The organism is Paenibacillus sp. FSL W8-0439, from assembly GCF_038008995.1.
Lineage (GTDB): Bacteria > Bacillota > Bacilli > Paenibacillales > Paenibacillaceae > Paenibacillus > Paenibacillus polymyxa.
On record NZ_JBBPAK010000001.1, the window covers coordinates 5,261,866 to 5,492,551 of the forward strand.

Annotated in this window: 213 protein-coding genes and 3 riboswitches (1 of these 216 cut by a window edge); of the genes, 41 read left to right on the top strand and 172 right to left on the bottom strand. The window is 45.3% G+C overall.

What is annotated here, in order from left to right; all coding sequences use genetic code 11:
• Positions 1 to 3,648 carry the 3' portion of a DUF7507 domain-containing protein gene (locus tag MKX36_RS22620; RefSeq protein WP_340865747.1) on the top strand. The gene continues 7,428 nt to the left of window position 1, outside the view, so only the last 3,648 of its 11,076 coding nucleotides appear in the window; the start codon falls outside the window, past its left edge; the stop codon is at positions 3,646 to 3,648.
• Positions 3,649 to 3,807: 159 nt separating this feature from the next.
• Here MKX36_RS22620 and MKX36_RS22625 read toward each other — a convergent pair whose 3' ends face one another.
• The 23 genes from MKX36_RS22625 to MKX36_RS22735 all read right to left on the bottom strand — a co-directional run bounded on the left by MKX36_RS22625 (position 3,808) and on the right by MKX36_RS22735 (position 27,736).
• On the bottom strand, positions 3,808 to 4,005 hold the full coding sequence (locus MKX36_RS22625) for a cold shock domain-containing protein (RefSeq protein WP_013373372.1): 198 nt from the start codon (positions 4,003 to 4,005) through the stop codon (positions 3,808 to 3,810).
• 392 nt (positions 4,006 to 4,397) lie between these two features.
• Positions 4,398 to 5,477, bottom strand: a complete 1,080-nt coding sequence (locus MKX36_RS22630; RefSeq protein WP_290409821.1) for a tetratricopeptide repeat-containing glycosyltransferase family 2 protein — start codon at positions 5,475 to 5,477, stop codon at positions 4,398 to 4,400.
• A 26-nt stretch (positions 5,478 to 5,503) separates the two neighbouring features.
• The gene (locus tag MKX36_RS22635) at positions 5,504 to 7,231 is read right to left on the bottom strand and encodes a glycosyltransferase (RefSeq protein ID WP_290409820.1); all 1,728 of its coding nucleotides are present in this window, start codon (positions 7,229 to 7,231) and stop codon (positions 5,504 to 5,506) included.
• A 21-nt stretch (positions 7,232 to 7,252) separates the two neighbouring features.
• Complete coding sequence (locus tag MKX36_RS22640; RefSeq protein WP_290409819.1) at positions 7,253 to 9,205, bottom strand: glycosyltransferase family 2 protein; 1,953 nt, start codon at positions 9,203 to 9,205, stop codon at positions 7,253 to 7,255.
• Between the two features lie 30 nt (positions 9,206 to 9,235).
• Positions 9,236 to 9,574, bottom strand: a complete 339-nt coding sequence (locus MKX36_RS22645; RefSeq protein ID WP_290409818.1) for a hypothetical protein — start codon at positions 9,572 to 9,574, stop codon at positions 9,236 to 9,238.
• The gene (gene fliS, locus MKX36_RS22650) at positions 9,571 to 9,960 is read right to left on the bottom strand and encodes a flagellar export chaperone FliS (RefSeq protein ID WP_290409817.1); all 390 of its coding nucleotides are present in this window, start codon (positions 9,958 to 9,960) and stop codon (positions 9,571 to 9,573) included. Before fliS ends, MKX36_RS22645 begins: the two co-directional genes overlap by 4 nt.
• A 30-nt stretch (positions 9,961 to 9,990) precedes the next feature.
• A complete protein-coding gene (gene fliD / locus MKX36_RS22655) occupies positions 9,991 to 11,469 on the bottom strand; it encodes a flagellar filament capping protein FliD (RefSeq protein WP_340865753.1) in 1,479 nt (492 codons plus the stop codon).
• An 18-nt stretch (positions 11,470 to 11,487) separates the two neighbouring features.
• On the bottom strand, positions 11,488 to 11,850 hold the full coding sequence (locus MKX36_RS22660; RefSeq protein ID WP_340865754.1) for a flagellar protein FlaG: 363 nt from the start codon (positions 11,848 to 11,850) through the stop codon (positions 11,488 to 11,490).
• Positions 11,851 to 11,997: 147 nt separating this feature from the next.
• On the bottom strand, positions 11,998 to 12,768 hold the full coding sequence (locus tag MKX36_RS22665; RefSeq protein WP_126666405.1) for a flagellin N-terminal helical domain-containing protein: 771 nt from the start codon (positions 12,766 to 12,768) through the stop codon (positions 11,998 to 12,000).
• Between the two features lie 186 nt (positions 12,769 to 12,954).
• Positions 12,955 to 13,191: a carbon storage regulator CsrA gene (csrA, locus tag MKX36_RS22670; protein WP_290409814.1), complete on the bottom strand. Its 237-nt coding sequence runs from the start codon at positions 13,189 to 13,191 to the stop codon at positions 12,955 to 12,957.
• Entirely contained in the window at positions 13,191 to 13,634 is a 444-nt protein-coding gene (locus MKX36_RS22675) for a flagellar assembly protein FliW (RefSeq protein WP_290409813.1), read from the bottom strand. Before MKX36_RS22675 ends, csrA begins: the two co-directional genes overlap by 1 nt.
• Before the next feature lie 83 nt (positions 13,635 to 13,717).
• Entirely contained in the window at positions 13,718 to 14,626 is a 909-nt protein-coding gene (gene flgL, locus MKX36_RS22680) for a flagellar hook-associated protein FlgL (RefSeq protein ID WP_107733837.1), read from the bottom strand.
• Positions 14,627 to 14,654: 28 nt separating this feature from the next.
• Positions 14,655 to 16,235, bottom strand: a complete 1,581-nt coding sequence (gene flgK / locus MKX36_RS22685; protein ID WP_107733836.1) for a flagellar hook-associated protein FlgK — start codon at positions 16,233 to 16,235, stop codon at positions 14,655 to 14,657.
• A 15-nt stretch (positions 16,236 to 16,250) separates the two neighbouring features.
• Positions 16,251 to 16,751, bottom strand: a complete 501-nt coding sequence (locus MKX36_RS22690; protein WP_107733835.1) for a flagellar protein FlgN — start codon at positions 16,749 to 16,751, stop codon at positions 16,251 to 16,253.
• A 9-nt stretch (positions 16,752 to 16,760) separates the two neighbouring features.
• A complete protein-coding gene (flgM, locus tag MKX36_RS22695; protein WP_016822917.1) occupies positions 16,761 to 17,036 on the bottom strand; it encodes a flagellar biosynthesis anti-sigma factor FlgM in 276 nt (91 codons plus the stop codon).
• 195 nt (positions 17,037 to 17,231) lie between these two features.
• Entirely contained in the window at positions 17,232 to 17,642 is a 411-nt protein-coding gene (locus MKX36_RS22700) for a TIGR03826 family flagellar region protein (RefSeq protein WP_019688798.1), read from the bottom strand.
• Positions 17,643 to 18,385: 743 nt separating this feature from the next.
• Complete coding sequence (locus tag MKX36_RS22705) at positions 18,386 to 18,856, bottom strand: LysM peptidoglycan-binding domain-containing protein (RefSeq protein ID WP_290409812.1); 471 nt, start codon at positions 18,854 to 18,856, stop codon at positions 18,386 to 18,388.
• A 383-nt stretch (positions 18,857 to 19,239) separates the two neighbouring features.
• Positions 19,240 to 19,803, bottom strand: a complete 564-nt coding sequence (locus MKX36_RS22710) for a ComF family protein (RefSeq protein ID WP_290402581.1) — start codon at positions 19,801 to 19,803, stop codon at positions 19,240 to 19,242.
• Positions 19,804 to 20,153: 350 nt separating this feature from the next.
• Positions 20,154 to 22,274 carry a DEAD/DEAH box helicase gene (locus MKX36_RS22715; protein ID WP_340865762.1) on the bottom strand — a complete coding sequence of 707 codons (2,121 nt, stop codon included), beginning with the start codon at positions 22,272 to 22,274 and terminating at the stop codon, positions 20,154 to 20,156.
• A 201-nt stretch (positions 22,275 to 22,475) separates the two neighbouring features.
• Positions 22,476 to 22,916: a hypothetical protein gene (locus MKX36_RS22720; protein ID WP_017427118.1), complete on the bottom strand. Its 441-nt coding sequence runs from the start codon at positions 22,914 to 22,916 to the stop codon at positions 22,476 to 22,478.
• Between the two features lie 167 nt (positions 22,917 to 23,083).
• Positions 23,084 to 23,806, bottom strand: a complete 723-nt coding sequence (locus MKX36_RS22725; protein WP_013373401.1) for a response regulator — start codon at positions 23,804 to 23,806, stop codon at positions 23,084 to 23,086.
• Positions 23,807 to 23,810: 4 nt separating this feature from the next.
• Positions 23,811 to 24,971: a sensor histidine kinase gene (locus MKX36_RS22730; protein WP_013373402.1), complete on the bottom strand. Its 1,161-nt coding sequence runs from the start codon at positions 24,969 to 24,971 to the stop codon at positions 23,811 to 23,813.
• A gap of 47 nt (positions 24,972 to 25,018) precedes the next feature.
• On the bottom strand, positions 25,019 to 27,736 hold the full coding sequence (locus MKX36_RS22735; RefSeq protein WP_290402578.1) for a stalk domain-containing protein: 2,718 nt from the start codon (positions 27,734 to 27,736) through the stop codon (positions 25,019 to 25,021).
• 264 nt (positions 27,737 to 28,000) lie between these two features.
• Here MKX36_RS22735 and MKX36_RS22740 point away from each other — a divergent pair, with 264 nt between their 5' ends.
• Genes MKX36_RS22740 through MKX36_RS22750 form a run of 3 tightly spaced genes read left to right on the top strand, consistent with a single transcriptional unit; the run spans position 28,001 to position 33,481 of the window.
• Complete coding sequence (locus MKX36_RS22740) at positions 28,001 to 29,410, top strand: efflux RND transporter periplasmic adaptor subunit (protein WP_017427120.1); 1,410 nt, start codon at positions 28,001 to 28,003, stop codon at positions 29,408 to 29,410.
• On the top strand, positions 29,407 to 32,523 hold the full coding sequence (locus MKX36_RS22745; RefSeq protein ID WP_340865764.1) for an efflux RND transporter permease subunit: 3,117 nt from the start codon (positions 29,407 to 29,409) through the stop codon (positions 32,521 to 32,523). The genes MKX36_RS22740 and MKX36_RS22745 overlap by 4 nt, the downstream gene beginning before the upstream one ends.
• Before the next feature lie 55 nt (positions 32,524 to 32,578).
• Positions 32,579 to 33,481 (top strand): TetR/AcrR family transcriptional regulator, encoded by a 903-nt coding sequence (locus MKX36_RS22750; protein ID WP_016822908.1) that lies wholly within the window; start codon positions 32,579 to 32,581, stop codon positions 33,479 to 33,481.
• A 127-nt stretch (positions 33,482 to 33,608) separates the two neighbouring features.
• On the opposite strand, the gene metK is transcribed toward MKX36_RS22750, so the two are convergent.
• The 14 genes from metK to fabZ all read right to left on the bottom strand — a co-directional run bounded on the left by metK (position 33,609) and on the right by fabZ (position 57,485).
• On the bottom strand, positions 33,609 to 34,811 hold the full coding sequence (gene metK / locus MKX36_RS22755; RefSeq protein ID WP_013373407.1) for a methionine adenosyltransferase: 1,203 nt from the start codon (positions 34,809 to 34,811) through the stop codon (positions 33,609 to 33,611).
• A gap of 328 nt (positions 34,812 to 35,139) precedes the next feature.
• A complete protein-coding gene (locus tag MKX36_RS22760) occupies positions 35,140 to 35,430 on the bottom strand; it encodes an alpha/beta-type small acid-soluble spore protein (protein ID WP_016822907.1) in 291 nt (96 codons plus the stop codon).
• 136 nt (positions 35,431 to 35,566) lie between these two features.
• On the bottom strand, positions 35,567 to 36,148 hold the full coding sequence (locus MKX36_RS22765; protein WP_290409806.1) for a hypothetical protein: 582 nt from the start codon (positions 36,146 to 36,148) through the stop codon (positions 35,567 to 35,569).
• Positions 36,149 to 36,192: 44 nt separating this feature from the next.
• Positions 36,193 to 37,725: a stalk domain-containing protein gene (locus tag MKX36_RS22770; protein ID WP_290409805.1), complete on the bottom strand. Its 1,533-nt coding sequence runs from the start codon at positions 37,723 to 37,725 to the stop codon at positions 36,193 to 36,195.
• Between the two features lie 99 nt (positions 37,726 to 37,824).
• The gene (locus MKX36_RS22775) at positions 37,825 to 40,191 is read right to left on the bottom strand and encodes a copper amine oxidase N-terminal domain-containing protein (protein ID WP_123797726.1); all 2,367 of its coding nucleotides are present in this window, start codon (positions 40,189 to 40,191) and stop codon (positions 37,825 to 37,827) included.
• Between the two features lie 540 nt (positions 40,192 to 40,731).
• The gene (locus tag MKX36_RS22780; RefSeq protein ID WP_340865766.1) at positions 40,732 to 42,078 is read right to left on the bottom strand and encodes an efflux RND transporter periplasmic adaptor subunit; all 1,347 of its coding nucleotides are present in this window, start codon (positions 42,076 to 42,078) and stop codon (positions 40,732 to 40,734) included.
• 19 nt (positions 42,079 to 42,097) lie between these two features.
• Complete coding sequence (locus MKX36_RS22785) at positions 42,098 to 45,235, bottom strand: efflux RND transporter permease subunit (protein ID WP_340865767.1); 3,138 nt, start codon at positions 45,233 to 45,235, stop codon at positions 42,098 to 42,100.
• Positions 45,236 to 45,589: 354 nt separating this feature from the next.
• The gene (locus MKX36_RS22790) at positions 45,590 to 49,606 is read right to left on the bottom strand and encodes an S-layer homology domain-containing protein (RefSeq protein ID WP_340865768.1); all 4,017 of its coding nucleotides are present in this window, start codon (positions 49,604 to 49,606) and stop codon (positions 45,590 to 45,592) included.
• 190 nt (positions 49,607 to 49,796) lie between these two features.
• Complete coding sequence (locus MKX36_RS22795; RefSeq protein ID WP_019688811.1) at positions 49,797 to 50,927, bottom strand: glycosyltransferase family 4 protein; 1,131 nt, start codon at positions 50,925 to 50,927, stop codon at positions 49,797 to 49,799.
• Between the two features lie 137 nt (positions 50,928 to 51,064).
• Complete coding sequence (locus MKX36_RS22800) at positions 51,065 to 51,826, bottom strand: WecB/TagA/CpsF family glycosyltransferase (protein WP_025366004.1); 762 nt, start codon at positions 51,824 to 51,826, stop codon at positions 51,065 to 51,067.
• A gap of 8 nt (positions 51,827 to 51,834) precedes the next feature.
• Entirely contained in the window at positions 51,835 to 52,971 is a 1,137-nt protein-coding gene (gene csaB, locus MKX36_RS22805) for a polysaccharide pyruvyl transferase CsaB (RefSeq protein WP_016822996.1), read from the bottom strand.
• The gene (locus MKX36_RS22810) at positions 52,947 to 54,962 is read right to left on the bottom strand and encodes a DUF5693 family protein (protein WP_340865772.1); all 2,016 of its coding nucleotides are present in this window, start codon (positions 54,960 to 54,962) and stop codon (positions 52,947 to 52,949) included. Before MKX36_RS22810 ends, csaB begins: the two co-directional genes overlap by 25 nt.
• A gap of 260 nt (positions 54,963 to 55,222) precedes the next feature.
• Positions 55,223 to 56,941, bottom strand: a complete 1,719-nt coding sequence (locus MKX36_RS22815) for a phospho-sugar mutase (protein WP_025366007.1) — start codon at positions 56,939 to 56,941, stop codon at positions 55,223 to 55,225.
• Positions 56,942 to 57,038: 97 nt separating this feature from the next.
• The gene (fabZ, locus tag MKX36_RS22820; RefSeq protein ID WP_013373420.1) at positions 57,039 to 57,485 is read right to left on the bottom strand and encodes a 3-hydroxyacyl-ACP dehydratase FabZ; all 447 of its coding nucleotides are present in this window, start codon (positions 57,483 to 57,485) and stop codon (positions 57,039 to 57,041) included.
• A 569-nt stretch (positions 57,486 to 58,054) separates the two neighbouring features.
• Here fabZ and MKX36_RS22825 point away from each other — a divergent pair.
• Entirely contained in the window at positions 58,055 to 58,192 is a 138-nt protein-coding gene (locus MKX36_RS22825; RefSeq protein WP_340865775.1) for a hypothetical protein, read from the top strand.
• A gap of 191 nt (positions 58,193 to 58,383) precedes the next feature.
• Here MKX36_RS22825 and MKX36_RS22830 read toward each other — a convergent pair whose 3' ends face one another.
• The 44 genes from MKX36_RS22830 to MKX36_RS23045 all read right to left on the bottom strand — a co-directional run bounded on the left by MKX36_RS22830 (position 58,384) and on the right by MKX36_RS23045 (position 99,750).
• Positions 58,384 to 58,596, bottom strand: coding sequence for a DNA-directed RNA polymerase subunit beta (locus MKX36_RS22830; protein ID WP_019688814.1), 213 nt, complete (start codon positions 58,594 to 58,596; stop codon positions 58,384 to 58,386).
• Between the two features lie 10 nt (positions 58,597 to 58,606).
• Positions 58,607 to 59,434 (bottom strand): flagellar hook-basal body protein, encoded by an 828-nt coding sequence (locus MKX36_RS22835; protein WP_025366008.1) that lies wholly within the window; start codon positions 59,432 to 59,434, stop codon positions 58,607 to 58,609.
• 13 nt (positions 59,435 to 59,447) lie between these two features.
• Positions 59,448 to 60,332: a flagellar hook-basal body protein gene (locus MKX36_RS22840; protein ID WP_016822894.1), complete on the bottom strand. Its 885-nt coding sequence runs from the start codon at positions 60,330 to 60,332 to the stop codon at positions 59,448 to 59,450.
• A gap of 123 nt (positions 60,333 to 60,455) precedes the next feature.
• Complete coding sequence (locus MKX36_RS22845; protein ID WP_016324820.1) at positions 60,456 to 61,454, bottom strand: rod shape-determining protein; 999 nt, start codon at positions 61,452 to 61,454, stop codon at positions 60,456 to 60,458.
• Between the two features lie 171 nt (positions 61,455 to 61,625).
• Entirely contained in the window at positions 61,626 to 61,913 is a 288-nt protein-coding gene (spoIIID, locus tag MKX36_RS22850; RefSeq protein ID WP_013373425.1) for a sporulation transcriptional regulator SpoIIID, read from the bottom strand.
• Positions 61,914 to 62,112: 199 nt separating this feature from the next.
• The gene (locus tag MKX36_RS22855; protein WP_016822893.1) at positions 62,113 to 62,853 is read right to left on the bottom strand and encodes a M23 family metallopeptidase; all 741 of its coding nucleotides are present in this window, start codon (positions 62,851 to 62,853) and stop codon (positions 62,113 to 62,115) included.
• Positions 62,854 to 62,923: 70 nt separating this feature from the next.
• Positions 62,924 to 64,363, bottom strand: a complete 1,440-nt coding sequence (gene spoIID / locus MKX36_RS22860) for a stage II sporulation protein D (RefSeq protein ID WP_340865778.1) — start codon at positions 64,361 to 64,363, stop codon at positions 62,924 to 62,926.
• A 215-nt stretch (positions 64,364 to 64,578) separates the two neighbouring features.
• Complete coding sequence (gene murA / locus MKX36_RS22865; RefSeq protein ID WP_017427134.1) at positions 64,579 to 65,934, bottom strand: UDP-N-acetylglucosamine 1-carboxyvinyltransferase; 1,356 nt, start codon at positions 65,932 to 65,934, stop codon at positions 64,579 to 64,581.
• A 325-nt stretch (positions 65,935 to 66,259) separates the two neighbouring features.
• Positions 66,260 to 66,511 carry a DUF1146 family protein gene (locus tag MKX36_RS22870; RefSeq protein ID WP_016822891.1) on the bottom strand — a complete coding sequence of 84 codons (252 nt, stop codon included), beginning with the start codon at positions 66,509 to 66,511 and terminating at the stop codon, positions 66,260 to 66,262.
• A 345-nt stretch (positions 66,512 to 66,856) separates the two neighbouring features.
• Entirely contained in the window at positions 66,857 to 67,270 is a 414-nt protein-coding gene (locus MKX36_RS22875) for a F0F1 ATP synthase subunit epsilon (protein WP_340865781.1), read from the bottom strand.
• Positions 67,271 to 67,340: 70 nt separating this feature from the next.
• Positions 67,341 to 68,741 (bottom strand): F0F1 ATP synthase subunit beta, encoded by a 1,401-nt coding sequence (gene atpD / locus MKX36_RS22880; protein WP_016822888.1) that lies wholly within the window; start codon positions 68,739 to 68,741, stop codon positions 67,341 to 67,343.
• Between the two features lie 121 nt (positions 68,742 to 68,862).
• Positions 68,863 to 69,729, bottom strand: a complete 867-nt coding sequence (gene atpG / locus MKX36_RS22885) for an ATP synthase F1 subunit gamma (protein ID WP_025366011.1) — start codon at positions 69,727 to 69,729, stop codon at positions 68,863 to 68,865.
• Between the two features lie 175 nt (positions 69,730 to 69,904).
• On the bottom strand, positions 69,905 to 71,419 hold the full coding sequence (gene atpA / locus MKX36_RS22890) for a F0F1 ATP synthase subunit alpha (protein ID WP_016822886.1): 1,515 nt from the start codon (positions 71,417 to 71,419) through the stop codon (positions 69,905 to 69,907).
• 19 nt (positions 71,420 to 71,438) lie between these two features.
• Positions 71,439 to 71,984 carry a F0F1 ATP synthase subunit delta gene (locus MKX36_RS22895; RefSeq protein ID WP_016822885.1) on the bottom strand — a complete coding sequence of 182 codons (546 nt, stop codon included), beginning with the start codon at positions 71,982 to 71,984 and terminating at the stop codon, positions 71,439 to 71,441.
• Positions 71,981 to 72,469: a F0F1 ATP synthase subunit B gene (gene atpF, locus MKX36_RS22900; RefSeq protein ID WP_013373436.1), complete on the bottom strand. Its 489-nt coding sequence runs from the start codon at positions 72,467 to 72,469 to the stop codon at positions 71,981 to 71,983. The genes MKX36_RS22895 and atpF overlap by 4 nt, the downstream gene beginning before the upstream one ends.
• A gap of 112 nt (positions 72,470 to 72,581) precedes the next feature.
• A complete protein-coding gene (gene atpE, locus MKX36_RS22905; RefSeq protein ID WP_013373437.1) occupies positions 72,582 to 72,806 on the bottom strand; it encodes a F0F1 ATP synthase subunit C in 225 nt (74 codons plus the stop codon).
• 104 nt (positions 72,807 to 72,910) lie between these two features.
• The gene (atpB, locus tag MKX36_RS22910; protein WP_090888745.1) at positions 72,911 to 73,735 is read right to left on the bottom strand and encodes a F0F1 ATP synthase subunit A; all 825 of its coding nucleotides are present in this window, start codon (positions 73,733 to 73,735) and stop codon (positions 72,911 to 72,913) included.
• A 29-nt stretch (positions 73,736 to 73,764) separates the two neighbouring features.
• Positions 73,765 to 74,145 (bottom strand): ATP synthase subunit I, encoded by a 381-nt coding sequence (locus tag MKX36_RS22915; RefSeq protein WP_013373439.1) that lies wholly within the window; start codon positions 74,143 to 74,145, stop codon positions 73,765 to 73,767.
• Positions 74,142 to 74,399 (bottom strand): AtpZ/AtpI family protein, encoded by a 258-nt coding sequence (locus MKX36_RS22920; protein ID WP_013373440.1) that lies wholly within the window; start codon positions 74,397 to 74,399, stop codon positions 74,142 to 74,144. Before MKX36_RS22920 ends, MKX36_RS22915 begins: the two co-directional genes overlap by 4 nt.
• A 167-nt stretch (positions 74,400 to 74,566) precedes the next feature.
• Positions 74,567 to 75,733, bottom strand: coding sequence for a non-hydrolyzing UDP-N-acetylglucosamine 2-epimerase (gene wecB / locus MKX36_RS22925; RefSeq protein ID WP_016822881.1), 1,167 nt, complete (start codon positions 75,731 to 75,733; stop codon positions 74,567 to 74,569).
• Between the two features lie 109 nt (positions 75,734 to 75,842).
• Positions 75,843 to 76,472, bottom strand: coding sequence for a uracil phosphoribosyltransferase (gene upp, locus MKX36_RS22930; protein ID WP_013312332.1), 630 nt, complete (start codon positions 76,470 to 76,472; stop codon positions 75,843 to 75,845).
• A gap of 165 nt (positions 76,473 to 76,637) precedes the next feature.
• Positions 76,638 to 76,838: a hypothetical protein gene (locus MKX36_RS22935; protein WP_177189493.1), complete on the bottom strand. Its 201-nt coding sequence runs from the start codon at positions 76,836 to 76,838 to the stop codon at positions 76,638 to 76,640.
• Positions 76,839 to 76,917: 79 nt separating this feature from the next.
• On the bottom strand, positions 76,918 to 77,214 hold the full coding sequence (locus tag MKX36_RS22940) for a CXXX repeat peptide modification system protein (protein ID WP_090888749.1): 297 nt from the start codon (positions 77,212 to 77,214) through the stop codon (positions 76,918 to 76,920).
• 29 nt (positions 77,215 to 77,243) lie between these two features.
• Positions 77,244 to 79,382, bottom strand: a complete 2,139-nt coding sequence (locus MKX36_RS22945; protein WP_090888753.1) for a radical SAM peptide maturase, CXXX-repeat target family — start codon at positions 79,380 to 79,382, stop codon at positions 77,244 to 77,246.
• The gene (locus tag MKX36_RS22950; RefSeq protein ID WP_177189494.1) at positions 79,379 to 80,095 is read right to left on the bottom strand and encodes a S8 family serine peptidase; all 717 of its coding nucleotides are present in this window, start codon (positions 80,093 to 80,095) and stop codon (positions 79,379 to 79,381) included. Before MKX36_RS22950 ends, MKX36_RS22945 begins: the two co-directional genes overlap by 4 nt.
• A 17-nt stretch (positions 80,096 to 80,112) precedes the next feature.
• Complete coding sequence (locus MKX36_RS22955; protein WP_290409800.1) at positions 80,113 to 81,858, bottom strand: ABC transporter ATP-binding protein; 1,746 nt, start codon at positions 81,856 to 81,858, stop codon at positions 80,113 to 80,115.
• Between the two features lie 181 nt (positions 81,859 to 82,039).
• Positions 82,040 to 83,305 carry an ABC transporter substrate-binding protein gene (locus MKX36_RS22960; protein WP_044786158.1) on the bottom strand — a complete coding sequence of 422 codons (1,266 nt, stop codon included), beginning with the start codon at positions 83,303 to 83,305 and terminating at the stop codon, positions 82,040 to 82,042.
• A gap of 15 nt (positions 83,306 to 83,320) precedes the next feature.
• Positions 83,321 to 84,157 carry a carbohydrate ABC transporter permease gene (locus tag MKX36_RS22965; RefSeq protein ID WP_123797734.1) on the bottom strand — a complete coding sequence of 279 codons (837 nt, stop codon included), beginning with the start codon at positions 84,155 to 84,157 and terminating at the stop codon, positions 83,321 to 83,323.
• Positions 84,157 to 85,038: a carbohydrate ABC transporter permease gene (locus tag MKX36_RS22970; protein ID WP_019688821.1), complete on the bottom strand. Its 882-nt coding sequence runs from the start codon at positions 85,036 to 85,038 to the stop codon at positions 84,157 to 84,159. The genes MKX36_RS22965 and MKX36_RS22970 overlap by 1 nt, the downstream gene beginning before the upstream one ends.
• 178 nt (positions 85,039 to 85,216) lie before the next feature.
• On the bottom strand, positions 85,217 to 86,467 hold the full coding sequence (gene glyA / locus MKX36_RS22975) for a serine hydroxymethyltransferase (RefSeq protein ID WP_090888764.1): 1,251 nt from the start codon (positions 86,465 to 86,467) through the stop codon (positions 85,217 to 85,219).
• A gap of 121 nt (positions 86,468 to 86,588) precedes the next feature.
• A complete protein-coding gene (locus MKX36_RS22980) occupies positions 86,589 to 87,176 on the bottom strand; it encodes a TIGR01440 family protein (protein ID WP_016822875.1) in 588 nt (195 codons plus the stop codon).
• Between the two features lie 207 nt (positions 87,177 to 87,383).
• Positions 87,384 to 87,465, bottom strand: a riboswitch (ZMP/ZTP riboswitch).
• A 78-nt stretch (positions 87,466 to 87,543) separates the two neighbouring features.
• Complete coding sequence (locus MKX36_RS22985) at positions 87,544 to 88,128, bottom strand: low molecular weight protein arginine phosphatase (protein WP_016822874.1); 585 nt, start codon at positions 88,126 to 88,128, stop codon at positions 87,544 to 87,546.
• An 85-nt stretch (positions 88,129 to 88,213) separates the two neighbouring features.
• A complete protein-coding gene (locus MKX36_RS22990) occupies positions 88,214 to 88,774 on the bottom strand; it encodes a manganese efflux pump MntP (protein WP_016822873.1) in 561 nt (186 codons plus the stop codon).
• A gap of 143 nt (positions 88,775 to 88,917) precedes the next feature.
• On the bottom strand, positions 88,918 to 90,201 hold the full coding sequence (locus MKX36_RS22995) for an L-threonylcarbamoyladenylate synthase (RefSeq protein WP_290409798.1): 1,284 nt from the start codon (positions 90,199 to 90,201) through the stop codon (positions 88,918 to 88,920).
• Positions 90,202 to 90,379: 178 nt separating this feature from the next.
• Positions 90,380 to 91,072: a stage II sporulation protein R gene (gene spoIIR / locus MKX36_RS23000; RefSeq protein WP_290409797.1), complete on the bottom strand. Its 693-nt coding sequence runs from the start codon at positions 91,070 to 91,072 to the stop codon at positions 90,380 to 90,382.
• 215 nt (positions 91,073 to 91,287) lie between these two features.
• Positions 91,288 to 92,481 (bottom strand): FtsW/RodA/SpoVE family cell cycle protein, encoded by a 1,194-nt coding sequence (locus MKX36_RS23005; protein ID WP_013373452.1) that lies wholly within the window; start codon positions 92,479 to 92,481, stop codon positions 91,288 to 91,290.
• Positions 92,482 to 92,556: 75 nt separating this feature from the next.
• Positions 92,557 to 93,456, bottom strand: coding sequence for a peptide chain release factor N(5)-glutamine methyltransferase (gene prmC / locus MKX36_RS23010; protein WP_290409796.1), 900 nt, complete (start codon positions 93,454 to 93,456; stop codon positions 92,557 to 92,559).
• Between the two features lie 3 nt (positions 93,457 to 93,459).
• Positions 93,460 to 94,527 (bottom strand): peptide chain release factor 1, encoded by a 1,068-nt coding sequence (gene prfA, locus MKX36_RS23015; RefSeq protein WP_013373454.1) that lies wholly within the window; start codon positions 94,525 to 94,527, stop codon positions 93,460 to 93,462.
• A 335-nt stretch (positions 94,528 to 94,862) separates the two neighbouring features.
• Complete coding sequence (ychF, locus tag MKX36_RS23020; protein ID WP_016822869.1) at positions 94,863 to 95,963, bottom strand: redox-regulated ATPase YchF; 1,101 nt, start codon at positions 95,961 to 95,963, stop codon at positions 94,863 to 94,865.
• A gap of 146 nt (positions 95,964 to 96,109) precedes the next feature.
• Entirely contained in the window at positions 96,110 to 96,601 is a 492-nt protein-coding gene (locus MKX36_RS23025; RefSeq protein WP_290409795.1) for a GNAT family N-acetyltransferase, read from the bottom strand.
• Positions 96,598 to 97,698 (bottom strand): type 2 isopentenyl-diphosphate Delta-isomerase, encoded by a 1,101-nt coding sequence (fni, locus tag MKX36_RS23030; RefSeq protein WP_290409794.1) that lies wholly within the window; start codon positions 97,696 to 97,698, stop codon positions 96,598 to 96,600. Before fni ends, MKX36_RS23025 begins: the two co-directional genes overlap by 4 nt.
• Positions 97,699 to 98,012: 314 nt before the next feature.
• The gene (locus tag MKX36_RS23035) at positions 98,013 to 98,504 is read right to left on the bottom strand and encodes a DMT family transporter (protein WP_016822866.1); all 492 of its coding nucleotides are present in this window, start codon (positions 98,502 to 98,504) and stop codon (positions 98,013 to 98,015) included.
• Between the two features lie 57 nt (positions 98,505 to 98,561).
• Positions 98,562 to 99,266 carry a Crp/Fnr family transcriptional regulator gene (locus tag MKX36_RS23040; protein ID WP_019688828.1) on the bottom strand — a complete coding sequence of 235 codons (705 nt, stop codon included), beginning with the start codon at positions 99,264 to 99,266 and terminating at the stop codon, positions 98,562 to 98,564.
• A 58-nt stretch (positions 99,267 to 99,324) separates the two neighbouring features.
• Entirely contained in the window at positions 99,325 to 99,750 is a 426-nt protein-coding gene (locus tag MKX36_RS23045; protein WP_016822864.1) for a DMT family transporter, read from the bottom strand.
• Between the two features lie 233 nt (positions 99,751 to 99,983).
• Here MKX36_RS23045 and MKX36_RS23050 point away from each other — a divergent pair, with 233 nt between their 5' ends.
• Complete coding sequence (locus tag MKX36_RS23050; RefSeq protein WP_340865793.1) at positions 99,984 to 101,480, top strand: phospholipase D family protein; 1,497 nt, start codon at positions 99,984 to 99,986, stop codon at positions 101,478 to 101,480.
• A 42-nt stretch (positions 101,481 to 101,522) separates the two neighbouring features.
• Here MKX36_RS23050 and cls read toward each other — a convergent pair whose 3' ends face one another.
• Entirely contained in the window at positions 101,523 to 103,034 is a 1,512-nt protein-coding gene (gene cls, locus MKX36_RS23055; protein WP_102997517.1) for a cardiolipin synthase, read from the bottom strand.
• Between the two features lie 196 nt (positions 103,035 to 103,230).
• On the opposite strand from cls, the gene MKX36_RS23060 reads away from it, so the two are divergent.
• The 4 genes from MKX36_RS23060 to MKX36_RS23075 are packed head-to-tail and all read left to right on the top strand — an operon-like array spanning position 103,231 to position 105,472.
• Positions 103,231 to 103,824: a TetR/AcrR family transcriptional regulator gene (locus MKX36_RS23060; protein WP_340865795.1), complete on the top strand. Its 594-nt coding sequence runs from the start codon at positions 103,231 to 103,233 to the stop codon at positions 103,822 to 103,824.
• Between the two features lie 45 nt (positions 103,825 to 103,869).
• On the top strand, positions 103,870 to 104,211 hold the full coding sequence (locus MKX36_RS23065; RefSeq protein WP_016822861.1) for a DMT family transporter: 342 nt from the start codon (positions 103,870 to 103,872) through the stop codon (positions 104,209 to 104,211).
• Positions 104,211 to 104,525 carry a DMT family transporter gene (locus tag MKX36_RS23070; protein ID WP_016822860.1) on the top strand — a complete coding sequence of 105 codons (315 nt, stop codon included), beginning with the start codon at positions 104,211 to 104,213 and terminating at the stop codon, positions 104,523 to 104,525. The genes MKX36_RS23065 and MKX36_RS23070 overlap by 1 nt, the downstream gene beginning before the upstream one ends.
• A gap of 14 nt (positions 104,526 to 104,539) precedes the next feature.
• Positions 104,540 to 105,472 carry a 1-phosphofructokinase family hexose kinase gene (locus MKX36_RS23075; RefSeq protein ID WP_340865796.1) on the top strand — a complete coding sequence of 311 codons (933 nt, stop codon included), beginning with the start codon at positions 104,540 to 104,542 and terminating at the stop codon, positions 105,470 to 105,472.
• 104 nt (positions 105,473 to 105,576) lie between these two features.
• On the opposite strand, the gene MKX36_RS23080 is transcribed toward MKX36_RS23075, so the two are convergent.
• On the bottom strand, positions 105,577 to 106,011 hold the full coding sequence (locus MKX36_RS23080; protein ID WP_044786169.1) for an Lrp/AsnC family transcriptional regulator: 435 nt from the start codon (positions 106,009 to 106,011) through the stop codon (positions 105,577 to 105,579).
• Between the two features lie 158 nt (positions 106,012 to 106,169).
• On the opposite strand from MKX36_RS23080, the gene MKX36_RS23085 reads away from it, so the two are divergent.
• Both MKX36_RS23085 and MKX36_RS23090 read left to right on the top strand, forming a co-directional pair.
• Positions 106,170 to 106,631 (top strand): VOC family protein, encoded by a 462-nt coding sequence (locus tag MKX36_RS23085; RefSeq protein WP_257126397.1) that lies wholly within the window; start codon positions 106,170 to 106,172, stop codon positions 106,629 to 106,631.
• Positions 106,632 to 106,801: 170 nt separating this feature from the next.
• Positions 106,802 to 107,266: a DUF3592 domain-containing protein gene (locus MKX36_RS23090; protein ID WP_016822856.1), complete on the top strand. Its 465-nt coding sequence runs from the start codon at positions 106,802 to 106,804 to the stop codon at positions 107,264 to 107,266.
• 11 nt (positions 107,267 to 107,277) lie between these two features.
• Here MKX36_RS23090 and MKX36_RS23095 read toward each other — a convergent pair whose 3' ends face one another.
• Together MKX36_RS23095 and mobA are read right to left on the bottom strand one after the other, a co-directional pair.
• Positions 107,278 to 107,892 (bottom strand): LysE/ArgO family amino acid transporter, encoded by a 615-nt coding sequence (locus MKX36_RS23095; protein ID WP_025366026.1) that lies wholly within the window; start codon positions 107,890 to 107,892, stop codon positions 107,278 to 107,280.
• Between the two features lie 46 nt (positions 107,893 to 107,938).
• Positions 107,939 to 108,568, bottom strand: coding sequence for a molybdenum cofactor guanylyltransferase (mobA, locus tag MKX36_RS23100; protein ID WP_016822854.1), 630 nt, complete (start codon positions 108,566 to 108,568; stop codon positions 107,939 to 107,941).
• A 195-nt stretch (positions 108,569 to 108,763) separates the two neighbouring features.
• Here mobA and MKX36_RS23105 point away from each other — a divergent pair, with 195 nt between their 5' ends.
• Positions 108,764 to 110,011 carry an MFS transporter gene (locus tag MKX36_RS23105; protein ID WP_016822853.1) on the top strand — a complete coding sequence of 416 codons (1,248 nt, stop codon included), beginning with the start codon at positions 108,764 to 108,766 and terminating at the stop codon, positions 110,009 to 110,011.
• A 127-nt stretch (positions 110,012 to 110,138) separates the two neighbouring features.
• On the opposite strand, the gene MKX36_RS23110 is transcribed toward MKX36_RS23105, so the two are convergent.
• Complete coding sequence (locus MKX36_RS23110) at positions 110,139 to 111,818, bottom strand: glutamine--tRNA ligase/YqeY domain fusion protein (RefSeq protein ID WP_025366028.1); 1,680 nt, start codon at positions 111,816 to 111,818, stop codon at positions 110,139 to 110,141.
• Between the two features lie 206 nt (positions 111,819 to 112,024).
• Here MKX36_RS23110 and MKX36_RS23115 point away from each other — a divergent pair, with 206 nt between their 5' ends.
• Positions 112,025 to 112,750: a copper amine oxidase gene (locus MKX36_RS23115; RefSeq protein ID WP_340865797.1), complete on the top strand. Its 726-nt coding sequence runs from the start codon at positions 112,025 to 112,027 to the stop codon at positions 112,748 to 112,750.
• Between the two features lie 84 nt (positions 112,751 to 112,834).
• A complete protein-coding gene (locus MKX36_RS23120; RefSeq protein ID WP_107733806.1) occupies positions 112,835 to 113,383 on the top strand; it encodes a GNAT family N-acetyltransferase in 549 nt (182 codons plus the stop codon).
• 109 nt (positions 113,384 to 113,492) lie between these two features.
• Here MKX36_RS23120 and MKX36_RS23125 read toward each other — a convergent pair whose 3' ends face one another.
• The 12 genes from MKX36_RS23125 to MKX36_RS23180 all read right to left on the bottom strand — a co-directional run bounded on the left by MKX36_RS23125 (position 113,493) and on the right by MKX36_RS23180 (position 128,902).
• Positions 113,493 to 113,987: a GNAT family N-acetyltransferase gene (locus tag MKX36_RS23125; protein ID WP_016822850.1), complete on the bottom strand. Its 495-nt coding sequence runs from the start codon at positions 113,985 to 113,987 to the stop codon at positions 113,493 to 113,495.
• Positions 113,988 to 114,090: 103 nt separating this feature from the next.
• A complete protein-coding gene (locus MKX36_RS23130) occupies positions 114,091 to 115,338 on the bottom strand; it encodes an MFS transporter (RefSeq protein WP_107733805.1) in 1,248 nt (415 codons plus the stop codon).
• Positions 115,339 to 115,384: 46 nt separating this feature from the next.
• The gene (locus MKX36_RS23135) at positions 115,385 to 117,517 is read right to left on the bottom strand and encodes a molybdopterin-containing oxidoreductase family protein (RefSeq protein WP_340865800.1); all 2,133 of its coding nucleotides are present in this window, start codon (positions 117,515 to 117,517) and stop codon (positions 115,385 to 115,387) included.
• A 356-nt stretch (positions 117,518 to 117,873) separates the two neighbouring features.
• On the bottom strand, positions 117,874 to 118,719 hold the full coding sequence (locus MKX36_RS23140) for a formate/nitrite transporter family protein (protein ID WP_016822847.1): 846 nt from the start codon (positions 118,717 to 118,719) through the stop codon (positions 117,874 to 117,876).
• A 393-nt stretch (positions 118,720 to 119,112) separates the two neighbouring features.
• A complete protein-coding gene (locus MKX36_RS23145; protein ID WP_025366031.1) occupies positions 119,113 to 120,474 on the bottom strand; it encodes an FAD-dependent oxidoreductase in 1,362 nt (453 codons plus the stop codon).
• Between the two features lie 390 nt (positions 120,475 to 120,864).
• The gene (locus MKX36_RS23150; RefSeq protein WP_016822844.1) at positions 120,865 to 121,341 is read right to left on the bottom strand and encodes a glutathione peroxidase; all 477 of its coding nucleotides are present in this window, start codon (positions 121,339 to 121,341) and stop codon (positions 120,865 to 120,867) included.
• A 115-nt stretch (positions 121,342 to 121,456) separates the two neighbouring features.
• Positions 121,457 to 122,350: an ABC transporter ATP-binding protein gene (locus MKX36_RS23155; RefSeq protein WP_016822843.1), complete on the bottom strand. Its 894-nt coding sequence runs from the start codon at positions 122,348 to 122,350 to the stop codon at positions 121,457 to 121,459.
• 177 nt (positions 122,351 to 122,527) lie between these two features.
• Positions 122,528 to 123,547 (bottom strand): LLM class flavin-dependent oxidoreductase, encoded by a 1,020-nt coding sequence (locus MKX36_RS23160; protein ID WP_340865801.1) that lies wholly within the window; start codon positions 123,545 to 123,547, stop codon positions 122,528 to 122,530.
• Positions 123,548 to 123,683: 136 nt separating this feature from the next.
• Positions 123,684 to 124,829, bottom strand: coding sequence for an AI-2E family transporter (locus MKX36_RS23165; protein ID WP_016822839.1), 1,146 nt, complete (start codon positions 124,827 to 124,829; stop codon positions 123,684 to 123,686).
• Between the two features lie 150 nt (positions 124,830 to 124,979).
• The gene (locus tag MKX36_RS23170) at positions 124,980 to 125,993 is read right to left on the bottom strand and encodes an LCP family protein (protein ID WP_016822838.1); all 1,014 of its coding nucleotides are present in this window, start codon (positions 125,991 to 125,993) and stop codon (positions 124,980 to 124,982) included.
• Positions 125,994 to 126,106: 113 nt separating this feature from the next.
• Positions 126,107 to 127,051, bottom strand: a complete 945-nt coding sequence (locus tag MKX36_RS23175) for a cation diffusion facilitator family transporter (RefSeq protein WP_025366036.1) — start codon at positions 127,049 to 127,051, stop codon at positions 126,107 to 126,109.
• A 204-nt stretch (positions 127,052 to 127,255) separates the two neighbouring features.
• Entirely contained in the window at positions 127,256 to 128,902 is a 1,647-nt protein-coding gene (locus MKX36_RS23180) for a DEAD/DEAH box helicase (protein WP_340865804.1), read from the bottom strand.
• 323 nt (positions 128,903 to 129,225) lie between these two features.
• Between MKX36_RS23180 and MKX36_RS23185 the strand changes: the two genes are divergently transcribed.
• Genes MKX36_RS23185 through MKX36_RS23215 form a run of 7 tightly spaced genes read left to right on the top strand, consistent with a single transcriptional unit; the run spans position 129,226 to position 133,166 of the window.
• Positions 129,226 to 129,843, top strand: a complete 618-nt coding sequence (locus MKX36_RS23185; RefSeq protein ID WP_017427161.1) for a hypothetical protein — start codon at positions 129,226 to 129,228, stop codon at positions 129,841 to 129,843.
• 39 nt (positions 129,844 to 129,882) lie between these two features.
• Positions 129,883 to 130,527, top strand: coding sequence for an immunity 50 family protein (locus MKX36_RS23190; RefSeq protein WP_340865806.1), 645 nt, complete (start codon positions 129,883 to 129,885; stop codon positions 130,525 to 130,527).
• Positions 130,520 to 130,930 carry a hypothetical protein gene (locus MKX36_RS23195; RefSeq protein ID WP_016822833.1) on the top strand — a complete coding sequence of 137 codons (411 nt, stop codon included), beginning with the start codon at positions 130,520 to 130,522 and terminating at the stop codon, positions 130,928 to 130,930. The genes MKX36_RS23190 and MKX36_RS23195 overlap by 8 nt, the downstream gene beginning before the upstream one ends.
• A gap of 44 nt (positions 130,931 to 130,974) precedes the next feature.
• Positions 130,975 to 131,481, top strand: a complete 507-nt coding sequence (locus MKX36_RS23200) for a HEAT repeat domain-containing protein (RefSeq protein WP_340865807.1) — start codon at positions 130,975 to 130,977, stop codon at positions 131,479 to 131,481.
• 29 nt (positions 131,482 to 131,510) lie between these two features.
• A complete protein-coding gene (locus tag MKX36_RS23205) occupies positions 131,511 to 132,140 on the top strand; it encodes a hypothetical protein (RefSeq protein ID WP_242210356.1) in 630 nt (209 codons plus the stop codon).
• 28 nt (positions 132,141 to 132,168) lie between these two features.
• Positions 132,169 to 132,729: a hypothetical protein gene (locus MKX36_RS23210; protein WP_340865808.1), complete on the top strand. Its 561-nt coding sequence runs from the start codon at positions 132,169 to 132,171 to the stop codon at positions 132,727 to 132,729.
• A gap of 2 nt (positions 132,730 to 132,731) precedes the next feature.
• Positions 132,732 to 133,166: an immunity 26/phosphotriesterase HocA family protein gene (locus MKX36_RS23215; protein ID WP_016822829.1), complete on the top strand. Its 435-nt coding sequence runs from the start codon at positions 132,732 to 132,734 to the stop codon at positions 133,164 to 133,166.
• Between the two features lie 67 nt (positions 133,167 to 133,233).
• Here the strand turns inward: MKX36_RS23215 and MKX36_RS23220 are convergent, their stop codons facing one another.
• Positions 133,234 to 133,773 (bottom strand): SMI1/KNR4 family protein, encoded by a 540-nt coding sequence (locus tag MKX36_RS23220; RefSeq protein WP_340865809.1) that lies wholly within the window; start codon positions 133,771 to 133,773, stop codon positions 133,234 to 133,236.
• 368 nt (positions 133,774 to 134,141) lie between these two features.
• Here MKX36_RS23220 and MKX36_RS23225 point away from each other — a divergent pair, with 368 nt between their 5' ends.
• Positions 134,142 to 134,786, top strand: coding sequence for a hypothetical protein (locus MKX36_RS23225; protein WP_242210354.1), 645 nt, complete (start codon positions 134,142 to 134,144; stop codon positions 134,784 to 134,786).
• A gap of 182 nt (positions 134,787 to 134,968) precedes the next feature.
• Here the strand turns inward: MKX36_RS23225 and MKX36_RS23230 are convergent, their stop codons facing one another.
• Positions 134,969 to 136,603 carry a DUF6138 family protein gene (locus tag MKX36_RS23230; protein ID WP_290409779.1) on the bottom strand — a complete coding sequence of 545 codons (1,635 nt, stop codon included), beginning with the start codon at positions 136,601 to 136,603 and terminating at the stop codon, positions 134,969 to 134,971.
• Between the two features lie 158 nt (positions 136,604 to 136,761).
• Between MKX36_RS23230 and MKX36_RS23235 the strand changes: the two genes are divergently transcribed.
• Positions 136,762 to 137,538, top strand: a complete 777-nt coding sequence (locus MKX36_RS23235) for an SMI1/KNR4 family protein (RefSeq protein WP_340865810.1) — start codon at positions 136,762 to 136,764, stop codon at positions 137,536 to 137,538.
• Positions 137,539 to 137,555: 17 nt separating this feature from the next.
• On the top strand, positions 137,556 to 138,971 hold the full coding sequence (locus MKX36_RS23240) for an SMI1/KNR4 family protein (RefSeq protein ID WP_340865812.1): 1,416 nt from the start codon (positions 137,556 to 137,558) through the stop codon (positions 138,969 to 138,971).
• 64 nt (positions 138,972 to 139,035) lie between these two features.
• Here the strand turns inward: MKX36_RS23240 and MKX36_RS23245 are convergent, their stop codons facing one another.
• Together MKX36_RS23245 and MKX36_RS23250 are read right to left on the bottom strand one after the other, a co-directional pair.
• Positions 139,036 to 139,650, bottom strand: a complete 615-nt coding sequence (locus tag MKX36_RS23245) for a TetR/AcrR family transcriptional regulator (RefSeq protein WP_016822822.1) — start codon at positions 139,648 to 139,650, stop codon at positions 139,036 to 139,038.
• Positions 139,622 to 141,160, bottom strand: a complete 1,539-nt coding sequence (locus MKX36_RS23250; protein WP_340865813.1) for a phytoene desaturase family protein — start codon at positions 141,158 to 141,160, stop codon at positions 139,622 to 139,624. The genes MKX36_RS23245 and MKX36_RS23250 overlap by 29 nt, the downstream gene beginning before the upstream one ends.
• A gap of 309 nt (positions 141,161 to 141,469) precedes the next feature.
• Between MKX36_RS23250 and MKX36_RS23255 the strand changes: the two genes are divergently transcribed.
• Positions 141,470 to 142,702, top strand: coding sequence for a PHB depolymerase family esterase (locus MKX36_RS23255; protein WP_340865814.1), 1,233 nt, complete (start codon positions 141,470 to 141,472; stop codon positions 142,700 to 142,702).
• Positions 142,703 to 142,816: 114 nt separating this feature from the next.
• Here MKX36_RS23255 and MKX36_RS23260 read toward each other — a convergent pair whose 3' ends face one another.
• From MKX36_RS23260 to MKX36_RS23315, 12 genes are all read right to left on the bottom strand, one after another.
• A complete protein-coding gene (locus MKX36_RS23260) occupies positions 142,817 to 142,924 on the bottom strand; it encodes a putative metal homeostasis protein (RefSeq protein ID WP_016822819.1) in 108 nt (35 codons plus the stop codon).
• Positions 142,925 to 143,162: 238 nt separating this feature from the next.
• Positions 143,163 to 144,038: a cysteine ABC transporter substrate-binding protein gene (locus MKX36_RS23265; RefSeq protein WP_025366052.1), complete on the bottom strand. Its 876-nt coding sequence runs from the start codon at positions 144,036 to 144,038 to the stop codon at positions 143,163 to 143,165.
• 138 nt (positions 144,039 to 144,176) lie between these two features.
• On the bottom strand, positions 144,177 to 144,932 hold the full coding sequence (locus MKX36_RS23270; protein WP_019688858.1) for an amino acid ABC transporter ATP-binding protein: 756 nt from the start codon (positions 144,930 to 144,932) through the stop codon (positions 144,177 to 144,179).
• 17 nt (positions 144,933 to 144,949) lie between these two features.
• The gene (locus MKX36_RS23275; protein WP_016822816.1) at positions 144,950 to 145,627 is read right to left on the bottom strand and encodes an amino acid ABC transporter permease; all 678 of its coding nucleotides are present in this window, start codon (positions 145,625 to 145,627) and stop codon (positions 144,950 to 144,952) included.
• A complete protein-coding gene (locus MKX36_RS23280) occupies positions 145,608 to 146,273 on the bottom strand; it encodes an amino acid ABC transporter permease (protein WP_016822815.1) in 666 nt (221 codons plus the stop codon). Before MKX36_RS23280 ends, MKX36_RS23275 begins: the two co-directional genes overlap by 20 nt.
• Positions 146,274 to 146,493: 220 nt before the next feature.
• Positions 146,494 to 147,942, bottom strand: coding sequence for a SulP family inorganic anion transporter (locus MKX36_RS23285; RefSeq protein ID WP_019688861.1), 1,449 nt, complete (start codon positions 147,940 to 147,942; stop codon positions 146,494 to 146,496).
• A 289-nt stretch (positions 147,943 to 148,231) separates the two neighbouring features.
• On the bottom strand, positions 148,232 to 148,636 hold the full coding sequence (locus MKX36_RS23290) for a PIN domain-containing protein (protein ID WP_019688862.1): 405 nt from the start codon (positions 148,634 to 148,636) through the stop codon (positions 148,232 to 148,234).
• A complete protein-coding gene (locus tag MKX36_RS23295; protein WP_016822811.1) occupies positions 148,637 to 148,876 on the bottom strand; it encodes a hypothetical protein in 240 nt (79 codons plus the stop codon).
• Positions 148,877 to 148,940: 64 nt separating this feature from the next.
• On the bottom strand, positions 148,941 to 149,513 hold the full coding sequence (locus tag MKX36_RS23300) for a hypothetical protein (RefSeq protein WP_090888836.1): 573 nt from the start codon (positions 149,511 to 149,513) through the stop codon (positions 148,941 to 148,943).
• Positions 149,514 to 149,536: 23 nt separating this feature from the next.
• Positions 149,537 to 151,207, bottom strand: a complete 1,671-nt coding sequence (locus MKX36_RS23305) for an ABC1 kinase family protein (RefSeq protein WP_250249057.1) — start codon at positions 151,205 to 151,207, stop codon at positions 149,537 to 149,539.
• A 1-nt stretch (position 151,208) separates the two neighbouring features.
• Positions 151,209 to 151,568 carry a phasin family protein gene (locus MKX36_RS23310; protein ID WP_016822808.1) on the bottom strand — a complete coding sequence of 120 codons (360 nt, stop codon included), beginning with the start codon at positions 151,566 to 151,568 and terminating at the stop codon, positions 151,209 to 151,211.
• A 103-nt stretch (positions 151,569 to 151,671) separates the two neighbouring features.
• Positions 151,672 to 152,310 (bottom strand): ThuA domain-containing protein, encoded by a 639-nt coding sequence (locus tag MKX36_RS23315; protein ID WP_016822807.1) that lies wholly within the window; start codon positions 152,308 to 152,310, stop codon positions 151,672 to 151,674.
• A gap of 430 nt (positions 152,311 to 152,740) precedes the next feature.
• Between MKX36_RS23315 and MKX36_RS23320 the strand changes: the two genes are divergently transcribed.
• Positions 152,741 to 153,190: an AbrB/MazE/SpoVT family DNA-binding domain-containing protein gene (locus tag MKX36_RS23320; protein WP_016822806.1), complete on the top strand. Its 450-nt coding sequence runs from the start codon at positions 152,741 to 152,743 to the stop codon at positions 153,188 to 153,190.
• Between the two features lie 107 nt (positions 153,191 to 153,297).
• Here the strand turns inward: MKX36_RS23320 and MKX36_RS23325 are convergent, their stop codons facing one another.
• From MKX36_RS23325 to MKX36_RS23415, 19 genes are all read right to left on the bottom strand, one after another.
• Positions 153,298 to 154,752, bottom strand: a complete 1,455-nt coding sequence (locus tag MKX36_RS23325) for a cobyrinate a,c-diamide synthase (RefSeq protein WP_340865820.1) — start codon at positions 154,750 to 154,752, stop codon at positions 153,298 to 153,300.
• Positions 154,745 to 155,833, bottom strand: coding sequence for a cobalt-precorrin 5A hydrolase (locus MKX36_RS23330; protein WP_016822804.1), 1,089 nt, complete (start codon positions 155,831 to 155,833; stop codon positions 154,745 to 154,747). The genes MKX36_RS23325 and MKX36_RS23330 overlap by 8 nt, the downstream gene beginning before the upstream one ends.
• Positions 155,826 to 156,620: a precorrin-4 C(11)-methyltransferase gene (gene cobM, locus MKX36_RS23335; protein WP_340865821.1), complete on the bottom strand. Its 795-nt coding sequence runs from the start codon at positions 156,618 to 156,620 to the stop codon at positions 155,826 to 155,828. Before cobM ends, MKX36_RS23330 begins: the two co-directional genes overlap by 8 nt.
• On the bottom strand, positions 156,617 to 157,333 hold the full coding sequence (cobI, locus tag MKX36_RS23340) for a precorrin-2 C(20)-methyltransferase (protein WP_019688869.1): 717 nt from the start codon (positions 157,331 to 157,333) through the stop codon (positions 156,617 to 156,619). The genes cobM and cobI overlap by 4 nt, the downstream gene beginning before the upstream one ends.
• A 29-nt stretch (positions 157,334 to 157,362) precedes the next feature.
• Positions 157,363 to 158,619 carry a precorrin-6y C5,15-methyltransferase (decarboxylating) subunit CbiE gene (gene cbiE, locus MKX36_RS23345; protein ID WP_153794153.1) on the bottom strand — a complete coding sequence of 419 codons (1,257 nt, stop codon included), beginning with the start codon at positions 158,617 to 158,619 and terminating at the stop codon, positions 157,363 to 157,365.
• Positions 158,612 to 159,757 (bottom strand): cobalt-precorrin-5B (C(1))-methyltransferase, encoded by a 1,146-nt coding sequence (locus MKX36_RS23350; protein ID WP_340865823.1) that lies wholly within the window; start codon positions 159,755 to 159,757, stop codon positions 158,612 to 158,614. Before MKX36_RS23350 ends, cbiE begins: the two co-directional genes overlap by 8 nt.
• A gap of 74 nt (positions 159,758 to 159,831) precedes the next feature.
• Positions 159,832 to 160,476 carry a precorrin-8X methylmutase gene (locus MKX36_RS23355; RefSeq protein ID WP_340865824.1) on the bottom strand — a complete coding sequence of 215 codons (645 nt, stop codon included), beginning with the start codon at positions 160,474 to 160,476 and terminating at the stop codon, positions 159,832 to 159,834.
• Between the two features lie 165 nt (positions 160,477 to 160,641).
• Positions 160,642 to 161,421, bottom strand: coding sequence for a precorrin-6A reductase (gene cobK, locus MKX36_RS23360; protein ID WP_016822798.1), 780 nt, complete (start codon positions 161,419 to 161,421; stop codon positions 160,642 to 160,644).
• Positions 161,418 to 162,479 carry a sirohydrochlorin chelatase gene (locus MKX36_RS23365; protein WP_340865827.1) on the bottom strand — a complete coding sequence of 354 codons (1,062 nt, stop codon included), beginning with the start codon at positions 162,477 to 162,479 and terminating at the stop codon, positions 161,418 to 161,420. The genes cobK and MKX36_RS23365 overlap by 4 nt, the downstream gene beginning before the upstream one ends.
• A gap of 92 nt (positions 162,480 to 162,571) precedes the next feature.
• The gene (gene cobJ / locus MKX36_RS23370; RefSeq protein ID WP_340865828.1) at positions 162,572 to 164,368 is read right to left on the bottom strand and encodes a precorrin-3B C(17)-methyltransferase; all 1,797 of its coding nucleotides are present in this window, start codon (positions 164,366 to 164,368) and stop codon (positions 162,572 to 162,574) included.
• A 309-nt stretch (positions 164,369 to 164,677) separates the two neighbouring features.
• Positions 164,678 to 164,863: riboswitch (cobalamin riboswitch) on the bottom strand.
• A gap of 57 nt (positions 164,864 to 164,920) precedes the next feature.
• Entirely contained in the window at positions 164,921 to 165,475 is a 555-nt protein-coding gene (locus tag MKX36_RS23375; protein ID WP_044786214.1) for an LOG family protein, read from the bottom strand.
• A gap of 200 nt (positions 165,476 to 165,675) precedes the next feature.
• Entirely contained in the window at positions 165,676 to 166,533 is an 858-nt protein-coding gene (locus tag MKX36_RS23380; RefSeq protein ID WP_340865830.1) for a uroporphyrinogen-III synthase, read from the bottom strand.
• A gap of 101 nt (positions 166,534 to 166,634) precedes the next feature.
• The gene (locus MKX36_RS23385) at positions 166,635 to 167,789 is read right to left on the bottom strand and encodes a GerAB/ArcD/ProY family transporter (protein WP_340865831.1); all 1,155 of its coding nucleotides are present in this window, start codon (positions 167,787 to 167,789) and stop codon (positions 166,635 to 166,637) included.
• Positions 167,790 to 167,832: 43 nt separating this feature from the next.
• Positions 167,833 to 168,057 carry a hypothetical protein gene (locus MKX36_RS23390; RefSeq protein ID WP_340865832.1) on the bottom strand — a complete coding sequence of 75 codons (225 nt, stop codon included), beginning with the start codon at positions 168,055 to 168,057 and terminating at the stop codon, positions 167,833 to 167,835.
• Entirely contained in the window at positions 168,050 to 169,267 is a 1,218-nt protein-coding gene (locus MKX36_RS23395) for a Ger(x)C family spore germination protein (RefSeq protein WP_340865833.1), read from the bottom strand. The genes MKX36_RS23390 and MKX36_RS23395 overlap by 8 nt, the downstream gene beginning before the upstream one ends.
• Positions 169,267 to 170,892, bottom strand: coding sequence for a spore germination protein (locus MKX36_RS23400; protein ID WP_016822789.1), 1,626 nt, complete (start codon positions 170,890 to 170,892; stop codon positions 169,267 to 169,269). The genes MKX36_RS23395 and MKX36_RS23400 overlap by 1 nt, the downstream gene beginning before the upstream one ends.
• A gap of 179 nt (positions 170,893 to 171,071) precedes the next feature.
• Positions 171,072 to 171,410, bottom strand: a complete 339-nt coding sequence (locus MKX36_RS23405) for a hypothetical protein (RefSeq protein WP_019688877.1) — start codon at positions 171,408 to 171,410, stop codon at positions 171,072 to 171,074.
• A gap of 15 nt (positions 171,411 to 171,425) precedes the next feature.
• Positions 171,426 to 172,139 carry a pirin family protein gene (locus tag MKX36_RS23410; protein ID WP_340865835.1) on the bottom strand — a complete coding sequence of 238 codons (714 nt, stop codon included), beginning with the start codon at positions 172,137 to 172,139 and terminating at the stop codon, positions 171,426 to 171,428.
• Positions 172,140 to 172,209: 70 nt separating this feature from the next.
• The gene (locus MKX36_RS23415; RefSeq protein ID WP_016822786.1) at positions 172,210 to 173,067 is read right to left on the bottom strand and encodes a LysR family transcriptional regulator; all 858 of its coding nucleotides are present in this window, start codon (positions 173,065 to 173,067) and stop codon (positions 172,210 to 172,212) included.
• Between the two features lie 180 nt (positions 173,068 to 173,247).
• On the opposite strand from MKX36_RS23415, the gene MKX36_RS23420 reads away from it, so the two are divergent.
• Positions 173,248 to 174,234, top strand: coding sequence for a DMT family transporter (locus tag MKX36_RS23420; RefSeq protein WP_025366067.1), 987 nt, complete (start codon positions 173,248 to 173,250; stop codon positions 174,232 to 174,234).
• Between the two features lie 87 nt (positions 174,235 to 174,321).
• Here MKX36_RS23420 and MKX36_RS23425 read toward each other — a convergent pair whose 3' ends face one another.
• The 10 genes from MKX36_RS23425 to MKX36_RS23470 all read right to left on the bottom strand — a co-directional run bounded on the left by MKX36_RS23425 (position 174,322) and on the right by MKX36_RS23470 (position 185,139).
• The gene (locus MKX36_RS23425) at positions 174,322 to 176,310 is read right to left on the bottom strand and encodes a methyl-accepting chemotaxis protein (RefSeq protein ID WP_340865836.1); all 1,989 of its coding nucleotides are present in this window, start codon (positions 176,308 to 176,310) and stop codon (positions 174,322 to 174,324) included.
• A 158-nt stretch (positions 176,311 to 176,468) separates the two neighbouring features.
• Positions 176,469 to 176,876 (bottom strand): DoxX family protein, encoded by a 408-nt coding sequence (locus MKX36_RS23430; protein WP_013373539.1) that lies wholly within the window; start codon positions 176,874 to 176,876, stop codon positions 176,469 to 176,471.
• Between the two features lie 119 nt (positions 176,877 to 176,995).
• Complete coding sequence (locus MKX36_RS23435; RefSeq protein WP_290409763.1) at positions 176,996 to 177,856, bottom strand: M56 family metallopeptidase; 861 nt, start codon at positions 177,854 to 177,856, stop codon at positions 176,996 to 176,998.
• Between the two features lie 3 nt (positions 177,857 to 177,859).
• Positions 177,860 to 178,273, bottom strand: coding sequence for a BlaI/MecI/CopY family transcriptional regulator (locus tag MKX36_RS23440; protein WP_340865839.1), 414 nt, complete (start codon positions 178,271 to 178,273; stop codon positions 177,860 to 177,862).
• 141 nt (positions 178,274 to 178,414) lie between these two features.
• Positions 178,415 to 179,254, bottom strand: a complete 840-nt coding sequence (locus MKX36_RS23445) for a response regulator transcription factor (protein WP_340865840.1) — start codon at positions 179,252 to 179,254, stop codon at positions 178,415 to 178,417.
• Complete coding sequence (locus MKX36_RS23450; RefSeq protein ID WP_013373543.1) at positions 179,230 to 179,625, bottom strand: Fur family transcriptional regulator; 396 nt, start codon at positions 179,623 to 179,625, stop codon at positions 179,230 to 179,232. Before MKX36_RS23450 ends, MKX36_RS23445 begins: the two co-directional genes overlap by 25 nt.
• A 405-nt stretch (positions 179,626 to 180,030) precedes the next feature.
• Positions 180,031 to 181,155: a GerAB/ArcD/ProY family transporter gene (locus tag MKX36_RS23455; protein WP_340865842.1), complete on the bottom strand. Its 1,125-nt coding sequence runs from the start codon at positions 181,153 to 181,155 to the stop codon at positions 180,031 to 180,033.
• Entirely contained in the window at positions 181,152 to 182,261 is a 1,110-nt protein-coding gene (locus tag MKX36_RS23460; protein ID WP_340865845.1) for a GerAB/ArcD/ProY family transporter, read from the bottom strand. The genes MKX36_RS23455 and MKX36_RS23460 overlap by 4 nt, the downstream gene beginning before the upstream one ends.
• Positions 182,262 to 182,285: 24 nt before the next feature.
• Positions 182,286 to 183,461: a Ger(x)C family spore germination protein gene (locus MKX36_RS23465; protein ID WP_340865846.1), complete on the bottom strand. Its 1,176-nt coding sequence runs from the start codon at positions 183,459 to 183,461 to the stop codon at positions 182,286 to 182,288.
• 43 nt (positions 183,462 to 183,504) lie between these two features.
• A complete protein-coding gene (locus tag MKX36_RS23470) occupies positions 183,505 to 185,139 on the bottom strand; it encodes a spore germination protein (RefSeq protein ID WP_340865847.1) in 1,635 nt (544 codons plus the stop codon).
• Positions 185,140 to 185,365: 226 nt separating this feature from the next.
• Between MKX36_RS23470 and MKX36_RS23475 the strand changes: the two genes are divergently transcribed.
• Positions 185,366 to 186,457, top strand: coding sequence for a diguanylate cyclase (locus tag MKX36_RS23475; protein WP_340865848.1), 1,092 nt, complete (start codon positions 185,366 to 185,368; stop codon positions 186,455 to 186,457).
• 87 nt (positions 186,458 to 186,544) lie between these two features.
• Here MKX36_RS23475 and MKX36_RS23480 read toward each other — a convergent pair whose 3' ends face one another.
• Positions 186,545 to 187,042 carry an Rrf2 family transcriptional regulator gene (locus MKX36_RS23480; RefSeq protein WP_318300760.1) on the bottom strand — a complete coding sequence of 166 codons (498 nt, stop codon included), beginning with the start codon at positions 187,040 to 187,042 and terminating at the stop codon, positions 186,545 to 186,547.
• Positions 187,043 to 187,108: 66 nt separating this feature from the next.
• Entirely contained in the window at positions 187,109 to 190,030 is a 2,922-nt protein-coding gene (locus MKX36_RS23485) for a glycoside hydrolase family 3 C-terminal domain-containing protein (RefSeq protein WP_340865849.1), read from the bottom strand.
• Between the two features lie 232 nt (positions 190,031 to 190,262).
• On the opposite strand from MKX36_RS23485, the gene MKX36_RS23490 reads away from it, so the two are divergent.
• From MKX36_RS23490 to metE, 4 genes are all read left to right on the top strand, one after another.
• Complete coding sequence (locus MKX36_RS23490) at positions 190,263 to 190,733, top strand: AbrB/MazE/SpoVT family DNA-binding domain-containing protein (protein WP_017428580.1); 471 nt, start codon at positions 190,263 to 190,265, stop codon at positions 190,731 to 190,733.
• A 292-nt stretch (positions 190,734 to 191,025) separates the two neighbouring features.
• Complete coding sequence (locus MKX36_RS23495) at positions 191,026 to 192,975, top strand: anaerobic ribonucleoside triphosphate reductase (protein WP_340865852.1); 1,950 nt, start codon at positions 191,026 to 191,028, stop codon at positions 192,973 to 192,975.
• Positions 192,972 to 193,469: an anaerobic ribonucleoside-triphosphate reductase activating protein gene (nrdG, locus tag MKX36_RS23500; protein WP_318300763.1), complete on the top strand. Its 498-nt coding sequence runs from the start codon at positions 192,972 to 192,974 to the stop codon at positions 193,467 to 193,469. The genes MKX36_RS23495 and nrdG overlap by 4 nt, the downstream gene beginning before the upstream one ends.
• 189 nt (positions 193,470 to 193,658) lie before the next feature.
• Positions 193,659 to 193,854: riboswitch (cobalamin riboswitch) on the top strand.
• Between the two features lie 158 nt (positions 193,855 to 194,012).
• Positions 194,013 to 196,331 (top strand): 5-methyltetrahydropteroyltriglutamate--homocysteine S-methyltransferase, encoded by a 2,319-nt coding sequence (gene metE, locus MKX36_RS23505; RefSeq protein WP_340865854.1) that lies wholly within the window; start codon positions 194,013 to 194,015, stop codon positions 196,329 to 196,331.
• An 87-nt stretch (positions 196,332 to 196,418) separates the two neighbouring features.
• Here the strand turns inward: metE and MKX36_RS23510 are convergent, their stop codons facing one another.
• On the bottom strand, positions 196,419 to 196,952 hold the full coding sequence (locus MKX36_RS23510) for a DUF6985 domain-containing protein (protein ID WP_117288782.1): 534 nt from the start codon (positions 196,950 to 196,952) through the stop codon (positions 196,419 to 196,421).
• 380 nt (positions 196,953 to 197,332) lie between these two features.
• On the opposite strand from MKX36_RS23510, the gene MKX36_RS23515 reads away from it, so the two are divergent.
• The 5 genes from MKX36_RS23515 (at position 197,333) to MKX36_RS23535 (ending at position 200,522) form a co-directional block, all read left to right on the top strand.
• Positions 197,333 to 197,662, top strand: coding sequence for a PadR family transcriptional regulator (locus tag MKX36_RS23515; RefSeq protein WP_016822768.1), 330 nt, complete (start codon positions 197,333 to 197,335; stop codon positions 197,660 to 197,662).
• Positions 197,655 to 198,206, top strand: coding sequence for a DUF1700 domain-containing protein (locus MKX36_RS23520; RefSeq protein ID WP_017428577.1), 552 nt, complete (start codon positions 197,655 to 197,657; stop codon positions 198,204 to 198,206). The genes MKX36_RS23515 and MKX36_RS23520 overlap by 8 nt, the downstream gene beginning before the upstream one ends.
• Before the next feature lie 4 nt (positions 198,207 to 198,210).
• The gene (locus MKX36_RS23525; RefSeq protein ID WP_031462404.1) at positions 198,211 to 199,062 is read left to right on the top strand and encodes a DUF4097 family beta strand repeat-containing protein; all 852 of its coding nucleotides are present in this window, start codon (positions 198,211 to 198,213) and stop codon (positions 199,060 to 199,062) included.
• Between the two features lie 117 nt (positions 199,063 to 199,179).
• Positions 199,180 to 199,899, top strand: a complete 720-nt coding sequence (locus MKX36_RS23530; protein ID WP_016822765.1) for a 3-ketoacyl-ACP reductase — start codon at positions 199,180 to 199,182, stop codon at positions 199,897 to 199,899.
• Between the two features lie 185 nt (positions 199,900 to 200,084).
• Positions 200,085 to 200,522, top strand: coding sequence for an AbrB/MazE/SpoVT family DNA-binding domain-containing protein (locus MKX36_RS23535; protein WP_013373561.1), 438 nt, complete (start codon positions 200,085 to 200,087; stop codon positions 200,520 to 200,522).
• Positions 200,523 to 200,591: 69 nt separating this feature from the next.
• Here the strand turns inward: MKX36_RS23535 and MKX36_RS23540 are convergent, their stop codons facing one another.
• Entirely contained in the window at positions 200,592 to 201,050 is a 459-nt protein-coding gene (locus tag MKX36_RS23540) for a hypothetical protein (protein WP_019688890.1), read from the bottom strand.
• Positions 201,051 to 201,171: 121 nt separating this feature from the next.
• On the opposite strand from MKX36_RS23540, the gene MKX36_RS23545 reads away from it, so the two are divergent.
• A complete protein-coding gene (locus MKX36_RS23545; RefSeq protein WP_162835285.1) occupies positions 201,172 to 201,333 on the top strand; it encodes a hypothetical protein in 162 nt (53 codons plus the stop codon).
• Positions 201,334 to 201,357: 24 nt separating this feature from the next.
• On the opposite strand, the gene MKX36_RS23550 is transcribed toward MKX36_RS23545, so the two are convergent.
• From MKX36_RS23550 to MKX36_RS23600, 11 genes are all read right to left on the bottom strand, one after another.
• Positions 201,358 to 202,467, bottom strand: coding sequence for a nitric oxide synthase oxygenase (locus MKX36_RS23550; protein WP_340865861.1), 1,110 nt, complete (start codon positions 202,465 to 202,467; stop codon positions 201,358 to 201,360).
• A gap of 150 nt (positions 202,468 to 202,617) precedes the next feature.
• Positions 202,618 to 203,094, bottom strand: coding sequence for a Dps family protein (locus MKX36_RS23555; protein WP_017428614.1), 477 nt, complete (start codon positions 203,092 to 203,094; stop codon positions 202,618 to 202,620).
• Between the two features lie 353 nt (positions 203,095 to 203,447).
• Positions 203,448 to 205,169: an adenine deaminase C-terminal domain-containing protein gene (locus MKX36_RS23560; RefSeq protein ID WP_290402516.1), complete on the bottom strand. Its 1,722-nt coding sequence runs from the start codon at positions 205,167 to 205,169 to the stop codon at positions 203,448 to 203,450.
• Positions 205,170 to 205,197: 28 nt separating this feature from the next.
• Positions 205,198 to 206,256 carry an ABC transporter ATP-binding protein gene (locus MKX36_RS23565; RefSeq protein WP_017428616.1) on the bottom strand — a complete coding sequence of 353 codons (1,059 nt, stop codon included), beginning with the start codon at positions 206,254 to 206,256 and terminating at the stop codon, positions 205,198 to 205,200.
• Positions 206,257 to 206,272: 16 nt separating this feature from the next.
• The gene (locus tag MKX36_RS23570) at positions 206,273 to 207,061 is read right to left on the bottom strand and encodes an ABC transporter permease (protein WP_013312456.1); all 789 of its coding nucleotides are present in this window, start codon (positions 207,059 to 207,061) and stop codon (positions 206,273 to 206,275) included.
• Positions 207,062 to 207,067: 6 nt separating this feature from the next.
• Positions 207,068 to 207,889 (bottom strand): ABC transporter permease, encoded by an 822-nt coding sequence (locus tag MKX36_RS23575; protein WP_167437891.1) that lies wholly within the window; start codon positions 207,887 to 207,889, stop codon positions 207,068 to 207,070.
• Between the two features lie 27 nt (positions 207,890 to 207,916).
• Complete coding sequence (locus MKX36_RS23580; RefSeq protein ID WP_016822758.1) at positions 207,917 to 208,846, bottom strand: nucleoside hydrolase; 930 nt, start codon at positions 208,844 to 208,846, stop codon at positions 207,917 to 207,919.
• Entirely contained in the window at positions 208,846 to 209,919 is a 1,074-nt protein-coding gene (locus MKX36_RS23585) for an ABC transporter substrate-binding protein (RefSeq protein WP_340865862.1), read from the bottom strand. The genes MKX36_RS23580 and MKX36_RS23585 overlap by 1 nt, the downstream gene beginning before the upstream one ends.
• A gap of 174 nt (positions 209,920 to 210,093) precedes the next feature.
• Positions 210,094 to 210,438 (bottom strand): hypothetical protein, encoded by a 345-nt coding sequence (locus MKX36_RS23590; protein ID WP_013373571.1) that lies wholly within the window; start codon positions 210,436 to 210,438, stop codon positions 210,094 to 210,096.
• A gap of 491 nt (positions 210,439 to 210,929) precedes the next feature.
• Positions 210,930 to 211,226 carry a WXG100 family type VII secretion target gene (locus MKX36_RS23595; protein ID WP_017428620.1) on the bottom strand — a complete coding sequence of 99 codons (297 nt, stop codon included), beginning with the start codon at positions 211,224 to 211,226 and terminating at the stop codon, positions 210,930 to 210,932.
• A 39-nt stretch (positions 211,227 to 211,265) separates the two neighbouring features.
• The gene (locus MKX36_RS23600) at positions 211,266 to 212,726 is read right to left on the bottom strand and encodes a lipase family protein (RefSeq protein ID WP_290402514.1); all 1,461 of its coding nucleotides are present in this window, start codon (positions 212,724 to 212,726) and stop codon (positions 211,266 to 211,268) included.
• Positions 212,727 to 212,806: 80 nt separating this feature from the next.
• Between MKX36_RS23600 and MKX36_RS23605 the strand changes: the two genes are divergently transcribed.
• Positions 212,807 to 213,154, top strand: a complete 348-nt coding sequence (locus MKX36_RS23605) for a hypothetical protein (protein ID WP_016822754.1) — start codon at positions 212,807 to 212,809, stop codon at positions 213,152 to 213,154.
• A gap of 251 nt (positions 213,155 to 213,405) precedes the next feature.
• On the opposite strand, the gene MKX36_RS23610 is transcribed toward MKX36_RS23605, so the two are convergent.
• The 13 genes from MKX36_RS23610 to MKX36_RS23670 form a co-directional block, all read right to left on the bottom strand.
• The gene (locus MKX36_RS23610; protein WP_016822753.1) at positions 213,406 to 213,552 is read right to left on the bottom strand and encodes a hypothetical protein; all 147 of its coding nucleotides are present in this window, start codon (positions 213,550 to 213,552) and stop codon (positions 213,406 to 213,408) included.
• 27 nt (positions 213,553 to 213,579) lie between these two features.
• Positions 213,580 to 214,974: a hypothetical protein gene (locus MKX36_RS23615; RefSeq protein ID WP_340865864.1), complete on the bottom strand. Its 1,395-nt coding sequence runs from the start codon at positions 214,972 to 214,974 to the stop codon at positions 213,580 to 213,582.
• 21 nt (positions 214,975 to 214,995) lie between these two features.
• On the bottom strand, positions 214,996 to 216,516 hold the full coding sequence (locus MKX36_RS23620) for a DUF4163 domain-containing protein (protein ID WP_340865865.1): 1,521 nt from the start codon (positions 216,514 to 216,516) through the stop codon (positions 214,996 to 214,998).
• A gap of 92 nt (positions 216,517 to 216,608) precedes the next feature.
• Positions 216,609 to 216,947 carry a hypothetical protein gene (locus MKX36_RS23625; protein WP_340865866.1) on the bottom strand — a complete coding sequence of 113 codons (339 nt, stop codon included), beginning with the start codon at positions 216,945 to 216,947 and terminating at the stop codon, positions 216,609 to 216,611.
• A 92-nt stretch (positions 216,948 to 217,039) separates the two neighbouring features.
• Positions 217,040 to 218,119 (bottom strand): hypothetical protein, encoded by a 1,080-nt coding sequence (locus tag MKX36_RS23630; RefSeq protein WP_340865867.1) that lies wholly within the window; start codon positions 218,117 to 218,119, stop codon positions 217,040 to 217,042.
• A 60-nt stretch (positions 218,120 to 218,179) separates the two neighbouring features.
• Complete coding sequence (locus MKX36_RS23635; protein WP_340865868.1) at positions 218,180 to 219,373, bottom strand: hypothetical protein; 1,194 nt, start codon at positions 219,371 to 219,373, stop codon at positions 218,180 to 218,182.
• Positions 219,374 to 219,398: 25 nt separating this feature from the next.
• Entirely contained in the window at positions 219,399 to 220,589 is a 1,191-nt protein-coding gene (locus MKX36_RS23640) for a hypothetical protein (protein WP_340865869.1), read from the bottom strand.
• A 24-nt stretch (positions 220,590 to 220,613) separates the two neighbouring features.
• Positions 220,614 to 222,029 carry an NADase-type glycan-binding domain-containing protein gene (locus MKX36_RS23645; RefSeq protein WP_340865871.1) on the bottom strand — a complete coding sequence of 472 codons (1,416 nt, stop codon included), beginning with the start codon at positions 222,027 to 222,029 and terminating at the stop codon, positions 220,614 to 220,616.
• A gap of 26 nt (positions 222,030 to 222,055) precedes the next feature.
• Complete coding sequence (locus MKX36_RS23650) at positions 222,056 to 223,525, bottom strand: discoidin domain-containing protein (RefSeq protein WP_340865872.1); 1,470 nt, start codon at positions 223,523 to 223,525, stop codon at positions 222,056 to 222,058.
• Between the two features lie 87 nt (positions 223,526 to 223,612).
• Complete coding sequence (locus MKX36_RS23655; RefSeq protein WP_340865873.1) at positions 223,613 to 226,360, bottom strand: NlpC/P60 family protein; 2,748 nt, start codon at positions 226,358 to 226,360, stop codon at positions 223,613 to 223,615.
• A 48-nt stretch (positions 226,361 to 226,408) separates the two neighbouring features.
• The gene (locus tag MKX36_RS23660; RefSeq protein ID WP_017428631.1) at positions 226,409 to 226,786 is read right to left on the bottom strand and encodes a DUF4280 domain-containing protein; all 378 of its coding nucleotides are present in this window, start codon (positions 226,784 to 226,786) and stop codon (positions 226,409 to 226,411) included.
• A gap of 14 nt (positions 226,787 to 226,800) precedes the next feature.
• Positions 226,801 to 227,313 carry a hypothetical protein gene (locus MKX36_RS23665; RefSeq protein ID WP_016822743.1) on the bottom strand — a complete coding sequence of 171 codons (513 nt, stop codon included), beginning with the start codon at positions 227,311 to 227,313 and terminating at the stop codon, positions 226,801 to 226,803.
• Positions 227,297 to 227,902 carry a hypothetical protein gene (locus MKX36_RS23670; RefSeq protein WP_340865874.1) on the bottom strand — a complete coding sequence of 202 codons (606 nt, stop codon included), beginning with the start codon at positions 227,900 to 227,902 and terminating at the stop codon, positions 227,297 to 227,299. Before MKX36_RS23670 ends, MKX36_RS23665 begins: the two co-directional genes overlap by 17 nt.
• 370 nt (positions 227,903 to 228,272) lie before the next feature.
• On the opposite strand from MKX36_RS23670, the gene MKX36_RS23675 reads away from it, so the two are divergent.
• On the top strand, positions 228,273 to 229,457 hold the full coding sequence (locus MKX36_RS23675) for a GAF domain-containing sensor histidine kinase (protein ID WP_117288796.1): 1,185 nt from the start codon (positions 228,273 to 228,275) through the stop codon (positions 229,455 to 229,457).
• A 131-nt stretch (positions 229,458 to 229,588) separates the two neighbouring features.
• On the opposite strand, the gene MKX36_RS23680 is transcribed toward MKX36_RS23675, so the two are convergent.
• Entirely contained in the window at positions 229,589 to 230,545 is a 957-nt protein-coding gene (locus MKX36_RS23680) for a nucleoside hydrolase (protein ID WP_013373589.1), read from the bottom strand.
• Positions 230,546 to 230,686 lie beyond the last annotated feature (141 nt).

A 230,686-nucleotide genomic window follows, 5' to 3' on the forward strand; every position in this document is an offset into this window, starting at 1 on the left:
ACATTTATCGTGAGTTTCCAAACTTCTGTCCAAAGCTTGCCGCAACCACCACTGCTCACGGATATTGCATCCGTCACATTTACCAGCGGAACGTTCACCGGCACTGCCTTTTCCGATCCACTCATCGTCCCTGTGTTCCAGCCGTTAATTACACTTACTAAAGCATCGAGCACTGTTAACGCCTCCGTCGGCGATACACTAACCTATACGATTACAGCTGTGAATAACGGTAATATTGCAGCTGCCCTTACGATCAGTGATAATATCCCTGCCGGATCATCATTCCTTGCCAACAGTGTCAGTATCGCTGGCAGTCCACAACCTGGTGTGTCCATCGAAACGGGCGTCCCGGTTGGATCTGTGCTGCCGGGCGGAACGGTATCCGTAACTTTCCAAACCGTTATCAATGCTCTGCCTAATCCACAGGTACTGGTCGATCAAGCATCAGGCTCATTCACTTTCCAACTGCCGGATGGCAGAACCGTATCAGGATCAGTTGTATCCAACACAGTTAGTATCTCTGTATCTTCGCCAGATGTGAGCATTGTCAAAGGAACAGCAGCTACAGACGCCATTGTCGGCGATCTCATCACCTATACCTTGGCTGTCTCCAACAATGGAATCAGTACTGCCAATAATATAGTGGTTTCAGATATCATTGCGGCGGGAAGCTCCTTTGTGAATGGCAGTGTTACTATAAACGGAACCTCCTTCCCTGATGGAAATCCGGGATTCGGTATTGCCATCGGTACACTCATTCCTGGAGCCGTTACTACCGTTACATTCCAGGTTCGAGTTGATTTCTTGCCTACACCTGCACAATTAACCAATCAGGCATCAGTTAGCTTTACCAGCGGGGCATTTACCGGCAGCTCAACATCTAATGTGGTGACTATTCCAGTCTTCCAGCCGATCCTGACAGCAGTCAAAACAAGCAGCACCAACAATGCCACCATAGGTGACATCATCACCTACACGATTGTCGTATCCAACACCGGAAACATTGCTGCCTCAACTACGGTAAGTGACAATATTCCAGACGGCTCCGTATTTCTTCCAAATACAGTGACGATTAACGGCATCGCTGCTCCTGGTGCAAGCCCAGTTTCCGGCATCCCGACTCCAGCTATAGCACCAGGACAATCGGCAACCGTTACTTTCCAAGTGCTGGTATCCTCCATCCCTACAGCTGTACTACTGGTAGATCAGGCTGAGGTAGGCTATCGCTTTAATGCTCCAGATGGCCGAGAGGCTAGCGGATTCCATTTATCCAACATCGTTGAGGTTGCCGTGTCACCGCTAGATATCACCTTAAGTAAAAGCGTAAGCTCACCTTTCGCCACTACTGGCAATACCCTGACGTATGAACTCGTGATTCATAACGAGGATGCGGACACCGTGCAAAATGCCCGTTTGCTGGATACATTGCCAGAGGATATCGAGTTTATTACAGACTCAGTTCAGATTAACGGGTCTACCGTGGCTGGAATCGATCCTAGTGATGGCATACCGTTGCCTTCATTAGAAGCGAATACCAAGACCCTTATATCCTTTGAAGTCCGTATCGCAGCTACCGAACAGCCGGGACCGCGTACCAACCAGGCCCGCTTGTTGCTCACAAATGGTGAAGAATCGAGTGCCATTTTGTCCAATCCTGTGACGGTTGCTATACTCCAGCCTGTAGTGAACCTTACGAAATTAACCAATACAGAGATCGCACATCCGGGTCAAAGCGTCACCTATTCCATCATCGCGGAAAACACCGGAAATATTGGGGCCTTCGGCTTGTTGGCTGACTTATTGCCACCTGATCTCTCCTTTGTTCCCGGCTCTGTTTCGGTTAATGGAATTGCTCAATATGGTGCCAGTCCAGAACAAGGTATTACGCTAGGCGCTATTGCACCAGGAGAAAAAACGACTACTGTCTTCTCCGCACTTGTCGTTCGTGTCCCTGAGTCGGGCTTACTAGAGAATCAAGCTTCGCTGACTTACTCCTACCAGTTACCAGATGGACGGAGCCTAGATCAGGAGAGCACTTCGCCTTCCGTCTCGGTTAAAGTAGCCGCTGCCGATCAAGGAGCCTTGTCAGCTGTGCTGCACACGACGGTATCTACTGTCGCATTGGGCGATGCTGTGCCTTATCAGCTGACCCTTGTTAATGATGGAGGCTCCGTCGTTACCGACATCGTGTTAGCCGATTACGTACCAAGTGGCACCATCATAAATCCGGACAGCTTGAAAATTAACGGTTCTCCATCTGCCTCTAGCAAGCCGGGTGAATCACTCTTTATCGGTAGCTTACAGGCGGGACAGACAATTAACGTATCCTACACCGTAAATGTTCAATCTCTGCCGGTCGGAGGACGTCTAAATAATAACGTGCGACTTCAGTATGCTGATAGTGGCGGTGCGAGCGAGGTCACCAGCAATACCGTGACTGTAGCTGTTTTTGATCCGCAGCTTTCCGCAAACATCTCCACAGAAAATAAGGAGGCTCTAGCAGGAGAAACCCTGACCTACACGGTACTGCTCCATAACTTTGGCAACATTACTTCAGAAGTTATTCTGCAGAATTTTATTCCTGCCGGAACCCTATACATTCCTGGCAGCATCCAACTGGACGGTCAATCGTTGGCAGAAGCCGATCCTGCTGTCGGAGTTAGTCTAGGTTCTGTGGAACCTGGTCAGTCATTGACCCTGACTTATCAGGTAAACGTATCCGAGACACCACCATCTGGCTACATCGTAAATCAAGCTGCCTTTACCTACTCATTTACATTGCCTGGAGGAAGAATCGTACCAGGCACATTGACTACCAATACCGTGACGATCCCAGTGGTATTCCCACTGCTTGAATTAGTGAAACAGGTGAACACCCATGACGCCTCTGTAGGAGACACTCTGACCTTCACCATTCAGATTACAAATAAGGGGGGAATCTCGGCGCAGTATCCGTTGTTCACGGACCCATTGCCGCATGGACTTGTTTATGTGCCCAACAGCCTAACTGTCCAAGAGAAAGCACAGCCAGGCGCAAATCCTGGCACTGGTATTACGCTCCCGGATATTGCACCAGGAGAGACGCTCACCCTTACGCTCCAGGCACAAATCCGTGAAGCACCTGCAGATGGTACATTTAGCAACCAGGCCACCATCGAATATAACTCGCGTCGTAGTGGTGGAGAGACCTTGAAGGAAACCATCCAAACTAATACCGTAGATTTGACTGTCATCGCAGCTATTCCTAAACTTACACTTAGCTCCAGCGCTTTGCGTGTCGCGCAAGAAGATACCCTGTCCTTTACACTCCAGGTGGAAAACATCGGCAACACTCCGCTGGAGGAGCTATTGCTCACAGCACCATTCTCAGCCGAAGATTTCCTTGTACTGAGAACCGTCACCGTGAACTCTGTGCCAATTCCGCATCCTAATTTGCTCCAAGGTATCCCATTAGGCCAGCTTGATCCTGACCACAAAGCCGTCATCGTCTTCTCCTTCGATATCGAATCTGCACTCCGTGCGTATCTGATCGCTCAGGCCATCCTGCGCTATCAATTCCGTTATCCAGACGGACGCGTAGAGAAACAATCTGCCTCCTCCAATACCATTTTTGTGGAGATGGCTGACTTTGACAGTTCTCTAGAGTAAACGTTTTGTTATGTTGAGCCCCTTACCACCGTGTAAGGGGCTCTTTTATGTATGTAGAAAACATAAAAAAGCCCTGGAATATATTCCAGGGCAGTTGCTAGCGCGTTATCCATTGCTAACCATCTTACCAATTATGTAGGTCGGCTATGCCGGGGATGATTATAATTTGGTTACGTTAGCGGCTTGTGGTCCACGTGCGCCTTCGACGATGTCGAACTCCACGTCTTGTCCTTCTTCAAGTGTTTTGAAGCCTTCTGTTTGAATTGCGGAAAAATGTACAAATACGTCGCCGCCGTCAGCCGTTTCGATGAAACCATAACCTTTTTCTGCGTTAAACCATTTTACTTTACCTTGCATGCACTAACATTCCCTTCGTCATCAAATGAAGTGAAGCTCTCGCCCACATTTTTGACTATACCACCCAAAGTTATCCATTGTCAATTGGAATTGATAATGTTTTCATGTATAGTTATTCCATATATAATACAATGGGTAAATAGTCAACAACTTTGTTCCTTGATCTTCAGAACTTGAACTAGAGCAGACTTACTAATCATGTTTTAAACTACATTTTAGAGTCTGAAACGATAAATTGATATATTTTTTTGTTTCTAAGGATTCTTTTTTCTTTATTAGCAACTATATAAATGTTAAAAAGCTCTCGCCTACACAATAAAGTGTGGTTGACGAGAGCTTCTTGGATTAATTTCATACGATCCATTATAACGCTATCAGGTGTATAGTTAGATTCATAACCTCTGCGTTGCGACTTCATGTAATCTGATTAGAGATGGTTCATAGTTGTACATCACTGCTGCTTTGTAATGCTCAATAGCTCTCTGAATGTTACCTGTTGATTCATAAAGAACCCCCAAATTATGATGAGCTGCGAAGCTTCCAGCCCCCCTTACATTTCCTTCTTCGCCTGTATCACCTACTTCTAGTGCTTTTTTATATAATTGTTCAATACTAGGAAGAATGCTTTGGTATTTTTGAGGATCGCTAATCATTAATTCCAAAAAAAACAGGGCAGAGACAAAATAGAAATCAGAAGAATGCCCCATAAATTTTTCCTCATGATCAAAGACTGTTAAACCTTCCTTAAGGTTCCCGGAAGAGATAATAGCATACATATAATTGACTATAATACTGGTCGAAATAGTCTCTTTATGGTCCATTAACTTATATGCCTTTTTAAGATTATTGAATTCTTTTTCAGCGTCTCCCAACCCACGATATTCTTTAGCAATTTGATAATAGTAATAAGAAATATCAGGATTCTCTTCAATTGCTTTCTGCAATAATGGAATATTTCTATCATGTTTCTGAGTTTCCATATATCCATCATGCATAATCTCTACATTTAATTTTACTCTGGGTAAATCGGATTGGATTTGTTCGTGAACATTCCCAACATACCGACAATATGATGGAAATATCCTAGAAATAAAACAATGTTCATAATTTAGCCCGTCTTTAGAAGTAAACTTGCTTGTGTGTTTAACCCTTCCAATTTGGGGGCCATCCGCTATAAAAGCGTTAATAATATCCTTACATTCATTGATGATGAACTCATCTGCATCCAAAACCATACACCAGTCTGTTGTAGACTGTTCTAATGCAAAATTGCGAGCATCCGCAAAATTATGATTCCATTGATAATCGAATATTTTCGCTTTATAATCAGCTGCAATTAGTTTAGTACGATCCGTAGAGCCAGTATCTACAATTACTATTTCATCAACATTTTCTACTGCGCTATCCAAACAACGTTTGAGTACTGCTTCCTCATTTTTCACAATCATAACCAAAGAGATTGTCGGTTTCATAAAATTATCCTTATGCCAGATTTAGCTTAAACTAATACTTCCATGAGCTTCTGATACCATGTAAAATCAAGATTCTTAAGCTTGAGCATGTACTCTTCAGATAATTCTTCTTCTCCTATATGTTGAAGGAAATAAGCAATATTATATATAACCTCTAAATGAGTCTCATCAAGCGCCAGTGCTTCATCAAATAAAGGAAGGACTTTTGCAATTTCTCCCTGCTCAAAGTGAATGACCCCGATAGTATTCAGAACCTCTACTTTATCCGCTACACTAGATAGGAACTTAACATTTCTTAATATTTCATCATTAGTTTGAGAAGATGTAACTTCAAATATCTCTTGCTTATTAATATGACCGTTCTTGATATCATTCATAATATCCAGAAGCTGATTATTACAAGCAGAAATAATATATTGGTAAACTTCAAATTGATTTAAGATTTCATTTGGGGCAACTTTAGATAGTCTTTCAAGTCCTTTGACTGCAGTACTATCTCTTGGCAAATTAACTCCCAAGAAATCCAGATTAACAAACCCACTATTGATAAACATTTTTTGAATAGATGCTAATGTAAAAAATCTTACATGTGTACGATCTAGAATCCCGGCATCAGCATACTCCCATTTTCCATCTAACAATTCATTAATAACGCTATAGTGCATTATGTTGGGTATACTTGCTAATATTTTTCCGTCAGGCTTCAAAAATTGACGCATATTTTCAAGTGTCTTCCAAGGATCATATAGATGTTCCAACACATCCCCAAAAATGATGTAATCAAAACTTCTTTGCGGGTATGGCAGATCTCCGTTCTCTACATTGTGTGGAATAACATCAGCAACTAGAGAAGCTATACTAGCTGAATTTTCGTTAAGCTCTATACCATATAGTACACTATTTTTAAATTTATTCTTGATTCCGAGGAGAGTTCCCCCACAGGCACATCCAACCTCAAGTACAGTTATTTGAGAAGACGCATCAGCCTCAATAAGATTAATAAGAATATCTCGCTTATGTTGCGAATAAATAGGGTTAAACCCCCATTTTTCTTCAAATTTTTTAGCATTCTTTTCTAAAAGCTCATTAAAATAAGCATTGTTCTCTTTAAATGATGTACTGCCATAATGATGAATAAATGTATCCTTGCATAGCAATAACTTATAACCATTTTTTCGCATGCGAATGGAATAATCGTCATCTTCATAATTCCCTGGTGAGAACCTTTCATCAAGCAAACCTATTTGCTCAACGAGACTTTTCTTAATAAGCATACAAAAACCAACTAATTTCAAGCGTTCTTCCCAAGATAACGGATTGGAGATATTGTAATCTTTAGCAAATGAATGCATGTCATCGATATTTTCATATGGAACATCAATTTCTTGAAAATAGGAAGAATTGTTTGTAACACATCCTACTGCCCCAATCTCATCCGAGCTATATAATGCTTTTAGAAGATTTGAGAGCCAGTTCTGAGTCACGATTGTATCGTTATTGAGAAGAAGGATTTCAGTACCCGTAGCGACCTCTATTCCTTGGTTGCATCCTGCTGGGAACCCATAATTTTCCTTATTCAAGATCGTTACAAGATCTGTTTGCTGTGCTAACCATTCGGCCGTATCATCCTGAGAAGCATTATCAACTACAATGATTTCATATGCATTTTCATGGGTGTATTTCCGTATACTTTCAATACATTGTTTTGTGTACTCTAGCTTGTTATATGTTAAAATGATTATGCTGGTTTTCATAGTTTACTCCAATACTATTTTTTAGTTATTGCACATCTCCATAAGGAAGGATATATCAGAGACGTAAGGGTAATTATCAACTAGTTTATTAAAGTAAGATTTCTTCCCCTCTGGTTCGGATATGCGAATAATTGGATAATACAAATGTTTTTTTTCTGGTGATAGCTTTAAACTCTCAGCAAAAAATTCTAAAGCATCTTCCCTGTAACCTTGTGCCTCATGATAAAAAGCAAGATTTTCATAACTTCTATCATCTAGTTGTTGACGTGACAATAACAAAGAATAGTAATTCATTGCTTCTTGCATTTGGTTTACGCTAAAGAAATAGTTTCCAACGTCATTAATCAACTTGGGATGATTCGTATAATTTACTAAATTATCAAACTCCTCATAATATCCGAGCAAGAATAAGTCTTTAGCTAATAAGAACAACTCAGTTGAATAGTTTTCAACAACATCATCACTTACTATTTCTTTTTTTTCCATGAAATTGTACAATGCATTTAACAACTCATTGTCATCACTGTCAGATGATTTGAACAAATCCAACTTGTCTTTTTGTTTAAAAATCATACAACCAATGATTAACTGTCGTTGTAAAAATGAATCTTTTTTTATATCCGAGGATAACCTTCGAACAGATTCTGCCCACAATTCTTTATTCTTATTTATCAAAGCATACCTAAGCTGGTCTCGATCTGTTAATGTTACTTCATCACGGAGTAAGTCATAATAATAGTTCACCATACGATGATTTCCTAAAGCAAGGAACACTTTAAAAAGAATAAGACAATGTGACATTTCCTTAGTGTCATAATTCGCATCTAAAAACCTTCTTATAGACTGTTCATTGTCGTTCAAGCTTAACCATTCAAGCAAGCTAAATAATACATTCACGTTCTTTTTATCCCTAAGAAGCTTTTTACCAAGCCAGTATACAGCCTCTTCATTACGGCATAACCGAAAACTTAATTTAATTAATTGATTTACTGGAACATCATACCCGTAAGCAGGATTTACAAGCCAGGCAGTTGACGCAAACCTAGCCTTTCGATCAGCTTTTTCAATAGCCTTTTTATAACACTCAATTGCTTTTTCATAAAAACCAAAGGATTCGTAATGTGCTCCTTTTATAGTAAAGTACTCTGGGTAAGATCTAAAATTAGATAGTCTTTCTTCCGTCAAAAACCAGGAGTCTTCTAGTTTGTCATTTTCGATATATAGGGAGATAAGTGCAATTAAGCAATATGGATACCAAGCACTTGTTTCATCTGCCCCTTCAAAAGACTTTTCATAGGCCTCCATTGCATTAACAATATCATTTGTAAACCTGTATTGATTCCCCAAAGTAAACCAGTCGTAAGCACTCATGTCTTTTTGATGTTGCATCCTCCCGAATATTTCCATATTACGATTATGCTTATTTTTCTTTACTATAGTTTCCTCCTGATAGCCTGTGTGGTATATACAAAGCTCTGTCATTTGTGTGTATACTTTTCCATTCTGCTCACCTACACACAATTGTTCATGAATAGGGCGATAAAACTGTATCCCCATGAAATTAGGAAACAATCGAGTTACAGGAGCAGTCGATATTTGATCCATTCTTTCCGACGAGCCTGAGTAATTTACTACAGTAAGCGTGTATCCTACACCAGGCTTAGGAGTTTGTTGGGTTATAAAGTTCAGCCACTTAGGTCCATCATCAGCAGATAGATATTCATCTGCATCTAAAACTAAAACCCACTTGCCTGTAGCAAAACGAATGGATTCATTACGTGCGGCTGCAAAATCATTAGACCATTCATAATCGAAAATGAGATCCGTGTATTCTTGAGCTATCTCTTTTGTCCGATCGGACGAGCCTGTATCCACAATAATAATCTCATCAGCAATATTTCGTACACTGTCAAGGCATCGAGGAAGCAATGCTTCCTCGTCCTTTACGATCATACACACACTAAGCAGCTTCATCTTTTTACCAACCCTATTCTTTTCCCATTATTAATTCCTTTTGTCAAAAAATAAACTATCAGGTGTATATTTAGCATTGTATGCTGCCTGTTGACCTTGGATAGTCCCTTTTTTTGCAAACCACTCACTAGCTTCCGTTTTATAACTCTCCATTTTGCAAAGAATAACTTTGTCGAAACGAGTAAGTTGCTGAATTCGTTTTTTGTCTGCTTCAGTAAGACTTTGTTGATTAGAAATGATTTTAAGGGAAATTACTTCTCTTTGATCTGCATACTGGCTTAATTCTGTGTAACTAACTTGATGAATTCGTTCTATAAGCTCTATCGTAATATTTTCCAGCTGGGCTACATATTCCTGAACAGCAATCATTCAATCGACTCTGCATTATGATTTAGTGATTTTATAGCTGTATCCCAAGCGCCCCTTAATTCTATTAAATGAGAAATGACTTCTTCCGCAGGTACTACATTCTTTTTCAAGTTAGCATTGATAAGTTGGTAAAGCATATATTCATACACTTGATAAAGGGTGGAGGAAATCGGGAAATCATGATTTAAAGCGGCAATAAGTTCATTGATAGCGGCCTGTGCTTTACACAAGTTCGTATTAGCTTTTTCATGATTTGTTTCCTCTATCCCCTTAATTCCTGCCCGTATAAAACGGATCGCTCCATCATACAGCATTAGCAACAATTGTCCTGGTGAAGCAGTTTGCAATTGGGCTTGTTGATACTTTTGATAGGGTGAATTAATCAAACCTGGATCGCTCCTTTAAAAAGATTGTTTTTAACTAAACATACTTGAAAGGCTGGATGAGGTGCTATTGTATTTATTCATGGCCGTTTCCATTGCAGTGAATTGTTGATAATATCGGGTTTCTATCATTGTAAGCCTGTCTTGTAGAGCATCGATCCGTTTATCATAATCCGATAACTGGTCTCCTATTTGACTCTTGGGCTGGAAAGCTGCTGTTAAATCGGAACTAACTTTCGACGTTCCAGCCTTATCCGCCAGACTTTGCAGAGCTCCTTGGTTGGTCTTCTTCAGCCGACTGAATATACCATCCGAACTTGTATAGTTCGTTGAAGATGAATTATCCGTCTGCCCGAATAAAGCAGTTACGTTTTCAGGAGTGGTTTCCAAAGCAGCACGCAACTTCTTCTCATCTACGTATAGTTTTCCTTTTTCACTATAGCTACCAGTTGTAATTCCGATCTGAGTCAAATTGATTTTTTCACCATTCGGTAGAGGTACGTCTGTTATAATAGCTGACCTCATATCACTAAGTGTTTTGTCTACAATGGAATCATTTTTGAGCATACCACTCTTAGCCTTGCTTTCCCAGAGTGTAATCTCATCTTCCTTCATATCCTTTCTCTGATCACTGGTCAACGGTAAATATTTACGATAGCGTTCTTCACTTGTTTTTTGGTTTAATGTCGAAAGTGTATCATTATACGCCTCAACAAAAGATTTTATAGTGTTAACCATTGCGTCAACATCCTGCGAAACTTCAATTTGTGTTGACTGTCCTGTCGGTGTAGTTCCATTTAAACTGATTTCCACACCATTAACTGTGAAACGATTCGAGGTCTGCTCTGTTGTCAGACCATTAATTTCAACAATCGCATTTACCCCTTTTACTACATTAGCTGTTTTAAGCCCGAAGCTTTGTTCAAGGAGTTCTCCACCTAACGTAATATCCTTATTCCCTGTCTCCTTGTTAGTCAACGAAATCTTGCCAGATGAGGAATCATATACAGCGGTCACCCCCGCTTTTGTACTTCCATTAATTTTTGAAATCAGTGAGTCGATTGTATCGTCCGCAGTAAAATTTATAGTATCTGCTCCTACATTAATACTGGTTTCAGTACCCGCATAGATATCTGATAGCTTTGTTGTACCAGGAGTGGCAACTACCGTCCCTCCAGAAGATACAACATTAGAAGCAGATGCCAAATTAGTGACTTTAATATTTAATACAGAATTCACAGATGCTCCAGTTGCTGTGGCAGTGAGCACATTTGAAGCTCCTGTAACAGTTGCTTTTTTCGAATCGATAGCACTACTTAAACTAAAATTTGTTAATTTTTCATTAAAAGCAACCAGTTTTGTACTCACTTGACGATATCCGTCACGTTTCCACTCGGTCAGTTGTTTCTGCTGATTGAGTTTGTTCAATGGAATACTCTCTGTAGTCATTAACTTTTTGACCATTGAATCAATGTCCATACCCGATGCCAAACCGCTAATTCTCATTGTCATAACTAACCCTCCTGAATATTAAGCCTTTTTATCAATAATAAGTCCGTTCATCTCCATAAAATTCGCCGCTACATCAAGGAGTTTTTCGCGAGGCACCTCCCGAATTAAGTCCCCCGTCTGTTTATCAAAGACCTTAATCATAATTGCGTGGGTCTCCTTGTGAACGGAAACCTCAAACTTTTTTTCAGGTCCCTGTACAGCTCTAATTGTCTTTTCTAATTGCTGAAGTGCATTTTCCTCTTCACCAGACAACTTTACGACTGATTGGTTAACATATTGCTGATTTATAGCTATAATTGATGGTTCATCTGCGACACCCTTGGGCGAGATAGATTTCACCTGCCCTGGTATTGGGCCAAGACCAGAAATACTATTATCCACAACTTACCCCCCTTATCGTGTTGAAGCATCATCAAGAACGTTTTTAATTTTAATACTCTTTATATCGGATAATGAGTGTTAATTATGAAGGGAATAACAAAAAAGAGACCTTGAAAATCAAGGTCTCTTCTAAGGAAAAAGTATAGATTAACGAAGTACAGACAAAATACCTTGTGGAGCAGAGTTTGCTTGTGCCAGCATGGATTGGGAAGCTTGCAGCAAGATGTTGTTTTTGGACAAAGCAACCATTTCTTTAGCCATATCTGTATCACGGATACGGGATTCAGCAGCAGTCAGGTTTTCTACAGTAGTGCCAATGTTGTTGGATGTATACTCCAGACGGTTTTGAACAGCACCCAACTTAGCGCGTTCTGTCGAAACAGCTTTAATTGAATCTTCTACACTAGCGAGTGTTGTTGCAGAACTCAAACTAGTGAACGATGTAGTTGTAATAGAAGCAATAGCGATAGTACTGGAAGCTTTATCATTAACCGTAATGCTTGCACCAGCAGTAATAGTGATACCATTGAAGGTAGTTTTAGTCATAATTTCGTCAATTTGCGCACCCAGTTGATCCAACTCTTGACCAATATTATCTTTATCGTTAGTGCTATAAGTTCCGCTTGCTTTTTGAACGTTCAGTTCTTTCATACGAGTCAGCATGGAGGATACTTCGTTCATTGCACCCTCAGCAGTTTGTACGAAAGAGATACCGTCTTGAGCGTTACGTTGAGCTTGCTCCAGACCACGGATTTGACCACGCATAGATTCGGAGATGGACAAACCAGCAGCATCGTCAGCTGCGCGGTTGATACGCAGACCGGAAGACAGTTTCTCCATATTTTTACTTGCTGCATTTGTGTTCAGACCCATGTTGCGGTGTGTATTCAATGCCGGAATATTGTGGTTGATAATCATTGTAAATTTCCTCCCTGAAATGGTTTAATGCCCACATCCTTGTGGTATGAACGTCTTCACAGGTCGGCCGCCCTGAAGAATTACCGTTCTACAATATATATCGACCTCTCGCACAAAATTGTTTATAGCATTTCAAAATTTTATTCAGTAATCTTCCAATATCAATTGGACATATTCATTTTTTCACTAATTTTTGCTTCTCTCTCCCATTTCCAACATGGCAGTCTTAAGAGCTTCAAGGTCCATAACTGCGTTTTGATTGTTATCCTGAATTGCATCAAAAATTTCTTTGCGATATATATCTATATCTTTTGGTGCTGATATACCTAACTTTACGTTATCACCTTCAACAGATAATACAGTTATAACAATGTCATTATGGATTACAACGGACTCACCTTTTTTACGGGATAAAACAAGCACTAAGATTCACCACCCTGCTCTTCATGTGTTGGCTTCGGCCACAATGCATCTCTTGTAGTATAATCAGTATGTTGTAAAACAATTTGTTTGCCAATAGACTTCTCTACATTGAAAATTAAAGGTGCAAGCAAGTTGACTGTTACTTTTTCCCTATTACTATGCCAAGTCACAATACAGCGAACTTCAATCTGCTCTCGATCTGTCACACCGATATCTGCAAGTGTATCATTGGATAGTTCAAACTCATAATCAGATACAAAATCAAATGGATTGATTGTAATAAACGTGACTGTCGCCTCTTCTACGGCGCTCAAAATACTGAATAATTCATTATGCTCTTGTAGCTTATATTCATGTAAATGCTCAAAACCGGGTAATCCCTTCGGAAAAACAAAAACCGCTTCTTCATCACGACATCTTATTTCATTCAATTTCCGGGTCATTTCTTATCCTCCTTAAAAATCAACAAAAGAGCTACGGATTTCCATCCATAGCTCTACAGTACTAATGTCAAAGATTCTAAAGGCTAACGCATAAAATCCATTAAAGAAGGTTGCATGATCTGAGCAGATGATTTCAAGGCTGCCTCATAAATAGTTTGGGCCGAGGTTGCCTGAATCATCAAACTTGCAATATCAGCATCCTCAGTTTTAGATTGCAAGGTTGTTAAATTCAGATTTCTATCATCCAAACGAGATTGCACAAGTTGTACACGGTTTGTCCGTGCACCAACCTCAGACAAACTAGCCTGCATTTTTGTAAAACGCGATTCAATATTAGCAGACTGGACACTAATAGCGCTATAGTTACCAGTTGTTAAAGCGGCGCTCAAGTTGTCCATAACTTTAAAAACATTATCCGCATCCGTTGAAGCTCCAAAAAATTCACTCCCAGGTGTATTTACCTGAAATGTGGATTGATCCCCTATTGCATAATTTACAGCACCTTGATCTGTATCAATTTGGTCATAACTAGTCGTGGTACTGGTGAGTTCATAGGGGGCCTGATCATATTTTTGGCCATTAAAAATATACTTACCACGGATTTGGCTGTTTCCAATATTGGTCATTTGTTCCTTAAGCTGATCGACCTCCAACTTAATTGCATCGAGTCCAGATTGAGGAACCGTTTCACTCGAGGCTTGAACCGTCAGTTCCTTTAACCGTTTCATGACATCTCCAGCCTGCTGCATAGTAGAGTCGGTAAAATCTAACCAACTCACGGCTGCATCTGCATTGCTGGAGTATTGCTCATTAGAAGCTAACTCAGATCTATACCGAAGGGCATAAGTTACACCTACAGGATCATCTGAAGGTTTATTGAGCTTACGTCCGGTTGTGATTTGGTTTTCCATTTTATTCATATTGCTGTAGTTACGGTTCAGGTTATTGAGCGTTTGCATGCTCATCATCCCCGAGGTTACTCGAATCGCCATACGCTACCTCCTACTAACAAAAATAGAATTAGAGTCCTACACGGCCTGTACTATTAATTAGCTTGTCCAACAGCTGATCGAATGTCGTCATAAAACGAGAAGACGCACTATAAGCATGCTGAAATTTGATCAGATTGGACATCTCCTCATCCAGAGACACTCCGCTGACAGATTGTCTACTTAAATCTACTTGCTCCGTCAGGAGCTGCGCATTCTGTGATTGACGTTCCGCTTCCTGAGTCTGAACCCCAAGCTGCCCGACAATAGAGCTAAAGTAGTCATCCACTGACGTTGGATTGGATAAAGCCGCTCCAAAATCAAACTTTACATTCTTCAAGTTAGCCATAGCCATAGCCAAAGCATTGTTCCCGAGTATCACCTTCTCACCGGTCGTACCCGTTCCGTCTACCCGCATTGAAGTTGCAATTTTATTAGGGTCATTTTGTATGTCAGGATTTAACGTAATATTACCAGCTGTAATCGCAGCACCATCTTTAGAGGTGAAAAAGGCATCCCCTTTAGTAGGAGTTGTGCCACTAATTGTATAACCCAACTGATGAAGGCCATTGATCCCTTGGACGGTAACTTTCAAATCGCTTGTTAAAGTCCGGTTATTATTTGCATTAGAGTAGGTAACCGCTGTATTATTCGGTCCTGTATTCAACACCGTTCCTTCAGGAAGCACAGTACCTTTAGGAAGGGTCACTTCAATATTTCCATTAGCCAGTGTATTCGCCAATTGATTCATCTGATTTTTGTAATCCGCAACATATCTGTCACGTGACAATACCATTCCGTAAACTTCGCCGCCAGTCAAGGTGCCACCTGTAAAAGCAGCCTGAAGGCCGTCTGCAGTTACTGGAGTAAGTTCGCTACCAGTTACAACCATTTGTCCGGCTACCGTTACTTGATATCCGTTATCTAATTGGGTAACTTGCACGTTAGCTAGTTTAGACAACTTATCAATCGCATAATCTCGCTGGTCTCTTAAATCATTTGGATTATCCCCTAAAGACTCCAACTTGGTAATATTGCCGTTTAAATCTGCTACAGATTGCAGAAGAGAATTCATTTCTGTTGTTTTTAAAGTAATATTACTAGTTAAATCTGTCTCCAGCGCATCAAGCTGCTTACTTGTTTGATTCAAGGCATCCGTTAAAGCCAACGTAGTTTCTTTAACAATCTTACGGTTAGTTACGTCCTGAGGATCTTGGCTTAAATCCGACCAAGCATTCCAAAAATTGTCCATTACTTTTCGCATACCTGTGTCAGAAGGCTCATTCATAATCGTCTCGAGCTTATTCAAAGTATCGTAGCGGATACTCCATCCACCTAAAGAGGAGTTTTCATTACGATATTGGTCATCTAAAAACGTCTGACGAACACGCTCAATAGCAGTGAATTCTACCCCTGTGCCCATTTGACCTCGTACAACAGAACGGTTCAAACCATAAGCTTCCATAGATTCTGAAGCCTTCATACTAACCACTTGTCTGGAGTAACCCGCTGTGTTGGCATTTGAGATATTGTGTCCAGTTGTATTTAATGCCGCCGTTTGTGTATTCAAGCTTCTTTTTGCTGTTTCTATACCATGAAATGTTGAGACCATATTTTCCTCCTTCAATTAGGCGCGTGTATCAAATAGTCCCGCCCGTACAGCTGATGTGCTTTTGTCAGCTGGACGCTGATAAACCGCTTCAGATTCCGCATAATATGACATACTCTCAATGGAAAAATCAATATAGGAAAGCGCCTGTTTTATGAGCTGTTGATTCAACTCATTTAATTTTTTCAATTCTCCAAGCGTATCTGCAAGATTTTTTTGAATTTGAAGGAGGCGCTGCTTATCTTCTACATCGAACACAAGACGAGACAACTCTGTAATATTAAGATTCAACTTGGATTTAATACCACGTTCCTGCAAAAATTCATACGCTGCCTGCTGGCGTTGATCATCCAGCTGTTCAATGTGTCTGGACATCTTCGATTCCTGATTCATGACTTGTATGAGCTGCTCAACCTTATTTGATATCAGTGCTTCTTTTTTCTGAGTTCCTAATGCAATTAACTGCTCGTGCGCCTCTCTAAGCTGTTCCAGCACGTCAATCAAACGCTCTAAAGGCATATCCTTCACCTAGCTTTCGGAAGACTGCTTAAAGAAAGGTAATAGCTTCTCTGCAATTTTATCGGCATCCACACGATAGGTTCCAGAAGCTACTTGCTGCTTAAGCTCCTGAATTTTCTTAACGCGGTCTGCATCACTGCTGCGGTTCAGCATTTCCATTGCTTCTGGAGAAATGGAAACCTCGTCCTTACGGCGCGACTTCTTAAGCTCCTCCTGGCGTCCTGTTTCAATATTTCGCTGATATGGATTAATAGCTCCGATGCGGTTGGTCTCGTTAATTTTCATAACTTCCACCTTCCTTAGTTATTTGATATGGTCAGAATGTATCAGACGACATAGCGTCGAACATGGTTCGTATTATGCCTTACTTCTTTATTTTGGGCATGGTTGCTAAAATAAAAAAACCGATAAGCTCTATAAAGATTATCGGCGGTATTTGAAACTTTTTGAATAGCTGAATGCGTATTTAATTCCCCTGTACTAGTTTCCACGAAGTTTATCAATCGCGCTGTAGGTACCTGAGCCCATATTATTACTTTGATCCTGATTACTACTTTCGCGTATGGCCTGATTCAGGTCTTTAGTCAGACGTGTTCGACAAGAATCGCACATATGCCCTTCACGAATCGGTATCCCGCATACCTCGCAAGGATACGTCATATTGGGCGCATTAGCAATGGAAATACGTCCCTCACGTATAAATGTCGTGATCTGTTTAACAGAGACACCTGTAGCTTCCGAAAGTTCATGCATATGAATACCTTTATTCTCACGTATATGTTTGACACACTGTTCGTATTCAACCTCAATTTCTTTAATACAGTTCTGACAGATTCCCCTAACATTCATAATAAACAGCTTTCCACAGCGAGGACAGTTATCCAAGTTCATCCTCTGTAGCGCCCCTTTCCAATTTCCGGTCTTTTAATTGCTTTTATCCTTACATTACCTTATAGCGAAGAGCCCCGTCTATCAAATATTTCAAAAAAAGTTTTTTAGATTTAACACAACTCCACATTTCGTACGTTATCATAGTAAGAGTTATAATAGGGGAAGATTCAACGGACAAAAATCCTCCCATTTCTATGTACATTAATATGCAACAACATAAAATGCAGAGGCAAATAAGCCCTTCTAATCCAGCCTATTACATGTGAGTATTTATCGTCAAACATTACTCCGTACTTTAGAGAAAAAAATAAAATAAGCGCCATTCCAGTTATTCTCGGGAACAGCGCTTCATTATCATTAAACAGCTATATATGAATATGGTTAAAATGTAGAAATAAAATGAGGGGAAAACCGGGCGAAACAATCCTCAGAAGAATTCATGTTCACCTGTGCCCCGAACACAATCAAGAAAATACTATAAATTCGGGGGATCGGCGTCCATACGAATGCTCCGCACATGGAGTGTGGGTATTCATAAATCTCATACACCTAACATCATTTCAACTTATAAGCTATCTGAAATTAAGCTAGATGTACCATTGGAAATTTGCAGCCCAAAAAAAACAAGCGATTTTACAAATAATTATTCAAAAAAAGCATTGTTTTAATAGAGGCCTTCCCGTATACTATAGTCAAACGCTTGGTTTAATAAATACATTTTATAAAACAGTTTATAATGTTAATTATTTATTTGTGTTTGTTTGTGGCACTTGCAGTTCTTGGCCAACTTTAACCAGGTTGTTGATTTTAACCAGTTCTTCGACAGTTACACCGTATTTTTCAGCAATAGAAGCCAGTGTGTCACCTTCTTGAACATTTACAATGATTGTTTTTACAGTTGTTGCTGGTGCTTCAGTTGTAGTTGTTGCTGGTTTTGTGGTTGTTGTTTGGTTGTTGTTCTCTGTTGTCGATTGAACAGGTGTTGTAGTTGTTGTGTTCTCAGTAGTTTCAGTTTTAAAGAACTTAGCTTCAAATGCTTTTTGTGCAGCTTCTTGTTGTTCTCTCATGATTTGGTCTTCCAATTGTTGTACTTCGTCATCGGAGCTGGATTTAGCCATTACTTGACCTGTTGCAAGTGGACTCAACAAAGATACTGCACCTAAGCTAACTGCCAACATGCTAGAAACTGCTACTTTTTTCATTACGTTTTTCATGATTTTGTTCTCTCCTCTTTTTAGCTTTAAATTTTAATTAACTGCTTTACTACTGAGCGAGACACTCCCAATGTCCGCTCTTTTGTCGTTAGCTGATCACTTATTACCAATCATGTTAGCTATCAACAGATAGAAATTGTACTCCTCTTTTCCAAAAAAATCAACCTCTAAATTGAAATATTCTGATTTCATCCCTCACTTCCTAACTTTTTGTTCGTCTCTATATTTTTATTATATACCTCTCTCTAGCTTGTTGTCAAATTCTGCTGATTGTACGGATTAAAAGGCTTATACTCTATCATTTAATCCTTCTTTCAAAAGAACTATAACCTTTTTTTCATAGTTTCAAGCATAAAATTATGGAATATAATAGAAATTTAGACTCACGATCTCGCTAGAGTCAGGCAAAAGATAGCCAAATGTACTCCTCGTTCTAATGCCTTTTCTCTCAAAACACGTGCACACGCCTGCAATGTACTCCCCGTTGTATAAATATCATCTACAAGCAAAATTGTAACGGAATGCATATGCTCCATTGCACGTTGAGATTCAGCTTTTAAAGTAAAGGATTTCATCAAATTCATCATATTGGGGTGAACAGAAAATGCATTATTCATTGTATTCATGCGTTCATTTTTTGATTTAAAGCTTTGCTTGCCTGTATCTTGCGGGCGAACAAGTAAAGGTAGAAAGGGGAGCTTATTTCGCTTTGCAATCTCTTCTGCCAAAATTTCAGCCTGATTAAAGCCACGCTCTGTCAGCCTCTTTTCACTTACCGGGACACAGGTCACTATATCTACATCCCACAAAGATTGCTTGAAACGATTACATTTATGACCTGCAAACTCATGTCTCATCGCCTGATAGGCACGGTTCATGATTTCGCCCAGCAGGGGGCCAAACTTTTCATTGCCGCGGTATTTAAACTGTCCAATCCATTCTTTCATCCTCGGCGTATAACTGGTTGCACTCCGATTACATACATAATAACGCACTAATCGGTCGGGCCTGACGCAATCTGGACAAGACGTCGGACGTCCACAATGTGCACAACGAATGTTGTAAACCCAAGGAATTTGGTTCGAGCAATGAGTACAAAGCCCAGTAAATTCGGAAAAATGACCTGTGAGAGTGCCGCAAGCAACACATGTTTGCGACTGACGATGGAATAACCAATTCAAAAACAAACGGGTTCTTGGAAACATCTCCATACCAAAATGCACCTTTCTTGGTAGTTTACGTACCGACATTGTTTCAGGTTTCACATTTCCAAAAAAACTTTTTTTATTTAATGCATTTAGTGCTTCACCAATTTCAGATATCCTTTTTTCCGAGCCAATGCATTCATACGTTTAATCTGTTTAATCGCTCTCTTTTGACCACTAGTCCATTGAGGAGATATAAAAATAACACTACCACATGGGTCATCCTTAGATCTTCCCGCGCGGCCAGCCATTTGGACAAGGGATGCTTCATCAAAAAGACTGCTGTCCGCGTCTAGTACATACACATCACTCCGCGGAACAGTCACTCCCCGCTCCAAAATAGTGGTTGTGACCAGCACACGTATTTCAGTAGCCCGAAATAAACGCACTCTAGTGGTTCGTTCTTCATCCTGCGATGAGGTACCGGCGATAGGTATATCAGGAAATTGTCTAATCAGCAGTTCCACAAGACCTTGAATATGTGAGATTCGTGTCACAAATAGAAAGACCTGCGCCCCTCGTTGAATGGATACGTTTAGGCGCTGAACAAATGAAGCAGGAAGCTGACCTTTTTGCAGCCACTGATGCACTGGAGGAGTCCCCAAACGAATTGGGACAGGTAGGGGATGACGATGAAAACGAACGGGAACCTTGGCATGTGGCAGTTGACCACGTGCAGCCTCTTTCTGCAAGGGGCGCGGTGGCGTAGCAGACAAATAAATAAACTTTCCTTCCCGCTTACATACTGCTTGGGCAGCAAAGGCAAGCATTGGATCATTGTGATAAGGAAATGCATCAATCTCGTCAATTACAACCAAATCAAAAGAGTGGCGATAACGCAACAGCTGATGTGTTGTTGCCAGTGTCAGTTGTCCCCTTTGCCACCGTTCTGTACTCCCTCCATAAAGCGTCACCATGCTAACCTGGGGAAACGCAACTGCCAAGCGAGGTGCCAATTCCAATACCACATCACGGCGCGGTGTTGCTACGAGCGCTGTCCCTCCGCGCTCCAACACATGCTGTAAAAGCGGAAACATCATTTCCGTCTTGCCCGCGCCAGTCACGGCCCAGAGCAGAAATCGTTCGGCCGCAGAATCGGGTACTTGCCGGCCAGCAATCTCCCAAGCACGCTCGCCAGATTTGGGCGATGACTGCTCGTTGAGGGCAAGAGTGCTGCCATGCGCAGCGGCAGCACCTAATTCCTGGCGCGCACGCATGCTGCGCCGGAATAATTCGCGCGCTCGTTGCCATTGGCCTGCCGGGCGAGAGCATTTTCGCACCCCTCCGGGTGGTGCGGCCAAAAAGCACAGCGCTGCTTCGGCGGCGGCACGTTGCGCAGGGCTCAGCCCCCAGCGGTCGAGATTCGTCGCCGGGGTTGCCTCTGCCGTGCGCGGCATGGCAAGTTTCGCTGTACCGCGCAGCAGCAACGAGCACTCACGACTGCGTCCAAGCGTCAGACATGTCTCGCAGTAGGCGCACGCCTTACGACCGCACGATGCGCAGCTTGTGCGGTGCACCTTTCCGCTGCCACAACGGTTGCAGCGGAGTTCCTGTCTACGCGCGGCAGACCAGCGCGCACGTGGTGCTGGAGCGAGACCATCAGCAAAGCTGAGTCGGCCTTGCAGATATGCAAGTTGCGCAGCTGAACGCCAAGTATGCTCCAAATCCGGGGCTGCCTCTGCTAGCAATGCTTCAGCTTCAGGAACAAGCAACTGGCGTCCTGCCAACAAATGAGTCAGCTCGTTCGCTTGTCGTGTTAAACATTCCATATCCAATCCATTTACTCCCGTGGCGAGCTTCCGGTTTTGAATAGAACGTACAGTTCCTATTGTTTCTTGTCCCTCATTCCCATGTTGAGTGCGTGAAACCCACCCTTGGTGCCGGTCCCAAATGCATATATTGTCTACTCCTCCAGATAAGATCCGTTCTCCATTAGAAGACTCAAGAACCAGCTCATTCTTTAGCTGTGCAAGAGTATAGGCCCACCATTGTCGATCCCCCCACCGCTCCATATCTGCTAATTCCTTAAATCTTCCACACAGGCTTACTCCCCAAGACAAGGGAAGCTCGTCTCCTAATAACACCCACCTTTCGACAGCATTCTCCTGGTGCTTATCTTGACACCACCACCATGTCATATCTACTCGAATATCCACAGATAATCGAAGATTCCAATTTCCTTTATACCTGACTGCATATACTGCAATTTTCATCTTTGTTCTCTCCTCTCATTCATCATTGTTCCTAGTTCTTATCACCCCAGAGAACAGCAAAAAAGCACACTTCCATGGCTATTAGCCTGAAGTGTGCTTCACATCAAACAGATTTCAACGAAATCCCTATTGTCTTGCATATGCAACTGTCTATAAATATTTATATCTGATTTTAACCACGATGTCCACAGATCCCTGTCACTAAGGAACAAGTGGGACGCCCGCCAACGGGTTTGCTGTTCTAAGATCAATAACAACCTGTTTTTCACCGCCTGACTTCGGCAAAACCGGGTTCCCCGGTGAAAAACGACATGAGATGACTGAAACATCCATATGACTATAGCGCACCAGCCGGGTCAGAATCGGTAGCGTATCGTCTATAGATTCATCATCCAGTACCGTTACATGTAGCGGCCTCCGGTGTAGCCAGGCAAGGATACTCAATGAACGCATCACCCATTCCACACGATCTCCATCATTGGATGTAATCACAATGTAGCGAGTCGCACGACGATTCAGCGATGTCGTGTGAGCATCTTCGCCATTGTGATAAGCCTGAACCGCCTGTCGTATATACATGAGATGCACGACTGCAGCTCCCACACCGTATATAAGCAATATCCAAACCAAGTGAGCCGTCACGAGGGTTCCACCTCCTCCTATAGCGACAATATATGCCGTATAACAGGAAGAGGTGTCACGGTTATGTACTGGACTTCCATACGAGCGGATATCTCGCTCTAAAAGAGAGGCGGTACAGCATTCATATCTAGGCAGCTGCATCGTCTAATACATGAAAAGACTACACTTTACAGCGTAACCCATCCATATTTGATGGAGTTAATAACTGCTTGTGTACGGTCATCCACTTCCATTTTTTGCAGAATACTGCTGACATGGTTTTTGACCGTTTTCTCGCTAATGAATAAATATTCACCAATCATCTTATTGCTCTTGCCTTCGGCCATCAGACGTAACACTTCTGCTTCACGACGAGTCAGCGGATTATTTTCACCTGCGACAAACTTCACGCCTGCTTCCTTAGTATGACCTTCCGCCATAGCCCCTGTTTCATTCAGGTAAGTCATCCGACGAAGCTGCTGAATAAGCTTGCCCGTTACCTTCGGATGAATAAATGCATATCCTTCATGTACTGAACGAATAGCATTAATGAGGGACTCGGCTTCCATATCTTTTAACAGATAGCCATTGGCTCCCTTGCGCAACGTCTCGAATACATAGCTTTCATCATCATGAATGGATAAAATGATCACTTTGACATCCGGGAACATCTCCCGTAGTTTTTCAGTTGCCTCTACACCATTTTCAATTGGCATATTAATATCCATCAGAACAATATCCGGTTTCTCTACGTTGCAGAATTCCAACACTTGAATGCCATCGCCACATTCTCCGATGACCTCAATGTCGTCCTCCATATTCAAAATACGTTTAAGTCCTTCACGAAACAACTGATGGTCGTCCGCTAAGAGAACTTTAATGGGTGCATTACTCATTTCCTGATTTTCCATGTTGTTACTCCTTTCCCTTTTCCACGTTGGTTGGGATATGAATCACTATCTTGGTGCCTTGATTCTCAGCTGATTCGATCTCCATTCTCCCCTCGAGCAGTTCAACCCTTTCCCGCATACCAATCAGACCAAAATGCCCATGGTCTTTGCTTTTTTGCTGAAAAAGCTCTGGCTTAAAGCCCAGACCATTATCCTGCACAACAATTTTTACAAGCTGTGCCTGGTAGGTAATCTCCACAAGCACATAGGTAGGGTAAGCATGCTTGGCAGCGTTAGTCAAAGCTTCCTGGATCAGACGGTAAATGGCTGCTTCCATCGCGGAAGAGAGACGGTGTTCCTTGCCCCTTGTTTCAAAAAGCGCTCTAATCTTCGTTTTTTCTTCAAAATCCTGCACATATTTCCGGAGCGTCGGAATAAGCCCCAGGTCATCCAGGGCCATGGGACGCAAGTTGAAAATGACCTTTCGCATTTCTTCAAGACTGGAGCGAACTTGTTTCTTCAAGTCTACTATTTCGTCCTGAACCATCTTAAATTCCTGCTTGGCGATCATTCTTTCCACAATTTCCGTCCTAAGCACTAGATGCGCAAGGAGTTGCGCAGGTCCATCGTGAATTTCACGGGATATGCGCTTACGCTCCTCTTCCTGAGCCAAAATAATTTTCAGACCAATAAACTGCCGATTTTTGGCCGATTCAATGATCCGCGTCACTTGTCCCAATTCACCCGATAAATATTCCAGCACGACCCCCATCTGCGAACCGATAGTTTCGGCCCGCTCGACAGAAGCCTCGACACTTTTGGCCCGCTTTTGAAGATCATCTCTTCTGGCTTTGAGATACATTTCCTTCTCGCGAAAAATCATCACATCGAGTTGAAGCTGTGTCGCCTTCTCATAAGCCTGTTTGATATCCTCTTCCGAGTAACGGACGAAATCACGGCTGACCTCAGTCAACCGAATTCGGGACCGCCGATAGTTCATTTCCAGCTGGTCCACTTTTTCGATCGTTTCTGCCGTTTCCTTCAATACGCTCTGAAGCTCTTGATTTAACGTAACCAGTTCGGTCCGGGCCGTGTCCAATATTTCGAACATCTGATATTTGCTGTTCTCCATCACCTGGATGGCATTTTTAATGACTCGGTCTATGATATCGGCTTGAAAGTCCACAAATGTTCTACTCCAATCCTAGCATTTCAAGTATATATCATACCATATCATGACTGGAGGGTGATGGTCTTCGTTTCTTGTTCCCATTTTACAGTCATTCCTAACTGTTCAGACACCAGTCTTAATGGGACTAAAGTCCTGCCTCCCAGTACAATAGGTGCAACTTCAGTGCTCTGACGCTTTCCGTTTAGAATCACTTCTTTTTTTCCTACAGTCAAATCCATCAGCACACCACCGCGCATAATGGTGATCCGCTGATCGCCCGCATTCCATTTGGCTTGTCCGCCAAATGCGTCCAGCACATACTTAATTGGAACATATGTCGAACCATTGCGAGTCATCGGAGCTGCATCAATCGTTGTTGGCGTTCCATTTACCGTCATTGATTTTTGACCGATCGTCATCTGAGCTGTTCCCTTTTTAAGTCCTTCTGTGCCGACCGTCCCCGGTGTATTAAAAGAGATATTATCAAAAGCGACCTTACCTGTCTTAGCGCGCTCATCCTGACCCTCGGCTACATTGACCACATAGAGACGTTTCAGCTTCGCCGGATAGGAAATATTCAAACTGCTCATATCTGCGTTAATCGTTTTCCAGCCGTTCCAGTCAATCACTTTGGCGAGATCAATGTATGCCGTTTTGCCTTGAGCATCCTCCAGCTCCGCACGCAGCCAGTTCAGACTCTTATCCCCTTTGACATCAATCGAGATGGATGTAGCTGCCTGCTCCAACGTCTTCCCGGATGTGCCATTTAATTGAGCGTAAGCATACATTTTGCCACTGCCGTTCGTCATGTCGTAGCTTAGCTCCAGCACTTTGGAATTGGCATGGTCTCCATCCCCTTGTACAACAGCCGCTGTACCGGTAACACCTTCCACATTTGAAGTGAAATCAACCGGATACGAAACATTTTCGAAGTTTTCCCAGTTATTTGTACTTGCCCCGCCAGCGGACAGGAAGACAACCGCACTGAAACCATCGTAGCGACCAATAGCATAGCCTGTTTTCACACCCGCATCCACTGTATTTACCGTAAGCTGATTGTCCTTAACGTTTCCCTTAAAGCCGATGAATTCCCATTTGAGCGCATCTGATGTAATGCTGACACTCTGTCCATCTTTCGTCTTGGCCGTTATCGGTACTGCGATTTTAGCTCCTGCAGTAAGCGAGCCTGTCCCACTTCCTGCAGTAAGTGATGAAATTTCATCTGCTCCAAGCACGGTGACCTTGGTTGTCGCACTAGCTGAGCCACTGGATGCAGTTAAAGTAGCAGTTCCCGGTTTGGCTCCCTTCACAACACCGCCGCTCACGGACACAACAGCTGGGTTGCTGGACTTCCACGTCACTTGTACTTTCGAGGTATCAAATGGATTGTAGTAGTTGTCGTAGCCTTTGAAGGAGTAACTTCCGCTCTGACCAATCAGCAGCGTTTTATTGCCCTTGATGGTAAAGCCTTTGAGCGTTCCTTTAGGAGCAGTGGTATATACTCCCACTCCATTTACGATGCTACGTTGCTCTGTACCATATTCTGTATTGAATGTAAGCCCTGCTGTCGTATCTCCCAAATCACGAGTTACCATGGTGGTAGAGCCGCCACCATCGAGGTTCATCCCCTTCCAGACACCAATATCTTTCATCAATGTTTGCAGCTCGCTCAAGGATACACCAACGCTGTTCCCATTCTTCTCAACGGCGATGACATAGGTATATCGCTTGTCACGGGAATATCCCAAAGCCGTACGCGCACGCGTCCCGCCTATACTTGTCGTACTTCGGGAGAACGAAGTCTTCTGTCCGTCATTTACTAATATGGTATGTCCACCGATCATCATTTGTAGGTTGGAAGGATCTACTTCACTCCCTGTCGATTTGACACGAAGGTGATAGTTCGTTTCTACAGTCTGTCCCACAGTCAGATGCGCTTTGGCATAATCCGCTGCTTTACCGTGTGTACGCAAAATATAGCCATCCTGCGGAACAGTCATATTCAATGTAGCATTTTCGGAGACTTGCGTAACCACGCCATTTTGTACCAATATTTCAGTAGGCGTTGTCGAACTGTTTTTAGGTCGTTCAATTGCTTTCCAAGCAGATGTATAAATATACATAGCATTGGAGTGACTATAGCTGCTCCCACTCGTCTCAGGCGAGTACGAAGCCTTATTCATCCCTGCCAAAGAGAAGGAAGACCCATCACCAGCTTTTACTGTACCTTCAAAAGTAAATTGCTCAACCATCGGTGAGCCATCCTTCGTTACTGCAAAGGCATACATCCCTGTTAAATCAGAGGGAGTAGACATCAACACCCCTTTGGACACCTGTCCACCGATCGGTGCTCCCTCGCTAGAGGTATTAAAATAATCCCCGTTCACACCAGCAACCGCACCGGTCTCTTTTGCCATACCGCCTGTACTCTGACGGGTCGTAAACTGTCCGTTCTTCCCAGTCATGACATCCAGCTTTACGTACGGATTTTGCAGGTCTACTCGAACGATATCAGCCAGCGCTGTTCCCTTGGACCCTTTAAAACGATATTTCAATAATGTTGCGCCCGAAGTAATGATCTCCTCACCCAATTTTACCGTTGAACCGGAGGCAGCACTCGCGATTGGCGCAGATATCCAATTATTTAACGGGACTAGAACCCCAGTTCCGGCAACCGGACCGACCCATAATACTCCTGCCAGCGTTAAAACAGCCCATCTTTTAGCAATTCCTTTGCCATCTACTTTCACTTTGCTCTGTTTTCTATTACTTAAAAACATTTGGATAATAGCTCCCATCTTCTTTGTATTCAAACGGATTAATCCGCACATGTACTCTACCAATAAACAAAAAAATCCTCTTATGTTAATAGACTTATTATAAAGGCAAAAGTTCCGAAATTCCGCCAACTAATTCATAAAATCCAAAACAGTGAATTGACGAATGCAATATAGGCGCACTATAATACACATGGACTAATGAGTTCATTTTAAACCAATTAGTTTAAACTCGATTTTATGACCCTATCGGAAGGAAGGATAATCATGAATAAACAACGGGCCATCATCATGCTCACCTTATCAATGAGCCTCGCAATTGCCGGATGTTCTACCGAAAAAAAAGATGCTGCTTCAGGTTCATCCGCACAGCCGACCGTTGTGCGCACTACAATCGTCAAAAATACACCACTCCATACCGCCTATGACTTGTCAGGCACCCTTCAGGCTTATGAAGAACGTACACTGGCCTTTCAAAATGGAGGGATCGTCGCCGGCGCAGAGGTCACTACTGGCACTCTAGTCCAAAAAGGGGCAATCATTGCCCGTCTAGATGATGCTGACTACAGGCTACAGGTTGCACAGGCAACGGCCTCTATCCAAGAAGCTTTAGCCGGTATAGATAACGCACAGGCTAACCTACAGGCAGCTGCCTCTGCCATTCAATCCGCCGATGCAGGTATTACGAGTGCTCGTGCAAATGTCAGCAAGGCCAACAAGGGTGCGCGCGCTCAGGAAAAACAGCAAGCACAAATCACTGTCGATAAGGCACAAAGCGCCTATAACAAGGCCAGGACGGATAGCGAGCGGACACAAAAGCTGTTTGAGGCAGGTGCAGCTACCGCGTCGGATAACGAGAACGCCCGCCTGAATGCAACTGCTGCTCTTCAAAATCTGGAGCAAGCAAAAGCTTCCTTATCTCTTTTGCTGGAAGGGGCCACAGCCGAAGAGCATCAATCTGTCCAAGCTTCCTTTCAGGATGCGATTGCAGGTAAAACTAAAGCTCTTGCAGCCAGCGAACAAGCAGAGGCTTCCCAGAAACAAGCACGTGCCAACTACGAAAAGGCCCTTGTCGCCAAGGACCAGGCGGAGCTGGCATTGTCACGCACCCGTTTAACTTCTCCCGTGAACGGCGTAATCTTAGACAAAATCGTGAATACAGGTGATTTGGTCGCGTCGGGCCAAGCCGTCTATCGCATAGGCTCCACCGACCGTCTTAAAGTACTCCTTCCCGTACCAGACAGTGAAATTAAGGATTGGAAAAAGGGACAACAGGTGAAGGTGGCACTCTATGATGAGACTCGTCATGGTATGGTGTCCAACATCTATCCTTCAACCAGCACCGATACGGGGCGGGTTAACGTAGAGATTATCATTGCCAATCCACAGCGAGACTGGTTACCCGGCCAGGTCATTAAAGCTGCGCATCAGGTGACAGACAAGAATGGTATTCTTGTGCCTGCTGAAGCAGTCATCAATACGGGAAGCAAGCCTTTTATTTTCAAAGATATTCAAGGAAAAGCGGTTAGAACCCCTGTGGAGCTTGGCAATCAGGTTGTAGATAATCAATTGCAAATTGTATCCGGGCTTCGTGAAGGAGAACGTATTGTCATTAAAGGGGCAGAATCCCTGTTTGATGGAAATGCGATTCAGTCGGAGGAAGGCGGACGTCCATGATTGAGTACATCGTAAAAAAGCGAAAAATAACATTGCTGTTTTTTGTCATGCTGATTGTAGTTGGAGCTTTCGGTTTTTTCCAGTTACCACAGCAGGAAATGCCAGACGTGACCATACAGAATGCTATGGTCACAACCGTTTACCCCGGTGCTTCGCCACAAAAGGTAGAACAAACCGTAACTAAAGAGCTGGAGAAACGCATCAAGGAGGTTGAAGGTGTTAAAACGATTAATTCGACTTCTGGCAACGGATTCTCCTCTATTCTAATCGAATCCAAAAATGGAGTGGATCCTCAGACAGTTTGGGATAATATGCGTAAAAAGGTGCAAGATGCACAAGCCGATCTTCCTCAAGGTGCTGAGGTGCCTGTTGTAAATGACAAGCTGACCAGCTCGTTTATCGGCTCTTATGCCCTGACCGCCGACTCATCTGCACCACTGTATAAACTAAATGATTTGACCACCACCTGGAAAGATCAACTTAATACGATTTCCGGCGTATCCAGTGTCAAATTCAATGGTCTTCCTGACCAAGAAGTACGTGTCCGTATCGACAATCAGAAGCTCCAGCAATATCAGTTGTCGTGGGGACAAGTGGCACAAGCGATCCAATCTCAGATCGATCGAGTTCCTACCGGTAATATTGAATACAACGGACGTACCTATCAACTCATTGTTCGTGAGACCGAAAAAGCTGACGAATTAAATCAGGTCATTTTGACACGTACAAAGGAAGGTAATCCTGTTTATTTAAGAGATATTGGAACAACTGAGCTGGCACATCCTGAGGCAGAATATTTCGCTTATGTAGAGGGTAAACCGGCCATTACGCTAAGTATTGGAGCGGAAACAGGCACAGACATCCCCTCTATGAGCGAAAAGGTCAATACCAAGCTCAAAGAGCTGGAGAAAACACTCCCCGTAGGTGTTCACTTACAGACTCTCTTTGCACAAAAGGATCAGGTAAACCATATCTTTGACGACTTAAAGCGTGAAACGATTCTGGCAATTGCGGCTGTTATTCTCGTTTGTATGTTGGGCTTGAATTTGCTCACCTCTGCTTTTGTCGCGCTGGCAATCCCTATTTCGGTTTCGATTGCCATTATCTTTCTACCTATGTTCGGCATTACTTTAAATCAGATTTCCGTTGTCGGTCTGATCATTGTACTCGGCATACTCGTGGATGATGCTGTAGTGGTAAACGATAATATTGAGCGCAGACTTACGGAATTAGGAGAATCACCCTCCGTTGCAGCTGTAAAAGGTACCAAAGAGGTCATGCTGTCTATTTTGGTTGCAACATTGGCCACCATCTCAGCTTTCGCTCCACTGTTGTTTCTTCCCGGAAATGTAGGTGCCTTTATTAGACCCATTCCCGCCATTGTTTCTCTGACCATGTTAGCCTCTATGATCATGTCCCTCACGATCATCCCTATTTTTCGAGAATGGTATGAAAAGCGCAGACAGACTCGTCATCCTCAGGGGAAATCAAAACCAGTAGGCTTGCTCGGTCAGCAGATTCACTCTTTAAACAAGCTTTATTCACAAAAGCTGATGCCTAAAGTCATTCAGCGTCCCTTGCTGACGGCTATGGTTGGACTCATGCTTGGAACAGCTGCTTATGGATTAGTTCCCTTTACATCCGTTGAGCTTTTCCCTGAATCAGAAGACCCTCATGTTGCACTAAATGTAAAAATGCCTGTAGGCACTTCCATTGCGGAAACCGATCAGGTCGTTAAAGATCTTGCAGGCTGGATCAAGAAGCAACCTGAAACTTCCAAGGTCGTTTACAGTGCAGGAGGGACTGCTCCCCAACTGTTTAGTGACATTAATAGCATGGGTGGAAATATTACTTATAACGAAACCGTAGGTCAGATTGCTATCGTCGGAAAAGAGAACGTATTCGATCTCAATTCGACAGTTGATGCCTGGGAACAACATGTTAAGAAATCCTACCCTGGCGTCACGGTTACCATGTATGTTCCCCGTCTTGGGATTCCAGTAGGTAAACCCGTTTCTATTCGTATCTCAGGTCAGGATTTGAATGAACTGCAAACCCTTGCCCAAAAAGCAAAGGAGCAGATCGCGACAGTAGAGGGCACAACGGGCATCGTAGATGACATAGGAATTGAACGATATGCCCTCGAGCTTGAGGTCAACAAACAAGCCATGGATCAATATTTAGTAAGCTACACAGATTTGACTCGTACCCTTCTTCTGTTAAAAGAAGGAGCTCAAGTCAGTCAATTCGATACTGGAAGCAGTCTGGTAGATATCAAAATGTATTTGAATCACAGTAACGAGGAGCCAAGTAAGCTTTTCCAACAACTAAGTGTAGTGAATGCAGCCGGAAAGCAAATTCCATTAAACCAGCTAGTACAGATTAAGCCGTCATTTGCTATTCAGCAAATCAAGCATTACAATATGGAGCGGACGATTACAGTCGAAGCCGACTTGAACGGACGAACTGCAAGCGAAGCCATGGTAGATGTGGAAGGCAAACTGGCACAAATGAAGTTCCCTGAAGGCTATAAATGGGAGGTAGGCGGTGAAACATCCGATCAGTCTACCATATTTGCGGATTTAGGGAAGCTGGCGATCGTTGTAGTCTTACTCATTCTACTCTTGATCACGATGCAGTTTTATTCACTCTCCATTCCTATTATTATTATGACAACCGTGTACCTAGCAGCAGCCGGCGGGATAATTGGTATTTTTCTGACTGGTATGCCCATCGGTTTTATGAGCATCATGGGAATTATCGCACTTGCGGGCATTGTTGTGAGGAATGGGATTGTCTTAATTGAATTTATCGAGGATGCAAGACATGAAGGAATGGAATTAAAGGAAGCCGTAATACAAGCAGCCGCTGCTCGTTTCAGACCGATTTTATTGACTTCCCTGGCTGCCATTGTAGGTATGATTCCCTTAGCACTATTGGGAAGCCTGCTCTTTAAGCCACTAGCGTTCACCGTTATTTTCGGTTTGTTATTTTCGACCTTGTTAACTTTGTTTGTGGTGCCGTCCTTGTATATGATCATGGCCAAGTACAAGATGCACCGACAACTCAAAAAACAGCAGCACACAGTTATTACACGTGACCAACCTTTGTAATGTATGAAGTGGTAAATCCGCATGCTGTCGAGTTGGTTCCTGGAGGGAAGTATGTATGGAAAGTAAAAAAAATGATATTTTACAGGCGGCCATTCGGCTGTTCTCCAGAAAAGGCTATTATTCAACATCTGTTGAGGAAATCGCCAAAGAAAGTGGGATGGCAAAGGCATCCTTCTATAAATACTTTCAAGGGAAAGAAGAACTGCCTTTGGAAATGTGTATCATTCTGGAGAATAACATTGAACAAGACATCCGGGCTCTCTACAGTAAACCTGATCTTTCTAAGCACGATAAACTGCACGGTTTTATTGTACTTTATTTGAAAAATCTCGTTGAAAACAAAGTGTATCTCATGATGGATCTTCCTGAGCCTTCCATGCTTATTTTTCAGAATGAACAACTCAATGGTGCGTTTGAACAGCATGAATACAAATTGTACAAATGGGTTCACGACTGCCTAATTGATATTTTTGGACCAGGCATTGAAGATCATGCATGGGATATAACCTTTGTACTGAAAAGCATTGTGTTCGAATATATTCGCTTCTTTGCCGATCGGATGAATGATGAAACGATTGAGCATCTAACACAGTTTATCATCTTCTTATCCAGTTCCTTGGCAACCAGCCTGAGCAGTGCTGATTCCGCTCCACATTTGTTCTGGAGCAAAAAAGGCTGGTTACCCGAGAGCGCACTAAGTAATCCCTTTGACCAAGGTCGTCAAATTAACGGCCTGCTCCACTCCCTGGAAGACAGTATACTGCTTTCTTCGTGGAGCACAGAGGAGAAACAGGAGTGTCAGCAAATTTACGCTCAATTAAAGGAAGAGGCTCTGAAATCGAACCCTCAAAAAGGTCTCTTAAAAGCTCTTTTTGCGTATTTGGAGCAATATAAGGAAGTACAAAAGGTGTGTCATTTACTCAGAAATTTATTGGGTCTCGCACCGATATCCGAATAGTGATGTGAAATTAAGTACACTATGGCAAGTTCATAATTAATAGCAGAGCATATCAAAAAAAGACTGTCTCATGCATAGCATGAACAGTCTTTTTAGGTTAATGCGTTATTCTGATAACTTACGAGAATTATAACCCCGCTTGCTCTCTCAGAATTTCCGCTTTATCTACACTCTCCCACGGTACATCCAGATCTGTACGTCCAAAGTGGCCATAAGCAGCTGTTTGCTTGTAAATTGGACGTCGCAGATCCAACATTCGAATGATACCTGCTGGGCGAAGATCGAAGTTATTTCGGATCAGTTCAACGAGTTTTTCATCACTGACTTTTCCTGTGCCGTATGTATCGACGTTAATCGAAACAGGCGTAGCTACACCGATGGCATAAGCAAGCTGAATTTCCACCTTGTCAGCCAATCCAGCTGCCACGAGGTTTTTCGCTACATAACGAGCAGCATAAGCAGCAGAACGGTCCACTTTTGTTGGATCTTTACCCGAGAATGCTCCCCCGCCATGACGTGCATAACCACCGTACGTATCCACAATAATTTTACGGCCTGTCAGACCTGCATCCCCTTGAGGACCACCGATAACGAAACGCCCTGTTGGATTAATGTAGTACTTGGTTTGCTCATCCAGCAATTCGGCAGGAACAACTGGCAAAATAACCTTTTCCTTGATGTCTGCTTGAATCTGTTCCAAAGTTGTATCTTCTGCATGCTGCGTAGAAACCACAATAGCATCAATACGAACAGGTTTTCCATTTTCATATTCTACCGTTACTTGAGTTTTACCATCTGGACGAAGGTAATTCAGCGTTCCATCCTTACGCACTTCAGACAAGCGTCGTGCAATACGGTGAGACATAGCGATAGGAAGAGGCATTAGCTCAGGTGTTTCGTTCGTAGCAAAACCGAACATTAATCCTTGGTCACCAGCCCCAATGTTTTCTGTTTCCTTATCTACTTCAGCAGGATCACGGCTTTCCAGGGCAGCGTTAACCCCTTGAGCAATGTCTGGCGACTGTTCATTCAAAGAAGTCAATACAGCGCAAGTATTATAGTCAAAACCGTATTTTGCACGTGTATAACCAATTTCCTTAATCGTATTACGAACAATGGATGGAATATCCACGTATTCCGATTTGGAGCTGATTTCACCAATGACGAGAACGAGACCGGTAGCTACCGATACTTCACATGCTACCCGTGCATTAGGGTCATTAGCCAAAAAGGCGTCCAATACAGCATCGGATATCTGATCACAAATTTTATCCGGATGGCCTTCTGTTACAGACTCGGACGTGAACAAATGACGACCTTTTACAGACATGAATTTCAACCTCCCACAATTAAAATACATGAGGATTTTAATAAATCCTAACATGGCATGGCATTATTCAGTTACCTTCAACTCAACAAATGACGGAAGATATCTTTTACACCTGATTAACAAAAAATGAACCTTTTCCGGTAGGAAAAGGTTGCGTACAAGCCTCAAATGCCATGATATCCTATTTAAAACAAGGTGTCAATTCATGTCATCCAAATAACAAAATTCGAAAATGAAGTGAGTTTACATGCGAACCATTATGATCCACATGTAAATAGCTCCAGTTTATACCTACTATTTGTTTAAAATCTATATCAATAATTACAATTTATAATGTACCAAATTCAGACAGGCTACGTTCAGCGGATTGTATCAATCGTTTAGTAATTTCTCCACCAACGGAACCATTTTGTCTTGAAGTTAAATCGCGCCACTCTACATTTTGATTCCTTGTAAAATCCCCTAATTCTGCAGCAAATTCACTGTCAGCATTTGGATGTATATGTGCATATTGAGGATTATAAACAGGTAACCCAAACTCGGCAGCAATTTCATACTTCAAATCATCTAACCTCGCACGGCTTTCGGGAATTAATCGTCTTTGACTTCTTGACGCCATCGTATGCACCCTCCACTCAATGAATTATTTTTCATGAAGTTAGTGTGCAGTGTTTAAAGTCAACTTAGCCAAGAACAATTTGCTATCCCAAGCAGTATTTAAGAAAAAGAGTACCTTAAAAAGAGATAGACACCAGTTATTGAACAGTATAGCCGCCTCGTACCATAACGACTAGACCAAACTTCTGCCCTTCTTTTACTTGAATACCTCTTCCTTCTCTAGGAAACGATAATAAATGATTTTTTTCGACAGCCTGGTTATGAACAATTTCAGTTCCAGAAGTAATATCAATAGCACCACTGGCATCCATGCTGTACACAACAGCATTTCCATTACGTAAAATAAATTCTGCCCCAGCATTGGCAATCAGTTTCTGACCAGGCTTTACATCAACAACCTTCAACGCCTCTGTCTGCTCCACCGTTGAACTTTTAGCTGCATTAGAGGTTACTGAAGATGTTGTATTGGAAGTAGTGGAGTTTGCTGTTGACGCAGTCGGGCTAGTTGTTTTACTACTAGTGCTGCTTGCAGTTCCCCCACCTTTGATGGCCTGAGCAATTTTTTGGTCAACATAGCTTTTGGTTACGACTGGATCATCAGCTGTTCCAGGTTGTCCAGAACTGGAGGCTCCATTAACTGAATTGTTCATCAAAGAGCCAGCCACAATTCCTCCTCCAAGTAAAACAGCAGCCAACGATACTTTATAGCGTGATTTCATGAAAACCTCCTACTGCAGTTATAACAAGTATAGGTAAGCTTAAATTATTGCGCGCTTGCTCCAGCGGAACCTTGCATAGCCCATGGCTTATTGAAAGCCAGCTTCAAAGTATCAATACTTGACACAATATCTTCCGCTTGTTGTTCAGCAGTAGTCACTTTCAAATTAGCCTCGTAAACCTGAAGCTCAGTAGCCAATCCAACATCAAATTGCTTTTTAGCCATATCGGCCGCGCTTTTTGCACTCACCAAACCAGCTTGGATCTGTGAGTATTGGCTTTCCAATGCCTTGATATTGTTATAAATTGTTCTCACAGCTTCTTCTAACTGTCTCTTTGTACCTTCTGTAGCATACTGAGCTTTTTCAACATTAAGTTGTTCAGCTTCATAAGGGGTATTTCCTGCAGTATTGAAATTATAAAGTTTCAAGCTCAGTTCGGCCAAGTCCACTTTTTGCTCACTCAACCAAATAGCAGTACTACTAGTGAGTACTTGGCTTACTTTTGTCTCTACATTATCTTTAAATTCAGAATAGACAGGCTTATCCTTGAGTTCGTAACGTTGTTCTGGCTTGTAGCCAATCACTTGGTTCAACGACACATAAGCACTATCCAGATCTTTTTTTGCCTTTTCCAAAGCAGCTTGATTTTGGGTCACCTGATTAGTTGCTTGAGTAACCTCATAATCACTCGACATTTGATTATCTCTCTTGATTTGTGCAACTTTAAGCTTGCGCTCAGCATCTTCAATATTCAATGCAGCCAGCTTAACAGCATTTTGCTTTTGAAGGAGCTTGTTATAAAGATCTTTCACATTATATTCAATACCCTCTTTGGTCATATCTAAGTTTTTCTTAGCAGCCTCATAATTTAGATTCGTTTGAGCATAGCCTTTAAAAGCTTTATCTTGACCTTCATCACCTGCTTCAGCTGGAACAAAGTCAATATTCTTGCCAGCTTCTTTCATAATTTTACCTGTTTGGTCAATAGTCGTTTCTGCTGTTTTAACTGAGGTACTATCGGCTATAGCCAGTTTAACTGCATCAACATAGGTCAAGGAGTCATTATAGTAGGTATCATAAGTAACTTTGGTCACAGGAGCTGCGAGTGGCTTACTAGACAAGCTATTTGCGTCAGTAGTGCTACCATTAGCTTGATTGGAAATAGTAACTGTTCGTGTCCTCTGATCCCAATTTACTTTGGCGCCTAATGATTGGCTCACAAAACGTAAAGGAACGAGTACTTGCCCCTTTTGAATTTGAGTTGCTGCATCAAGCTGTACCGGATTGCTGTTTTTATAAGCAAGTTTAGAACCAATATTTAAAGTTAATGTATCGTCATTTTTAGATGCTGTTACTTTTTTGGCTTTGCTGTCCCACTCCACTTGCGCTCCCAAGCTTTCAAAAACACCACGAAGAGGCACCAAGGTTGTATTTTGACTAACTACTGGAGATTGTGTATATTGCTGAGTTACACCGTTAATAATAACCTTTATATCACCTGACTGAGCTCCTGCAAGATTGGCAAACGCAGAAGTAAGAACCAGTGTGGATAGTAATGCCGCTCCAAAACGTTTCATAATTTCTCTCCTTTGTCAATAAGACTAATAAAAGAAAAGGGCTCCAAAAGGAACCCTCTTCTCATCTAATTCAGTTAACTCAAAAGAGTTGCTCTTAAATTAGTTGTTGTTTTCAACAGTTACTGTTTTAGCAGTTGCATCATAGTTGATGGATGCATCCAGCGCTCTGCTCACCCAGAAGATAGGCAGTACAGTACGGTTTTTGTTAGTTACAGCTTTAACGTCCATACGAATCACAGAACCGTTAACAGTCAACAGGTTAGTGTTCAGTTTGATTTGAGCAACGCGGTCACCTTTAATCAGGGTAACTGTGGAAGTTGCTTTGTCAAACAGGATGTTTTGTGGGGATACACCCAAAGCTTCAGCTGCATAACGTACTGGCAAGTAAGTGCGTCCGTTTTCAGCATAAGCAGCTACATCAGCTGTTTTAGTTTCGCCGTTCACAGTGTAGGAAGTGCTTCCCAGTGTGAAGACAGCTTTAGTTTTAGTAGCACCTGGAGCTGGAGTTCCAACAGTTGCGATTGCTACTTCAGCAGCTGCAGTGTTGTTGTCTTTCCAGTTTTGAGTGTTGTCAGTTGCACCTTTGTATGCAGTGTAAGAAACTGCGCTACCTTTCAGCTTAGCAACGATGTCGCCTTGAGCTACAGTACGGTCAACAGTCAGCTTAGGAGCGGAGATTGTGATTGTACTTGGAGTAGCAGATTCGCTGTCGATGTAGAAGCTCAGACGGCCTTTGTTACTTTCGCCGTAAGTATCAGTAGATACGCTCTTCACTTTAACGTCACCAGCTGTAACTTTTACTTCTGGAGTAGAAGCAAAACGTACGCCTGTTGGCAATTCCAAGATTACTTCACGGCTACCGTCTTTCTTAACGAAAGCTTCTTTAGCAGCTTCAGTGATTGTGATATCGCCAACTTGTTGATCGCCCAGACCGATTGTCAGGGTTGGTTTGGAAGCAGCAGCCAGAGTAACTGCTTGTTTCACAGTTGCAACCTTAACATTACCGCTCAGACCTTGGCTACCAGCAACTTCAACGTTCAGATCGCCAGAGAAACCTGGTTGCGTAGCAACTTCAACGTTTTTCAGTTTCAAAGTACCAGCGTCAGTTGTGCTGTTAACGTTTTTGAAAGTCAGTTTCAAAGTACGTTTGTCAGAGTCAGTGTAGGAAACATCTGCTCCACCCAATCCGTTAGTGTTTTCCATAGAACCAGCAAAGCTGCTTCCTGGGTTGTTACTCTTGAAAGTTTCCTGCCAACGAGCACCTTCAGGCAGACGCAATGTTACAGTACGTCCATTAACAAAAGATTTAGCAACAGTTTCTTTGATTACGATATCGCCAATTTTTTGCTCGTCATGACCAGCAAGAATAGTTGTTGGAGTAGCTACGGATACGCCACCACCGATTTGACCATAGCTACCTACTACCAAGGAGCTAACGTCAGTTGTTGCATTACCAGAAATGCTAACTGTTACGTCGCCTTCTTTAACGTTAGTTTCGTCATCTACGTAGAAACCAACAGGCAATTGGAAAGATGTTTGTTGACCACTTACTTTATCCAAAGACAAAGTCAATGTGTCGCCATCTGCAGAGTATTTTACGTTTTCTGGTTTGATATCAGATCCAAACAGAATAGTAGCAGCGGATTTAGGAGCAGAATCCCATTTGAAACCGCTAGGCAATTTCAACTTAATGTTGTTGTTACCCAAAGAGCCAGCTGTCTCTTCTTTAACTTTCAAAGTTGCAGTGAAGTTTTCTTCACTGGAAACAGTGTCAGCAGCGGACAAAGAAATTTGACCAGAAGAAACCACGTTACCGATCACTACTTCACCACTAGTCAAACCGCTTGCGGAAGCAGCATCAATAGCAACTTTGATTGGTCCATTGCTTGGTCCAGTTACATTAACTTTACCAAAGTTCAGATAAAGATCAGCAGCATCAGCAGAGTTACTGAAATTCAACTCAACTTTTGCAGATTTGTTAGTCAACTTAGTAACTACAACTGCATCTGCATCTTTATAACCAGTAGATTCAAGGTTTTCAGCGTCGTCGTTATCTTTTGGATCAAGATATACGCCCAAACCATAAGTAGCGTCAGTAGCAGTCTTTACGCGACTAACACCGTTCCCAGCACCAGAAAATTCAAAACCTTTTGGCAATGTTACTGTGAACGATGCACCAGGTCTGATGGAAGCTTGGCTAATGTTAATTTTTGCTCTACCCAATTCAGCATTAGGTTGTGCACCAGAACCAATATTAGGATTATTCAGGGTTGTAAAGCTAGAAGCTGCATGAATTGCAGTTGGTGCAGTCAAAGCTGCGATTGGAGCTGCAACACCAGCAACCAATGTTGCTGTTGCCAGCACGTTGATCATCTTTTTGTTAAACTTTGTCATAACCTTTTTTTCTCCTCCTTGAATATAAACAGAAATATTATTTTTGTCTTTTTGTCGGATCTTGTCACTCATCAGTCGTTACACCTCCTTTCCGAGCTTTATGAGAACCCTTATAAAATGATATCTGTGACAATATCACAGAAGCTTGGAATCTAGTTGAAAGAAAGCGTCCATTTATGACGTACTCCAGTATTATACAATGTGATAACAATGCAGTAAAGATTTTTTTTAGCGAATTTTGTCTTTACGCTTTTGTACCCCTTTGTTTCATACTCACCCAATTAGACGTAGCATGGGTCCAAAAAGTTGCGTCTGTTTCAAAAAAAAAAAAATTATTTTTTTTGATTATGTATTCCGCTTCCCACAGTCATAATTATACTATTGAACCTGTTCCTCCGTCATCCTACAACTTTTACCTTCTGAACCTTAAATGTACAAGGGTATTTTCTGTACATTAATCTGGTCTCTAAGGGAGTATATTCGTAACGAATAATCCATAGAATACATAAAGTACATAAAGACTATAGATTCCTAAGAAATCTAATATCTAATACACTTTAAATAGTAGAAATGACGGAGGATAGGAATATAACGTAAATATAACGAAACAAATTATTTTACTACATTAATCTTCGCGCCATCAGAAAGCAAACTTACACCCTTAACGACAACATTTTGTCCCTCAGTAAGCCCCTTGGTTATTTCAACCTGTTTGGCACTTTCCTGGCCTGTCTGCACTTCTACCCGCTTAGCAACAGTACCCTCGACTACATATGCATACTTCTTCCCTGCCTGCTCTGTAACGGCGTCCTGCGATACTAAAATGTTTTTAGGAGCCTCTGTCTTCATATATACAGTTACAACCATCCCTGATTTTAATTCGCCAGAACCATTAGGAACCGAAATCTCGACAGGATATGCCTTGAGGTCATTATCCATTACCGGATTGACGGCCGACACTCTGGCTTCAATGCGCTTGTCTAACGAGTCCACACCTACAGTTACAGATGAACCCACCTGCATCTTCAGAAGCTCTGATTCAGAAACGTTGACCTTAGCAATGATAGGATTGGTATTCGCAATTGTAACAACTGCAGATTGCGCACTAACCATTTGCCCTTGGACTCCTGTTACTACCGATATAGTGCCGGAAATCGGAGCTTTGACTACAGCATCCACCAGTTGACTACGCGCTGTGTCTAAATTCGCTTTGGCTTGATTAACAGAAGCACGCGCTACGTCTATGCCCGTTTTCTGTTGAGCAAGACGTAATGACTTCTGAGCATTATTATATGTTGTTTGCGCACTTTCCTTGGATGTTTGAGCATTGTGCAGCGCGATCTGTGCATTCTCCACTGCAGTTTGAGCCTTTCGATATGTTATTTGGGACTGCTCTAACTCGGATTGAGATAGAGCACCCGCACTAAACAACTGTTGGTTGCGATTAAGCGTATTTTGTGCATCACGTACGGAATTTTGAGCATCAACCAAGCTGGTCTGAGCTTGAGTAATGGAATTGTCTTGCTGTACAAGCGCACTTTTGGCTTGATCCACACTGGACTCTGACTGTTGCACAGATTGCTCTGCGCCTGACTCAGCCTGTTTTAAATTGGCCAAGGCAACCTGATATGATTCCTGGGATTGCTTAATCGAGTCCCGTATATCCTTTTGATCTATAGTAAACAATGTGTCGCCTTTGCTTACCTTTTGCCCCACTGTAAGGTTAATACCTTGAATCTTACCACTAATTTTTGGAGATACTTGAGCCGTCTCCTTGGGAGCAAAGCTTCCAATAATACCTGTTGAGTCGTTAATACTACCTTTGGCCACTTTAGCCACTTGAACCGGAATGGCTTGCTGTGCGGCAGTTGGAGCGGCAGGGGCTTCACCCCCACCGCAACCCGCTAATGCAACTGATAAGAGCAAAGTTGTAGCAATCAGAGCACTTTTTTTATTCATTATGTTTCTCCACCTCACCTTATATATGAACACTTTTTTGTAGTTTCGCTTCTTTTTTCAGTTGTCTCTTTGCCTGTCTTTTCAATTTCCGATCTTTACGTTTTTGTATCATATTATCTAGGATAACGTAAACAACCGGAATAAGAATCAATGTAATAATAGCAGCGAAGGATAATCCGAATACAACAACTACCGCCATCGGTGCCTGTGTCTCGTTACCACTGCCTGTAGCAAATGCCATTGGAAGCAATGCTAGTACAGTTGCCAGCGTCGTCATCAAAATTGGACGTAACCGTTCAGACGCTCCATGAATAATGGCTTCATCTCGATCTTCGCCTTCTTTTCGAAGCTGAATTATAAAGTCAATCATAACAATCGCATTGTTGACGACCAAACCGACGAGCATGATATAACCGGTAAATGCTGATACGCTGAGGCTTGCTCCTGTTACAGCTAAACCGATAAGCACACCAATTACCGTAGGTGGAACTGAGAACATAATAACAAATGGTGTAAGCAACGATTCAAACTGTCCAGCCATAACCATATAAATCAGCACAACTGACAGCAAAATAGCTATCGCTAAGTTCATAAAAGATTCCATCATTTGTTCATTTTGTCCGCCACCCGTATCTGCACTATAGCCTTCTGGGAAGTGAGTACTTTTCAAAAGAGAATCTATTTTTTGATTAATGGTAAGAATATCCCCTGTTCCGTCGATATCAGCTGTAATCTGTACTTGACGGGTTTGGTTTTCACGAGTAACAGTATCGGGTACACTCCGTTTATCAATACTTGTTACTGATGATAAAGGAACATCAATCCCCTGCGAGGTGGTAATACGCAAGGCTTGTAGAGATGACAGATCATGGCGGCTTTGCTCTGGCAATGATATCTTCACATCAATCTGATCATCACCCGTACGATAGCTTGTGGCGGCTGATCCATTAAATGAAGTATTAACTGCAGATAAGATTTGAGTTGCTGACAAGCCATATCGACTAGCAAGCTCCCGATTAACGGTAATTTCATATTCTTCACGAACTGCACTCAAGCTACTTTTGACATTAACGGTACCCGGTATTTTTTTCACATCCGCAACGAGATTGTCTGAGAGTTCACGCAGGACGTCCATATCGTCACCTTTTAAATTAATGTTAACAGCCTTTCCACTCGAAAGACCTGTTGCAGATGCTAGTGTAATCTCTGCATCTGGAATACTATCAAATTTCTTACGAAGGCCTTCAACTACAGCGTCTGTTGGCTGATGCCCATCCTTCAGCGTTACATTTATATCTGCCGAGTTGGATGGGGCTGCACCTGAAAAGCCTGAGTTGCCACCAGAACCAACCGTGACTGTCATTTTATCCAGATCAGGAACTTTCAAAATTTCTTTTTCTATACCTTGAACTACCTTTTCCGTTTCTTCCAAGACTGTTCCATTCGGAAGTTTCACATTAATCGAAAATTCACCAGTATCGGACTCAGGGATAAATTCAGCCTTAACCAAAGGAACCAAAGCACCTGCCGCCACAAACATTAATAAAGTAATGATTAACACAGATTTTCTGTGGTTAATTCCCCACTTCAGTACACGTCGATAGCCACCCTTAAATTTCTCAAATCCGATATTAAACCACACAATAGGGTTAATACCTTTATAAGTACCTGAAGAGTAAATGGATTCATCTGGTATGGTAGGTAACCAACGCGAGCTAAGCATCGGCACAATTAGAAGGGATACCAGCAAAGCAGCGATGTGAGAGAAAATTACAGTTAACGCCAACGGTTTAAATAGAACCCCTGCAATTCCATCAACAAAAACAACTGGTAAAAATACTACAATCTGTGCAAGTGCAGATGCCATAACCGCATTACCCACTTGCTTGGAGCCGTCAATAGCTCCTTGTAGCATACTTTTGCCTTCATGTCGCTGCCTAAAAATATTCTCAATAATAACAACGGCAAAGTCGACGAAGGATCCTAACCCCAAAAGCAAACCGCTCAATGAAATAACATTAATGGTTTGTCCGGTGAAATACATCATCATAAACGTTGCTACGAAGGAAATTGGAATAACGATCGCAGCAATAATAGTAGAACGTATACTGTTCAAAAATAATAGCAGTACAATGGCTGCGATAATAAGCCCTAATATAGCATGCTCTATTAGCGAGTGTACGGAGTCTCTAATAGGCTTAGAAGCATCTGTTACCATTTCCAATTGAGTTCCCGCAGGTAACTCTTTCCGTATTGAATCTAAACTCTCCTTCACTGAATTGGCGATTGAAAGAGTATTTCCACCTGTAGCCTTAGTAACAGAAATATTAATACTTGGCTTTCCATTAAAGGTAGAAATAATAGTAACATCTTCGGTGGAGTCTTCAACAGTCGCAATATCCTTTAATTTCACGCTTCCCTTACCTACAGGGATTGGCGTTTCACCCATTTCCGAAACAGCCTGATATTCACCTTGTACCCGAAGCTGAATTTGTGTATTACCACGATATACAGAACCAGCAGACCCAGCAATGTTATTAGCCGATAGCGCTTGGCTGATTTGGTCCAGAGTAATACCATAGCTTTGTAGCTTGGCCTGATCTACAGTGATCTTTACGAGTCGTTCTTGGCCGCCTGACATGTTGGCTGCGGCTACTCCCGCAATTCTTTCAAGTCGCGGCTCAATAATATCTTCAGCAATAGGCTTCAGCTTGTTAATATCCTGGTCCCCTGTAAAAGCGAGGGTTATAACTGGTGTTGCGTTAAGATCCAATTTAAGTACGCGTGGCGAATTTGCCGCCTTAGGAAGAGAGCCTCTAACCCCATCGATTTTATCTCGCATATCGAGGGTTGCCTGATTTATATCTACTCCCCAGTTAAATTGAATCATGACCATAGATGTTCCTTCTGAGGACTCGGACATGATCGTATCCACATTCTCGATAGAAGCCAGATTTTTCTCAATAGGTTTAGTAACCAATTCCTCAACTTCTGTAGGTGTTGCATTTGGAATACTGGTCACCACTGCAGCATATGGCAGCTTCATATCCGGCATCTGCTCTACAGGAAGCCTTAACGCAAAAATACCGCCCCCGATTAACAAAGCAATAATTAACATAAATACTGTTACAGGACGGCGTATTGAAAACTGAGACATCTCATCACTCCCCACTCACTTCTCTATGTAATATTTAAGCACACACATCCTCTACTACGATGAAATAGGCGTAAAGTTTCAGATAAATGCGCAAAAAAAACATATATAAAAATAATAAACACATTTTGAGATAAATCCTTAAAAAAAAGCAATTTATTACAGTCGTTTAAGGCAAATCAAAAATAAAAAAAACGCCGTAATGCTTATCCAAAGTATTCATCTCACTGATATTATGGCACAGGCCCGTAATTCCAGTCAAATAGCTGATTTATAAAAAACATCCCTCTCATGTATATGAAAGGGAATTTCCATTTCGCATGGAGGGATGTTTAATAATTACAGGTTTTTGATTGATTAGATTTTAGGAAGCAGTTTTTTATCAGCCATAACTTTGGCTACAATGATCGCTGCATCTCCGCGCAAGGTCAAGGATGTAGGGTTAAACATATATCCTTTTTTCGGATCACTTGCATCTACAGGAGACCCTGTGATAAAGCCTTTCTTGGCGATAGCCAATACAGATGCTTGCGCATAGTAATCGATCTTGTCCGCATCTTTAAAGGTCTTGGACAGATTTTTCATGATCTTGTCATGATCTGTTTCCAGCTTCAAATTCAATGCCTTGGCGATAATGACCGCTGCATCTTGACGTGTGATTACATCTTCCGGCATAAAGATTCTTGGTTGCGAACCTTTGACAATACCGGCACGCGCAGCTGTTTCAATATAACGATAATCGTAGAGCGCATCTGCGGATATCGTGTTTGGAATAGACACATCGTCGAAATGCTTCGCTCCGCTGAAATTAAGCGGAATTTGCAGACCTTTCACAATCATCGACGTGAATTCGCCTCTTTTAATATAGCTGTCAGGTCCAAAGCTATTAATTGGATCCATTGGGTTCATAACACCTTTAGCCAAGATCGCTTCGATGTAATCTCTGGCGTACTTGTGCTTAATGACATCACTATATGTTTCTCCAACCTTAGCAACTACATAATAGCCAAAACGATCAAACGGTACTTTAATGGTATGTTTCTTCGGATCCACCACACCACCAATGTTCTGCCAATCCTTCAAATCAGGATCAAAAAAGAACACCGTCATTTGTTTCCCTGCATCCTGAGCAATACTGCTATCGTACGTCAGCGTCAATGTAGCACGCTTGGAAGGCACTAGCTCGTTAGACGGGTCACGCCAGTAGAAGTTTTTGATTTTGCTGCTGTCATTTTGCGATTTGTTAGCCAATTGATATGGATCAGCACCATATGTTACCGGATCGTAAGCATCTGTTTTGATATCATCAGCTGTACCTGGGTCAATCCAGAATACTGGACTGGACTTGGTAAAACGACTTGGGAAATCTCTGTTGAAGTATCTACTTCCATCAGCAATCAAACTCTGCATGTCGGACAATGCTTTTTCAGTTTCAAATTCATGACGGTCTACCACGCCATCTTCGCTATTCGCGATCGCAAAGTACAAAGTATGACCAGAGAAAACCTGGTTTTTGAATTGCTGTGGTTGATCGTAATCCCGACGGATCAGGCTCGTTCCCTTCGCGAAAGCAAGTGTAAGATTACCATCAAACACTTTGTGCGATGTTTTCATCGCTTCCATGTACTGCTCACCAGGAATATTAGTAGGCACATACTTAACAGTGATGGTCTGTTTTAATTTTTCCTTCCCCACTGTAACCACTACATCAATTTTATTATCTTTGTTGGCTTTTAAACCTGTAACGATGGCTTTATAAGTTGATGGGTAATCCACAGTACCATCATAATCAGAGTCGAAACCTTCTTGAACTGCTGTTTCTTTACCTACTGTAACACTATCTGCATTACCTGCATTTACAACAACTTGTACAAAGTTTTGATTCACGATCCGTTTTTCAGGAAGCGGACGCAAGATATCAAAAGATGTGGATTGACCAGATACTTGCAGTCGGAAAGTAGCAAACGGCCCGCTCTTGCCGCTATTGTACAAGGTAATGTTATAAGCTACTGGCGTTCCATCTTGCGAAATAGTTTGGTTTTTCAATACAAAACTGAAATACTTTTTGTCCGGATGGTAGTATACGAGCAGATCTTTTAGATCTTTGCTTGTAAACTTATCCGTAGTAGCACCAGAGTTGTATGCCGTTTTGGCATCTTCTGCTGAGAAGAACTCGTTATTCAGCGTCCAGTTAACCTCACTGTCGTCTGATCCCTTAATCTCTAAAATGTATTGATCTTTATTGGCAATATCACTTAATGAACCACTTACCTGATCCGCTTTACCCAAATCAGCAATACTGAAGGTACCAAAGATATTGATATTTTTCAGAGATGTTTTGTAGTTAGTGTCATCTACTTTAGTGAAATTTGCATCTTTTGCTTTCGGTGCAATTTCGCTATACTTCGGCGTATTGCTCAAGCCGCTAACAGGTGTAAAAGGAATAATGCCCTGTGTGTTTGGAACAGGAATTACTGGAATATTCGTTTGTGTAAAGTTTACTTTTACCGTATTGCTGTACTCGATGCCTGGCTTGAACACAAACTTGATTTCATTATTTCCGTTTGCCAGTGCATTGGCAGCCGCATCATAGGAGGAAGCAGCCAGCTTAAAGTTGGCTCCTGAGCCATCAAGATCAACTAATACGTTGTTCACATACAAAAATACATTTCGGTTACTGCCAGTGTAGTGAATATCCGCTGCATTACTTACATCCAGCAATTTACCTTTAAAATAACCCAATTGATTCAGTTTATAGGTGTTTAAGTTTGCACTCGATGTATTCAACGGAATTTGTTGACCATCATAAATCGTATCGTATTTCATGAATGGACCCTGCAATAAGTTTACAGTAGCCTTAATCAATTTGCTTGAGTCACCATTCAGGTAGAAATTCAGTACGTTTTGTCCTTCTTTAGGTAAAGTATCTACGTAAGCAACAATTTTTTTCACTTGTGTTGACTTACCATTGATTGTCCGAATCACATCTTGGGGTGAACCCACGGTATGAACGGATACACCAGAAAGCTCGCTAATTGAACTAGGTGTACCATTAACAATGATAAACTCCATACCTACAGGCACAGATGGAGCATCTGTAGTCTTGTTCTTCATAGAACTTCCCGTTAATTTCATAGCTTCATCTATGGCAGCAGCTTGATCAGACCCACTACCATTAATTCTATTCAACAGCTGATTATTAAAATCAGGGAGAAAGTTCACGTCATCAATATAAGGCTGAGTGCTGCTACGCAATGTAAATTGGACCGCAGATGCATTTGAACTCGTCCCATCTCCAAACCCTACACTTAGAGATGCACGAATCAAGTGGTCAGTTACGATACCATCAGGCACAGTTACCTGGAACGGATATACTTTGTAACCACTGGATGTAACCACATTGGCTGTATCAATCGTAGCATCAATTCCATTGGTATCCCCGATTGCGCTACCGTTATTACTTACATCCGTAAATCTAGCATTAATTTTGCTCACTACTGGATCAGTTGCTCCGGAAGGAACCAAAACATTACCTTTCAAAACCACGCCGCTTGTAGACGATACGGTAAAGTCAGGCGAAGTCGTCAGATCAGCAGACACATTGCCGTCCTTATTCAAAGTCAGATCAGAAAATTCAGGTTTCCCCGTATAAATCGTAATCTCACGCGTAACCGTAAGAGCCTGAGTTCCGTTGTTCACTTTAATCGTCACTATATTTTTACCCGGACTGAGTACAACACTACCTGTTAGTTTATAGCCGGTATAAGAGGAGACATTATACGAATTACTGCTTTTTGTTGAAGTGAGCGTTACACTGTCAGCATTAGGAGCTGTACCTTGAATGACTACTTTCACGTCATCTGCGCCGCTATTTTTTGCATCTGTCAGCACTGCTGTCTGATTCTCTAGCAACTGCTGGGTTTGGCCATTCAGCGTAGCAGACAGATCATATAGCTTGGGTCCATCCTGATACTCAATGTAAATGGAATCCTTCATTTCGGCTGAATTTTGACTGCTTTGGAATGTAATTCGGTTCAAACCAGGGAACAGTTTAATATCTGAAATTTGAATTGTAGAGCCATTGACCGTAATTCCGCCCTTTTGACTCTCATTTTTATTAACTACTGTAAGGTTTGTTCCATTTTTGGAGAGTTGGAATACACTATAAGATATAGTACTTCCATTCACTCCGTTAATCGTACCGTTAACTGTAACACGGTCGGTGTTTACCATTCTGGCCGAATCCGCATCATATTTTTCATTTGGAAAAATGAAATAAGTTCCTGTCGCAGCATGAGCCGTACCTACCAGGGCCGCCGGCACCAAGCCAATGATGAGACCAACCGTCAGCAACATGGATAGCAATCGTTTCAAATCATTGTCCTCCTTTGATTCTGTCGCACCTTGGGGTACGTAATCATTCATTACTTTTTTTATCGGTAGCAAACATACAAAAAATTAGTAAATTCTCAAAAAAGGAGGGAGTTTTTTTACAGCAAACATCAAAAAAGCCTTCAAACCCGCGGTATACCGCTAAGCTTGAAGGCTTACATTTAAATTAAAATTATAATTTCGATCGCGTCTGGGAATCTGGCTTAGCCAACAACCGAATTAGTGTGTTAAGAACAGGACGTTTGGTTTTGCCAACGAGCCCAATAACTTCTGCCCCGATCTGTAGGAAGAACATCATGATACATATCACGACAAAGGTGACCCAGTTGGCTTCATTAAGCGCAGCCGACGATTGAATCACGGCTAATATACCGAAAAATACAGCAATACCGTAGATAATCAACACCGTCTGTCTGTGGCTGAAGCCTAGTTCGCGTAAGCAGTGATGCAAATGGCCTTTATCCGGTGAGAATATCGGTTTTTTCTGCAACTTGCGACGAATAATAGCAAAGAATGTATCTGACAAAGGCACACCGATAATAATCAATGGCGTAATAAATGATACGATAGCAATTTGCTTGAACCCAAGCATTGAAAGCATAGCCAGAGAGAAACCTAAAAATAAGGACCCTGTATCACCCATAAATATTTTTGCAGGATGAAAGTTGAAAAACAAAAATCCGATAATACTGCCCAACAGCACAAGGCAAAGCATGGCTACCATGTAATTGCCCATTAGTAGTGACATCACAGCGATCGTTCCAATCGCAATTCCTGAGACACCTGCAGCCAGTCCATCCAGACCGTCAATCAAATTGATGGCATTGGTCACACCTACGATCCAAAAAATCGTAAGCGGAATGGAAATCCAGCTTTCTAAGGAAGAGTATGCATCTTGAAAAGGTACATTTACAAAATCCACACGAATATCAAAAGCAAACACGACCATACACGCCACGGCAATTTGAGCCAAAAATTTCAATTTTGCATTAAGATCAAGACGATCATCGAGAGCACCGATCAATGTAATCAACGTACCACCAATCAGAAAGGCTGCAATAAAGTTAATATCCCGCGAGGACAGCATTCCGTCAGGCACAAAAGGTAACATCGCCAATAAGGACAACAGAAATGCCAAGAAAATCCCCAGACCGCCAAGGCGCGGCATAATTCGGGTATGTACTTTTCGGGCATTCGGCACATCGACGGCTCCAACCTTCACAGCGAATTTCTTGACGAGCGGTGTCAGTAACAGCGCAAGTCCCAGTGCCATGATGAAACCAATAATATAGATCAATAACATTTGATCATTCGACCCCCAATTTTAAAGCAATGCCTTTTCAGATGTAACCGCATTGAATTATACTCTGATCAAAAATAAATACCAAGCCTCATATTCTGGCAAATTAGCGGGTTTTAAAGGCAGATTCAAGCTATTTATCACACTTTTGTGACGTTTTCTTTTTCACGCATCACTTTCACTGCGAATTTCGGCAACGCAAGCATTCTTTTGTAACGAGTGGGCTCTTTTAGAAGTCTATATAACCACTCGGCTCGTAGCTTTTGAAACAGTTTAGGTGCGCGTTTTGTTTTGCCTGATATAACATCAAAACTACCGCCGACCCCCATCATCACCGGCACACCAAGTTTCTCCTTGTATTTACCAATCCAAGGTTCCTGTGTGTCCGCTCCACGTGCTACAAACAACAAATCAGGGTTCGCTTCACGAATAGCCGCAATCACTGCTTCGTCCTCGTTAGGACCAAAAAAACCATCGCGCTTGCCACAAACCGTAATTCCAGGATAAAGCTCATGTACCCGCTGAGCGGTCGCCTGAATCACTTCAGGCGTCGATCCAAGTAAGTAAACTTTCCAATGATAGTTTTCTCCAGCTGCGAGCAATTCATGTAACAAGTCAAAACCCGCCACCCTCTCGGGTACAGGATGCCCAACATAGTTTGCAGCCCAGACCACACCAGTTCCATCCGGAACAATCAACTCTGCCTGTTTCATCACATTCATATACACTGGATCTTCCAATGCAGCCATTACCATAATCGGATTGGCAGTGATCACTTGATGGGGGCGGCGAGACTTCACCGCCTGAATTAATACATTTAATGTATCTTTCATATTAAGCCTTGATACCTGAACACCGAAAATCGGGACGGTAGGCACACTCGTAACCTTATCAACTGTCACTGTATCCATCATCCTTTGCGACACAAGTAATTAACGATATGTTGTGCTGGTAAGCGAGCCTCACTTTTTAACAAAGCAATTGCTGCCCCCTGGCTCTCAATCCATTGACTGCGCTGATCCAGCAGTCGTATGGACTCATTAGCCAGCTTTTGCCCATCCAGTGCATCTGTAGTACCTACAGGCTGGCTACCAACACGGCTGAGGAAATGATCAATTTTGGGATCGTAAGATATCCCCAACGGGGGCACCTGATGGGACGCTGCATAAATTAAGCTGTGCAGCCTCATCCCGATCATCAAACTACATCTGCTGACTTCCAAAAGCATCTGCTGCGGATCGGTAACTTGTTCACACATGCTGACAAGGCTTCCCGTCCCCCTAATATCCCCCAACAAATCCATTACCATCCTTGAAGCCTGTACGTCGTCAGGTAAATGGAATGGCAAGAAACGCAAGTGAACACGGCGTTCCGCGGCTAATCTTTTTAAGCCGTCTGCAATAGCCGTTAAATCGCGTTGTTCCTTATCCCAGTAGCGTACAGACACACCAACGACCGGGAGTTTATCCTCATCAGTCTCAGTTGCTGCATTATGCAGCTCGGAACCAGAGGGCAAAGGAAGCCCCATTACAGGGTCAGGAACAACATGAACAACCGGGCGTTTCAGTTTCATGGTACCCAGCAAAGCAGCAGATTGCTCATCTCTGACGGAAACATATTCACAGCGTTGAAACACAGATCGGATCATAGGATAAAATATCTTCCGCTGTACCGGGCCCATGCCCTGAGCGTATACAAACGTAGGCTTTCCCGCCCATTGAGCCAGTTTCAGAATCGCTAGATAATAAGGAATGCTTTTAGGGCTTGTAGCATCCTGGAGCAGACTCCCGCCGCCACTAATTAGCCCATCGCTGTTTTTAATCGCTCTCCGCACTTCTCCTAGGCTCATACGCGGAACAGCTTCTACTCCGTACATTTTCTGTGTCCAAGCAGGGTCAGAAGATAGAACAACAGGCTTGACCGTAATCCCCGCCTGACGACTCTCCTCTTCTAAAGCAGTCAGAATCGACTTGAGCACCGCTTCATCCCCACTATTGCGAAACCCGTAATAACCCGAGATTATTATCGTTTTAGCTGTGGTGACCATTTCTTCCAACATCCTTCCAGCACTTGCCACACGACAATTGCAATGATTCCCAGCACCAGACCCAATCCCAATCCCAACAGCCCGCGACTAAGCGAGAGTGCAGCTGGAGAGTGAATGTGAGCGAAGGTATCCACCATCGAGGCTTGACCAATAGCAGCTATGATCAGCAAATAGATTGCTTTGCGATATTTCAAAGCCAAGAATATCCCTGCAATAAACAGTGGGTGAGCCATTAAAAATTCCTTATTACGCGGGCGTACACCAAACGCATTCTCAAGGAAATTACGGAAAACCAGTTCTGTGTTCGACACCGTACCTGCGTTTCCAGTACGAGTCAAATAGTAGTAGCCTGCCGCTGCGATAACAGCCAATGCGATAACCCACAATACAGTAATCGGCGTACGTAACAGTTTGGAGATTTCCTCCCGTATAGAAACGCCACGATAAAAGAAAATATAAATCGCAGCCAAGAAGATCGGCAGAATGTGAAGCAAGCTTACACCTCTAAATTGGTTTAACACCAGACTGTAGGCAATGCTGTTCAACAGTGCAATAACAAAAGGCACTGCAGCCAGCGACAAGATCGCTGTCTGTACGTATAGTATAAGCGTTTGACTCAAACGTTGACCTACAGAAAGTTCAGGTCCCTGTTCACGTTTAATTCTGATCGTACGCACTGCAATGATCATTGCAACCGTAGGTCCGCTAATCGCTGCGAGCAGCGCCAAACCTTGTTCCATTAAGCTGGAGTTCAAAACATAAAGCCCTGCAGAGCCTACCAAACCGAGTGCAAATGCAAGCAGAGTCAATGCCGGAACGAAATAGGACACCATTATGGAGAAGAAAGCTAGTGCACCCAGTACGACGATCATTTTGAGATAGCGCTGAATGGAGGAATCGACCACTTGGAACGGTTCAGCTTGTCCAAGTTCAAACCCTTTTTTCTCCATTCGTTGTACAGCGTTGCCCGGTTTGTCTAAGCTGTGAATCAGGTTGTCAACCGAGTCTTTCACCTTGGCCTCAGCAACACTACGACTAGGCGCGGTATTCAGATACAACATGCGAATATTCCGATCCTTGGTGGCCAGTGCAAAACGATCGGCCAACGTTTCCACATCGAGTGTTGCATCTTTATCACTTAGTGAGTATAGACGCACCACATTATAATGGATATCGTAAGCAAGCTTATTGAAGCCTGCCTGCGGTTTTTTTAAGTTTTCGATAGCAGCTAGGCCAATATCATATTTGTTCAGCAATTTAGCAAATGCCGCTAAGCTATGCTCTTTCTCATTATCAGTAAAGCCTTTGACTGAATCACCTTCAAACAAAATGCGTTTTACACCATTTTGCTGAAAAGAAGCCAGCATCTCTTCCGTCACCTCCTGGTTATAGGGAAGGCTGTCACTCATGCGTGGAACAATAAAAAATCCTTTGCTCCGAAGCTGCTTCATAGCAATCGGGTCAGGCTGCATAGGCTTGAGATACGCATCCTCGGGGGATGTTTCCACAACAAGCCCCTCCTGTCCCTGATAACTCCACGGCTTTACGTTGATGCCCAAACTTGTAAACGTACGTAAAATTAACGGCTTTAGTGCCTCAGCATTTTCTTTGTCAGCGAAAACAACGTACGTATAATTCTCATTTGCAGGTGAAAGACGTTTTTCTAGATCCGCAACATTCTGAGTCGTATATGTTACAATACGGCCCGCTTTACGGAAATCATCCAGCGTACTTTCATACATCGCCATGCTGTTCACACCAGCCTGTTGTAAGCGGTCAAGCTGCTCATTCAGATAGTCCTGCGGATGAGCCTGATACGAAGCCGCCTCCGTCAAATCCCGATAATCGAATACAATCTCTACTTTTTTACTTGAGGATTCTGTCTTTACACGATCGGCGATGACTGGAATGGAAGCCAGCAAGCCAACAGCGACCAGAATCCACAACCATTTTCGAGAAGTCGTATTCCAATACTGCCATTTCTGATACACCAAAGAACCTCCTTAATATTCGGGATTTTGCAAAATTCAATGCTGCCCACTTGCCATTCTGCCCTTTAGGTAGGTCACTCATTGAATTTTGCAAAATCCTCCGTTGCCGGAATAAGCCTATTTTCCCAAAGCCTCTTCCAGGTTATTCTGCAATACAGAGAAATGACCTCCACGGCGTACTGCCCTTTGCCGTGAGAGGTCACCGATTACTCATTTCATATCTAATTACCTTAACCTATTCTATTATAAAGGGAATTTTCTCAAGCGTCTACGCGAGCCATAACAGCATTGACCAGCTGACTGATTCTTTGCTCCGCGTCTGACAGCGAGGAACCACGTACTGCAAAATATACCTTGATTTTAGGCTCTGTGCCCGAAGGACGCAGGCAGAACCATGAACCGTCCTCCAATAAAAACTTGAGTACGTTTTCCTGCGGAAGTCCGTCCAGGCCTTGAGAGTAGTCCAGTACTTTGTCTACCTTCACACCTGCAATCTCTTGTGGTGCGTTGCTGCGCCAATCCGTCATTTTGCCCTGAATTTGCTCTACTCCATCCTTACCCTTGAGTGTACGAGACTCCAGCTTCTCAAGGAAGTAGCCAAACTGCTCGTACAGCTCTTGTAAAACATCATAGAGCGTCTTGCCTTGCGTGCTGTAATAAGCAGCAGCTTCAGCGATCAGCATGGCCGCCAAAACAGCATCCTTGTCACGAGCATAATTTCCTGCCAGATAGCCGTAGCTCTCTTCATAGCCAAACAGGTAGGTATACTCGCCAGTTTGGTCAAACTGGTTCATTTTCTCGCCAATATACTTGAAGCCAGTTAGCGTGTTAAACACTGTTGCTCCAAAATGCTCAGCAATAACTGCACCCATTTCGCTAGTTACGATGGTTTTGATAACTGCACCATTATTCGGAAGCTTGCCGGTTTCTTTCAGTTGATTCAGCAGGTAGTAAACCATAATGGCGCCGGACTGATTACCGGACAAGACCACATATTCGCCATCACGGTTTTTCACAACTGCCCCCATACGGTCAGCATCAGGGTCTGTTCCGATCAACAGATCTGCACCAATTTTCTCACCCAGCGCAATGGCCAGTTTGAACGCATCACGTTCTTCCGGATTAGGCGACTTAACGGTTGAAAATTCTGCATCTGGCTGCTCTTGCTCAGGCACAATATGCACCTGTTCAAAACCGATTTTTTCCAGCACACGACGAACAGGTATATTTCCAGTACCATGAAGAGGTGTAAACACAACTTTGAAGTTTTTGCCCGGTCCAGCTGCAATCAGTTCCCGGTTTACACTCACACTGGCTACCGTATCCACAAACGCTTCATCTTCCTCTTCTCCAAGCCAAACCAACAATCCCTGTGCCTCTGCTTCTTCACGTGTCAGACTTTTGATGTCAGCAAAAGAAGGAACCTCACGAATATAGCCAATCACCTTTTCAGCCTGATCAGGAACAAGCTGACCACCTTCATTATTGTATACCTTGTAACCATTGTACTCGGGAGGGTTGTGACTCGCTGTTACAACAATCCCTCCACTGGCACCCAAATGACGTACACTAAACGAGAGCTGTGGTGTTGGACGCAAGGAAGGGAACAACTTAGCTACGATACCATTGCCCGCCAGCACCAAAGCTGCATCCAGAGCAAACTCTGGCGAAAAATGACGCGAATCATGTGCAATGACAACTGAAGGTTTTCCTTCTTTGCCAGCATGCTGCTCTAAGATATAGCGAGCGAGCCCTTGAGTCGCACGTCCAATCACATAACGATTCATCCGGTTACTGCCTGCCCCGATCACTCCGCGCAGACCGCCTGTACCGAATTCCAGTTCTTTGTAAAAACGATCCTCTAGTTCTTGGTCGTTGCCTTGCAATGCGCGCAACTCCTGTTTGGTTTCTTCATCAATATAAGGGTCTTGCAGCCAGCTCTCAATGCCTTCTAATGCTTTTTTACTCAACTGCGTCATACGGAATTTCCCCTCTCCATTTTTGGGTTGTCAAAACAGGATCTCTATGTACACATGCACTCGGTTCAGACGTCGTGCTTATGTCGGCAGGGCTTGTCTATTGTGGTGGGTCTGATAAAGCAAACATAATCTCGCCCTCAGCTACTACCGTGTCGCCCACTTTCGCCGTAGCTTTCCCTTTGCCAAAAGCGCCTTTGGAACGAGTAATTTCCACTTCAAGTGTCAGCGTATCCCCAGGGACTACCTGTCCACGGAAACGGAAACCGTCCAACCCTGCCAAAAAGCCGATTTTGCCGCGATTGCTCTCTAGGTGCAGTAATGCGACTGCTCCGACTTGCGCCAACGCTTCAGTGATCAACACACCAGGCATAACGGGATAACCCGGAAAATGTCCAATGAAATGAGGCTCAGTCATCGTTACATTTTTAATGCCTACTGCTCTCTTCCCTTCCTCCAGTTCAATAATACGGTCCACCAACAAAAATGGCGGTCGATGCGGAATAATCTCCTGAATTTGATTAACATCCAATTGCAATTTGTCCATTTAGCTTAATAACTCCTCCCGCTTGCAGATTTCACTCTGTTCAGCCAGAGTTACTGCAAGCATAATATTACCCCGCTAACGCTGTATAAAAACAGCTCATCACGGCAACAATGTTAGATATCCTTCACCTACTGCAGAAGTGAAGGTTGAGATAAGGGGCTTTTTCCGCCGGTTACGCAACCAGAGGCGAGAAGAAGCCCTTTTGCTCGTGCTTGGTTTTACCCCGCAGTGTTATAAACTCCCCATCATTATACATTCATCAGGTGCAAAAAGAAAATTATGCGGAAGTACCATATTTGTTGCTCCTATTATGGAGTGAAGCGAAGTTTCAATTGAGTCAAGGTGAGCAGGCTAAGGGGGATGGATCATTCTTCCGATCGCTGTTATCCTCAGATTTTCCATTATATAAAACCCAAAAGGGTTAAAATCCGAGGATAAAGGCGAACGCTATCGCTTCTTCAGAACGATTCCATCCCCTCCGCCAAGTTATTTTTGACTCATAAAGAAAGCTCGCTTCAATAATACTCGCTTGTCGTGAAGGGCAGAGAAACAATCGGAGGGCTCTGCGAATGGCCTACATTGGCCGTAAGCCAATGCGTGCTGCGCTGGCGGCTCTTGCCGTTGGAGATAAAACAAAACCCTGCGCCACTGGCACAGGGTTTTGTTTTATCTATACTCCCCACACAATCGCGGGTGGTTTATTTTAATAAGAGTGGCCCTAATGGCGGGTAGCTAGCGGAGCGAAGGATTTGAATCTGGAGAAGCGTGAGCGTTCGCCTTTGCAACGGGATTTTTACATCTAAATAACTTATAAAATAAGAAAATTCCGTTGCAACAGCGATCGTAAGATCAAATCATTCGCGAGCGTTCACTTCCCGCCCCCACTCATTAAAGTAAACTAAGGCGCAAATATAAGATCAATGACATGCTGCCAGGTTTTCCATTCAAATACGCCTGCCAGCCCTTGCTTACCTACAATTACATATCCTGCAATTAAGCCGCCTAACAGCGAGAACAGGAGCAGCAACGGAACTACGAAATAACGAGCAGTACGCCAGCGGGATTTAGTCTTTTCAGGCATCGGACGGGAATCAGATTGTTCTTCCTTCATCACCAAATCCTTAAGCCCTCAAATTGTTAGCCAGGTTCATCATCGTATCGCTAGAGGTTAATGCCCGTGCCGCCATTTGATACATCCGCTGGACTTGCATCATATCCGTCATTTCGCCCGCTAAATCCACATTAGACTCCTCAAGATAACCGGAACGCACAGATACGTCCGTTGGAACAGCACCTGCCACCCCTGCTGCACCGAATACGTCGGCTTCTGTCACGCCATTTGCTAACACAAACAGGTTATCATCCCGCTGTTGCAAACCTTCTGGACGCTGTACATCCATTAGCTTAATTCGCTGACCAACTGTCGGAGCGCCAGTTCCATTAGCACGAATCAGCAATTCGCCATCGGAGTTAATAGCTACTTTGGAACCCGCTGGTGCAGTCACAGGAACATCGTTATTATCCAGCACAGAATAACCTTCGGCAGTGGTCAACATCATCGTCTCATTATCATTCGGATCAGGAATAAAATGAAAGCTGCCATCACGCGTCCAAGCTTTTTGCCCATTTCCTTGGATTTCAAACAAAGCATTCCCCTGGATCGCCAGATCGGTAGGAAGTCCCGTCTCCTTGAGCGGACCTTGCTCCATATTTTTCATAATTGCGGCCGTTTTGACTCCGTAGCCCAAATTATAGCCGAGCGGCATCGCCCGTCCATTTTGGAGATACGTCGAAGGCTGTTGCTGCACATTAGCCAATACATCTTCAAAGGAACCCTGTTTACTCTTATAACCAACTGTATTGACATTGGCGATATTATCGGCAATTAAATCCAAACGCTGCTGCACACTGGCCATAGACACCATTGCGCCAATCATGGAGTTGTTCATCACTTACCCCCTGTTATACACGGCCTACTTCGTTAACGGCCTTGTCCAAGCTTTTATCATAAAATTGAATAACCTTCTGATTCGCTTCATACGCTCTTAACGCAGCCATCATATCCACCATCGACTGAGCAGCATCTACATTAGATACTTCCAGATAGCCCTGGCGAACAGATACAGTATCGTTAGCGGTCATCATTCTAGCCGTAGCACCATCCGTATCATTCAGACGGAAATTACCGTTGCCCTCACGAACGAGCTGGTATGGCCGATCAATAACACTAATTCCAAGCGTCGTTCCGAGCAACTGGTTAGATTGGCTGTCCACCAATTGACCCCGTTCATTTACTTTAAGCGCTGAGACAGGCCCCGTCAATTGAATTGGGTTTCCATTCGTATCCAACACTGCTGAACCAGTCGACGAAAGCAATGCTCCCGTTCCATTTACTTGAAAATGTCCGTCACGTGTATAGCGGACATTACCATTATTGTCCCGTACCGTAAAAAACGCTTCTGGACGATAGGTGACTTCACCGTTAGCATTGATGAATTTTCCCGCCTGATCAAAAGCCATAGGTCGACCAGTAGCCGGGTCATTCACATTAATATTGGACTGTATCGCAAAATCCGTAGTTTGTCCACTATCCTTCAACGCTCCCTGAATGTAAGGAGAGAGGCTTTCCTCAGCAAAAACGCCAGTATTAAGCTTGCCGACCGTGCGGTCCGGGTTATCAGGGTTTCCCCCCGTCATGGAAATAAGCATTTCGGGGAATGAGCGCTGAACGCTATTCTCCTGTTTATATCCCGTGGTATTCATATTAGCAATATTTTGCGTCACAGTGTCATGACGTCGTTGTTGTGTCATCATTCCGGCGGCCGCAGTATATAAACCTCTCAACATGTATCGTGCACCCCAATCCTATACTCTGCTCATCAATTATATGCTCGCATGGAGGCACTAAAGCCAAAATGCTAGGCAACCTGCCTGACCGCACACGAGTCTCTTATAGTCACTATCGGCAGATTAGAACTTTTTCTTAACCACATGATCCAAATTATCCAGCATAATTCCTGTACCTTTAACGACACAATGCATCGGATCTTCGGCAACCAGCACTGGAACACGCAATTCTTCAGCAAGCAGCTCGTCCAAACCACTAAGCAACGCACCACCGCCAGTCAAAATGACACCACGGTCAATAATATCGGCTGATAGCTCCGGTGGCGTCTGCTCCAGTACAAACTTAGCTGCAGCTACAATCGCTGACACGGGATCTCTCAGCGCGTCCTGCACTTCTTCCGCGGAAATACTTAACGTTTTGGGCAATCCGGATACCATATCCCGTCCACGGATGTCCATCTCAGCACGTCGTCCGCTCGGATGCACGGTTCCGATAGCAATCTTGATATCCTCAGCCGTACGTTCCCCGATGAGAAGCTTGTACTTCGTTTTCACATATTTCATGATGGCTGTATCAAATTTGTCCCCTGCCATTTTAATAGAAGAAGCTGTTACAACATCTCCCATAGAGAGGACTGCAACGTCTGTTGTTCCGCCACCAATATCTACGACCATGTTGCCGCTAGGCTCAAAGATATCCATTCCGGCCCCGATGGCAGCCGCTTTTGGCTCTTCCTCCAAAAATACTTCTTTCGCCCCGCTACGCTCCGCCGCTTCACGAATCGCTTTTTGCTCCACTGAGGTAATGTTCGTCGGCGCACAAATCAAAATACGAGGGTGGCTGTACCAGCTTTTACCCCCTACCCGATTAATAAAATATTTTAACATCGCTTCCGTTACTTCAAAATCGGCGATGACACCATCACGCAATGGACGGATGGCTATGATATTACCTGGAGTACGTCCTACCATACGGCGCGCTTCTTCTCCAACAGCCAGAACTCTTTTTGTATCGCTTTCTATCGCAACAACGGAAGGTTCGTCAAGAACAACCCCCTTACCTTTGACGTGGATAAGCACGTTGGCCGTACCGAGGTCAATACCAATATCATTACTGAACATATTAAAAAGGCCCCCAAAGTGATATTTTAAAAAGCTAAGATTCGACAAGAAGCGGCAAATATATGTATAAACCTACGGTTACATGTCATTTTTCGTCTTGTACCATCTTTTAACATATCATACTTCAGGGGGTTGATTCAATGGCTTTGCCAGCCAATTCACTATATATTTTTAGGACTTGCCAGAAACAAGAATTCCCCTTCTTTTCCCACTCGTTTTTTTGTATTTAATTTTCGTCGCTTCACCCCCCCGCAGATGGCGGATGGATTTATGGTATTCGAGAATGTGCTTCACCTGATCGGCAAGATCCGGGTTAATTTCAGGCAGCCGTTCGGTCAGATCTTTATGCACCGTGCTCTTGGAGACACCAAATTCCTTGGCAATCGTACGGACCGTATTCCTTGTTTCCACGATACAGCGACCGATTTTGATGGTCCGTTCCTTGATGTAATCGTGCACGCTCCCGCCTCCCTACTGTGGATAGTTTGGTACATTATATGAGGAGCGTGCCTATATATTCGCGGTTTGGTGGTAGACATGCTTCGGAAGGCCTATTTATTTGGCAAAAGTAGCTTATGTTTACCTTATGCGCTAAAACTACACAAGAAAAAAGCAGGGAATATGAATTCCCCGCTTTGCATGCAAAGCTATGACCCATTTATTTTTTAGGAAGCAGACCTGTTGGATTCACCGGCTTGTCATCCTGGTACACTTCAAAATGCAGATGTGTTTTCAAATCCTTTTCGAGCTCATTGCGACCTGCTGAAGCAATCACATCATTTTGTTTCACTTGATCGCCTTCTTTTACTTTCAGATCGCTCAAGCTTTGGTACACTGTTTTGAGATTATTATCATGCGTGATTTCTACGACGTTACCTACCAGCGGATGTTGTTCCACACGGGATACTTTCCCACTCAGTGCAGCTCTCACTTCAAACGCTTGATCGTCGGACCGAGAAAGGTCAATCCCGGTGTTAGCGGTAAATGTTTTATCGTACTCTACCATAGCTGCCGCTTGCTCATCAGCCGTCGCGTTTTCGTCAAAGAAAGGCTTAACGACCTGCACTGCGCTAGCATCTGCCACCGGCCATGCGATATTTTCCGACTGAGCAACAACCTCCACACTTTCTGGTTGTTGTTCGTTAACATCGGTACTCACTGCGCTTGTGCTTTGTACCGATGGACTAGCTGGGTCTGGTTTGAAAGACTTATGGCTAGCATCCTGATAGACCCACACTAAGGTTAGTATAATGGCTGCTGCGGCAATGTAGGCTGCCGGGTATGCCCACCTTTTGGACAACAGCTTTTTCCACGAAGACGGCCGTGAAGCTCTTCCACCCTGAAAGGTTTTGGGTGTATCTTCATGATTTTGGTTCTGGTTTTTATTTTGTTCACTCATTTGCTCATCACCTCAGTAACCAGTGTTACCGGGCGCAACTCTTTTATACTTCAAAGTTACGAAAAATTTACTAACTTAGAATACGAGAGGCATTCGCAAAAGAAATGCCAGTATAATAGTGAAGAAGAATCTGAGTGGCCGTATGGCCTTCCTTGGCCATTCCGTTGGCTCCCCACTGACTCATACCGACGCCATGGCCATAACCGTAGGTCGTTATAGCAATCCGATCCCCTTCGGTCTTCCACGTAAATTCAGCCGATCGTAGCCCTAGTTTGTTACGAATCTCCGGTCCCGTAAAGAGCGAACCTCCCACCTCAATCTTTTTGATGCGATGCCCTTCTGTTTTGGAGAGTATACGAATCTCTGGCATACTCCCCCCTCCAGTAGAAGCAGTGACCGCAGCACGACTCAATCCTAATCTATCGAACAAGCTCTGACGGCTCAGTGTAACGGTTTCTGTAAAACGAGGAGCCAACTGCTTGTCCCATGGACTGGACACACTTCGTAAATAGGGCACGGCCTTCGCCCATACATCCTCTGAATTTTCGGTATAGCCGTTGCTGGTAGAAAAAAAAGAAGCTGTAATGGGTTTGCCATCATATACCATGATTGTATCCTTGGTGTCGCGTACAGCCTGACGAATTTTAGTCAGATCTGCGGATTTACCAGAATGCTCCCATTCTCTAGTAAGTTTAGCTTTGGAGATGTAAGCCTGGTGTTTAACGGTATCTGTCACATCTGCGCCCGCCGGGGCACCACTGGTATCATCAGCCAACAAACGCCGGGTAATGAAGGTACGCGCGGCAATGGCCTGTGCCTTCAATGCCTCTTCCTCAAAGCTGGGCGGCATTTCAGCTGCTACTACGCCGACAATGTATTGCTCCAAAGGCAGTGTCTCCGTCCGGCCAGTAGACGTGACGTACACCCGCACGTCCGGCTCTGCCGCAGCTGGCACGCTGCGCGCTGGAGCAGCCGGTACGGCCGGCATCGGCGGGACACCCGGCAGGCGCGTAACGGGCGCCTCGCTCTTTGCCGCCGTATTAGGCTGCGCGGGTGCGGCTGTGCGGCTCCCAGACGGCAAAGGCTGCACTGCCTGGCGTGGCCATGCCATTAGTGCGGGCACCGCCATGGCAAGCACCAGCACCCCTGCCATGGCGGCAAAGGGCAGCCATGGGCGGCGGCTCCCCCAACGTGGGGCTCGACCGGCTACAGGCCGCAGATGCGGCTGCGGTCCCTGCCGCCTGCTTGCGTCGCCTGTGTTACTGGTCGCTGTTTCAGCATCAGGAAGCATCGCACCGACAGTGTGTATAGTGGAAGTCAACGCTGTGGTACGCCGATGGGTCTTGGCGATAGGCGGCAATGCGCCTGTTCTGTCTGGCTGCTGCTGCATAAGCTTATTTTTCTGCAACGAAGTTGCTATAGATCCAGAGCTTTCCTTCGCAAGTGAGGTCTGGCGATGTTCCTTAGGATGATGAATTGGTATACGGATGCGAACCTGTGAATCTTTCATAGGCTGAAACCTCCATCAAAGGGTTAAGTGTCCGGCTAAAGTACACATATACTCCAGCAGATATTCTCAATCATATGAGGTCGTCCACTTTGATAGAACCGTTTTGAGAGAACTGAAAGAATGAAAAAGACAGGCAGCAAAAACACAAAAAAACCAAGTCCTTTCGGACTTGGTTCTAATGGTTCAAGTTAATACCTATGCCAATACGTTAAAGGTTAGGCGAGGGAAGGTTGAATCTTCTTGAACAGATTCCCTGACGTTTCTTCTGCCACAACGCGTTCTGTGCTGGCCGAATGATCCAGTTTGGATTCATCTACAGTCACTCTGTAAATATCCGCTCCCAATCCAGTCAGTTTTTCAGCCAAATGAACGTAACCACGATCGATGTGATGAACGCCAGATACCTCCGTTGTACCTTCTGCAATAAGTCCAGTCAGAATTAACGCAGCACCTGCACGCAAATCTGTCGAGGTTACTTTCGCGCCTGTCAGCTTAGCATTGCCAGTTACAATCGCCGAACGACCTTCGACCTTAATTTCCGCATTCATGAGATGAAATTCATCCACATGCATGAAACGATTTTCAAACACAGTTTCCGTAATGATGCTCGTTCCTTCAGCGGCAAGTTGAAGTGCCATCATCTGAGACTGCATATCAGTTGGAAACCCAGGATAAGGCAGCGTTTTAACATCAACGGCCTTTAGCGGCTTATCCGCAATGACACGAATACCATTTTCATCGGGTTGAATCGTTACACCCATTTCTTCCATCTTGGATATAACCGGTCCCAAATGATCGGATATCGCGCCTTCTACATATACGTTCCCGCCTGTGATCGCAGCAGCAACCATATAAGTACCTGCTTCTACCCGGTCGGGAATGACCGTATGTTTTACACCATGCAGCTTCTCAACGCCTTCTATACGAATTACGCCTGTGCCTGCACCGCGTACTTTGGCTCCCATGCCATTCAGGAAGTTGGCGAGATCAACGATCTCAGGTTCCTTAGCAGCATTCTCAATGGTAGTTACGCCCTCAGCAAGAGTAGCGGCCATCATAATATTCTCGGTTGCTCCTACGCTGGCTACATCCAAATAAACTTTAGCTCCGCGCAGACGACCGTTACTTTTAGCTTCAATAAAGCCCTGGCCCAAGCTTATCTCGGCGCCCAACGCTTCGAACCCCTTCAAATGCTGATCAATAGGTCTTGTTCCAATTGCGCATCCGCCTGGAAGCGAGATTCTTGTACGTCCCAAACGTGTAAGCAATGGCCCCATAACCAAAAATGATGCGCGCATTTTCCTAACCCACTCGTAAGGGGCTTCACAGGAAATTATCTTCCGCGCGTCAACACGAATGACCTCGTCTTGGTATGTAACGCCTGCTCCTAAGGACTCCAGCACTTTGTTAATGGTCATCACATCGTCTAGAGGAGGTGCATCCATAATAACACTTTCTCCTTCTTCTCCTAACAGAGAAGCGGCGATGATCGGCAGAACTGAGTTTTTGGCTCCGCTGACTTTGACACTCCCGGTCAATCTGTTGCCACCGCGGACGATAAATTTGCTCATCTATGGTTCCCTCCGCGCGTCATTTCTCTTTTCCATTTTTGAAAAAAAGAACATATTCCGCTATTTTCATGCCTTGCTTTTTCATTACATAAAAAAACAAGATTTTACTAATACCCTAACTGCCATCATACCACTGATTAAAACAAGTATACAAGCGTTTTTTTGTACTTGACGACCATTGCGTTCTAACTGATTCAGCCAGTTATACATGTATGGTTCTTTTGTTTACCATTGTTAACAATATGGCACGATGTTATTCGACAATTCCTGCAACATCCACAGTCATAAAATCATATAACCCGCCTACTTCATGTTAAAACAAATTCTAGAGCATCTGGCTCCAAGAGATGTAGTTCAACAAGAAACCAGAAACCAACTGTCCCAAAATTATAGCAAGAAACAAGTGCAGCAATCTGCCCTGCGGTCCTTTGGGTTGCCGGATTAACAAATCCAGCTTTAAGCTTTGCAAAGCCCACCAAGCTAACGCTATACAGACGAGCGATACGATCATGGAGATCAGCGCGGTCATACTCGCCGATTGACTTAACTGTTCAGCCAACTGCTGCTTCCCGTTCATCCGTAATTCCTCCCATCTGCGTCACAGACTTCTTTATAATACTCGGCGAGCGCCTAATATGCCAGTGCTATTTCTGTTTCCAGTACATTTATTTCGACAAAATGTGAATAATCACTTCTGTTTCGCGAATTTAAAAGGTACTAAATACCTAGCCATCAAACAAGAAATAGGACTATATTTTTGGAAAAGACAGCTAAAAAAGGGCTCGATCACAGTGATCGAAGGAAGCAAAGGCGTCACTTACCTTCTGCAGGCATTCTTGGGCAGAAGTTATGAAGTGGTCTCTTTGTCATTCCATCCGTATACTATGCCGAACCCTTTTAAAATTCCACTCAAAATCCAATATTAATTCTTATTGGTTCTGATACTTGTAGCATTCAATCGGTTAAGCGCCCGTTGCAGAGCGACTTCTGCCCGATGATGATCTAACTGTTCCTGCTTGCTCTGGAGCCGCAGTTCTGCCCGCTCCCTTGCCGCACGGGCACGCTCCACATCAATATCTTCGGAACGTTCCGCACTCTCAGCCAAAATGACCACTTTATCTTTGCGGACTTCAACAAAGCCCCCATTGACCGCGATCACTTCAGTTTGACCACCGATTTTAATACGTATCGGTGCAATCTTCAAGGGAGTGACCAAGGGAAGGTGTCCTGGTAAAATCCCAAGATCGCCTTCCGAGCCGCGAACACTGATGCTGTTTACCTGTTCCGTATAGACCAGGCGCTCCGGCGTCACAATCTCTAGTAAATACGTGCTCACTTGAATCCCTCCTGGAAGCTGTCCACAGACAGCTCACTTCGTAAGGCTCGGCTATTCTCTGCCTGTATGTTTACAACGTTTTAGCTTTTTCAACTGCTTCTTCGATGGCTCCTACAAAAAGGAAGGCCGCTTCTGGAAGGTGGTCATACTTGCCCTCCAAAATTTCTTTGAAGCTTCGTACAGTTTCTTTAACCGGCACATATTTACCCGGGAAGCCGTTAAATGCTTCGGCAACATGGAAAGGTTGTGAAAGGAAACGCTGGATTTTACGGGCACGTGCTACCAGCATTTTATCTTCTTCACTCAACTCGTCCATACCCAGGATCGCAATAATATCCTGAAGCTCATTGTAGCGGGCCAAAATTTGTTTTACCCCTTGCGCTACATTATAATGCTCTTCACCCACAACGTCTGGAGCCAAAATACGGGAGCTTGATGCGAGTGGATCAACCGCTGGGTAAATACCCATTTCGGAAATTTTACGTTCCAGGTTCGTTGTAGCATCCAAATGGGCAAACGTAGTAGCAGGAGCCGGGTCAGTGTAGTCATCCGCAGGCACGTAGATTGCCTGAATGGAAGTAACCGAACCTTTTTTAGTAGAAGTAATCCGTTCTTGCAATTGACCCATCTCAGTTGCCAGCGTAGGCTGGTAACCTACTGCGGAAGGCATACGTCCCAACAGGGCAGAAACCTCAGAACCTGCTTGGGTAAAGCGGAAAATGTTATCAATAAAGAGCAACACGTCACGGCCTTCTTGATCACGGAAATACTCAGCCATCGTCAGACCTGTGAGTGCAACACGCAAACGCGCACCCGGAGGCTCGTTCATTTGTCCAAACACCATCGCAGTTTTGTTGATAACGCCGGAATCTCTCATTTCATGGTACAAGTCATTTCCTTCACGTGTACGTTCACCTACACCTGCGAATACAGAAATACCACCATGCTCCTGAGCGATATTGTTAATCAATTCTTGAATGGTTACGGTTTTACCTACACCAGCACCACCAAACAATCCGACTTTACCACCTTTGGCATAAGGAGCCAGCAAGTCGATAACCTTAATACCAGTTTCGAGCATCTCTGCTTGAGTTGTCAGTTCTTCGAAAGAAGGCGCTTGACGGTGAATCGGATTTCTAGCCGTTTCACTCATATCAGCACCATTATCAATTGGCGTTCCAAGCACGTTAAATACACGTCCAAGAGTAGCTTCGCCGACAGGTACCGAGATAGGCGCTCCCAGATCTATTGCTTCAGCTCCACGAACCAAACCATCTGTGGAAGACATGGCAATACAACGCACACGGTTGTCACCTAGATGTTTTGAAGCTTCGAGCGTCAGATCAATTTTGACTCCGCTCTCCAGCACAGTCCCAATATGAATGGCATTCAGAATTTCCGGAAGCTGCCCACGTTCAAACTCAACGTCGACAACCGGACCCATGATGCTCACTACGCGTCCTTTGTTCATCTTTTGGTTTCCCTCCTACAAGCTTGCACAGCCGCAAATCCGAACCATTCTGATTGGTTTTGCGCCCGCAATTTATCATAATAGTGTAGACCCTGTTATAAAACAGTCGCAAGAAGTCGCATTAAGACTGAGCGTTAGCCCCTGCGACAATTTCCGTAATTTCCTGGGTAATAGCCGCTTGACGAGCACGGTTATAGGTTAAGGAAAGCTCTCCAATCAACTTGGTAGCATTCTTCGTAGCTGATCCCATTGCCGTCATCTTCGCTCCCAGCTCACTTGCTTTACCATCCAGCAAAGCGCCGTAAATGAGCGTTTCCGCGTAACGCGGCAGCAATACTTCAAGCACACCTTCTGGTGAAGGTTCATACTCATAGTTAATTGAGGATGAAGTCGTAGCAGAATCCGGTGTTGCCATCGGTAACAAACGATCAACTGTTGGAATTTGAGTCAATGCGTTGACAAAGCGGTTATAGCATAGATAAAGCTCATCAAATTCTTTAAGTTCAAAGCCTTGTACTGCCTTGCTAGCAATCGTTTTGATATCTGCAAATGCAGGTGTATCTGACAGATCTGTTACCGATTCAGCGATAGGAAATTCACGACGTCTGAAATAATCCCGTCCTTTTCGCCCAATGATGAAAATCATAAATTCATCCTGTGAACGGTGACGTTCAGCAATCGTCTGCGTAACCTGTCGCAAAATATTGGCGTTATAACCACCAGCCAGACCACGATCAGATGTAATGATGAGATAAGCCGTCTTTTTAACTGGACGCGTCTCTAGCATTGGATGCTTGATGTTATTCGCTCCAGAAGCAATGCTACTCACAACTTCTTTAAGCTTTTCCGAGTAAGGACGAGCCGATTCCGCTTTTTCCTGAGCTTTTCTCAGCTTGGATGCAGCGACCATTTCCATTGCTTTCGTGATCTGCTTCGTACTCTGCACACTTTTAATCTGACGTTTAATCTCGCGCATACCTTTTGCCATGATTTCACCACCTTCAAGCTTTGACAAAGCCAAAGCTAACTTCGTAAGATTCAAATCCAGCCGGACATATGTTAAAGGGCCTGTTAGTGAGGGTAAAACATGCCAAGGAAGCCACAACCCAGAGGGTACGCTTCCTTAGGACATCTTTCATCATAAACAGGCAAATTCCAATGTATTAAACCGACGTGGCGAATGATTTTTTGAATTTCTCGATAGCTGCCTTCAAAGCTGCTTCATTATCAGCAACCAAGTCTTTCGTGTCGCGGATAGATTGAAGCACATCCTGATGATCGGACTCCATGAAAGACAGGAAGTCTTTTTCAAAACGTTTTACATCCGCTACAGGAATATCATCGAGGAAGCCTTTTACAGCAGTATACAAGCTCACTACTTGTTGCTCTACAGCAAGCGGTTGGTTAACACCTTGTTTCAAAATTTCCATCATGCGTGCACCGCGATCGAGACGGGCTTTAGTGGATTTATCCAAGTCGGACCCGAATTGGGAGAACGCTTGAAGCTCACGATATTGAGCGAGATCCAGACGCAGGGAACCTGCAACCTTTTTCATCGCTTTAATCTGAGCGGAGCCACCTACACGAGATACGGAAATACCTACGTTGATCGCCGGACGTTGCCCTGCATAGAACAAGTCAGCTTCCAGGAAGATCTGTCCATCCGTGATGGAAATAACGTTAGTTGGAATATACGCAGAAACGTCGGAAGCCTGTGTCTCGATGAACGGCAATGCGGTAAGTGATCCGCCACCGAGCTCATCATTCAGCTTCGCTGCACGTTCCAGCAAGCGAGAGTGCAGGTAGAAAACGTCACCCGGATATGCTTCACGACCCGGTGGACGACGCAGCAACAGGGAAAGTTCCCGGTAAGCAGACGCTTGTTTAGTCAAGTCATCATAAACAACGAGGACGTGCTCGCCTTTGTACATAAAGTACTCACCCATGGCACAGCCAGAGTAAGGAGCAATGTACAGCAATGGTGATGGTTCGGAAGCAGATGCCGTAACGACAATCGTGTATTCCAGCGCACCATGACGACGCAATGTTTCAACAACTTGAGCAACCGTGGATTGTTTTTGACCAATAGCAACATAAATACATTTCATGCCGTTGCCTTTTTGGTTCAAAATAGCATCGATTGCGATAGAAGTTTTACCTGTTTGACGGTCACCGATAATCAGCTCACGTTGGCCACGACCAATCGGAACCATCGCATCAATAGCTTTAATCCCTGTCTGCATAGGCTCATGTACCGATTTACGGGCCATAACGCCTGGAGCCTGACTTTCAACCGGACGGAATTCTGTTGTAGCAATCGGTCCTTTACCGTCTACCGGTTGTCCCAGCGGGTTAACTACACGTCCGATCATTGCTTCGCCTACAGGGACTTGCATGATCTGACCTGTACGTTTTACTTGACCACCTTCGCGAATGTCGGAGAATTGACCCAAAATAACAACACCGACATTGCTCTCTTCCACATTGAGCGCCAAGCCCAATACGCCAGTGTCGAATTCGACCAATTCACCGGCCATAACTTTTTCCAGTCCGTAGACGCGGGCAATACCGTCGCCGACTTCAACAACAGTGCCGACTTCAACGACCTCGATATCATTTTTATATTGTTCAATCTGACTTTTAATCAATGAACTGATTTCCTCAGGTTTGATACTCAAGTGTGTTCACCCCTATCTTCTATACTCGTCTGTTAAAGGATTTCTCGAGACGATCCAGCTTGCCGGCCAGACTGCCGTCGTACAGTGTATCGCCGATAACCACTTTCAATCCGCCCAGCAGACTCGGGTCCACTATATTTTCCACACGGATTGTTTTATGTTCACGGGTTCCGAATTCCTCGGCTACCGCTGTTTTTTCCTGATCACTTAAAGCATAAGTCGAATACACCTTAGCATGGGCAATTCCCAGCTTGTACTCCTGAATATCGAGATATCCGGCCAGGAGAGATTCGAACAAATCTGCTCTACTGCGCTGAATCAGCAGCTTAATCGTGTTAATCAGCGACGCAGACAACTTGCCTTCAAAATTGCTAGCCAGAACCTGAAGCTTGACTGCTTCCGTAATGTTAGGAGAATTAATGAATTTACGGATTTCAGCATCCCCCGATACAGCTTCTACAAAAGCACGTAGCTCCTGTTCGGTTTCCATAATGGTTTGCTCCTGCTCCGCTACTTCATACAAAGCTTTCGCATACCGTTTGGCAACTACCGTATCTCGGCTCATGCTTTGCCTCCTACCTCTTTAAGGTATTGGTCGACAAGCTCTCCCTGGACTTGGTCTTCCTTAATTTCCTTTTGAATCAGTTTGGAAGCAATTTGTACCGAAGCTTTACCCACTTCGCTGCGCAATTCAGCAACTGCCTTATTACGCTCGCTTGTGATTTCACGAACAGCTTCGTCTTTCAGGCGGACAGCTTCGTCTTTGGCCTGAATAATAATTTGTTCCGCTTGCTTGTTACCTGTTTGTTTTGACTGCTCTATAATATCGTAGGCTTCCTTACGCGCCTGCTGGAGAGCCTGCTTTTGCTCCTCAACATAAGCAACAGCCTGTTCACGTGTTTGTGCCGCCTCATTCATTTGCTGTAACACGAGTTGACGCCGCTTTTCCATAACGGAAAAGAGGGGGCCAAATGCATAGCGCGTCAGTAACCAGTACAAGATCAAAAATGCAATGATAGTGAAAACGATACTTGTCCAATTTAAACTCAATTGAAGTCACTCCTTTCCGGTGAACGTCGGTTCTGGGTCTTTCATGTTCCAACGAACAAAGAAGGCGCGGATGGCTGTGCCTTCCCCGCCAAACCTTGCTTAGTTCAATTCATTAAGCCTTAGCGTAAAAAATAAATGCCAGAACGACACCGATAATAGGTAGGGCTTCGACCAGACCTACACCGATAAACATAATAGTTTGTAAGGTGGACTTCGCCTCTGGCTGACGAGCGATACCTTCAACTGTTTTACTTACGATCAGACCGTTACCAATACCTGCGCCAAGCGCACCCAAACCTACTGCGATAGCTGCTGCTATTAATGCCCAAGCTCCCATTTTAAAAATCCTCCTTAGAGATGTGTATTTGTATTGTACATGTATTTGCAGTTAAGCGCGAAGCGTACTCCTGAACTTAACTAAAAACCTGAAACATAATTCACCTAATGTTCTTCTTCATGTGTGTCAATTGCCTGTGATATATATACGAACGTCAAAATGGTGAAGACGAACGCCTGAATGCTACCGACAAAAATACTGAATCCCTGCCAGACTACGAGTCCCAATACGGAAGCAACCATACCTCCCACACCGAGTGCTGTCATTTTCAGCAGAACACTAATCAAAACTTCGCCGGCAAAAATATTACCGAATAGACGCATACCGTGTGTCAATAGTTTTGAGAACTGCTCAATCAAGTTAATTGGCAAGAAGAACGGAAATGGCTGAACATAATGCTTGAAGTAAGCTTTGGTATTACGGAAGATCCCCAGGAAATGAACCAGGACAAAGATCATCAATGCAAGTCCAATGGACACCCCTGCATCTGCGGTAGGTGATTTCCACCAGCTGATACCTACATGGGCAGCTTCGCCTGGGTGAGACGCCTGTGCTTGTTCTAGTGCTTCTTTCACTGGAATGATTTCATGTCCAAATACTTGGGCACTTTGCACATTATCGAATTCAGTCACAATCCCGAACGGTAAACCCAGCATATTGCCCACGAAAATGAACATGATCAGCGTCATCCCCAAGGAGAGGAATGGCTTCCCTTTTTTCAAATCCATTGTGCTGGAAATCAATCCTTGAACGAATTCTACAATCCATTCCATAAAATTTTGCAGCTTGCTCGGATTGTCCACAGACAAATTGCGTGTTGCAGCAAATGCCAATCCAAATACAATCGCGCAAGTCACAAAAAGCATAATAATGACGGACAAGTCAATGTTAAACCCGCCCAATTCGATAATCGGTGATTCATGCAACATGTTTTCTCACCCCTTTCTCAGTTGAGCCATTATTTTTCCTGTAGCGTGAATATGATGCCTATAATTAAAAGAAGAAACTGTCCAGTTACCAGACTTGCCATTACAGCGATCTCATGGAAATAGGCTGGGAATTCCATAGCCAGCACCACTGCCAAAATAGAGGTCGCCAATCGAACGCCAAAGCCAATCCCCACCTTTTTCTTCTTTCCTTCACCGGCAGCCGCACTCGCAACCTGTCGAATCTTGTAGGCCATATATAGCACATTTAGACAGCTTACTCCCGTTCCCAGAATGATTCCGTGAGCAATGTCACGATGTTGGGGCATGAAGGCGGAGACCAGGAAACACAGAGCCATAATCATAAGCGCTACGATCCATAACATCTTTTGCATTCGGGTCATCTCATTCATTTATCCCTCAGTACCTTTCCGATCACAAGGGCAATACTCAATGCGCCTACAACCAAGCCTGCGAGAACGCTTACGCCAGTCCAGATTCCAGATCCACCAAGTTTGGCATCAAGCCATTTTCCGGCATAGAAACCACCCAGTGTGCATATCGTCAAATCAATGCCGATCGCGCTCACCAGTCCTATAGCCTTAAAGGCATTTCCGGTGTTGTTTCGGTTGTTGTTTTGCTTGGAAGGTTTGACCACTTTTCTCATGTCACCCCTGCAATTCCAGTCCATTTTACTTAAATATAAGATGCTTTGTCAATTGAGATATTTTAGCGCCCTAAAGTATAAAAATCAGTCGACAAAGCATCTAAAAATGCTGTATCCCTTGGTAACCGTACAGTTTAACTGTATGCTTACCTTGTAAAGATTAATTATTACGAACGGACGCCTTTTGTGAACATTGTGTGAAATTCTTCAGGACGTTCTGTTTGAACACCATAATGGTGCAAAATCGCATTGACAATTCTTACAGATGCCTGTCCATCACCGTAAGGATTCGCTGCCTGACTCATAGACTCATACAACGCGGAATCTGTCAAAAGAGCCTTGGTCCGATTGTACACGTTCTCTTCACTTGTACCCACCAGTTCCAAGGTACCCGCTTCAATCCCTTCCGGTCTTTCGGTCGTATCACGCAGCACTAGGACAGGTACTCCGAACGAAGGCGCTTCTTCCTGAAGACCACCGGAATCAGTAAGAATCAGATGCGTGTGTGGATAAAAATTGTGCAGGTCCACTACATCCAGCGGATCAATCAGCTTAATACGCGGATGGTTGCCCAAAATTTCAAATGCAGGTTCCTTCACAGCCGGGCTCGGGTGAACTGGGTACACAATTGCAATATCCTCAAACTCATCTGCGATCCGCTTAACCGCATTAAAAATCTGACGATGCGGTTCCCCTTGGGATTCCCGGCGATGTGCTGTCATGAGAATCAGGCGCTTGCCCTGAGCCCAGTCCAGTACCGGATGCTCGTAGTCCTGGCGAACTGTATACTGAAACACATCAGTTACTGTATTGCCTGTTACATATATTCGCGATTCAGGTTTATTCTCCTTCCGCAAATTTCCAGCCGATAAAGAAGTAGGCGAAAAATGCAGATCGGACAGCACACCTGTGAGCTGACGATTCATTTCTTCAGGATATGGAGAAAGCTTGTTCCATGTCCGCAAACCTGCTTCCACATGCCCTACTTCAATTTGCTGCATAAAGGCTGCATAGCTAGCCAAGAAAGTCGTCAGCGTATCGCCGTGAACCAACACGATATCAGGCTTGGCTTCACGCAATACGGGTTCCAGACCTTGAAGTACACGTATGGAGATTTCATTGAGTGTCTGGCGATCCTTCATTACATCCAGATCATAGTCAGGGTGGATATTAAAAACTTCCAGAACCTGATCAAGCATCTGGCGATGTTGAGCTGTTACGCATACTACGGACTCGATATGCTCCGGATGGCGCTGAAGCTCCAAAATGAGAGGTGCCATCTTAATCGCTTCCGGACGCACACCGAAAATTGTCATTACTTTGATTTTAGACATTTTCTGTTGAACCCCTTTTCATAATAAACGTCTGCTTCCAGATCTTCCGTGATTCAGATAGATGATCTGTCTTAGCGTCCATAGATTGTGCCGAACCGCTAAAAGCAGTCTACTTAGTTCCGTACAAGCGGTCTCCCGCATCCCCAAGACCCGGAATGATGTAACCATGATCATCCAAACGCTCGTCCAGTGCAGCGACATAAATGTCTACATCAGGATGCGCATCCTGCACAGCTTTCACTCCTTCAGGAGCGGCAATCAGATTCATCATTTTAATTTGAGTACAGCCTCTTTTTTTCAACACATCAATCGCTGCGATCGCCGATCCACCTGTTGCAAGCATCGGATCAATTACGATCAATTCACGTTCAGTTACATCCGTAGGCAGCTTCGTATAATATTCTACGGGTTGCAATGTCTCAGGATCACGGAACAATCCCACATGTCCTACCTTTGCTGCCGGCAAAAGCTTTACGACACCATCCAGCATACCCAGGCCTGCACGCAAAATCGGGATAAGGCCCAACATACGACCAGAAATCACTTTACCTTCAGTTTCAGCAACTGGAGTCTGTACCGTAATGCTCTCCAGCGGAATATCTCTTGTAATTTCATAAGCCATCAAAGTTGCTACTTCATCAACCAGTTCACGGAAATCTTTCGTGTTGGTCCGCACATCGCGGATAAATGTAAGTTTGTGTTGGATCAAAGGGTGATCGCAAACCACCAGTTTTGCCATAATATATTCCCTCCGTTGCTTCTTCAGATACTGTGTTATTTTTAATAAGTTAGCAAGTATCCTTCATAAATCCTAATCATTATATCATTCTAATCGTGCTTTTACACTAAAGGCTGTATATGTAGAAAAATCATAAACCTAAATTAGTATATCATTATATAGGTGCTACTCAATATACAGTTCAATGAACAAGAGACTGTCAAGTGACAGTCTCTTGCCAGAGTCTTTATTGATGATAATTATAATACTACCATACTGCTTTGCCACTGCATGTATACGTGCAATTTGAACTACATGAAAAAGTACATGTGGTTGCACAGCCACCTGTACAGGAAAAGCTACATGTTCCACAATAGCCTTGAACATCTTCTCTATTTCCAACATTTCTTTTGGAAAATAAGTTTCTCATATTTTTCACCTCCTTTCAGGAGTAATTGTCTAACCATTAAGCATTTACTTCACTCATCACCAAGTTTATTTCATTAGTATTAAAATCAATGGTCCAGTTAGAGTTAGGGTGTCTTTTCCATTGATACTTCTTTGAAGTACAAGACCACCAGTTCTCCATAGCTACCATAGTCTGACCGAGATCTTTTACAATCCTTTCATATAAATCATCTTGAATCATTGCAGCATCATTAAAAGAATTGATTAGTTCTTGCAATGCAGTTTTTCGTTCATACAATTGTAAGATTTCCTCTTTTTCGGAGTCTAGTACGACTCCAACCATTTCATTTTTCATAATTTGCACCCCTTAGTTAAATAAAGTTATTAATTAATCAATTGCTTTAACTTTGTTTTATGAAACTTATGAATAGGATCCAAATAATCTACACTGTTTAATCTATTTCTACATTTTATCCCCTCTTTCTCCAGACAATTTTTAATTTGAACCGAACTTTCCCTTTCAATATGACTAATGATACATTGAATCTCAGAGGGCACATTGATTTGATTCGTGAGTTTATGATTCAAATATTTACATCTGCTGCAGTGGAATGCATCACATCCATTGCATAATGGTGATTGTTCCAAGCCCACTAATTCATTTGTTATCAACTTCTTATCTAGCTCAAGATCGCAAACATATCTTTTAGAGTCTTCAAAGTAAAAAGCAGGGCACATATAAACTTTTCCATTAGGTGCAAGTGTGAATGTATTCTCTCCAGCACCACAGTTACACATTTTATCCAGTTCTAAAATATCAGTCAGTACATTAATCTCCAAGGGGCTCCCCTCTTTGTAACTTTCAATTATTATCTTGGAGAGTTTTCTTAACTCTCTTTCATAACTGTCCAAGTTTTCTTTCTTCCAAAGTTCGATATCATCTAAAATAAGATTAATTCTATTAAAGTTAAGCTTTAAACCTTTAATAAACCCTTCAATATTGGTTATATTCTCCTTATTTATCTTGAGAATGCATAATTTCTTATCATTTTTATCTGTTTGTGTATTTTGAATTTGATTTATATCGTTATCGAAAATTTGTATAAATTTATTACCTTGGTGATAATTAGTTTCACTCATTCGTAGTATTGATGCATCAGCGTAAGGAAAATCTCCTAGTAGAATAGGCGTTAAGTTTTGGTTTTCGCAAAACTGCAACCCAAGCTTATAAGTCTTCTCATCCATATATTCACTTTCTAATCCAATTTTACTTTTGTATGAACAATGCGTTGTTATATGATCTGATTCCAAAAATATTAAATACTTCTCTTTCCCATCTGGCACTGATACTGATGGCTTTATTCCTGTTCTTTTTTCGAACTTGTTCCAGAAGTAATAATTCGCATTACAATTCGCTTTATGCATCTTACAAATAAACGTTGCCCTTTGAAATATGGTATCTGTATATGCAGTATCATAATTATGTCCCACACACCATGCGCATCCAGAAGCAACTTCACAATTGATACACTCTTCTGTACTTTGATTTTGAAGATTAAGTAACATAAAAGGTCTTAAACGGTTTTTATCAATTCCAGTGTGTATATTACCTATGGAGTATCCAGGTCTGTTGCTTAAGGAGTAATCGACGAATCTGACACACGGGAAAAAGTCACCTTTATAATCTATAGCAAGCATTTTCCCAACTCCACAAAAATTCTGTTTTAGCTTTTCCTCATCAAGTGGCTTACCTAAATTTTCTTCAAAGAACCTTACATTATGATCCTTCCATAGATCGTGATCTAAAATATAATCTGCCAAATCTTTGAGTTGTTCTTCAAAAATTTGGTCATCTCCTTCTTCCCACACATCCTCAAATATTACATTTGCTGACACATCATTTATTCCTAATTCCCACAAACTGATTATACTATCTTTAAGATGTGGTAAATCATCATGCGAAAAGGTAGCCTTAGTGTGACTATTTGGAAACTGACTTTGCCACAACGAAATATTATTCTTCACAAGATCGTATGAACCACTACCATCAGGAAAAACTCTTTGCATATCATGTTTGGTCTTATTTCCGTCTACACTAATTCCAATATTCAACTTACTATGGTTCTTCTTAATAAATTTTTGAACTTTAGGTGTATGGTATAAAAGACCATTCGACGAGAAATTAAAACGATAATTGTTAAACCAAGGATGATTCAATTGATACATCTGAAATTTTATATAATCACAAATTTTATCGATTAGATCAATTTCTAGAAATGGCTCACCTCCAATAAAGTCCCAAATCACCGCTTTTTCTGGGAAATCTTCCGGATGACTCAGTATATAATCAACCGCTTTTTTGGCAATTTCGAATGTCATTTTATTCTTATGATTTTTACCTACTATATAGCAATACTTACAAACTAAGTTGCAGTCCTCAGTAACACAAAAAGTAATTTGCTTTCCTTCTTCTGCTCTCCACTCTTCTACTGTTTTACCTAACATATAATTCAGTGTACTCATATTTTCCCTCCCATAATTCCTCTTTCTATTAATGAATTTATTTCATCATACCTAAATTCTCTTTTGCTAATCAATCTGGCTATATGACCACTTATGAAGGCTGCTGCTATACTGGAACCCGTTAAATACTTATAATTTGGAATTTCGCCAATTCTCCTAACATCATTAACATTATCGCAAGCATAAAAATATTTATTATTAAAACAATAATTTTCAGGATTTAAATTAGATAAACCCAAGACTCCAATAACATTCTTTAATCTAGCAGGTAAGGATCTAACTTTATTATTATTAGCAGCAGCTACAACAAAGACTTCATGTTCTCTAGCTTCATACGCCAATTTTCTCAATGGCTTTGCATACCTAAATTTTTTCGTTCCCAAACTCATGTGTATAATATCGGGATTACAATCTATTGCCCTCTTAAAAGCATATAGTAATACTCTTCCGTCAGATCTTAGTTGTTCATTTAGTATATTCATACTTATAAATTCAACGTTCGGCGTGATATGCTTGATGGCCATTGCGACCGCTGTTCCATGATCGTTATTATATGAAAACTGTTTTTTCTCCAATACAATACCATTAATATCCAAACTGAAGTGTATAGATTCCTTTACATGCTCTACGAGTCCTCCTTTGTCTGTATCTATTCCGCTATCTAAAACAACAACTTTGACAGGCTTAAAAGCAAAAGTATTATTTTGAATCACCTTCTTCCTCCTTATTATTAGATTGACATTTCAGAGCTAAACAGATCTATATAATTTTTATTACTAGTTAAACTAGTATGGTTACCACTCTCAATAACCTTTCCCTTATCAAGGATGATAATTTTGTCACAATCAATAACATTAGATAGATGGTGCGCTATAATGACTATTGTATGGTTATGAGAAAGTAAGTTAAGTGTCTTATTAATAAAGTACTGTGACTCATTGTCTACAGAAGAAGTAGGTTCATCCAACAAAATAATCCTAGTATTTCTTAATATTGCCCTTGCAATTGCAAGCCTTTGTTTTTCGCCACCCGATAAATTGGAACCGTTTTCACCAATTATAGTTTCATACCCATTCGGCAAATTAATAATAGTGTCATGTATGTAGGCCTTTTTACACGCTTCATAAAGGTCATCAACAGCGGCATCAGGATTAGCGACAAGCAAATTTTCCTTTATTGATCCACCAAAAAAATAAGGCACCTGTTGAACAAGCGTAATATACTTTCTAAGACTAAGTTCATCAATTTCTTGTAAGTTATAATTATCAATATATATATGACCACTTAAAGGTGAATAAAATCTAAGTAATATATTGAAAATTGTTGATTTTCCAGCACCACTTCTTCCTACAATTGCTGTTTTGGAGAAAGGTGATATTTCAAAGGTTACATTATCAAGAATTACACGTTCCGTCTCATAGGATACAGACACATTTGTGAAACTTATTCCTCCAATTAAATTATCCGTTATCTCTACCTTTTTTAATTCCAAGTTGTAATCTTTTCTATCCATAACAGCGAATATTCTTTCAAGTGATACAATTAATCTTTGAAAATCAGCATTGAATTCTGTAATTTGCATTAATGAATTAATTAATTGAAATGAATATGTGTTTAAAGCAATAAAAATTTCTATAGATAATGTTTTAGTTTCAACAACAAGATATGCACCTATCAAAATTATAAGAATTTGGATAATGAAGCTAACAATCTGAGCGAGGTTTTGAGAAATAGCCTGCAAATGTACAATTTTGATTTTTTTTAATTTAAGTTTTTCCGTAGCAGTACCAAAGTTAACTAAATTCTGATCTTGTATATTAAGATTTCTAATTTCCTTAATACCAATTAAAGACTGCTGTACTATGAAATATATATAATCATTAATACTAGAAGCTTCAGTACTTCTACCTTTAATATGCTTAGAAAATAACCTTATAATCAAATATAAAATTGGAATTAGCGCAACAATTAAGAGAGCTAATTTCCACTCAATGAAAAAAAGAGTTACGCCTATAGCCAAAGACGTTAGTAAATTCACGATAAAGTGCACCGACTTACCCACAATGACGTCAGCAACTATCTCAGTATCATTATGTAACTTAGAAATAAACTCAGATACACCTATTTTGTCAAAATCATAAATTGATAAGTCCATTATTTTCTTATATAACGTTTGTTTTAAGTTTAATATAATAGATTCATTTAAAAACGAAAAAAAATGCGCTCTTCCGATATTCACCAGGGTCTGAATTAAAAAAAATATTATAAAATATAATGTGAATTTGTATAGTTCATTTAGGTTTTGATCGTATAAGGAAGTAAGAATTTTTGCCCATAATAAAGGCTGAGCAAGACTTAATATAACTGAAGCTATGATCACACCTAAATTCACTAAAAATTGTACTTTATAAGGACGGATTAACATCCACATACGTCCTAGTAATTTTAGCGTTATCGGATGTTTAATATAATCCATAAACTAGCCCCTCGCCTTGTGACTTTCAAATCTCTTAACATATAATAATACAATTCATTCCATATTAATGTGATCATTCTCTCAAATGAATATTTTTTTGAATAAAAGCAATTTATATACAATAATATGCAAATGAAAAAGCTTATCCGATAAATGAATCGGAAAGCTCTTTCATCTATGCTTATCTATACTTCAGATTGTCCCACGCTCCCTGAAATTGCTGAAGCATTTCGTCCTTCGTAATAACGCCTGCGATATAGGCTTGTATACTACTGCTTAAATCCTGATTTAGCCCCTTTGGAAAGCGCTGGAAGTTCCAGCTCCATATCTTGCCTTCCTTCACGTGTCGAGATATTTCCGCACCCAAATCACCTGTGGTCTCGTCACTAGACGTGATACTTTTGAAGGCAGGAACGAACTTAAACTCCTTGGTAATATAATGCTTGCCTGTTTCTGATGTGACCAGCCAGTTGAGAAATTCCTTTGCCTCCTGCTTCACAGGCGAGTTTTTGTTGACAACCCAGTTCGAGGCCACTCCCACAGCCAGTTTGTCTCCAGTAGAAGAATTATTGTCTATAGGCGTAGGAAGAATACCCAAATCCAAGTTAGGATTAATTCCATCTATTTGCGGCTGCGTCCAGTTCCCCTGGTGCATCATAGCGGCCTTGCCTGTTGAAAACAGTGTCACTTGTGTATTGTAGTCCGTTGTGAGCGGATTGGGGTTTCCATATTTTAAAGTCAGGTCAAGCAACTTCACCCACTGATCGAACACGGGGTTACCAGGAATGCGAGCAGTTCCTTGGTTTAAATCCGCAACATAACTTTCCGGGTTCGGCTGTCTGGCAAAGGGGATATTGATAAAATGGTTTCCCAGAACCCACCACTCTGCATAGCCGTTAGCAAAAGGGATAATCCCTGCTGCTTTCAGTCGCTTGGCTGCTTCCTCCAATTCATCTAACGTCTGAGGCAATTTGGTTATACCCGCTTTTTTGAACAAATCCTTATTATAAACAAAACCAAATCCCTCCAGGTTCATAGGCTGTCCATAAATCTTACCGTTAACCGTCATCGGCTTACGGGCGAAATCGTCCAGGTCCTTCACCCATGGCTGATCCGACAAATCCTCCAGATACTCAAACCACGTATCACGATCCTGGTAACCCTCATTCGTGAAAATGTCCGGTTGGTCGCCTGAGGCGAATTTAGCCTTCAACGAAGCACCGTAGTCCGTACCCCCACCGACAGATTGAATATCCAGCTTGATACCAGGGTGCGTTCTTTCATACTCAGCCTTCAGTTTGTTCAACGGTTCCGAAATCTCCACTTTGAATTGATAAATGTGTATCGTTTTGGTCCCACTCTGTTGAGCCTTTGTATTACCACAACCTGCAAGCATACACGTAAGCAGCAACATCAGGGAGATGACAAGCAGCACTGTCTTTTTCATCCGATAACCCTCCCATCAGCCTTTAACCGCTCCGGCCGCAATGCCAGAAACGATATATTTTTGCATCACCAGAAAAAACACAACGATCGGCGTGATTCCGAGCACCAGTGCGGGCAACGCCAAGTCCCATTGCTTGGTATATTGACCAAACAGCATATAGGTCGCAATCGGAATCGTACGCAGCTCAGGATCATTTAAAATGAGCGAAGGCAGCAGATAATCATTCCAGATCCATAACGTATTCAAAATAAGTACGGTCACGAACATAGGGAGCAACAGTGGACAAACGATGCGAAAGAACACCCCGTAACGAGAGGAACCATCTACTCTCGCCGCTTGCTCAACCTCAATAGGCACCGTTTTAATAAAACCATGAAACAGAAAAACTGATAAAGGCGCTCCAAAACCCAGATAGCACAAAATCAGTCCTGGTATGCTGTTGTTCAGGCTCAATACGTTGGACACTTCCATAAGCGGCAACATAATCGATTGAAAAGGTACGACCATCGCAGCCACAAGCAGCCCGAACAGGAACCGATTAAAAAGAGTATCATGCCGAACCATTTGGTAGGCGGCCATCGAGCTGATCAGCAGCAAAAGCGCATTGCTGACGATGGTGACGATCAGTGAATTCCCCAGTGCTGTGGGAAAGTTTATTTTATTCCAGGCGTTAGCATAGTTTTCAAAACGGAAGGTTGTCGGCCACGAAGCGGAATGAGCCAAAATGTCTCCAAAAGATTTAACCGAGTTCACGAGCAAAAAATAGAACGGAATTAGAAAGATCAACCCAATCACAATAAGCAATATTTCAGCTACCCATGTGCTCAAACGATAGTTCGATGTTTTTTCCATTACATTTCGACCTCCTTTTTCTTCGTGAGGCGCACCTGAATGCTGGTAATGATCGCAACGACCACGAAGAAAATCATAGCCTTAGCAGTTCCCAATCCAAGTCGATTATTTGTAAACGCTTCATTATATATGTCCAACGCTACAGACTCTGTCGCCTTGAATGGTCCACCCTTTGTCAAAGCCAAATTCAGCTCAAATACTTTAAAGGACCAGGATATCGCCAAGAACAAGCAGACGGTCACTGCTGGCATAATAAGCGGCACCACGATATGACGCAAAACCTGTCTTCGGCTCGCACCATCAATTTGGGCTGATTCAATAAGAGCATGCGGGACATTATTTAGAGAGGATATGTAAATAACCATGAGATAACCTGCGTATTGCCAAACAAACACAATGACAGTTCCCCAAAATGCAGTCGGCCCATCACCTAACCACGGCAGTTTGAAAAAAGAAAGCCCTGTGGCCTCTCCCACCGCCGAAAAGCCGCGTACAAATATAAATTGCCAGATGAAGCCGAGCAGCAAGCCGCCGATCATATTAGGCATAAAAAATACAGTTCGCAGTGCATTGCGGGTACGCAACGGCTTTGTAAGCGCATAGGCCAGGAAAAAGCCCACCAGGTTAGTTAGAATGACACCACATACGGTAAAGCGGACCGTAAACCAAAATGCATTACGGAAGTCCGGATCATCTTTAAAAATATGAATGTAATTCCCTAGTCCGAGCCATCGGACATGTTCAGATACGCCATCCCAGTTCGTCATGGAATAATACAGCCCCAACAGGAACGGAATGACCATAATTAAGACGAAAAACAACGCCATCGGTCCTACAAATATGAGCTGCTGCAATAATTGCGCGGATTTTCTTTGGCTCAATGCAATCACTCCTTTGTCGTAGATCATGAAGGAAAATGCGCATAAATCCTTACTTTAATCGCTTATTACCCAAAAACGTAAGTTTCGAGTCGTCTGGAATCAAAAAAAGGCTGTTCTCCCTTCGCTAACGAAAGGAAAACAGCCTTATCATATAAAGATTAAAAGGAATGGCGATGAATTAGTATTGTGTTCCTGGATAGATCGGGAACTTGTCTGTCAACTCGCCCACCGCTTGGCTTGCTTTGGACAATACAGTATCATCTTTTGGATTTTTAAGAGTATCAGCAATAATTTTACCAATTTTAACCATAGCTTCTTCATCCATACCACGAGAAGTTGCAGCAGGTGTACCAATACGAATGCCGCTGGTAACGAACGGACTCGTTGGATCGAAAGGAATGGCATTTTTGTTGACCGTGATACCCACGGAATCCAATACATGCTCCGCTTCTTTACCTGTAATATTCAAATTGCGAGTATCCAACAGCATCAGGTGATTATCCGTACCACCGGATACAATGTTGATTCCCTCTTCCAGCAGTGTTTCAGCCAGCACCTGTGCGTTGCGAACTACGTTTTGCGCATAGGTTTTGAATGATGGCTGGAGCGCTTCACCCAGAGCAACTGCTTTGGACGCGATCACGTGCATCAGTGGTCCTCCTTGAGTACCAGGGAAGATAGCTTTATCAATCGCTTGCGCCCACGCTTTGCGAGTCAGAATTAGCCCCCCACGCGGACCACGCAGCGTTTTGTGTGTCGTTGTTGTCACAAATTGGGCATGAGGAACTGGACTAGGGTGAATCCCTGCTGCCACGAGACCTGCGATATGTGCCATATCCACCATGAATAAAGCACCTACATCATTAGCAATGGAAGCAAAGGCTTCAAAATCGATAGTACGCGGATATGCACTTGCACCAGCTACGATCAGACGAGGGCGGTGCTTGAAGGCTGCTTTGCGCACTTCATCGTAGTCGATGCGGAAGTTGTCTTCACGTACACCGTAAGCAGCAAAGTTATACAACAAACCGGAGGCATTAACCGGGCTTCCGTGTGTTAAGTGGCCGCCATGCGCCAGATTCATACCCAGTACAGTATCTCCAGGTTGAAGAGCTGCCAGATATACCGCCATGTTAGCCTGCGCTCCAGAGTGAGGCTGCACGTTCGCATGCTCGGCGCCAAATAGTTCTTTCGCACGGTCACGTGCAATATCTTCGACGATATCTACATGCTCACAGCCACCATAGTAGCGTTTGTTCGGATAACCTTCAGCATATTTATTGGTAAGCACGGAGCCCATGGCTTCCATTACTGCTTCACTGACGATATTCTCAGATGCGATCAGCTCGATATTGTGGCGTTGCCGTTTCAGTTCAAGCCCCATTGCTTCCATCACTGCCGGGTCACTTTTACGCAGATGTTCCATCATGATTGATTACTCCCTCTCCATGGTCAAATTGTTGGGTATACAAGCAAATGCCTGCTCCTCTGTTGGGTACCTCATCATCAATGCAAAAAAGATCAGTACAAACATGCCGACATGCCAAATGCTAATCGCAGTTTCCGCCGGCTTCTTGTTCCAGACTGTACACTGCCCGTTGTCCGCCAATAAGTGGAGGACGAGTGAACGCAGCCGTCACACGTGCTTCACCAATCCAGCGAAGGCTTGGGCGAAACGGAACGGCAATCGGGCGCAAATGCATGCCAATCAGCGTTTCGCCGATGTCTATCCCGGCATGAGCCTGCACATTCGCCGCCAGACACGCATCGTCCATAGAGCGATAGGCAACAGTAGCCATAGAGCCCCCTGCTGTACGAACAGGAACAGCCGCAACCTCCATCAGGCCTAATCGCTCCAGTAAAGAACGTTCAACGACCAGTGCTCGGTTCAAGTGCTCACAGCATTGAAACGCCACATCAAAGCCATACTCTCTGCGAACGGATTCTACTCCAGACAACACTTGCTGAGCCACATCCAGCGCTCCTGCTGTGCCGATCCGACTTCCAGCCACTTCACTCGTGCTTGCGCCAATAACCAGCAGGCGACCAGCTTTAAGACTGGCCACTTCTGCAATTTCCCGCACGACAGAAGCGGTCTGTGCTTCGAGTGAAATCTCATGATCCAATTGTTCTACCATTGGAACCTCCTTTGGTTGAACAGCCTCTCAGAGACTAGGCATGGTCCCATGCCCCAAGTTCAACACACTCTCTCCTGATCACAATCTGACTATATTATAGCCGATGTTTCAGATTTCGAGCAGAAAAAATGGAAGAACAAGAAGGCAACAGAAGATCTGCTGTAGCTCGTATACGAAAAAAGAGCAGTCCACACCTATGTGGAATTGCTCTTTTGCCCAGGCGACCGGCCGTATATCCGATGCTCCATCGTGGTTAATCCCACTTTTGTCGCCAGTTACATCGGATTCTCATTTTTCCACCTTATCTTAACGGATTAACTGTCGAAAATCAACAGATTCCGTACAAAATAGAGGAATGGTACCGACTTTATTCGGAAGATCCCTTTAGCTTGTCCAGCAACTTATGCAAAGCTACACGGATTTCCGCAGCTGTGACATCGTAGTCCTCCCGCGAACCGCCAAACGGATCTGAGATATCGAAGCCCGGAATCCGTTGATGTAATTCAATCATTCGCTCACGTTCCTGCGCTGATAGCTCTTGTCCAAGTGAAGCCATCAACTGCTGTGAAGCATACAAGCCGTCTAATTCCTGTACGTCCTTCAGCACTGCGTCACGGTCCTCCACATATTCCTTCAGCGTAAATACTTTGCCCGCCGTTTGTGGAAACCGTTGAATGACATGCTGTTTATGTCCTTGCGTCAAGGTTAAGATCAGATGTGCCCACTCGGCAAGTCCGTCGCTTAAAGGGGTTGAAGTGATCTGGTCGGATATATCGTGATCACGTAGAACCGCCTCTGCATGCCGGGATATCGACGCCCCGTCCATCGCAGCTACTCCAGCGGAACGCACTTCCAGTTCCAGTCCATGCTCAGCAGCCAACTTACGCAGCATCCCCTCAGCCATTGGACTGCGACAGGTGTTCCCTGTGCATACAAATAAGATATTCTTCAACGTCTTCACCCCCCGTATGTTGAAAAAATATATAAACAGAGGATTACTCAAATCCTGTATTTATTTTACACTGTCTACGTTAAAATCAAAACATAAACATAAAGCCGAATGCCAGCAAAACGGCACCGCCCACCGCTTCTCCATAATCCCCCAGATTGCGGCTGACCTTGCGCCCCAGTAACAGCCCCAGCATCGCCATCGCTCCCCCGCAAAAACCAAAGGCCAGAACAGTCAGCACCAGGTCACTCTGGAACATCCCCAGGGACACTCCCACAGAAAATGAGTCAATGCTCACCCCAAGTGCAAATAGCAAAAGACCCAAAGGCGACCGATGATCCAATACGTGTACGCCGTCTCCCTTGAAGGAATTGTACACCATATGCCCGCCCAAAAGGATGAGTAATCCCCCTGCGAAATAGGTCGTCACATGGCCTAATAAAGAACTCATATAATGGCCTGTGAACATTCCCAGCAACGGCATCAGGATGTGAAAAAAACCAATCACAATGCTGATGCGCAGCACGTCTCGCAGGCGTATCCCCTTCATACCGATCCCTACGCCCAGCGACAGCGCATCCATCCCTAGCGCTACCGCCATGATCAGAATCGTTACAACCTGCCCAGCATCGGCAGAGGCTGCCAGCATACTCCATCCCTCCATTATCCGTCTGTTCTTGTACACGTTATGCGGACAAGGGGCAAATCAGTACAAGCAGGTACTGAAAATACCCAAAACAGAGACGAGGAGAGAGGAGGAATTAAAATAAGAGACTCCATTCTTTACAGAAGCTACAATCGGATAATTCGATGACCTGCCGCTTTAAGCAGTCGATTCATGACGGCGTCTCCCAATCCCTTCGGCGGGCAGGCTTCCGCCAAAATGTAGGTGACGCCGTCTTCATCGCAGCGTCGGAGCACGCCATATAGACGCTGCGCTGCCTCATGAAGCGCGTCCAGCTTGCCCAGCGTGTAGACCCGTTCTCCGGCGTAGCCGGCGGCATGGTCGTCGAACGCGAGCACCGCCGTGCGCTCCCCGCGCGCGGCAGCCTCCGCCAGCGCGTCGCGAATCCAGCCCGTAACTTCAACAGGCGACGGGCCTTGTACCACGCTCAAGCGGCCTCGCGGCGCGTAGTGCGTATACTTCATGCCCGGCGAGCGTGGCGCCAGGCTGTCGACATCCTGCCCCGGTGTGGCAGCCAACGCCGGGTCCAATACGACGGCGCGAGCAACCGCAGCGAGCTGTTCAGCCGTCACGCCGCCAGGGCGCAGAATGGTGACGGTTCCGTCGTCACCCACTTGCACTACCGTGGACTCCAGTCCCACCCCCGTGGGACCTCCGTCCAAAATACCGCCGATGCGACCCTCCAGGTCCTCCAGCACATGCTGTGCTAGAGTCGGACTGGGTCTTCCCGAGCGGTTGGCGCTTGGTGCAGCCAGCGGACAACCGGCTTCCGTGATCAAGCGCAGCGCGATCGGATGATCCGGCATGCGCACACCGACCGTGTCCAAGCCTGCTGTCACACGCGATGACAGTGCCTGCGGCACTACCGGCAATACGAGGGTCAGCGGTCCTGGCCAAAATGCATTCATCAGCGCTCGGGCTGTATCGTTAATTTCCACTACCATACCTTTTAATTGAGCAGCATCGGAAATATGTACAATGAGCGGGTTATCGGAAGGACGACCTTTGGCAGCAAATACCGCCTCCACCGCTTTAGTGCTGCGTGCATCGGCCCCCAGTCCGTACACGGTTTCCGTAGGGAAGGCTACCGTCTCTCCAGCCTGGAGAAGTACGGCGGCCTCGCGTATGCCCTTTTCCGCTGCGATCAGAGCCTGTCCAGCTGAAAGTTCATCAGAACCATCCCCGTCAGTGTTGTTCACAGAATCAACTGAATCCACTTTTTCCACCTCAAAAGACGAGATAGCAGATACAGTCGTGCTCTCTACAGGAACCAGACATCTCACATCCCACCAGTGTGTATGAGAAGGCTGTAACGCCTGCTCCTGCTCTGCTATCTCTTTTTTCACAAAACCTACGTGCAAGTCGTGCATTTTATTCACTTTATCACTCATATCAGATCATCCCATATCTTATTGTCATACAGGCCATTTCATGGCCCTGATCCCCAAAACCTACTTTAACAAATCAGTTCGATTTGGCTCTGCCCTCTGTATATCTATCGTAAGTTCCATTATAACATATGGGGAAACTTACACTCTTGTTCTCTTTTCCATAGCGCTGACGAAACATTTAGGCAAACAAACCACTCACCCAGTTCCACAGCCCCGTAAGGGCATCCCACAGGAAAAAACGTACTTCCGGCTCCTTGTCAGCGGCGTTCGTTCGATTGTCTTCATGACTTGTTTTTGCCGATACAGTTTGTGCTGCTGCTTCACCACTGCCTGCATCAATAAAGCACAACGGCGGGAACAGCACACACCACCAATTTTGCCCTTTCCCTTGCCCCAGTGTAACCCGAAGCGCCTCATAATTCCCTGCCGGGTAGACAAGACCACCGTACATTTTCGTCGGAAAAGGTACACTTGCCAGCTCCACCTGATGATCATACGCTATACCGCGAAGAGCCAGTTCTTCACCTACCAAGCGATCAATTTCAGGTAAATGTGCGTCAATCAACACTCTGGCTTGATTTAGGCTTTGTGGATTGTCCAGCTCACCCACCCACGCATTCATCTGCTGCACGATGGCATCCCGTATTTCGCGCTTAACCAACTGATCCTCTGGACGATCTGAATTAGCCAAAATGCGCAGTCGAATGGAATCGTGCGGAATTACCTTCAACCCTGTGGTGGCCACTTCAGACGCTAAAGTTCCTCTTGCCCCCGTGGTCATAGCTGCATCTGTTTTTTGACCCTCCCAAGACATCATTAATATTGAAATACAAAAGAGTATCATTGCAGCTTGCTTTATCCAACTTCTCATCTTCGTCCCCCCAAACCCAAACTCTATCATGTCTATCAGTCTGTCCGGTTTGGGAGAGTCTAAACCTATGAATCTCGTAAAATAATTCAGGCTATTGCAAGCTAGATCGTCACCTAGGAATATAAAAAAGCCCAGATTTCACAATCTGGACTCTTTTGTTGCACCGTTTCAACTCGTAAAAATAACTATTAATATTAAGCCACAACCCACCTGTACTAGGCTTTTTTCGCCTTCGTCAAGCTTACTCTGGAAGGCTGCGGCAGGTCATCCTCTAGCTCCTGACCATGCACCTTAATGCTCATAACTAAGCCAATACTAGCCATGTTAATAAGCAACGAGGTACCGCCATAGCTTATGAACGGGAGCGTAATCCCCGTAAGTGGCATAATGCCCAGAAACGCACCAATGTTCTCAAAAATCTGATATAGCAACATGGACACAATCCCGACAATAATATATGGTCCAGCTCGATCCCGGCATTCCAGCGAAATCAGGATCATTCGATGAATCAAAATAAAATATAGCAATAGCAGAATGGATGAGCCTACAAACCCAAACTCCTCTGCTACAACTACAAAAATAGAATCCGCATAGGTATAGGGAACACGTCCGGACTGTACCGAGGTTCCTTGCAAAAAGCCCTTGCCCATCATCCCGCCAGAAGCTATGGCCAGTTTGGCATTTTTCGTATGATAAGATGCCTTCGCAGTCGCTTCTTCTGGTACCAGCCAAGGGTCTAAACGCTCTACCCAGTGACTACGTCCAATGCCTTTCATAAAGGAATCAATCTCATCATGAAACGAAATATACGCTTTGATCCCGCCACCAACGGCGACTGCAAATACGATAAATCCGATTAGCGCATGGGATGCCTTCACATTACCAATCCATAGCATACCAATGACGATGACAATGTAACCGAGCGCATTACCCAAGTCATTTTGTGCCATGACCATGGCAAATGGGACAAAGCTCACCAGAGCAACTGGAAGGACATCCTGAATAAAATACAGCTTGCTCTTGCGCTTTTTAATCAGCATATACGCCAAAAAAATGATAAGGACCAGCTTGAATACCTCAGCAGGCTGGAGATTTAAGCCACCAATTTTCAAAAAGCCTTGGGAGTTATTAACCGTCCCGCCAAAAAAGCCGAGAATCAGCAGAAATATCCCGCCTCCATATACATACAAGGCTTTTTTAATGAATATCCGAAAATCAACTATCGCTAAACCCAAGATCGCTACAAAGCCCAATATATAATACCCGATCATCTTCTGGTAATCGTTGCCGTGCTCTGCCAAGTTCGTAGGACCCCTACCAGCACTGTATACCGTTATGATACTAATCGCCATGAGCAAAACCAGAATAAAAATAACCGGACCATCAATTTTTTTCAATTTCTGAAGCATGATTTCCCCCTGAGCCGTTTCTCGGTCATACTCCTCTTATTCTAAAGGAAAGACTCGCAAAAAGAAAATGCAGCATTACTCCAAGACGCCTAGGACATGTCGCTCGATCCCCGCAAGGTCAGGAATGATTAGAATGTTCTTCCAATGGCCTGCCTGTTCCAGCAGGTCAGCCACGTCTCTGGCCTGTCCCATCCCCAGCTCAAACCCGATTAGCCGGGGTGGGGCCTGAAGGAGCCCAAGCTGCTCCAGCATTGCCCGATACGGGCCAAGCCCGTCAGGACCGCCATCCAGCGCCATTCGCGGCTCATGGTCGCGCACCTCTGGCTGCAAGCCAGCGATGTCAGCAGCCGGGATATATGGCGGGTTGGACACGAGGATGTCCACCGCTGTTCCCGCAAACGGCACCAGTAGATCGCCCTCGCGGAATTCTACGGCTGCGCCGTTTGCGGCGGCGTTCTGGGACGCCATTTCAAGCGCAGCAGCAGAAATATCCCCCGCTGCTACGTGCCAGCGCGGCCGCTCAGCCGCCAGCGTCACGGCAATCGCGCCGCTACCCGTGCCAATGTCGAGCGCGTGCAGAGCACCGCTCGACCACAGCCGGTCGCCGTGCTGGAGTATCGCCTCGACGAGCAGCTCTGTCTCGGGGCGCGGAATCAGCACCGACGGTGAAACCGCGAACGGGCGTCCATAAAATTCCTGCCGTCCGATAATATACTGCGCCGGTTCACCCGCAGCTTTGCGGGCGATGATCCGTTCCCACGTCTCCTTAACGGAGGAAGGGAACGGATCGCCCAGAGCGGCGTAAAACCTCGTACCTTCCAACCCAAGCACATGTTCCAGCAGCAAGCGGGCATTATGCTGCGGCTCCAACACGCCGCAACTTCCTAAAAAAGAAGAAGCCTCAACTAAGGCTTCTCTGACACTCATGTTCCGTTCCGGCGGCATCCGATACACACAATCGCGTTCGTTCCCCAAAACTTAAACCTCTTGTTCCATCAAATCAGCCTGCTCTGCAATCGTGAGCGCTGATACGATTTCTTCGATCTCTCCGTTCATCACCTGGTCCAGCTTGTGCATGGTTAAACCAATGCGATGATCCGTTACACGGCTTTGCGGGAAGTTGTAAGTACGTATACGCTCACTGCGGTCCCCGGTACCTACTTTGCTCTTACGCTCGCCTGCATATTTGGCTTCCTCTTCCTGACGCATCATATCCGAAATACGGGCACGCAAAACTTGCAGCGCCTTCTCCTTGTTGGAGTTCTGGGATTTGCCGTCCTGGCAGGTTGCCACAATACCTGTTGGCATATGCGTTACACGCACCGCCGACTTGGTTGTATTAACGGACTGACCGCCCGCACCGCTGGAGCAGAAAGTATCCACGCGGATATCCTTGTCTAAAATTTCGATATCTACTTCCTCTGCCTCAGGCATCACGGAAACCGTGGAGGTAGACGTATGAATACGTCCGCCAGATTCTGTTGTCGGAATCCGCTGTACACGGTGTGCGCCACTTTCGAATTTCATTTTGCTGTAGGCACCGCGTCCGTTAATCATGAAAATAACCTCTTTAAAGCCTCCAAGGTCATTCATGTTCGCATCCATCAATTCTACACGCCAGCCTTGTGTATCTGCATAACGAGTGTACATCCGGTACAAGTCCGCTGCAAACAGTGCAGCCTCGTCCCCACCCGCAGCACCACGAATTTCGATAATAACGTTCTTATCATCGTTCGGGTCCTTCGGCAGCAGCAAAATGCGGATTTTCTCGTCCAGTTCCCGCTTACGGGCACTCAGCTCTTCGATCTCCATTTTGACCATTTCACGCATCTCGTCGTCAAGCTTTTCAGCCTGCATGGCTTTAGCAGCGTCCAGCTCCTCAACGACAGTTTTATATTCGGTATATGCTTCATAAGCAGGCTGTAAATCAGACTGTTCTTTGGAATAATCTCTAAGTTTTTTGCTATCGTTCGCCACATCCGGATCGCAGAGCAGTTCGCTCAGTTTATCGTAGCGGTCCGCCAATGATTGCAATCGGTCCAACAAGCGATTCACCTCTTCAGTTAAATTAATATGAAACCAGCTTTGAATTCACTGGCTACAGCTCTTTATTATAACAACTAATCGATTAATTAGCTACATAAAATACTTGCTAATTTAGGATTTTGCAAAAATCAACAAATCAATTGAAGTCGAATAAACAATATTCCGCTAAAGATTTGGTAACAAACTCTCAATCAGGAAAAAGGAATACGAATCAAATAAAAAGTCGCCGCCCGGGACAGGCAGCGACTAAGTAAGTTAGTACATGCGGATAACACATATACAATGACCTAATATGTTTGTATATAAACCCTGTTTGCTATACGCCGAGATGCATTCTAAACATTAAAACGGAAATGCATAACGTCTCCGTCCTGCACCACATATTCCTTGCCTTCCAAACGAAGCTGACCACGTTCTTTGGCCCCGTTCATAGATCCAGCAGCGACCAAGTCATCGTAGGATACAACCTCAGCGCGAATAAATCCGCGTTCAAAATCCGAGTGGATTACGCCCGCAGCGCCAGGTGCTTTTGTTCCTTTGTGAATAGTCCATGCGCGTACTTCCTGCACACCTGCTGTGAAATACGTATACAGTCCCAGCAAGCGGTAAGCTGCTTTGATCAGACGGTTCAGACCAGACTCAGCCAGCCCTAGCTCCTCAAGGAACATTGCCTTGTCTTCGCCTTCCAGCTCAGCAATTTCAGCCTCTACTTTGGCACTGATCGGTACCACTTCAGCATTTTCCGCTACTGCAAATTCACGTACCTTTTGCACATATGGATTGCTGTCAGCTTCCGTTACACCATCTTCACTGACATTAGCCGCGTACAATACAGGCTTCATTGTGAGCAAATGAAGGTCGCGTATAATCAGCTTTTCGTCTTCTGACAATTCTACGCTACGTGCAGGTTTGTCGGCATACAGCGATTCCTTGATCCGTTCCAGTACTTCAACCTCTTGGGCATACTGCTTGTTGCCGCCCTTCATGTTCTTACGGGAACGATCAATGCGCTTGTCTACACTTTCGATATCCGCCAGAATCAATTCTAGATTAATCGTCTGAATATCGCTGATTGGATCAATTTTGCCGTCCACATGAGTAATATTCTCATCTTCAAAGCAGCGTACCACATGAACAATGGCATCTACTTCGCGAATATGAGCCAAAAACTTGTTACCCAAACCCTCGCCTTTGCTGGCACCTCGTACAAGCCCTGCAATATCAACAAATTCAAAAGCCGTTGGTACCGTTTTGTTCGGTACTACCAGTTCAGTCAGCTTATCCAGTCGCTCGTCCGGTACTTCAACGACCCCTACATTAGGGTCAATTGTACAAAATGGATAGTTTGCGGATTCCGCCCCCGCCTGCGTTATTGCGTTAAACAGTGTTGATTTGCCCACGTTCGGCAGACCCACGATCCCCGCTTTTAAAGCCATAATCAGAACAACTCCCGTTTATATAAAATATGCGCTATACCCTCTGTTAGTTTACCAACCCACATTATATAGGAGAACCTATACATGCGGCAAGCATACGGCTGTGAATTTAGGATTTTGCTGCATCCCTATTTAGATAGCTTTATTTAGATTTCCTTGCTCATCTGGATATCCGTAACCCGATAACCAGACTTGCGATATACATGTAAAGCCCGCTCATTATGCCCAAATACATGCAGACCGATGCGAACCGCACCCAGCCTCCGAGCTTCTTGTTCCAACGCCTGCATCGTCAACGTACCCAGGCCTCGCCCCTGATATGAATCGTAAACGAGAATATCCAGCAAAAAAGCTTCTTTGCCTTGCGTACCTTCTGTAATGTTGAACCAGATATATCCCGCTTCCTCGGGGCCTTGACCCACACTACCTGAATACTCAAGCATGTACAGGTGAGCATGGGGCGTATCCAGTCTTTGTGGCAAAAATGTTGCAAAGCTTTCCTTTGCCCGTTCCGGTGCCTCTTCCACCGTCCACGTGCCTGCCTGGATTTTCTCCTCCGCATAATCAGCGAGCGAGCGCTGCTCAAAGCGATCATACTGCTCTGCGTTCATCGGAACCAACTTAATGAATCCACTCATCCGTTCGCCTTCTTTCTTAGTCTGGTCGTTTCTTTAAGACCTTCGATCCCAGCTACTCCGATGCCAAACATGACTGTACGCAATTCCAGCTCTACTTGCTCCAATCGCGCTTCCAATGCCTCGCTGGAGGTGACCGCCGAGCCAAGCAAAGAGCGACCGAAGCCTGCCATGTCAGCGCCCAAAGCAAGTGCTTTCGCAGCATCGACACCGTTTTTCAGTCCACCGCTACCGATCAGAGCGCCATTAGGCTGGGCTGCTCTAACCTCCACGATACAATCAGCGGTCGAATTGCCCCAATCGGCGAACGCCTCTGCCGCTGCACGGCGCACAGGATCAGGATTGCGAAATTTCTCCACTTGGCTCCAGCTTGTCCCGCCCGCACCTGCGACATCAATAAAAGCAGCGCCTGCATCATATAATCTCGATGCCGTCTCACCATCTATGCCCCAGCCTACTTCCTTCACGCCTACAGGCACCGGAAGACGACGACACAACTTCTCAATGCGCTCAAGCAGCCCGCTAAAATCCAAATTCCCTTCAGGTTGGAATATCTCCTGCAAGCCGTTCAAATGCAGCACCAACATATCCGCTCCGGCAATTTCCACTGCACGCTGGCAATCGTCCACACCAAACCCGTAGTTCAGCTGCACTGCACCCAGATTGGCAAGGATCGGGATGCTAGGTGCTAGACGGCGAACTGCAAAGGTTGAAGCCAACTCTTCTTTTTCCACCGCAGCTCGTACGGAGCCGACACCGAGCGCCCAGCCGCGTCTCTCTGCTGTCTCTGCCAACCGCTCATTAATCGCTCCTGTCTCGGCGCTACCGCCTGTCATCGAACTGATGAGCAGCGGTGTCCGTACAGTGCGCCCCATAAAAGTTGTATCTAGACGCACCTCGTCAAAATGTAGCTCCGGCAAAGCGCAGTGCTTAAAACTATATCGCTCCAGTCCGCTGGTAATGCCGTGTCCGGCCACATCTTCCTGCAGACAAAGGCGGACATGCTCAATTTTCCGTTCACCTGTCTGCGTGGCAGGCAACAAAGAGCCGGATCTGTCTGAGCCGTCAGGTGATCCATTTTTATTTTCTGTATTACTCATCTATGTTCCACCTCATCCAAAGTCAATCTGTGCATTCCATCAGGTTCGTGAAGCACAAATAAGACCGTTCCCGAACACGGTAACCGATCTATTTATCATCTCATATATCAAATATCTAGGCCCTTAAAGCACTATTTTAAGATATTTTCATTGTATCATGGATGGAAAAATATATACATGACCGTGAACATTTTTCTTTGCCTATGGGATCGAAAAGCAGCACCTGCTTAAGATGCAGCTTCTCTGCAAAATGCAAAATACCCCTCCGAAAGTGGGACCCCAATCAAGCAGGATTAAGGTCGTCACAACCTTCTTTAGCTCTTCATCGAATCAGGTATAGTTGTAATATTTTCTTGTGGTTCCTTTGTACGCCCATGTCCAAATTTGAAAACGAGAATACCACCGATAATGACCAATACACCAATCAACTTATTGAAGGTAAACGGAATCTTCTCTAGTCCAAGCCATCCTAATGAATCCCACAATAAGGCTGTACCTAATTGTGCCGTCAATACGATGGAGATCGCATAGGTAGGGCCAAGTCGCTTCATTCCTTGCACCAGACAGAACACAACGCCGACACCAATCATGCCACTAAACCAGTACCACAGCTGCATATGCTGTAAAGCAAATGTATTTTTCCCTTCAAAAATAAGACTCCCGAGCAAGGAAGCCAAGAACCCTGTTCCCAGTACCAATGTCGTTGTGGCCCATGAACCTGTCCGCTCATTCACCTTATTATTGAATATCGTTTGCAGACTGACCAAAGCACCTGCGATAACTGCCAATATAAGCCCTAATAACATATTTAACTCTCCCTTGATAGTCCCTTTATTGTGCTGCACTTATTCAAAGCACTATGATTACAACGATTCATAAATATTATGGCCAGCCAGTTCACTCAAACCTTTTCTGTCCTTAATGACAATATAGCCTTTTGCCCGTTCAACCAATCCCTCTTCGATCATCTTGCGAATGACACGGTTGAGGTGTCTGTAGCTGGTTCCGATCAAATTCGCCACATCCACCAGACTGGATGCCCGTAGTTCCTCATGAAAGGCAGAATTGGATTCGTCAAAAGAAACAGATAGCAGGTAGCTCGCAAGCCTAACTTCCACCGGGTACATCAGGTTGAAATTGGAGAAATCAGAGTCCAGGCAAAACTTCCGCGTGACAATATCCAATAGAAATTGCAGCAAAGGAGCATAATCTCTGCCGTACTTATTCATCCATTGATGATGAACACCAATCACATAGATCGGCGACACTGCCTCTACTGTATTGATGACGTGACTATTACGAATATATTCAACATCTCCTATGACCTCGATCGGTGTTTTGAAGCAAAGGATCAGAGTCTTTCCTTCTGTAGAGCTGGTAAAAATTTTGACCTTGCCCTGCACCAGAATATACAGATGCTCAATGGCGTCCCCCTGCGAACAGAGCTTTTCCCCTTGCTCCAAACGATGCAGCGACAAATAGGGATGTAGTGGCTCGTAGAGTATGGATTCTAACTGATGCAGATGCAAAAAATACTTTAGCTGCTCTTGATCCTGAATTTCTCTCATTGCTTAGCTCACCTTCATTTTCTACGTTCTAAGCTTTTTCTATAAATAAAGTTTTATTTTAGAGTTTTAATATAATGACACCCGCGATCATCATACCAATACCTATAAATTGTGGCAGCTTCATCTTCTGCTTCACTATGCCGAACCATCCTTTGATGTCTACCAGGAAGGTTAAACATAACTGAGCAATCAACAGCGCCGAGATTGTGAACGTAACCCCAATATGTTGAATGGCTGTGACTTCACTAAATATAATGATAGCCGCAAAAGCACCACCCCAAAGATACATCGGCTTTACCTGTTTCATTTCAGACACACGACCATCCTTTGTAAACATCCAAACTGATGCTGCCAAAATAAAACCTATTAGCTGAGTAACGGTAGCCGCCTGCCATGTCCCGATATCCTGGCTAATCCGTGTATTCGCTACCCCCTGTAACGTAATACAAGCGCCTCCCAGAAAAGCAAACAAGATTCCTCTCATAAATCGTTATTCTCCCCATATAAATGACTTTTGTATCTATTTAAGTATAGGTCAGCCTGCCTATAAAGGACATATGTCCTCAATTAATAAAACGTTCTTCATTTCATTCCGTTCAGCATTCCGCTTCAATCCTGTGGACTTGCGGTAATAATTAGACAGTATCTATATCATAATCTGCATGTTCGGTCACGATAAAATGGAATGCAGCATTCAATGGAGGAGCTGATCGTCGTATGACTAAACAAAATCCGCTGCATTCTGCACCGGAATCCCAAAGAAAATTCATGTACAAGGGCCGTGCTCTTAAAATCGCCATTTTGGTCCTTATCCTGTGGCTGATTGCCGTTATGCTGTATCAAACCCATAAACCATTGCCTCCGTTCGTCTCTTACGAGAGTCAGGAGTATTCAACGAACGAGGTAAACTTTTGGACGGATTTGACCTACCCTACTGGGGATGGAAGCACTGTACAACATGAAGGACAAATTTTGAATCGTATGCTCGGAATCATTGATGAAGCTCAGCAATTTATCGTCATTGACCTGTTTCTGTTCAACGATTATAAACATAAAGGGCAGCACTTCCCCGAAGTCAGCGCGCAAATGACCCAGCATCTTATCGCCAAAAAGAAAGCCCATCCTGAGATGCCTATCTTTTTCATTACAGATGAAGTCAATACCAACTATAATTCTGCTCCCAATCCTTTGTTGGAGAATATGAAGCAAGTAGGAATTCAGGTCGTGCAGACCGATGTAGATCCATTGCGGGACTCCACGCCCATCTATTCAGCGGTGTGGCGCACCTTTTTCCAGTGGTTCGGGCAGCAAGGCACAGGCTGGATTCCCAATCTGATGGCCAGTGACGGACCTGACGTTACGGCTCGCTCCTATTTAAAGCTGTTAAACGTCAAAGCCAATCACCGAAAATTGGTTACCAACGAGCAAACTGCTCTCATTTCTACAGGCAATGTTCACGATGCAAGTGCCTATCATTCCAATGTTGCCCTAGAGGTGAAGGGGCCGATCATCGGAGATATTTTACAAACAGAGCAGGCGGTATTGGACTTCTCGGGCGGAGGGCAACTTCCTGTCTACACACCTCAAGCAAAGCCCCTATTCCCATCAGGTAAGGACAGCTACCGGATCAAATATCTCACTGAAGGCAAAGTGTATACCTCCATTTTGAATGGCATTAAGCATACGAAGCAAGGTGACAGCATTCATATGGGCATGTTTTATTTAGCTGACCGCAAAGTATTGAATAGCCTGTTGGATGCCTCGGCGCGCGGTGTGAATATCCAATTGCTGCTGGACCCCAATGAAAACGCGTTTGGTCAGGAAAAAATAGGCATCCCTAATCGTCCGGTTGCCCAAGAGTTATCCGATAAATCGGATGGAAACATTCAAATTCGCTGGTATCATACTACCCATGAGCAATTCCATACGAAGCTGATTTATATTGCCAAGGCACAAGGAGAGCATTTGATTTGGGGTGGCTCTACCAATTTGACCCCCCGTAATTTGGATGATTTGAATCTGGAGAATGAACTGTGGGTGGCCGCTCGGGCGGACAGCAAGCTGACCCGACAGGTGACGGCCTATTTTGATAAGCTGTGGAATAACCGGGGAGCTGAATACAGCCTGGAGCTGGCGGCCTACGAGGATCATTCAACATTTTGGAAAGATATTGTATACCGTCTCCAGGATATTTTGGGCTTTACTACATTTTGACTCTAAGATCTGCTTCCATATCCACAGCTCATCGTTTGTACATTACAGCAGTGGTGAAAGCAGCCGAGCGAGCGATTCCATCAAACGTTTGAACAGACGCTTTTTCATGAATTCCTCACGTACGATCAAGCTGGCATTGTGCAAATCTCGCTCATAGTCGTTCACCATCTGCTGCACACTGTGTGTTTGAATCAACAGAGCGTTCACTTCAAAATTCAAATGGAAGCTGCGCATATCCATATTGGCTGTCCCAATAGTCGCAACTTCCCCGTCAATAATGAGAAGCTTGGAGTGAAGGAACCCTTTTTCATATTCATATACCTTGACTCCCACCTCTAGCAACGATTGGAAGTACGAATGGGATGCGAGAAAAGGCAGCCATTTATCCGGTTTCGCGGGGAACAGAATACGCACATCCAACCCGGATAGAGCAGCCATCCGCAAAGCAGTCAGGATATCTTCATCCGGGATAAAATAAGGAGTGGCAATCCAGACGGATTTTCGAGCGGATGTAATCATGGAGAAAAAGAGATTTTTAAGCACTCTCCGCTCGTTATCTGGACCGCTGGCAATAATCTGTACGCCGCCGTCCGTGATCGGTTCAATATCGGGAGACAGATATTCGCTATCCAGCACCGATTCGCCCGTCATATGAAGCCAATCCTGTAAAAATATAAGTTGCAGCGTCCGCACAGCTTCGCCTTTCACAATCATATGTGTGTCACGCCAAAAGCCGTAGGCTTTATTGCGGCTGAGATACTCATCTCCCACATTTAGGCCACCGATTAATCCAATATTACCGTCGATAACTACAATTTTACGGTGATTACGGTAGTTTACCCGGCTGGAGAAGAACAAAATCCGAGCGCCGCCGTATGCAACAACCTCGACTCCTGCATCTTTCATTTCCTTCAAAAATGCCTTCGATAATTGTATACTACCGACCGCATCGTACATAAACCGAACCTTAATACCCGCTTTAGCCTTCTCGATCAAAATTTTCTGAATGCTGGTACCAATATCATCCGAGCGGAAAATGTAATATTCCATATGGATATGATGCTGCGCCTTGCGCAGTTCTTCCAGCAGCGTGGAGAAGGTTTCATCCCCATTATTCAGAATCTGGGTTTCTGTCGCAAAATAAATCGGGGAGCGTGCCAGTCTGCGCGCCAGACGCATCAACTGCTGCTGCTCATCTGTAAAGCAGGTCAAATCTCGTTTGACCCGCAAAGCATCCTTTTCGATACGCTCATAAGCCTGTTGGTCACGCAATGCCTTTTTGTCATACTTACGGCGCTTGAATACATTTTGCCCAAACAAAAAATAAAGAGGAAGTCCAACGACTGGCAGCAACGCCAGCAGCAAAATCCATGACATGGTGGTGGAAGGATTACGATTCTCCGTAAAAATAATCAGACTTATGGAAATAACCGTCAGCGTGGAGAAAATACTGATGACAGTTCCTTCATTTTTACCGATGTAATTAAACAAGCCAAAATAATAAATAATAAACACCATAGCCGCGATCAATACGGCCAGTAAGCTTCGCCTCATAACTAACCTCACTTCCAATGGACTGCATTTAAACAGGTATTCCTCATTATATTGTACATGAGCCCCTTATTTCTTCCCACTTTTTTATTTAAATGTTGAATAAAAAAATCCAAAGTACATTACGAAATGTTGATGGGTTGACACTTACTTTTTTTCATGTAAAAATAAACTAACGAACGTTAGGTAGGTGATGATAATGGGAATGGAAGAGATTCGAAAGGCCGCTCTTTTCCAATTTGCCGCCAATGGGTATGAGGGAGCATCCTTGAGCAGTATTGCCGCCGAGGTTGGAATCCGAAAACCGTCTATATATGCGCATTTTCAGGGCAAGGAGGATCTGTTTTTGCAGGTGGCACGTTATGCGTTTCAAGAGCAGAATTTACGTGTTTTCGAATACTTTACGGAACGCAAAGAACAGTCGCTGGAGCATACACTGCATAATTTCCTGTTCTGGATGGAACAGGAATATGAGGGCAACAACTCAGCCAAGTTTATGCTCCGCTTTTCCTTCTTTCCGCCTGTATCTTTATATAACGAGGTACTGAATATTGTGAATCCTTTTCTGGAACAAATGGAGCGAAAATTAACTCGTCGCCTTCGAAATGTACGGGATCGGGAACTCTTTAGGCATATGGAACCAGCAGATGTGGCTTTAGCCTACATGACACTGGTGGATGGAATCATGGTAGAGCTACTGTACAGTGGAAGCACCAACTACCACCGAAGGCTGAACGCTGCATGGCCTATTTTTTGGCGTGGGATTACGTTAACTTCATCTCATGAAGGGTGAAGCAGTCGTAATTGAAAATTATACTGAATTGAGGAGAAATTCATCATGAATCGCAGTTGGATTTACGTTTTTGTTGGAGGCCTGATTGAGGTCGTATGGGTATCAGGCTTGAAGCATGCAGATTCTGTACTCACCTGGGCTGTAACTGTGCTGGCTGTGGTGGCCAGCTTTTATTTAATCATGAAGGCTGCAAAGCGTCTGCCTGTAGGCACGGTGTATGCTGTATTTACCGGACTGGGGACAGGGGGAACCGTCGTAGGCGAAATGCTGCTTTTCGGGGAACCGTTTCAATGGTCCAAAACGCTGCTAATCGCCCTTTTGCTAGCAGGTGTGATCGGCTTGAAGTTAGTTACCGATCGTGATGCTCAGGAAGGGAGTGGTGCATAATGGCTTGGATTGCATTGGTTATCGCGGGATGCTCGGAAGTGCTTGGAGTCATCGGCATGAAGGGAGTTACGGTCGGTAAAGGGTGGAAGGCTTTAGCACTTATGATTTTATCCTTTATTCTTAGCTTCTCTCTGCTCAGCTTCGCCATGAAAAGTTTGCCGATGGGAACTTCTTATGCCGTATGGACAGGCATTGGAACCGTCGGCAGTACGATTACAGGCATGTTTTTGTATGGTGAGCAAAAAAGCGTACTGCGTGTTTTATTCATCGCCATGATTCTTGCCGCAGCATTGGGCTTAAAGCTGATTTCTTAAAGGAGTGATGCCTTGTGATTACCACCGTAACACTTAACGCAGCAGTGGATAAAATCTACACGGTTGCAGGCTTTGGACTGAATGCCGTTCACCGCATTGAAGGGGGCTTAACGGTACCAGGCGGCAAGGGCGTAAATGCCGCTCGTGTCATTCGCACGCTAGGTCAGCCTGTACGGGCGACCGGGTTTGTAGCTGGACATACCGGACGGCTGCTCATCGACGGGTTGAGTACGGAGGGCGTAAGCGCCGATTTCATCGAAACGGCATACGGGGAAACCCGTCTCGCCATAACCGTGCTCGACCCAGCTGCCCGCACGCAGACCGAGCTGATTGAGAGCGGCCCGACCGTTGGGCCGCTTGAACTAGCCGCACTGCGGCGCAAAATCGCGACCCTTGCCGAGGATTCGGCTTGGGTTGTTCTCTCCGGCAGCCTGCCACCCGGCTGCCCGTCCGATCTGTATGCCGAGCTGTGCACGCTGGCAAAGGAACGCGGCGCGCGCGTGGCGCTGGACGCGAGCGGCGAAGCGCTGCGCTTGGGGCTGCGCGGGAAGCCCGACCTCGTAAAGCCTAACGAGGAAGAGGCCGCCCGCTTCGCGGGGATCGACGCCACGCGCCCAGATGCCGCTGAAGCAGCGGCATCACAGCTGCTGGAAGCCGGAGCGCAGCTGGCCGTCATCTCTCTCGGCGCACGCGGGGCACTAGCGGTAACGCGCGATGCACGCTACCGGGTAAGCCTGCCGGACGCGGACATTGTCAGCGCGCTCGGCAGCGGTGACGCCATGGTCGCCGGGCTAGTTAGCGGCGCGGTGGCGGGGCTGGAGCTCCCTGCCATGCTACGGCAGGGAGCGGCCTGCGGCACGGCGGCTGCTCTGCACGCCATGGCCGGCAAGATCGAGCTTCAGGACGTGGAACGTCTGAAGCAAGGAATTACGGTGACGCTGGTGTAATTCAGCGTCACTTTTTTTATTTCATCCAATCATTCGCTTAATTTAATGCTACGAATATCAGCTTTCTGAATGATTTATGTTCCAAATATGCGTTGCCGGATGACTTACAACAAAACCCTGTTTTCCAGTATATTTTTCATACAAATATGCGATTTGGAAGGCCCCAGCTTGACTAGTGAATCCTGAAACTCTGCAATTTCCTCTACAGACGCGCTTTGTACCTTAATGAGATAATTAAATTCCCCACTGATGCGGAATAAATCGGTAACCTCCTTCGCCTCCTTACAAAAACCAATCAGTTCTTGGCAATGTTCTGTTTTTATCAGAATAAACGTAGTTGTCCCCCGATCCAGTTCCCGTAAATTAAATACAGCATTATATCCAGAAATAATCCCTCGTTCTTCAAGCTTGGTCATTCTTTCTTTAACGGACGGTTGTGACATCGAAATTTCTTTGCTGATTTGGGAAATCGTTATTCGCGCATCATGCTGTAACAATTTCATGATTTTGTAGTCTATCTCGTCTATGTGATGCTGCATATCAAGTACCTCCTGATTTGGATTTAAAAAGTAACGTTTTTCATCTAAAATATCTTCGGTTTCATAACCAATATAGTATAAAAAACTTATTTTAAATATATATGTAGCACATAATTATTCATATAATAAGGTTTACTTACATATAAGGAGGATCTGAAATGAGTGTGAAGGGACTAGCTCATGTGGCCATCCAAGCCCGTGATCATCAAGCAACCATTGCATTTTATACCGAAGTACTGGGATTTAAAAGAGGACATCACTGGAGTCTTCCATCCTTTCGGATTCAAGAAGCTTCCATGCTGATCTCACCTGACCAAAGAACCTGTCTCGAAATCTTTGATAACGATGCCGTCATTCCTGCCCAAGGGAAAAAGGCTGCATCCGAGCAGGACATTGCTCATGGGGCTTTATTACACCTCGCATTTTACGTAGACAATGTGGATGAAATATACCAAAAAGCCCTTGTCCACGGAGCAAGAACCTTTGTGGAGCCCAATCAGCTTACACTTGGCGAACCTCCTCTAGTAGTCACCAATGCATTAGTCCACAGCCCTAATGGTGAGGTTATCGAATTTATCGAGGATGTTGATTTTGACATGTCCCAATCGAGCAAGAAGTAGTCCCCACAGCTATTAAAAAGATCCACTTCCCGGGGAAGCGGATCTTTTTTTATACTCCATTCATCTCCACCTTATTCTCTATGGAAAAATTAAACTATTCCTAAGTATATCCGATATATTGTTTATCACTTGGTTTGAAGGAGTAGATTATCATTTCAATTGATTTCAATGTGTACTGGTTTCATTTTAGCTCCGATCTGCTCATGCCGTTGTTCAGCTTGATCGGTCTGCTGCTCATCTATTTCGGATTCAGAACGATCCGTCGCCACCGTTATCGTAAACGCCACTGGGTCCGTACCAAAGGGCAAATCGTTGACGCGCATATCGAAGTAGACATAGATGTCGTTCCCTTTGACCGTGATGATCCGGTAGACACCAGCTACACCCGCCGATTAAAGGTACGCTTCTATACCGCTTCAGGTGAAGTCGTGGAATTCTGGAATCCTTATAGTACCAATCTCAGCCTCAACCGGGTTGGCAGCAAGATTAAGGTACTATACAATCCGGCCAACCCTCGGGACGCCCGAATTGCCGGCGGTGTAAATGGTGCCGGCTGTCTGGCCTTTATGTTGTTTTTGATCGGTGTCCCCTTTGCTTTGAGCGGTGTATTCGCTTTATTGAAATTTTTCTTCTAACAAGGCTTGGGTCACATACTAGTCATAAAAGTTATCGCCATATAAATGGCCAGACCCAAAATAATCAGTGCCGATATTTTGTTGAGCATAGTACCAAACTTTCCTTCTGAATCCATACGTCCTACAAGCCGGCCCGCCGTTGCCAGACCCACAAACCATATCCACGATACTGACACGGCAGCCAGACCGAAGGCCCAACGTTCCCCGCCGTTATATTGAAGGGAGCTGGTTCCAATTACACCAACCGTGTCAAGTATGGCATGTGGATTCAGTAGCGATACCGAGGCAGCAAAAATCATCTGGCGTTTCGGCAGCATCGGCTGGCTTTCTCCCGAGGAAGCAGCCTTGGACCTCCAAAGAGTCCAAGCCATATACAGCAAAAACAAACAGCCCGCCGCATAAAGCACATTCGTGAGCCATAGAAATTGCTGCAAAACAAGGGATACACCCCCAACGGCAAGCGTGATCAGAATGGTGTCACAGATACCCGCTGTAATGACCGCAGGCAAGGCATTGCGAAACCGCGACTGGGACGCCCCCTGATTAAACACAAATACATTTTGTACCCCTAAAGGCAAAATCAATCCCAATGCCAATAAAACGGCATGAATAATAGCTTCCAGCATGTTATGTACTCCCCCAAATTCATTGCTTAATATTCTCTAAATGCTTCTAATCCTTCCGGAACTGCTCTAACACAAGCTTGTAATCCTGAGGTTTGTTCATGTTGAACACGGCATTGTGCCACATATTCTCTGTCACTCCCGGCATGTCCTCTATAGTGGCATAACGAACATTCAACGTTTCCAACCATTCGGTGAGACGGAGCCGTTTATTCCGCAAACGTTCCTCAGCAGATGGCAGTATGCTCCGATGATACACTCCCAGCAAAGGATGCAAACGTCCAGCCACAGAAGCAATTACCGCTTGCAGTGGTGATTCCGCTGCTTCTTTGGGCGCCGCCCACTTTTCAGTTAAAACGAGCAAGGCTTGCAGCACTTCCAGCTGTACAAAAGGCATATCACAGGCCACGACTATTCCCCATTCGGTAGTAGATGCAGATAAGCCTGCATGAATACCACTCAAGGGTCCCATACCCGGATAGATATCAGATATAGTCTCAATACCGCTCAGTCCATATTCTTGATCGTCACGAGTGACTACTACCACCCGTTGGACCGCCTGCTGTAAGGTAATAAATGTCCGTTCAAGCATAGTAGCTCCCTCAATCTCAAGCAGGGCCTTATCCTGTCCCATTCGGCTGGAACGTCCTCCTGCGATGATAATACCAGTCACTTCCACGGAAAACTCCTCCTTTTTTTCTAAAAACAATCACAAATATGCATATGGAATTTTGGACAAAATTGAAATTTACATAATTGTAATTTTATTGGTTTGTTAACCCTTTCAACACATGATACATTGGAATAAAGAACATTCCCACAGATCGACATCGGTGCGTAGTTCTCTATCGGGCTAAGAAAGGAATGGCTTGTCTTGCAAAAGAGAGAAATTCAAGAGACTCCCCTATATTCCCTAAAGCTATATAACTTTTTTCTATATGGAGCTATGGTCATTTTCTCCAGCTTCTTTCCGTTGTATCTACAAGATATCGGCATGGACAAGCTGGAAATCGGGAGTCTGATGGCCATCGGACCTTTTGTATCTGTATTCGCGAATCCTTTCTGGGGATATACAAGCGACCGCAGCCGAAATCTCCGACGTATCCTACTATTTATGATTATAGGTACACTGTTACTGCTCCAAGCTTTATTTCATGTTCACACGTATGTCATGATTTATGTGTCGATGATTGGCTTTTACTTTTTTCAAAGCCCGTTATTTGCCCAAAGCAATACCCTGATTCTCAGTTATATTGAGGGCACGGACCGGAAATTTGGTTCATTTCGCATATGGGGTTCCTTCGGTTGGGCTGTGACTGCGGCAGTTGCCGGCATCGTTGTTGACCACACAGGAGTATCCAGTATATCGACTATCTTTACGATACTGCTTCTGGCTGCATTGATCTGCACTTTGGCAATTCCACCACTGAAAAGCACTGTGGAGACGGCAACCATTCATTTGCGTGGCTTTGGCAGTATTATATTAAACGGATATTTCATATCCTTCATTTTGTTAGGCATCCTTGTATCAATTCCTAATTCAATCAACGGCGCCTTTATGTCCTTGTACATCACCGAACTGGGTGGGTCCAAGCTGATGCTTGGTTTTGCCGTTTTTATGTCATCGGTATTCGAAATTATTGTCTTTTTACTGTTTGATCGCTTCTTGAGGAAAAAAATGACCGTGATGGTCGGCTGTTTGGCACTCGTCAGTTTGCTGTTTGCCTTACGTTGGGAACTCATGGCGCTGGCTACAGACCCGATCCAGATCGTGTTCATTCAGGCACTTCATTGTGTCACCTTCGGTGGATATTTCTATGTAGGCACCCAGTTAACCGTCCTGTTCACTCCTGCAGCATACCGATCATCCGGACAGGCCGTATATACCTTGACTTGGAGTGGTATATCCGGTATCGTAGCAGGTTTTGCTGGCGGTTGGCTATTCCAGAACTTCGGCGGTGAAATGATGTACCATGCAGGTGTCTTCTTCGCCCTGCTGGGCTCTGCGGGATTCGCTATCATGTGGTATATGCTGTACAAGAACGGCTACCAGCCAGGGCATGGCGGCGAGCACAAACCAGGCGAGCATAAACCAATAGAAGAAGCACCACAACGACAATAGAGTGTCTTCAAGTCAATGGACATGTTCTGAAGAACGGTTGTGCGTAAAATAAAGGAGTCTGCCGTTGGCAGACTCCTTTTTCACTTGGTCGCACGAAGCAACCATCCGTCCCACTGTTTCCAACGTCTTATTGCTTAGGCAATTGGAAAGAGCTTTTCAATGATACCACACGGTTAAATACAGGCTCACCCGGTTTGGAAAGCTTCGGATCTACACTGAAATAACCATGACGGAAAAATTGGAACTTGTCCTGCGATTGTGCTTCTTTCATATTCCGCTCCACATAGCCATGAGCAATTTCCAAAGAGTTCGGATTTAATTGATCAAGGAATGTTTTTTCCGATCCATCCTCTTCCAGCACCTCTGGTTCCTCTGCGTTAATCAATGGCTCATACAAACGGAATTCAGCCGGAACAGCCTGAGTAGCCTCAACCCAATGGATTGTACCTTTCACTTTACGTCCCGTAAAGCCCGATCCACTCTTGGTTTCTATATCATAGGTACAGTGAATCTCCGTTACATGACCGTCCGCATCCTTAATGACATCGTTGCATTTAATGAAGTAAGCATGTTTGAGACGCACCTCATTACCAGGGAACAAACGGAAGTATTTGCTCGGCGGATTCTCCATGAAATCCTCACGCTCAATATAAATCTCACGAGAAAACGGAATTTGGCGTGTTCCAAGCTCCGGATTTTCTGTATTGTTCTCCGCCTCCAGCATTTCCACTTGTCCTTCAGGATAGTTCGTAATGACCACCTTCAACGGATCTATAACTGCCATCGTACGAGGAGCCTTAAGCTTCAAATCCTCACGTGCAAAATGCTCCAACACCTGCAAATCAATGACTCCGTAGGCTTTGGAAATGCCTGTCTCATATACGAAGCTGCGAATGGCCTCTGGCGTATAGCCGCGACGACGCAAACCGGAAATGGTCGGCATCCGTGGATCATCCCAACCGTCTACGTGTTTTTCATCAACCAGGAGCTTGAGCTTACGTTTGCTGGTTACCGTTTGAGCTAGATTTAGCCGTCCAAATTCGTATTGATGAGGTACGTTTTCCATCTCGCATTCAGCTACAACCCAATCGTACAGTGGGCGTTGATCTTCGAACTCCAGCGAACAAAGCGAATGGGTTACGCCCTCAATTGCATCTTCCAGCGGATGAGCATAGGAATACATCGGATAGATGCACCAGGTATCGCCTGTATTGTGATGGGCCGTGTGTGAAATGCGGTAAATAACTGGGTCACGCAAATTGATGTTTGGCGAAGCCATATCAATCTTGGCACGCAGCACCTTTTCACCATTCTGGTATTTGCCTGCACGCATCTCTTCAAACAGCTTCAGATTGTCTTCCACACTGCGATCCCGATAAGGGCTGTTTTGTCCCGGTTCTGTCAGTGTTCCGCGCGTTTCACGGATTTGGTCCGCACTTTGGTCATCTACGTAGGCTTTCCCCTTTTGGATCAGCAGGATAGCACGCTTGTACATCTCTTCAAAGTAATTGGAAGCAAAATGTTTTTCTTCCCATTCATAACCAAGCCACTTCACGTCCTCCTGAATGGAGTTCACGTATTCCGTGTCTTCCTTCGCCGGATTGGTGTCATCAAAACGCAGGTTCGTGCGTCCTCCGAATTCATCTCCCAACGAGAAATTGATCCAGATGGCTTTAGCATGTCCAATATGCAAATATCCGTTGGGTTCAGGTGGAAAGCGTGTAACAACCTCCTTGACCTTACCCGTACGTAAATCCTCTTCAATAACATTTTTAATAAAATTGGGGGGAGTAATCGGCTTCTCCACACTAATCAACCTTTCTTCCGTATAATCTGTATACAACCTGTTCCCTTAAATATACCCTTTCACACCGCATAACTCAATAAAATGAAAATCGGGATGCTCTCTTCAGCAAAAAAAGATGCAAGTTATGAAAAAGAGTTAACATTTTCGGCAAATAAATTCGTTATAGTGTATATATCTTTTATTTTACCGGAAAAGGAGACCCACCCGTGTTTAAGCTGTTGATCGTCATCCTGCTGTCTATGCTACTGTCCTCTTCCGTTATGACTACCGATCATCCTTCTTCAAACATGGTGACCGAAACTGCATTATCTCATCCGCTGGCCAGCGCGCCAGAAGACTCATCTGTCCGCTTATATGCCGTGAGCCCGTCTCAGGGGCTCTTTCATTCAGCCGTACTGGAAATCGGCCAGCAGCGCCGCACATTCCAGTGGTCGGGCTCGGCGGATATTTCCACCGCACCACAGTTATTTTACAGAGATGTAAACGAAGACGGGATCCGTGAAGCCGTTGTCATTCTCACGCGTGCCTCGGGAACGGGTGTGGAATTGCAGGAGTTGCATATTGTTAACGTACAGACAATGGAGGAATATGCCGTTGAATCAGCGGAAAATGCTGTATCCCAGCGAGTACACAGCTCCGTGGAGCTACGTGACCACAACCGCCAGGTACATATCGCTGTTATGATTGACGGTACTACACACACGATGGACCCCAAAGCGTCTGTATTTTACGATGATCCAGCCCAGTTTACAAAGCATCTCGATTTTAGCTCTGTTGTAATGTATGACGCCGAACAATTCCCACTCCATGCCACTGTATCCGGTAGCGTATCGCCAAGCGAATTTGTAGGGGATTTGGATCTGAAATATGTATACGAGCAGGGGCGGTTCCGGGTGGGACCTATAAAATTTGAAGCTTCCTCTCCCTTTTGACGACTCTCGCAGAATAAGGTAGCATGGGATTAAATGCTAGACTGGCTGGTTTAGCGATTTTCCGAGTGAAAGAGGGGATTAATCATGTTTACATATGCGTTGGACGAACGCACAGTCCTTCGGCCGCTCACCAAGGAGCATGTGCAGCCTCTGTTTGAGCTGATCGAAATGTCCCGTGACCGTCTGCGTCAATGGCTTCCATGGGTAGACTCCACCACGGAAATCAGCCATACAGAGCAGTTCGTGCAAGGCGCCTTGAAACAAGCCGCAGAGAACGGTAGCCTGACCGCTGGAATTTGGATAGACAACGAGCTTGCTGGCATCATCAGCTACCATGAGATCAATTGGGCTCACCGTTCGGTTAGCATCGGATACTGGCTTGGGCACGGTTACGAAGGACAGGGTCTCATGACCAGTGCCTGCCGCGTATTCGTCGAATATGCGTTGGTGGAGTTGGACTTGCATCGGGTCGAAATCCGTTGTGCAACGACAAACCGCCGCAGCCGCGGTATTCCAGAACGCCTGGGCTTTGTGCTCGAAGGCATTGTACGCGAAGCAGAGTTGCTGCCAGATGGCTATATGAACCACGCAGTGTATGGTATGCTCCAGAATGAATGGAAGCAACTTCGATAGCCTTGTACTGCACAACAACGCCGCAGGCCTGATCAGGTCTGCGGCGTTGTTGATTATGAACTGGACATCACAACCGAATGTTGCTGCCTGTCTGTCTGTATCCTCCGGTCTATTTTAGGAAATAGGCCATTAGAACATCATCCACAAATTGGCCTGCGATATAAAACTCCTCATGCAGCCGCCCTTCAATTGCAAAACCGCATTTTTCATAAAACATAAGGGCTTCCGTGTTACAGGACAGTACACGCAAACTTAACTTGCGGATGCCCTCCGCAGCTGCAATCTCCTTCATGGAGTTCATAAGCGCCGTCCCAATACCTTTGCGATGATAGTCTGGACGTACAGCTATATTTATTTCGAGTACATGACAATTACTAGCCAACAGCGTTGGAGGACGAAATCCAATATACCCGCAGAGCACTTCCTGTTCGATGGCAACCAGTTGAGAGCCTGGAGGCGTATTGCGCAGAAACTCTCCGCGCGACTTCCATGACAGCGAAGCAGGAGCCGTGCGTTCATTCCATACCAATTCATCCAGCGCAATCAGATCAGGAGCATCCTTCATCTCCGAATGACGTATCGTCAAGGGTTGACTTGTAAACAATTCCTTTCAATCCTTCCTGTGAAGGCTTTCCTGAGCAATAACTGCAACCATTCGTCACTTATTGTACCATAATCGCAGCTCATTACTGAACTTTTATTAGGACTTAAGAACTGGGAACGTCCACCTTGGAAGAAGTATCAAAATCACCCATATTGTGACGGTAACGATTCAACCAGCTATGCAGGACAAAAAATAGAATCGACAACACCGCTACGCCCGCTGCCAGCCAAAGTGTAGGAGGTAACCCACCGCCATCATACAACTTCCCCATAAAATAAGGTCCCATCACCCGTCCGGCTGCACCAATGCCCCCCACAAGTCCAATGTAAAAGGGTGCGCCCCGACCTCCATGATCAGACAGGAATGCTGGAACCGCAGGTGCAATCAGCATTTCTCCCAGAGTCGCCAGTACCATAGCGAATATCATCCCAGTATAGTTCTGTGTGCCCAGTATGACAATATAAGCTGCCAAATAAAATCCTCCAGCCCATGTCATTTGCGCAGAAGCGTGATGAGCGTACAGCCGTTTGATCCAGAAAATAATAGGTTGTGCGGCAAAAATGAGAATACCATTCAACGTCCATAATAATCCATACATCGTTTTAGGCAAGCCCTGTTCAATAATATGGGGAGAGACTCCCGTATTCCAGATCGAATTGCCGAACCATAAAAAAAGCGAGCCTAACCCCACAAAGAGATACAGCCTGGTATCACAAAATAGCAACCGAGCGGGTATTTCTTCTTTTTTCATCACAGACTTGCTGAGCTGGACTTCTCCCTCTTCCCGATCTACCCTGCTTAGATAAGACCAGAAGAATCCAGCAAATACCGCAGAAGTCACCCCGTTCATCACAAAGCTGAGCTGATAGGAAAGGTCGGCCAGAACGCCGCTCAGTCCCGTTCCGAGTGCCACCCCAATATTGTTCGCGACATAAATGATATTAAACAGCTCTCCACGTCGGTCAGCAAAACGAAAACCTACAAAGGCCTGAATCGCAGGCACAGATACCACATTAAAAAAGCCGATAAAGCCCATCATGATGACAAAAGCCACCCAATGACCACTGGTAAATGGAAGCGAGAGAAGTCCCAACGCATTCATGGCCAGTGAGCCGACAATCAGTTGCTTGGCTCCAATACGATGATAAAGGGCTCCGCCCAGCACTTGACCAAAAATTCCGCCTAAAGACTGCACTAAAATTGCAATCCCCGCATCTTCCATACTACGGTTCAGTTCGTCAAATACATACATGCTAACGAGCGGCCACATGAGGGAACTTCCGGCGGAATTAATCAGGCTGGCAATGAGAAATACTTTTACTTCTTTCGGATAAGACTCCAACCATTTCATATGTTTTGCTTCTCCTTTTGCACCTGGCGCCATGAAAGGCAGTTTCTCATTGGCGCTTCACATTCACCACCGTTGAGAAAAAAGTAGCCCCCTGCCCCATATCCGACAGCCGGTCAGAGGTTAACGCATTGGCGCGCTGTCTGCGTCCTTTGCCTTTCCACCATAATCCTTGGCTAATCACCGTGCCGGGCAGCATCAGATCGGTGACCTTGGCTTTCAATTCATACATTCCCCTGTCATTCCAGACGGTAACCGGATCACCATCTGCGATGTCTCTTGCCTGAGCATCCTCCGGGTGAATTTGCAGCAAGGGCTCCCGTTCCAAGCGCTGATGTTTGGGCAAATTAGCAAATGTAGAATTCAAAAAATTATGGTTTGGCGGTGAAACAAACATCAATGGAAAACGATCATCCGCTTGCGGCCGATGCTCTCCGTCATACCCTTCGACCAGCGGTACATAGGAGGGCAATGCAGGCAGACCTGCTTGTTTCATCTTTTCCGAATACAACTCTATCTTGCCTGAAGGCGTAGTTAAACGCTCCAAATAAGTAGCCTTTGGCGTCATATCGAGCTTTACAAAAGGCGACTTTGTTAAGGCATCCAAGGTTACACCATTGAGATAAGGGTTCGTTGGATTATCAAGCGCGCCTGCGATCATATCCTCTTCACTTTCCGTAAAGACAGCTTCATCAAAGCCCATTGCCTGTCCGAGCAGGCTAAATAGCTCATAATTGCTTTTGCTTTCCCCTAGCGGATCAATAACAGGCTTCTGCATCTGGATATAGTGGTGCCAGTACGATTTGTATAGATCTGTTCCTTCAAAAGAAGACGCAGCAGGCAGCACAATATCTGCATAGCAGGCCGTATCGGTAAGGAACAGGTCATGAACAACCGTAAACAGATCCTCTCGTTCAAATCCCTCCGTTACCCGTTGCGAATCGGGTGCTACAACTACTGGATTACTACAATATACGAATAACGCCTTAATCGGCTGTTCCTTTTGTAGCAGCGCCTCTCCAATCCGGTTCATGTTGATCACCCGGGCATCCGGGTTCTGTCGCAGATCAGGACGCTCCAGATGGGCGCTGTTAATCTTGGCATAAGCGCCATTGGAGCGCGACGCTCCTCCGCCGTGCTTCAACCATTGTCCAGTGAGTGCAGGCAAGCATGTAACTGCGCGTACGTTCATACCGCCATTATCATGATGCTGAAGCCCATTTCCAATATTGATATAGGCCGCTCGCGCCTTTCCGTACATTTCCGCCAAACGGATAATATCCTCTTTCGGCACGCCGGTAATCCGCGAAACCCGCTCTGGTGTATAGGTCTTAACATGCTCACGCAGTTCCTCGTGACCTACAGTATAGCGATGTAAAAATTCGTCGTCTGTCAGTCCCTGATCAAACAGTACATGCATAACCCCCAGCGCAAGCGCCGTATCCGTACCCGGATATAATGGAATGAACCAATCCGCCCATTGCGCCGTCCGGTTGCGATGAACATCAATTACGACCACCTTAGCACCTTTTTTACGTGCTTTCTCAGCCAATACGACCTGATGCATGTTGGTGCTAATGACATTTCCACCCCATACAATAATGAGATCTGCATCTTCTGTATCCTCCGGGCTCGTGCCGCCCTTAAACCCCATAACGGATGCCCAGCCTTCATTCCCAGCCACGCTACAAATCGTCTGATCCAGCTGGCTTGAACCTAGTGCATTGAAAAAGCGACGATCCATTCCATCCACACTCAATACGCCCATATTGCCATAAAAGCTGTAGGGGAGTATGGATTCCGGTCCATCCGTACGTATCAGCTCCTTGAACCGACCTGTAATGGTATCGACTGCTTCCTCCCAGCTAATTCGTTCAAATTTCCCTTCCCCTTTGGCACCTACACGCTTCAACGGATAAAGCACCCGATCCGGATCATATACGCGCTCGGTCATATTGCGGACTTTGTTGCATATAGCCCCTTTGGTAATGGGATGATCCGGATTACCAGTCACCTTGACTATCTTTCCATCTTCCTTGTGAAGCAGGAGCCCACACGTATCCGGGCAATCCAACGGGCATACAGCCGGAAAAATACCATTCTGCTGCTCCGTCATCCGCTGTCCTCTTTGTAAATTTTGTTGAAGTGTGGCCTCAAGAGGCGCGCTATTGCGATGATCCATGGTTAAATGCTCCTTTCCGTTACCGTTTCCAAAAATTACACTGTTCTTATCATATCTACAGCTTTGGCCTATGGCAAGAGAAGGATTTTACCACACAGTAGCTCTCCAAAATATAAAAAAATCCGTCTGCTGCATAGAGCAAAACGGAATTTTAAAAAGTATAATTATTTATTTATCATTCTGTTTCATCATTACATACCCAGGGTAAAAGAGATCAAGGCATTATGGACGAGAGCACACTCATCCTCCATGCCAAATCATGGACCACTCCCAAAAAAATCCGCCATGACAGGTTTCGTTCCCCCGGGCCTGTCATGGCGGATTTGCTTTGTTTATTGCTTCATAAAGTAACGTGATTATGCATGATCACTCAACGGCTTGGATGTAACTGAAGAAGTAGTTTGAGGTTCATTCACGGAATGTGTGTTAGCTTGAGTTTTTTTCAGATAGGCCAGCCAGTAGGCTCCAGCCACAAACAGACTGCCTCCTACCAAATTCCCCAACCAGACCGGAATAAAATTCATAACATACTCTGCCCACGAAAAATGACCTGCAAATATAGCCGCCGGAATGAGAAACATATTGGCAACAACGTGCTGGAATCCAATAGCAACAAAGGCCATGGTCGGGAACCAAATTCCCATAATTTTGCCGCCGATAGAGTCTGTGCTATATGCCATCCATACAGCCAGTGCTACGAGCCAGTTACATCCTATACCTGATATAAAAGACTGCAAAAAGCTTTCATGCAGCTTATGCCCTGCCATATCCACCACTTTATCCAGGTAAGGACCCGTTTCGGTCAAGCCTAGAACATGCCCAAAGAAAAACGCAACAAATAATGCACCTGCAAAATTACTGAGCGTAATAATTGCCAAATTACGAAGCATGGCTCCTGTCTTAATTCGTCCTGCCCATCTCGCCAAAGGGACTGCCATCATATTACCGGTCAGCAATTCCCCACCAGCTATCAAAACTAACACCAGACCTACAGGGAACACCGCAGCTCCAATAAAGGTAGCAATGCTTCCCCATTCTTTAGGTGCACTTGCAATAACGCGTATATCCAGCAAAAACCCGAGTGCAATAAATGCACCTGCCAAAAATCCCAATACCACCGCCACAGTCCACGGGTTGTTCGCCTTGGCCACTCCTGTTTCCACCGTCTTTTCGGCAATTTGCCCCGGTTTATAGCTTGCCATCTGCCCCCGCTCCTTTAATATCTTTTAAACAAAATATTCTTCTTTCATATTTTATTTAAAATCAGTGATTTTGTTTGTGAAAAAAATCACTTTCTCAGCTATAAAAAAAACAGCCCTCGAAAAAGGACTGTCTTTCTATTTTATTACATCTACTGCTACTGCGCTGCTATGCGCTTTACATTTAATTATATTCTTCCTTTTCAACGGCTTTCAAGAACCAAAGTACTCCGCCCAGACCGATGGCTGCGACAACTACAAGAAAAAGGATATAAAACAAACCCATTATCTACTTCTCCCCCTAATCCTTATGCTCTCTATATTGTACTATAAGGATTCATCCGTACGCTTTCAGATTGTTGACAAACTTATGAACAATGTCACAGACAAATCGGATTATACAGTAACTGGGTTCCGTTCGGATATTGTAGGCAATGCCTGCAAACCTGCCGCGTTCAGGAAATTCCAAGGCTTGTTATAGTGCGGCTGGAAGAAGAAATCGACAAAGGCCAACTGATCAATGGTCATATGATTTTGAATGGCTACAGACAGGGTGTTAATGGATTGCGTCAAATCGACCTTCGACATAATTTGTGCCCCAACAATTCTCCGTGTCTCCTGCTCATATACAACCTTCAGCAACACCTTTTCAGAAGTTGGCATAAACTCAGGACGGTAGCTGTCCTCAATGGTTACAGCTTCTACAGTCATCCCCTCGTCCATTGCTGCGGCTTCCGTCATTCCTGTTCCTGCAATATTGTCTTCGTAAATTTTGATACCCGAGGTTCCTTGTGTTCCCATGTAGGCAATGGTAGGTTGTACCAGATTACGTGCCACCAGCGTACCCATACGAACCGCATTGGTCGCCAATGGGATATAAGCTGTTTTGCCGGTTGGATTATAACGAATTGCACAACTGTCGCCTGCTGCAAACACGTCTGGGCAGCTACTTTGCATATAATTGTCCACAATGATCGCACCGTTAGGCAACATATCTACCTGACCTTTGAGCAGATCCGTTTGAGGTCGGAAACCGATACAGAGTATAACAAGCTCTGTTTCATATTCTCCTTTGGAGGTCACGACCTTACTTACTTTACCGTTAGTCCCCTCAAAACGACTTACTGTCTCGCCAAGTACCAGCTTAATGCCATGTTCTCTCAGGGAATTCTCAATCCGGTCTGTATACTCATGGTCTAAATACTTATTCAATATACGATCAGCACTGTCGATCAGCGTTACGTTCTTACCGTTCATTTGAAAAGCTTCTACCAGCTCAACACCAATGTATCCAGCTCCCACGACAGTAATGTTCTGTACGTGCTGAGCTTTCTCAATGATTTCATTCGAATGATTATAGTTTTTGCAGAGCAAAATATGATCAAGTTCAATGCCTTCCAGCTTCGGAATAATTGGCCACGATCCAGTAGTCACAATCAATTTATCAAATGTATCCGTAAATTCCTCACCGGTTTGGAGATTACGTGCATGCAGCGTCTTGCCCGCTGTATCTACACTCGTTACCTCATGAAGCATCTTGGTCACTACACCCATATCAGCCAGTTGATCTGGGGACGAATAAAACAATCCGTGCGGATCTTTGACGACACCACCTACATACAGTGCAATACCACAAGATAAAAATGAAATATTGTCATTACGCTCATAGACCGTAATTTCGGCATCTGGATAACATTTAGCTGTGTTGACTATGGCTGCCGTACCTGCGTGTGTACATCCGATAACTGCTACTTTCATGTTGAATTCCTCCTTGGTGTGTGGGCATAAAATGTATAATAATTGTGAATACTTTCACTTAGATAACTCATTACTTCTTGTGATTTATTTCACTTCATGCGCTTATTATAGTGTGATATTTTTCACATTACAATAGCTTTTTATGGTATTCACAATTTGTCCACATTTTAAAAGGCAAGGCTATCTGAACTCAGCCGTTTGCTGAAATCTTTTTTGCTCCATTCAGTTTTCCCTACCTGCCTCTTGATTATGCTCCTGGAACAGACTTTCACACGATACGTCAATCTTTAGGCAAATGCGTATGTAGGGAATAAAAAAAGGTCCGTTTCCCCTAAGACAAGCGGAAATCAGACCTTGTTTACACATATACTTTGGAATTACACGAAGCTATTATAATAACTGCTCAATGGCAGTTTTCATCGCTTCTGGTGACTCCTTGGGCTCAAAGCGTCCCACAGGCACACCTTCACGATTCACAATGAATTTTGTAAAATTCCACTGAATTGTACCATCTTCCTGTTCTCCAGGCTGTTGCTTCTTCAGATATTCAAACAGAGGGGCTGTATCTGGTCCGTTCACATCCACTTTAGCGAATACCGGGAAATTAACCCCGTAATTCAATTGGCAAAATTCAGCCGCTTCCTCGCTGCTGCCCGGCTCCTGACCGCCAAACTGGTTGCAAGGGAAGCCTAAAACAACGAGTCCCCGATCCTTATATTCGTCATAAAGCTTTTGCAAATCCCCATATTGCGGGGTAAGTCCGCACTTACTAGCGGTATTCGCAATAACCAGCACTTTACCTGTGTAAGTTTCCAGAGAAACCTCCTGATTGGCTGGTGTTACGGCATTATATGAATAGACAGACATATAGCATCCTCCTTCGTGTCGCTTGGTTTAGGTTCTCAACCTATTTTACCCAAAACGTGACGGACATGCCAATATTCACAAACCCTTACCGTGATGCTGCCACTTGGCGCACCCTCTAACCTCTTGCTGCTACTTGTGGTCTAGCATCACGCCGCTCAGCAACAGAACCCACCGTTTGTTTCTCTTCTACATTCATTCCCTTTACTGCTTGGCTTACCGCAGGCTGACCAGCCAAAGCATACGGAAGACAGAGTGGTACCCCCGTACGAGGATCAGTAACAATATCCGCCTCAATTCCGAATACCTCACGCAGCACATCTGGGGTCATAACCTCCGTCGGGGCTCCTACCGCCTTCGCTTTCCCTTTTTTGATCGCAATCATATGCTGAGCATAGCGGGCTGCGTGGTTCAAGTCGTGCACGACCATAACAATGGTGCGTTCTGCCGAAGTATTCAGATACTCTAGCAGATGCAGCACTTCCAGCTGATGCGCCATATCCAAAAATGTAGTCGGCTCATCCAAAAACAGTATATCCGTATCTTGTGCAAGCGCCATAGCAATCCAGGCACGTTGACGCTGCCCCCCAGAAAGCTGATCAATCGGACGATCGTGAAATTCGCTCATTCCTGTTACTTGGATGGCCCACTCTACCATTTTGCGATCGTCCGCTTTCATGGAACCAAAACCTTTTTGATAGGGAAAACGTCCGTATGATACCAGTTCCGTCACGGTCAATCCTTCCGGTGCCGTCGGATTCTGCGGCAAAATAGCCAACTGCTTGGCTACCTCCCGGGTGGATTGCTTATGAATAGATTTACCATCCAACAGAACGCTACCGCCTTTAGGATTCATGATGCGAGCCATCGTTTTCAGAATGGTCGACTTACCGGAGCCATTTGCACCCACCAACGCTGTAATTTTCCCTTGCGGTATTTCTACGTTCAGATCTTCTACTATCAATCGATCTTCATAAGCAATATCCAGATTTGCCGTTTTCAGACGAAACATTTGGAATCATCCCTTTCCCTAATCCAATATATATAATCACGGGCTTAACGCACGACATTCATCAAAACTTCATTCTATCTTTATATAATAAAGATATTGATAATCATTATCAAGTGTTAACTCACAAAAAAAGATCACAGCCCTCAAGCTGTGATCTTCTGATTCTGGCCATTCGCATTAAGCCTGTACAGAGGACAGTCCAAATGCTTCAGCCATGAGACGTATAGATTTCATTTTGGCATCGAAGTCGTGAATAATGCTCGCAACCATGATCTCCTGCGCATTATAGTCCTTGGATAATTGCTCAAGCTGACGCTTGACCTGTGCGGGTGAACCAACCACCATACGCTTGCGATTCTCACGAATGCGCATCCGGTCATATGGCGTATACGGATACGCAAGCGCCTTTTCGACGGAAGGTGTTCCTGCAGAACGCGTTCCCTGTTCCAAAAGCACCAGGGACAAGTCCATGCTGGATGCCAAACGATTGGCCTCCTCATCAGTATCCGCACAGATCGCAAATACGGAGACAAGCGAACGCGGTTGGTCACTATGCTGGGAAGGCTGGAAGTTTTCCTGATATCCCTTCATAGCACCTGTGCCGCCTTCACCATTAATAAACTGCGCGAACGCAAAGCCTACGCCACGCTCGGCGGCCAGACCCGCGCTATCACCGCTGGAGCCAAGCAGCCATATTTCCGGCACAGTCTCTACGAGCGGCATCGCCTGTAGCGAACCGAAGCGATGCTGGCTGCCTGTGCTATCGTGCAAGTAGGCTAGCAGATCATCCAGCTGCTCGGGGTACAGATCAATGCCGCCCCGCATTTTCCCCTCCTGCAAAGCTCTGGTAGCAATCGGCATTCCTCCGGGCGCTCGCCCCAGACCCAGATCAATGCGCCCCGGATACAATCCCTCCAGTACCCGGAAGTTTTCCGCTACTTTATAAGCGCTGTAATGGGGCAGCATCACACCGCCCGACCCTACCCGAATCGTCTGGGTACGAGCAGCCAGGTGTGAAATCAATACCTCGGGGCTGGACCCTGCAAGATTAGAGGCAGCATGATGCTCGGATACCCAAAAGCGATGATAACCCAAGCGTTCCGCCTCTATAGCAAGCTCAGCAGTCTTTTGTAATGCTTGTGCATGCGTCATGCCTTCCGATACCGGAGATTGGTCAAGAATGCTGAGTTTTATCATAAAAAGTCTGACCTTTCTATTTTGGAATAAGAATAAGCATTAAGTATAGCACGTAAAGCCACAGTTAACCAAGAGGGGCAAAATAGTAGATTTAACGCGCCCATTAGTCATGTTTACTTTTCATAGAGACTGCTTTTTACTTTACTTTATCTGCTTCATAAAGATGTGAACGCTTTTGAAAAAAACTAAACAGATGGGTCACGATGACCTTCAAGACGGCATAACCTGGAACAGCCAGTACAATCCCTACCACACCAAACAAATTGCCTGCTGTCAAAATAACAAAGATAATCGTAATCGGATGTACTCGAAGCGATTTGCCCATAATTTGTGGTGAAATAAATTTACCCTCAATAAGCTGGACAACTGTCCATACGATAACCATTTTGAGCAGCATGATCGGTGAGGTAACTATAGCTACGATTAACGCGGGTGTAATGGCAATTACAGGACCTAAGTAGGGAACCACGCTCGTAAAAGACGCAATGACCGCAAGCGTCAAAGAGTAGTCCAATCCAATAATCAGATAACCTATATATAGCAGCACTCCAATACAGAAGCTAACAATAATTTGTCCACGAATGTACGAGCTGACCTGATGATTCATTTCGGTCATGATACGATCTGTCTCTTTACGAAACATAGGTGGAAGCATTTTTAGAATCCACTGCGGCAGCTTGTGTCCATCTTTCAGCAAATAGAACAGAATGAACGGAACCGTAGCGATCGCAAGCACAGTTTCCGTAATCACACCCAAAAAGCTTCCCACACCCGTCCATGCATTATTGATAAAGCCAGATAACTTTTCAGAAGCTTTGGAGGCCAGTTCAGATGGATCTATTTGAATGGTGTTCTGGAACTGGTTCACAAAGTTACTGCCAATCAGTCGCTCAAACTGTTGTTTGACTTGCTCGGTATAGGCAGGGACATTTTGGATAAGGCCCTGTATCTGATCACGGATCACAGGTACCACCGACGTAACCACAATAGCGATAATCCCTATAATGAGCAAAAACAGAACAACAATGGAGTATACTCGCTTTACCTTATTCCGCTCCAGTACATCTACCAACGGATTGAGTAGATAGTACAATACACCGGACAAAATGACAGGGAGAATAATCGTTTTCAGCAGCACGATGACAGGGGTAAATATGTATGAAATTTTGGTAAGCACTAAGATATTCAAGCCGATCAGCAGCAGTACCAACAGGAATAACACAAACTTGTTGTTCAGAAAAAACTTCTTAAACCGGTCTTTCCATGCCGGAGTTATTTCCACATGACATTCCCCTTCTCTTTAGACAGATGAGTATACGTTCTTCATAATTACGATATATTTTTGGAACAAAATATACAAGGTTATACCCAAATAAACACAAAAGCAAACAAAGTTGTACGTTATTGTACGAACTTCGCTTGCTTTGAATGGTTATGGAGTATCATTTGTCGTGGTGGCAGCCTCCACCGTCGTAGTCACAGGTTTGTTTTCTTGATCAAAAAGATTCTGTATGAACCGCTTGAGCTTCCGCTCATCCACACCCAACACCTGTGCACCCTTGATGGTTTCCCCGCGCACCAGTTCATTTGGCGGGATTTGCTGCTTCGCTACTGTTTTAGCATCGATATTAAAACCCAATGAAGCCAACTGCAGCATTTCCGTTGTACTCAGATTCGTTTCAATATAAGGAGAAATGCTATTTAAAATACTTGGCAGTTTAATGAGCGACGAGGTCGATTGTATTTTACTGCCCAGTTCGGTAATGAATTTGCGCTGTCGCTCCGTACGTGTAAAATCCGAAGTCGCATCATGACGGAAACGTACATATTGCAAGGCTGTTTTACCGTCCATGTGCTGCATTCCCTTTTTCAAGTCAATATCAAACTGGTGTTTGTCTGCCTTGGACGTGTAATGCATATCTTTTTCGACATCCAGGTCAATACCACCTACAGAGTCAACCAGTGCAATGAAACCATTAAAATCAGTATATACATAATATTGAATCGGTATGCCCAGAAGGTCGCTCACAGTCTGTCTGGTCAAATCCGGCCCACCGTAGGAAAAGGCAGCATTCAATCGACTTTGCCCATGACCCGGGATCTTGACATACGTATCACGAAGAATCGACATAAGTGTGGCCTTTTTCGTAACCGGATCAACAGAAGCAACCATAACCGAGTCAGAACGCCCTGAATCTTCTCCACGGGAATCTCCGCCAAGCAGCAGAATATTTACTCTTTCTGTTCCATCCCATTCCGGTGGGAGTGATACCTCTACAGGTTGTACATTGGTTGAAGTTTGGGTTTGCGGTTTAAATTTCGAATCCTGTCCGGAAGCAACCGAAATTTGGTTCGTAAAATGATATATAGAATAAGCATAATATCCGCCCACTAAAAGGACTGCAGCAGTCACAGAAATACCTAGCCATTTTAAAAATTTTCGCATATTTTCGGGTAACCTCGCTTTTATTCATCATCGTTCGGCTTTTAAAAGCATACCCTTCCGGCAAGTTATCTGTCAATTCGCGTCGTATGTTCTAGGGGCGTTATTCGTATCGGTTATACCTTTTCTTCAGGGTCTTTTTGTGTTGATTTTACAGCATGGAGGTCGTCTGCATACCACGGATTCAAATGGACAAGCACCTCATAAACCCGCGGCTCCTGCTTCATGACGGCCCTCTTGATCAGTCGGATAATATCGTGTCCCTGCTGAATCGTCAAAGAGGCATCCACTGAAGCTCGGATATCAACGATAATATAATGGCCATGCTCACGGGCACGAATACGATCAATACGCTGAACCTCGACTACACTCAGTGCCGCTGCTGCGTAGCTTTCGATTTCCTCGGTTGCAATGGCCTTCTCCATGAGCACATCTATGGATTCGCGACCCATTTCCCACGCCAATTTCAGAACCAGCAACGCCACTACGAACCCCGCAATGGGGTCGCCGTAAGATAAAATCGGAATATCCCAATGTTCCCCGATCAGTCCTAATCCGATCCCCAAGACAGCCGCTCCCGAGGCATACACATCAGCCAGGTGATCTTTTGCCGTCGCAATGAGACCCTGACTATTGGCCGCTCTGCCAATACGAATCGTGTAGATATACAGCCACTGTTTCCAGAGCAAGGAAATAATGGCGGCCACCAATGCCAGTATATGCTCCTGTGGCATCGGTTCGAACAGTGCGGCAATGGAATGATAGCCGATAAATATGCCTGCCCCGAACAGTATGACCGCCACCACACTAGCACCAATTACTTCTGCCTTGCCATGACCATAAGGATGATCCTCATCCGGCGGCTGGCTGGATATTCTCATCGCTCCCAGTGCCGTTGCAGAAGCAATGACGTCCCCGGCGTTATGCACACCATCGGCCACCAGCACCTTACTGTTGAACATGAGTCCTGCGATTATTTTGATGCCGGTTAAGAGGATGTTGCTGATCAGGCTGATCCATGCTGAGACCATGGCACGCTTGCCCATATCCTGTTCCTGCATGATGTATAACCCCTCCAAATTATCTTTTAAAAAATGTCCTGACCGCTATTCGGTTATCTCAGGGCATCTTTGGTTGCTCTTTATCTTATGATGCTGTTCTTACAGCGGCATATATGAAGATTACAATAGCCCCGGAAGATGAGCCTCCCCGGGGCTATTATGATAACCATAGTGGAGCATTCTATGAGAATACCCCCATTTTATCTACCTGGACCGACCGCGTCGGCCTCCTTGACCTTGACCACCACGCGGACCGCCTTTGGCTTGTCCACCGCGTCCACCTTGGCCTCCGCGTGCGGAACCGCCGCTGCTACGGTCATATCCGCTACGTCCGCTGCTTTGGCCTGCCGAACGACCTTGACCTCCGCGTGCAGAACCGCCGCTGCTGCGGTCATATCCGCCACGTCCGCTGCTTTGCTCTGCGGAGCGGCCTTGACCTCCGCGTGCAGATCCGCCGCTGCTGCGGTCATATCCGCCACGTCCGCTGCTTTGGCCTGCCGAGCGGCCTTGACCTTCGCGTACAGAACGGCCGCTACTGCGGTCATATCCGCCACGTTCACTGCTACTGCGGTTGGAGCGACGCTCGCCGCTTGCACCGTCACGACGCCCCGCCTGTTCGCGGCCGCTGCGGCGTCCGCCGCCAGCATCGTTGCCGCCAAAGGAACGGCGGTCGTTTCTGCCTGAGCGGTCATTTCTACCCTGCCGCTCAGCCGTATCGGGAGCAGATCTACGCTGCCCGCCGCCCTCACTGCTGGTGAATGTGACACCAGCGACTCTTTGGATGTTCCGAAGCTCAGGAACATCCCTTGGCGTGGCGAGCGTCACCGCAACGCCTTTGCCTCCGGCACGACCGGTACGTCCGATGCGGTGGATGTAGCTTTCGGCATCCTGCGGCATGTCATAGTTGAAGACATGCGTGACGCCTTCTACATCGAGGCCGCGTGCGGCTACATCTGTCGCTACGAGCAATTGAAGTTTCGCTTCACGGAACGCCTTCATCACTTGCTCCCGCTTGTTCTGGGACAAGTCCCCGTGCAGCTCACCGCTCTCGAATCCCATCTCCTGGAGTTCTTCATTCAGTTTGGAAGCCCGGCGCTTGGTACGGCAGAAAATAACAGCCAGATACGGACGATCCGTATTCAGCATATCTACCAATGCCTGTTGCTTACCACGGTCTGTTGTTTGCACAACGACCTGACGGATTTGGCTCACGGGAACGGAAGAAGCCGATTTCACTTTGACATCAACGGGTTCGTTCATATAGACACGAGCCAGCTTGCGAATACCAGCTGGCATCGTAGCGGAAAACAGCATGGTTTGTCTCCGGTAAGGAACCTCCTGAAGAATCGTTTCCACATCGTTCAAGAAGCCCATGTGTAACATTTGGTCAGCCTCATCCAGGACCAGCATTTTAATGCCGCCTAAATCAAGCGTGCCACGTCTCAGGTGATCCAATAGTCTCCCAGGTGTACCAATAATCAGTTGTGCGCCACCTTTTAGTTTACGAAGCTGACGCTCCACGTCCTGTCCTCCGTAAACAGCTAGCAGAGATAAACTCGGTTCCGCAGCAGCCAAGCATTTTGCTTCCTCTGTAATCTGGAGCGCCAATTCACGCGTAGGTGCAATCACGAGCGCCTGCGGATGCCGCTTGTCCAAATTCAGCTTTTGTAGAATCGGCAGTAAAAACGCAAGCGTCTTCCCCGTGCCCGTATGTGCCTCGGCAATCACATCCTGACCTTCCATCAACAGTGGAATGGACTCCTGTTGTACAGGTGTTGGCGCTGAGATGCCTTGCTCTTTCAAGGCTTCTACCCAATGTTGCTCCACGCCTAATGCTGTAAAATTCTTCAAGTTGTATTCACTTCCCTTATCTGTATTCAATATGTGTCACGTAAAATAGGTTCATGTGCCATATGACATCTATCGTTCCATAGTTCAGAATTCCCATTTTTGTATCGGTTCTCATTCTCCCCTTTTCAGGAAGGGAGCATATCCGTTATCGTTGAATCTGTTCATGTAACTCAACATACGGCCGCAAGGCGGCTCAGGCCGTTCCATATATGACTTTCCTAGTATACGCGAAGTTGAACTGGTTTCCAAACGATTTTAACGAATCCCGCAAAAGGTGAATTCAATCACCATGTCATATATTATGGTAGGATAATTGGTAATTCATGAATAAAGGGTGGATGCTTGTGGTTAACAACCTACATTATAATTTCATAATGACAGGTTCCTTGTCGGAGAAGCACACTTTGTTTGCCGAAGAGTGCTTTACTAACTTGTTCGATTGTTTTGAAGCGCTCTTGAATATATCAGGAATCCGTAACACCCGTGTGTCTGTCTATCAATCGAAGAAAGCCAAACACGGCAAGATCCGCTGGGACAAGCAGGAGCTGCTCCGCATTGTAACCGATGATGAAATGACTCCTTTGATGCTGGTTATAGAGGCTCCTAGCATCAAATCGTCCTATAACAAAGGGACGACGCCGGAAGTGTACATTCTTTTGTCCAATGACCATATGGGTCAATCTTCCAACAATTGCGGGATGCTTGTTTCGATTCGTCAGGACGTTTATGAACGTATTGACCGAACAAGCGTGGAAGACGTTATGCTGCAGCTCAGCCAGTTAATAAAGGCAAACAAACTGTTACATAGCTCCCGCAACTTTTATGCTGGCAGTAAAGCAAGAGCTATTATGGATATTCTCCCATTTATGCTCGAAAAGGATACCCCGGATATGAAGTATGTTTTTCAATCGTGGACTCCGTACCCTTTACGTCACACTTAAACTATCCGTCATCCCATTAACCCTAGGAGGCTGCAATTTATGCAAATTCAAGTTCACAATATTGAAAAAAAAGAAAACGAATATCTCATTCATTATCAAGCCGGAGGAGCACTGCCGTTCGTTCCGCATGATGTTGTCCTGATCCATGGCAAACAGTATTTTATAGGTACGATTTTGAAAGTAGAATCGGAACAAGTCCTTATCCGTATCAATCCAGAATATGAAGACCAACTGACAGGGGCCATCGGACTGGAACTGGCTTTCTCTCCAACCGTTTCTATTCAAGGTGCGGACAGCATTGTAGAAAAGCTCGGCTATTTTCCACCTTTTCACTATGACCGAGTCACGGCTGCCAATATGACGAAAGACCAGATTACACTGACGATTGAGCTATCCCCCACTAGTGTGCTGGTTCCTAAATCACCGGATCTGGAACCTTCGGCTGAGGCACCTGTGATCCTTGAAGCTTCAGCGAAAGACATTCCACGCTATGCAGTGACGTTTACATTTCTGGAAACCAAAGAGCATGTATTAACCCCTGTAGAAACAGAAAATATTATCTTGCAGCTTGATTTCCGCTATGAAGAAGCAGACATGGTCGTTGATATCGATGCCTTGTCGGGACTGTCAGGTAGCTTTCTGTGCAGAGGTATCCGTGCAGAGATTACGGAACTTCATGAATAAACAGGAAGCCCGTGAGCTGTTGCGCTGTCATTCGTTTATTCATGATGATCTGGAGCATCCCAAAATGCAAAGCGGATTTCTAGGGATGCTTCGTCCCTTTCAAGGCGAACTGATCGAGGACAACTTCCATGAGCTCATGACTATCATTGAAGTTCTGGCAGATGAGTTGGAGAAACCGTCCGTAGAACGGGAGCTTATATCCGCTCTGTGGGGAATTTGCCAATATACACGGGCATGGGCGTTGTATCCTGATAGTATGCTGCAACGGAATCACCTGCTGACCGCAGAGCAGATTAGTACCCTTGACGATTGGATTGATACAATCTCCTATGCGATTATGGTGCTGCTGGAGGGGGGCGGAACGGAAGAGGCTTTATCGAACTATAGACATAAGAGTAGGTAATACACAATGCCAAAAGTAATCTGGCTAAGAAATAAGGAGGGTATATGTCCATACAAACCGATGATGAGGGAAAGACATTTTTATCTATTTTCCCTACACTATCGTATGAAGATCGATTGGTATCACTACGCGAATTAACAGCGATCCCCCAGCCTGTGGAGGACACCACCGCATTACTTTTGCAGCTTGCGCAGCAATCATCCGAGGAAGATCTGCTTCGTATAGAAGCGCTGAAGGTCATCGGACTATATGCAGATCAGAGCCAGCAGCCGATGATCATGCGAGGAATTCGCGAGCTGCTGTCCAAACCTGATGAAGATGATGATGTGCGAAACGCAGCTTTACAAACTTTGGCATGGATGCCTTGTTCAGAAGCAGAGCTATGTTTAGCTTTGGACATAATCTGCAGTGATACATATATCTTAGTCAAGGGGGCCGCTTTTGCACTGCTCCGCGCACATAAAGCCAACCCTTTTGCACTACATGCGCTGAAGCAATTATTGCAACATGAGGAATTCGGCGCATCTGCCCAACGAGAGCTGTCCACATAACCGACAACTAAAGGAGAATTACTCTACTCATGCGTGTAAGAATATTTATATTCATATTGATTATCGGAATTATATGTGTGCCTGCGTATTTCATTATGAGCAGCTTTGGGTTATTCCAAAATGAAAAGGTGCTCGTACATTATAAGGTTGCCGTTGAGGTAAAGGGTAAAAAGTATGATGCCTGGCCTTTAATCAGCAGCTATACCGCGATCGATAAAAAAGGGGACCATCGTCAGCTCTATTATCAAGCAGAGGGCTCAGGCATAGAATACCTGTTTCAACTCGCATATGGACAATATGAACTCAGACCCTCCAAGGATAATCCTTTTCTGGACGGGGGAATCCACTACACCATGGACCATCCCGATTATGTGCGTGAGGAAAAACAGTATGAGAACGCCAACGACTATTCGGAGTTAACCCATTATTACAATCAACAAGAGCAGGTTATTTATACTTACAATCCTGAAGCCAAGCTCGACAAAACCTATGTTCGCTCCATCATCACCGCTGGGATGACTCGCACCACTGGTAATTCAAGCCGTGCGGTAAAGGATAACTATATCAATATCAGTAAGCTGTTTAAGGACAAGCTGGGAGTGAACGTGAAGGTAGATGTTGACGAGGACAACAAAATCGTGACCCTGTCCATGTCATAATGAACGAAAAGAAAGGAAGGCGCTACGGATGACAGAAACACATCATGTTAAATTAGGACCCGCTTATTTGGATGGTTGGGTTGTGCCCGAAAACCCGGAGGTATGGGTCGAGCAGGAATGGACAGGTAAGCTCCGTTCACAGGCCGGAAATACGAAATTCCACATTTTTTATTATGGAGAGTTCATGGACGAGCTGATCGCTGTAACGGAGTTTGCACCCCAGCTCATTATTGCAGAAGATGCAGTCACAGGTGAGCAGATCGTGATTTTTGATGGAACCCGCCATGGTTACGATGCACTGCTGTGTGAAGTATATACGGAAGAACAGCAAAACAATCGCACTCCCCTGCTACCTTATCTGGACGATGATGGTGAAGATACCTTTGAGGTGACCGTGACTGCTTTTTATAATGTTGATTGGGATGACGAGTTTGCAGATGATGTGGATGAGAACGGGCAGCTGGAGTTGATCAGCGGCGAACGATGTGATTTTGAAGAGGTAAAGCGAAATGGCTTTGATGCGATCAGTATTACGATTACCAGCGCTAAAGGTCTAAAAACAGAGATCATTCAGGAAGAGCTGGCCTGACGATGATATTCAAAAGAATCAAACATCAGGAAGGCGATATTTTTGTTATCCCCATGCATGACGGCCGCTTTGCGGTATGTCAGGTGATCTGCGCGCTGTATGGTCGATTCAAAAAGGCGTTCTCCTTTGGGGTGCTATCCATAGGTCAGAATCAAACGTACGAGGATGAAACCACCTATCTCTCCTTCACACATTACCGGGGTCGATTTGAGGTTATATTCACCGCTACCCAAAATCTGACGAAGGGAGTATGGCCCATTATCGATCATCGCCCTCTATCCGAGGAGCAACAGCAGCTAAAGTATTTTAATTGTGCGGGCCATCTGTATTGCGGGGATGAATATATACGCAATCTGGAACTGGAAGAATATAATCAATATACTGTAATGGGCGTGGCTGGATATGAGCTAGTACAGCAATATTTAGCCCAAACATAAAAGCTAGAAGAATAGCAACGCAAAGAGCCACCTTAGACTTCGAAAACTAGGGTGGTTCTTTAACGATCTAAAAGGGTTCAAATGTATAAGGGAATGGTGTACGATGTGTTCCCAAAATCGACTTTACACGCTCCCCATCCAGCAGCGCTTCGACGAAGCTATACAAATCAGGGGCTGCATACCGAAAGTTGCCCCATGTGCGCAGATTCAAAGCATAAATTAGGAATTCCCCCCGTTCATCAGGCGATTGAACATCCCAGACCAGCAGGTCATTTCCTTCACTGGAAGCGAAGGGAACTGCATGCTCCAATAGTTCCGGGAAACCATCTGGCTCCAGCGCCGCTTCTTGTAAAATCTCTTCCGATTCCAGTACATCATCAAACCAGGCACGCCAGTCATAATAACGATGGAGCCATGAATCCGGGTGATCACCGAGAGGAATATGGATGTTCCATAGACCGAATAACCGCCCGTAGCCGAGAGTTTTGACGTAATCTATATAGGAAGGCGGAAACCCTCGACCGTTTTCAAAACGATGCTCTATAAGAAATTCCTTATCATAGTAGGCCTGGAATTGCGGACGCTGCAAACCTGTAAAAATGCTCATATACCCATTCTCCTTTGCACTACGTAATCCTATTTCCACGCTTCGGCACATTGAAAAGGCCTTTTTCAAGTGTTAAAATGGAAATAAGATGTATATTCTAAAAAAGAGTGAAGATGCGTCAACATCCTCACTCTTTGGCAACAGCCGCTTTTAAGGGCGGTGGCTGCAAGTTTACGATACATGAAATAGACCGGTTCCTACCACGGGCGGTCTATTTCTTTTTATGGAAGGAAAGAATCAGGACCCTCACCTCCTTCACAGGAGACTAGCCGACCGCCCATCTAAGCCATTCTGTTGTTAAGGAATATTATAACATATGATATATAAAAAGTACGTTTTTACGCTCTTTCCGAAAAGGAGGAACGAACATGGAGCAAAAACGCTTCAAAGATGAATATGGATATAAATATGACTTTGCCGCCGTGATCTGGAGGGGAGAACAGGTAGCTGTCCACTGCCCTCGCTGTCAGAGTCAAGCTTCTATTTCCAAATCAAAGGAAGACTGTTATTACGTTGTTCGTTGCTCTCATTGTTACTACACATTTCAGCAGCCAGAATCGTATAAATTCTATGCACGCGGCGTATGCAGCCACTGTGAGCGGTATTTTAATATCGAAATTCATGATGACCGAACGGTTACTCACAAAAATACAAATATACACTGTCCGCATTGCGAGACACGTAATCAGGTTCCGGTGCATCGTATGCAGTCACGTGAATGGCATACGGACGTGATCCAAAATGGAAAAGATCCTATTTTCCAGCTCCAGCTGTACTTCCTTGATTACTATCGGGGGAAACCAGTCTGGGCTCTTAACCGGATACACCTGAATTACCTGCTCTCCTATATCTCTGCCGAGTTGCGAGAAAAACCCTCATCCGGTATGATGCGTACGGCTTCCCATTCCATTCCCAAATACATTAAGGATGCTAAAAATCGCCAGGCCATTTTGAAAATATTACAAAAGCTACAGCATAAACAAGCGTCTAAGGGAGAGCATTACCAAACATGAGTATACAAACTTTTGACAGCCTAGAAGCACTGATCTAGGCCGTTTCCCAGACCATCAGGTGCAATCTTGGCTGGAAATGGCGACTGTACAGGATGTTATTGAAGTGCTACGCCGCAGTGGAAGCGAGCCAGATATTCAACACATTGCGCAGGGACTGCGATATGATCAAGAATACGATGCTTTTATGGAATAAGCGGCTCCAGTAACTCTTTTACCTCAGGGACAGCCTGCTTCAGGCTGTTTTTTAGTTTCTTCGCGCCACCCCATATACGATAAACGAGCATCTCTTGTTCGTAGTCTTCCAGTTGTAGAAGCACATCTACTAACGCCTGTGCCTGCTCCACACTTTCAATGCCAGCCGATTTTAGTGGTTTGGCGGAATCATTACCTGCCAAAAGAATCCTCGCCCAAACGGGGATCGTATCCGGTGTCAGTCCATGCGCCTCAGCAAATACAGCAGCGTAACCGTCCTGTACCGACTGATGCTCACTGTCTACCAGCTTCATATAACGATTCACCAGCGAAAAATACTCCGTTCCTTTAAGTCCTAATCCCATCACCGCATAGGTTCCTGGCATCGCCGACTTCTCCCCCGGCTCTACATCGTTGTACCACTTGAATTCTTCCATCACGGTCTCGGCATATTCCGCCAGCAACGGAAGCAGCGAAGGGTATTCAAGTGCATTGGCAAAGAAACGATGTAATGCAGATTTGGCCAACTTGGGTACGGGTAGATAGTTTTTCACTTTGCTTTTAAACTTCATCCCATATTCCTTAGTAAAGCCTTTCCGTAATATATCACATAGATATATGAGTGCTTCTCTGTAGCTCTCTTCTTCCTCAGAACGAATCTGAACCTCTAGTGTTTGCAAAATATCATTCGCTTGGCAGGTGACACGCTCGCTTGTATATGACGCTGGAATGCTGCCTGATCCGCTCTTAAGCCACTGAACAGCCTGCTCTGAGCCCAGTTGTGCAGCAATCTCCAAATACTTCTGCCGTGCATCGGCATCGGTCAGACCCACTCGCATCGCGGTCAGCAGGAACATCTCCATAACCGGGGCGGGAATATCTGAAGGAAGAATATCGGGTCTCACCGTATAATCAAGCCCGTACCTTTTTTCCTGATCTGTATACTTAGCCAAAAATTCATCTTCAGCCCAATGCATTAAGCCTCTGCTCAGCTGATGCCTCCATGCTTCTTCTCGCTTGCGGCTGACCTGCACTTTTGCATCCATTCGATTCAGCAGTTCATTCACCCGCTGGGCGTCTACAGGGTACAAATGAGGATCAAGCAAGTGCCTTATTAAGAAAAAATCGTCCTCTTCCTTTGGCATAGCTCTACTGGCAGGATTGAGCTTCTGCTCCACAAACTGTTCAATAGAGGCTAACAGGTGCTGCCGCTTATCTTCGTTCAGCAGCGAGAATGTAAAATGACTGGCCTTATTCTCCAAGACCACCTCCAAATGAAATTCCAGCCGATAACGAAAAAACATAGGACCAAATTCTTCCGAATTATACAGAGCCGCTATCCGTTCTTTGAACACTGGCATCCATTCATCCTGCACCTGCTGGAGCGTCACTTCCTCCGTAAAACCAGGAATTTTTGTGTCTGGTCTACGATGATCCCAATCAAACGGTTCGTAGGTATCCACCCATACCCCATCTCTCTTACAGGTAACTTTTAAGTATTCATGAATCCCTTCGTGAAGGACGCTTTTGTTCTTGAATTCCGCGATGCGCTTTTGCTCAGAAGCGTATCTCTGGTCAATCTCTTCAAAAATTGGATCTATGTAGGCCTGTACCCCCGATGTCATACGATGTGTTCCCCTTTCGTACCCTCACAAATTGTAGTTCTTACATAATTGAGATAGACTAATATTCAACTATTTTATTTCCTGATTATAGCATATCTCTCATTTACATTTGGGCTCCATCCCTATAGATAGAGTGCCGGAAAGCAGGTGTATTCTTCATGTATTGGGTTTCCACACGACACACGCCAGTGGCTGCCGATGAAATGACAAATTTCGAACATACCCATGGCATAACTTTACCAACTCCCTATGCTTCATTTCTCACCCAATATGGGCCAGGCACCTATTGCGGCCTGCTGGTGATTGAACCGCCTGATCCTCAACTTTTGCAATCCTATGCAGATTACGAACTGTGGACGCATGATGATAACTGTCCGATCACCGCGCAACAGCTGGGCGAGTGCGTGGTCATCGGTAGCTCCATAGATGGTGATTTTCTAGCGGTGCATCCTCAGATCGAAGGGTTGCTTTGGCTACCGCGACATTCGGAAGTCATTACTATGAAGCCATTAGATGTTCAAACCCCATTTACAGATACGGTGGAGCATATACTACGGGATGAATTCGGAAAAACAGAGCCATTCCCCCGTTATTTCGAACCTGTCAGTCTGGACAGAACCGCGACATTCCTACTATTTAATCCCCCGGATACGGCAAAAGCTTACGATCCAGCCAATCCGAATGATCAAATTCCGGAAATAGCTCCGGCATCTACACAAGTATTGGCTCAGCGGTTTAAACAGCATTTTGACACAAACCTATGGATCGAAAACGAGCATACCTGCATGGCTTTTTTCCAGCTTCTTGGCGGATATGTGCGCTTCAACTATGCATATGGACGCGAAGTGGCGATCATTTATGAACCCAAGGCGATAGCACTTCATGATGAAATTCTATCATTCTTGCAAAAAGAGCATTGCCGAGTTGTAGAATAAGAGGAGGACGAATACGAATGACAGTACATTTTGCATATACCTTAGAAAAGCTGGGAGAAATCGCTGATCGTCTGAGACAAGGTGGAATGCCTGACGTGGCATACCAATGCACGAAGGGGATTTCCGAAGAGGAACTGACTGAGCTGGAGGAACGGCTCCAGATCACTTTGCCTGCCTCCCTGTCTGAATTATTAAAGCGGTGTGGCAGCTTACATCTGCTATGGTGCCTCCCTCAACACTGTGTTGTAGTCGATGAACCAGAGTATTCATATGAAGGCAGCCATGACCTTGAACAAGAACCGACTAACCTTGACGATATTACAGGAGAATTTGGCTGGAATTATGAGGATATTGGCTATTTTACATCCTATGGAGAAGATACCGACTCAGCAGCGGACGAACAACGATATCTTATTTTGAACTATAACGGTGCTGGTGATCCGATCCTGCTTGATAGAGCGACATCCGCAACAGAGCCAGCAGTGTTCTGTTATGAGCATGAGTTGGACCAGTTCACGCTGCTTGCAGAAAGTCTACCTACCTATATAGAAACCATGCTTACCTTGCACGGACTATGGCTGTGGGACTGGTCTAACGTGTTAGACGAGCATGGTATTCAGCTAAATAGCCCGTCGCTGCAGCTGTGGCAACGCTGGTTGGATATGTTCTGCACGATGAAACTGGAGGATGCCCGGTCGTTGGATACACTGATCCACTACACCACCATGCATGGCGTAGATCATCCTGCTGTACTGCAGGCTTTCCAGGCCTATGATCCAAAGGATATTTTTCTTGCCTGGGAGCAGCGCATTCAGTGTAACCCGGCCCAATTCGCTACATGGGCATTTTTCGTTGGGGAGACCGCAGGTATTGGGGCTGCTGATTGGGTTCGCTCCTTATGGGAGCCGGACACGGATACCGCGCAAGCATGGAGACCTCCCGCTTCAAATAACACACATGCTAGGGCCGCATTTATCTCGACACGTGCCTATCTATCCGCCCGCTGCCTGCCCGAGCAGGAAGGGCTTACAAAAGTTTACAATGATCTGATACAGCATAGGGCGAAGGATGGCAAATTAGAAGGATACACCGTTAGCGGGCAGTTACAGCATTTTCATTCCCCCCAGGTCATCGACTGGATGCGGGATAAGGTCAATCATCCGGTTGATGGCTGGGCAGTACTTTTCGCCTACTCACGTCCTACAGATGAGCAGGTGATTGAATGGCTATCCGGTAGCGAGCTTCATCAGAAAATTGCAACCGAGGCGCTGGATATCATGATTCAGCGCGATCTTCTGCCCACTCTAGAAGCAGACGCTTGGGCTAGCATCTCAAATCTGCTTCATGCTTCTTTACAGCTCGTGGTGCTCAAAAAAGATAAACGTCGCATTGAAGCCGTGCTTCAGCAGCTTTCACATTTGGAACTTCGTTAACACTGGAATCGACGTATGCAGACTTGCATGTATGGGGTGTGAGGATAAAAAATGAGCCGCTGCATCAGCGGCTTATTCCCCGAATAAAAGTATCTATAGTAAATGAAATCAATTCATCATTTGATTTTGCCATAGGAAGTTCAAAATTCAGGAGCAAAGAAGTCAATCCGTGCAGCATACTCCATACGGATCTAGCCATCAGGCGCTCATCTCCTTGAATGATGCAGCCTTCCTCCATAGCGGCTTTGAGTCCGCCCTCAAGCAACTCAAACCCTTTAAAACTCCCACTGTCTATAAGGGTAACCGAGCTTACAGATTCAAGGTTGCTGATAAACAGGATGTTGTAGTATTCGGGATTAGCCATGCCAAAACGGACATAAGCATCGGACACTGTTTTCAGTGTGTCCAGAGCGTTCAGTCCGGCTGCCTGTGCTTCATCCACGCGCTGCTGAAGAGCCTTCAGGAACAAAGCATTCCCTTCTAACAGCAGTTCACGAACAACCGCTTCCTTATTGGAGAAATAATGATAAATAGTCGTTGGTGAATATTCGATCTGATCCGCAATTTTACGCATGGAGACTTCAGCATACCCTTGGTTCAAAAAGAGAGAGCGGGCGGCCTCAATGATTTTGCGGCGGATCTCACTGCTTTCACGTTCTCGGCGTTTGATATGTTTCATGAGTAGATATACTTGCCCTTTCTGCCTTCCCCAGTTTGGCGGCGATACGATCAGCTTCCATTATACCCGAGTTCATAGCTCCTTGAAACCCGCCACCAGGCTGTGTCCAGGCCCCTACTAATGACAGACGGTCCACTGCTGATTTGCGCTTCAGTCTGTGTATGCCGGACTGCCTCACCGTTTGCGCGTAACCATAAACGGCTCCGCCGGGATTAGCAGTATACCGCTGCATGGTGCGTGGTGTGCCCAACTCTGCCACCACGACCTTGCTGCTAAAACCAGGATATAGCTGTTCAAGACATTCCAGTATCTGCTGTGTTACTGCTTTCTTTTTGGCTTTATATTCGGGACGTGCGCTAGGCCAGTTCTCCAATCTGTCCAAAAACGTAACAGCGATGACACCCTTTCCCGCTTCATTGAGTGTAGGGTCCATGGCGTTATAATTTGTGAGCATCCAGTTGCCTTTCATATACTCGCCGCTCATCATGACTTCATAATCCGTCTCCGAATCCGGCTCGTTACACAGGATTAAGTCTTCTTCGCTGATCCCAAGCTCATGAGGCTCGCATGATAGCCCTAGGTACAGCTGAGTGAGAGACGTGCCAGTTTCCAGTCTGGTTACAGCCTCCAGCTCGCGACGGGCGGCATTGTGACTCTCCAGCAGACGGCCATAGGTATGATGGGGACTGATCCCAGACACAACCCAGTTGGCTTTATATACATCCCCTTTTTTCAGACGTACACCAGCTGCTTTACCGCGTTCAAGTATAATTTCAGATACCTGACTGCGCAGGTGGACTTCTCCTTCAGCTGATTGAATAGCTTCGACCAGCGCATTGGACAAGGCCTGTGCACCTCCCTGAATGTAGTACGTCCCCTCCAGATGATAGCCGATCCAGGGAATAAAAAAGTACAAAGCCGCCAACCGCTTCGGGGGCAGCCCATAATAGGGCCAGAGTGCAGTGAAGAACTCCGTGAATCGGTCAGACAAGCCAAACTGACTTACAGCCTCCCAGGTGGTCATTTTCGTCCAGCGGAAGAAGGTGCCTGCTTTGAACAGACCCGCCAGCTTACGCCAGGAAGTAAGGGAAGAAAAAGCGGTAAAGCCTGTCTCAAAACGGCGAATGCCCGCGAATAGCTTGTCAATGGCTGCTACCTCAGCAGGAAACATGCCTTTGAGGAGTTGCACATACTCCTGCACATCAGATGGGATATCAATGATCTGCCCTTCCCAGCGAATGGAGTAAGGGTGCTTTTTACGGAGAGGAACGATTTGCTGATCCACATGGCAGTCCTTTAACATCCGACCGAAGCTGCCTTCTTCGAGTCCGCCGACGCCGTGCAAGGAGACATCAAAGGTATATCCCTTTCGTGTGAATTCAGTAGCAAAGCCGCCAGCCAAAGTATGACTTTCAAACACAGCTGTCCGGTAACCCAACGCAGAAAGTCTGGCTGCACAAGACAAACCACCCAGCCCAGCACCAATGACAATAACATCATATTGGTTCATGATTTCATCTCCCTTATTAACGTCGTTATATAAGTTAACAGTGTTAAGTTAAGGAGATTATATACCATCGTATCCCGGTTGAGAAGGAAAATTTTTTATAAAAACATCCAAAATTGTAGCGCTTTCACTTGTCAGATTCCAATGAGGATGCTATCCTTCAATTGGGATTGTTACTGAAAAGGCAAAACCCGAGTACACTTGTGTACCCGGAGTTTGCCTTTTTTTGATTTGTATGAGTTCCACAGCATACAGTCAAGCATCCTGAGCATATAGTAAGCGCTTTATAAAAACGCCAAAGGAGATTATCTTATGCAAAAAAGACGTTTCGCCCTTGTTCTACTATCTTTCGTGCTCCTGCTTACGATCTTTTATCCATCCTCCAGCTCTGCCGCAGCAGCCGATGTTCCAGCACCACAGGCAACCCTGCTTACTAAGGTACAGCCTCTGGGTGAGGTTGTTTCTGCCGTTGTAATGAAATACAGCACCAATATTGACGGATCATCCCTGTCCACTTCCAGTTTTCAGGTTCAATCTGTGCTTAATGATGTATACGCAGACAGAACTGTGACTGGTGTATACACCAATGATACTGGTGCCATCACCAACCGCAGTACTCATGGCAAATATGTCGTAATCGAGCTGGACACGCAGGATAAAAATGCAAGCACCCTTACTTACGATTCGACAAGCGCAGTCAATCGTATTAATCCGCTGAACTATTACATTAGCCAAAAGAAAGATATTGCAACTTCGAAGAAAACAGTCGTGTCTGCGACTGCACAGACTGTAAAAGCAACCGATAAAGTGACACCCATCGTAGACGATTTTCAAAAAAACACTTTTGAAAATAAAGACGGCTTCAAACTGAACTACTTTACGTTTGAGCCTAAAGTAGAACCTGGCAAAACCTATCCGCTGGTAGTATTCCTGCACGGAAACGGCGAACGTGGTGACGGAAACGGGGTTAACCTGTTAGCGAATGCCGGGGCCGTTACTTGGGCTTCTCCTGAGCAGCAAGCCAAGCACCCATCCTTCGTCATCGCTCCTCAAAGCCCGATTGACCTAGAGCATAAATTTATTTGGGCAGATGAACCGCGCAACAGTGCTGTTGCCGATTTGGTACGTGAAACGGCCTTGAAATATCCGATCGACACCAACCGCATCTATATCGTAGGTATTTCTCAAGGAGCTATGGGGACATGGAGATTGTTAGAAAAAAATCTTGATCTGTTCGCTGCTGGCGTACCGATTGCCGGACTGACCAACTATGAAAAGGCTGTTAACATGTATGCCCCTGTTGACCCTGCACACGTTGAAGTATTGAAGAACGTTCCTATTTGGGCCTTCCATGCGGTGGACGATACGACAGTAAGTCCTAAGAACTCAGAAGAAATGGTTGCTGCTATCAAAGCACAGAACGGAAACCTCATTCACTTCACTGAATACGAAGCAGGGATTATCAAACCTACAGGACACTTCTCCTGGGTTCCGGCTTTACAAAATCAGGATATGATTGAATGGCTGTTTGCACAAAAGAAATAAAAAAAGGCACCTGCCTTCCTGTGTACCACCATCAGGAAGGCAGGTGCAATATCAAAACGAGGAGACTAAAAAATTTGACACTGGTATTGCCATTTGCAGTTAACTTGAAGCTTGTTACTTCGCGCGCTTCGCAGCTTTGATCGTTCTCAAAGCCCGTCTGCGCGTTACCTTGTTCGGACTGCTGAGCTGTCTTCTGGCAGTAGCCACATCCGTTTTAGCCATGTGTAAAGCACCATCCTATTCACTTAGGCTCATATTGGGAGTCTGCGCCTAAAGGCTTAAATGATAATGAGAATCATAATCATTTAAAATTATATAATGAAATTTACGAGCATGCAAGAGATTTTGGGGAAGTATTATCTCGATTAAAAACTTGCGAATCTCCCTTTGCCCATATGAAAGAAGCGTCGGGACAGCAAGCCCAACGCTTTTTTATACTTAATAGCAATTTATACGATGATTAATTAACCTTGCCGCCCTCCACAACCAATTGATCCGTAAAGCCTTCTCCGTAAACGGAGGTCAGTGTGTCCTTATAGGCTTGATGGACAAAATTTTCTTTACCCAACGTAGCCAGTTCGTTGTTGATCCAATCCAACAGTTCCTTATTTCCCTTCGCTACTGCAGGGGCAATCGTATCTTGACCACCGAAGGCTGGAATGCTTACGGTAAAGCCGGGATTGGCCTTAGCCCAAGCGATCAGCTCTGTATTATCGTTCGCAATGGCGGCACCGCGTTTGTCTTTGAGAGCCGAGAAGATTTCGGTGTATTGATCGAATTTGAGCAGCTTGATGTCAGGATAATTTTTCGTAAAATAGGTCTCTGCTGTCGTTCCCTTGGCAACAATCAGCTTTTGATCCGAGCCCTTCAATTGGTCAATCGTGGTGATGGGAGCACTGTCGGGTGACACAATGCCAAAGGATAATTTCATGTACGGGTTAGCAAAATCGACTTTTTCTTTACGTTCATCAGTCACAGTAAAGTTAGCCATAATGATATCTACCTTGTTGGATTCCAAATAGGCAACCCGGCTGGCGGCATCCACCAGAACGAACTCCACCTTCGACTCGTCGCCCAAGAGGTCTTTGGCAAACCGTTTCGCAATATACACATCAAAGCCTTGATTTTTCCCTTCTGAATCTACGTAGCCAAAAGGCGGCTTATCCGCGAATACACCGATTCGAATCTTGCCATTCTTTTTAATGTCCTCAATTGAAGCAAATTTAGCCGAGCTTGAACTACCATTGGTATTACCGCCTCCTGCACATCCCGCCAAGCCGACGAGCAGCAAGCTCAAAGCCAGTAATAATGTTGTGAACTTCATCCCTTTTCTCATCTGTATTCATCCCCTTATTTGTCAGCATTTTGCATCATTCGGTTTCTTTCGCTTCTGGGTGCAATATAGAGGACCAATAGAAACATTTCGATCTCTATATTGTGATTGGAAGTCGCTCATGGGATTGATGCAAAATGCTCATATCGTTTCGTACTGAAATATATCCAGAAAGTGCTGGGCACGCTCTGTTTCCGGTTGGGTAAAAAATTGCTGTGGTGTAGTCATTTCACATATCTGTCCTTGATCCATAAAAACGATACGATCTCCTACCGACTTGGCAAACCCCATCTCATGCGTCACGATAATCATCGTCATCCCCTGTTGGGCCAGCTCTCGCATGACATCCAGCACCTCTCTGACCATTTCCGGGTCCAAGGATGCGGTGACCTCATCAAAAAGCATAATTTCAGGATTCATACACAGGGCGCGCACAATCGCAATCCGTTGCTTTTGCCCGCCTGATAATTGTCGCGGATACGCATCCTTGCGATCCAGCAGACCGACTCGCTCCAAGAGCTGCTCCGCTTGCGCAAGCGCCTCCTGCTTGTTTCGCCGCTGAACCTTAAGCGGACCGAGCAATATATTTTCCAAGACAGTCATATGCGGAAACAGCTCATAGTTTTGGAACACCATTCCGATATGCTGCCGCACCTCACGCCAATTCACCTTTTTATCTGTCAAATCCTGTCCTCTATAACGGATATCTCCGCCCTGGACTGGCTCCAGACCATTGAGGCACCGAAGAAGCGTGCTTTTTCCACATCCCGAAGGACCGAGAATGACCACGACTTCCCCTTTCCTTACGTCCAGACTAATCTGCTGCAGCACTTTTCGGTCGCCGAAGCTTTTGTCCAGCCCTCGAATTTCCAATAAAACCTCCACAGCCTCTTCCATGACACCACCCCATCCTGCTAATTTTGCCATCTGCGTTCAAATCTTTTGGAAAGTCTGGATAACGGATAGCATACAAGAAAATACAATATAAAAATAAAGCCATACACCCAAAAGGATGCCGAAGGCGCTTTGATTACACCAAGCTCAATAATCTGCTGCCCAACCTTGACCACTTCCACTACACCGATCAGTACCACGAGTGACGTGGTTTTGATCATCCGTGTCGCCAGATTAATAGAACCCGGAAGCATTCGGCGCACCGCTTGGGGAATGAGCACATGACGGTATAATTGCCAATAGGTTAGCCCTAATGCCTGCCCGGATTCCACCTGATGCTTAGGCAGTGATTCCAGCGCACCACGTACGATGTCACCAATCTCGGCTGCTCCCCACAGACTGAATACGATAACGGCCGTTAGTTCCCCGCTGATATTCACATTCAGCAAAGGCGTAAATCCAAAATACACGACATACAACCACACTAAAATCGGAATAATGCGAAATGTCTCCAAATAAAATCTCAGCACAAATCGAATCGGTCTTGATTGTAAAGTGCGTAGCAGACCCATCAAAATGCCTAGCAGCGTACCGATAATAATGGAGAGTAATGCAATTTCCAGCGTAACGAGCAATCCCCCTAACAGACGCTCAAAATTCGAACCCTCAAAAAGCACATTAATCCCCGAACTCAGCATATCGCACCTTCCTTTCCACCCACGTCAGCAGCATCGACAAAGGTAAAAGCAGAACGAGATATGCCAATACCAGCAGAATCAACGATTCTGTCGTTTTGTAGTACATACCGATCAGGTCCTTTGCCACATTCATCAGATCTAGTAAAGCAATGGCACCCACAATGGAAGTCTCCTTGAGAAGAAAAATTGCATTGGCTCCCAAAGACGGAATACTGATGGCAAATGCCTGCGGCAAAATAACATATCTCGCCAGTTGTATCTTGGACAGTCCGAGACTCAGCCCGGATTCCGTTTGGGTTTTACTCACGGCTTCGATTCCACCACGGAACGCCTCAGCCATATAGCCCCCGCCCAAAAAGGTCATGCCCACAATGGCACATGTCATTTCGCTCATATGCAGACCTATTTTGGTAAACCCGTAGTACAGAAAATATAACTGTACAAGCAGCGGCGTATTTCGGGAAAGCTCGATATAGGCTACAATAATTCCACTAATTCCTCTCACCCTGTAATACAGCACTATGCTACACAGCAAACCGACGACTAATGAAAACAGAATAGCAAAAAAGGCAATCTTCAACGTCAGCCACATGGCTTCTCCATATAGCGGCAAGCTTTCTACAATAAACTCCCAGTCTAAGTTCATATGTACATACCTTTCAATTTTCAATTATTCCTATGTATTTGCTATGCTTAATAACAATGATTGTATTCCTGCCCAATTACCACGTCAATACTTTGATGAAAATTTGTCATATTTATCTATGATTTAGAAAGAAAACCGTTATCTTATTTCAGAAATAAATGAAAAAAAGCCCAAAATGGAAAAATTCCATTTCAGGCTTTGCTTTATGCTATACGATTCATCACACGATCGGCTCTGTAACTACAGGACCACCGAGCTTTTCCACAATTAAACGACTTTCCTCATTTAACCCTTGTAAGGTAATAGATTTACCTGCGTTTCTGTATTTTTGCAGCACCTTGCCAATGGCAGTAACCGCCGAGTGATCCCACACATGTGAATGGCTAAAGTCCACTACAACGCGCTCAGGATCATCCGAAGGTTCAAAATGATCGACAAAATGAGTCGTTGAGGCGAAAAACATCGGCCCTCTGACATGGTACACCTTTGCTTCCTGATCCTCAGTCGCACTGATACGGATTTTAGCCATTTTCCAGCCAAAATGCAGGGCACTCAACAGTACGCCTACGATCACGCCCTTGGACAAATCGTGCGTAGCCACCACGATGATGACCGTGACCACCATAATAAACGTATCTGCTTTGGGAACCTTGGCGATGTTTCGGAGCGACTTCCAATCCACGGTTCCGATACACACCATGAACATGACTCCCACCAATGCGCCCATAGGTACTTCCTTTACAACACCGCCAAGCACGAGCAGCAGAAAGGCCAAGAACACCCCAGCCGTGAAAGTGGACAGACGTCCTCTTCCGCCTGAGCTTACATTAATGACGGATTGTCCGATCATGGCACAGCCACCCATACCCCCAAAAAAGCCATTTACAAAGTTGGCAATCCCTTGCCCACGGGCTTCCCGGTTTTTATTGCTTTTCGTTTCGGTCATTTCATCCAAAATACTGGCTGTCAGCAGTGATTCCAGCAGTCCAACCAGCGCCATCGTAAAGGAATATGGCAGCAATATCCGCAACGTGTGCCACGACCACTCAATTTGCGGCAAATGGAATGAAGGCAGCGAGCTGGTCAGCGTACCGATATCCCCTACCGTTTTGACATTCAATCCAAAAACATACGTAATAATCGTCATGATGATGATTGCTGTCAACGGGGCGGGAATGCTTTTCACAAATCTCGGTAAAATATACACAATGAGCAATGTCCCCGCTACCATCGCGTACATGATCCAATTGGCTCCATGAAAGTGGGTTAGCTGTGCCATAAAGACGAGGATCGCCAGCGCATTCACAAACCCGGTCATGACCGGCTGTGAAATAAAGCTAATAAAGCGACCAATTCTCAAAACACCCAGCAGTACCTGAATGATCCCAGCCAAAATAGTAGCTGCAAACAAATACTCCACGCCATAATCTTTGACCAAACCAACAACCACTACAGCTACAGCCCCGGTTGCTGCCGAGATCATCGCCGGACGTCCACCTGCAAAAGAAATGACAATCGCCATCGAGATGGAGGCATACAGTCCGACCATAGGGTTGACACCTGCAATGATGGAGAAGGCAATCGCCTCTGGTATCAATGCCAGCGCCACGGTCATGCCCGCAAGTATATCAGCCCGGATATTACCGAACCATTGTTGTCTAAGATTCATACTGTTTCGTTCCAGCCTCCTATATTCACAGAGAACAGCATTTTGACCCGCAACCCGATCTTGCTTTGGGCATCCGTCCAGCGGTCAAACGCTAAGGCTCTCCTATCATTCAGCTCGTCTCTCTCAAACGAACCCCTTCCGTTACATCCAGTCCATCATTATAACGCAAGGGATTCGCAGAGACGAATGAGTTAAAAGGCTGTTTACAGAATGAAAACGTCTATTTACTTGAAATAGCGCCCGTTTTCTTTATCTAATTCGTTTTCTTATATTTAAAATTTTCGTAATTCTAAGATTCCAACCTACTAAAGTTTATCACCTTAACTTCATACTCTGATTCTGCGAACTGTAGATCCTGATCCGCCGTAACCAATACCAATTGGTTTATAATAGCTGTCGCAAGAATCAGAGCATCTGGGGTCTTAAGCCTTCTTGCAAACTTATCCTTTTGCTCTCTTCTGATACGACCCGCTTTAATTGCGATCTCTGAATTAACTTCAATAAATTCCCCGCCAAGAAAAGGTATCGAGCCTAAGTCTGTTTCAGTGGACAATCCAGCTATAAACTCGGACTGAGTTATAACAGAAAAGAAAATATTCTCTTTATCTTTCTCTGCTTGTTGTATTACTTTATCCAAGGATGTATCAAGTCTATGAAGGGCAATAGCTGCATTCGTATCAAATAAATACCCCATCTAATCCCAATCCTCCCTGGATTGCTTAACACTCTCCTCGATCTCAAGCAACTGCTCCTTGCTCAGGCTGCCTCGGGAATTCAGAACAGCTTGCAACCCTTTGGGTAACGGAGACTCTAAATCAATGACCTCCGTTTCCCCTTGTTTGTTCTCAATAGTAACTTTTGATGGTTCAAACCCAATATCACGAAGGAGACTTAGGAGACGTATTCGATGTATATCCGTTAATTTTTTTGCCACTAAAATCACTCCTTAGCAAAAGATTAGTTTCCGATCATAGCTTGTTTGATTCGTTTTCTTATATTTAAAATTTTCGTAATTGCTGCACAAGCTCTGATAGGGATTCAGCAATCTCTGAGTCCGCATAGCGCTGGAGCAAACTCTCAAAATCAGGCAGCGCTTGCTTTAGTAACCGACAGCTATAGACATAATAGCTCCAAAAAGCTACCGGATCATAGCCACGTGCTTCTTCCTCTTCCCACTCCACTTCATCATCTTCTGGAGCGCTGTCTACCGGCCATAAATATTTTTCTTCTAGCAGCATAGTCAAGGATTCTACAGACTTCTGTGAGTCCGCTTGTAGATTTTCCATGTCCAATGCTTGAACAACCGTATGGTACAAATCCAACTCACTCAGCGTGATATCCTCCGGGCTTCTCGCATGCATATTCCGCAATAAGAATAGTAGCGCCCATGGGGTAACCTGCCACAATGTACCTTGATGCTCTATCAGATCAGCGATGGCTGCATACTCCCTATTGGATATCAATTGCGGCAATTCCGTGCCCCTACCATAAGGAGTAGTCAGGCGGTGCCACGGTACATCTGTAATTTGAAGAGTATTCATTGAGACAGTGTTCATCTTATGAGTGTCCATGACGCCTCCTTTGTTGTCGATATCTAGAATCTTCCTGATTTAAAAATAGAATATAGTAAAAAGGCAACCATCAAGAGCGCTACAACAAAACCAATTTCAATCGCAGGTACGTTCCACAGCATGGTCGCCTGATGATTTAGTGATGAACCGATAATCAGCCCGACCATAATAATGCTGAATGCTAACAGCACAATACTGAATGACAGGCGATTGCTGATCTGATCCAGCTTGCGCAAAAGCTGTTCCAGCTCTGGTACGGTAACTTCCAGTTTTAGCTTGCCCTTGCTGATAATTGAGGTCAAATGCCTCGTCTGTCTCGGCAGTTCCATCAGCGTCTCCACCAGCTCGGTCGCACCACCCAACAGCTTGCCCCGAATACGGCGACCGCTGAAGCGTTCCTTCAGCAGCTTGTTGCCAAAAGGCTCGGCCAAAGCAATAATGCTGAGATCAGGGTCCAAATGCTCTACGACCCCTTCCAGTGTCAGCAGCGTCTTGCCAAGCAGCAGGACATCCGATGGCAAACCAATCCGATGGCGCTGTGCTGCGCCAAACAGGTCGTTCAAGGCATCGCCAATGCTGACCTGTGAGAAAGGAACGTCCGCGTAATCTTCGCGTATTTTGTCCAGATCGGCTCGCAGTGCATTCAGGTCAGTATCCGGTTCGACCAGCCCTAGTCGTTCGATGGCGCGAACCATAGCATCGGTATTTTTGCGCATCAGGGCGATCATGAGAGAAGCGAGATGATTCTTCATTTCTTCGCTTAGCCTTCCCGCCATGCCAAAGTCCAGATAAGCGAGGCTTCCATTATTCAGGACGAGCAAATTCCCCGGATGGGGATCGGCATGAAAAAAGCCCTCTATAAAAATTTGATGCAGCATGCTGTTGACCAGCCGCTGCGCCAGTTCTTTCAAGTTATAACCACGGCGCAATAACTCTTCACGACTCCCTAAGTGAGTTCCGTCCAGAAACTCCATGGTCAATATACGTGAGGAAGTATGGTCCCAGTATATTTTCGGAATATAGATATGTGGGTCCTGCTCAAACTGGAGCGCAATCTTTTCCGTGTTACGAGCTTCATGGTTGTAATCCAGCTCCTGAATGAGCGATCTCCCCAGCTCTTCTACCATCTGGCGAAGCTGATAACGCTCCACCCATTCCCAGCGCTTGGCTGCCATTGCGGTCAGTTCCCGTAAAATGTCCAAATCCCGCCGGATGATGCGATTAACGCCTGGACGCTGGATTTTAATCGCGACCATTTCGCCGCTGTGCAGCTTGCCCAGATGCACTTGCCCGATCGAAGCAGCCGCCAGCGGATCATCGTCAAAACGAACCAGTATGTCCTCTAATGACGTATCCAGCTCCTGTTCCAGAATGCCACGCGCCGTGTCAGGCGAAAAAGGCGGTACCTGATCCTGGAGCTTAACCAGTTCGCGAATAATAGGCTCTGGCAGCAGGTCAGCACGTGTACTTGCCAACTGTCCAAGCTTGATGAATGCAGGCCCCAGGTCCTCCAGCACAAGCCGAATCCGTTCACCTAAGGTTTTGGACTCGGGGGTTTCTCTCGTTAGCCACTTGCGGGGCAGGGATAGCAGCTGGAACAGTCCCATTTCTTCCACCATATAGCCAAAGCCATGACGCGCCAGCGCCATGGCAATTTCCCGGTAACGACCGGCGTGCTTCATGCGAACGGCCATTTTAATCCAACCGGTTCGCTTCTTCAGCGTCACTCGAACCCGTAAGCGCCGCCTTTTCTTTTTCCAGCTCCGCTACCTTTTTTTCCAACAATGCCACACGCTGCTCCAAACTTGTGACATCATTTTCGGTAGGTACTTCCAGCTCCTGCAAAATGCGGCTAACCTGCTCGCGGATCATGGTTTTGAATTGTCCCTGCTCCTCTGCCCCCCGTTCGATCAGACGATCGACCAGCGCTTTGGATTCCGAGGGCGCAAGTTCTCCACGGTTTACAAGATCCTCGACGGCTTTCTCCACCTTTTCTTTGCTGACAACGGTGAGGCCCCACCCCAATGAGATGGCTTTTTTGAACAAATCGCTCATAATATATCCTCCCCTACCTGTGATTACCTATAGTATAACCTGAAAAGGGGAGCCGCATAAAGTTCGCAGCTCCCCCCACAATGGTTGGAATGAATGATTATACTTAACCTGGAAAGCGTCCGGCCCACTTAGCAGCCTGAAGCAGTAGCTTACGGTATCCCTCGTGCTGGAAACTTGGCTGATTATGTCCAGGCATCAGGTAGACGACTCTGCCCAAGCCATAGGACAATGACCATGCAGCTGGCCACCACTGACCTTCATACTCGTATTCCATCAACAGTGTTTTTTCAGTGAATGGATCAAAATCAAAACGATACGGCTCCTCTTGAATCTCGAACGGCTCGATTCCTTCCATAATCGGATGATCCGGCTCTGTTACCTTGAAGGAAAGCTGCTCCGCTGACGGATGCCGCAGGAAACGTGCTCCCATGAGCTGTGCAATTTCATAACGTCCTTGCAATGTGATTCCGTTATGCAGCACAAGCAGTCCACCTCCGCCGCTGACGTAGGACAGCAGTCCCGCTGTTTGTTGAGGAGACAGAACCTCCTTACGGCTATCACAATACGAGATGCATAGATCAAATGAAGCTAGATTTTCCTTGAGCAGCATTTTACGATTCTCACTGCATTGAACCGTCATCCAATCTTGTAAAATATGACTAATCTCTTCGTCCACCCCTTGTAGCGGGTGAAACTCCGGATATGAATAATCTCCTAGCAGCAATGCTTTTCTTTTTTCCATCATAAATCCTCCTTGCCTGACTTGTATATAAGGACTTTAAAGGCGGGTCCCGTACCAACGGTCTCTTGTTTGTGGGGTCAAAACGCTCTGAAAAAATCCTTTGGCCCTCATCTATTTCCCATAACACCGCCATCGTTGTCCAAGCTACGGCATATATAAATAATTCTACAGACGGCCTATTAAATCCTTTAGCAGAAGATTATAGCATATATGTTCGCTCGGAATAAACTAATTATAAATTTATAAACATGAACGCTGGCGATTCCGCCCGTTTATGGTATACTCGTAAGAAAAAAAGTGCGTCCATGCATGAATAGCAATGAAGGGCCGCTTTTCGTAAGAAATCTATGCTTGCGGTTATAGAATTGATAAGAATTGCCTCAAAGCTTATACATTCTATAAATCTTAAAACACTGGGGAGGTTGCATGAATGAAAAGGACTGGAATGACCCGGCCCTTGGACAGCTTGGGACGAATTGTGCTTCCTAAAGAGTTGCGCATGACGATGGAGATTGACATCGGCGATCCATTAGAGTTTTTTATTGAAGACCAAACACTCATGCTCCGTAAGTACAAATCAACCAATTGTATATTTTGCGGTTCGGTTGATACCAACACCTATTTTAAAGATCAGTTTATCTGCGATGCATGTGCCACCTCGATGAAAACGGAAGATTTACTTCCGGTCACAGCGACTGAAACCCAGTCACCTCCACTGAAGCAAAACATGCATATGAAAAAGATTTATCAGCGCACGGATGTTATTTTGGAGAAAATGAGAGAGCTTATGGAAGAACATCCAGCATCTTCACAAAAACAACTCGCTTCCATGCTCGGCGTGAGTCAGGGAAGGATTTCCCAACTGAAAAAGCTCATGTAGGCGAATCGCCCAAAAAAACAATGTATACGCTTCCATGTTATGTAAGATTTAATTCTCTTTATATTTAGAACAGCCGGACCCTTATAGGGACCCGGCTTTTTTGTGTTTTAGTCGTAAGCTCGGCATTTTTCAACCCAGCGTGCTGCTGCCTTGGGTAGAGAAGCGAGATGAATGTGTGTGTAGGCTGCCAAGAGGTTCCCTTTGGCATAACCTTCACTCTGGAGTCCGCGCATCCCCTTGGTTTGATAGGCAAAGGGATAGGGGGCGGCAGATTCATCATAGCTCATGACCGAATAATGAAATTCATGTCCCCGAATCGTCTCTCCAGCCTCCAGCAGCAAGCAATCTTGCAATGCGGTTGCTTCCCGGTATCCCAATGCAGCCCGCTTCTCCTGCATGCGAACGTCCGAAGGGATCACCCCGGCCATGTGGTGGGCGTGACCCGCCCGATCCGTAAGTGTCCGGGCCAGTATCATATAACCACCGCACTCGGCGAATACAGGCATATCCCGGCTCACTGCGTTGCGGATATCTTGCAGAAAGCCCGTATTGGCAGCGATATCTGCCGCAAACTCCTCAGGAAAACCGCCGCCCAGATATAGGCCGTTGGCGTGCTCAGGGACGCGCTCTCCCGCCAGCGGACTAAAATAGACAATCTCTGCTCCCGCTTGGCGCAGCAAATCCATATTTTCGGGGTAGTAGAAATTGAACGCCGCATCTCTGGCGACAGCAATGATGGGATGTTCCCCAGTCTTGACTTCATGTCCTGCTGTGGGAGGCTGATCTGGAGGAAATAATGGGTGCTCGGGCAGACTGAGCGGCGGAGCCGAATCCGCCAATGCCCGGAGTGCATCCAGATCCGTACCCGCGCGAATCAGCTCTGCCGCCCGTTGGAAGAGCGGCTCCAGCTCGCCGCGTTCTACAGCAGGCACCAGGCCCAGATGACGCTCGGGAATATCCAATCCGTCATCGCGCTTTAACCAGCCGAGCACAGGGATGCCGCATTCCTGCTCGATTGCCCTTTTGACAATGCCGTAATGCCCTTGGCTACCGCAGCGATTCACGATTACGCCCGCAATGCGCAGCTTGGGCTCCAAGCGCTGAAAGCCGAGCACAATAGCGGCCGCACTGCGTGCCATGCTGCGTACATCGACGACCAGCAATACCGGGCTATCCGTCAGCATGGCGATTTCGGCGGTCGAGCCAATATTGCTGAGCGGGTCCTTGCCGTCATATAGCCCCATGACGCCTTCAATCACGGAGATATCTGCGCCTTCAGATGCGCGGATAAAGGTTTCACGCACCGTATCCGGCGAGGTCATCCAGGAATCGAGATTACGGGAAGGCGTTCCGGTCGCGGCCGTATGATAGGTCGGATCAATATAATCCGGACCGCACTTAAATCCCTGCACTCGCAGGCCGCTGTCGGCGAACGCCTTCATCAGCCCGAGAGTCACAGTCGTTTTGCCCGCGCCGCTGCCCGTACCGGCGACAACGATACGACTTCTGCGTGCCGTGGCAGACGAGTCTAGCTGTATAGCCTGCTTCATATCGTCAGTCATAGGAAACCCGCGCTACAGACAACGTCATATTTCCGCTTTTTTTCTTCTCCAGCAGCCAATGGTCCGCACCGGAAGACAACAGGGCTGATGGTTCGCTGACCCCATAGGCGCCAGTGTATTTGAAGACAGTTTCCGATGGATTGGGAAGCTGCACCATGTTCAGCTCTGACGGAGTGTACGTCACCAGCTCCCAGCCGTATTTGGCGCAGAGGGCGAGCAAGCCCTCTTCATCCTTTTTCAGATCAATCGTAGCAATATTCCGTACGCTTTTTACAGACAAACGCAGCTCTTGCAAGGTGTTCAGCACCCCAGCTTCCAGCTCCTCCAATGCAGTTCCCCGATTGCAGCCAATGCCAAGCACCAAGCTTTTAGGACGATACAGCACGCCATTAGAAAGAAATCTCTCCTCTTCCTCAGGCTCTAACAAACGGTCACTTACGACCAACGCGGCGTTGAACGATTCTTGTACCGCTTCCGCCATTGAGGCATATACCTTGATATGTGCAGGTACTGGCTTGTCATAACGCCACCAGTTCCGTTCGCCTGTCTCTTGTATGAGTACAACGGGCTCCTCGTTCACAACAGCGGCGCTCACAGGCGTGGCCTTGTCGAAGCTATCGACCACCCAACCCAATTCCCGACCCAACATATCCACTGGAATCGTGCCCTGCACGTCCGATGCAGTCGTGATTACCGCACGTGCCCCCAGTACAGCGGCTACATGACGGGTCAATTCATTTGCGCCGCCCAAATGCCCAGACAGTACGCTAATGACATGTTCTCCGCGATCATCAATGACGACCACGGCTGGGTCTACCTTTTTATCCACCAAAATCGGTGCAATCATACGAACCACCGCACCGAGGGAAATAAATAAAATAATACCGTTATATTGTTTGAATAAATCCGGCAAAATCAGTTTGACCGAACCTTCGAACAATTGAATGCCACGCTCCTGCTCGTCTCCACGCTCAAACTTGGACATGTAATACACATCCGTACCCGGAAAGCTGGCTCCCAAATTGCGGACCATCTCGACTCCATGCTTCGTGATCGCCACAGCGGCAAATGGATTACTCACCAGGCTTCACTCCCTTTCGGTAGCCGTGGGTGAACGACTTGTCATACAGCTTGGAACGATGTGCGTCCTTGTCCACTAACCCCGGGTCGAGCGCCCACCCTGCCAAAATCATGGCATGCATCGTAATGCCTGCTGCACGCAGATCGGCTGGCAATTGGGCAAGTGTCGTGCGGACAATCTTTTGATCCGGCCAAGTTGCGCGCTGCACAACGGCTACAGGCGTGTCTTCGCTCCAGCCAGCCGCCAAAAATTCAACGACTACCTTCTTCGCCAGCGTTGCACTGAGGAACAGCGCCACTGTACAGTGATGGGATGCCAGATCACGCAGCTTTTCACGATCCGGTACAGGTGTACGGCCTTCGGCACGCGTCAGAATGACCGTCTGCGTCAAGTCAGGCACGGTTAGCTCTGCACCCAGCACGGCCGCAGAAGCAAAGACCGAGCTGACGCCCGGTACGATTTCGTAGGCTACTCCGCGCTGCTTCAGCAGCACCATTTGCTCCAAAATCGCACCGTATACTGCCGGATCACCTGTATGTACACGGGCTACACTGTGCCCAGCCTGCACAGCCTCGCTCATAATCTCGACCTGCCGTTCCAGATCCATGCCTGAGCTTTGCAGTACCTGCGCTTCCGGCTTGGCCGTAGCAATCAGCTCGTCGTTCACTAGTGAATCCGTGTACAACACCACATCTGCCGTGCGTAGAATCCGGGAGCCTTTGACCGTAATCAACTCCGGGTCACCAGGGCCTGCTCCTACGATATATACCTTTGGCTCCAACGTCATTTGCTCACCACCATTAAACTCAAATATTCAAGCTCCTGTCCGCGCAGCTCACGGGCGTTGTGCCATACCATTTCATAAGGAGACGTGACTTTGGTAATGACAGAGGCACGATCGCCAAGATTGAGCTCGTCCAGCACATCCAAAATCAAATCCAGTACCTTGGCAACCTTGATAAACACGACCGTATCGTGATTCTCAATCGCCCGCTTCATCGCTGCCCGATCCTCCGTAGCCGGAATAATACCAACCTGCTGATCTCCGTCAGCCAAAGGCAATTCCAGCGCTGCCGCTGCTCCCAATACAGAAGAGATGCCTGGAATAGATACAATCGGCACCTCGGGATGGAGATCCTTCATCAGACGCGCCAAGTGAATAAAGGTACTGTACAGATTAGGGTCTCCTTCTGTGACAAAGGCTACATCCTTTCCTTGACTCAGAGCTTCCCAGCAAGCAACTACCGTTTTGTTCCACTCCCGCTCCAGTACAACCGGGTCTTTGGTCATTGGAAAAATGAGTCCCAACATCTCCTTTTCCTCCGGGTTAACGTATAATTCCACAATCTCGTGAGCATACGATTTGCCTCCCCGGCGCTTCTTCGGATATGCCACAACTTCACATTCCTGAATCATCCGGTACGCCTTGACCGTGATCAGCTCGGGATCACCCGGCCCCACGCCTACGCCGTAAAGTGTTCCTACTGCCGCCGTATTCATGCTGTCTCTCCCCCTCTTGATTTACCAGCTTACTCCCCTGCTGCTCCGTCAGCCACGTCTACCGGCGGCTGTCCTGTAATAACATATATCGGATTTAGACCATCAAAGCGTGTCATATTCAAAATCGGCTTGCTACGCGCTGTTTGCAGTAACGTCACCGAGGTTTCGAGTCCTGCGGCTTGCATCGCCTTCATACCGTCATGCAGCGTCTCAATGGTTGCAGCATTCACTACAATTCGCCCATCCTTACGCAGACGGGAAGCGCACAGACGAATCAGTTCTGCCAGTTCTCCTCCACTCCCGCCGATAAACACGGCATCCGGGTCTGGCAGCTCGTCCAATCCGGCAGGCGCTTTGGCATGGATCACTGGAAAATCAGTGCGGAATTTGACCTTGTTCGCTTCCACATTGGCCAGATCGCCTTCATTCTTCTCAATGGCAAACACTTGCCCGTACTTGGCCAGCCGCGCACATTCCACAGCTACAGAACCGGAGCCTGCGCCGATGTCCCATACGATGCTTCGCTCGGTCAATCGCAGCTCGGACAAGCTAAATACGCGCACTTCACGCTTCGTGATCAGCCCTTTTTCCGGCTTGCGCTGGTGAAATTCCGCATCCTCGAAGCCAAATCCCCGGCGAATTGCTGGCACGTCTTCTCCCTTACGGCGGCGCAAAACAACCACGTTCAGGGGTTGGAAGGTTCCCTGCGCCATCTCTTCCAGCGTATAATGCCGATACGTCTCATCTGGTCCTCCCAAATGCTCGCCGACAAAGGCATCATATTCCGTCATGCCAAAATGCAACAGATAAGCGGCAACCGCGGCGGGATGATTGCGGTCATCCGTCAGCAGCGCGATCTTGTTCTGTCCATCGATCCGCTGCGCCAGTCCGGTCATCGGACGACCATGTACACTTTCCAGCACCGCATCCTGCCAGCTTTCACCAAGACGCGCAAATGCCAGTTGAACCGAGCTGAGATGGGGTAAAATATCCAGGTGCTCAGCCCCCAGCTTGGCAGACAAATAGCCTGCAATTCCAAAAAAAAGCGGATCGCCTGACGCAAGCACGACAATATCCTTGTGCTCACGCAACCGTCCCAATTCTTCCACCACGGCGGATAAGCCGCTCTTTAATGTTCGTTTTTCTCCTGCGGCTGCCTCGAAAAAGGCTAGCTGGCGCTCACCACCAACCAGCAGGTCGGCACGCTCGATTTGTTCCAGCGTCTCCTGCGACAGACCTGCCGCTCCATTTTCACCGATACCAATGACACGAATTACTCTACTCACCGACTCTCGCCCTCCCCAGCACGTTCCCTTTCAGCGTTACCAGTACCATTTCCACGGTGATTCCACCACCTGCATGCTCCAGACAATGCTGACACCCATAGGTACATAACTTTTCAAAAAAGCTCAGCGCATTCGCTTCGGTCATCATATCCGCCACCTGCGTAGCTGTATTCGCCTCAGCTACTGCTGTTGCAAGCGACTCATCCACACCTGCCTCACGCGCAACCTGGGCCAAAAATCCAAAATCCACCGGAGCGCTCTTGGAATGAACCATCATGACGCCCTGAGCAACCTTCGACAGCTTGCCGGGCATACCGACGAGAATAATCTTTTTCATTCCCAATCGTTTGCCGTGCTTGACTGCAAAGCCGACAAAGTCGCCCATCTGAATAAAGGCTTCTTCCGTCAGCTGATCATACATTTGCATCGCATATTTTTCACTGCTGCCGCCTGTGGTCAGGACAATTTCCTCGCAGTTCATCGCTTGTGCAACCGATATAGCCTGCACCACGCTGGCTTTATAAGCAGACGTGGAGAACGGAACGACTACACCGCGTGTGCCCAGTATGGAAATACCGCCAAGAATGCCAAGTCGCCCGTTCAGCGTTTTCTTGGCGATTTCCTCGCCGTCCGGCACACTGATAACGACACGGACACCCTTGGCCGATCCGTGCTCCTCAAGCACGCCAGATACGGCCTCCGTAATCATCCGGCGCGGCACCGGATTGATCGCGGCTTGCCCGACAGGCACAGGCAGACCGGGCTTCGTTACCCGCCCGACGCCGATGCCGCCGTCCAGCTCAATGCCCGGCTCCTCGCGCCAGCTAACAGAGGCGCTAATTCTCGCCTGATGCGTGGCATCCGGGTCATCGCCACCGTCCTTGATCGTCGTGCAGGAAGCTTCGTCCGCATCCAACACAGGCTCGATCAGTTCAAATGCATGATCGAAGCCCGCGGGCAGCGATATCACCGCTTCCTTCGGCGCTATGCCCGTAATGAGCAGTTGTACCGCTCCTTTGGCTACTGCAGCCGCACAGGCCCCCGTCGTAAAGCCTGACCGCATCGGCTTGTCCGACGCGGGAGCTTCACCACTTTTCATCTGTTTGGGCCTGTCGGCGGACGCCGCTTCCTTTTCCATGCCAATTCCTCCTTAACCTCTTCTGCTGATCATGCTCTAATTCATTTCATGATACAGCAAACGGACAACCGCATCTAGCGGACAGCCATTAAGGAGATTGCATTCAATGCTGCTACGACAATCGTGCTGCCGCCCTTGCGTCCAATATTCGTAATGAACGGAATATCCATCTTGCGTAGCTCGTCCTTGGATTCTGCCGCCGATACAAAACCTACGGGCATACCAATCACTAGTCCAGGCTTAGCCGCTCCTTCTTTCACCAGACGAATCAGCTCCAGCAACGCTGTCGGCGCATTACCAATCGCATAGATTCCACCTTCGCCCGCCTGAATCGCTTTGCGCATCGAAATAATGGCACGTGTCGTGTTCAGCCTTTTGGCTTCTTCCATCACGTCCGGGTCAGATATGTACACATGAACATCCCCGCCAAATTGACGGATGCGATCCTTGCTCAACCCCGCCTGAATCATCTGCACATCTGCCACCACCGGCTGTCCTGCGCGAATAGCTGCAATTCCGGCTTCAATGGCTTTTGGATGAAATACCATGCTGCGGCCCAACTCAAAATCAGCAGATGCATGAATGACACGCTGTACGACAGGATATTGTTCAGCTGTAAATGGATGCTCTCCCAATTCTTCTGTGATCATTGCGAAGCTTTTACCCTCAATCTCCTGCGGCTGTACCGTTAGCGGTTTAAAGTCTGTTTTAAAGTCCATGGTATCGACCCACTCCCTTATGGAAAATTAGTTTAGGAAAAATAACTGCTCGTGTATTAAAACAACAGATATTTCTATTAAAACACGCATTTTAAGATGACTATATTTTAGATACATGCCAGCAGTCGTTATGGATTAACTGAACCCGTAGGGACTTGAACCAACTCAAATGGAAATCTTCCCTGTTGCTGTGCGCAATGTATCAATTACTCCGTCGAAATGATCAAATACCGTACCAAACTCTACTTCCGGTCTGGAAATCAAAATGACGTGAATACCCAGATCCAGAGCAGATTGAACCTTCTCATCCACTGCTCCCGTGCGTCCGCTTTCCTTGGTGACCATCACGGTTGTACCAAAGTGCTTGTACAATGCTTCGTTCATCTCACGGGAAAAGGGCCCCTGCATGGCAATAATATTTTTTTGCTCCATCCCCAGTTCGCCGCATTTCTCCATATTGTCGAGGCGCGGCAACATACGTGCAACCAGACGAATCTCCGGGTCTCCGAGTAGATGCTTGGTGAATGTGCCGAGCGTCTTACTGCCCGTCGTAAGCATGACAGAGCCTTTGAGTTGCTTAGCAATTAATGCGGCCTCTTCATAAGAAGACACAATATGGAGCAATGGATGATTGTCATACACCAGTCCCGTCCGCTCGTAGCGAATATAAGGAACTCCAGACTCGCGAGCAGCTGTCATCGCATTCGCATGTGCTTCTTCTGCAAAAGGATGACTGGCATCAACAACGGCCTGTATCCCCTTCTCCCGAATCATTGCACCCATTTCATTGGCTGTCATTCGGCCTGTACGTACGTCCAGCCCTGCTTCGGACAAGCTGGCCGCCGCGCTTTCGGTTACGACCGAAGTTAATACGTTAAAGCCGGTGTCACGGATTTGCAGCGCCAATTCCCTTGCATCGCTCGTTCCGCATAGCATAAAAATCATGAGCCATTCACCTGCCCGGTTACGTTCACTACAGACGGCGCATGTGAATGATCGTGATCATGGTCATTATGGCTGTGAGCATGGACATGCGTATGATCGTGAGCGTGGCTGTTTGTATGGTGCTCGTGATGGTGATCATGCTCATGTGCATGATGGTGGTGATGGTCATGCTCATGGTCGTGATGGTGATCGTGGTCATGGTCGTGATGATGATGGTGGTGCTCCTGCGCTTCCAGACGGAACTGGCAGTTATCGCAATTAGCCGTAACCTTGCCGAACAAGCCTTCGTTAGCTCGCTCCAGCACCAGCTCAACTAATTGAGGATGGAAGCCAAAATATCCGCCCATTTCCACTTGTAATGCAGGGTGAGCCTCGGCGAATTCCTGAGTCATTTCTCCAATGCGCTTAATCAGCACACCCGTGAATAGAAAATACGGAAGCACGATAATCTTTTTGGCCCCCAATCGTACACAACGCTCTAGGCCATCGGGAAAAGAAGGCTGCGTCACACCGATAAAGCTGCTTTCTACCCACGTATAAGAAAGCTTCTCCCACAGCATACGAGTGATTTTGAAAAAGTCACTGTTCGCATCTGGATCGCTGCTTCCGCGTCCTAATACAAGTACCGCTGTTTCTTCGTCAGATACCTCGGTAGATGCCTCGACAGCGCTATTCATCCCTGCTGGAACTGCAACAGGGCGTGCCTCTTTCAAGCGGTTTAGCAGTATGCTAACGATTTTTTCGTGAACGCCAATCGGACGTCCGTATACAAATTCCACCTGCGGGTATTTTGCCTTTGCCCGGTCGATTGCCTTCGGAATATCAATTTTGGCATGCACTGCTGCGAACAAAATAATCGGAATAAAAACGACACGTGTCGCCCCTTTGTCCACACACGCCTGTACTCCTTCGGCAATACTTGGGCGTGCCAACTCCAGAAAACAGGTTTCTACACACGTATCTGGCGCCCGATCTGCCACCGCTTGCGCAAATTCCAGTAGTTCCTGATTACCCTCTGGGTCACGACTTCCATGTCCAACCAACAATATTGCATCCACTGCTGTGTTTTCCTCCTCATTATAGGGATAGCCTACATGACGCCCTATTTTATATATATGCTTGTATCCAGTTCATCAAGCCTACCAACCCACTAATCACCACAAACCGCATTCACTTCTACTGTTGCTGGTGCATCTTCATGTCGGAAGCCCGCTACGATGCCTACACGTTTGAAAAATTTATGAAAACGCTCATTCGGATGGCCTTTTTCCTTGTATTCAGCGATAATGTTCTCCACGATATCCGTAATCTGATCACCCGGTATCCCTTCCGCTACGGGCTGAGCAGCATGAGCATTACGGCCAAATTTTTTGCCACCGAGGAAAAGATCGTATCCTCCCTTGCGATAGACGACTCCGATATCCTCCAGCACCGCTCCATAGCAGGCCATGCCACATCCGTTCAAAGCAATACTCGTTTCTTTGGGTGCCTGTAGTCCTCCAAGTACAACCTGTAGATGCTCAGCTACAGGCACAGCGTCATCCTTCTCCATATTGCAAAAATCGCATGCCTTCACTTTAAACACATCGCCGATCGGCATGACAATAAATCGTTCATCACGCAGCCGTCCGACCAGTTCCTCGGGGTCTAGGCATGGCACGCGCAGCACGATCTGATGATCTGGCGTATATTCCAGCTCGCCTTCATCACCCGCTACCTCGGCAAGCAGTGCCATCTGCCGAGCAGTGAACTTCTTGTTTCCCACACCAGGGGAAACACCCACCTCAAACAGCGCAGGCTTGCCAAAGCCGCCTGACGCCTTCCCAGTCGTAGCCACCGTTGCCGTTCCGACGGCGCTCTGGGCGGTAGGCGCTTGCCCGCTCCAGCGAGCATTGGCTTCGCCCGGCAGCTTGCCGCCGACAGCTAGGCGGCTTAGTGCCTCTGCTGCCAGCGATGCTGGAGCCGCTCCGGTTGGCTTCGCGGGCGCAGCCTGCACGGTAGCCATCGCTTGCGGGCGTGCCTGCGTGGCAACCGCAGCGCTGCTCGCGGAAGGCTCGGGAGGCGCAGTCAGAGCTCCGCCTCCCTGCGGTGTATCCAGCGCGCGATCCTCTTGCGCGCCCAGCGACCACGGCTCCGCTTCCGTGCGAAGCCGCTGATGCGGTTTGAGCACTTGCTCGGTCGCGTCCAGCGTGTATTTACGCTGATAGCCGCGCGGAGTCACGATTAACCCGTCATACACTGTCGTCGAGGAATTGCCGATGATTACGGTCGTCAGCATCCCGATATCATGGTTCAGCATATCTTCCAGCGTCGTTACAATAACCTGCTGACGTTCACGATAAGCACTCTTCACCAGTCCAACTGGAGTTTGCGGATCACGGTAACGGAGCAAAATGGACTGCGTCTCCACAATCTGGCGGGTACGTCGACCACTGCGCGGGTTGTATAAGGCAATCACAAAATCAGCCGAAGCCGCAGCTTCTACACGCTTCACGATCGTTTCCCACGGGGTCAGATGATCACTCAGACTGATTGTGCAAGCATCATGCATAACCGGCGCTCCCAACAACGAAGCACAGGATTGAATAGCCGAGATCCCCGGCACAACTTCTACCTCAACCCCGTCCTCGCGACGCCAGCCTTTTTGCATCAGCACTTCGTACACCAGCCCTGCCATGCCATAGACCCCAGCATCTCCACTGGAAATGACGGCTACCTTCTTACCCATCTCTGCTTGGCGAACCGCCTCCTGCGCACGGCTCACTTCTTCTGTCATCCCTGTGCGTACAATCTCCTGTCCGTTCAACAACGGACGAATCAAATCAACGTAGGTATTGTAGCCGATAATGACCTCACTTTCGGCCAGCGCATCCAACGCCCGTTTTGTGATATGTTCCATATCTCCTGGTCCAAATCCAATCACCAGCAATTTTCCTAATGGGCTCATCGTGCTCCTCCTATCATCCTTTTCAGGGCAGCTATACTATCTATTTCAATAATTTGTGGCATCCTTTAACTCAAAAAAACCCCATCCTGCCCGGATGGGGTTCCTATGTACGTATCTCTCTTACCAGACGAAACAGCGTAAGAAGACAGTTCTTGTCTTCCTCCTATCTGCCGTTGTTTTCCATCTGTTTTGTTTACGCTTCAAACGCTGCTGCACGTTCATATCCACGCAAACCTGTAACCAACATGGAAAAAGCAACGTGTGCCTGATTTCCTGATTTCGTACACCCATCCTCTCCGCGAAGGTTAACGGTGCATACAGATCAAGGTAGGTCTCCTGGCTTGGCATCAACGGATTCTCTCGTCTTCCCCGTTTTGTACGAGTGACCATTTAAAAGAACCCTCTTCCTTACAGTGGCGGGACCGCTCGGGACTTGCACCCGATTCCCTGTTACCCTTTGCTCAACCGCAAAGGCACCTTGTCTGTCCGCTATTTGATTATGGGTCTTATCATAACCTTGCCTCAATCAGTTGTGCAAGCACGAAAAAAGCTTTATTTCAAGTTATCTGCTTTATTTTTCAACATATGCAGCAGTTCATCCGGGTCCGCAGATATACTCAGTAGCGCTGGATGATCAGCTCCGGTAAACCCTTCCTGCACGCTATGACGTACCATTTCTACCAACGGGTCAAAATATCCATTCACATTCAGCAGCCCAATGGGCTTGCGATGTATACCGATTTGCGCCCAGCACAATACCTCGAACAGCTCCTCAAAGGTTCCCAAGCCTCCCGGAAGGGCTATAAACGCATCGGCCATCTCGCTCATCGCCGCTTTACGTTCATGCATGCTTGCTACCTCAATAAACTCGGTAACTCCCCGATGAATGATCTCTGCATCGAATAACAGGGTGGGCATAATGCCGGTGACCTGACCGTCACCCGCCAACAGTCCATCCGCCACCTTACCCATCAGCCCTCTGCTGGAGCCACCATAAATTAAACGGATATGCTGGCGAGCCATAGCTTCACCCAGCTTGCCTGCCGCCTCAACATATACCGATGAATGTCCAGGTCTGGACCCTGCAAATACACAAATAGAATTCATAAACGTCTCAGCTCCTGTCCTCAATATCATGCATCGAAACTTATTCATTATATTAGATAAATATTTTCGCTATAACAAAAAACTTTGTCGATGCATGTCCAACAAAAAAAGATAAAGACCTCGTAGGCCCTTATCTCTATTTTACTCTTTATTAGTAAATATAAGCTCATTTTTAGCTTACTGCTTTTATCAGTTCTAGCTCATTTCAAATGACTGTTCACGCTCTTCAGACCACAGCCATGCACCGAATCGCTATGTTCGAAATATTTGCCCAGCTCCACCATCATCGCACCCATGCGCTCTTCAGTTGGAAATACGACTCGTTCAATCCCTTCTTCCAAAATGGATTGTGCAGTCACCTTGCCTACCGATACAGCAATGACATCTTCACGAAAAGCTTCCAGTAAATCCTCCATTCGATTTTGCTCTCTCGCATATTGGGCCAAAAATCGAATTTGCGGACCACTCGTGAACGTAACGGCATCAATCGTACGGTTTATAACATCATCTAGTAGCGCCTGCAATTTTGCTTCTTCAGGTGGGATATGCTTATAAGGAAGTACTTGGCGGGTCACTACGCCTTGCTCATCCAGCCACTCTACCAACCGGGGGGCCGGGTCTCCATGCAGTTGCAACAGTACTTCCTTCCCCTTCAGATCATATGGGGCAAAAGCCCGTGTCAATCCGATCAAACTTCCGTCCTCGTCCCGTACTGCTGGCGTAAAGCCACGCTTTTTGAGTCCATTGACCGTCTTGTAGCCCCGTGCTGCAATGTTGGAGGATTGCAGCAACTCTATAATCTGCTCGGCCACGCCCATATCCTCTGCCATATCGAACAGAGCATCCAGTCCCATACCTGTCGTGAAGATGTACCAGTCCGGAGGGTTCTTCACCCACGATACAACAGCGTTGCGCAGCTCGATATCATCCAGAAAAACAGTCCCCTGGGCCGGGCGTTCTACTGGCTCGCCCCCCATCTTCATAACTAGCAACGCCATTTCTTCTGCTTTACGGGGACCGGCAAGAGCGACTCTCTTACCTGCCATGCGTTGTGCCATGCTGTTGCCTCCCTTGTAGATGTCGTATTTCTTTCTACCAAGTATACAATCAGAGAGGCAAAAGACAAATAAGAATTACTTTTTCGATAAATACAGTAATCTTATAAGTGGGCGTGTCCTGTTTCGCTTTCCTGCTGACCTTCTTTCTGATCACTTCTATCCCTCTCCCTGCCAGATGATGAATCATCATCACCTCTCCCTTTAAATTTGGGTCGGAGCAACATCCACAGCAAGAAGGGCATGAATACAAAAAAGATGACCATCACCGCAGTCCATTCCCGGCTGAAATCATAAATTTGTACGATGTTGGAGAACAGCATAAACGAACAGACATAACCTAACAAACCTAAGGGCCAAACCATCAGACTCCCCCAGACATGGGCAAACATGCGCTTTACCGCCAAACTGGTAACGTACAGATCAATTCCAATCTTCGTAAGAAAGGCTGGTACGGTCAGTGCTGCCACGAACAAGTCGAACCGATCCAGAAAGTCCGTTAGTTGCAACTGACGCACCAGTTCATACGATGGATAAAACAGTCGTGACAAGATAGGAACTCCAATCACCAACTCCGACAACAACACCAGCATGATTATAATAGCGGTTCCGAGTAAATGCCCCAACCACGCACTACGTCCATTATAGCTCTTCCCAGAAATCACAAAGGGAACCATCATGATATCGGCCATATAACCTAGCATCCGCCAACTGCCTTTAATAACTCCATCTACTTCCGGATGTAAATAGGGTCTCAGCATCGAAAAATCCATATTACCTCCAAAAAAAAGCGGCATAGTCAACAGTGTCACAATCAACAATGGCACAAAAATCTCGGTCATATTGACAAGGGTACTTATTCCACCTTTAACCATAAATGCCATAGTCAATAGCACAATAAGAGATACGACCACAATTGGAGTCAGCGGCAAAAGAACCACCTCCACCAAATCGGTAATAATCCTCAAATCCCGCGCAAAAATGATCAGAAATAAAATAAAGTAAATTGCAAGCAGCACACGCCCCGACACAGGGTGAGAGCTTACCATCGCCTGCATCAGATCCTGATCAGGGAAACGGCGTTTGAGTTTCAACATCGCACAGATCGGCAAGCAGAGCACAATGGCTGCAATTATACAGGTCCAGTAGGCATGCTGATTCGCGTGATCTGCTGCCTGCGCCGGAGCATGTATAAGGGTAATACCGACCTCCATCAATACACTAAGCAGCACAATTTGTCTGGTTGTGAACTGTTTCATGCAGGTACATCCTCCTTTTGCCCGCAGGCATCCATTACACGATTTACAACGCGGTGGGGAGCCACTTGTCAATAAATCGGGTCAGCCAAGTAGCCACATAAACAGTGCTCTTCGTCGATGTGCCGTAAATCCAGATACCAATGCTAATGACATACAGTACGCGGGAGACCCAGCGATTGACGGCAGGTGCATTGCTAATACGTTTACGGTCAATCAGATACATGAAGAGCATAGCCAGCAATAAAGGTAATAGAAATACTTTATTCATTCTGGATTTGCTCCTTTTTGACCCCGAATGGTTTGGTGACCGCCCCGATATTCTCAATATGCACGACCGGATCTATGGTGACCTCCACCTTGGGATACAATTGCGCCCACTGAGGTTTAATCCGTTTCCACTCATCCGGGTGATTGGTAATAATAGCCCGGCCCAGGCCAAGCACGTCTGAATGATACTTTTGCTGAATTTCCTTGACAGCCTCTCCCAGCTCCCTCTTGATCTCCTCGACCGTCTGCTGCTCCAGCCACTTCAAATTCTCCTCTCTGGAAATATCGAAGCTCGTCTCATTTTCCTTCACATTCCCATTGCAGTTCATATGAACCGTCATTCGAATCTCGTCCCCCCGAATAAAGGGCTCGATATGGACTTTATTTTCGATGAGATGCACAGATATGTAACCTCTACCTTTGGGAGGGGGGATAAAAATTTCTGTTTCCTTGGCTTGCTCCATACCCAACAGCAGAAACCGACTGAGGTGATTATCAATAACCCCTGTTAACCTGTCTTGTCGAAAGACAGCCAGTCCATCGACCTGAATATTTGTCTTCTTGTCTTTAAGACTATCAGGCCCATTCTTCACCAGAGACATTACCGGCACTACCGGATCAATGCCTTCCAGCAGGACGGAATTCATCAGCAATTTAACGGAACGAGGTTTCTTCATATAGGAAAAGTTGAGCTCACGCACCATTTCCGCTGGATATTGCTCAATCGGAGCATCTGCCTGAAGCATTTCCATCGCTGACCCCTTTGTAATAACAACAAGGGAAGACAGGCGGTTCTGCGGAATACGTGCAATGACATCCATCATTTTGCTAATCCCTTCTCGTGCCAGCGTCTCCCCGAACAGCAGCACCCGTCGATGAGAGTAATTCAGTGTTCGCGAAACCTCTCGCTGTTCCTCAGTACTTGCTCCCCGGAAGCTTGGACCTGTTTTGGACTCCAGGTAGTAGGACTTCGTACCACTGGTACCTCCCCCTCCTCCTGTGCTACCCGAAGATCCGAGCTGTCCGGGCAGAGCAATTTGCATCGTTACCCGGTATTGATCGCCTTCCTTATCCAGTCCGGTACCCATCACAAAGGCCACATCATTCACTTCACGGCGATCCCAACATCCTCCCAAAAGAACAGAACAAAGCAGTAGACAACAAAGTACAGCTGCTTTACGTATTTGCTGTGTATTTGATGTGGGCTTCATCACCATCCCTCCTCGGTTTTAGGCGATCCATTCATCTCTTTCTTCGCTCGTTTGTTGTTGTCCTTACCAATCCATGAAGGACGTTTGGTCATTTTCCACCAAGGTGCACGGACGATAATATCCTTTTGATCCATATGGTTGTACGGGCTATATCCACTCATATAAGGGACACCAAACGATGTTAGCTTGGTTAGGTGCGTAGCAATCAGCGTTGTCGCAATAATGATGCCAAACAAGCCAAATAAACCAGCCATCAGCATGATTGGAAATCGCAGCAGACGAACCGTAATGGCAAAATTAAAACGTGGTATGGTAAACGAGGCAATACCTGTGAGCGACACAACGATGACTATTGGCGCCGATACGATCCCTGCCTGTACCGCGGCCTGCCCAATAACGAGCGCGCCAAGGATACTGACGGCCTGACCGACCGTTTTGGGGAGACGAATCCCTGCTTCCCGTAATGCCTCGAAAGAAATTTCCATCATCAACGCTTCCACCAAGGCTGGAAAAGGGATGGATTCCCGAGCCGCCGCAATACTCAATATGAGTGTCGTTGGCAGCATATCATGATGATAGGTCGTCACCGCTACATATAATGCTGGCAGAAAGAGAGCCATGATGAGAAAAAGAAAACGAATCCAGCGCACCATATTACTGATGAAGAAGCGCTCGTAATAATCTTCGCTCGCTTGCATCATTTGCCACATCGTGACTGGTCCAATCAGGGCAAAAGGCGTGCCGTCCACAAAAATGGCAAACCGTCCTTCCAGTAATTGCGCGGTGACGGTATCGGGACGTTCGGTGTATTCCATTTGCGGAAACGGTGAATATGGGTGATCCTCAATCAGTTCCTCAATATATCCAGTCTCCAGAACACCATCAATTTTAATATCGCTGAGGCGCTTTTTAACATCCTCCACCAGCTTCGGATCTATGATCCCTTCAACATAGGTAAGGACGACGCTCGTTTGAGTTTCTGTTCCGAGGGTCATGCTGTGCATCTTGAGCTTGGAGGTCTTCAGCTTGAATCGTAGCAGTGCCGTATTCACGCGAAGCGTCTCCGTGAAGCCCTCACGCGGCCCGCGAATAACAGCCTCGGTCTGCGGCTCCTCCACGCCACGGCGAACGCCTCCCTTGGCGCTGAAAATATAAGCACGAGCCGTTCCATCTACGAACAGAGCGGCATTGCCGTCCAGTATCGCTGCCGATACCTGCTTCCATTCGTCCATCGTTTTGGTCTGGGACATGGAAATACGAGTCTCATCCAACGGCTCCAATTTGCCGTTCACTTCAGGGTCCTTGAGCATCATGCCCAAGATGACAGGCCGCAGAATATGATCCTGCAAATCTTCTGATTTTACCGTACCTTCGAAATATGCCAGCAACCCTTTTCGTTCAGGGGAAATCATGAGCTCTCGGTAGACGATATCAGAGCATTCCTTGAAAATATCACGCATTGCGACCCTATTGTCTTCTAGACTGCTGCGCAGTGGCTCTTCCAGCCATGAAGACTCAGGCAGCCCTTTGGGCACACGAGCATTTCGTGTTTTGCGTTCAGCGGCTGGAACCGCTCTCCGGCTCCACGGTAGCTTTGGCAGCTTGGGAAAGCGCCCTTTCTTCATCGTTAGTCCCCCCTTTACGAATAAACCGATCAGTTAATATGACATATAGGATGTACCAGCCTGCAAAGGATTATGTATCCAATGAACTCACCATCTTGAACTCATAACAAAAAGACCCTGCAATGATGCAGAGCCTTCGAAAATCGATTATACATCCGAACATTTATGATTAAGAAGATTTAGTCTCCCCAATACTCCTCGGGGTGGTATTCAATCTCAGAACCGGCTTCGAACGTAAGCTCACCGATCTGAGCATGATATTGCACACTTTCCGGGGTGACGTAATACCAATGCTTTACCACGAATCCGCCATCTGCGGGCGTTACAAAACGAAATACGTTCAGCTCCTCGCTGAAACGCACAATCGCCTCCGCTGCCTCACTCGGCAACTCTTGAAGCGTGAAGCGAAACACGCCGTCCGCCGATTCCAAACGACAATCGAAACGCTGCTTGCGGCTGTCAGCAAAGCTTCGCCCTGTGACGGCATGCTTGATCAGCCATGTTTCCTGCTGCGCCATTGTGCGCACCTCCTTTTAGGGCAAATCAATCAACATATAAAAAACAGAATCCTCTGCCTTCAGTGATAGCTTCGGCTCCTCCCCTATACGAGCAGAATCTCGCTCTTGCAGAAGATGCTCACCGTTGACACGCAGTGAGCCCTCGATAACGAACAGGAACACGCGCCGACCCTCGGCCTGTGTAAATTCTACTTGTTCCCCGGGCTGAAGCTTGCTTAAATAAATCGTTAAATCCTGATTGATTGAAGCTATCTCACCCTCCGTGCCGGGTACACGCTTTCCAGCAACGACAGGCAGGAGCTGACCTTGCAGACGTTCCGTATTGAACGTTGTAGTCTCATAGGAAGGTTGCAATCCTCTTGTGTGCGGACTAAACCACAATTGCAGCAGACTGACATCCTCGGTTTGCGAAGCGTTGTGCTCCGTATGAATGATGCCATGCCCCGCTGACATTCGCTGAATGCCTCCAAAACGGGTCACCGCCACATGTCCACGGTTGTCTTCATGACGCAGCTCCCCATACAGCACAATGGAGACAATCTCCATATCGCTGTGCGGATGTGCCCCAAAGCCCCGACCCGGTGCGATGACATCGTCATTACAGACACGCATAGGACCAAACGCTGTATTGTTCTCATCCTGATACTCCGCGAATGAAAAGCTGTGGCTCCCCCGCAGCCATCCCTTATCGAAGCTGAATCGGGAAGCAGCCGGATATATTGTAAACATAATAGCCCTCCTTCAAGGATGAACAATGAGATCAAATCCCTCTCATTGTACCCGAGCCCAAGCCATAAAGCTACGCTTCTGTCTGAGTGGTAATCTCATCTATAAAAGACTGCAAGGTACTGGTAACGAAGGCCTCCTTACGGCGGATAAACACCGTTGTCACTTCATTGTAAGGCTCAGGGATGGCATGACCGCACACAAGACCTTGAGCCACCAGCCCGCTGATCGAGGATTCGGGGAAGACGGTCATTCCAATGCCTGCCGCTACACTGCCGATAATCGTCTCAAATGTCCCAAACTCCATGATCCGCTTGGGGATAATCCCCTCCATTTTGAGCCAGGTTTCCAGTCTTCCCCGATATCCGCAGCCTTTTTTATATACCAGGAGCGGACGAGTTGTAAAATCGTCAACCGAAAAGTCATTTCCTTGAGATACGAGGACCAGCTTTTCCTGAAATACATCAAACTGTTCAATGAGCGGATGCTTGACTGGTCCGGTTACAAAGGCTCCATCCAGTCGCATTTCTGCAACCTCCTGCACCAGTGATTCCGTAACCCCAGCCTTGAGGGACAATTCGACATCCGGGTACTTACTGTAGTAAGCATGTAAAATGGCCGGAAGGGCAATGACAGTCTCCACGATACCAATCTCCAGTACCCCTGAAGGTGTGGATGTGTTCTGAAACGCATGCTTCATTTCCTCAAATTGCGATAAAATGCTTTTCGTATATTGCAGCAGACGCTTGCCCTCAGCATTGAGGATCATCCCCCGCTTATGTCTATAAAATAAAGGCGTCTGCAGTTCCTTTTCCAGCAGCTTGATTCTGGCCGTTACATTGGACTGGACGTAGCTAAGCTCGGCTGCAGCCTTGCTGACACTGCCATGTGCAGCCACCGTCTGGAAAATGTTTAAATCGTTCAGATCCACTACTGTTCCCCCTTATTGTGAAGGGCAAGGACCACCAAAATTGACGCGCCTTGTCACTTATCATCATTTTAAATGATCATAATGTTTATTTTCAATCATTTTACCAACAGCTTCCTATCCTTTATGATGTGTCCATAAGATATGTCCGCTGAGACCGGCAAGGAGGAGCTTTTGTACACCATGAACAAACAGATCATGACCGGATCTTTACTATGCCTGATCGCCAGTATGTCCTGGGGGGCGATGTTTCCGGTTTCGCACATTGCATTACAGCATATTAATCCACTGTACTTTTCATTTTTGCGCTATTTATCGGTTACACTCATATTAATAGTGCTATTGTGGCTCAAAGAGGGACGGACTGCATTTCGCTTTGAGGGCAAGGGCAAGGTGTTATTGTTCTTCGGAACTATGGGATTTACCATTTATAATATGGCCGTTTTCCAGGGACAGCACGCGATGGGGGCAGCAGGTACCCTTGTAGCTGCTATTATGGAAGTGCTAATGCCGATGATCTCCATTGCGATGGTGTGGATCATGACCCGTAAAATGCCTCCAAAATATACATTAATCAGCATGTTGATTGCGCTGGCTGGGGCATTACTGGTTATCACGAACGGCAAATGGACCTTTTTCACGCTTGCCGGACAACATCTATTGGCGCTGCTGCTTATTTTCGTGGGTGTCGTCGGTTGGGTCGTATATTCCATGGGAGGCAGTCATTTTGCAGGGTGGTCTACTCTTCGATATTCAACCTTGACCTGCCTGCTTGGAACTCTGGTTTCTTTTGTAGTCGTGACCTTTGCCTCTGCTTTCAACTGGATTGCAGTGCCGGATTGGCAGCACGTATGGTCAGTCAAATACGAAATGAGCTTTATGATCCTGCTTCCAGGGCTAGCGGCCTTGCTGAGTTGGAATGCCGGAATCCGCAAGCTGTCTCCGCTAAACGGTATTCTATTTATTAATTTTGTACCGATTACCACGCTGGTACTTATGTATTTCCAAGGTTATGCCATTAGCCGTTTTGAACTGTACGGGACTGTACTGGTCATTTTCGCACTGATTCTGAACAATATGTTTCAGAGAAGCTCTCTGCGTCCGTCCAACAGCTCACGGGGTGCCCGTTTCCGTCTGAATCGTCGCAAGTCGTTCAACGGTGACTTCTAACCCTGCGACCCAAAGTTATGATAAAACATCAAAAAAAGCGCCTGGATACGGAATATAACCTCCGGTATCCGGGCGCTTTTTATCATTTCAGGATTTTTTTTCAACCTGGAAACGTCCAACCAGTTCGCGCAGCTCCTCTGCCATTTGGCTCAGGTCTGCTGTGGATGAAGCAATTTCCTCGATGGAAGCCAGCTGTTGCTCAGCCGCCGCTGAGATCGACTCGGTGTTGCTCGCTGCCTCGTCCGAGATGTGGGAAATATCGCTCATAATATCTGCGACGCCTACAGTCCCCCTCGCCATTTCCTGAGTCACTCCGGTAATGTCATGGATATGCCCCATCGCGCGTTCGACAGCCTGACTAATCTCTGCAAAGGAATGCTCGGATGTGGTTACCGAATCAATACCTTCGGATACCCGTGCCCGCGCTTGTTGCATCGCACCCAGTGCATGGTTCATATCCAGCTGCATCGCTTCAATGCGCTCCGAGATCAAGGTAGCTGATTTGGCGGATTCCTCAGCCAGCTTACGTACCTCTGTAGCAACCACGGCAAAACCCTTGCCATGATCCCCAGCGCGTGCGGCCTCAATGGATGCATTCAGTGCCAACAGATTGGTCTGTTTGGCAATACCAGATATAACACTGATAATATTCACGATTTCACCGGAGCGTTCATTCAGCGAGTCCATAGCCTGTCCCAGATCATGAACAGTCTCGTCGATGTCATGCATCTTCTGTACAGCCTGCGTAGCAGCCCTACTGCCTTCCTGTGCCGACTCGGCATTCATTTTCACATGTTCAGATACGCCCACCATGCGCTCGGATACATCCGCTGCTTGCTGAGCCAGCCCCTCCATACTCACAGAGCCATGCTTAACGCTTTGCAGCTGACGTTCGCTGCCTACAGCTACTTCTTGAATAGCAATTGTGACATGCTCAATGGCTTGGGTCGTCTGATCTGCACCCGCAGCCAGCTCCTCTGCCGAAGAGCTTACCCGGTCTGTCGTTTCACGCACGCTTCGAATCATCGTGCGCAAACTATTCACCATGGTTTGAAAGTGAGCTGATAGTTCGCCTACCTCATCTGTTTTTCCTGTTTCCAAATCGCCCGTCAAATCTCCTTCACTGATTCGTTCTGCTGATTTTTGCAGCTTACGAATCGGAACCAGAACCGAACGGGTAATTAGGAAAATCGCGATAAGCGCAATTACCAACGAGGCAGCCAGCACGAAAATCGTTACATAACGAATGGCAGCGGTGGCATCGCTAATCTCGGATTGATAGAAGGTGCCTGCAATTTTCCAGCCGGTATCCTTATTCGTTACATAGGTCAAATATTTCTCGCGACCTTCATGCATATATTTAAAATTCCCGCTCGGCGCAGTATACAGCCTATCAAGTGAATTGTCCTGAGGAGATGAGCCTGGTTTAACCGTAGGATGGACCACGAATTTCTTCGTGTGATCCAGAATGAGGATATATCCCTCCTGACCCACTTTAATGGAGGCCAGTTTACGTACACTTTCCAGATTCAGAGAGATCCCGATCACGCCAGACTGGTCGGAAAGCGTCTGGGATACGATAACTACAGGAATACCTGAAGAATTGATGATAACTGGGGTGATCGCTACCTTGCCCGGTTGCTTCATCGCTTCGATGTACCATGGTCGTGTGCGAGGATCAAATGTCCCTTCGTCCTTTTTGGGCACCCCCCGGATCATCAGCCCCTTCGGTGTTCCCACAAAAATATCCTTCGCGTCTTCGTGTAAGCCTATGTATTGGATCAGCTTGGGCTGAATCAAGGGACTATTTGGTCCGTCAATCATCGAACCGTCGAGGCGTTCCGCCAAATATCGCACATCTTCAATTTTACTGGCGATTGCATATTCAATCACGGAGTTAGCCGTCGTTACCCCCTGATTTGCACTGCTGTAAAGCTGTTTTTCCATAGCATTATATGATGATTCATAGGTTGCAATGGAAATACTTAAACTTGGAATCAGCAAAACAAGTAAAAAGCCTAAAATCAACTTGTTCCTGAGTGTCCATATGGTCTTTCTTTTTCGCGTTGTTGCCATGTATCTTTCTTCCCCTTTGCTCAAAAAGCGATATTATTTCATTACATTCCATGGAAGTTATATCGGCAGAAAGTAGCAAATCATTTACAAAGAATTTTCATAAAGGAGAAAAACAAAAACCGCATCCTATGAGACTAAGGATGCGGTAATATGAACATTTAGACCTGTACGTTACTATTTTCAGCCTTTTTACGGCCAAACAACTGATCCACCGCCAGAAAACGCCCACCGACAAGGGCTTGCTGAAGACTGGTGAACAAAATCAGGAGATCAAATTCAATCGAGCCAAAAGGCTGTCCTTTTTTTGCAGTCAGCAATACACCGATCATTACGATGGTCAATGCCGCTCCAGCCAGTCGTGTTCCGATACCCAGAACCAGTGCAATCCCTCCAACCAACTCAACCGTAGCGACCACAGGAGCCATCCAGCCAGGGAGTCCGAGGCTCTGGAAGAAGCCGGAGGTTCCGTCTAGTCCCTGAAACTTTTGTGCACCGTGAACGATAAAAATAACTCCTGTAAAAATTCGTACCAATAACAATCCAATATTCGCAAGCGTTTGATTCATAAGCTCATCTCCTTTAAGTTGTATACCGATTAGATAATTAACACTACAAAATGTAGTGTTATACATATCAAGAACCGGTAGCGCACAAGGCGCCACCTTCTATGATACATATTGCCAAACTAGATTAACGCCAGTGTAAACATAAGCGTTAACATGACGAGTACATAGCCTGAAAACATAATCGAACGCCAAGGCATCTGAATGGTCGGCTTTTGTTGAGGGTCTAGAATACGTGAGATACGATAATTAATGGACGTCTCTGCAAAAGAGGAACAAGCGGCGGAGTTTACCAGACGGGCATTAGCGGGTGTCATACTCAGAAGCTTGAGCAATGCGCTCCCAATCCCAACCGGTGAACCGGCTCGGTAAATCGCTTCGTTGTCCGCCAAGATTTCACGGGCCGTCTTGTAATGGTTGGTAATGTGACGTAGCACCGGCAAGTAAAACAGCTGTGTAGCGCACATTTGCAGGAACCAGGTCTTCAATGGATCATAATGCTTCATATGATAGGCTTCATGGTATATAACCGCTTCTTCCTCATGCTTGTCCAGTACGGACAACAGTGCAGAGGACAATACAATTCGCGGCTTCCATAACCCCATGGTGAAGGCAGCAGGCTTGGCATAATCAATGACCCAAATTCGATCGGTCCCGAGTTCGCGATATCGCTCACCCAGTGCTTCGGTCAACGGCAGGTCGCGCATTCGGTGCAGTCTGCGGAAAGCCGCCCTGGTAGCCATGCACTGTCTGACTGCTTCTCCTCCGGCGATAGCGAAGGTTACAAAAACCAGTCCGCTGAGCGCATCCACCATGTAGCCGATTCCGTAGTGCTGCAACAAACTTCTGCAAATTTGAAACACGTTAAAATTCAATTTCCAGCCGAAAACATGCTGCCCGGCGTACATCCCCATCTGCATAAGGGCAAAACCCGAAATCAAGGCGCCTGCTGTAAACAGTAATTTAGAACGTGTTTTCCACATCGTCTACATATCCTTTTTCCATTGTTTAATTTTTTGTTCCAAACGTTCGATCAAAATCGGGTCAGCTACTTCCAGAGCATCAATCATATGGTTAACAGCAAGTGGACCAAATTCATCCACCAGTTCGTGACTCAGCTCTTTGGATTGCTCATCCATAAACTCTTCTCTGCTTAAAACAGGACGATATAAGGACGTTCTCCCGCGTATACTTTTGCTCAAAATCCCCTTTTCCACTAAACGGTTCATCACGGTCATTACCGTATTGAAGTTAAAGTCCCGATCCCCCTCCAATGCGGTCTGCACTTCTTTGATACTCCGATCCGAAGCGGACCATAAAATATCCATGATTTTGGCTTCCAGAGGCCCAAAAAATCGGTTAAGTCCGGTTTCGCCAGCTTTAAAATTCAGTCGTTTCATAAGAAGCACCTCACACTACCGATTGTAGTGTATGTATCCTGATAAAGTCAACTGTCACACCTAGTGTCAGCTTTAGGCACCGTATACAAACCGCCGAATGGTATCCATCCGGCGGAATTTATCGATACTCATAACCTTCCGTTAATCTGCTAATCTGTATCCTACACCTCTTACGGTTGCTATATATTCAGGCTCCGCAGGTCGATCGTCCAGCTTCTTGCGCAAACTTTTGACATGCACATCCACAACATTGCTGCCGCCGACAAAATCGGTTTCCCAGATATCATGCATCATTTGCTCGCGCGAGATCACTTTTCCTTGAGAATCTATCAGCTTCAATAGCAAATCGTATTCCGTTTTGGTTAGATTCAATGGATTCTCTTCCTTATATACCAACATTTTATCACGGTCAATCCAGATATCCTTGAACACTGTACGATGACTGGTTTGCGCTGCCTGGCGGGAAATCACCGGATGACGCACAATCATCCGCTCAATGTCATGCACCATTTGGTTGGATGCTAGTGGCCATATCAGTACCTCTTCCGAAGGAAGCAGCTCATGCGCACGTAAAGACATCCGATCCTGAACCACATACATGACTGGTGTGTCTTTCATATATTCATGCTCAAGATCATTGCGGATACTCAGCAATTCACGCCGTGGATCAGTGGCGGTCAAATCGTAAATCAAGAGGTCGCTCCCCAAATGACGCTGCACTTCAGGCTCCCAGCGATGGAAGACCATTACGTCAAAACACGCATCTGACAACGTACGCACCACACCGTGGACTACACCCGGTACGGAACTGATCAGGATGATGCGACGCGTGGTCGGACAATACAAAGGTTCATTAGAAGGAACGGTCTGCACCGCAGGTGTAGACGGGTTAGACAACATTGATGTCCAACTGCCCTTCACCCGTCTAGGCATGTCAGCCACTTTAATACGATTCGTTACTTGATTCGCTTGCTTTGACATTCCTTACACACTCCTCCGAATACGACATGGGCATGGGCAATCGTATATCCCGTTTCATGCGCAACCGTATCAATCCAATCGTGTGGGACTTCACTCATCACTTCATCTACTCGGCCGCATACCTGACAAATAATATGCTGATGATCGTCCATCCGACCGTCATAACGACTAGCAGCTTCCCCTAGTTTCAGCTCACGGATTAATTCCTTATCCGTTAAATAACGTAATGAATTATAGACCGTTCCATAGGCCAGATTATATCCGCGCTCCATCAGCCGATTCATAACATCGGCAGCAGTAGGATGATCGTGAGCCTCACGGACCACATCATATACCGCTTGGCGCTGCGAAGTTAAATTTAAAGTTCTCATACCGCATCTCCTTAACCAACGCAGATTATATTTATTACAAACTTATAATCACAATAAAAATTAATTTAGAATAAGTATAAATCTTAATTTATTTCAAGTCAATGAGATCGGATAAATTGTGCCGCTTTGCAACACAATGTATACATGATATACATTTAGCTCATGGAGGGATGTTTGATGAAAACACTTTGGATATTTATGCTTTTTATGCTGCTAATGCTTGGGACAAGTGTGTCAATAAAATGGCTTTTCGGTATTCATCATCCTTGGGAACCTATTTCATTGGCTTTTCGTACTATGCGACCATCAGAATATATTGTGCTGGTGGGAATGCTCATGGTGCTCCTTATAAATGTAGGCAAAAAGCCAATAGGAAATGCATTTCGCTTCCTGTTCTCACAATGGTCACGTTTCCTCAAAGTTTCCACTTCTTCCTCTGCTCCTCCGCAAGAGAGCCATCAGAAAGAACAAACAAGGGAAAACGTAAACAAATAATGGGTGAATATAAATGAGGGATAGTCGTCCAAATTCAAAGTGCTCACTCAGGCTCGTTGCCCCTATCTGTGACCATAGTAAAACAAGAATACCGCAAGGTATCAGCGCTTTTCGGTATGGTAAACCAAATACATCCGATATACCTACCACTACAGCATAAAAAAACAAAGCCACTTTAAAAAAGTCTCCGATGATAATGGACATCAGTACAATAACATCTGGACGCTGCACATATTCCGAAAGCTGCACATTCGCAAATGTGCTTAATAATGGAAAAATAGAGCGTTCCGTTATACTCGTACCCAGCACGGTTACATTTAATATTGCAACTTCAACTAAAACGATACCCCCGGCTAAAATACTCACGTATCCGGCTTTGATGAGCTGTGAAGGTTTTTTTACACAAGGGACAAACATCATGAAACAGATCATTTCACCGTATGGAAAAGCCAAACGTTCCCTTATAGCTGACATGAGAACAGGCTTAACCCCCTGACTCATTACGGGCATCAGCTCCTCCAGATGAATACTGCCTGATAAGACTAATAACGTATTCCCTAAAATCATTACAAGTATGATCACTGCAATAAATACTTGTCCTGTACGAGCCAACACTTCAAATCCAAGCCAAAGGACATAGATTGTACATATAACCATCAAAAAAGCGACGACCAGGCTTGGGGTTTTTTCCAAAATAGAAACACGCACCAATTCAGTCTCATCACGTAAATTTCTGCTGGTCAAATACAAGAAAAACACAATATAGAGTATTCCTATAACTGTTCCGCCCGTCTTCCCGATCAATTGACGGGCATACGTGGTCAACATCTGGCCAGGAAACATTTCTGCTGTGTAGGTGTACATTCGGAACAAAACAATCCCGATAGCCATAGCGATCATCTGAACAATCCATGTATTTCGGTCATATTGATTATCCATATTAATAATGACCGCATTCCCTAGAAGAAAATGGAACATGAGAATGAGCATTTGTCCGGTACTGATGTATGTTTTATTGGCAAGACCATTACTCACGAGACATTCTCCTTTCCCCTTTTATTCCGTGTCTTTTTCAACCATGACAAAGTAAGCAGCAAAAAAGGAAAAAATACGGCAAAAATCGGAAACAGCCATTTCAGCACAAACTCGCCTGTTTCAAGATGATCTTGATAGCCCAGTGCCATCAATACACAGGAGACCAACATGATCAGCCCAAAGGGCAGGATCAGCTTATGGTAAGACATTCTCAATACATCCTCTGCCGCTTTAACCGCGGCATAATAAAAAATGAAGATTTTGAAAAAATCGAAGATAATAACGGTCATAACGCCGATGACATCGACTCTGTCAATAAAATCAGATATTTCGACCTTGCTGATCATAGAGAGCAAAGGGTAAGTAGCCCGTCTGAACACGTCCTCTCCTAGTACAAGTACATTGGACAACGTAACCACAGACAGGAGTAGCCCTCCTAGCAATATAGCGGAGACTCCGACCCCGTTGGCACGATAGCCCTTTTTTAAAGTGGGAAGGATCATCGCGAACGTAACCATCTCACCATACGGCAGCATTACGGCTTGCGAATAAACAACTTGCCATATCGACTGCCAGCCGTGCTCGGCTATGGGTAGAATATTGTCTATATTCACAATACCCGCCAACAAAATCAATATATTCGTAACGAGACCCAGCAGCAGCAGCAAAATCAACATGATAATGGCTGTCCGGCCTGCAACTTCGATTCCCAAATACACCACATACATGACAAGTCCAATCATTAAGGCACAAATGACTGTCAATGGCGTATGCTGAAGTGTCCGGTCAGCAATCAGGATCCCTGTGTCCCGAAGATCCCGTGCTCCGCCATAAAGAAAAAATACGATATATAAAAAGGCAAGAGCCCCCCCTGCTTTCTTGCCCAAAAGAACTCTGCAATACTGTGTCATGAGCAAGTTAGGAAAGCGTCGGTGAAGGCTGCCATAACATACAAAAAGCACTGCCCCGAAAATCGTGGAAATGAGGATGGCGATCCATGCATCCTTACCCGCATCCCTTCCGGGAATAGACATCATGGATGTGCCCAATTCAAACAGCACCATGAGAGAGATCATTTCTTTTATACTTATCTGTGTCTTTTTCATCGCCTTCCCTCCTTCCTGATTTCACTAGTTGGCTTCTCCCCTTGAGTACGGGTTGGTTCGCGACTGTGTATGCTTCAGTACCGAAGTCACCTGAACACGAACGGTGCTTTCTGCAAAATAACGGCTCCATTCGGAAGAGCGTTTTTCCCACTGTTTGGGGTACTTCCTTTCCAGAGCAAGGCCTAACCCGAATACATCGCTTCCGGTACGCTGAACCTCTTTGACCGTTGATAAAATGATTCTTTTCATTTCCTCCGCCCATTGCTCCTGCAATTGTTTCATTACCTCCGGGCTTTTCAAGTTAATGGAACACTCGGCTTCCTGAACCGCCCCGGTTTGCTTCAAATGAATTACAAAAACAGGATCTCCTTGCTCCATCTTACTGTCTATAGTGGTTTTAGAAAATAAGGTTTCAATACTAACGCTTCCCCCTTTCTTATCACAACTCAATGTTGTTTCAGCACTTTTTACCTTGTTGTTGATCAAAGACAGGCCAACTGCTCGGTCATCGTCCAACCAGCGGACAAGACGGTCTTTTTGGAACACTCCCATCCCTTTAATGCGAACAACCGCTTCCGGTAAAACATTGTCCACATTGTCCTTCCGTGAGGCCTGCTCCAAATTTCCATTTACTTCTACGCCCGTAAGTACAGGACCGCCCCCTTTATTGGACATGCTGCGAATGACATCGTCGACACTCACCGCGTAATCCCCAGCGTACAAATTTTGAGATATTTCCAGCTTTCCTGAAATATCATTAGCAGGAATACGGCCGATCGCAGTCATGGTTGTTAGTACATCCTTTCCTGTCTCACCGCGCGCTATCAGCATTTTTATCGTCAGACGGGTCTCCGTATACCTTTCCAGAAAATCCAGCGTGTCCCCAATTCCACGCCGTGCCAACTTTTCTCCGATGACGACCAACCTGGCATGCGCCAGGGAAATAATCCGTGGAACCTTTTGCGAAGCCTTGCGGATCGCTTGAAATAGACTTTTCCCTCTTTCCCGATACAAAACGACAGGGGTATCTCCTCTCGCTTTGGCCCCGGCGATTTCATCTGCCACGATCACTTGCAGGGAAACTTCGTAATCCGACTCCCCAACCATATCAATTCCTATCCCCGCTACTACTGCTCTCTGGTTTAACTCCACAGAATCCCAGCAACCGGATAACAATGGAGCGAACAGTAATAGGACCAAACACAGTCTCCCTATTCTCCCCTTTAAGGTTACTGCACTTTGTTCATTCCTCTTCCCCTGATACACCCTGATTGCCCCCCTCCTGCATCGGCGTGGTTTTATCCGAAGGGGAATTTCCGCTTCCATCCTTCATTCGTTTCTGGTTCTTAGACGTAATGCTTTTAGGACGTTTCTTCATCATCCAGAATGGGAGTCGCAATACGGCATCCTTTTGACTCTCCAGCACAAAAGGACTGAAAGGCGCCATGTAGGGCACCCCGAAGGAACTCAGACTGTTCATATGAGCGATCAGCGCAATCAGCCCCAATGTGATGCCGTATAGCCCCATAAACGCAGACAGTATCATGAAAATAAACCGGCACAATCTCCCGGCCACTGCCATGTTATAGGCCGGGATTGCGAAACTGGCTATTCCCGTCAGGGCTACTACAATCGTGAGCAGCGGGGTGACAATCCCGGCTTCCACGGCCGCTTGACCCAACACAAGCGCACCTATAACAGATACCGTTTGACCACCTGCACGCGGCATACGAATACCCGCCTCACGCAAAATCTCAAAGGTAATCTCCAGAATAAACGCCTCTAGAAATGCCGGAAAAGGAACGGATTCCCGCTGAGCCAATATGCTGATCAGCAATGGAGTCGGTATCATTTCATAGTGATATGTTGTTAAGGCAATGTAGAGAGAAGGCCCCAAAATAAGAATAATGAAGCTGATATATCTAATGAGCCGAACAACCGTCGCCATATCGTAACGTTCTTCATAATCCGAAGAATTCTGAAAAAATTGGGCAAATACTGTAGGCATCACTAGTACAAACGGAGTTCCGTCTATAATGAGCGCCACTCGGCCCTCCATAATATTGCTGCTGATGGTATCGGGTCTTTCCGTGTTAAAGATCGTTGGGAAGGGTGTGAAATGATTTTCTTGTATCATCTCCTCAACCATGCCGGACTCAAATACAGCGTCAATATTGATGCTTTCTACCCGTTTACGAACCTCATCCACGACGCGTGGATTTGCAATATTCTTCATGTACAGCATGGCCACATTGGTGAGGGACGTGCTTCCCACTTGGAACATCTCCAGTGTGAGATCGGAGCTTTTAATCCGTCGCCGGACCAGAGAAATATTCGTGAACAGGGATTCTACAAATCCATCTTTCGGTCCTCTGACGACTGTCTGTGTTGTTGGCTCGCTCACCGCGCGTGTCTCTCCCCCACGCGTGCCGCACGCAATGGCTTTTGGGCAGCCTTCCAATAGGATGATCGTGTCTCCCATTAACAGTTGTTCCATCATGGAACTCCAATCATCGCAGTCCTTCACTTCTCCCAGTGCAAGCGCGTGACTCTGTATTCTTGCGTACAGCGCTTCTGCGCTCTCCACCTCAGCAGCCAATTCAGCAGATGGGCGGCTAAGCATGGATCTCATGATGAGTTCATTCACCGTATCCGTTTTGGCCATACTATCCAGAAATACAATAGCGGCGGGAACATTCGCCTTAATCCCAACTTTAAAGCGGCGAATCAGAAAATCTGGACTATCTGACGTCAATTTCTTAATTTGCTGCAGGTTGGTTTCCAAGCAAGTCTCGATTTTTAAATAGCGCGGAGAATTTCCATTATTCTTATCCGCACCCAATTTTCTATTATGTTTGCGATAGGGATAGCGAATCATGAGCAAACCTCATCTCCAAAAATGGCAGCAGTAAACACTACCTATTTCCTAATTAATGTATCTTTGGAGTATGCTCAATCTATTCCCAGTTATGCACCAAGTACAGGATCGAAACATTATAAGCCAACCTAACGTAATAAATTTCAATTAAATTTTTCTTTTTTAAGCCTAATGTCAGTTCTTTTTGATAAAATGAAGGAATATGCCTCTCGGGAGGGTTAGCATCTTGTTTAGTACGTTTTTTGTAAATACCTGTATCCTTGTCACCTTTTTGTACATAACCGGTCTTATTTCGCAAAGGTATAAAATCCGCCTACACACCTTAACGCACAAGGTACATTGGATTGGTGGCGCTCTTTTTGGGTGCTATGGCATTGTTATCATGTACTACTCCATTCCAGTAGGATTTAATACCATCGCTGATCTTCGACATCTGGCTATCGTAGCTACCGCAACTTATATCGGCGCCCCAGCTGCGCTTATGGCAACGCTTTTTATATGTTTAGGCAGACTATTGCTGTTTGGTATCAACACTCAAGCCATCGTAGGCGCCATTTTTATGCTGCTCGCTGGTCTGGGGTGTGCTGTACTGTCACATTTATCCTGGTCGCGTTTACCCAAGCTGATTATGATGAATGTTTTTGCTTTGGGCATTATATTCTGTCCCCTTATGATAAATTTGAAAAATCTCGATGATGTTCTGCACGTGTATCCGCTCCAATTCTTCATTTCCATGGTCGGCGGATGTCTTCTGTACCTCATTGCTGAATCTATCAACACATCCAATGAGCTGTTACTTCGACTGGAGCATACCTCCTACACAGACCATCTCACTAATTTAAGCAATAGAAGACAGCTTGAGTTCTCATTGGAAGAGCAGCTTCCTCAAGCTCGTCAACGTCATGAGCACTTATCTGTACTGGTGTTGGATATTGATCACTTCAAGGAAGTCAATGACACCTATGGGCATGCGGCAGGAGATGCAGTGCTGCGCCAGCTTGGGCAGATTTTAATGGAAAAGTGCCGTACTAATGATGTAGTCACCCGCAGCGGGGGAGAAGAATTCACCGTACTCTTGCCGAATTGTGCTTTTCGGCAAGCATTACGCATAGCTAATCAGATTCTTAGCGGAGTAAATCAGTATGAGTTTGTTTTAGCCGACGGACTTATTCTTAAAGTTACCGTGTCCATCGGCGTGACCACCTTCCCTGGTACAGGAGAAGATATATCCGGAGCAGCCCTGCTGGAACAGGCGGATAAAGCACTATATGAAGCTAAAAAAGCAGGACGTAATCGGGTTTGCTCCTATGAAATATAATTTGAGGCATGACCTTTACACAGAAATAGCCGATACAACCCTCTCTTGAGGATCGTATCGGCTATTATCCTTTTAAATGAAAAGATGTTAATCTCTTGGGGAAGGTGAATTGGTATCCTTATCTTCAATATGATTGCAATTCCCTACCACAAGTGATGTACGCTTGGCGAGCGAAGCAAGCGTATGAGATTCCCATACTTCCAGCATACGACGTTCACTCTCAGCTAAAATCTCAGATACGGCGATCGCCAACTCCCCGCAAAAAGGGTTCGTCTCCGGTTCATGCATCATCCCCGGGAAAATGGGATCACATATTTCAATGGCGTGGTATATATCAGCAAGTGTAATATGATCCGCCGAACGGGTAAGCACATAACCTCCCTCGCGCCCTTCACGTGCTGCAATCAAATCAGCCTGCACAAGCCGTGTCAGCACCCTGCGCACCAAAGTGACCTCGCAATCAATGGAGCGGGCAATAGAACCGCTGGCACAAAGCTCCCCGTGTTTTTCCAAATAGACAAGCGCCTTTACCGCAATTCCAAGCCATTTGGGCGTTGCGGTGCGTAGTCTTTTTTCATTATTCAAATGAGATGACACCCCTAAGCTGTAGAAACTTCGTTGAATGCATTGTACGTGATGTCAGATGTAAGTTCAAGCCTGAAAGCCGGAACCCTCTGGATCCCTAACGCCCAAAGTAAAATGACCTAGTCGCACTTCTCCACTAAGTGACAGATAAACATCCCGGATGCCGGAGGTTGACTGTACCTTTTCCGAGAGTGTCACCCATGCTTGTGCCCCTCCTGTATTGCCCACATTGATGCGTGCCACAGCTTGGCTGTCTGGCCCATCCAAATGCAGTTCAATGGCTGCATCACTGCTGTTGCCTGACACGCGGCACTGAAACTCGGCTACACTCACCGTATTCATGTCTACGCCATGAAAAGCAATCCAACCAGAACGTTGCGCTGAACGGGGACGTACACAGGCCTCCCTTTGCTCCTTGCTTTCATCCAGCAGGATGTCGAAGCAATCATCAAAGTTTTCAGCTCGTATCCTTGGTCCAGCTTGCCGTGGTGGAATAACTTCACCTCGAACGTACACAGGATGCTCCAATCGAATATCTGCTGAGGAGGCACCTGCCAGCAGTGTATATTCACCCGATTCAACGCAATAACAATCCCGTGTGACATCCCAAATCGCCCAATCCTTTACCCGAACCGTAAAAGAGACCGTTCGCGTCTCACCTGGCTCCAAGCGAATGCGTTGAAATCCACACAGTGTCTTCAACGGGCGCTTTACGCGCGAGGCTTCAGAGCGTACATACAGTTGTACAACCTCTTCGCCAGCAGCTTCCCCCCGATTCGTCACATCTACCCACACCTGGATAGTATCTGCGGCGTCAAGTGTAGCCATAGATTTAACGTTATCCTTATGGGCGTCTGTATGCAGATCACTATATTCAAATGGCGAATACGTTAGCCCGTGTCCAAATGGATATAACGGTTCACCTTCAAAATATTGATAGGTACGACCGCCACGAATAATATCATAATCCCTGATATCACCCAATTGATCCTCATTCTGAACCCAGGTCATGTTCAGACGCCCTGCGGGTGCGTAATCTCCAAACAATACATCCGCTATGGCTGTACCATGCTCTTGTCCCGCATGAGACGTATATACGATCGCTGGAATATGCTCTTGAAGCCAAGGAATCGCAAAAGGATAGCTGCCCGTCAGAACCACAATCGTATTCGGATTGACGCGATATACTTCCTCGATAAGTCGTTGCTGGGAAACAGCAAGTTCCAGGCCTGGGCGATCATTCTCTTCCTTTCCGTTAATGAGCGGGTGATTTCCAACGAATACAATCGCTGTATCTGCCGCTTGCGCAGCGGTTATCGCTTCCGCTAAGCCATCCGATACCGTCTCAATACGGAAAGTCGTACGGTCGGAGTCTGTGACGTTAGGTGCAGGAGTTGCGGATTCCATCACCTTTAAGGAGCCTTCCGTTCCTGCGATCACTGGCTTACCGTTCCATGTGGTCCACAGATGCTCCCCTGTTTCCACAGGAGTCAGTCCAAAGACCTCTTTAACATACCAGCCATACGCTTCAGCAGCTGTCACACGAAGCGTCTCCTCATCGCTCGTCACATAGGTACCCAGATGTTCATCATGCAGTGTCACGCTGCCATAGCCCCAATCTGTCATGGTCAATACCGTTGGCTCTCCATCCTGGGACAAGCGCATATCGCCAGAAGAATTAACTATGAGCTTCGCGCCATCAGTCGATGCCGTCAAGGTCACACGATCTTTGGCATCGGAGTACACGACACGTTCCTCCGCGCCCCCGCTTTCCAGCTTGGCACGAATCGCCTCCAGCGGTGTAACCCGGTAAGGTAGCGTACCGGAATACCAGTCGCGGAACACCTCATTGCCATGCAAACCAATGACCGCTACTTTGCCACACTGGGCAGGGTTCAATGGCAAAAGTTCCTGCTCATTTTTGAGCAGTACGATCTGCTCCCTCGCCGCACGCAACGACAATGCACGGGCTTGCTCTGTCATTAAAGCCTCCTCCCCGATGGAGGCATAGGGATTGTCTGCCGCCGGATCAAATTCCCCCAAACGAAAACGAACACGGAACGTATGGAACAATGCCCGATCCAAGTCCTCTTCTTGTAGCGAGCCCTGCTCCAAAGCTTCTCGAATCGCCTGCTTGGAGAGCTCTGCATCATCGGTAATGCTGTCAATTCCAGCGCGAATAGATTCAGCCACGCCCGGCGTATGGGAATCGTAATATTGATGGTCGTTTACAATCCCCATCACATCACCCGCATCACTTACGACAAAGCCGTCCATTCCCCATTCGCCTCTGACAATATCGTTAACACCATGGTATAACGTAGCAGGCGTCCCGTTAATCAAGTTGTAAGAAGTCATCATCGACTGGGCTCCGCCCTCCGTAAAAGGCTTCTCAAATGCTCTTAGATAATATTCTCGCAGGTTTCGTGGGTCTATGCTGGAGGAGCCAATACCCCGGTCCACTTCATTATTGTTACCTAGAAAATGTTTTAACGTCGCAACCGCTTTCAAATATACCGGATGATCACCCTGTATCCCTTTGACTAACTCCTTCGACAATTCTCCCGTCAAATACGGGTCTTCGCCGTAGGCCTCCTCATTCCTTCCCCATCTTGGGTCACGCTCCATATCCACTGTAGGCGCCCACAGGGTAAGACCGTTCAATTTTGGATCACGACGATAGTAGACACGCGCCTCATCTGCAATAACAGAGCCGATCTGACGCATTAACTCCGTATCCCAAGTACAGGCCAAACCCACAGGCTGAGGAAATGAAGTGGCCTCCCCCAACCAGGCTATCCCGTGTGCTGCTTCCGTACCGTGCTTGTAAGCTGCAACTCCCAAACGGTCAATGGCCGGCTGGTATTGCAGCATAGATTCGATCTTTTCCTCTAAGGTTAGTCGCGACACGAGATCCCGTACACGCTCATCTAGTTGAATCTTCGGATCTTGAAATAAATATTCGATACCCGTTGTTTCATGACTCAAATCCGTCATCTCCTTAGCTTCATTAAGATGATAAAAAGTTATGCACGAAAGCGCTTTAATATATCATAACGAAAAAGGAGTACACCAGCAACAATACCGAAAACATCCTAAATTGGATGAAATACAAACCGCGGCATACGAGAAAAAAAGTTACAATTTCTTTTTCTTATATAAAGCTAAAAATGATATTTTTTGGTATAATCAGGATATATCATTGAAGGAGGAAGCGCTGATGAAAAATACCGGAATGACACGGCCTCTGGATCAGCTGGGGCGAATTGTACTCCCTAAGGAAATGCGCACCACTATGGATATCAATATCGGTGATTCGCTTGAATTCTTCGTAGATGAAGAAGGATTTGTATTAAGGAAATACACGGGTGTCTCCTGCAAATTTTGCGGCGCAGTGGATCATTTAACTTATTTTCGGGACAGCTTTATTTGCGCTGATTGCATCCAGTTATTAAAGAACGATGAACATGTACATGCCACAAGCAATGATGCCATCCAGGCTCAAGAACATACCAAATCGAACCAAGCCAACACTACCTGGCAGCCCAAGCATTCCAGAGTGCAACAAGGTGAAATGGTAAAAAAGCTCCGCAAGCTGATTCAGGAGCATCCGAACCTGCCACAAAAAGTGTATGCAGAAATGCTCGATATTTCCCAAGGCCGTGTGTCCCAACTGAAAAAGCTGCTCTAAACCTTCTAAAAATTTTTTTCCCAATATCATATACGATGTACTCGAAAACCTACTTATTTCACTGTAACTACAATGGCCAGGTGTAGAGTAAGGTGCATATCTGTGGATGTGTCCCTTATTCTATACCTGGCCTTTTCCTGCTTCTCGCCTCTATCAATGTGACAATAGTCACATACTCTCAATGTCTACGTATATACAATATATAGATCGAAACAATTGGTTATCACTAGATATCATCAATATGTTGTTTTTGTGAAAAATATATATTTTTTACTATATGGAGGGTTTTACGATGAAGGTGCTGGAGGAACATCATTTATACGACATCGGTGAGCGAGTCATTGGGGCACAAGATCTGGACATGCTGCGGGAGAATGCAAATTTAAATGGAGAATCGTTCAGCGGCAAAATGAGCAAGCTTGGCTCGGAATATGCCAAATGGTATGCGCGCCTGCGTGTGCTTCCGCCTGAATTAACAGACGCGATTGACCATGGATATGTATATGTTCACGATTTGGACCAATATGCGCTCGGAACTACAAATTGTATCTTTATCCCATTTGGTCGTTTGCTACAAGACGGTTTCAATACAGGCAATGGCTCTGTACGCACACCGCAAACAATTATGTCTGCTATGGCACTGGTCGCCATCATATTCCAGTCTCAGCAAAATAGCCAATTTGGTGGTGTCTCTGCCAATAAAATAGATTGGGATCTAGCTCCATACGTTGCTCGTTCCTTCCGCAAGCACCTGCGCAAAGGACTCCGGTTGTTCAAGGAAGAAATAGACTCCAACTGGTCTGATGACGAACTGCATTTAGCCAATACCCATTTGCAAGAAGTCTGCCCTCGTTCATACTCATTTGCCTATGAGGAAACGGAAACAGAAACCCGGCAGGCCGCCGAGTCGCTCATTCATAACCTGAACACGATGAGCAGTCGGGCAGGGGGGCAAATTCCGTTCACTTCACTGAATTACGGGATGTGTACGTCTGCTGAAGGTCGGCTTGTTTCGCAATCGCTGCTGGAAGCCACGATTCGCGGACTGGGCAGCGGGGAAACTCCTATTTTCCCACAACATATTTTCCAATGTAAAAAAGGAGTCAACCAGGCAGAAGGCGATGTCAACTACGATTTGTTCTTAAAAGCGGTAGAATGCTCCAGTAAGCGGATGTATCCCAACTTTGTGAATGTGGATGCTACCTTCAATCTGCCTTATTACCGCGCAGATGACCCGGATACCATCATTGCCACGATGGGCTGCCGTACCCGTACCATTTCTGACCGTTTCGGCAGAAACCGCCAGAGCGGCAAGGGCAATCTCTCATTTAATACTATTAATCTGGTACGGCTCGGGATTGAATATGGTATTTGCACAGGCAAGCGTCTGACACCTGACCGTGACCGCTTTGACGCGAGACTGGAAGAGGTTATGCGAATTGCAGTGGACGGTCTAATCCATCGCTATCATATCCAGACCAGCCAGCCAGCCAAAGCCTCGGACTTTATGATGCGCGAAGGGGTATGGGAAGGCGGAAAAGAACTGGCACCTGATGAGAAGGTGGGAAGCGTCCTAAAGCACGGTACGCTTTCGATCGGATTTATCGGGCTGGCTGAGTGTATGAAAGCATTATACGGAAAACACCACGGAGAGGATGATTTTGTATACCGTGAAGCACAGCGAATCATCACCTCCATGCGCGTGTATTGTGATCGAATGAGTGAACATCACAATCTAAATATTACACTGTTTGCGACGCCTGCCGAAGGGCTGTCGGGCAAGTTCACATTGCTGGACCAACGTGACTTCGGAGTTATTCCTGAGGTCAATGACCGGGAATATTACACGAATTCCTTCCATATTCCGGTGTATTACAAGCTCCCGGCTGCTCGTAAAATCAGCTTGGAGGCTCCGTTCCATAATCTATGTAATGCGGGTGCAATTTCATACATTGAGCTGGACGGTAATGCGCGGAATAACCCGGAGGCGTTTCTTAAAATTGTTCAATACGCGCTGCATCAGAACATTGGCTACTTCTCCATCAACCATCCGGTGGATCGTTGTACGGAATGCGGCTATGAAGGGATTATCGGGACAAGCTGTCCTCAATGCGGCACGGATGAGGAACACACGCATTTTCAGCGTTTACGTCGGGTAACCGGATATCTGACAGGTGATTATACCGTTCGTTTTAATGCTGCCAAGCAAGCCGAAGTTCGCGACCGGGTGAAGCATAAGTGAATTTTTGCGGCTATATTCCAGAATCTCTGAATGAAGGATACGGCCTGCGCACCGTTGTATTCATTAGTGGTTGCCGCCATGCCTGTCCCGGCTGCTTTAATCCAGCTTCGTGGAACTTTCGCGCAGGGGAGCCATTCACGCCTGAGCGTCAACAGGAGGTCATCCGTGATATCATGGATAATCCGCTGTTGGACGGATTGACTCTCTGCGGGGGAGATCCTTTTTTCTCAGCAGCAGAATGCTCGCAATTTGTACGTGACTTCCGCGCGGCTTGTCCCGACCGAACCGTCTGGGCCTACACAGGCTTTGTCTACGAAGATCTGCTCATGGATCAGGAGCGACAGGAGCTGGCACTATTGTGTGACGTGATTGTAGATGGCCGTTTTGTTGAACAGCAAAAAGATCTGACCCTCCCCTTTCGGGGCAGCCGTAATCAGCGCCTGGTAGATGTGAAAGCCAGTACTCAAGCAGGTTACACCGTTTCATTAGCTTAAAGGCGATGTTCTATTTAGCAAGATGCTATACCAAAGACAAGTCCCCCACGATGGGTTGGGCTTGTCTTTTTTGCATATAACTAACAGATTCCACTCCAGTTTCTATTACTGTTTCTATTGCACATCCTGTGAGTTTCACTTATGATGGTGAACAAGTATACGAGTGCATAATTATTCGTCATACCTTAATCTTATAGTTTGGAAATAGGTGTCTGTTCTATTCAGATCAGACTTAAAAGGGAAGCCGGTGCAAATCCGGGACGGTCCCGCCACTGTAAACGGGGAATGTTCAGCTGCTCATACACCCACTGGTCCACAGACCGGGAAGGGATGCTGAACGTCATGATCCGTAAGTCAGGAGACCTGCCTATTTTAACAACATCGCAGTACCTACGGAAGATAGGGAGGTGTTAAGAGCAGTCGCCGTATTTTTGAATTTTAATCGCGGAGGCATTCTTTCCCCTACTTATTTTTAGCCTTGGGGACAGAATGCCTTTTTTGGTACGTAAAAATAAACTGGCTACCACTTAGGAGGAAACCTACATGTCCATTAACGAACGATCTACATTGTCCGGTTTGACTAGCAGTAATCTGGGATATCCGCGTATCGGCGGGAACCGGGAATGGAAGAAAGCACTGGAGCGCTTCTGGCAGGGTAGTATTAACGAAAGTGAACTGCATAGTGAGATGAAAAGATTGCGTCTGGAGCATCTGAGCAAGCAACGTGACAAAGGGATTGATCGCATTCCTGTCGGAGACTTTTCCTATTACGATCATGTGCTGGATACATCTGTGATGTTCGGTCTCGTACCCGAACGGTTCAACTATCGTCCTACAGGTCCGGTTCCTCTGTCTGTGTATTTCGGGATGGCACGTGGGCAGAAGGGAGCTACCGCCAGCGAAATGACCAAATGGATGAATACCAATTACCACTACATCGTTCCCGAATTGGAAAATGCGGCTCCAGTGCTCACTGAAAATAAGCCCTTACTCGCTTATCGTGAAGCAAAGCAGGAGCTAGGTATTGACGGTAAACCGGTTCTCATCGGTCCCTACTCATTTGTTGTTTTATCCAAAGGCTATGATCGTAAGGATCTGGCCTCTATTATACGAACCTTCCTGCCTTTATACGCCCGAGTCCTGTCCGAACTAGCAGCAGAAGGCGTACAATGGGTCCAAATCGATGAACCTGTCCTGACCACCTCATTCCCAGTAGAGGATCTGGATATTATTCAGGAGGTCTATGAAGCTTTGACCCAAGCTGCTCCCTCCTTAAACATCATGCTGCAAACCTACTTTGGTAGCCTAGATCATTATGAGCGTCTGACTGAACTTCCGGTCCAGGGACTGGGTCTTGATTTTGTCTATGATGATGGCGAAAATCTCCAGCATATATCGCGACATGGCTTCCCCAAAGGGAAAACGCTGGGTGCTGGTGTCATTGATGGGCGCAATATATGGCGCAGCGACCTGAATGCCGTGGCTGCGCTGTTGGGCCAGTTAGCAGAACAAATCAATGCAGAACAGCTTATCGTGCAGCCATCGTGCAGTCTGCTGCATGTGCCGGTCAGTCTGGAAGCAGAGCACAAGCTGGACCGAGAGCTGGTGCATGCCCTAGCCTTTGCCGATGAAAAGCTGGATGAAATCGCAGTCTTGACGGCTGCACTTGGTAAGCATGATCCATCCGCACTTGCCAAGCTTGAGCAAAGTGCGGAAGCGGTAGCCCGCTTCAACAGCTCAGCGGCAAGGGTACAGACAGCTGCCGATTTGGCCGACCTGTTGGCAAAGGAGCCACTATCACGCAGCGTTCCTTTCGCCGAGCGCCGTATAATTCAGCAAAATAGGCTGAAGTTACCCCCACTGCCTACGACGACCATCGGCAGCTTCCCGCAAACTGCTGAGGTTCGCAAGGCCCGTCTGTACTATCGCAAAGGAGAATGGTCTGCCGAGCAATATCGGGCATTCATCCAGCAGCAGATCAAGGAATGGATTGATATCCAAGAGGACATTGGCATAGATGTGCTTGTACATGGGGAATTTGAACGGACTGACATGGTTGAGTTTTTTGGCGAAAAACTAAAAGGCTTTGCTTTTACACAAAACGGATGGGTGCAATCTTACGGCTCCCGCTGTGTTAAACCGCCGATTATTTACGGAGATGTGTCGTTCGATCAACCAATGACTGTGGAAGAGACGGCATTTGCCCAATCGTTAACCTCCAAGCCAGTTAAAGGAATGCTTACAGGCCCTGTGACCATTTTGAACTGGTCCTTTGAACGCAATGATATTCCACGCAGGCAAGTTGCTTTGCAATTAGCTCTGGCATTACGGGCAGAGGTAGAGGCACTCGAACAAGCGGGTATTAGCATGATTCAGGTGGATGAACCCGCAATTCGCGAAGGGCTCCCGTTGAAAAAAGAACAACAGCGGGCCTATCTGGATTGGGCGGTTCAAGCCTTCCTTGTGACCACGGCCACTGTTGAACCTGCGACCCAAATCCATACACACATGTGCTATTCCGAATTCCAAGATATGATCCAGTCCATTTCAGACATGGATGCCGACGTGATTTCTATTGAAACCTCTCGTAGTCATGGTGAACTGATTGTTAGCTTTGAGGATCAGGTGTACGACAAAGGCATCGGTCTGGGCGTGTACGATATCCACAGCCCGCGTATTCCTGATGAATCAGAAATGCTAAGCATGATTCAGCGTGCCTTGCGCGTACTGCCAGCAGATTTGTTCTGGGTTAATCCAGACTGTGGGCTGAAGACCCGTACCAAGGAGGAATCTGTTGCCGCGTTGCGGCAAATGGTACAGGCGGCTCAAGCAGCCCGAGCCGTGCTGTCTGTATCCAACTAATATTTTTATTGTATCCAATCACGTCATTATATCCATCATATCCTATTCCCTTTTCGGTCTTTCTATTAGAGACCGGAAGGGAGTTATTTATTCCAAGTCATATAATGTATATAAACCTTGAATATGCTCGATTTTTAGCTGCTTCAGATGTATACCTAAGCCATGCTCTCGATCCCAGGAACAATTAAAATTCAAATATAGTTCATCCTTTTCCGATGAGTCGGAAATCAGTATAGATATAAGCTGCATTCGATCCAGCAATTGCTCTGGTCGCTCCACATAAGGCGCATATTCATTAGGGTCCTCTCCCCATGAGCTGTATGCCTTCCGATACTTTTCCACGATGTCTACATAATGATGGTATATGGACTCCAATACTTGAGGATGGATCGCTGACGAACATGCCATATACTTCTCCCATGTCTTTCTCTGAGGTTCCGTAGGTTCTTCTATAGCCTGTGCCTGTTCTTCAGAGTCGGCTCCCACGATAAATTCGACTTCTACCTCCGACGGATGCCCGCAAAAATCAAGATGTACCACACCACGCAGTACAACCTCCTCCGACACATCCCAAGTCTCATCATCCTGTTCCAATTCCCTATACCAGTGCTTCCAGTCCATCCTTTATCCACCTCTTCATAATAGGTAATCTTTAGCTCTATTGAACACTTTACAATCTATCATTTTAATGAATGAAATTAAAGTAACATTCTATGGGTGTTTCCAGCCAGAAATCGAGGAATTTCTAAATAAAACTACTTTATTCTACAAGATTTGCTATTCGTGTAAGCCTTCAAGAAAGAAAACCGGCCCATTTTGACCCGAAGATTTTATTATTAAAAATTTAGTACCTTGCATTAATCAGTACATGATGTTAAATTATACCTGACTACTGATTTATAATTAGTACCCGTGACAAATTATGCACAAACACACGTTTCTTCCCCTTATTCCGAACGACACCTATGAATTATGATTACATCAGGAAGGGAGCATCGCTCGTGAATGTGAACATCCAATTCAAAAAAGGGGTACTGGAACTATGCGTTCTAGTTCTAATTGGACGTAGAGACCGCTATGGCTACGAATTGGCTCAAGCCGTCTCCCGTCATATCGAAGTAGCAGAGGGAGCCCTATATCCACTGCTTCGCCGTCTGGTATCCGAGGGATACTGCACGACGTATTTACAGGAATCGACCGAGGGCCCGCCCCGTAAATATTACCGGCTGACCGATACCGGCAGCCATTATACAAGATTACTTACACGGGAATGGAATGATTTTGTCCATCATGTCGCAAGCCTACTGAAGGAAGGAGATCCTGATGAATAGAAAACAGTTTCTTACAGAGGTGGAGCAGCGCCTATCTCCTCTCCCTGCAGAGGTACGCCATGAGTTGCTTAGTGATTTGAGCCAGCATTTTGACTACGGCTTGGCCAATGGAAAAAGCGAAACTGAAATTGCCCATGAGTTGGGGAACCCAGAGGATATTGCCCGAGAAGCATTGGATGTTCCCAATGTAGGCTGGAACGCTTCCCCTCCACTTCGCCAAGGAAGCTTCGCACGCAATCTTTTTACTTTCTTAGGGCTGCTGTTTCTCAACTTGTTGATCTCCATCCCGATTCTAGCTACCCTATGGGCGGTATGGGCTTCATTAACCGCAGTGGCGGTCAGTTTCGTTGCAGCCCCTCTACTCGCCGTCACTGATTATGCGCTCAACAGCACCTTTTACCCAACCAAATTCTTCTTCTCCATCACGTTAACAGGTATGGGGCTATTGCTGCTGCCTGGGGTACGTTATCTCCTACTCCTTATGGTAAAGGGCACAGTGCGATACTGGAAATGGAATCAGACTACCCTGAGGGGAGCTTACTAACAACATGAATAAAATGTGGTTTATTGCAGCTGGATTGTGCATTGTCATCGGTGTAGCCGGAATGGTGGTCTACGGTGCTCCATGGAATCAACAAGTAATGAAAGAAACAACAGCTATAAATAAAAAATGGACATTCACACGTGGTCAGCTTCAAAACCTGAAAGTGGACAGTTCTGATGATGTTTCTATTTTGTTCACTCCTGGCTCTGGCGACCAAGGTACGATACGCATCAGCGGAGAAGTTCAGACAAAAGTAGCCGACCAGATTCATAATGCCCGAATTGAGAACGGTAAGCTTACCATTCAATCGAAGCCGGCCCCTTCCTTGTCATTCTTTTCGTTTACCCCTGATTTGGATCAAACGATTACTGTAGAGATGCCTGCTGGGGAAACACTAGCTGATCTGCAGGTAGATACACATTCAGGAAATGTAAAACTTCAAGATGCCTCCGTGGAGAATACTTCTATTACTGCTACCTCAGGCACTGCCGAGATTACAAACCTCCGAAGTACCCACCTGATCGCAAATCTAACATCCGGTAACTTTATAGCCAATCAGCTTACAGCAGATATGGAGCTAAAGCTTACTTCAGGAGATGTCACCATCCGCGATTATAGCGGTAACGGCCTTCTATCCCTAACCTCAGGGGAATCTAATATTACGCAACGCACCGTATCCAACTTGGAAGTGAATTCTGATTCCGGTGATGTAAATATTAAGCAGGCTCCCGATTTTAAAGGTGTCTATAATGTCCACTCTGACTCTGGAAGCATAAACACTCCCGAATCTGTTCCCGGCGCCGCGAGCGTGATCAAGGTCGAAACCACTTCAGGGGATATTGATATTTCCAAATAGGAGGCTACTACATAATGTCTCATCAGGCGAAGTTTGGTTCAAGGGGTTTAACCTAGTATAATGTAACCATGTGCTCAGATGCACAACCACGTTATATAGTGATAAGGAGGAGACTGGATGGAACTTAAAAACAAAACAGCCATTATTACAGGAGCCAGCAAAGGAATTGGTAAGGCAATTGCCGAGACCTTGGCCAAGGAAGGCGTTAATCTGGGGTTAATCTCACGCACATTGACCGACCTACAAAAGCTGCAGGATTCACTGGGAAGTACATACGGTGTGAAAGTGGTGAGTGCTGTTGCAGATATATCAGATCGTACACAGGCCGCTGCTGCTGTAGCTTCACTGGAGCATGAGCTGGGTGCCGTCGATATTTTGATCAACAATGCAGGCATCGCCACCTTCGGCACAGTCGCAGATATGGACCCCGAAGAGTGGGAACGTATTATTCGCGTAAACCTGATGGGAACCTATTATGTTACACACGCCGCTCTTCCAAGCATGCTGGCACAACAGAGCGGAAATATTATTAACATTTCCTCCACAGCAGGGGAACGAGGTTTTGCAACAGGCTCGGCATATTGCGCATCCAAATTTGCTTTGATGGGCTTCACGGAAGCACTGATGCAGGAAGTTCGCAAATCCAATATTCGGGTAACCGCGCTGACTCCAAGCACGGTCAATACAGAATTGGCGGTAAATGCGGGATTGAATATTGGTGACGAGGACCGCATGCTTCAGCCGCAGGATTTGGCCGATCTGACATTAGCTGCATTGAAGCTGCCGCCACGGGTTCAATTAAAAGTAGCCGGCATTTGGACAACCAACCCACAGTAATTCGACATGACATCTTAGATTCATTGGCTGCACCAAGCTCCGGCAGACGTAATTGTTCGTCATGCCGGAGCTTTTTTTAGGATAGCTATACCAAAACAAACTGTAATATAAGCGCTTTGTACTTCCAGCATACATAACATACAATTCCAGCAACCATAAGCGCATTCCAAGAAAGGGGAAAAATGATGAAGAATACAGGAATGACACGACCACTAGACCATTTGGGACGCATTGTGCTACCCAAAGAACTGCGCACTTCTATGAATATTAATATTGGAGATGCTCTCGATTTTTTTATTACACCAGAGGGACTGATGATTCGCAAGTATACGGGGGTTTCTTGTTATTTTTGTGGTGCCGTTGATCATTTAAGCTATTTCAGAGATCATCTGATATGCAAGAGTTGTATTGAGAACCTGAAGAGCGATAATCCCTCCAGTCATTTGAGTGAAGCACGTCCTGTCCAGCCGAAGAAAAGAAGGAGCTACAGAAATCAGAATGAGCTCCTGAATAAACTTAAGCAGCTCATGGAGGAATACCCTAATGTCTCTCAAAAAGAATTAGCCGAAATGCTGGAATTGTCTCAAGGTCGCGTCTCACAGCTTAAAAAGCTGCTCCTTTGAATCTATCCGTTCACCTCGTTTGTTAAAAATAATAAAAAAAGAGCCTGTCGGCTCTGGAATCATTCATTATTACGCAATGTCAGACTGCTCCATAATCGGGACTCGATAGGCAAGCAGGGACTCGTCTATTACGGCAGAAATAAACGATGCTTCTATTTCAGGCACCAGTCTAAGCGCATAGTTCCATGCGTTTTCCTCAATTTGCAGCGCAAGCCGTTGCCGGGTCCCGATCATGTTCTCTTGCTCCATCGCATCGGAGAGACCCTCTAATTCAGTATCGGCGGCGTGCCCGATCTCATGCGCAAGCACAACCGTAAAATACTCCTCAACTCGATCCGCGCTGCCGAACATCTGTAAACATTGTGTTTCAATAACATCCGTATACATGGTAATGGCGTGAGCATGCATAGCATATTTGCCCCCAATTAGCCGTCCACCAGGAAAACGTTTCTCCAGCTTCACTGTTACGCCTATAGCAGCCCGTTCCAAAAGCTCAGCGACAATGCGCTCTGCCTGATTTCTCTCCAACTTAGCTTCGCTCCTCAAACCAAGATATATAAAGTTATATTTACGATATAACTTATGAAATTATGAATGTACTCATACAATACATAGTACGATATTATACCTTTTTACAAAGGAGAATACCATGCCAGAAGATTATTATTTAGGCTGGGGAACACTTGCCCTTATTAATGCCGGGTTGGCACAGTCCAAAAATCGGAGCAGGCTTAACTGGTTTGCGCTCTCACTACTTATAGGGCCGATCGCGACCTTATTGATCGTTGTATGGGATAAACCGGAGTCCTGATCCAGCAATTAGTCTCCCGTTAGGTTAACCAGAATGAAAAGGACAACCTTGCGGCTTTTCCTGAACTCCAAAATTCGGCTTCACAAGCCGATTATCGTAAGAACTATGAAAAATATGTGTGGTTGCTGGGGATAATGGTGGAATCAACCACGTCCAATTACCTGTCAGTGCGCGGCCAGCCTTGGCTTCCCGTTCCTCAAACAACTTAAATTGGGCCGCTGCGGTATGATGGTCAACAATGCTGACCCCCGCTTTTTTAAAAGAATGCAGCACAGCAATGTTCAACTCCACCAGCGCCCGATCACGCCATAGCGTTGTTTCACTCGTCGTATCCATCCCCATCAGTTTTGCCACCTGTGGCAACATATTATAACGGAAGGTATCCGCAAAATTACGGGCACCGATTTCTGTTCCCATATACCAGCCGTTAAACGGAGCTGCTGTATAGATGATACCGCCAATCTCCAGTGTCATATCCGAAATCATAGGCACAGCATACCAGCGCAATCCCAGAGTGGCTATACAAGAGAGTTCTGGATGCTCAATAGGCACCTCCATCACCAAATGTTCAGGAATATCAAAGAACTTGGGAGGCTGACCCCCCGCTTCCACAACCAGCGGCAATACATCAAAAGCAGTCATCGCTCCTTGCCACCCCATATCCCTACAAGCATTGGTGAAATCCACCGAGATTGGATCCCCGATGACCCCTTGAGCCGTTTCATATCCAGCGTAACGAATGAGTTGATGGTTCCAGATACGAATATTCGGCTGTCCCAACTGGGAGGCACGAAATACAGTAAGCGTTGGCTTAATTTTACCGCCGTTTGTTCCTATACGGATATGCTCCAATAGCTCGTGAACTACTTGCGTCGCATCTGACGCTCCACGTGCATCCCTGACCAATAGCTTGTCCCAAAACAATCGACCGATACAACGATTGCTATTCCGCCAAGCCATAAGTGCCCCGTGTTCCAGCTCTTCGTAAGTATGATCGTATGTTCCAGTAGTCTCTATGTCGTGACGAATATGAAGAAGCCGGGCTTCCGCATCATCGCGGCTTCGACCCAGCTCCTCATAACATGTATATATAAACTGCTCCGCTTCATGCAAAAGCTGTTGTTTCACTTCCATAACCTACACCCCATCCCGGCAGCTCACTTCCTTATGAGCCTGTGGTCTTCCATGCTTCTTTGTCATTATACTCCAGTAGCAGGCCGGAACCAACGGGATGTATATCTTGTTCACCTGATCTCCATATCCGTGGAAAACACTCCCAGGAACTTATCCCAGATATGCGCTAAGCATCCAGATATGTTTATCCATTTCTTCTCTCAAGCCATTCAGAAGATCCTCTGTCGCTTTGTCCTGTGCCGCTTCTGCTGCTTCCATACCATTAGCCAGTTCAACAGTAATCGTTTTAAAATCGGCTACAACGGACTTCACCATATCTTCAGCTGTCTGCTCGCCTGCGGACTCCTGAATAGCTGACAGTTGCAAATGCTCCTTCAAGGTCGCAGCAGGACGGCCACCAATAGCCAACAAACGTTCAGCAATCGTATCTAGATTAGCTGTTGCTTCGTTGTAAAGCTCCTCGAATTTAGCATGCAGTGTGAAGAATTTAGGTCCTTTTACATACCAGTGGAAATAATGCAGTTTTGTGTACAATACAGACCAAGTAGCCACGTGTCGGTTCAATGCCTTGTGCAGTTCTTGAATTGCCTCTTGTGTAGGTGCGTTCGTATGATTTAATGTACTCATGTGTAAAATCCCCTCTCGTTATGATTCATAGTATAGTTGAGTGATGCTTGATACTCGCTAGCAGTAGTGTCTGATTTTCTTCTAAATCCCATGCGTAAAACTAAAAAATAATTAGCAATTAATTTAGACTTAATCTAAATCCTGTTTTAATTATAACACTATGTTAGTGTTTTTCAAGCACTTTATTAGAGTTTAATCATGAAGATTATGTGAAGTTCCAATTGATTAATATTCATCAAGTACTCCCAACGCATCATAAATAGGTTACAACAATAAGCCTCTACAAGATGTTAATTTTGTCTGCTACATAATAAAAAGAGCCGACCCGCAATGGATCAGCTCTACTTTTATTCTTATATTTCAGAAGGTTCCACGATTAAGGATACAACTTTGCCTGCATTTACATCAATCAAGCCGTGATCGGTAATTTTCAAAGCCGGGCTAACTGGCAAAGAATGAGTACTGAGCGACATGATTGGATTGTAATGGCGATAGCCCAGCGACAGTAAGGCTGAACGCAGTTCCTTCACATGGGCAGCAACCATTTCTAGTGGTCCTTCTGTTAAAATTCCGCCCACCGTTAACGGTAAATGGGACAGCACCTTGCCATTTTCAACTACGCAAAAGCCCCCTTGGCTGGATAAAACCGTATTCGCGGCCAATATCATATCTTGCTTGTTATGCCCCACGACCAACAAGTTATGGTTATCGTGCGAATAGGTGGTTGCCACTGCCCCGCGTTTAATCGTATCTCCCCCGATCAAACCGTAAGCACGGTTGCCGTTCTTGCCATACCGCTCAAACGTAGCAATGAGTCCATGTTCACCATGTTCCCATACCAGTTCACCCTGCTCTACTTGTGCAGGTGCAATCCGTTCGCTTGTAAAAGTAGATCCATCCTTGACCATCATAATACGGCATGGATGTGCGCCATCAGCTACATCCAACTTTACAGTAAAGTCCTGCTCCGTAAGCGGATTGAGCTTCACACTTTGATAAAAGTGGGCGGGAAAGCAACTTTTTACCGGTGCCTGATGGTATTCCTCGAATTTATCGAATACCTTGAGTCCGTCCTTATAGACTTGCTCTACATCAAATTGCTCCAGATCCGATAGCAGCACGAAGTCGGCTATTTTCCCTGGCGCAATGGTCCCGCGGTCATGCATACGCATCCGGGCAGCAGGAGTATACGTCGCTGCATAAATCGCATCCTCAGGCTTCATTCCCATCCCGATCGCTTTACTTACGATGTGGTTCAGATGCCCTCGCTCTACGAAAGAGTCCGGCATTACATCATCCGTTACGAAGCAAAAATGTTGTGCCACGTCTTCCTGAATGAGATAGTCCATCACCTCAGGGGTCATGGATTTTTCCTGGATCTCAATAAACATCCCGGCGGCCATTCTGGCCTTCATACCCTCAATGCTTTGGTGGGTATGGTCTGAGCCTATTCCTGCATAGATCAACTGATGCAGATCCAGATCAAGCAACTGCGGCGTATGGCCTTCAATGATCAGCTCTGGGTAGTTTTCACGAACGTGACGTAAGATGCGGTTCGTCTTGCTCTCCGGATCACGAATGACATCCACATAATTCATAATTTCACCCAGACAGATCATCTCACCCGTTTGTAACAAAGCATCAATTTCGGGGATGTCAATTTCACCCCCTGAGGTTTCCAAAGGCGTCGCTGGGACAGAGCTAGGAATCCCGTAAAACATATCAGCTACGCAATCCTTGCTGGCCTCCATCATTTCCTGAATGCCTTCCAATCCGAAAACATTCGCCATTTCGTGCGGTTCCGGTACAATCGTCGTGACCCCATTGCGAATGAGTCCATAGGAAAAGGTCGCTGGGGTCACCATGGTACTTTCGATATGCAAATGGATATCGATTAGGCCGGGAATCATATATTTCCCGTGCCCCTCCACAATTTCAACAGCCTCAAAAGACTCCAGACCACGCTGACCGATATACATAAACTTGCCGTCAAGTATAGCCACATTGCCTTCCTCGAACGTCTTGTAGTAACTGTTATACACCTTCACTTGTAAAATCATTTTGTCTGCACGCATGATGTATCTCCTTCATCGAACCCGCTGATTATTGGACCAGCACCATTTTGTCTGCCGGAAAATGCAGGGTAACCCGTTGACCACTCAAGTAAGGCGTATCCATTTCCTGATTAGCCGTAAAGTTTCCCTTCGCTGTCTCTACCACATACTGATAGCTGCGCCCCAGGTAAGTACTTACCTTAATGACACCGGGAAGCTCATTTTCTCCTGTCTCGTTGCCTTCTGTTCGAATGACCAAATCATCCGGGCGAATAGCGCCTTGGCGAGCACCTGGTTGGACTGTACCCTGATTACGCACTACGCTAAACGAAAGGTCGCCTGTATTCAGTCGAATACGTTCCCCTTCTTCAGTGCGCTCGTCAAAGCTTAGAAAATTATTAAACCCAATAAAGCGGGCGACAAATTCGGTCGTCGGATATTTAAAAATGGTCGATGGAGCATCTAATTGCTCGATGTTCCCCTTATTCATAATCGCAACCTGGTCAGAAATCGAAAAACATTCCTCCTGATCGTGCGATACATATACGGTAGTGATGCCCAGTTCCTGTTGAATACGGCGGATTTCTACGCGCATATTCACACGCAGGTTAGCATCTAAGTTACTCAAAGGTTCATCAAACAGCAGCAGATCGGGTTCAATTACAAGCGCTCGTGCAATCGCCACACGTTGACGCTGCCCGCCTGATAATTCGCCGGGGAAACGTTTTTCAAATCCCCCCAGGCTCACCGTATCCAGCATAGTCATAACGCGTCGTTTTACATCATCTTCTTTTACTTTACGCAAGCGTAAACCAAAGGCTACATTATCAAAAACTGACAAATGCGGGAAAAGCGCATAACTTTGAAATACAAAACCGAAGTTCCGTTTATTCACTGGAACCCGGGTATAATCCTTATCACCAAACAAAAATGTTCCTTGTTTAGCTTCGAGAAATCCTGCAATAAGACGAAGTGTAGTCGTTTTGCCACAACCACTCGGTCCGAGCAACGAGAGCAATTGCCCCCGTTCGAGCTGCAAATCGAAATCCTGCAAGATCAGTTGGTTGTCATAAGCGACCGAGACGCGATCCAGAGTAAGCAGTGCCATAAGGTTGAAGCCTCCATTACCTTTTAGTGAAGTAAGACAATCCCATCAGTCGTTCAATCAAGAACATCAGGATACCCGTTAAAATCATCAGCATAACCGAGATCGCTGCAATCGTCGGGTCAAAGTAATTCTCGACGTAAGTCAGCATTTGAATAGGCAGGGTGCTGAAGCCCGGTCCTGTCATGAAGACGGAAATGTCGACATTGTTGAATGATTCCAGAAAGGCAATCAGGATAGCCGCAATAATACCTGAGCGGATGTTGGGTAGAACCACCTTGAAAAAGGTTTCCAGCCGTCCAGCTCCCAAACTAAGCGCTGCTTCCTCAATCGCAAAATCAAAGTTAGACAAACTGGATGCAATGACCCTTATAATGAACGGCAACATAATCACTGTATGTCCGATCAAAAGTCCAGCGTATACCGGCAAATGGTACACAATGATCAAATAACGCAGCAATGTAAAACCAAGCACAATACCTGGTATAAGTAACGGGGAAAGGAACAAGGCATTCAGCGCATCCTTCCCGCGAAAGGAAAACCGACTAAGTGCATAAGCGGCTGGCATACCGATTAACAACGCCAAGATATTGCCCAGCAGAGAGACGACAATCGACGTTTTGAACGTGGACATAAACAAATCCACTTCAAAAATATTTTCATACCAGCGCAAGGAAAAGCCCTGCGGAGGAAATTTTAATACCGTGCCCGGCTCGAAAGAAGTGACCGATATGATCAACAGCGGACCGAGCAGAAAGATGAAGACCAGCAGGCTAAAGAAGCCTAGTCCGTAATGTTTCTCCCGCATATCCACCTACCCCTTCGGATTGAGTTTATGGGCCGCCTTATTTAAGAGACCGACCACGATAAATGTAATAGCAATCATAATTGTTGCGATAACAGAAGCTAAAAACCAGTCGTTAAGCGTCATCGCATTTTGATACAAAAATGTAGCGATAACCCGCTGTTTTCCTCCCAGCAGTGCTGGGGTCGTATAAGCCGTCAGGCTGCCTACGAAAACAAGAATGCTTCCAATGATCAGACCCGGAACAGACAGCGGGAATACAATTTTACGAAATGCGCTGAATCTGGAAGCTCCAAGACTCTGAGCAGCATGGACAAGATCACCGTCGATATTTTCAAGCACACCAATTAGTGAAATAATCATCAGCGGCAAAAACAAATGGACCAGACCAATAATCATCGCTGCCGGGGTGTATAAAATATTCAGCGGCTCATCCACGAGTCCTAAACTCATTAGCACGTTGTTTAATAACCCCTTGCGACCCAAAATGACCATCCAGCTGAATGATCGCACCACCGGACTAGTCAACAAGGGGAAGATAGCCAGCGCCAGCAAAATCCCTTTACGACGCGGGGCCTTTCGTGAAATATAGTAAGCCGTCGGAAAACCGAGCAATACGCATACGAGAGTCGTTACGACACTGACCTCCAGCGTAGTCAGCAATATTTTCAGAAAATAAGGGTCCTTGAAGAAATGGAGATAGCCTTCTAAGGTGAATGAGCTGTTCTGTACGAAGGTCGAACCGATCGTCAACACAATCGGAATGACCATGAACACCGCCAGAAAGAGCAAACCTGGCAGCAGCAGCCAATACAAGTATGTTTTCTTCATGGGTAGCTCCTTGCGGTTATCAAAATGTTATTCCTTGTTCAGCACCTGGATAAACAGTTCCAGAAAAGCTTCGCTGTCCACCTGTTCGCACACAGTCATATTGGGACTATGATTGAGGCGGTTCTGCACATCGCCTACCGTTTGTCCGTCACATATGCGACTGGAGGTTTCCACGTCGACATATAACAGCGAGGTATCAACTATCCTCGAATTCAATGCCACACCTACGGCAAGCGGGTCATGAAGCGCACACGCTTTTACGCCGTTGCGTTCTTCATAACGCTTGGTATACACGGCCGTGCTTTCAGCTACATAATTACGAATCTCTGGACGGGTCAGACGAGCAATATGATCGGCAGTCAGCAGCGCCTTCCGTGTTACATCCAGCCCCACTTGTATCAATCGACCAAATCCTGCGTGAAATACGATCCGTGCGGCTTCAGGATCAGCGTACATGTTATACTCCGCTACAGGTGTGATATTGCCGCATCCGTGAATAACGCCGCCCATAAAAATGACCTCATGGACGTGATCCGTCAGATCGGGACACTTCAGCAGCGCCAACGCCAGATTGGTGAGCGGTCCGGTGCAAACCAGCGTTACTTCCCCCGAGTGAGCCATCACAGTCTCAATGATAATATCTGGTGCGAAACCTTCGGATGCAGAGATGGCTGGGACTATTCCGCTCAATGCGCCTCCGATGCCGTCTTCTCCATGAACACGGTGCTCGTGCAGGCCTTTGCGTATTAATGGAGCCTCTGCCCCCCGATAGACCGGAATATCCGGTCTATCCAGCAGGTTGAGGATTTTGCATGTATTCAGTGTTGCTTGTTTAAGTGAAACATTACCGCATACTGTAGTAATCGCTTGGATATCCAGCTGACCACTTTTGGCCGCAAGTAAAATACCCAACGCATCATCAATGCCTGTATCTACATCTAATATGATCTTTTTCATTATTGTGCAACTTCCCGGTTCCAGCGATCTGTCCATGCCTTGATATGATCGTTAACGAATTTCATATCCAGCTTGGTCAGCTTATTCACTACATCTGCACCGTACGTAATTCCCTCTGTATCCGCACCAGACAGTACCACCTGTGTATTCACCGGAGAATCGACCTTTGCTTTGGCGGATTTTTCTTGAACTTCCTTGTTCAGCTGCCAGTTGATGAACTCCTCAGCCAGCTCCTTCTGGTCAGACCCTTTTACTACATTAACTGTGTTCATTACTGCGTAGGCACCCTCGTTAGGAGCCACAAATTTCGCCCCTGGCACAGCTGCCTGCAAATCTTTGAAGTACATTTCCATAATCGGACCGCCCGCAATTTCCTGCTGGCTAAACATGTTTACGAACTCAGACGTTTTACTATAAAACTTAACAATATTCGGACTCAGCTCTTTCAGTTTCCCAAAGGCTTGGTCTTCATTAAATTCCTTGCTACCCGCTACCTTGGAGGCCGCATCCACCATCATCGGTCCAGCCGTTGCCGTAATATTCGGCAGAGTCACGTTTCCTTTGAATTCAGTGCCCCACAGATCAGTCCAGGAGGTCACATCTTTTTTCACCAGCTCCGGATTATAGGCAATACCGAGGCGTCCAACTGTATAAGCAGGTCCATATTCCTCACCCAGCGGTGCTTTGGCAATATCATAAATTTGGTTCAAGTTCGGCACTTTACTGCGATCCAACTTCTCGAATAGCCCTTGTTGAATCCCCTGTTGGGCATAATAATCAGACAGATAAATCAGATCGACATCCGTGCTGCCTTGACTGATTTTGTTCAATCGCTCCGCATTATTTCCGATTTCTACAACAATATCAACGTTATGCTCCTTTTCAAAAGGTGCGTACACTTCTTTATTAAAAAAGTCCTCGGAGAAGCCCCATGTGGAAATAACTAGTTTCTTTTTCCCATCAGCTGAGCCATCTTTTCCATCTGCCTGACCACCAGTAGCATTGCTGCCGCAACCTGCCAGTACCACAGATGCCAAGGTCACAGCCATAAATCCTTTAAACCACTTTTTCATATGAAACTCCCCCTGTTTTTTATTCTGCATACCTTATGACACAAAAAAGAAAAGTACTCTTGTAAAACAAGAATACTTTTCTTCGTAAACAAAGAATAAGTTGATCCCGCTGCGCGTTATAACAGGTTCTCCCCTCAGATAGATCCGAAGCGAAAAGCCGAATATCCAATTTTATTAGGATTCTTTCAGTATGATGTTCGTAATGGCCCACTGCGTTGCTGAATCATAATCGCGCAGTAAAGCTTCTATATCGAGCTCCATATCCTCAATCAGCTTCTCGCGAAGTCTCTTCTTGTACAGCATGGACATTCGGAAATCCACTTCCAGCTTCAAGCCGGGGGCTTCCACTTCCAATGCCGCCGAGCGTGGAGAACGCCGGTGCTTCGCTACAAAGGTAACAATGTTGTTCTCAACGGTGGCCCGCAACAGCGTGGTCCCGAAGCCGAACAGTTCCTTTGAAACTTCATTGTAAATCTGGCACATCCGCTTCTTGCTTTCGTTACTGTCGAGCAGCGTCATGAACCCACCCTCATCAGCATATTACGTACAATCAATCTTTCAACACGATAGATTATACATAAATATGCGATAAATAGCAAACTAAAATCCCTGATTCAATAGTATACATCGCGAAAAAGCGAACAATATGTCGAACTTTGTAGCTTTAGAACATTTTTACACTTACCGATTTCAAAAATCTCGGTTTAGATCCATCCTATCAAAGGACCGATAACAACGAAAGGAGATAAGTAGCTATTTCCATTGATCAGATGAAACTTACATTAACTGTAGCCCATACAACAATGCTCCAAAATAACAGCAACTTCAAGCTACAGACTCCAAAGATGCTATTTTCGCATTTCGGGAGATATTTTTTCTTCTACTATATATGTAGTTTTTATGTACACACCATTAAACCGTACCCCGCAGAAGTCCCCTAGCGATAGTACGGTTCTTTTAAGTTATGTAGCTGGCACAACAACATAAAGTTAGCTATGATATACGCCTAATCACCATTGTGCTGCTCGTTTGCGCTTTTCTTCCCGCCGATCAGCTTCTTCCATTTTGCGAATATAACGTTTCAACTGCTCTTTATGCTCATCCAACTCGTGTATCCGTAATGTGGTTCCTTGGAGGAACGCCTCCATTTTGCGTGTTAATTCAGCAGCTGATTCACCCCGCCAGTCTTGCAGACGACTATATATAGTTTTCATCTGTTGCTCCTGATGCTGAAGTCTTTGCTTTAGCTGCTCGCACTGCTGTACAGCCCTCCGCAGATCCCCCAGGCTCAAAGATATTCTGCTCATCTCTTTCGCCTCCCGTTGTGTTCTTCCAGCTGCTCTTTCTTATTGATCCACCATCGTAAATTCCTGACCCTTGCGATCGATGTACTCTGCTATCTCTGTAATTGATTCCTGATACCAGCGATTAATTCGATCCAGTGTCGCCGTAGCACTATGCGCAAGCGGGGTCAAAGACTGACTTTCACTTGTTCCGATATGAGCCTGAAATAACTGAATGGACGCACGGGTATCACTAGAAAATCCATGCAAGCTAGAGCGCATCTGATTAGCCGCATGCTTTAGCTCTTCAGGTGTTAATTGAATTGTACCCCCATTTTTGTTGCCTACAAAATAAGCTCCACCATTAGCGCGGCCATTTTGTTGGCCTGCTCCCATCAAATTCACACCTAGGGCATTAGCAGCAAACTGACCGAAGGCACCCAGTTGTCCACCGTAGCGTTCGACCAAATCGCCCATAACTTGCTTGAGCTCTGCCTGCGCAGCCAGCATTTGCTCGTACGCTTGGACCCGCGGATTTCCTTCTACCAATTGTCCATCCATGGTGTACAGCGGATTGCTAATATTTCCACTTCCATCAAATGTGAAATGATCCATGCTATGCGTCGCTTCACCCAATACCGAATTATAGAACTTCGTAATCGGATCTTGCTGCATCATGGGCAACGTAATCGGGACATATACAATGGGAGTCCATTGGGGTCCCAAAAAAAAGTTGGCCCATTTATTTTCTCTTTCGACTGGTAATGAAACAGGAACAGTGATTTTGGCTTCATTAGCCGTCTTATAATCATTGTCTATAAAGTAGGTTGCACCCACATGTGGCTGTGCATCATTAACTCCCGAACCAATAGTATCTTTCGGGTTGACATAAGCGACATTCGTCTTTCGAAAATCTCCATTTTCTACCTTCTTTTGAAGATCATCCGGTAATAGATGTACAATGCTTGGTGGATTATAACTGACGGATGTCAGTCCATTCCGCACCGCCACATATTCTGCCTCCGCTCCTCCTAAAGAATGGCCTGTGGTCGTTATCTCAGCAGAGGGATACTCTTTTTTTACAACATCATATAGATTTTGAGCTTGTGTAAATTGATTATTCTGATACTTTTCCTCATATTGAAGAAATGCAGTTTGCACTTGTGGTGGGAGTTTAGCCACCTCTTCCTTATTATTTTCATAATAATGATGGACTTCTTCCAACGTTTTCGCACGTCCTCCGACAACATCGCTGAAATCCGTTCCCCAGTCCATCGCTACGCTCCACTTGGGCCGATCCGGAGGTTCTGTTCCCCTGTAACCGATGATCACCTGATTGGTTTTTTCGTTATGGAACACCGTCGCATCGAATCCAGAACCGTTTGTGTCATGCAGCATAGCACCTTCAGGTTCAACAATCTTCCAGTCAGGAAGAATTCTGCTTTTAGCATCTTTAGCAGTCAAATCCCGGTCATACACTCTATCTGCAATGGTCCAATATGTTTTGTCGTTAATGTAGGTCAAGTTATTCCCACCTTGTCTATTGTGTAAATATATTATAGAGTTATGAAAAAAGGTGATTACCAGAAAAGGAGAATTGTAACTTGAACAGAAAAATCCAACTGATTCTGGCACTTATTTTAATTATTATGTATTTAGGAGGTTGTTCCAGCTTGTCCGACAAAGAGAAAAAAGAATTAGTAGACGTCGCCACTCCGATCGGCGTGGAATTTATTAAAGAACACTATAATGCTGATTTCATACTAAAAGATTATGTTGTGGACGATCCGGCTATCCACTCAAGAATATATCTGTATGGGTACATTAAAGGTCACGAAGACAGCAAAATTACTATTTATTACAGTTATAAAACCAAAGAAGTAATCGACGTCTCTGGGCCAGATTGGTTTATCGACAGCGAAGTTCCCAAATACAAGACCCCTTCTTCCTGAGAAGGGCTATTATAAATGTTAACGTCTAATTTTTCCCAAATTAAGAAGTAGTATAATTATAGTGCATCCTATTTACGAGTGATATAGTCGAGAGGAAAAATAAGTATAAAGTCATTGGATTCAGTATTTCTGGTCATAGTACATAGTTTATGCGGAATAGGTCTTTGTAACTGTATGTTAGGTGAAAGTTGCACAGATGAACATAGAAATAAGGCTCCTAAGGAGCCTTATTTACTCGTTGCCTGACTTATTTAACGTTTTTCACTTTGAGCGAGAGGTTGATTTATATAAATAAAAGGATATTCGCCTTTGCTTATTTTACGTTTCCATTCTTGAACCATATCTTCCTGGGTCGGCGTTTTCTCATTCACGATTGCTCCTGTAGTTACTTTAGCCATGCTTTTCCCCTCCCTTGGTGGTTTTATTTACTGCGTCTTTATCTTTTCTCCAGTCATTTTGATGTTTCCGTCCATTTCGACCAAACTCATTTTACATTTTAAACCGATGCCATCTTTGGCTGTGACTTGTATGTTGTTACCCGCATTGAGTACTAGGTTTCCATCAGCCTTAACACGGATGTCCTTTTTACTCCGCAATTCGATGCCATGGTCATCTAGCAGTCGAATCACTACTTCATCGTCGTTCCCCGTGATTAAAATTTCATTTTTCTCAAATATAATGGCTTTGCGGTACTTGGTCATAAAGATCTTCGTGGACGGGTCCTTAATAAAGTCGCCCCCTTTGGATCTCTTGCGGATTGAATGAGTTACGATGGCGTCCTTTTCTTTAGCGGTCGGAAAGTAAATGTCTACAAAGTCAAACAACTCCGGCATACAGTACCATCCTGTATTTCCTTCCGATGTATAAAATGTAGCCGTTGGAAAAGCGTAGGTTTCCTTTACGTTCGGCTTGACCTTGTCCATTTCGTAAAAGAAAACCTTCACATGATCCTGCTCGATTCCAATGACCTTGGACTTCAACGAGATGCCACGAATGCTCTCATTTACAATCAAATCCTGCTTCATTCCATCCGCTGTAGTCAGCACATACTCATGCCACAAAGCACTATGACGTATAAACGCCACAGACTGCAGGACGTATAAAGTTTTCCCTTTAAATTTAACCTCAGCCCCAATTTGCAGTAGGACATCTTTGGCTCCTGTCGTTTGCACTTTATAATACAAAAGGTTGTCGTCCTTGCCGGAACCTGGTTTGCTTTTTCTGGTCATGGAGTAGTTATACTGTTTGAGCTCCCCTTGATTGACACCATCCGGTAATCCAAAATAAAACTGAGGTTTTTCTCCAATCGGATCAGGTATCAGTCCCCAACCGAGTCGAGACGCTATACGCTTCAAAAACGACCAGTCTGTTTCATCGAATTGCATCGTAAATTCCTGTAAAAGCTGGTTTTTTAAGCGGCTCGTACAATTGGCTTTGGGATAGGATTTGAGCACATGTTCGAGCAATACTTGCAGCTTCATCTTTACATTTTGAAAAGTTTGTCTATGAAGCACTTCATCCAGCTGGCTTGTATAGGATAGAGCTTCGACGACCAAATGGGCTACATTGGACACCAACGTGATTCTAAACTGCGCGACTAATCCTCGAAATAATACAATCTGTTTATGATCATCATTCACATAAGATACAACTAACTTCGTCCCTGCTTCCATATGATCTGTATATTCTTCCATTTGGGCACCCGTTAACACACCTGTCAAAAAGACTTTCACATGCTCATTCATTTTCTGTACAACTTTAACTTTCGGGTTTTTAAGAGATAAAACCGTCCCGTTATATTTGATGATTGGATATCCCATGTTACCGCTCCCTTTTGTCGGTTAGTTTACGTTAATCCGTTGTTTGCTTACGTATTGAACGACATCTTGAATGGTTTGATTATGTCCCTGATCGTTAAGAGTCTCATCTAATGCAGGGATCGTGGTAAAGGTTTTATTTGTTTTCTGAAAATAAATATCCGCTATAGGGAATTCATCAACTCTACCAGGCCCATGAATCCCGTTGTCAACATCGGCAATGATGATAACATCCTTCAATCCATCCTTATTCACATCCTTGAAGGCCACTGCTTCTACTCCTCCGTAACGTGCAACCCACTCACGGTTCCCGTAGAAATTGGGGAATGGATATAGAATATGTTCTTGGTCATCCAGTAGGAAGAAAAAGAATTTACGAAAACCTTCTGGATACCCATATGTGGATACAAAACGTACTTTTCCAAAGCCTTCGAGAGTAGTTTGAAAAGACTGCGACTCTTCAATTTCATATTGGTCGGTATCCAATTTTTCACCGCCAACTGTGGAAACAGACTGATCCTCAACAGAACTTAGCTCACTCCATAGTTCTTTATTCTGCCTGATATTCTCTGGAATTTGTGCAAAATGAATTTCATACTCCGCATGGTCCCCTACTACATGAGCCATAGGTACACTCATCCCCAACGAATCATTTGTGAGATAACTAAATGATTCCATTTCTACTTCCGCAAGCGAACCTTTGGTTACATCTGCGTTTGCTAACAATTGCATCAAATCATCTTTTGTGAAATCACCGATTAATCCTTGTTGCTCCGGCTGAACAGCTGTAATCTTCCCGCTTTTTATAAGCTCAATAAAAGGTTTCTCGACCTTTACCAGATCCCTCAATCTTATTCTTGAAGCCTGCTTCATATCCAGGTTCGTCGTATAAAACATATGAGTAGGATAGGCTGCGTCCTTCACATAACGAATACCCGTATATTGAACGCTCAAGAGTCGTTCACTTTGTCGTTTGATCTCATAATCAATTTCGACATGGACTCCAGAATTGGAATCCGCATAGTCGTTTAATCCTCCTAAAGCTTCGGTCTTAAGAATTTGGTTTAAAGATTTTTGCTTTGCAATATCCTTGAGTTTTGTAATTTGAGGGTATTTAATCACGATCCCATTTTTTGAATACTTCTCTCGAGTGAGCTCATAGCTTTGCAGTTCACCATGAGTATTCGAGGCGATGCTATATTCGGAATCAATACGGACTTCTCCACTTTTGGAGAACTCAATGATAAGGTTTTGTTCAGAAAAATCACTGTTTATTAAGAAACCATCACCGTGGTCTAAAACCTCGATACTCATGCTATCATGTTGTCGATTCTCGATAATAATAGGCTCATTCGTATCCTTGTTCAGTTCCCACGCATCCGGGAGCTTCATCTTACCTACATCTATACTTTTCTGCGTCCACTTTTGTCCAGACAACTCCCACAAATCAACAAATACGGGGTCTGGATAATATATGGAAACATGTCCCCCTAAACACAACTGTATTCCTTGGTCTGAATCTCGAACCACAAAGTCTGTAGTCAATTCTGGCCCGCCATCCTCAATCATCTGGGCGTGTACAAGTTGCTTCGAACTCCACCACTGAATAAATGTGTATTTATCTCCGATCGTACCTGTCAGCGTTTAGGTGCTCTATAATTGACAATTCTAACGTTTAGCTGCCCACTTTTTAAATGAAACGATTTTGTTAAGATAGTGAGATTGTTATCGAATTTTTCTACTAATTCTCCATCCTTCATCTCTACACTTTCTGGCTCGTTTAACAACAAATTAAGTTCCTGTGTGAACTCCTCAAGCTTGTTTTGTCTGATATTAGAATCCTTATTCTCATCGTTGACTATACGAAGTTTTTGAACTAACGCATCCAACATTTTCGAATAAGAAATCGTTTTAACGTCATTTTGGAGAGAAAGTGTATGATTTGTTTCTGTTGCTGGAGGATCCTGTCCCTTCATGCATCCATTCAGCACTACACAGGAAATGAGTAATAACAGCACATAACAAATTCGCGCATACTTCAAGTAACTCATGCTGGAGATCACGTTTTCTACAATTTATCGTTCATCTCTATACTCATAATCTTCCACTTGCCTGACTGCTTTTCTAACGTAAATACAAGTCCTTGGTTTGATTCCTCTTCTTCTGAGCTACTCTTTACCAAAAACACCCGCTGATTAGCCTCATAAGCAATCTCTTTTACATTCAAGTCTAATCCTGTATAGTCCATAGCGGAAAAATCTATGATACTTTCAAAATTATTTTTTGGACTTGCTGACAAAGCAATAAATTCCGCCATTTCAGGCAAGTGTATAAAGAAGCGATTCCTAAGATAATGATCCTCCAAATAATTTTGAATAATGTCTTTGGGATCCGTGGGATATACAAATTTTTTATTCTTATTTTCATATAGTACTTTTGTTTTTTCGGGTCCGGTACTGTCGAATTTTTGATAAGTTATTATTGTATGTTTCTGAGTATCCTGAAAACGGTAGTAACTCACATCCTCAAAAACACCATCTTTATTAATGTCCTCTAGCTTCCTGCTCCCTTGCCCTGTTGCTTCTGGATAATTGTAATTCAGGTTGCTAATTCGGTTATGGTCTACAGTAAATATAGAGAATCCTTCGGCCTCATCCACTTCGCTAGTGGAATATACAACTATAAATTTTTGTTCTGTTTGATCCAGCTTCATAATTTTCATGTCTGTATTAAGATGTGCAACCATAACTGGGTCCTCTAATTTACCAATGATGTGATAGCCATCATCCTCCCGGACTACAAATATGTTGTCAATCCCCCCTTTTTCTAATCCAAAAGCAAGCACATATTCCGGCTTTCCATCACGGTCCAAATCTTCTTTTAATACTTTTTGAAGCTGCTCATTTGGGGGTTGGACTTTCTTTATAAACTGATCTAATCTGTTAGAATCTGCGACGTAATTTCCATTTCTTTTATTAATCGGATTCGCAACATTACTATTTCGATCTTGTTTTTGAGCAGCAGACTCTGGCTCAGTCACGGCTTTTTGCTCTATCACTTGAGTGCTAGGATTGGTGGGGTCAACTGCCTGCTGCTTCTCATTCGTAGGTTCTACTGAACATCCATTCAAAAACAGACTAGTTAACAATATTAACAATAGTATTCTATTTATAAAGTTGATTTCACAAAACTCCCTTTTTTATATTAATTACTGCACGTTTATCCGTTGTTTGCTTACGTATTGAATGACATTTTGAAGCGTTTGATTATGGCCTGTTTGATTAATATTCTTATCCAATTTAGGAAGAGTAGTGTATGTGTTATCCTTTCTCTGAAAATAAATCCCCGCGACAGGCAGTGTCTCTATTCCGTGTGCATTAACTCCGGTGATATAATCAGCAATAATAACAATATCCGTACGTCCATCCTGATTCAAATCCTTAAAACTTACTGCTTTGATCCTATCAATCATTTTACCGTTGTTACCATAAAATTCGGGGAATTCGTACAGGATCTTGTTTTCCACATTTTTGTCACTGTTAACTTCCAAAAAAAACTTTGCTTGAATCAGATCATTCATATCCTCATCTTTTAAAGTGGATATAAACTTTACTTCTCCCCATCCATTAAGAGGGGTGGTAAATGATTGTTCTCTCTGAATAGTATATGGTTCTAGATCAGGATCGGGCTGAGCATCCTCTTCTACGTAATCACCACTACGTTGCTGCTTAACAGATTTTTCCATGTTATATTCAATAAAAATATTATTTACTTTCTCTGTTTTAGTATCCCAATTAATACTCAAATGTTGGCCATCTTTGGAGTAAATAACATTACCATTTTTCACAATAATTGGTTGTCCGTAAAGTTGTAGTACTTTGCTAAGTGTATCACCAATCTTCAATCCTCTTTTGGTTTTAAACTTGGGATTCTCCAAGCTCACAGCTACTAGATAACTTTCACCATCCACCAATTCCTCCCCTTCAAGTTCAATTTTAGATAAGACTACAAAATCAATTTCTGGATCTTCATATTTAGGATAAGACAAGCTCCATCTTCTATATGTTCCATTTCCACTAACATATCCCCGATTGAAGTTATCGTATCCTTCACCATAACCCCACTTACGGATAAGTTCTTTAATATCCGTATTTTTATCAATCTTGTGCGACCGATATGAGACTTCAAAGTCGTCGTCCTGAAGGAGTTTAGGATCGGCAGATACAACATTTTTGGCTTTGTCTGCTTTTTTATCTGGATAGTAGCCAGTGTCTTCTTGCTTAACTTTGGTGGTAGCTGTTTCCCCACTATTAAAATCATGGAAAGACGAAGAACTACATGCAGTTAACGCCAATATCATTACAAGCATTATAATGAGATAACCGTAGCCTTGCCTGTACATATCTTTTCCTCGTTTCTCATTATAGTTATCGTTTACCAACGATTGTCCACTCTCCGTTACGTTTTTTTTTGCTATCGTTACCATTTTGCACAGGCTTAAAATTAACATTAGGCAGCTTAATACCTTCGGATGCAGCAATTTTCTGAGCCACACTTTTATCGAGACTCAACAGATATTGTTCATAGTTAGAAGCTTCATTCCCACTAAATAAACTGTAAACTTCCTGCACATGTTCACCCCAATGGTTATCACTAGCATATTCCCCGCAATCAACTTGCTTTGATTTCATTCTAATGATTGGTGTGATCCAATTACAATATTGAAAAACGTTTCCTTTACCCGTAATCCCACTCAATTTATTGTTTTTTACTACGGCCTTTCTGAATTCCTGACCATAGTATATATAGCCCAATATTTTCCCAAATATTAAGCTATTGGCTTTCATCAAATCTTTAGCATAATTAGTTTCAGCACCATGTTCACCATCGGCTGCCCTATTTGTACTGCTAGTATTAAAACTGCCTGTTCCTTCTTGAATAATAATTGCTAACAAAAAACGGGGATCAATCTGAATGTCATACATTTCTTGTATCTTTTTTGTAGCTTCCCACAAACCGTGTATCTTTTCCTGATTCCATTGCATTTTAGTGAATTTTAATGAGCGTCTTTTAAATGTTTTTTCAGCTTTAGAACTACCGTTATACTGGAATTCAGCAGGTATCCATTTTCCAGCCGGAGTCTTTACGTTCGTTTTTATAGGTTCATCTTTCGATTCAGTGGTAATGGGTACTTCTGGTGGTGCTTTAGTACTCGTATCGATCAAACCTAGCTTCTCGCGAATTGCTCGTCCAGCCTTCTCAGCAGCCAGCTTTTCCCTGATATCTCCGCTTGCCTCCGCAGTCATCCAACGAACGGTTTCTTTTTGCATCTGTTCTTGAGCCCACTTGGGGAATGTGGCCATTTCACGTAATTTGCTTCGCAGCCCCTCTGCTAGCTTTTGTGCTTTACGCATGCCAACCTCATCACCGTTGGCTTGAGCAATGTACCAGTCCTCTTTGTATTTACGCAGCCAGGACTGGGCCCAGTCGGGGTAATTCAGTTTCTGTTTCTTCTGTTCTGCCACCAGATCAAAAGCCTGTGCTTTTCTGTGTGCATTAGCGGTTGTTAAAGCTTTCAACATAGGGGTTGCACCAAACGTTGGTTCTTTCCACTTCATATGCCTTCTCCTTTGTTAGGGATGCTAGAAGAATCGTATCTCCGACATACAGGTATCGTGATATTTGGTTCCTCGCTCTACGGCCTCAATCGATATTTTTACAAATGAAGTATGAATGGGCTTATCAAGAAATTCGTTTCTTATAAAATCATTATCTACCATTATGGTCTGTCCATTTGAAAACTCCAGTTTCATTCGTTTAACTCTATTATTTGCTTGGAAAGCATTAGATGACTTAGCTAAACCATTGATAAGCTCAAACCCCTTTAGTTCTTGCATAGAGCCGAAATCAATTCTGATCCACTCCCCGATCCCGTCTCCCTTAACTCCTTCACACCAGGCTGTTCTCGCATCTCCATCCATGATGTTACGGGCAGCATAGGAGTTCCCCGCCTGATCTGGAAGTGTAGATGAAGCAACAATTCTCTGTGCCGGAATGTTTTTCCGATATTTCATCAAATCCGTTGTAGTTTGTATCCATTGTGTAGGGGACACGTTATAGCCTATCCTGTGGAACACATTGGAGTATTTTATAGGCAGACCTGTTTGGATGTCTCGTTGTTGGATTTCACCCTTCAAGTTCAAATAAGCAACCCTGTGGTTATCCGAGGTTATAACAGGAGAGTCTGTGGCTTTCATTAGTAACTTCTTCTCCCCAGTCCTGATATTGAGCACATAAGCCTTATCATTATCGTTTGAATAAAGGACCATTTGATCGTTATACAGCCACTGTTCAATCTGTATGCCGTCTAATCCTGACTTGATTTGTTGGATTAGCTTGTTCTTGGACAAGTCATAGATCAATATATTATGGTTACTATCTACAAGGGCAAATTGGTTACTGTCAGGTGAGAACACGGGAAGAACGAGATAGTGACCATCGTATAAATGTCCTAATGCTTTCGTTTTCTGCATCTGATTTATATAATAAAAAAAGGCAGCATTCTCTGTGTAAACACATTTCCGCAAGTCAGGAGACATAAAGGCGTAGTCCCTATTCGGCACCTTAAATTCAGTTATTTTCTTTGTGGTAGACAGATCAAAGATTTTGATCACTAAATAATTCAATTCGGTTGACTCTCTACATAAGGCAATACGCCTGCCATCATCCGAGAACCTATCCAGATACAACTCAGATTCAGGATACGCCTCACCTTCACTTGCATGTAATTTACCTATAATGTCGTCTAAATCAATATAGGTATTGCCTGTAGGATCATCCATGTCAGCTAAAAAATCCATAGGCATGTTTCCATTTTCCGCTTCAAACAACAACCAATTTACGGACTTTTTTGGTGGGGGAAGCTTCTTGGACTGAGAGACAGCAGCATGGGTTTCATCTCGCTCTGGTCCTACTTTTTGGCTCTCGTTCGATCGTATACAGCTACATAGCATGGAAAAGATTATGACTAATAACGCGATTTTACTTATCTGCATCATAGATTTTCCTCATTTTCTACAATTCATCACAATAACTTCAGCTCACCTATACATGTATTTGGGAAGTCCACGCCTTTTTTTACTTCTAGGATAGTAATCTTTACGAAAGAAGTTCGTATAGGTTCATCGAATTTAAAACGTGTGTCACTGTTCTCAAGCACTGTCGATTGTCCATCCGAGAAATCAAGTTTCATCCTCTGGATGGTATTCATGTCTATATACTTATTGTTAACCCATATAATTCCATCAACCATCTCTATACCTCTGACCTCTTGAGCTGAACCCAAATCTATAGTTACCGTTCCCCCTACTCCACCTGTCTTAGATCCTTCACACCAAGGGGTTAAATTATTATCATCCGTTAAATTGTCCACACGAAAAGAACGATTCCCCTGATTAGGCAATGTGGAAGAGGCCGTTATTTTTTCCACTTCGACCTTGTTGCTATACTTCATATAATCGGTTTTTGTATTTATCCACTGTATTGGTACTACCCAAGTACCTTCTCCATTTACAATGGACGAGATATCTTCTTTTTTTCCACTGGCTATATCAATCATGAACATTTTTACAACCTCATCATCTGCCAGTACTAATTTTTTTTGATCTGGAGATAGAATAAAGTCGCCCTCATTTTTAGTTATAAACTGTACTTTTCCAGTGGATATATCTAGTGAATAAATATCGTTTATGAAAGTATTATCTTTTTTATAAGTTGTATAAATAAGTTGGTTCCCCTGACCCCATTGCATAACGCTGGAGACACCAGTTCCTACAAGCAGGCGCTTTGCACCACTATTGCCAGACAGATCAAGCATTACGATTCCTGACTGACCATCCACAAAATAAAACTTGGTGTTATCCGGTGAAAAAACTCCTTGCCCATGAGAAATATTGCTCACGTCTGCTTCACCCTTTTCATTCTTCACTTCTGTAGTTCGGTTACTTATTGCATCATATAAACACAAATGCCCATTCATTACATATAAATATTTACTTAAATCAGAAGAGACAACAGGATATTGGGCAGCTGGCGGCAATTTAAACTCTTGCTCTTTTTCTTCCGTATCCAGATTGTACACTTCAATAATAAGTGGCTCCTCTGGTTGCTCCCCATAAACATCTCTTATAATCGCCATACGACTGCCGTCACTTGTTATTCTCCCGACATCTACCTGTGAGCCGCGATATTTTATACGTTCTTCACGAGTTTGCATAGTGTCAATCAGTTCGTCGATACGGATATTAGTTTTTCCAGTAGGATCATCTAAATCGGTCAAGAATTGAACTCGATCTTCTACGCCTTCTTGGCCATTCAAAAGCCAACTTTCTTTCTTTTCAGTCCCCTTTGCGGCATCCTGATTTATCTTAATTTCATTACTTGATGGTATATTGGGAGACTGCGAAGATGTAACAATGTCTCCATCTGTGGTTGCTGTACATGCAGACAACAACACTGAAAATACAATAATCAAAGCCACTTTTATATAACGCATGATTTCCCCTCTCTTTACACTCTCCAAAAATCCCCTTCATTAAGCGGGTTGTCCCAATTCTTTATGTGATTCTGTACTTCCTTATCCCTATTTATTTTTAATTGATCCATCGTCTTGAATAATACGCTTAACTGCTATTACGTTTGTATATATACGACCGTAAGACCCCTTCCAATCTTTGCTTAATTTATCTATCGTTACATTATGAGAAGGCTTTATATCTGAATCCATTTCACTAGGCTTAGTTGCGTTACCATGCTCGTGAATAAATTCCCCATTCCCGATATACATACCTACATGATTTGGTTGTCTTCCCTCCCTTTTTTTCCAGTCAAATAATATTAAGTCACCTAACTTCAGGTTTTTATAATCCCCCTTAGTGCGTAAACTTTGGTGGTCAACCTCTATCCCCCGATTGATTTGGTCTCTTGTAGTACCGCCTATATGCACATTTAATATGGTCAAGTACACCGAGGAACTAAAATCAGAACAGTCCATATATATAGGTGGGTTATTAGGATCTAGCTTCATCGTTCTAATTTTGGTGTCCATACAATAAGGAATTTTACCTAAAAACTTCTTGGCGAATTCTACAATGGCTTTCCTTTTCTCCTCGGCAGAACTGCTGGAAGGTGTAGGCTTCGTTTCCTCTTTCAACGGTTTATCAGGAGTAGTCGGCGTGTTCTTGCCCGGTTCCGTTTTCGTTGTTGGAGCTGCTGGCGTTGCAGCCTTATTAACCTTAGGCCATGGAAGAATACCATTGGCTACTTGATGCAGGTATACGGCCAGTACATCCCGACCATAGCCCTTATTCTCCAGGCCGTATTTTTTCGCAAAATCATGCAGTGCGGCGTTAAGCTCTTTATCCCAATCGCCTGTAGTTGGTAGCTTGTACGAGAAGCTGTCTGGATACTTCTTGGCAAGCTTGTTCAAATTCTCTCTGGCAAGCTGACTGTTCACCCCGTACTTACTCCGCAGAGCGGCCGCTTCCTTAGCCATAGCCTTTTGGTCGGCAACGGTCAGCTTATGGGCCGCATCTGCGTATTGCCCGGACAGTTCCTCCAGCCGATTCGCATCCAGATAGGATTTGGCTGAATGACCACGAATCAGCTCGTTGATTAGCACGTTGTCACGCAGTTGGTTGGCGAGAAGATGCATCTGCTTTTGCTTGGCCTTGTCGTTTGCGCCATGCGCTTCCCACCATTGGGACGTGTATTCATGCATTTGCGCTCTGGCCCAGGCAGGCATACGATCTATTTCTGCCACCTGCTGACGCAATTGCTTAGCCTTGGCCGCTGCTTCCTTGGCCCCCTTTTTGTCCCCTGCTGCCACGGCCTTGTAGTAGTCGGCTTTGTACTGAAGCAGCAAATCCTGTACCCATTGTGGATATCCCTTCCCCTTCAATTCTTGAATCAGGGATTGATAAGCTTTCAATTCGGCATCAGGCATCTGATTCTTCATAAACTTACTAGCCTTGATATGAAGTGTTCCATCGGTTCGGATATAGCTGGTTTTGCACGTCAGAGATATTTCGCGAGTAGCGGTCATCTGTACCTTTTTGCCATGCAGCACCAGGTCTGTATCGGCGTGAAAGGTAAGATCGTGATGACTGTACACGTGAATACCAGATGCAGGATTTAAGCGTACAAGTATCTTGTCTTTCTGGGTGGAGAGGGCCAATTCCTTATCATCGAATCTCGCCACTTTTTGTGATTTGGTATGAAGCAGCTTTCTGGATGGCTGGCTGATTTCATCTCCTGTGTAGTCTCTCTTACGCAGGGATTGAACTACACGAGCTTCCTTTTCTTTGTTGGATGGAAAATACAAATGGACATGATCCCCAAGCTCGGGCATGCAATGCCAGCCGATCCCATCACCGGTATACATAGTGGGGTAAGCAAACCAGCACCCTTCAGCTTTGGACTGCGTGGAATCTACGGACAAGTGAAGTTTAACGGATTCGTTTTCGCTATTTAATTCAATAACTTTCCCTTCAATAGAAGCACCTTTGATAAACTGATTATGTATAACCTCCCTCGGAATGCCCGCTTCTGGAACGAGAACGTAGTCATATGTCATAATGCCCTGCTTCATCTCTGCATGAATCTGATCAATAACCCAATGCTTTCGTCGAAACAAGACCACATCTCCAAGTTCAAAACGTTTCGTGTCCTCCACTTCAGCATACGTATACTGGGGGCCTGACTTTGTTTTTTGGAGGGAAAAGTTAATGCTGCTCAGTTCACCTTTCACCTGTTCTTTTGAGGTACCTAACCATAGTCGCGGAAATACGGATGTAATCTCGGCAATCAGTCCAGTGTGCAGATGAGAGGCCATCCTTTTCAGAAACTCCCAATCACTCTCCCCATACTGAATAGTAAAGCCGCCCAGCTTTTGGTTGCTGTCTGTCAGGTCAATAAAATCGCCGTGTGGATAGCTATCTATAAGCTCCCGAAACAATTGATAATACGTCAAGCTGCTGTTTTGAAACGAACGATTTTTCCGTTGTCGATCCAGCATATATGTAAAAGAGGCTGCCTCTATGTACATGTGATATACACCATTTTTGAATCCAATTCTAATATGGGTGACGATTCCTTTAAAGATGCTTACTGTGCCTCGATCTTCATCCATCTCGTATACCTCTAGCACATCCTCATCATGCGCTAAACCATCATATTTCGCATGATCTTCATCCGGTATGAGAGCAGTGATGTACACTTTGCCGTGCTCATTTACCTTCAGTGTCAATTGAACATCCAGTAGACGGACAATTTCATACGGCGCATTCACTCTAATATTTCCATAAGTCAGCACAGTTCCTGCCAGTCCCATCTTACTCCCTCCATTTGTCTTAACATGTGATGTTTCTACAATGAGCAGCTATTCCTGCCCATCTGACGTGAATGAAATTTTTCCGCACCACATGCATAGGTTCGTGGAGCAGCTCATCAGAGCCGGAGATTGATCTACGTATACATCCTTCTTTCCATTCAACCAAGGCATAGACACGCTCGGTATGCAGGGTTGCGGAATGATTCTCCCAGAATTGCCCTTGTTAGCAGAAGAAACTGTAGGATTGTGCATACTACGGCACATGCCGAAAGATGGGATATGCGTCTGCGGGTGAAAATCCTGAATATTCCCCTGCAATTTATCACCAATACTAATCCCCCTGTTAGCTGAAACACTAAACCTGCCCGAATGACTTCCATAGGTACACTGTATCTGTGCCCCGTCCACTACATAGCTCTCACTCATGATCGGACTCTCCTTTATATAGACGGCCTCTCCGTATCGACCTTTTGTAATTTCAAGCCAGCCAGATTAAACTTCAAAATACATTCAGCTACATCTAGGTCCACAATGATATGCTGATTGGCATGCTGAACCCTGAATATCTTATGATTCTCGACTGCATATTCATCTAAAATGATTTTCTTCAGTGTACCGTCCCTATGACATTCGCTAAGTGGTGATAAACACATCAGGCTAGGCGGATGAGCCAGCCAATACCTCGTTTGCTGCATACGCTGCATATCAGCAAAAACAATCAGCTTCCAGCGTAATCCGGCTTGGTATATATCAAAGATTTCCTTTAGTTGCTCAGAAACAATGGCTACTGGTTGCTCTATAAAATCAATATAGTCCGCATCGCCTGATACATAACATTGCAAAATAGACTCTTCATCAGTACACAATGAGCGTTCTGCCCATTCCAACATTTGTCTACGATTTGTCTCTACTGGAAACATATACTCTGTAATACGATTATCCTGTTGAATCATGTAGTACTCCATAAGCTGTTGGATACACCACCTCACTGATTCCTTTATACTCTCCTATTCTTATTTCCAAATCGTTCTCGCATTTCAATGCTTGGAATTCAGGGAGTTGTACAGCCTGCTGTATAGCGTCTTTAGCTAATTTCAAAATGTATTGATGAAATTCCCACGCAACCTGAAGGACATATCGCTCGACATCAGGCTGAATAACCTTATTCATATAAGGTTTTCGAAGCTGATTCAGTTCGTCCTCCAGTTCTGCCAACAAGCTGAACGACCAGACTGCATCATAGAATCCATGACAAGGACGAGGATCAAAATACCAGTTTGGGCCATAGACTTCGATGATATAGTTATAAATACGCTCCCTTAGATACGTGCGCCTCATAGAATAGGTAATGTAACCAATTGCTGTCTTGTCCGCTTCTGCAGAATTGGCTTGTAAGCAAATCGTTTGAAAAGATTGGATAAAGGAAAAGATAAGCTCTTCTTTTCTATGCTCATATAAAACCGCTACCTGACGCAATTTATCATTCAACATATTTTCCCTATAGGTCTTATGGAAGTGTTCTAGGGCTTCCCGTCTATTCATAATCCCACCTCTGAACCTATTATATAGAATATTTACATGATATTACTGGTTCAATTCTCCTATTTTATTACACAATTTTCATATCATGAGATTACATATGAACTTATGAAAACAGAATGAAAATAATCATATTTCTTCGTGAATGTGTAATAATACAAACAAAAACCTTCCCAGAAAGGCTAGCATTCGGCCTGCGACATGAAGTTTTGTGCAAACGAATAGGTAATTGGAAATAGAAGACTCAGGTTATAACGAAATAATCATGTATAATTAAGGATACGCTCCAACAACACTTTCAGAGAACCAGAAATGGGGTACACAAACTACTAGAGTTTTGATAACCACCACTTTGCATCAGGATTGGAGACACATGACTACTTCACCTACAGGTTTTTATAATAGTATTCAAGAAGCTACCGCACACGTCATTGATGTGCTGAGTGATATTTTACATGTAAATACCATTTTTATTGCCGCTAATGATGGGGTTACCAATGTGATTTTAGATTCATTTAACCGGGAAGAGGTACTGGTTCGCAATGGTGAGGAGCTTCCTTTTGAGCTTAGCTATTGCAGTCTAGTGCTGAACCATTCCGCCGATTATCTCACCATTTCGGAAACGTCTACTCACCCGCATACATGTGGTTTAGATGTGACTAAAACCATTGGGAACCACTCATTTACAGGAATTCCTATTCGCATGAAAGATGGTCAGGCTTACGGAACCATTTGTGTTTTGGATGCGCCATCTGCCCATTTGACAGAAACGGAAATAAAGGCTCTTCAGGCTATGGCTGTATTTCTGGGTTATGTGGTAGAACTGGAAAAAGACAAGTTCGATGCTGAAGTCTCTTCTATGAACAAGCTGGATTTGATTTCTTCCCTGAGTAATAAAATTCGGTTTTCGCTCACTGAAATTTGGGGAGCCACGGATCTCATGCTGACCACGGAGTTAACAGAAGAACAACAGCAATATATGAGTATCATGGAGTCGAGCAGTCGCTCACTTTTGATGCTGCTGAATAATATTTTGGATTATAGCAATATTGAATCCAGACAGATTGATGATCTTGAGGACCCGTTTGACCTGAGAACGATGATGGAAAATGTGTTGAGCTTGTACACAGAAGTAGCTGTGCAACGGAATTTAGAATTGAAGCTGGATTGGAATCTTGCCAGTTCGCCTATTTTTATCGGGGATGAGGCTAAAATTCGGCGTATGCTGATTAATTTGGTGGATAATGCAGTGAAGTTTACAAGCACAGGATCAGTCATCTTATCTGCAACCACTCAATCTGTGACCGATGCGCCTGAGGTTGAATTGGAAGTACGGGTGAAGGATACCGGAATTGGTATATCTCCGAATAAGCTGAAATTGTGGCTTGAGCATGACCATGGGTACTCTCCCTCATATGACAATCCCGGCTTGGGTTGGCAGATTACCAAACAGCTGTTGAAACGACTGAATGGTAAAATGACAGGGATTAGCGAACCTGGTAGAGGGACGGAGATTACGCTCCAGTTTACCCTGAAAATATACCAGGAGTCAGCCTGAACAAACGGTAGGCTTGCGATCATATTGGGCCAATTAATAAAACCCGTGACAGATAGCGTCACGGGTTTTAGCTATGCATACGCACTAGGCAGTATGATCACTGTATGCCACACGTTTGTGGACAGTTGGACTTAGTAACGTTTGGGAGCAGCCTGCTTGGCCAAATCCGCCATATACGTAAAGAAAGCTTCCGGGTCTGTATCATATACCAGGTTCACAGGGCGTCCATCCGCCTGTTCCACCGTTCTGCCCTGACTTGGGCCTTCTGCGATAACGCTGCAATGCACCGTCTTTTTCTTGACAATATCCGGGCGTCCTACAGATGCAGTGGTCAGTACATCCCACAGGTAATATGTTGAGTTGGTCTCGCTATACACGAGCGGAGGACATCCTGCGTAACAATTGCCCAGGAAATCAACGCCTTCATATCGGCGCTCGGCAGCCCAACGATTGCGTACGGCTGGAGTTAAAGGCACTTTGCTTGTGCTTTCCAGCGCTACCAGATCAATTGTGATGCCGCTTTGCCATACTCGATAGGCCGCTTCCGGGTCCCAGAACACATTCCACTCTGCGGTACCATCATGCTCCGGCTCCTCCACATTCCCTTTTTCAAAGGTGCCGCCCATCCATACCAGCTTTTCAATCTTGGCCTCAATATCCGGTGCTTCATCCAGCGCCCGTGCCAGATCGGTTAGCGGTCCAGTGAATAGCAACAGCGTTTTACCTTCAGCTCCGCGTACCTTTTCAATTAGATGCTGATGAGCTGGCAGGGATGAAAGCGGTGCTTCCATTCGCCCCGATTCATTCAGCACAGGTAATGCATCTACATAGAAGGAATGTAAACGCCAAGCGGCAGGAAACGGATTTTTACCGCGTGAATTAGACTTGGCGACTTCAACAGGCCCTTTATTTTGTCCAAAACGATCAATAATTTTACGGCTGGCATCCGTCGCCGGCTCCAGGTAACCATCTGCTGGAATAACCGATACTCCGGTCAAATGAACCTGTTCCATCTGAAGCAGCATAAACAGGGATACTAGATCATCCACTCCACCATCATGATTAAAATAAACGTTTGTCTGACTCATCTGTCTCTTCCTTCCTTTATCCCCGTAAAACAGGCTTGTTCTTTTATCGGCAACCATCCTTCATTATGCCTGATCGCTACACAGGAGTAAATGTGTGATAGTACGTGCATCAGGGATTTTTTTATCTGCTCCATGCTTAAA

What these genes read in the sequence shown, in the direction of transcription:
- MKX36_RS22625 (WP_013373372.1), bottom strand. Translation starts at nt 4,005, where the DNA reads ATGCAAGGTAAAGTAAAATGGTTTAACGCAGAAAAAGGTTATGGTTTC.
- MKX36_RS22630 (WP_290409821.1), bottom strand. Translation starts at nt 5,477, where the DNA reads ATGAAACCGACAATCTCTTTGGTTATGATTGTGAAAAATGAGGAAGCA.
- MKX36_RS22635 (WP_290409820.1), bottom strand. Translation starts at nt 7,231, where the DNA reads ATGAAAACCAGCATAATCATTTTAACATATAACAAGCTAGAGTACACA.
- MKX36_RS22640 (WP_290409819.1), bottom strand. Translation starts at nt 9,205, where the DNA reads ATGAAGCTGCTTAGTGTGTGTATGATCGTAAAGGACGAGGAAGCATTG.
- MKX36_RS22645 (WP_290409818.1), bottom strand. Translation starts at nt 9,574, where the DNA reads ATGATTGCTGTTCAGGAATATGTAGCCCAGCTGGAAAATATTACGATA.
- fliD (WP_340865753.1), bottom strand. Translation starts at nt 11,469, where the DNA reads ATGACAATGAGAATTAGCGGTTTGGCATCGGGTATGGACATTGATTCA.
- MKX36_RS22665 (WP_126666405.1), bottom strand. Translation starts at nt 12,768, where the DNA reads ATGATTATCAACCACAATATTCCGGCATTGAATACACACCGCAACATG.
- MKX36_RS22675 (WP_290409813.1), bottom strand. Translation starts at nt 13,634, where the DNA reads ATGACCCGGAAATTGAATGAAATAAGATGTCGTGATGAAGAAGCGGTT.
- flgL (WP_107733837.1), bottom strand. Translation starts at nt 14,626, where the DNA reads ATGGCGATTCGAGTAACCTCGGGGATGATGAGCATGCAAACGCTCAAT.
- flgK (WP_107733836.1), bottom strand. Translation starts at nt 16,235, where the DNA reads ATGGTCTCAACATTTCATGGTATAGAAACAGCAAAAAGAAGCTTGAAT.
- MKX36_RS22690 (WP_107733835.1), bottom strand. Translation starts at nt 16,751, where the DNA reads ATGCCTTTAGAGCGTTTGATTGACGTGCTGGAACAGCTTAGAGAGGCG.
- flgM (WP_016822917.1), bottom strand. Translation starts at nt 17,036, where the DNA reads ATGAAAATTAACGAGACCAACCGCATCGGAGCTATTAATCCATATCAG.
- MKX36_RS22700 (WP_019688798.1), bottom strand. Translation starts at nt 17,642, where the DNA reads ATGAACTTGGATAACTGTCCTCGCTGTGGAAAGCTGTTTATTATGAAT.
- MKX36_RS22705 (WP_290409812.1), bottom strand. Translation starts at nt 18,856, where the DNA reads ATGAAAAACGTAATGAAAAAAGTAGCAGTTTCTAGCATGTTGGCAGTT.
- MKX36_RS22710 (WP_290402581.1), bottom strand. Translation starts at nt 19,803, where the DNA reads ATGAAAGAATGGATTGGACAGTTTAAATACCGCGGCAATGAAAAGTTT.
- MKX36_RS22715 (WP_340865762.1), bottom strand. Translation starts at nt 22,274, where the DNA reads ATGAAAATTGCAGTATATGCAGTCAGGTATAAAGGAAATTGGAATCTT.
- MKX36_RS22725 (WP_013373401.1), bottom strand. Translation starts at nt 23,806, where the DNA reads ATGGAAAATCAGGAAATGAGTAATGCACCCATTAAAGTTCTCTTAGCG.
- MKX36_RS22735 (WP_290402578.1), bottom strand. Translation starts at nt 27,736, where the DNA reads ATGTTTTTAAGTAATAGAAAACAGAGCAAAGTGAAAGTAGATGGCAAA.
- MKX36_RS22740 (WP_017427120.1), top strand. Translation starts at nt 28,001, where the DNA reads ATGAATAAACAACGGGCCATCATCATGCTCACCTTATCAATGAGCCTC.
- MKX36_RS22745 (WP_340865764.1), top strand. Translation starts at nt 29,407, where the DNA reads ATGATTGAGTACATCGTAAAAAAGCGAAAAATAACATTGCTGTTTTTT.
- MKX36_RS22750 (WP_016822908.1), top strand. Translation starts at nt 32,579, where the DNA reads ATGGAAAGTAAAAAAAATGATATTTTACAGGCGGCCATTCGGCTGTTC.
- metK (WP_013373407.1), bottom strand. Translation starts at nt 34,811, where the DNA reads ATGTCTGTAAAAGGTCGTCATTTGTTCACGTCCGAGTCTGTAACAGAA.
- MKX36_RS22760 (WP_016822907.1), bottom strand. Translation starts at nt 35,430, where the DNA reads ATGGCGTCAAGAAGTCAAAGACGATTAATTCCCGAAAGCCGTGCGAGG.
- MKX36_RS22765 (WP_290409806.1), bottom strand. Translation starts at nt 36,148, where the DNA reads ATGAAATCACGCTATAAAGTATCGTTGGCTGCTGTTTTACTTGGAGGA.
- MKX36_RS22770 (WP_290409805.1), bottom strand. Translation starts at nt 37,725, where the DNA reads ATGAAACGTTTTGGAGCGGCATTACTATCCACACTGGTTCTTACTTCT.
- MKX36_RS22775 (WP_123797726.1), bottom strand. Translation starts at nt 40,191, where the DNA reads ATGAGTGACAAGATCCGACAAAAAGACAAAAATAATATTTCTGTTTAT.
- MKX36_RS22780 (WP_340865766.1), bottom strand. Translation starts at nt 42,078, where the DNA reads ATGAATAAAAAAAGTGCTCTGATTGCTACAACTTTGCTCTTATCAGTT.
- MKX36_RS22785 (WP_340865767.1), bottom strand. Translation starts at nt 45,235, where the DNA reads ATGTCTCAGTTTTCAATACGCCGTCCTGTAACAGTATTTATGTTAATT.
- MKX36_RS22795 (WP_019688811.1), bottom strand. Translation starts at nt 50,927, where the DNA reads ATGTTATTGATCTATATTATTGGTTTCATCATGGCACTGGGACTTGCG.
- csaB (WP_016822996.1), bottom strand. Translation starts at nt 52,971, where the DNA reads ATGGTCACCACAGCTAAAACGATAATAATCTCGGGTTATTACGGGTTT.
- MKX36_RS22815 (WP_025366007.1), bottom strand. Translation starts at nt 56,941, where the DNA reads ATGACGCAGTTGAGTAAAAAAGCATTAGAAGGCATTGAGAGCTGGCTG.
- fabZ (WP_013373420.1), bottom strand. Translation starts at nt 57,485, where the DNA reads ATGGACAAATTGCAATTGGATGTTAATCAAATTCAGGAGATTATTCCG.
- MKX36_RS22825 (WP_340865775.1), top strand. Translation starts at nt 58,055, where the DNA reads ATGGCCTACATTGGCCGTAAGCCAATGCGTGCTGCGCTGGCGGCTCTT.
- MKX36_RS22830 (WP_019688814.1), bottom strand. Translation starts at nt 58,596, where the DNA reads ATGAAGGAAGAACAATCTGATTCCCGTCCGATGCCTGAAAAGACTAAA.
- MKX36_RS22835 (WP_025366008.1), bottom strand. Translation starts at nt 59,434, where the DNA reads ATGAACAACTCCATGATTGGCGCAATGGTGTCTATGGCCAGTGTGCAG.
- MKX36_RS22840 (WP_016822894.1), bottom strand. Translation starts at nt 60,332, where the DNA reads ATGTTGAGAGGTTTATATACTGCGGCCGCCGGAATGATGACACAACAA.
- MKX36_RS22845 (WP_016324820.1), bottom strand. Translation starts at nt 61,454, where the DNA reads ATGTTCAGTAATGATATTGGTATTGACCTCGGTACGGCCAACGTGCTT.
- MKX36_RS22855 (WP_016822893.1), bottom strand. Translation starts at nt 62,853, where the DNA reads ATGAGTGAACAAAATAAAAACCAGAACCAAAATCATGAAGATACACCC.
- spoIID (WP_340865778.1), bottom strand. Translation starts at nt 64,363, where the DNA reads ATGAAAGATTCACAGGTTCGCATCCGTATACCAATTCATCATCCTAAG.
- murA (WP_017427134.1), bottom strand. Translation starts at nt 65,934, where the DNA reads ATGAGCAAATTTATCGTCCGCGGTGGCAACAGATTGACCGGGAGTGTC.
- MKX36_RS22870 (WP_016822891.1), bottom strand. Translation starts at nt 66,511, where the DNA reads ATGAACGGGAAGCAGCAGTTGGCTGAACAGTTAAGTCAATCGGCGAGT.
- atpD (WP_016822888.1), bottom strand. Translation starts at nt 68,741, where the DNA reads ATGAACAAAGGACGCGTAGTGAGCATCATGGGTCCGGTTGTCGACGTT.
- atpG (WP_025366011.1), bottom strand. Translation starts at nt 69,729, where the DNA reads ATGGCAAAAGGTATGCGCGAGATTAAACGTCAGATTAAAAGTGTGCAG.
- MKX36_RS22895 (WP_016822885.1), bottom strand. Translation starts at nt 71,984, where the DNA reads ATGAGCCGAGATACGGTAGTTGCCAAACGGTATGCGAAAGCTTTGTAT.
- atpE (WP_013373437.1), bottom strand. Translation starts at nt 72,806, where the DNA reads ATGGGAGCTTGGGCATTAATAGCAGCAGCTATCGCAGTAGGTTTGGGT.
- atpB (WP_090888745.1), bottom strand. Translation starts at nt 73,735, where the DNA reads ATGTTGCATGAATCACCGATTATCGAATTGGGCGGGTTTAACATTGAC.
- MKX36_RS22915 (WP_013373439.1), bottom strand. Translation starts at nt 74,145, where the DNA reads ATGAATGAGATGACCCGAATGCAAAAGATGTTATGGATCGTAGCGCTT.
- MKX36_RS22920 (WP_013373440.1), bottom strand. Translation starts at nt 74,399, where the DNA reads ATGAGAAAAGTGGTCAAACCTTCCAAGCAAAACAACAACCGAAACAAC.
- wecB (WP_016822881.1), bottom strand. Translation starts at nt 75,733, where the DNA reads ATGTCTAAAATCAAAGTAATGACAATTTTCGGTGTGCGTCCGGAAGCG.
- upp (WP_013312332.1), bottom strand. Translation starts at nt 76,472, where the DNA reads ATGGCAAAACTGGTGGTTTGCGATCACCCTTTGATCCAACACAAACTT.
- MKX36_RS22935 (WP_177189493.1), bottom strand. Translation starts at nt 76,838, where the DNA reads ATGTTCAAGGCTATTGTGGAACATGTAGCTTTTCCTGTACAGGTGGCT.
- MKX36_RS22940 (WP_090888749.1), bottom strand. Translation starts at nt 77,214, where the DNA reads ATGAAAAATGAAATGGTTGGAGTCGTACTAGACTCCGAAAAAGAGGAA.
- MKX36_RS22945 (WP_090888753.1), bottom strand. Translation starts at nt 79,382, where the DNA reads ATGAGTACACTGAATTATATGTTAGGTAAAACAGTAGAAGAGTGGAGA.
- MKX36_RS22955 (WP_290409800.1), bottom strand. Translation starts at nt 81,858, where the DNA reads ATGGATTATATTAAACATCCGATAACGCTAAAATTACTAGGACGTATG.
- MKX36_RS22960 (WP_044786158.1), bottom strand. Translation starts at nt 83,305, where the DNA reads ATGAAAAAGACAGTGCTGCTTGTCATCTCCCTGATGTTGCTGCTTACG.
- MKX36_RS22965 (WP_123797734.1), bottom strand. Translation starts at nt 84,157, where the DNA reads ATGGAAAAAACATCGAACTATCGTTTGAGCACATGGGTAGCTGAAATA.
- glyA (WP_090888764.1), bottom strand. Translation starts at nt 86,467, where the DNA reads ATGATGGAACATCTGCGTAAAAGTGACCCGGCAGTGATGGAAGCAATG.
- MKX36_RS22980 (WP_016822875.1), bottom strand. Translation starts at nt 87,176, where the DNA reads ATGGTAGAACAATTGGATCATGAGATTTCACTCGAAGCACAGACCGCT.
- MKX36_RS22990 (WP_016822873.1), bottom strand. Translation starts at nt 88,774, where the DNA reads ATGCTGGCAGCCTCTGCCGATGCTGGGCAGGTTGTAACGATTCTGATC.
- MKX36_RS22995 (WP_290409798.1), bottom strand. Translation starts at nt 90,201, where the DNA reads ATGAGTGATAAAGTGAATAAAATGCACGACTTGCACGTAGGTTTTGTG.
- spoIIR (WP_290409797.1), bottom strand. Translation starts at nt 91,072, where the DNA reads ATGAGAAGTTGGATAAAGCAAGCTGCAATGATACTCTTTTGTATTTCA.
- MKX36_RS23005 (WP_013373452.1), bottom strand. Translation starts at nt 92,481, where the DNA reads ATGCTTCAGAAATTGAAAAAAATTGATGGTCCGGTTATTTTTATTCTG.
- ychF (WP_016822869.1), bottom strand. Translation starts at nt 95,963, where the DNA reads ATGGCTTTAAAAGCGGGGATCGTGGGTCTGCCGAACGTGGGCAAATCA.
- MKX36_RS23025 (WP_290409795.1), bottom strand. Translation starts at nt 96,601, where the DNA reads ATGAGTGGATTCATTAAGTTGGTTCCGATGAACGCAGAGCAGTATGAT.
- fni (WP_290409794.1), bottom strand. Translation starts at nt 97,698, where the DNA reads ATGAGTAATACAGAAAATAAAAATGGATCACCTGACGGCTCAGACAGA.
- MKX36_RS23035 (WP_016822866.1), bottom strand. Translation starts at nt 98,504, where the DNA reads ATGTTATTAGGGCTTATATTGGCAGTTATCGCAGGTGCTTTGGTCAGT.
- MKX36_RS23040 (WP_019688828.1), bottom strand. Translation starts at nt 99,266, where the DNA reads ATGAGAGAAATTCAGGATCAAGAGCAGCTAAAGTATTTTTTGCATCTG.
- MKX36_RS23045 (WP_016822864.1), bottom strand. Translation starts at nt 99,750, where the DNA reads ATGAGAGGAATCTTGTTTGCTTTTCTGGGAGGCGCTTGTATTACGTTA.
- MKX36_RS23050 (WP_340865793.1), top strand. Translation starts at nt 99,984, where the DNA reads ATGACTAAACAAAATCCGCTGCATTCTGCACCGGAATCCCAAAGAAAA.
- cls (WP_102997517.1), bottom strand. Translation starts at nt 103,034, where the DNA reads ATGAGGCGAAGCTTACTGGCCGTATTGATCGCGGCTATGGTGTTTATT.
- MKX36_RS23060 (WP_340865795.1), top strand. Translation starts at nt 103,231, where the DNA reads ATGGGAATGGAAGAGATTCGAAAGGCCGCTCTTTTCCAATTTGCCGCC.
- MKX36_RS23065 (WP_016822861.1), top strand. Translation starts at nt 103,870, where the DNA reads ATGAATCGCAGTTGGATTTACGTTTTTGTTGGAGGCCTGATTGAGGTC.
- MKX36_RS23070 (WP_016822860.1), top strand. Translation starts at nt 104,211, where the DNA reads ATGGCTTGGATTGCATTGGTTATCGCGGGATGCTCGGAAGTGCTTGGA.
- MKX36_RS23080 (WP_044786169.1), bottom strand. Translation starts at nt 106,011, where the DNA reads ATGCAGCATCACATAGACGAGATAGACTACAAAATCATGAAATTGTTA.
- MKX36_RS23085 (WP_257126397.1), top strand. Translation starts at nt 106,170, where the DNA reads ATGAGTGTGAAGGGACTAGCTCATGTGGCCATCCAAGCCCGTGATCAT.
- MKX36_RS23095 (WP_025366026.1), bottom strand. Translation starts at nt 107,892, where the DNA reads ATGCTGGAAGCTATTATTCATGCCGTTTTATTGGCATTGGGATTGATT.
- MKX36_RS23120 (WP_107733806.1), top strand. Translation starts at nt 112,835, where the DNA reads ATGTTTACATATGCGTTGGACGAACGCACAGTCCTTCGGCCGCTCACC.
- MKX36_RS23130 (WP_107733805.1), bottom strand. Translation starts at nt 115,338, where the DNA reads ATGAAATGGTTGGAGTCTTATCCGAAAGAAGTAAAAGTATTTCTCATT.
- MKX36_RS23135 (WP_340865800.1), bottom strand. Translation starts at nt 117,517, where the DNA reads ATGGATCATCGCAATAGCGCGCCTCTTGAGGCCACACTTCAACAAAAT.
- MKX36_RS23140 (WP_016822847.1), bottom strand. Translation starts at nt 118,719, where the DNA reads ATGGCAAGCTATAAACCGGGGCAAATTGCCGAAAAGACGGTGGAAACA.
- MKX36_RS23145 (WP_025366031.1), bottom strand. Translation starts at nt 120,474, where the DNA reads ATGAAAGTAGCAGTTATCGGATGTACACACGCAGGTACGGCAGCCATA.
- MKX36_RS23150 (WP_016822844.1), bottom strand. Translation starts at nt 121,341, where the DNA reads ATGTCTGTCTATTCATATAATGCCGTAACACCAGCCAATCAGGAGGTT.
- MKX36_RS23155 (WP_016822843.1), bottom strand. Translation starts at nt 122,350, where the DNA reads ATGTTTCGTCTGAAAACGGCAAATCTGGATATTGCTTATGAAGATCGA.
- MKX36_RS23160 (WP_340865801.1), bottom strand. Translation starts at nt 123,547, where the DNA reads ATGATAAAACTCAGCATTCTTGACCAATCTCCGGTATCGGAAGGCATG.
- MKX36_RS23170 (WP_016822838.1), bottom strand. Translation starts at nt 125,993, where the DNA reads ATGCGAAAATTTTTAAAATGGCTAGGTATTTCTGTGACTGCTGCAGTC.
- MKX36_RS23175 (WP_025366036.1), bottom strand. Translation starts at nt 127,051, where the DNA reads ATGCAGGAACAGGATATGGGCAAGCGTGCCATGGTCTCAGCATGGATC.
- MKX36_RS23185 (WP_017427161.1), top strand. Translation starts at nt 129,226, where the DNA reads ATGAATAAAGGGTGGATGCTTGTGGTTAACAACCTACATTATAATTTC.
- MKX36_RS23190 (WP_340865806.1), top strand. Translation starts at nt 129,883, where the DNA reads ATGCAAATTCAAGTTCACAATATTGAAAAAAAAGAAAACGAATATCTC.
- MKX36_RS23195 (WP_016822833.1), top strand. Translation starts at nt 130,520, where the DNA reads ATGAATAAACAGGAAGCCCGTGAGCTGTTGCGCTGTCATTCGTTTATT.
- MKX36_RS23200 (WP_340865807.1), top strand. Translation starts at nt 130,975, where the DNA reads ATGTCCATACAAACCGATGATGAGGGAAAGACATTTTTATCTATTTTC.
- MKX36_RS23205 (WP_242210356.1), top strand. Translation starts at nt 131,511, where the DNA reads ATGCGTGTAAGAATATTTATATTCATATTGATTATCGGAATTATATGT.
- MKX36_RS23210 (WP_340865808.1), top strand. Translation starts at nt 132,169, where the DNA reads ATGACAGAAACACATCATGTTAAATTAGGACCCGCTTATTTGGATGGT.
- MKX36_RS23215 (WP_016822829.1), top strand. Translation starts at nt 132,732, where the DNA reads ATGATATTCAAAAGAATCAAACATCAGGAAGGCGATATTTTTGTTATC.
- MKX36_RS23220 (WP_340865809.1), bottom strand. Translation starts at nt 133,773, where the DNA reads ATGAGCATTTTTACAGGTTTGCAGCGTCCGCAATTCCAGGCCTACTAT.
- MKX36_RS23225 (WP_242210354.1), top strand. Translation starts at nt 134,142, where the DNA reads ATGGAGCAAAAACGCTTCAAAGATGAATATGGATATAAATATGACTTT.
- MKX36_RS23230 (WP_290409779.1), bottom strand. Translation starts at nt 136,603, where the DNA reads ATGACATCGGGGGTACAGGCCTACATAGATCCAATTTTTGAAGAGATT.
- MKX36_RS23235 (WP_340865810.1), top strand. Translation starts at nt 136,762, where the DNA reads ATGTATTGGGTTTCCACACGACACACGCCAGTGGCTGCCGATGAAATG.
- MKX36_RS23240 (WP_340865812.1), top strand. Translation starts at nt 137,556, where the DNA reads ATGACAGTACATTTTGCATATACCTTAGAAAAGCTGGGAGAAATCGCT.
- MKX36_RS23245 (WP_016822822.1), bottom strand. Translation starts at nt 139,650, where the DNA reads ATGAAACATATCAAACGCCGAGAACGTGAAAGCAGTGAGATCCGCCGC.
- MKX36_RS23250 (WP_340865813.1), bottom strand. Translation starts at nt 141,160, where the DNA reads ATGAACCAATATGATGTTATTGTCATTGGTGCTGGGCTGGGTGGTTTG.
- MKX36_RS23255 (WP_340865814.1), top strand. Translation starts at nt 141,470, where the DNA reads ATGCAAAAAAGACGTTTCGCCCTTGTTCTACTATCTTTCGTGCTCCTG.
- MKX36_RS23260 (WP_016822819.1), bottom strand. Translation starts at nt 142,924, where the DNA reads ATGGCTAAAACGGATGTGGCTACTGCCAGAAGACAGCTCAGCAGTCCG.
- MKX36_RS23265 (WP_025366052.1), bottom strand. Translation starts at nt 144,038, where the DNA reads ATGAGAAAAGGGATGAAGTTCACAACATTATTACTGGCTTTGAGCTTG.
- MKX36_RS23270 (WP_019688858.1), bottom strand. Translation starts at nt 144,932, where the DNA reads ATGGAAGAGGCTGTGGAGGTTTTATTGGAAATTCGAGGGCTGGACAAA.
- MKX36_RS23275 (WP_016822816.1), bottom strand. Translation starts at nt 145,627, where the DNA reads ATGCTGAGTTCGGGGATTAATGTGCTTTTTGAGGGTTCGAATTTTGAG.
- MKX36_RS23280 (WP_016822815.1), bottom strand. Translation starts at nt 146,273, where the DNA reads ATGAACTTAGACTGGGAGTTTATTGTAGAAAGCTTGCCGCTATATGGA.
- MKX36_RS23285 (WP_019688861.1), bottom strand. Translation starts at nt 147,942, where the DNA reads ATGAATCTTAGACAACAATGGTTCGGTAATATCCGGGCTGATATACTT.
- MKX36_RS23290 (WP_019688862.1), bottom strand. Translation starts at nt 148,636, where the DNA reads ATGGGGTATTTATTTGATACGAATGCAGCTATTGCCCTTCATAGACTT.
- MKX36_RS23300 (WP_090888836.1), bottom strand. Translation starts at nt 149,513, where the DNA reads ATGGACACTCATAAGATGAACACTGTCTCAATGAATACTCTTCAAATT.
- MKX36_RS23305 (WP_250249057.1), bottom strand. Translation starts at nt 151,207, where the DNA reads ATGGCCGTTCGCATGAAGCACGCCGGTCGTTACCGGGAAATTGCCATG.
- MKX36_RS23310 (WP_016822808.1), bottom strand. Translation starts at nt 151,568, where the DNA reads ATGAGCGATTTGTTCAAAAAAGCCATCTCATTGGGGTGGGGCCTCACC.
- MKX36_RS23315 (WP_016822807.1), bottom strand. Translation starts at nt 152,310, where the DNA reads ATGGAAAAAAGAAAAGCATTGCTGCTAGGAGATTATTCATATCCGGAG.
- MKX36_RS23320 (WP_016822806.1), top strand. Translation starts at nt 152,741, where the DNA reads ATGAAAAGGACTGGAATGACCCGGCCCTTGGACAGCTTGGGACGAATT.
- MKX36_RS23325 (WP_340865820.1), bottom strand. Translation starts at nt 154,752, where the DNA reads ATGACTGACGATATGAAGCAGGCTATACAGCTAGACTCGTCTGCCACG.
- cobM (WP_340865821.1), bottom strand. Translation starts at nt 156,620, where the DNA reads ATGACGTTGGAGCCAAAGGTATATATCGTAGGAGCAGGCCCTGGTGAC.
- cobI (WP_019688869.1), bottom strand. Translation starts at nt 157,333, where the DNA reads ATGAATACGGCGGCAGTAGGAACACTTTACGGCGTAGGCGTGGGGCCG.
- MKX36_RS23350 (WP_340865823.1), bottom strand. Translation starts at nt 159,757, where the DNA reads ATGGAAAAGGAAGCGGCGTCCGCCGACAGGCCCAAACAGATGAAAAGT.
- MKX36_RS23355 (WP_340865824.1), bottom strand. Translation starts at nt 160,476, where the DNA reads ATGGACTTTAAAACAGACTTTAAACCGCTAACGGTACAGCCGCAGGAG.
- cobK (WP_016822798.1), bottom strand. Translation starts at nt 161,421, where the DNA reads ATGATTTTTATGCTATGCGGAACGAGCGATGCAAGGGAATTGGCGCTG.
- cobJ (WP_340865828.1), bottom strand. Translation starts at nt 164,368, where the DNA reads ATGAGCCCATTAGGAAAATTGCTGGTGATTGGATTTGGACCAGGAGAT.
- MKX36_RS23375 (WP_044786214.1), bottom strand. Translation starts at nt 165,475, where the DNA reads ATGAATTCTATTTGTGTATTTGCAGGGTCCAGACCTGGACATTCATCG.
- MKX36_RS23380 (WP_340865830.1), bottom strand. Translation starts at nt 166,533, where the DNA reads ATGGCACAACGCATGGCAGGTAAGAGAGTCGCTCTTGCCGGTCCCCGT.
- MKX36_RS23385 (WP_340865831.1), bottom strand. Translation starts at nt 167,789, where the DNA reads ATGAAACAGTTCACAACCAGACAAATTGTGCTGCTTAGTGTATTGATG.
- MKX36_RS23390 (WP_340865832.1), bottom strand. Translation starts at nt 168,057, where the DNA reads ATGAATAAAGTATTTCTATTACCTTTATTGCTGGCTATGCTCTTCATG.
- MKX36_RS23395 (WP_340865833.1), bottom strand. Translation starts at nt 169,267, where the DNA reads ATGAAGCCCACATCAAATACACAGCAAATACGTAAAGCAGCTGTACTT.
- MKX36_RS23400 (WP_016822789.1), bottom strand. Translation starts at nt 170,892, where the DNA reads ATGAAGAAAGGGCGCTTTCCCAAGCTGCCAAAGCTACCGTGGAGCCGG.
- MKX36_RS23405 (WP_019688877.1), bottom strand. Translation starts at nt 171,410, where the DNA reads ATGGCGCAGCAGGAAACATGGCTGATCAAGCATGCCGTCACAGGGCGA.
- MKX36_RS23410 (WP_340865835.1), bottom strand. Translation starts at nt 172,139, where the DNA reads ATGTTTACAATATATCCGGCTGCTTCCCGATTCAGCTTCGATAAGGGA.
- MKX36_RS23420 (WP_025366067.1), top strand. Translation starts at nt 173,248, where the DNA reads ATGAACAAACAGATCATGACCGGATCTTTACTATGCCTGATCGCCAGT.
- MKX36_RS23425 (WP_340865836.1), bottom strand. Translation starts at nt 176,310, where the DNA reads ATGGCAACAACGCGAAAAAGAAAGACCATATGGACACTCAGGAACAAG.
- MKX36_RS23430 (WP_013373539.1), bottom strand. Translation starts at nt 176,876, where the DNA reads ATGAATCAAACGCTTGCGAATATTGGATTGTTATTGGTACGAATTTTT.
- MKX36_RS23435 (WP_290409763.1), bottom strand. Translation starts at nt 177,856, where the DNA reads ATGTGGAAAACACGTTCTAAATTACTGTTTACAGCAGGCGCCTTGATT.
- MKX36_RS23440 (WP_340865839.1), bottom strand. Translation starts at nt 178,273, where the DNA reads ATGAAACGACTGAATTTTAAAGCTGGCGAAACCGGACTTAACCGATTT.
- MKX36_RS23445 (WP_340865840.1), bottom strand. Translation starts at nt 179,254, where the DNA reads ATGTCAAAGCAAGCGAATCAAGTAACGAATCGTATTAAAGTGGCTGAC.
- MKX36_RS23450 (WP_013373543.1), bottom strand. Translation starts at nt 179,625, where the DNA reads ATGAGAACTTTAAATTTAACTTCGCAGCGCCAAGCGGTATATGATGTG.
- MKX36_RS23460 (WP_340865845.1), bottom strand. Translation starts at nt 182,261, where the DNA reads ATGAAAAAGACACAGATAAGTATAAAAGAAATGATCTCTCTCATGGTG.
- MKX36_RS23470 (WP_340865847.1), bottom strand. Translation starts at nt 185,139, where the DNA reads ATGATTCGCTATCCCTATCGCAAACATAATAGAAAATTGGGTGCGGAT.
- MKX36_RS23490 (WP_017428580.1), top strand. Translation starts at nt 190,263, where the DNA reads ATGAAAAATACCGGAATGACACGGCCTCTGGATCAGCTGGGGCGAATT.
- MKX36_RS23495 (WP_340865852.1), top strand. Translation starts at nt 191,026, where the DNA reads ATGAAGGTGCTGGAGGAACATCATTTATACGACATCGGTGAGCGAGTC.
- metE (WP_340865854.1), top strand. Translation starts at nt 194,013, where the DNA reads ATGTCCATTAACGAACGATCTACATTGTCCGGTTTGACTAGCAGTAAT.
- MKX36_RS23510 (WP_117288782.1), bottom strand. Translation starts at nt 196,952, where the DNA reads ATGGACTGGAAGCACTGGTATAGGGAATTGGAACAGGATGATGAGACT.
- MKX36_RS23520 (WP_017428577.1), top strand. Translation starts at nt 197,655, where the DNA reads ATGAATAGAAAACAGTTTCTTACAGAGGTGGAGCAGCGCCTATCTCCT.
- MKX36_RS23525 (WP_031462404.1), top strand. Translation starts at nt 198,211, where the DNA reads ATGAATAAAATGTGGTTTATTGCAGCTGGATTGTGCATTGTCATCGGT.
- MKX36_RS23530 (WP_016822765.1), top strand. Translation starts at nt 199,180, where the DNA reads ATGGAACTTAAAAACAAAACAGCCATTATTACAGGAGCCAGCAAAGGA.
- MKX36_RS23535 (WP_013373561.1), top strand. Translation starts at nt 200,085, where the DNA reads ATGAAGAATACAGGAATGACACGACCACTAGACCATTTGGGACGCATT.
- MKX36_RS23545 (WP_162835285.1), top strand. Translation starts at nt 201,172, where the DNA reads ATGCCAGAAGATTATTATTTAGGCTGGGGAACACTTGCCCTTATTAAT.
- MKX36_RS23550 (WP_340865861.1), bottom strand. Translation starts at nt 202,467, where the DNA reads ATGGAAGTGAAACAACAGCTTTTGCATGAAGCGGAGCAGTTTATATAT.
- MKX36_RS23555 (WP_017428614.1), bottom strand. Translation starts at nt 203,094, where the DNA reads ATGAGTACATTAAATCATACGAACGCACCTACACAAGAGGCAATTCAA.
- MKX36_RS23560 (WP_290402516.1), bottom strand. Translation starts at nt 205,169, where the DNA reads ATGCGTGCAGACAAAATGATTTTACAAGTGAAGGTGTATAACAGTTAC.
- MKX36_RS23565 (WP_017428616.1), bottom strand. Translation starts at nt 206,256, where the DNA reads ATGGCACTGCTTACTCTGGATCGCGTCTCGGTCGCTTATGACAACCAA.
- MKX36_RS23570 (WP_013312456.1), bottom strand. Translation starts at nt 207,061, where the DNA reads ATGCGGGAGAAACATTACGGACTAGGCTTCTTTAGCCTGCTGGTCTTC.
- MKX36_RS23575 (WP_167437891.1), bottom strand. Translation starts at nt 207,889, where the DNA reads ATGAAGAAAACATACTTGTATTGGCTGCTGCTGCCAGGTTTGCTCTTT.
- MKX36_RS23580 (WP_016822758.1), bottom strand. Translation starts at nt 208,846, where the DNA reads ATGAAAAAGATCATATTAGATGTAGATACAGGCATTGATGATGCGTTG.
- MKX36_RS23585 (WP_340865862.1), bottom strand. Translation starts at nt 209,919, where the DNA reads ATGAAAAAGTGGTTTAAAGGATTTATGGCTGTGACCTTGGCATCTGTG.
- MKX36_RS23590 (WP_013373571.1), bottom strand. Translation starts at nt 210,438, where the DNA reads ATGACGCTGCTCGACAGTAACGAAAGCAAGAAGCGGATGTGCCAGATT.
- MKX36_RS23595 (WP_017428620.1), bottom strand. Translation starts at nt 211,226, where the DNA reads ATGAGCAGAATATCTTTGAGCCTGGGGGATCTGCGGAGGGCTGTACAG.
- MKX36_RS23610 (WP_016822753.1), bottom strand. Translation starts at nt 213,552, where the DNA reads ATGGCTAAAGTAACTACAGGAGCAATCGTGAATGAGAAAACGCCGACC.
- MKX36_RS23615 (WP_340865864.1), bottom strand. Translation starts at nt 214,974, where the DNA reads ATGGGATATCCAATCATCAAATATAACGGGACGGTTTTATCTCTTAAA.
- MKX36_RS23625 (WP_340865866.1), bottom strand. Translation starts at nt 216,947, where the DNA reads ATGAAGGGACAGGATCCTCCAGCAACAGAAACAAATCATACACTTTCT.
- MKX36_RS23635 (WP_340865868.1), bottom strand. Translation starts at nt 219,373, where the DNA reads ATGTACAGGCAAGGCTACGGTTATCTCATTATAATGCTTGTAATGATA.
- MKX36_RS23640 (WP_340865869.1), bottom strand. Translation starts at nt 220,589, where the DNA reads ATGAAGTGGAAAGAACCAACGTTTGGTGCAACCCCTATGTTGAAAGCT.
- MKX36_RS23645 (WP_340865871.1), bottom strand. Translation starts at nt 222,029, where the DNA reads ATGATGCAGATAAGTAAAATCGCGTTATTAGTCATAATCTTTTCCATG.
- MKX36_RS23650 (WP_340865872.1), bottom strand. Translation starts at nt 223,525, where the DNA reads ATGCGTTATATAAAAGTGGCTTTGATTATTGTATTTTCAGTGTTGTTG.
- MKX36_RS23655 (WP_340865873.1), bottom strand. Translation starts at nt 226,360, where the DNA reads ATGGGACTGGCAGGAACTGTGCTGACTTATGGAAATATTAGAGTGAAT.
- MKX36_RS23660 (WP_017428631.1), bottom strand. Translation starts at nt 226,786, where the DNA reads ATGAGTGAGAGCTATGTAGTGGACGGGGCACAGATACAGTGTACCTAT.
- MKX36_RS23665 (WP_016822743.1), bottom strand. Translation starts at nt 227,313, where the DNA reads ATGATTCAACAGGATAATCGTATTACAGAGTATATGTTTCCAGTAGAG.
- MKX36_RS23670 (WP_340865874.1), bottom strand. Translation starts at nt 227,902, where the DNA reads ATGAATAGACGGGAAGCCCTAGAACACTTCCATAAGACCTATAGGGAA.
- MKX36_RS23675 (WP_117288796.1), top strand. Translation starts at nt 228,273, where the DNA reads ATGACTACTTCACCTACAGGTTTTTATAATAGTATTCAAGAAGCTACC.
- MKX36_RS23680 (WP_013373589.1), bottom strand. Translation starts at nt 230,545, where the DNA reads ATGAGTCAGACAAACGTTTATTTTAATCATGATGGTGGAGTGGATGAT.